Raw genomic sequence first — 225454 nt, forward strand, 5'->3', positions numbered from 1 at the left:
CGCGCGCGCACCAGCTCGACGACCGACAGCTGCGGGATCGCGAAGCGGTCGCCGCCGGCTTCGACGATCAGCGCCGAGACGATCGCGAGCGTCAGCGGGATCTTGATGGTGACCGAGGTGCCCTCGCCGACCACCGACTTGATGTCGATGGTGCCGCCGATCTGGTCGATGTTGGTGCGCACCACGTCCATGCCGACGCCGCGGCCCGAGACCGAGGTGACGGCGGCCGCGGTCGAGAAGCCCGGCTCGAAGATGAACTTGTGGATCTGCGCTTCGGTCATCTTCTCGAGCTCGGCCTCGGTGACGAGGCCGTTCGCCAGGGCCTTGGCCTTGATGCGCTCGGTGTTGAGGCCGCGGCCGTTGTCGGCGATGCAGATGATGATATGGCCGCCTTCATGATAGGCGGAGAGCCGGATCGTGCCCTGCTCGGCCTTGCCGGCCGCGGCGCGCTCGGCCATCGTCTCCAGGCCGTGATCGGCGGAGTTGCGCACCATGTGGGTGAGCGGGTCCTTGATCAGGTCGAGCACCTGGCGGTCGAGCTCGGTGTCGGCGCCGTGCATCTCGAGCTCGATCTGCTTGCCGAGTTCGGTCGCGAGGTCGCGGACGATGCGCGGCAGCTTCTGCCAGGCATTGCCGATCGGCTGCATGCGCGTCTTCATGACGCCCTCCTGCAGCTCGGCGGTGACGTTGGACAGCCGCTGCAGCGGCACCTTGAACTCGGTGTCCTCGTTGCGGCGGGCGATCTCGAGCAGCTGGTTGCGCGTCAGCACCAGCTCGGAGACCATCGTCATCAGATGTTCGAGCGTGTCGACGTTGACGCGGATCGACTGGTTGGCGACCTTGTCGTTCTCGTGCACCTCGCCGTCGGCATTGGCCTTCGGCCGCGCCGCCTTCTTCGGCTCGGCCTTGGCCTCTGCTTCCGCCTTGGCAGGCCCGGCCTTGGCGACCGGCGCCGGGGCAGCGGGTTTGGGCTCAGGCGCCTTCTCATGCGCGGGCGGCATCTCGATCGCGGTCTCGCGGAAGGCGCGCTCCAGCTCGTCGAGCGACACTTCGCCCGGACGCAGCGGACGCTCCAGCGTCTGGTCGATCAGCGAGCCGTGCGTTACCGCGGGGGCTGGCGGCGGTGCGGGCGGCGCGGGCGCGAGCGGTGGCGCGGCCTCGCCGGCGGCCATGGCCGCCATGCCGCGCTCGACCATGGCTTCGAGCTCGCTGATGAGGTCGCGGTCCTCGCCCTCCGGCTCGGCCTCGTTGGCCTCGAGCTGTCCCAGGATGTCCTTGATGCGGTCGATGGTGGTGAGGATCAGCGTCACGGCCTCGCCGGTGACCGGCATGCCGTCGCGGAATTTGCCCATCAGGGTTTCGGCGGCATGCGCCAGCGCCTCGAGCCGCGGCAGGCCGAGGAAACCGCAGGTCCCCTTGATCGTGTGCACCAGCCGGAAGATGTTATCGAGGATCTTGGCGTTGTTCGGCTCCTGCTCGAACCGCACCAATTGATTGTCGACGGTATCCAGGCTCTCGCTGGTCTCCGTCAGGAACTCACGCAACAGGTCATCCATGAAACTGGCCTTCGCACGCAACGGAACGCGACATGACGCGCCCTTCAAACCGTGGCCAGTTTCGGTGCAAAGCGTTTAATATTAGTTGAGTAAGCGCAAATGAACGGACTCAACAAAGAGATAAGATGCATCCGGACGAATTCGGACACATCGGCAAGGCTTGATTAACCGTGGTGAACGGATTCTTGCGCCTGTCCCACGACAAGAGGTCGCAGCACCGGCGCGGCAGGACGTCCGCCCGATCAGGCCGCCTGCACGACCATCGCATTGCCGTCGGCGGTGAGCGTCACCTTGAGGCCGCAGGCATCGGCGAGCAGACGGGTGTAGTAGGGCTGCACCGCGTGGGCATCGATGGTCGATTGCAGGTCGCCACCGAGCAGATTGACGATGTTCTGCGGCAGCCGGGCATTGAGCCCGGTGGCGGCGACGCGGAAGCTCATGGTCTCGCCATCGCCGATCGGGTCGACGGTCAGCATGCCGCCGCGCGGGATCGTCTGCTGCGCCACCACCATCATGTTGAGCAGCAGCTTGACCCGGTTCTTGGGCAACAGCAGCCGCGGCAGATTCCAGGTGATCGAGGTCTTGGCGTCCTCGATGTGGCCGCGCGCCATGGTCTGGGCGTCGCCGAGATCGATCTGCGCGCCCGCCGAGCCCGCCGCACCAAAGGCGAGGCGGCAGAATTGCAGCCGGGCCGACGCCGTCTTGGCGCTCTTGCGGATCAGCTCCAGCGCGAAGTCGCGATCCTCCGGCTTCGGATTGTCGTCGAGCACCTCGAGCCCGTTGACGATGGCGCCGACCGGACTAATCAGGTCGTGGCAGACCTTCGAGCAGAGCAGAGCGGCAAGTTCGAGCGTATCGGGAGCGGGAATCGGATTGGCGATCTCGGGAGAGGACGTGCCGGACATTCGATGTTCCTGAAATCCGCGAACCTGGGCGAATCATGCTTGCGTTAACGCTTGATACACTGCGAAAGCAGGGACCGCCACCGGACTGAGGGCGGGACACGGGAAAGTACGTAGCGGTCTTCCCGGCAGCCGCGGCTCAACGACCATGCGAACGGCCGTACCCGGATGCGCCGGACGCCAGAACAGGGATACGATGATGCAAGCTGCGTACGGAACGGCCGGAAGGAGCACCGCGCAATGACGACGGCACCGACTGCAGGAACCGTCGAGGTCGAGGCCGCCGCGGCGCTGATGGCGCCCCTGACGGAGCTCGTCGTCGAGGCGGCCCACGCGATCCTCGCCGTCAACCGCCGCGCCATGGCCGTCACCGACAAGTCCGACGGCTCGCCGGTCACCGAGGCCGATCTTGCCGCCGACCGGGTCATTGCCGAGGGGCTGGCCCGGCTGGCGCCGGCGATTCCCGCGCTGTCGGAGGAGCGGGTCGGAGCCAGCGCAGGACCGTTCAAGGGCAGCTTCTTCCTGATCGATCCGCTCGACGGCACCAAGGAGTTCGTCGCCGGGCGCGGCGAGTTCACGGTCAATCTGGCGCTGGTCACCGGCGGCAGCCCGCTGCTCGGCATCGTCTGCGCGCCGGCCATCGGCCAGATCTGGCGCGGGCTGGTCGGCCGTGGCGCCGAGCGGCTGTCGTTCACCGAGGCGGGTCTGGCGGCCGCCGAGCCGATCCGCACCCGGCCGATGCCGCCGCAAGGCGCGGCATGGGTCGCAGCGGTCAGCCGGTCGCATGGCGATGCCCGCACCGAAGCCTTCATTGCCGCGCGTCCTGGCGCCGTGCGCCTGCCGCTCGGCTCGGCCGTGAAGTTCGGCCGGCTCGCCGAAGGTCTGGCCGACATCTATCCGCGGCTCGGCCCGACCTCGGAATGGGACGTGGCGGCAGGCCATGCCGTGGTCGTAGCCGCCGGCGGCACCGTCACCAGCGAGACCGGCGCGCCGTTGCGCTATGGCGAGCGCCCCGACGGCTTCATCGTGCCGTCCTTCATCGCCTGGGGCGACCCGGCTGCGGTGAAGGTGTGAGACAGCCCTGCCGCGCTATTGCGGCAGGTCGTCCTCGAGCGCCGGCCAACGGGCCTCCGCACGCGGCAGATAGCGGCCCGGGTCGGCCGCGAAAGCGTCGCGGCTCTCCTCACGGTTGAACAGGAACAGCCGTTCCTCGACCACGACGAAGAAGCGCGGGTTGCCGGCCACCGTCACGCCGCGAGCCACGTCGGTCGGGTCATAGCCGCCGAATTGCGGGCCGTAGACCTCCGGATGGGCCAGGAACGAGGCGCGATTGCCCTCGTTGCGAAACCGCCAGACCACCCCGCCCTGGGACGCCTCGAAATCCGGCAGCCCCGGCATGGCCTTGCCATCCACGAAATAGGAAACAGGATCGAAGCCGTCGATCGCCAGCCCGCTGAAGCGGTCGGAGATGATGCGCTGCGTCGTGGCCGCCGGCGCGCCGACCGGCGGCAGCGCGGCGAGCGTGATGGCGGCAATTACAAGGCGAAACAGCGACTTTGACCCGGTCTGGGGCGGTTGTTGCCGTTGTGCGGTCATAGTTGGTGCCGATAACATGGGAGTCGCAGGGGCATCGCCCCTCGCCCGACAATCGCCCGATGTGGTTGGCGTCAGGTTAAGGCGAAGCTCGGGCAGCCGATAGCAGGGGATTTCCATCGATGAGTTTCGCATCCCGCCTTGCCGCCACGACGCTCGCGGCCGTGCTGGCCATGACCGCGTCGGTCGCCGCGCAGCAGGCGCCCCCGCCTGCCGCGCCGCCCTACCAGGCCGCGCCGCCGTATCAGCAGCCCGCACCGCCGCCGCGCCCTGCGCCCAGCCCGGACAGCTTCAATCCGGACGAGCTCGTCAATGCCGGCCACCGCTTCTTCGGCAACGTCTCGCGTGGCCTCGCCTCGGTGATCGAGCGCGCCGTCAGCCAATGGGGCCTGCCGAATGGCTACATCCTGGGTGAGGAAGGTGCCGGGGCCTTCGTCGCCGGTCTCCGTTACGGCGAAGGCACGCTCTACACCAAGAACGCCGGCGACCTCCGCGTCTATTGGCAGGGCCCCTCGCTCGGCTTCGACTGGGGCGGCGACGGCGCCCGCACCATGACCTTGGTCTACAATCTGCCGGCCACCAGCGCGATCTATCAGCGCTTCGTCGGCATCGACGGCTCGGCCTACATTGTCGGCGGCTTCGGCATGACGGCGCTGACCGCGAACAACATCGTCCTGGTGCCGATCAGGTCCGGCATCGGCCTGCGGCTCGGCGCCAATGTCGGCTACCTCAAGTTCACGCCGAGCGCGACCTGGAACCCGTTCTGACGGCGCTGGCTGATACCGCCAGGACACGTTCTCCCGTGACGGATCAAGGTTAACACGGCATTGGGCTGGCAATGAATCAGCCCGCCGTGCATTGTGATTCCGTTAATCATTTCGGACCGGGAGTTGTGCGTCATGGTCGAGCCGATCATGTATTTTGCGATCGGTTTTCTGATCGCCATGCTCTGTGCCCTCATGGTCGTGCCGCTGGTGCACAATCGTGCGGTGCGGCTGACGACGCGACGGCTCGAGGCGGCGACGCCGCTGTCGATGGCCGAGATCCAGGCCGACAAGGACCAGCTGCGCGCGGAGTTCGCGATGTCGGCGCGGCGGTTGGAGATGAGCGTCGACGCGCTCAAGAACAAGGCCACCGGCCAGCTCGCCGATCTGGGCAAGAAGACCGACGCCATCAACCGCATGAAGATCGAGCTGGGCGAGAAGAACGCCGCGATCTTCGCCCTCGAAGCGCGCGAGAAGGCGCTCAAGGACCAGCTCCGCGCCACGGAAGAAGAGTTCGCCGCCAAGACCGAGGCGCTGCGCGCCGCCGAGCAGGCGCTGAAGGAGAAGCAGGCCGAGCAGGTGCGCCTGACAGCCGAGCTCAACGACAAGGCGCTGCTCGCCGACAGCCGCCAGGTCGAACTGGTCTCGGTCAGGACCCAGGTCGAGGAGCTGCGCAGCCGCGTCTCCGACGCCGAGAAGGAATTCTCCGCGACCCAGGCCCGCCTGGCGCTGGAGCGCGACGAATCCGACACCGCGACCAAGGCGCTCAACGACGCCCGCGCGCGGGTCGAGAATCTCAGCCAGCGCGTCACCGAGCTCGACCGCCAGCTGATCGTGCAGGTCAAGGAAGCCGAGATGCTGGCGAGCCGCGTCGCCGACCTCGAGGGCCGGCTGTCGACCCAGGGCAAGCTGCTCGCCGAGCGCGACTTCGAGAACAACCAGTTGCGCGAGGCCAACGTGGCCGCCGACCGCGCCTTGAAGGAGCTGCGCGAGGAGCTGGCCGGCATGGGCAGCGGCAAGTCGGCCGCGTTCGAGCGGCTCAAATCCGAGAAGGCCGCCCTCGAACAGCAGCTCCAGGCCGCCCGCGACGAGCGCACCAAGCTGCAGCGCGAGATGAACGCCATCCAGCAGCAGGCCGAGAGCACCTGGGCCCAGGAGCGGATGGAGAACGCGCTGCTGCGCGAGCGCATCAACGACATCGCCGCCGAGGTCGCCAAGCTCGCGATGCAGATCGAGGGCCCGAACTCGACCATCGAGGCCATGCTGGCCGCCGAACCGGCCCCCGCCAAGCCCGCCAACGCCAATGGCGTCGCCGCGGCGCCGGCTGCTGCGGCCGGCGGCGTGCCCCAGGGCGGCACCCTGGCCGACCGCATCCGCGCGCTGCAGTCGCACGCCTCGCGGGCAAGGCAGATCGGGGCCTGAGAACGGGCCAGCGGGGCGCGGAGTGCGCGGCGGATCTGCCCCTCAGTTCAGCATGGAAGCCGGCACGCCATGGGGCCGGTTTCGGCCCCGATCGAGGACAGCCCGGCGCGCACCAGCAGTTTTCCTCGCCATCTCCGCCGCAAATCCTTGACACCCCCTGCCCGCGCTTCGTAAATCGCGGGCTCCGACGGACTGCTTCGGGCGCCTCGCTGGCTCACAGCCACGACCGCCACCGGCAACCGGGCGCATAGCTCAGCGGGAGAGCGTTCCCTTCACACGGGAGAGGTCCAAGGTTCGATCCCTTGTGCGCCCACCATTTGCCGCCGCCCCCCCCTTTCCTTTCATGCGATCGCTTGGGCTGGTCTGGCCTGTCGTTGTGCCTCGGGCGACGCGATGGTCACGCAGGATTGAGCGGGATCAACGACTGCGTCGGCGCCTGTCCTATGTTAGCTGTCTCGCTCTGCGACCGGAAAGGTAACTCCATCTCGATGCGGCTCGTCCGTACCATCCTGGCGTTCGCGATTGCCCTGTCCGTGGCGATGCTGCCGATCGGCGCATCGGCGGCTGCGATGGCGTCGTCGGACGAGATGCAGACGAGCCTGCAGATGGACGACGGGGCCGGCATGTCGATGGACGAATGCTGTCCCGACGACATGAAGGGCACCGGCTCGCCTTCGCACACCTACAAGTGCGGCATGGGTTTCTGCTGCGCGGGCGGGACGGTTGCGCTCGGCGATGTCAGGGCCGTTGCCTTCGCGCCCCTCGCCGTGAGCGCGACCACGATCGCCATTCCCGCCGATCAGGTCGCTGCTCTTCACAGCGGCAGCCCTCCGTTCCGACCTCCTCGAATCTGATCTCGCACGAGCCGACGCGCGCCGTGCATGCGCGCCGATGACTGACGTGCGCGCCGCGGGCGCCACGGCCGAGATCCATTCATGAGGACAGGACCATGCTTTCCGGAATCAGCACCGCGGCGCTTGCCGCCACCCTTTCGCTCGCCGCATCGGCCGCCGTCGCCGGCGCCGCCGACTACAGCTTCGAGCCCGTCACGGCGGAGATGAAGAAGGGCGACGACGTCACGGTCGCCGTTCGTCTCACCCACAAGCAGACCGGCAGGGCCGTAACCGACGCGGTCATCTTCAAGACCCGCGTCGACATGGCGCCGGACGGGATGGCCGACATGGTGTCGGAGGTGGCGCCGCTGCCCTCCAAGGAGCCCGGCGTCTACGCCTTCAAGACCGACCTGCCGATGGCCGGGCGCTACCAGGTCACACTCTCCGCGAAGGTGCAGGGCGAGCCGGAGACAGTCACCGGCAAGGTCGTCGTCAAGGCGACGAAGTGAGCCTGCGGGGCGCTCCCCGCGAGCGCCCCGATCGTCCCAACGGATAGCGCGCGTCGCGCGCCTCACGGTGATGTCATGAACACATTGCGTCTGCTCGCGGTCGTCACGCTCGGCGTCGGCCTTGGTTTGGGTGGCCTCTGGTCGATCCAGACCTCACCTCCGTCGCTTCGCAGCCATCTCGCCGCCGCGGCGGCGGAGCGAATGCCGCTGTATTATCGCGATCCCAGCGGCGCCCCTGCCTGGTCGGCAGGTCCCAGGAAGGACCAACGCGGGCGGGATTACCTGCCGGTCTACGACGACGATCAAGCCGCGCCGGACCCTGCCAAGCCGAAGCAGCAGGCGGACTCCTCGCGCCGGATTCTCTACTACCGCAATCCGATGGGCCTGCCTGACACGTCGCCTTCTCCGAAGAAGGACCCGATGGGAATGGACTACGTTCCCGTCTACGAGGGCGACGATGCCGAGGATGGCGTGGTGAAACTGTCGCCCGGCAAGATCCAGCGCACGGGCGTGAGATCCACGCCGGTCGAGCGGCGCACGCTCCATGTCGCGGTCAAGGCGCCGGGCACCATCCAGCTCGACGAGCGCCGCGTCTCGGTGATCGCGATGCGCGCCGAAAGCTTCGTGCAGAAGGTCGCCGACGTGACCACCGGCACGCGCGTGAAGGCGGGGCAGTCGTTGATGGAAATCTACAGTTCGGCCATTGCCGCGGCCGCAGCAGAATATCTGTCGACGATCAATTCCAACATCGTCGCCGGCAACGCCGCCTACGGCCGCGGCTCGCGCCAGCGCTTGACCAATCTCGATGTCCCGGAGCCGGTCATCACCGCGATGGAGAAGTCGCGCATCGCCCCGGTCACGGTGCAGTGGTCGGCGCCCCGCGACGGCATCGTGCTCGAGCGCAATGCGATCGAAGGCATGCGTGCCAATCCCGGCGACGTGCTGTTTCGTATCGCCGACATCTCACTGGTCTGGGCGCTGGCCGATGTCGCCGAACGCGACCTCGGAAGCATCGCGGTGGGGCAGCCCGTGACCATCCGCGCGCGCAGCTTCCCTGGCCGGACGTTCACCGGGTCGATTGCGGTGATCTATCCGCAGGTGAACAAGGAGACGCGCACGGCACGGGTGCGGATCGAGCTCGCCAATCCCGACCTCGCGCTGCTCCCGGACATGTATGTCGATGCCGAGATCGACACGGCCGCCGCGGCGCCGGTGCTGGCCGTGCCGGCCGATGCCGTGCTCGACACCGGCAGCCGCCAGGCGGTGCTGATCGACAAGGGCGACGGCCGCTACGAGCCGCGCGCCGTGAAGCTCGGCCGCCGCGGCGCCGGCCATGTCGAGGTGCGCGACGGCCTGTCGGATGGCGAGGCGGTCGTCACCGCCGCCAACTTCCTGATCGATGCCGAAAGCAACCTGAAGGCCGCGCTGAAGAGTTTTGCGGACGCCAGCGAGCCGCAGCCCGCCGACGCCGATCATGCCGCCATGGGAGAGCACAAATGATCGCCCGCATCATTGCGTGGTCAGCGCGCAACCTGCTGCTGGTCCTGTTCGGCACCGGCTTCGCGGCGGCGGCAGGCTTCTACGCGCTCATTCATCTGCCGCTCGACGCGATCCCCGATCTGTCCGACACCCAGGTCATCGTCTACACCGAATATCCCGGTCAAGCGCCGCAGGTGATCGAGGACCAGGTCACCTATCCCTTGACTACGGCGATGCTGACAGTGCCGAAATCGAAGGTCGTGCGCGGCTTCTCGTTCTTCGGCGTGTCGTTCGTCTACGTCATCTTCGAGGACGGCACCGACATCTACTGGGCGCGCTCGCGCGTGATGGAGTTCCTGAACGGCGCCGCCTCGCGGCTTCCGGCGGGAGTCACGCCGACGATCGGGCCGGACGCGACCGGCGTCGGCTGGGTCTATCAATACGCCGTCATGTCGAAGGAGCTGAATCTCGCCGACACCCGCACGATCCAGGACTGGAACCTGAAGTTCGCGCTCGCCAAGGCCGAGGGCGTCGCCGAGGTCGCGAGCATCGGCGGCTTTGTCAAGCAGTACAATGTGGTGCTCGATCCGCAGCGCATGCGCGACCGTGGCATCTCCTTGCAGAAGATCCGCGACGCGATCCGCGCCAGCAACGCCGATGTCGGCGGCCGCACCGTCGAGCTGTCCGAGTTCGAATATGTCATCCGCGGCAAGGGCTATCTGCAGAGCATCAACGATCTCGGCAACATCGTGCTCAAAAGCTCCGGCGGCACGCCCGTGCTGCTGCGCGACGTCGCCAATGTCGAGCTCGGGCCCGACGAGCGGCGGGGCATTGCCGAGCTCAATGGCGAGGGCGAGGTGGCCAGCGGCATCGTGCTGCAGCGCTTCGGCGTCAATGCGCTCGACGTGATCGAGAACGTCAAGAAACGCTTCAGGGACATCGCGAGCAGCCTGCCCAAATCGGTCGAGATCGTTCCGGTCTATGACCGCTCGAACCTGATCTATGCCGCGATCGACACGCTCAAGCACACGCTGCTCGAGGAGAGCATCGTCGTTGCCTTGGTCTGCATCGTGTTTCTGCTGCATGTGCGCAGCGCCCTGGTCGCGATCCTGATGTTGCCGGTCGGCGTGCTAATGGCGTTCGGCGCGATGAAGCTGCTCGGCCTAGGCTCGAACATCATGAGCCTGGGGGGCATCGCGATTGCGATCGGCGCCATGGTGGATGCGGCGATCGTCATGATCGAGAACGCCCACAAGCACCTGGAGCGCGCCAAGCCCGACCAGTCGCGTGTCCAGATCCTGATCGACGCCGCCGCGGAGGTCGGTCCCGCCCTGTTCTTCAGCCTGCTGATCATCACCGTGTCGTTCATGCCGATCTTCACGCTGGAGTCGCAGGAAGGCCGCCTGTTCAGCCCGCTCGCCTTCACCAAGACGTTCTCGATGGCGGCAGCGGCGCTGCTCTCGGTGACGCTGGTGCCGGCGCTGATGGTGATCTTCGTCCGCGGCAGGATCATTCCCGAGCATCGCAACATCATCAACCGCTTCCTGATCTGGATCTACCGTCCGGTCATCAAGGGCGTGCTGCAAGCGAAAACGCTCGTGATCCTCGCAGCCATGGTCGTTCTTGCCGTCTCCATCTGGCCGGCGCGCCAGCTCGGCACCGAGTTCATGCCGAGCCTGAACGAGGGCACGCTGCTCTACATGCCGACCACCCTGCCCGGCATCTCCGTGACCAAGGCGGCAGAGCTGATGCAGATGCAGGACCGGATCATCAAGTCGTTCCCGGAGGTCGCCTCGGTTTATGGCAAGGCCGGACGCGCGGCGACCGCCACCGACCCTGCGCCGACCGAGATGTTCGAGACGGTCGTCAACCTCAAGCCGAGGGAGCAGTGGCGTCCCGGCGTCACCATCGACGGCCTCGTTGCCGAGATGGACAAGGCGCTGCAATTCCCTGGCGTCTCCAACGCCTGGACGATGCCGATCAAGGCGCGCATCGACATGCTCTCGACCGGCATCCGCACGCCGATCGGCGTCAAGGTGATGGGCACGGACCTCGCCGAGATCGATCGTCTGGCCAAGCAGATCGAGCGGGTGATCAAGACCGTTCCCGGAACCTCCTCGGCCTATGCCGAGCGCGGCATCGGCGGCTATTACCTCGAGATCACGCCCGATCGCGAGGCTCTCGCCCGCTACGGCCTCCTGGTCCAGGACGTTCAGGATACGATCGCAGCGGCCCTCGGCGGCCAGACGATCACCACGACCGTCGAGGGCCGCCAGCGCTTCAGCGTGAACATGCGCTATCCGCGCGATCTCCGCGACAATCCGAAGGCCATCGCCAGCGAGGTGCTGGTGCCGATGCCGTCCGGCGGCGCCGTGCCGCTCGGCGAGGTCGCGAAGGTCGAGCCGGCCAGGGGTCCCACGTCGATCCGGACCGAGAACGGACAGCTCGCGACATACATCTATGTCGACATCCGTGACCGCGACATCGGCAGCTACGTCGCGGACGCGCAGCGTGCCGTCGCCGAGAGCATCCGGTTTCCGGCCGGCACCTATGTGCTCTGGAGCGGGCAGTATGAGTATCTGCAGCGCGCGGCGGCCCGGCTCAAGATCGTCATTCCGGTGACGCTCACCATCATCTTCCTGCTGCTGTATCTGAACTTCAGGGCCATGACCGAGACCCTGATCGTGATGCTGTCGCTGCCCTTCGCGCTCGTCGGTGGCATCTGGATGATGTGGTGGCTCGGCTTCAATCTGTCGGTCGCCGTCGCCGTCGGCTTCATCGCGCTTGCCGGCGTCGCCGCAGAGACCGGCGTGGTGATGCTGATCTATCTCGATCACGCGCTGGCTGCGGTGAAGGCGAGGCGCGATGCCGACGGTCGCCCCCTGAACCGGCAGGATCTCCAGGACGCGATCATGGAGGGCGCGGTCGAACGCGTCCGCCCGAAGATGATGACGGTCGTCGCCATCATGGCGGGCCTGTTGCCGATCATGTGGAGCACCGGCACGGGCTCTGAGATCATGCAGCGCATCGCCGTGCCGATGATCGGCGGCATGATTTCGTCGACCCTTCTCACCCTGATCGTGATTCCGGCCATCTTCGGCTTGGTCAAGGGACGCAGCCTGTCGACCAGGACAGGGACGACGGCGGACGCCTCGAGCGGGTCGCAGGGCGTGCAAAGGGCAGCTTGATCCACCGACAGCGAGAGGAGAGACGATGAAACATTTCGCGACAGGAGCTCCGGTGGTCGCGGCGAAGGCGCCCGATCATGGTCAGCGACTAGCCGTACCGGCGCTGAAGACGAACGATCGTCACCCCTGAGCCCGCCGGTCGTTGATGTGGATCAACCTGAATGGCCCACGTCCGGCCATTGTTGATCGCCCCTGAAGGAGGACTTGGTCATGCAAAAATTGCCCCTGGCTTTTCTGTTGGCGTTTTCGGCCTTGGCGCATCCCGCCTTTGCTCAATCCTCCACTGACCATTCGGCCCATCATCCTGATCAGAAGGAAGCGCCAGCAACTGATGCCGGCAAATCGACCAGCGGGGCGAGCTCGTCACAGACCATGATGGGCGGCGGCATGATTAAGATGATGGACAGCATGCCGATGTCCAACATGATGCCGATGATGTCCGGCATGACGCGGCCGTCCGACGATGGCATGGGCGGCATGGAGGTGCTCGATCATGTGGAGGGACGGATCGCGTTCCTGCGGGCGGAGCTCAAGATCACGGACGCCCAGATGCCGGCATGGAACGGTTTCGCCGACGCGTTTCGCGCGCGTGCGAAGACGCTCGGTGATCTCAGGATTGCGATGATGTCGCAGTCCGGCTCGGAGACGGTGCTCGACCAGCTGACCGCACAGGAAAAATCGCTATCGGCTCGCCTCGACGCCACGCGAGCGATCAAGACCACCCTGAGCGACCTCGTCGCAACCTTTTCCGACGAGCAGCGAAAGGCGGCCGACGAACTGCTCGCGCCCAATCTCGGCATGACGCCGATGCGGATGCGGGGCGGGCGAATGAGCTCCATGCGGATGCAGCGGGGCCATTAGCCGCCGAGGGCCGATCGACAAGCGGATACGCCGCGAGCGTCGCATTCGACGTCTGCGGTCGACATGTGAAGTTGACTGATATAGGGTACCCCCCTATATTATCTCGATGTCGCATACCATCAAGCACAAGTCCAAGCTTCTCGCGCGCGTCCGGCGCATCAAGGGCCAGATCGACGCGGTGGAGCGCGCGCTCGAGGCGGAGCTCGGCTGCGCCGACGTGCTCATGCTGGTCGCGTCGGTCCGGGGCGCCATCGGAGGCCTGACCACCGAGCTGCTGGAGGATCACATCCGGCACCATGTCGTCGACCCCGCCCACGAAAGCGATCCCGACAAGGCCAAGGGTGCCGCCGACCTCATCGAGGTCGTGCGGACCTATCTGAAGTGAGACTGGCATGACCGATCTGTCCCAACTGCTCCAGCAAGGCAGCGCGCATGCGTGGCTGTTCGTGCCCAGCGCGATTGCCCTGGGTGCGCTGCATGGCCTGGAGCCCGGTCATTCCAAGACCATGATGGCCGCCTTCATCGTCGCGATCCGTGGCACCGTCCTTCAGGCCGTGCTGCTCGGCCTCTCGGCGACCATCTCCCACACCGCGATCGTATGGGTGGTCGCGCTCGCCGGCCTTCACTTCGGCCAGGAGCTTTCGGGCGAGCGCAGCGAAGCCGTCCTGCAACTGATCTCGGCCGTCATCATCATCGGCATCGCGGCCTGGATGGTCTGGCGCACCTGGCGGGACCAGAGTGGACACCATGACCATGACCATCATCACCATCACGACGCGCCGCGATCGGTCGCGCTTGCCGGCCACGCGCTGTCGGTCGAGATCTTCGAAGATGGCGTGCCGCCGCGTTGGCGGATCCGGAACGAGACCGGCGCACTCCCACCCGCCGACACGCTCCACGTCACGACCGTTCGTGGAGACGGCCAAGAGCAGCAGTTCAGTTTCCGGGCCAGCGGCGACGCCTTGGAGAGCGTCGAGGAGATCCCGGAGCCGCACGCGTTCAAGGCACGCATCACGCTTGCCGGCGAGTCCGTGGAGATTCTGTTCGAGGAGCACACGCACGATCACATGGACCTCGGCGACGAGGACGATGCCCATGCGCGCGCCCACGCCGACGACATTCGACGGCGCTTCGCCGGCCGTACCGTCACGACCGCACAGATCGTCCTGTTCGGACTGAGCGGCGGCCTGATCCCTTGCCCCGCTGCCATCACGGTCCTGCTGTTGTGCATTCAACTGAAGCAGTTCAGCCTCGGCTTCGTCCTGGTGCTCTGCTTCGGCATCGGCCTGGCCATCACCATGGTGTCCGCCGGCGTGCTCGCCGCACTCAGCCTTCGGCATGTCGAACGCCACTGGTCCGGCTTCAGCCGCTTCGCGCACCGGGCGCCCTATCTCTCGGCTGCTCTGATCGTGCTGGTGGGGACCTATACGGGTTGGCTGGGCCTGCACGAACTGATGATCTGAGGCGGAGGCGCGCCGGGGGGCAAAGCCCGAGCAGCAGCACGTTCGCAGCGGGTCCAATTGCGCAAGGACATGCCCTGAGCGCACCCCTCTCCGTCAGCGCATCGCGAAGAGCTCCTGGTGGAATCGCTCTCTGATAGGAAAGTCTTGCGCACCGAAATCTCGCCTGAGAGCCTCGCCGAAGGCGGTCGGACCGCAGAACCAGATGCTTGCGTTTTGCCAGTCCGGCACCGCCCGGCGAACACGGTCGCCCGTCAGTCGTCCGTCGCGGGCGTCGATGAGAACGTGCAGGCGGACATTGGCTGAACGCGCGTCCGCAGCGAGCTTTCCCAAGGCCTCCTCGTCGACATCCGCCGTGGTGTGAAACAAGTCCACCCTCGCGACAGGGAAATCGGGGCTCCCCTTCCGCATCGCCAGCTCTTTCATGCGGGCGACAAAAGGCGTGATACCGATGCCACCGCCGATCCAGATCTGGTGTGTGCAATCGTCGTCGAAGGTGAAGCAGCCATAGGGGCCTTCGACCTTCACCTCCTGCCCGACATGGAGCTTCTCCCGCAACTGGCTCGTATGGTCCCCGAGCTCCTTGGTGATGAAGGTGATCCTGGGGTCCTCAGCGTTCCAGCCGGACGCAATTGTGTAGGGATGGGCGCCCTCGGAGACGTCCGACGTGGCAAAGGCGAACTGGCCCGGCTTGTGCCCGGGCCAGCCATGGGACACCTCGATTTCGGTCTCCATGGCTCTGACGCCGGGATAGTATTTGAGCGACGTGATCCTGCCTTTGACCTGCCGCCCGGCGCCGACGCGTTGCAGCAGCGTAATCGCGGCCGCCCACGTCCCGCAGGCAAGCATCGCCGCCATGGTCAAGCCGAGCGGCGACATCCAGTAGCTGAACTTTGTCAGCGTGACCGCATGAAAGACCAACACCAGGTACGCCAGGGCGAGAAGCCGATGTGTCTTGTAGAACAGCCGATACGGGAAGGACTGAACGAGCGCCAAGGCAATCAGCACCACCGTGCCGTAAAAGGCCCACTCGCCGAGCCCCTCGGCCGATCCATGCAGGCTCGCAAACAGAGACTCGACGGGATTCGCGATGGGCGGCCTTGCCCCACGCTCCGGCCGCGCCAGCAGACCCCAGCCGACCGCCCATTTCGGACCGTTGGCCCAGAGCCAGTGGACGATGGCGGTCACAAGGGCCGCGATGCCGAACCATTTGTGCAGGCGGTACATCTTGTCGAGGCCGCCCAGCCATGCCTCCGGCCAGCGCGGTCGCAATGCGAGGATCATCGCCATGCTCATGCAACCGATTGCCAGGACTCCACTCAGCTGCACCATCCTTTCACGGAGTGGAAAGAAGGCGCCCGGTCCAAATGGATCTGGTTCCGCAACCAGCCACAGCAGCGAGAGAACCGCCAGGGTCCCCCAAAATGCTCGCTTGAGATTTTGCATGCGGGCTTCTCTCACGACGACATCGACGCAATCCTGGACTGATTAAGCGGCGCAGCCTTGAGCTGGCTCAAGGCTGATCGTCATGAGCTGCAAGCCAACTTCAACAGGGCTCGCAGGGTGTTCTCGTTCAGTTAGTTTGGCTGATGACCGTTGATAGCTGATCCGGAAGGCCTCGAGGCAGCGCCCGAGCTTGGCGAGAATGCCGATGCCTGATCGTGGGCTCGAGCAACCTCGGCCGGGATCTCGGCTGCGACGTCGCGCTGCAGGCAGAACTGATCGACGATCCATAGCAGCGCCATGGCCGCTTCGGGCTGGCGAGACTGCGCCGTCCGCAAGGGCGCGAGCGTCGGCACCGCCATGTCACGGCGCTCCGCCTGAGCGTCAGCGAGAGCGCGGTGCGCGAACCTCGCGATCTCCTTGGAAGAGAGAACCGGGCGCTAAACCTTTTGGCATGACATTCATTCCCATGACGCCACGAGGCCACCGCATCGCGATGCGAGCCCGAAGCCCGCAGCCGCAGGTGGAGGCTGCTGCGTAGATGCACTCGGCCAAATTGGCCTCGCTCACCCGCGCATGGGCTCCCTGCGCCCGGCACAATCGTCACAGAATGCCCTCGGCGCTGCCCGTGCCGCCGGTCAAGTCGGCTTTTGCGGGGCGGAACTCTCACGTTTTCCTGATTCCTGCGTCAGAACGCCGCGGATCGAATTCGCCTATGGTCCGGCGCGTTTCCAACCCACGGAGGTTTTCCGCATGCGTAAACTGATCATCGCCACCGCCGCCCTCGCGTTCGTCTCGTCGGCCGCTCTTGCCCAGTCCACGGAGAAGCCGATGACGACCACCGGCCAGTCGGCGAAGAGCGGCGACGCCATGGGCGGGGGCGACACCATGAAGATGAGCAAGACGAAGAAGAAGTCGGCCAAGAAGACGTCCGGCGACGGCATGTCGAAGTAGATCCAGCGCGGGCGTGCCTCAAGGGGCACGCCCGGCGCTGCCAGTGGCTCGGACCGGTCGGTCCCGGTCCCGTCTGGAGAGCGCAATCGCGTCTGATCTCTTCTTCCCGCGCCTCATGGACGCGCCGCTGGCGGCGCCTCTCACGATGCGGGTCTCAGCGCCCGTGATCTGACGTGTCTATGCGGCCGCCAGCCCCATCTGCTGCAATCGCCCCGCGAACCAGGCCGACAGGACCTGGTCGATTCGGGCCCCGACATAGACCTCCGGCGTGATCACGTGGCGGCGGTCGAGAATCACCAGCACGCCGATCCAATAGGCAAACCACAGATGCGGGTCGGTCAGCGCCATCAGCTTGTGGCGGTCGTGCGCCAATGGCTGGTGGTTGCCGGCCTTGCGGACCTCGATCGCCAGCAGATTGTCGGGCACGGCGCGCTTGTGCACGACGATGTCGGGGTAGATCGATTTTCCCAGCTCGTCGTCGGTCGAGACGATGGTGCCGCGCGGGAGCAGCATGGCGCGGTCGCCGAGCCGGTTGTAGTCGCAATCGACGTCCCAGCCGAGGAAGTTGCGCTCCAGATGCACCGAGAGCCGGTGCGTCAAAGCGCGCTCACCGAGATCGCGGTCGAGGATGAAGCGCTCGCGCGCATAGAACTCCTGCAACGCGGAGATCAGCCGGTTCAATTCGCTGTGCATGCCGCCCAAACAAAACAAACGATGGAGACGTCACCATCAACACGCGATCGTGCTGAGTCGCCAACCACATAAATGCTGACATGACGCTGCCATCAACCGGCGGCCGATTTGCGGCCGCCGGGTTGCGGGCGGAGGAACCTACATCTGCACTTCGATCAGGCGCGGACCGTATTCGGCGTTCGCCTCGGCCAGCGCGGCATTGAACTCGTCGGCCGAGGTGACGGCGCGGCCGGGAACGCCCATGCCCTTGGCCATGGCGACGAAGTCGAGCGTCGGGCGGTCGATCTTGAGCATGTCCTGGGCGCGCTGGCCCGGCTCGCCGGCGCCGACGCCGTCGAACTCGCCGCGCAGGATCTGATAGATCCTGTTGGCGAACACCACCGTGACGACGTTGAGGTTCTCGCGCGCCTGGGTCCACAGCGACTGGATCGTGTACATGGCGCTGCCGTCGCCGACGAGGCACATCACCTTGCGATCCGGGCAGGCCACCGCGGCGCCGGTCGCCACGGGGGTCGAGAAGCCGATCGAGCCGCCCATGTTCTGCAGCCAGTCATGCGGCTTGGCGGCCGCCGTCGGCGGGAAGAAGCCGCGGCCGGTGGTGATGGATTCGTCGACCACGATCGCGTTCTCCGGAATCGCATAGGCGATCGCCTGCGCGATGGTGGCGTGGTTGAGCGCCCCAGTGGGCTTGATCAGCTCGGCGAGCGGCTGCGGCTTGACGTCCGCGGCCTTGGCGCCGAGATGGCCGGCGAGCGCCTCGAGCGCGGCGGCCGAGTTCTCGCCCCAGGCCGTCATGCGGTGGACCTCGGTGCCCTCGGCCTTCAGCATGCTCGGCTTGTTCGGATAGGCGAAGAAGGCGACGGGGTCGTTGGCCTCGACCAGCACGATGTGCTTGTAGTTCTTCAGGATCGGCAGCGCCTGCTCGATCACGTAGGGAATGCGGTCGATCGAGAACCGCCCGGCGCCGCGGGCCATGCGCGGGTGATAGGTCTGGCCCATCACGCGGCAGCCGGTCTTGCCGGCGATCTGCTGAGCGAAGGTCAGCGCCTGCTCGGTCAGCGCGCCCGCGGTCATCAGCACCAGGGTCTCGGGACCGTGGGCATGCAGGATCTTGGCGGCCTTCTCGACCGCATCGGCCGAGTAGCTCGGGCGCTGAGCCTCCCCCGGAACCTGGGCGACGCCGTCGGCCTCGTTCCAGGCGGTGTCGGCGGGCAGGATCAGGGTCGCGATCTGCGGCGGCGCGCTCTTGGCGGCGGCGATCGCCGCGGCGCCGTCGGCGGCCACGGCCTTGGCGCTCGGCGAGGTCCGCACCCAGTCCGACATCGGCCGCGCCAGGCCCTCGATGTCCGAGGTCAGCGGCGCGTTGAAGCCGATGTGGTAGGTGGCGTGCTGGCCGACGATGTTGACGATGCCGGAGCGCGCCTTCTTGGCGTTGTGCAGATTGGCGAGGCCGTTGGCGAGCCCGGGGCCGAGATGGAGAAGCGTCGAGGCCGGCGTGCCCTTCATGCGGAAATAGCCGTCGGCGGCGCCGGTGACCACGCCCTCGAACAGGCCGAGCACGCAGCGCATGCCCTCGACACGGTCGAGCGCGGCGACGAAGTGCATCTCGGACGTGCCCGGATTGGTAAAGCAGACGTCAACGCCCCCCGCGACCAGGGTCCGCACCAGGCTTTCCGCACCGTTCATCCTATTCTCCTGCTGATTCCGCGCGCCATTTGCAATGCTGGGCAGATCAATCATTGTTCGCCCGCGGCGTCAAAGGGGCTGGCCGCATTGCTGCCATCGCCACGGTGCTCATGCGCGGGCTTGGCTAACAGGATGTTGGTCCAGGACGCGGGCGATTTTCCGTGGGATTTGGGTCACGGACCGTCGCCACATACCGGCCTCACGCCGCCGTGGGTTGCGAAGTGCAACCGTTTATGGCCTGTCTGCGAACGGAATTGATATTTGCCAGGGGATGGAAATGAAGCGCTGTTTGGCTTTGGGAATTGCTGCGGTGGCGTCGGTGGCAAGCGCCGGAATGGCGCGGGCGGAAATGTTCGACACCAGGGACATCTTCGGCGGCGGGCCGAACTTCTACCAGGGCGCCGTCAGCCCGATCCCGCGCGAGACCGTGATGTTCCAGAGCCAATATGCGCCGGGCACCATCATCGTGAACACCAGCGAGCGCCGGCTCTATCTGGTCCTGCCCGGCGGCCAGGCGCTGCGCTACGGCATCGGCGTCGGCCGCGACGGGTTCCGCTGGAGCGGCGTGCACCGCATCACCGCCAAGAAGGAATGGCCAGCCTGGACCCCGCCGTCGCAGATGCTGCGGCGCCGGCCCGACCTGCCGCGCCACATGGCCGGCGGCATCGAGAACCCGCTCGGCGCGCGCGCGATGTATCTCGGCTCCACGCTGTACCGAATCCACGGCTCGAACGAGCCCGAGACGATCGGCCAGGCGGTATCGTCGGGCTGCTTCCGCATGACCAATGACGACGTCGCCGACCTCTATGACCGCGTTTCGGTCGGCACCACCGTGATCGTCAAGAACTGAGCGCCGCACGCGGCCGCGACGATGAAGCAACGTCCCAGCGCGCATCCTCGCCAGGAGCGGCCCCGCTCCTGGCGCCCCGTGCGGAGCGCGGTGGTGGCCGCGCTGGCTGCGCTCGTGACCATGCCGCTGCCGGCGTCCGCCGCCGAGATCCCGGCGATCGCCGCCCGCCAGCGCGTCGAGAAGAAGAGCTTCACCGACGCCGAGATCACCGACGGCTTCTTCAAGACCGCGTTCGGCGCCGAGTATCACCTGGCGGGCCGGGTCGACCGCATCCGCAAGTACAGCGCGCCGGTGCGGGTGTTCGCCGACGGCCGCCGCGCCGACCGCAAGGCGCAGCTCGCCAAGGTCGTCAGCGACATCGCCGCCCGCATCCGCAACCTCGACATCGCGATGACCGAGACCGACGGCGACGCCAATGTCCGCGTCAAGCTGGTGCGCGACCGCGACCTCTACCACACCATCAGCCAGGCCTATGGCAGCGAGCGCGCGCGCGAGATCAAGACCTCGCTGGATCCGCAATGCCTGTCCGGCTTCCGCAAGAACGAGGCGTTCGAGATCGAGCGTTCCGACGTCATCCTCACCGTCGACAACGGCGATTTCGTCTTCCTCGATTGCGCCTATGAGGAGCTGCTGCAGTCGCTCGGGCCTATCAACGACACCGCGAGCGTGCCCTGGACGATGTTCAACGACAACGTCTCGATGGGCTATTTCGACGTCTACGACCAGTACATCCTCAACATGCTGTACGACCCGCGCGTCAAGGCCGGCATGACGCTCGCCGAGGTCAAGGCCGTGCTGCCGGACGTGCTGACGGATGTGCGGGCCTGGGTGAGGAAGACCAACAATCTGGCGGAGTGAGAGGGGTTGAGTTCGCGGGGGGTCTTGGTCCTTAGTTGAGGTTCCTATCGCGCGTCAAACTCTGGTGTCGTCCCGGCGAACGCCGGGACCCATACGCCGCGGCCCTGCGATGAAGCACGCTGGGCGAGACCTTCTTCCAACAATCAAACTCGGTGGTTATGGATCCCGGCGTTCGCCGGGACGACACCGGTTTTGCCGAAACGGACCCGGCAACTCAGTAGCGGCGGCGGCAACTCCGCTACTTGCAAATCCCCTTCAACGCCCGCCATTCTTCCGCGCTCAGCAGCGGCGGGCCGCTCGGCGGCCGGTCTTCGGCGCGCATGCGGGCGAGACGGTCCTCGCTGAGCGGATGGCTGGCCCACAGCGACGGGCGCTTGCCGTCCTCCTTGCCGGTGATGCGGAACAGCAATTCGCCCATCGGGCGCGTCGGCCGTCCGAGCTTGTGCATCACCTCGATCGCGAAGCCGTCCGCGGCCGCCTCCGCCTCGCGCGAATAGGACGCGTTGATCATGGCCCGCGAGGCGAAGACCGCCGCGCCCGCACCGGTGACGTCGCCGAACAGCAGGCCGATCAGGAACGAGCTGCCGCCATTGTGGATCAGCTGCCGCAGGTTGTCGCGATGCTTGAGGTGGCCGAGCTCATGCGCCAGCACGCCGGCGACCTCGTCGGGGTCGTTGGCCTTGTCGAGCAGCCCCCTGAACAGGAAGAACCGCCCGCCCGGCAGCGCGAAGGCGTTGGGGATCGGCGTGTCCAGCACCTGCGACGCGATGCCGTCGTCAAGGCCGGCGGGGCGGCGCAGCGCCGTCACCAGCTTGGCGAAGGCGGCCTGCCCGGCCGCCTCGGTGCAGAGCTTGTCGCCGAACACGGTCTGGATCTGCACCACGGCGGCCTCGCCGAGATGCCGCTCCATGGTCGGCGGCACCAGCGGCGTCAGGCGGTCGGAGGCGAACGGAATCACCACCAGCACGACGGCGACGATGGAGGCCGCGGCCGCCAGCGACCAGCCGACGATGCGCGCGATGGCGCCGCGGGTCATCCTGTTCTGGTCGATGTGGCCGCAACGCGCGATCAGTTCGGCCGACAGCGCCGCGTCGCGGATCTCCAGCCGCGCCAGCGGCGACGCCGACAGGCAGCTTACGCGCAGCGTGCCGCTCGGCCCATCGACGCGGCGGATGTCCTCATAGGGCCAGGAGACGAAATTGTCGGCGCTGCGCATCACCAGCTGGTTGGCGAAGCCGATCGTGACCGTCTGCCGCCGGTTGGATAGTCCGTCGAAATAGACCGCGGGGCCGCCGAGCGGAGCAGCCGGCTCGACCGGCGTGGCGTTGGCTGGCGCAGCAGCGCCCGCCGGCCCGGGATCAGAATCCGGCGACGTCGAGTCCATCGGCAAACCCTTCGCCGAGCGCGCTGGCCAAATCGCCCTTGGCAGCGACATTGGCCATGGCCTCGATGCCATGCACGTGAACCGACTGCAGCACCTTCGCCCACATGTCGCGCACCAGATAGAGCCGCATCACGACGTTGAGCGCCAGGATCCAGGCGATGTAGCCCAATCCGACCAGCACCAGCATCGGCACATTGTCGGACAGCGCCTGCACCTGAGGCAGGCCGTCGCTTCCCGGCCCCAGCAGCTTGATCATCAGCGCGGCGACGCCGCTGAAATAGGCGCCGGAGGCGATCGACAGCAGGAACCACCAGCCGATCACCTTCCAGTAGAGACCGTAGAAGGCATTGTTCGGCAGGTCCGATTCCAGCCGCACGCCGCCGAAGCGAATGCCCGACAGCCACCATCGCCACTCGATCGCTTTGAACTGCGCATAGACGAATGGAAACAGCGGAAACAGCAGCAGTGCAAACGGCGCGACCAGCCACAGATACCAGGCGCGCTTGAAGAACTCCCAGCCGCGTCCCTCGAAATCGCCGCTGAGATCACCGTAATGCGAATGCCGCATCTTGTAGCGCTCGAGCGCGGCGGCGCGCCACGGCCAGGCCAGCCCCAGCGTGACCACCGCCAACAAGGTCCACAGCATGGCGCGGCCGGCATAGGCCCAGCCCGAACCCGTCATCCAGAACCGGATGCCGCGCCAGACCGTGCGCGTCAGCCGGTAGCGGCGCGCGCGGAAGATGGCGAACTGGCCGAAGGCGTAGAAGGCGATCACCAGCGGCACGCTGGCGAAGCCCTGGTAGCGCTCGGCCTCGACGCCGATGAGGAAATAGGCGAGATAGATCGGGACGAGGATCGCCATCGCGAACAGGAAGCCGATCAGGAGCTCCTTGCCGCGCCCGGTATATTCGGCGGCATCACCATCGACAGCCGTGTTGACCCAGAGATGCCGGCGGATGTCGGTCGCGAGCCAGAAGCGGTAGAAGCCCAGTGTGATCAGTTCGATAGCCGCCCCGCGGCTGACCAGCCGGAAGAACTCGCCACGCGCCCCCGAGAAGGTGGCGGTGAGAGGCGGAAGCGGCGGCGGCTGCTCCGGAACGTAACTCATCTGGTTCACGGCTCAGGCCTCCGACACACGCAAAAAGATCTACAATATGCCTCGATGGTTCGTCGCCGGGACGACTCCGAGGTTCGACGCATTTTCTACTTAAGTCGGCCGGAAAAAAACACCGGCCTGGGTGGGGATGATTAAAATATCTGCAACTGGCCGGTTGGCGAACGCATGTCCCGCATACGCCAACCGTTCGGTCGGCGCCTCAGGACGTCTTCTCGAACAATTCCCGCCCGATCAGCATGCGGCGGATCTCGCTGGTGCCGGCGCCGATCTCGTACAGCTTGGCATCGCGCAGCAGCCGCCCGGTCGCATAGTCGTTGATGTAGCCGTTGCCGCCGAGCAGCTGGATCGCGTCCAGCGCACATTGCGTCGCCTTCTCGGCGGCGAACAGAATGGCGCCCGCCGCGTCCTCGCGCGTGGTCTCGCCGCGATCGCAGGCCTTGGCCACTGCATAGACATAGGCGCGCGCGGCGTTCATCGTCGTATACATGTCGGCCACCTTGCCCTGGACGAGCTGGAAAGTGCCGATCGGCTGGCCGAACTGCTTGCGCTCGTGCACATAGGGCAGCACCGCGTCCATGCAGGCCTGCATGATGCCGAGCGGACCCGCCGCGAGCACTGCGCGCTCGTAGTCGAGGCCCGACATCAGCACGTTGACGCCGCGGCCGACCTGCCCCAGCACGTTCTCCTCCGGCACCTCGCAATCCTCGAACACCAGCTCGCAGGTGTCGGAGCCGCGCATGCCGAGCTTGTCGAGCTTCTGCGCGGTCGAGAAGCCCTTCATGCCCTTCTCGATGATGAACGCGGTGATGCCGCGCGGGCCGCCTTGCGGATCGGTCTTGGCATAGACCACGAGCGTCTCCGCGACCGGACCGTTGGTGATCCACATCTTGTTGCCGTTGAGGACGAAGCGATCGCCTTTCTTTTCGGCGCGCGTCTTCATCGACACCACGTCGGAGCCGGCCTGCGGCTCGGACATCGCCAGCGAGCCGACATGCTCGCCCGAGATCAGCTTGGGCAGATATTTGCGCTTCTGCGCCTCGTTGCCGTTCCGGCGGATCTGGTTGACGCAGAGGTTGGAGTGGGCGCCGTAGGACAGGCCGACCGAGGCCGAGGCGCGCGAGATCTCCTCCATGGCGATGCAGTGCTCGAGATAGCCGAGGCCCGCGCCGCCATACTCCTCCTCGACCGTGATGCCGTGCAGGCCAAGCTCGCCGATCCGCGGCCAGAGGTCGCGTGGAAACTGGTTGGAGCGGTCGATCTCGGCGGCGCGCGGCGCGATCTGCTCCTGCGAAAAGCTCGCCACCGTCTCGCGGATCGCGTCCGCGGTCTCGCCGAGATCGAAATTGAACATGCGCTGCGCGTTGGCGATCATGGGGCGGCCTCCTGCTAGTCTTCTGCTTTGCAACAATAGCTCAAAGCCATATTCCGTGGCGTGGCGCTTGTCACGCCCGACGTCCGGCCGAACACCAGCCTTGCAACGCAAGACTTGACGGGTCAGCCCCCGTCAAACTCGGCGCTTGCCCCGCGCTCCCGGGCAGGATGTAATCGCGCCAAGCATCGCCGGACAGCGCGAATCCGGCCATCAGGGAGACGTCCATGCACGGGACCAGCACGACGGCCGAGGCACATCGTCACGCCGCGAAGGGCGAGCGCGTCATCGACGCTGCCGCCGGCCGCGCCGCATCGCTGCCGCTCGCCGAATTCGACCCCGGTCATCCGGAGTTATTCCGCACCGACACGCACTGGCCCTATTTCGACCGGCTGCGCCGTGAGGATCCGGTGCACTACTGCAAGGAATCGATGTTCGGCCCCTACTGGTCGATCACCCGCTACGACGACATCATGGAGATCGAGACCAATCACGCGGTGTTCTCCTCGGCGTCCGCGCTCGGCGGCATCACCATTCGCGACGTCGATCCGGATCTCCGCCGCGAGAGCTTCATCGCGATGGACCCGCCGCGCCACGCCGCGCAGCGCAAGACCGTGGCACCGATGTTCACGCCGACACATCTCGACGAGCTCGCGATCAACATCCGCAAGCGCTCCGCCGAATGTTTGGACAATTTGCCTGTCGGCGAGGTGTTCGACTGGGTCGATCGCGTCTCGATCGAGCTGACCACGCAGATGCTGGCGGTGCTGTTCGACTTCCCCTGGGAAGACCGCCGCAAGCTGACGCGCTGGTCGGACATCGCCACCACGATTCCCGGCCCCGACGGGCTGGTAGCGACCGAGGACGAGCGGCAGGCGGAGCTGATGGACTGCGCGCGCTATTTCGGTCGGCTCTGGCAGGAGCGCGCCAGCCAGCCGCCGAAGAGCGACCTGCTGTCGATGATGGCCCACAGCGAGGCGACGCGGAACATGGACCCGAAGAACTTCCTCGGCAACCTCGTGCTGCTGATCGTCGGCGGCAACGACACCACGCGCAACACCATGTCCGGCAGCATCTATGCGCTCAGTCAGAACCCTGATCAGTACCGCAAGCTCAAGGACAACCCTGCGCTGATCGACAGCTTCGTGCCCGAGGTCATCCGCTGGCAGACCCCGCTCGCCCACATGCGCCGCACCGCGCTGGAGGACATCGAGTTCCGTGGCAAGCAGATCAGGAAGGGCGACAAGGTCGTGATGTGGTACGTCTCGGGCAACCGCGACGAGGCGTCGATCGACCGCCCCTACGACTTCATCATCGACCGCGCCCGTCCGCGACAGCATCTGTCGTTCGGCTTCGGCATCCACCGCTGCGTCGGCCTGCGACTGGCCGAGCTGCAACTCAAGATCATCTGGGAGGAGATCCTGAAACGCTTCGATCATATCGACGTGATGGACGAGCCCAAGCGCGTCTATTCCAGCTTCGTGAAGGGATATGAGACATTGCCGGTCACGATTGCGGCTTAAGTTGTGTTTGAAGGCGAATCCAATTGGCGCCGGCTCGAACGGTCCAGTAGCTGTGCGATACAGTGCCCTCTCCCCTTGTGGGAGAGGGCATTTCCGGCCCATCCGCGCACTCGGTTGGGTGAGGGGTATCTCTCAGCAAACCACCCTCGTGGAGGCATACCCCTCACCCAACCGAGTTCGCAGGACTTTCCTACATGTCCTCTCCCACAAGGGGAGAGGACACATTCATGAGCACCGCGCCTGCCGATCCACAACGGGCGCAATGATTATTTGAACAAAAGGACCACCTCATGACCGTCCAGGCCGCGCTACGTTCCGACAAGGCCGATCTGCTGCGCGACGCGCGCCTCGAGGCCTATGCGACGCCGATCGAGGACTTCCATCCCGGCGCGCCCAGGCTGTTCCAGAGCGACACGATCTGGCCGTGGTTCGAGCGGCTGCGCAAGGAGGCGCCGGTGCACTACTGCACCAAGGCGCCGATCGAGCCCTATTGGTCGGTGACGCGCTATCACGACATCATGCATGTCGACACCAACCACGCGCTCTTCTCCTCGGACGTCAGCAATGGCGGGATCATGATCCGCGACGTGCCGCCCGGCTACGAATGGCCGAGCTTCATCGCGATGGACGAGCCTCGCCATAGCGAGCAGCGCAAGACGGTGCAGCCGATGTTCACGCCGGAGCATCTCGACGAGATGGCGGTGCTGATCCGGCAGCGCTCGGCGAAGGTGCTGGATTCGTTGCCGCGCAACGAGACCTTCAACTGGGTCGAGAAGGTCTCGATCGAGCTGACGACGCAGATGCTGGCGACCCTGTTCGACTTCCCGTTCGAGAAGCGCCGCAAGCTGACGCGCTGGTCGGATGTCTCGACCGCGCTGCCCAAGAGCGGCATCGTCTCGTCGGAGGAGGAGCGCCGCCGCGAGCTCGCCGAATGCGCCGAGACCTTCGGCCGGATGTGGAAGCAACGCCAGGCCGAGCCCGGCCGCGACCTGATCTCGATGATGGCGCATAGCGAGGCGACGCGCCACATGACGCCGGACAATCTGATGGGCAATCTCATTCTGCTCATCGTCGGCGGCAACGACACCACCCGCAATACGATGACCGCCTCGGTGCTGGCGCTGAACGAGAACCCGGCCGAGTATCAGAAGCTGCGTGACAATCCGGCGCTGATCGAGACCATGGTGCCCGAGGTGATCCGCTGGCAGACGCCGCTCGCCCATATGCGGCGCACGGCGCTGGTCGATACCGAGCTCGGCGGGAAGACAATCAGGAAGGGTGATCGCGTCGTGATGTGGTACGTCTCGGGTAACCGTGATGATGAGGTGATCGAGAACCCCGACGCCTTCATCATCGACCGCAAGCGGCCGCGCATCCACCTCTCCTTCGGCTTCGGCATCCACCGCTGCGTCGGCATGCGGCTGGCCGAGCTGCAACTGCGCATCGTCTGGCAGGAGATCCTCAAGCGCTTCGACCGAATCGAGGTCGTGGGCGAGCCGAAGCGGGTCTATTCCAGCTTCGTGCGAGGTTACGAGTCGCTTCCTGTGAGGATTCCGGGGTGAGGGCCACGCCTGAGGCCCCCCACCTGTTCGATCGCCCGTCGTCGCAACCCGGCGGCGCGATTCGAGTTAGAAGCCGCGACTGAAATTGCCGTCAGCCCGCCCAATCTCGAGCGCTTGGGCCTTCGATACCCGATCGCGACACATGATGTATTTCAGAACCTGCGCGTCGGTCCCGGCACGATGGGCACGCCACATGTCGAGGGAGAAACCGTTCTTTGCCATGCAGGCTGAGAATGAGGACTGTCGTTGCGCTCTCTGGCGTTTGCAACGCTGGAAGCGAAGAGCGCGGTCGATACCAGGAAAAAACCAAGCAGTTTCATCAAATCATTCCCTTGAGATGTCATGTGAGATCAAACACGGGAACAATAGCCAGCACGATCGCAAGCATAAGCGTGGGGTTGCCCATAAAATCACGGGGAGACATGATGACCTCATGTGATGAGGCGCAACGCGTGCTTTGACCAGATCATTCCTCGCACCCTTTGCGGGTGCTCATTTACCGAAAGTCGTCATGGCAGTATCCGACCCGCCGACAACAGGCCCCGACTGGCCGCTTGCCATCTACGAGTCGCTGAAGGCCGCCGACGTCCGGCAACTCTGCTACGTCCCGGACGCCGGCCATTCCCGTCTGATCGGCCTTGCGCATGACGATCCCGCGATCGCCACCACGGTCCTGACCACCGAAGAGGAAGGCGTCGCGCTGTCCGCCGGCGCCTGGCTCGGCGGCCAGCGCGCGGTGCTGCTGATGCAATCGAGCGGCGTCGGCAATTGCGTCAACATGCTCTCGCTGCTTCCGAGCTGCCGCTTCCCGTTCCTCACTTTCGTGACGATGCGCGGCGAATGGGCCGAGTTCAATCCGTGGCAGGTGCCGATGGGAAAGGCCACGCAGGCCGCCTTCGAGATCATGGGCGTCACCGTGTTCCGGCTCGAGCATCCCGAGGACGCCGGCGAGATGGCGGCGGCCGCCGCCAAGCTTGCCTATGACAGCGAACAGCCGATCGCGGTGCTGATCTCCCAGCGCATGATCGGCGCCAAGAAGTGGACGGAGGCCAAGTGATGCGTGCCGCACTCGACCGCCGCGCCGCCGTGAAGGCGCTTTTGCAGGACCGCGGCGACCTCCTGGTCGTCAGCGGCCTCGGCTCATCGTCCTACGATGTGTTTGCCGCCGGCGACCATGATGCGAATTTTTACCTGTGGGGCGCGATGGGCGGCGCAGCCATGATCGGCCTCGGATTGGCGCTGGCGCAGCCGTCACGACCCGTCGCGGTCATCACCGGTGACGGCGAGCAGTTGATGGGGCTCGGCAGCCTCGCGACATCGGCTGCGAAGAGGCCGCGCAATCTTGCGATCGTCGTGCTCGACAACGCGCATTTCGGCGAGACCGGGATGCAGATGAGCCATTCCGGGCTCGGCGCAAATCTCGAACTGATCGCGACCGGAGCCGGCTTTCCCTCGGTCAGCACCATCGAGGACAGCGCGGCGCTCGACGCCTTTCGGCCGAAGCTGCAAGATCTGTCCGGGCCGCATTTCGCCCGCGTCGCGATCTCGACCGATCACGTCGACCGCGCGCTGCCCGCACGCGACGGTGTCTTCCTCAAGAACCGTTTCCGCGGTCATCTCGGATTTCCCGTCAGCTAGAACGCAGCCGCAGGCCGCCTGCTCTGTCGCTCCGGCAAGGCTGCTCGGCTGCAACGCTGGCATTCCAAGCTTGCCAAGCGTGACCCGCTTGGTCATAGGCTATCAGGAACAAGTCCGGGGAGAGAGCCCAGGCCGCGTCACGGCGGCCCGCGGAGCAACACATGACAGACCAGCATCAGCACGACGATTACGCCGACATCCGCGACGCAGTGGCCAAGCTGTGCGCGCAGTTCCCCGGCGAATACTGGCGCAAGCTCGATCGCGAGATGGCCTATCCTTCCGCCTTCGTCGATGCGCTGACGCAGGCCGGCTATCTCTCCGTGCTGATCCCCGAGGAGTATGGCGGCGCCGGATTGAAGCTGTCGGCGGCGGCGGCGATCCTCGAGGAGATCCAGCGCGCCGGCTGCAATGGCGGCGGCTGTCATGCCCAGATGTACACGATGGGCACGGTGCTGCGGCACGGCTCGGCCGAGCAGAAGTCCAAATGGCTGCCCAAGGTCGCCAGCGGCGAATTGCGGCTGCAGGCGTTCGGCGTCACCGAGCCGACCTCGGGCACCGACACGACCTCGCTGAAGACGGTCGCGAAGCGCGACGGCGACAGCTACATCGTCAACGGCCAGAAGATCTGGACCAGCCGCGCCGAATATTCCGACCTGATGATCCTGCTCGCGCGCACCACGCCAAAGGACCAGGTGCAGAAGCGCACCGAGGGTCTCTCCGTCTTCATCGTCGACATGCGCGAGGCCAAGAAGGCCGGGCTCACCATCCGCCCGATCCGGACGATGATGAACCACGCCACCACGGAAGTCTTCTTCACCGACATGCGCGTGCCGGCGGAGAACCTGATCGGCGAGGAAGGCAAGGGTTTTCGCTACATCCTCTCCGGCATGAATGCCGAGCGCATCCTGATCGCGGCCGAATGCGTCGGCGACGCCAAATGGTTCATCGCCAAAGCCACCGCCTACGCCAAGGAGCGCGTCGTGTTCGGCCGCCCGATCGGCCAGAATCAAGGCATCCAGTTCCCGATCGCCAAGGCCTATGCCTCGATGCGCGCGGCTGAGCTGATGGTGAAGGAAGCCACGCGCAAATACGAGGCCGGGCAGGATTGCGGCGCCGAGGCCAACATGGCCAAGATGCTCGCGGCCGACGCCTCGTTCGAGGCGGCCAATGCCTGCATCCAGACCCATGGCGGCTTCGGCTTCGCCGAGGAATACGACGTCGAGCGCAAGTTCCGCGAGACGCGGCTGTATCAGGTGGCGCCGATCTCGACCAACCTCATCCTCTCCTACGTCGCCGAGCACGTGCTCGGCATGCCCCGGTCGTATTGAGGTCTGCGATGCTGCCGCTTGAGGGAATCACCGTCATCGCCGTCGAGCAGGCGGTGGCCGCGCCGTTCTGCTCGTCGCGACTGGCCGATGCCGGCGCTCATGTCATCAAGATCGAGCGGCCCGAGGGCGATTTCGCCCGTGGCTATGACGCCGCCGCCAAGGGGCAGAGCAGCTACTTCGTCTGGCTCAACCGCGGCAAGAATTCGCGCGTCGTCGATCTCGCCAAGCCGGAAGGCCGCGCCGAGCTCGAGAAGCTGATCGCCGGCGCCGACGTGCTGCTGCAGAACCTCAAGCCCGGCTCGATGGACAGAATGGGCTTCGCCCGCGAGCGGCTGCGCAAGGACTATCCGAAGCTGATCTGCTGCACCATCACCGGTTACGGCGACACCGGTCCCTACGCCGACCGCAAGGCCTATGACCTGCTGATCCAGGCCGAGAGCGGGCTCGCCTCGATCACCGGCGGGCCGGATGGTCCGTCGCGCGTCGGCATGTCGATCGTCGACGTCGCCACCGGCGCGACGGCGCATGCCGCGATCCTGGAGGCGCTGATCAAGCGCGGCCGCACCGGCGACGGCGCCGATATCAGGATCTCGATGTTCGACGTGATGGCCGACTGGCTCACGGTGCCGCTGCTCAACGCGGAAGCCGGCAATGCGCCGAAGCGCATCGGCCTCGCCCATCCCTCGATCGCGCCCTATGGCGTGTTCACCTCGAAGGACGGCAAGGACATCCTGATCTCGATCCAGAGCGAGCGCGAGTGGAAGACGCTGTGTGCCAAGGTGCTGGACCAGCCGGCCCTGCCCGACGATCCGCGCTTCGCCAACATGGTCGCGCGCGTGCGCAATCGCAGCGTCACCGACGGCATCGTCGCCGAGCGCTTCGCGGCGCTGTCGCGCGATGAGCTGCTGGGCAAGCTCGCGAGCGCCGACATCGCCTTTGCCGAGGTCAACAGCATGTCGGATCTCGCGGTCCACCCGCATCTGCGGCGGATCGAGGTCGACACGCCAAACGGCGTCGTCAGCTATCCCGCACCGGCGGCGATCGTGGTCGGCGACGACAGGCGTTACGGCGCCGTGCCCGCGATCGGCGAGGCCGCCTCGCCCCATCAGCGAAAGGGATGATCATGACGGACACGCTCGATCTCGATCACCTCCGGCAATGGATCGGCCGCAGCGCCGAGGCGACCGACCTCGTCACCCCGCAGCTCACCAAGGGCCTGCGCGCGACGCTTTTTCTGGACATCGGCGAACCGACGACCGGCGACATCGCGCCCTACACAGTGCACTGGTGTTTGGGCCAACCGGTGTTTCCGCACGATCAGCTCGGCCCCGACGGCCATCCGACGCGCGGCGGCTTCCTGCCGCCGGTGCCGCTGCCACGGCGGATGTGGGCCGGCGGCGAGGTGCAGTTCATCGATCCCCTGCGCGTCGGCGATGTCGCGACGCGTGTTTCGACGATCACCGACGTCACCCTGAAGAGCGGCTCGACCGGCCAGCTCTGCTTCGTGTCGGTGGAGCATGTCGTATCGACGCCGCGCGGTGTCGCGATCCGTGAGCGCCAGGACATTGTCTATCGCGACATGGGCGGCGCGCAGGCTGCGCCGGCAAAAGCGCCGCCGCCTCCGCCGGTCGCGCAGCACAGCGAGACGCGCGTGTCCGATGCGGTGCTGCTGTTTCGCTATTCCGCGCTGACCTTCAACGGCCACCGCATCCACTACGACCGCGACTACGTCACCAGGGTCGAAGGCTATCCGGGCCTGATCTTCCACGGCCCGCTGCAGGCGGCGCTGCTGGTCGAGTTCGCCGCCAAGCTGAAGGGCAAGCCGCCGGCCAGGTTCACCTACCGCGGCGTGCAGCCGTTGTTCGAAGGCAGCGAGTTCTCGGTCAACGCCAACGACAAAGATGGCGGCCTCGAGCTGTGGACGGCCAACGCCGAGCGGCAGCCGACCATGAAGGGCACCGCGACGTGGTGAGATAGGCTATCGTCATTGCGAGCGAAGCGAAGCAATCCAGGGCCGCACCCGGGACTCTGGATTGCTTCATCGCTTCGCTCCTCGCAATGACGGCAATTCGAGGAAACGCCTTTGGCAAGAACAACCAAAACAACAACCAAGCCCGTCACCGTCAAGCAGGCCACCTTCGCGCTGCTGCGCGCCTTCGGCATCAAGAAGGTATTCGGCAATCCCGGCTCGACCGAGCTGCCGTTCCTCAGCGACTGGCCCGACGACATCGACTACGTGCTCGGCCTGCAGGAGGCGAGCGTGGTCGGGATGGCCGACGGCTATGCGCAGGCGACGCGCAATGCCGGCTTCGTCAACCTGCATTCGGCCGCCGGCGTCGGCAACGCGCTCGGCAACATCTACACCGCGCATCGCAACCAGACGCCGCTCGTCATCACCGCCGGCCAGCAGGCGCGCTCGATTCTGCCGCTGCAGGCGTTCCTCTATGCCGAGCGTCCGTCGGAATTTCCCAGGCCCTACGTCAAATACAGCGTCGAGCCGGCGCGTCCGGAGGACGTGCCGGGCGCGATCGCGCGCGCCTATTACACCGCGATGCAGCCGCCCTGCGGCCCGACCTTCGTGTCGATCCCGATCGACGACTGGATGCATCCGGCGCAGCCGGTCGCGGCGCGCAAGGTCAGCCGCGAGCTCGGCCCCGATCGCGCCGCGATGGACGAGCTGGTGGGCGCGCTCGCCGCGGCGAAGAACCCGGCGCTCGTGGTCGGCCCCGGCATCGATCGCGCCGGCTGCGTCGATCTGGTGGTCGCGGTCGCCGAGAAGGCCAGGGCCGCAGTCTGGGTCAGCCCGTTCTCGGCACGCTGCGCGTTCCCCGAGCGCCATCCGCAGTTCCAGGGCTTCCTTCACGCCTCGCCCGGTCAATTGTCCGACGCCCTGAAGCCGCACGACCTCGTCGTCGTGATCGGCGCGCCGGTGTTCACCTTCCATGTCGAGGGCCACGCCGCGATTTTCGACGGCGCCACCACGCTGTATCAGATCACCGACGATGCCGAAGGCGCGGCCGTGCCGCCGATCGGCACCAGCATCATCGCGACGATGCGTCCGGCATTGTCGCTGCTGCTGGAGTTGCTGCCGGAGACTAGGCGCGCGGCGCCGAAGGGCCGCGTGCTGCCCGACGCGCCGAAGCCATCCGATCCGATCCCGGTCGACTATCTCCTGCATACGCTGGCGCAGGCGCTTCCGGCGGGCAGCGCCGTGGTCGAGGAGATTCCCTCGCACCGGCCGGTGATGCACAAGTACATGCCGATGCCGGGCGCGGATTCGTTCTACACGATGGCGAGCGGCGGGCTCGGCTACAGCCTGCCGGCGGCGGTCGGCATGGCGCTGGGCCGTAGCACCGGCCGCACGGTGTGCCTGATCGGCGACGGCTCGGCGATGTATTCGCTGCAGGCGCTGTGGACATCAGCGCAGCGCCGGCTGCCGCTGACGGTCGTGGTCATCAACAATTCCGGCTATGGCGCGATGCGCTCGTTCAGCCAGGTCATGCAGGTGCGCAACGTGCCCGGGCTCGAGCTGCCCGGCCTCGACTTCGTCAAGCTCGCCGAGGGCATGGGCTGCGACGCGGTGCGCGTGAGCCATGCCGCCGAGCTCGAAGGTGCGCTGGCGCGAGGCCTCTCCCATGCCGGCACGAGCCTCATCGAGGTGATGGTCGACGCCGCGGTGCCGCTGCTCTACGCCCAGAAGGGCTGAGCCCGCGTTCGTACAGCGGACGTTCTGTCAACTGCGCCGTATGCGACAATACGTCGCATCTTCAATGGCGGCAGCATGGCTCGCCGCGAAATGCTCATCGGCCCGCCGCAACCGTGCAACCGGCGGTGTCGAGCGCAACTGATTGTTTCGAAAGCTTTCTGCTCCCCCGCGCCATCTCGCCGCGGCCGGCTTGCCGCAAACATCGCGAAATCCTGCCGTCAGCTTGCAGGCAGACGCCTTGCTGCTTGCAAGGTCCGACCATTCTGCAAGCCAAAATCATTTTCAAAAGGTTCCATCATCCAATCCAGCGTACCAAGGGAGTTGAGCTGATGGCGGATAAGAAGAATCTTCAAACCGCGGCGTCGAGGACCGATCTCTATCGCCATGTCAGCGTGCTGGCCCTGATGTCCGCTCTGGCGGTGACGGCGCTGCCGCATCAGGCCCATGCGCAGGCGATGACCACCGCCCTTGCCACATCGGCCGCCACCAACGCCGCCGCGAAGGCGGCGCAGGATGCGGCGGCGAAAGCCGCGGCACAGGCGGCCGCCAAGGCTGCCCAGGATGCCGCTGCCAAGGCCGCGGCTGCTGCCGCCGCCAAGGCCGCGCAGCAGGCCGCCGCCAAGGCTGCGCAGCAGGCTGCTGCGAAGGCGGCGGCCGACGCGGCTGCGAAGGCTGCAGCCAACGCCGCTGCGAAGGCCGCGGCCAGCGCCGCCGCCAAGGCTGCCTCCAAGGCTGCCTCCACGGCTGCGACCGCCGCTGCGGCGACCGCGGCGAGCAGTGCCGCCAAGACTGCGGCTGCAACGACGACGGCCGCGGCCATGACGACCAGCACCACCGCCAAGCCGGTTGCTGCCACCACCACTTCGGCTGCGACGACCAGCACGGCCGCCAAGCCTGTCGCCGCCGCCAGCACCGCTGCCAAGCCCGCTGCTGCCGCCACCGCGGCAACGACGACGACCGGCACGGCCAAGACCGCCGCCGCGACCACCACGAGCACGACCACCACAGCCGCCAAGCCGGCCGCGGCGGCCACGACCACCGTCGCGCTCGCCAAGGCCACCGCGGCGCCGGCAGCCGCAGCGACCCCGGCCAAGGCGGCCGCCGCAGCGTCGAGCAGCAGCGATGCCGTCGCCAAGGCCAATGCCGCCGCAGCAGCCGCGGCGCAGACCGCGGCCGCCGCCGAGGCGCAGGTCGCTGCCGACCGCAAGGCGATCGACGTCGCCCGTCAGGCCGAGCAGAACGCGAAGGGCGCCGCGATCGAGGCGCAGGAACAGGCTGAAAAGAACCCGACAGCCGCCAACCAGGCCGCGGCGACCGCGAACGCCGCGAAGCTAAGCGCGGCCTCGGCCGCGCTGCAGGCCGCGTTCCAGAAGCTCGACAAGGACATCGACGTCTCCAACGAGGCCAAGGAAGCCGCCAACGCCGCCAAGGACACCGCGCGCGAGACGGCCGAGGCTGCCGGCAAGGCGGCCCAGCAGGCCGGCCAGGCGGCCGGCAACGCCAACAATGGCGGCAATGCCAACAATGGCGGAGCGGCGGCCGGCAACGGCGGCAACAACAACAATAACAACAACCAGCAGAACCAGGCGGCCCAGGAAGCCGCCGAGCAGGCTGCGCTGCAGGCGGCGTTGAAGACCGGCGAGCAGGCACGCGCGGTCGCCCAGCAGAAGACCCAGGCCGCGCAGGCGGCTGCGACCCAGAACCAGAAGACGGTCGAGGCTGCGCTGAACCAGAAGATCGGCACGATCGATGCGACGGTCGAAGCGGCCGAGCAGAAGGTGAACGCCGACCGGCAGGCCCTGGAGCAGGCGCGCCAGGCTGCGCAACAGGCCAAGCAGGACGCACAGGAGGCCGCCGAGGTCCTCGAGCGCGCCAACAATGCGGCCAACCAGGCCGCGCTGGCGGCCGCGCAGGCCAAGGCGCAGACCACCGCCAACGCCTTCAACCAGGCCAACGCGACGCTGAACGCCGACAACCAGGCCCTGACCCAGGCCCGCGAGACCGGCGAGCAGCAGGAGCAGGCGCTGCGGGCCACAGCTCAGCAGCAGATCCAGGCCGGCTACACCGCCGCCCAGCAGGCCACCCAGGCCGCCTGGGCCGAGGCGCAGCAGATCGGCAACGCCGCGCTGGCCGCGCTCGAACAGTAAGACCGCTCCGCGCCGCCGCTCGGGTTACGCCGGGCGGCGCGGACACCGATAACGATAACAAGACCATCACCAGCCGCATGCCGAACCGACCGGGGATGGCGCACGCGTCGGCGACCTGACCTCATCCCGCCGCGTGAGACTCCCCGGTCACCCCACCCGTCAGGCATGCATTGCCTCGAGGCCCCGTCCCCTGCGGGGCCTTTCTTTTTTTGCGCGAGACGGGCCAGCCCGCCCTCGACGGCCATGCAGACCGGGCGCATCGGCCACTAATCCGGTCGGACAGACGTCGCCGCGTCGGATGCGCGGGTTCGCGTTCGTGCCCTCGCTGTCGCGCGGCTCGCGCGGAACGACGGGCCGAGGTGCACGCGGCGACTGTCGTCCACCCGCCCTGTTGCCAGCTCAATATTGGAATCGCACGCCGACGACGCCGACCACCGCCATGAAGTTGTTCAGCGCGATATTGGAGCGGGTCCATTCGGTGCGGACCTCGCTCTTGAGCTGAACATTGCGGTTCATCTTGTAGGTGCCGCCCGCGGCAAGGAACATGCGCTGGTCGACGCGGCCGATGCCGACGAACTGATCCTGGCCGTAGCCGCCGCGCAGCGTTCCGATCAGCCACGGCTCGAACTGATGATCCATCTGCAGGATCACGTCGCGCGACAGGATGCCCGAGACGTTCATCGCCGGCGTCTCGGAGGCCTGCGAGCGCGCCACCAGCACGAAGGTGGTGGCGTCGGTCGCGGCCCAGGCGAGCGTCGCATCCGCGATCACGCCGTTGATGTTCGGCATCAGCGGCGAGTCCATGCGGCGCGTGAGATAGCCGACCGAGGCTTCGCCGGTCAGCGTTCCCACGTTGACGACGGCGCCGCCGCGCGCGGTGATGCCGCTGGAATCGCGGCGCTGGCCGTTGAAGTCGACCTGCAGATCGTGGTTGCGCCGATCGAAACTCATGTCGACAAACGGCGAGATGTTCGGCGTCAGCGCATAGGTGACGCGGACCTGCGCGCCCGGCTGGGTGTAGTTGCGGTCCTGCGTCCGCAGCGGCACGTTGGCGACGATCAGCGCGTCGTTGAACACGACGCGGTCGGCCGATCCCTTGAATGCGATCTCGGCGGGACCGATCTTCTGCAGCACGCCGGCGCTGCCGCCGAACGTCGTGGCGCGGGGCAGCTTGAGCGCACCCGGCAGCGCCAATGCATCGTTGACGAAACGCGCCTCGCCGGTGATCGCGGTGCCTTCGACGAAGTCGTAGCGTCCTTGCGCCCGCGCCTCGAAGGTCGGATGGCTGAGCGAGCGGACGTTGGTGTCCTCGGTGTAGGCGCCGCGGAAATCGGCGTTGAGCTGATGCCGCTCCCATTGCGAGCGGACCGCGACTTCCGTCGCCGCGATGGCGACCGGTGAGCCCTGCCCGCCGTTTCGCCGGGTCGGATTGGTGTCGTAGCCGGCCTGGATCTCGACGGCGGGCTTCACCAGGAACGACCCGACCATCACACCCGTCGGATCGTAGGGCTTCGCATCGGCGGTCACCGGTTGCGGTTTCACCGTGTTCAGATTGCGATCGGGAAGAACGTCGCGGTTGCGCAGCACGGCCGCGGGCTGGGCTGCTGCCACGGTCTCGTCCGGCTTGGCCGGCTGTGCCTCGGCGGCTGGCTTTGCTGCGATCTGCCGTGCGGCGGGTTGCGGCGCGGCGCGTTGAGCGTCTCCCGCCGGCTCGGCCGTGGCGACGCGCGCGCCACGGGCGGGCTGAAACGCGGCGAATCCGAAGCTGCCGACCGCCGCGTCGCGCTTGCCCGGCGCGGCCAGCGACGGCGCACCGGCCTCGCGCACCGGACGCAGCAATGCGCTGACGCCACGCGGGTCCTGGCGCATCATCAGCGTCCGGCTGTCGTTGGTGATCCGCGGAACGTTGTAGTAGATGCTGCGCGCCGTCACGTGACGGAAGAACAGCCGGTCGGCGCGTCCCGGAACGACGTCCGTCGGCTTGGCCTTGATGGTCTGCTGCGCGGACGCGCCGTCCACCACCATCACGGTCAACAGCAGCACCTCGACGAGCGCGAGCGTGACCCCGCGGTGGGATCGCGTCACCATGAGCCGCTTGGTCCGCACCGCGAACGCGCCGGTCTTGTGTGGTGAATGAGCCTGCAAAGCAATGCCGGGGTATGCCAATATCACGCGACGACGTCAGGTCAGGGCGCCGTCGCAATGAATACGCAGCGCATGCACGCGACGAGCTCCCCTTGCCTGGCAGATAGCCGGAAAACGTCGGCGGAAGTTTTGCCGAGCCGGGATGATTTCAGGCGAGATTGAGAGCTGTTCGCAATGAGTCGCCGCGAAGCCGCGCAGCGGTGTCTTGGCGTTCGCAGACCAAACTAATTAGTTGAAACGAAGACGATCGCTGCGCGGAAGCCGGCGAAATTCGGACCTCGGCATGATCCTCTTTCGACGACAATCAAGGGTCCGAGACGGCTGCGGCGATCGCGGGCGCTGCGTCGTCGGCGACGGCCGACGCCTCTCGGATTCAGGACGCGAGGAAGCCGCCATCGGCCGCCAGGACGTGGCCCACGACATAGGACGACGCGTCCGACAATAGCCACAGCACGGCCTCGGCGATGTCCTCGGGCTGCCCCATCCGCCGCAGCGGCAGGCCGGCGGCGACGGTCGCGATGTCGCCGACACCGGCGCGCAGCATCATGTCGGTGACGACGCGTCCGGGCGCGATCGCGTTGATCCGGACGCCGCGCGGCGCCGCCTCCATCGCGGCCGATCGCGTCAGCGAAATCACGGCGGCCTTCGACGCCGAATAGAGCGCAAGCCCCGCATTCGGATTGCGCACGCCGCTCACGGAGGCGTTGATCACGATGCGGCCGCGGCCCTGCGCATACATGACCGGCAACTGCGCGCGCAGGCACAGGAACACCGAGCGCACATTGGCGTCGAACACGTCCGCATAGACGCCGTCGCCCTGCTGCTCGATCGGCGCCCGGCGCTCCTGGAATCCGGCATTGTTGAACGCCGCATCCAGCCGGCCATAGCGATCCAGCACGGCCTGCACGAGGTTCGCGACGTCGTCCTCGCGCGTGACGTCGGCCTTCACCGCGAGCGCCTCGGCCCCGAGCGCCCGGCATCGTGCCGCCGTATCGGCCAGCTCGGCCTCGCGCCGTCCGGCGACGACGACTGCCTCTGCGCCGCCGGCGGCGAGCTTCAAGGCGGCGGCCCGGCCGATGCCGGAGCCGCCCCCGGTGACGAGGCAGACCTGCCCCTGCATCCGCGACGCCGCGGGCGCGCTTGCCCCGGCCGTGAGCTGCGTATCACTCATCTCCGACCCTCCGCTGTACGGCGTCGTCGATGCCACGTTGCATCGGCAATTTGTTGTATGATACAACTATATGGCAGGAGTCAAGATGCCCGACCCGGATCTCACGCTCGTCGACGACATCCGCGCCGCCGCGCGCCTGATGGTGCGCGAGCTCGGCTTCATGGAAGCGACGCTGGCCGCCACCGACCTTCCGCCGTCGGCGGTTCACACCATCCTGGAGATCGGCCTGCGCGGCCCGCTGACGGCGATGCAGCTCGGCACGATCCTGCATCTGGAGAAATCCAGCATCAGCCGCATGGTCCGCAAGCTGATCGACAGCGGCGAGTTGCAGGAGACGATCGATGCCGGCGACGCCCGCATCAAGCCGCTCTGCCTCACAACCAAGGGACGGAAAACGCTGGCGGCGCTGCACGCCTTCGGCCGCCAGCAGGTTCGCGGCGCCCTGTCGTCGCTGTCGAAGGCCGAGCAGCGCACGGTGCGCGAGGGCCTGTTGCTGTACGCCCGCGCGCTCGAAGCTTGGCGCGCGGCAGAGCAGGACATGCAGCCGTCGGAGCCATGAGCGCGCCCGACGGGCAGATTGCGCATGCGCGTCATGACGAAACTGCCCGTCGTGTTGAAATGCCGCAGCACGTGGCCTTGCACCGTCGGGCAAATCAGGACGATGTTTCCGCGCATCCCGCCTCACACGAAGGGGCGTTGCGCGCGATCGTCACGACACGCGAGGCGGGGAGCGATGGCCGCGAGATGTCGCAGCGTGCTTGCGCGCGGACGAACGGCAACTTGCGGACGTGAAGTCGCAGGGTCCTGATACCCCGACGCTGGTATCACCCGCGCAATGCGCAAGCATCGTCGCGGCATGGTGGCCAACAAGCCCGGCGCACCAGGGAGACTGCGTATAAGCGTTAAAGACCGTCGCGCAGGGAATGCCGGAGTGTTCGGCTTTGCCTGTGGTACCTGCCGCCTGCATTTTTTCTGCAGGCGGGCCATGGGTGAGGCCCTCACCCGGCATTCCCTGCGCCCTTCGTCTGTTCGGAGGGAGCCAAATGACCGTACAACTCGGACGCCCAAGGTCGCGAGAACGCGAGGTCATGTCATGAGCCGTGCGGATATGGACGCAGGACCTGCCACGCCGTCATTGCGAGCGAAGCGAAGCAATCCAGGGCAGCGCTCGCGACTCTGGATTGCTTCGCTTCGCTCGCAATGACGGAAACGACCAATGTCCGATGTGTCGCGAAGGGTCCACTGTCAGATTGTCCGACAACTCAAATCATCCGACGACAATGGCTGCAATCCTACTTGCCGAACTCGTCCCGCATCTTCGCCTGGATCTTCGCCATGCCGCCGAGCCAGCGGTCGTAGTTCTCGGTCTTCTTGCGCATGTAGCCAAGGACCTGCGGATGCGGCAGGATCAGGAAGCTCTCCTCGGCAAGGCCCTTCAGCACGTCTTGCGCGACCTGCTCCGGGCTCAGATCGCCGTCGCCGGATTGCGGGCCCTTCGGGATCGATCGCAGCATGTCCGTGTCGACGCCCTGCGGACAGAGGATCGAGACCTTGATGTTGTCGGCCTTGTGCGAGATCGCGAGATTCTCGGCAAATCCCACCGCGGCATGCTTGGTGGTGGAGTAAGGCGCGCTGCCGACCTGCGACAGCAGGCCGGCCGCCGAGATCGTGTTGAGGAAATAGCCGCCGCCGCGCGCCTTGTAGCGCGGGATCAGATGCCGCGCCGCGTAGACATGCGCCATCACGTGAATGGCCCAGCTCCGCGCCCACGGCTCGTCGGAGGTGCCGCCGACATTGACCGACAACGGGTCGAAGCCGCCGCCGATGCCGGCATTGGAACAGAACAGCGCAATCGGCCCGAACTGCCGCTCGGTTTCCTCGATCACGTGCCGGATGTCGGCTTCCTGGGAGACGTCGCATCTGAAGGCGGCGCCGCCGATGCCATCAGCGACGGCCTTGGCGCCGGCTTCGTCGAGATCGGCCACGATCACCTTGGCCGCCCCAGCAGCCGCGAACGCCTCGCACAGCGCCTTGCCGATGCCGCGGGCTCCGCCGGTGACCACAACAATCTTGCCGGTCACCTGCATGCAAAGCCCTCCTCGTGGAATTTTCTAGGTCAAGACCAGGTCGAGCACCGCGGTATAATGAAAGCCGGCGCCCAGCAACACGAAACCATGCCAGATCGCGTTCTGGAAGCGCAAGCGCCGCCACGAGTGGAAGATGACGCCGAGGCTGTAGAGGATGCCGCCGGTGAGCACGCAGGCCAGGACCGAGGCCGGCATCACCGAGATCACCCGGTCGTACATCATGACGCCGCTCCAGCCGAGCGCGAGATACAGCCCGATCGACAGCGCGTCGAAGCGGCCCGGCCAGCGCAGCTTCAGAACGATGCCGAAGATGGCGACGCCCCAGACCCCGAGCAGCAGCGCGGCCGAGAACACCGTGTCCTTCAGGGCGGCGATGAACGGCGTATAGGTGGCCGCGATGAGCACGTAGATGGCGGAGTGGTCGAAGCGGCGCAGCACCCATTTGGTCGGCGACACCGGCCACAGATTATAGGTTGCCGACAGCGTCAGCATCGAGAGCAGTCCCGCGACATAGATCGACACCACCACGATGTCGACGGCGCTGGCATAGATCGAGGTCAGCACGACGAGCACGGTTGCGGCGACCAGCCCGGCGGCGATGCCGACGACGTGGACGACGCCGTCCGCGATCATCTCGACCTTGTCGTAGTTCCAGCGCATCGCGCCGGTGGCGGCATGGACGGAGGTCGAGGCGAACTGCTTCAGTTGAAATACGGTCATGTCAGAGCCTGGTGCCGGTTTTCCGGGACAATTGTGCCGGAAGGATTATGGTTTCCAGTGGTCAACGTTCCGTTCAAAGTCTGGTTCTATCCGGAAACGGGCCGGAATTGTGAGCTTGAATCCGGTGTTTTGCATCGCCACCTGTCAACAATCGCTCACGCCCTTTTCAACTGGCGAATTCCCCTCCTCCCATGGTGACCTTTTCCGAACTCGTCGAGGAAGCGCGGCTCTCGGCCCGTGCCCTGCTCGATTATGGCGAGAGCTTCCTCAACCCGACCGTCCGCCTTGGCGTCACCGGGCTGTCGCGGGCCGGTAAGACCGTGTTCATCACGGCGCTGATCCACGACCTCGTTCGCGGCGGGCGCATGCCGGTGTTCGAGGCCTTGGCCTCGGGCCGCATCGCCCGCGCCTATCTGACGCCGCAACCCGACGACGGCGTGCCGCGCTTTGCCTATGAGAGCCACGTGCGGGCGCTGGTCACCGAGCGACGCTGGCCGAGCTCGACCGTCGACATCAGCGAGCTCAGGCTGGTGATCGAATTCCAGCGCGCCAACGGCGCCGAGCGGACGCTCACGCTCGACATCGTCGACTATCCCGGCGAATGGCTGCTCGACCTGCCGCTGCTGAACAAGAGCTATGAGCAATGGGCGCGGGAAAGCCTCGCGCTGTCGCGCAGCGAGCCGCGCGCGCATGTCGCCAGGGACTGGCACGCGCATCTGGCGACGCTCGCCCCCGAGGGCCGCGAGGACGAGTCGGCGACGCTCGAGGCCGCGCGGCTGTTCACCGATTACTTGCGCGCCTGCCGCGACGAGCGCTTCGCCATGAGCCTGCTGCCGCCCGGACGCTTCCTGATGCCGGGCAATCTCGCGGGCTCGCCGGCGCTGACCTTTGCGCCGCTCGACGTGCCGGCCGACGGCCAGGCACCGAGCGGCTCGCTGTGGGCGATGATGGCGCGCCGCTACGAGTCCTACAAGGACATCGTTGTCAGGCCATTTTTCCGCGACCATTTCGCCAGGCTCGACCGCCAGATCGTGCTGGTCGACGCGCTGGCCGCGTTCAATGCCGGACCGGAGGCGCTGCACGATCTCGAGGCGGCGCTGACCGGCATTCTCGATTGCTTCCGCGTCGGACGCGGCAATCTGCTGACCGCACTGTTCCGGCCGCATATCGACCGCATCCTGTTCGCGGCGACCAAGGCCGACCATCTGCATCACACCAGCCACGACCGGCTCGAAGCCGTGCTGCGGCGCGCCGTCAACCGCGCGGTGGCCCGGGCCGAGAGCACGGGCGCTGCGATCGATGTGGTGGCGCTGGCCGCCGTCAGGGCGACGCGCGAGGCGCTGGTCGCCCGCGGCCGCGACAAGCTGCCGTCGCTGCTCGGCACGCCGGCCGCCGGCGAAAGCGCCAATGGCGAGATCTTCGACGGCGACACCGAGGTGGCGACGTTTCCGGGCGAGCTGCCGGCCGATCCGGAGGAGCTGTTCAAGGGCGGCGCCTACCGCGGCCTGTCGAGCGCTGCTGCCGACGGCACCGACTTCCGCTTTCTGCGCTTCCGCCCGCCTTTGCTGGCCCCCGATGCTGGCGGCGAGCCCGCTTTGCCCCATATCCGCATGGACCGCGCCCTTCAGTTCCTGATCGGAGACCGGCTGCAATGAGCGAACGCGCCAAGCCTCGTCGTCCCCAGACCTTCCGGCTCGATGATCCCGACGTCGTCGTGGTCGATGCCGAGGACACCGCCCGGCCGGGCCGGGGCACCATCCAGATCACGCCTGAGGCCGACCCGGCGCAATTGCCGGTGCCGGTCGAGACCGTGCTGCCGGCACGGCGCGGCTTTCGCTGGGGCGCCGTTTTCTGGGGCTCGGTCACCGGCCTCGTCCTGCTCGGCCTCGGCCTTGGCGTCACCCGGCTGATCGAGGATCTGTTCGCGCGCAGCGAGGCGCTCGGCTATGTCGGCGCGGGATTCGCGGCCGCAGCCGCGATCGCATTGGCGGTCGTCATTGCCCGAGAGACCTACGGCCTGGTGCGTCTCGCCACCATCGAGAAGCTGCATCAGCGCGCGGCCGCCGTGCTGCTGTCCGACGATCGCGCCGAGAGCCGGGAGGTGGTCGCCGAGCTGCTGCGGATCGCACATGCCAATCCCCGGCTGGCGCGTCCGCGTGCCGCGCTCGCCGGCCACGCCGACGACATCATCGATGGCGGCGACATGATCAAGCTTGCCGAGCGCGAGCTGATGGCGCCGCTCGACATCGAGGCGCGACGCCTGGTGTCGGTCGCGGCGCAACGGGTTTCCGTAGTCACGGCTGTCAGCCCGCGCGCGCTGATCGACGTGCTGTTCGTCTTTGTGGCAAGCTTGCGGATGATCCGGCAGCTCGCGCGGCTCTATGGCGGCCGTCCCGGCGCGCTCGGCATGATCAGCCTGTTGCGCCATGTCGTCGCCCACCTCGCCATCACCGGCGGCATGGCCGCGAGCGACAGCCTGATCCAGCAGGTGCTGGGCCATGGCATCGCGGCAAAGCTGTCGCAGCGGCTCGGCGAGGGCGTGCTCAACGGACTGCTCACGGCGCGGCTCGGCCTCGCGGCCATCGACGTGACGCGCCCGATGCCGTTTGCCGCGCTGCCGCGACCGGCGCTGGCGGATCTCGCCAAGGATCTCCTGCGCAAGCAGGAGGAGCAGGGATGAGGCTCAGGCCGGCGGCGCGGAATCGAACTCACCGGCGAGCCAGCGCCATTGGTACAATGGCGAGTCCGGCGGCGGCGCCAGTTCGGGCGTCCAGCCCGTCAGACTGCCGAACGCGTAGGTGTCCATGACGCGGCCGCGCCAGCTCCGCTCGACGCGTCCGAGCGGCTCGCGGTGCGCGGTCGTGTCCGCCAGCAGCGGGCCGGCATTGTCCGGCTCGCGCACGACGTAGAGGCCGGCATGTCCCGCGATCCGGTTCATGCCGGGATCACGAAAGCCGATGAAGCGGGCACGCTCGTTGATCTGGATCACCGGCACGCGGCCGCGAAAGAACCACCGCATCATCGCGTAGGTGCGATAGTCGGAGGTCGCGATCCAGGTGGCACCGCTGCTTTTGAGCTCCTGCTCGGCGCGCGCCGCCACCTGCTGATAGCCCGCCTCGGCGCCGATCGGATCGGCCCGCCCGAGGAAATTCCAGGGCGCGGCGACGTAGTAGAGGAAGATCAGGACCACCATGGCGATGCCGCTGACGACGGCGATGCGCGCCCAGCGCACGGTGGATCGGACGAACCAGGCGGGCGCGCCGTCCTGCGGCAGCTTGACGATGTTGATCGCGACCGCCGCAAACCCGATCGGCCACATGAACATCGGCCAGGTGTCGCCGATCCGCAAGGTGAACGACTTCCAGAGGAAGTAGAGGAACGGCACCAGCACCGCCGTCGACAGCAGGATCGCGACCGGCTCACGCGTGCGATAGCCGCGCCAGGCCGTGAAACTCAGCGCCGACAGCGTGACCGGCAGCAGCACGAAGCCGACCTGTCCGAACTGCAATCCGATGTAATCGCCGAGCGTCCGCAACGACAACTCATGCGGCGCGGTGGCGCGAACGAACTGGAAGCGGAACGAGGCCCAGTCGTGCTGTACGTTCCAGATCAGCACCGGCGAGAACACGGCCAGCGCGATCAATGCTCCGCACCATGGATAGGGACTGAACAGCCAGCGGCTGCGCCAGGCCGGAACGAGCAGGAATGCCGCCACGGCGGGCAGCAGCATGACGACGGTGAATTTGGACAGCAGCGCCAGCCCGCCGAACAGTCCGGCAGCGAGCCACCAGCGGCCGTCGTCGCTCTCGGCGAGCCGCACCAGCGCCCAGATCATCGCGAGCGCAAACGGGATCGCCGCGACGTCCGGCGCCACCTTGGCCATCAGCAGGCCATAATAGAGCGCGGCCTCTGGCAGCAGCACCACGATGATCACCGCCCGCATGTTGTGAGTGGCGCGGCGAACGATGTCGGCGAGCAGGAGCTGCGTCGCGCCCATCGCGAGGATGCCGGCAAAGCGGACGCCGAGATTGGTATCGCCGAACAGGGAAGTGCCCAGCCGGATGAACCAGGCGATCATGGGCGGATGATCGAGGAAGCAGAGCTGCAGCTCCTTCGACCAGGTCCAGTAATAGGCCTCGTCGGTACGCAGATCGAGCGCAGCGGCGTAGACGAGACGGATGATCGTCATGCTCGTGATCACGGCCGCAGCCATCAGCCACGCAGCGCGCGTGGAGCGAAACTTTGGGCTGTCGATGCCTGGGGGAATGGCCGTCACGCGGTGCTTTTCCCCGACTCCGCCGGGCGAGTCAACGTTCGCGCGCGCAGCTCGCGCCGCCGGATGACCACCGCCATCAGCCCTCTAGGACAACAGGGAATAAATCTCTAGCATTGCGGCTCCAGATCATACGGACCACATGACCATTTCGATTTCCCATCGTTTACAGTCCGCCCGGCGCGGCATCGGTGTGCGGCAGGTACGGCTGATCTGCGGCTTCATCCTCTTCAGCTACCTGCTCAGCCATTTTCTCAACCATGCGCTCGGCAACATCTCGCTGCAGGCCCTCGCCGAGGGCGTGTCCTATCATGTGGCGTTCTGGCAGTTTCCTCCGATCGCCGTGCTGTTCTATGCGGCCGCTCTCACCCATGGCGGGCTCGGCGTGTGGGCGCTTTATCAGCGCCGGCAATTCAGCCGCAGCACGATGGAGCCTCTGCAGCTGCTGCTCGGCCTCAGCATCCCCGCGTTGATCTTCAGCCACATCGCCGGCGTCCGCATCGGGCAGGCCCTGTACGGACAAGAGAAGCTGTACCCGCAGGTTCTGTACTCCTATTGGACCGGCCCGTCCTGGCGGATCTGGCTGATGTCGGCCGCGCTGCTGACGTCATGGGCGCATGGCTGCATCGGGCTGCACTTCTGGCTGCGGCTCAAGCCGTTCTACAAGCGCGCGGCGCCGTGGCTGCTCGCCTGCGCCGTGCTGATCCCGGCGCTGGCGCTGCTCGGCTTCTACCGTGGAGGCCGAGACGTCATCGCGGCAAGCGCAGCGCCGCAGTGGCGGGTCGAGAATCTGTCGCGGCAGATGGGCACGCCCCTGGAGCAGGCAGTACTCGAGACCATCATGAACGGCTTCCTGATCGGCTATGGCGGCCTGATCGGCTTGGCGCTCGCCGCGCGCGGCGTGCGAGCGGTGCATGAGCGACGTGGCGGCATGGTCACGCTATCCTACAACAATGGCCGCTCCATCCGGGTGCCAAAGGGTTTGTCGGTGCTCGAGGCCAGTCTGCGCAACAACGTACCGCATGCCAGCATGTGCGGCGGCCGCGCGCGCTGCTCGACCTGCCGCATCAGGGTGATCGGAGATCCCGGCGCGCTGCCGCCACCCTCGCCTCGCGAGGCCTTCGTGCTCGCGCAGATCGGCGCGGCCGACCCGTCGGTCAGGCTGGCCTGCCAGTTGCGCCCCACCGGCGATCTTTCATTCTTTCAGCTGTTCATGCCGAACCCGACACCCGGCGAGCGCACTAGCTCGCGCGCCGGAATCGGGCAGGAGCGCTACCTCGTCAGCCTGTTCGTCGACATGCGCGGATCGACCGGCCTCGCTGAGAAACGGCTGCCGTTCGACGTCGTGTTCATCGTCAACCGCTTCCTCAGCGCCGTCTCCCAGGCCGTGCTGGCGAATGGCGGGCAGCCCAATCAGTTCGTCGGCGACGGTATGCTCGCGCTGTTCGGACTAGCCACCGATTCACATGTCGCGTGCGGCCAGGCGATCCAGGCGGCGCGCGACATCGCGGCCAACATCGCCGAGCTGAACGCGTTCCTCAGCCATGATCTGCATGACCCGATCCGCTTCGGCATCGGCATTCACGGCGGCGAGGTGATCGTGGGCGAGATCGGCTATCGCGACCACATGGTGTTCACCGCGCTGGGCGACGCCGTCAACGTCGCATCACGACTGCAGGACATGACGAAGACCCTCGGCTGCCAGGTCATCATCTCGGACGAGGTCTACGCGCGGGCGCGACTTGCCGCCGACGTGCTGCCGCAGCGCGAGGTCGAGATTCGCGGCCGCGCTGAGCCGATGCGCGTCAGGACGGCCATGGATGCCGCCGAACTCGCGATGCTCTCGGACGAAGGGACGGCTGCATGACGAGTTGCGTTGAACCTGTTTGCAGCCTGCGCTGTCATACCGAGAACGGTTGCAGCGGGTCCGCGGCGACGGGCGGAACGGTGGCGTTGCGGTCAAAAGCCGCAAAGCCGCCACGATATCGATCATTTCGGGCCAAAACCGCCCGCTGTTTGCGCTATCACGCCTGTCACAACCGCAGTATTCTCGAATTCCGGGCCTGACGGTTTGCGGGGACCGCCGGTTCGAATTGGATTGATCCCGCGGAGGCGACGTATGGCTAAAGGTACGGTCAAGTGGTTCAACCCGACCAAGGGCTATGGCTTCATCCAGCCTGCGGCCGGGGGCAAGGACATTTTCGTTCACATCTCCGCCGTGCAGAAGGCCGGGCTGGCGACCCTCAACGAGGGCCAGACCATCGAGTACGACGAGATTGCCAACCGCGGCAGGAGTTCGGCCGAGAACCTGAAAGTGTAGCGGATCAATTGGCGCGCCATTCCGCCTCGCGGCTTTTCGGCGCGATCGTTCCCCTCACCAAGCCAGTATGATTGTCGACACGTCGAAATAGACAGGAGCGGTGCCCGCTCCTGATCACATCTTTACGCTTGTTTGTAGTTTCAGCTCCCTCCCCGCCATTGCCTCGCCCGCCCGACCCGGGTCAAATGCGCCTCGAACCGCGCCGACAACAGAATTCCAGCGCGCGGAAACAAGCGACGGGAGCGGCGCATCATGGACGACAAGGGCATTTTCCATGGCCTGAAGGTGCTGGACTGCGCGAGCTTCATCGCGGCTCCCGCAGCCGCCACCGTGCTTTCCGATTTCGGCGCTGACGTCATCAAGATCGAGCCGCCCGGCGCCGGCGATCCCTACCGCAACCTGCCGAACCTGCCGGGCTATCCGCGCAGCGAGCATAACTACGCGTGGTATCTTGAAGCCCGCAACAAGCGCAGCCTCGCGCTTGACCTGTCGAAGCCGGAAGCGCAGGCCGTCCTGCATAGATTGGTCGGTGAGGCCGATGTCTTCATCACCAACTTTCCGCCGTCGGTCCGCGCCAAGCTCGGCCTCACCCACGACAAGCTCGCGCCGCTCAATCCACGGCTGATCTACGCGTCGTTCACCGGATATGGCGAGAAGGGCGAGGAAGCCGACAAACCGGGCTTCGACAGCAATGCCTATTGGGCGCGCTCCGGGTTGATGGACCTGGTCCGTGCCGACGAGAGCACGACACCCGCCCGCTCCGTCGCCGGCATGGGCGACCACCCCTGCGCGATGGCGTTTTATGGCGCGATCGTCACGGCGCTTTACCAGCGCGAGAAGACCGGCAAGGGCTGCCATGTCGCCACCAACCTGATGGCCAACGGGGTCTGGGCGGCCTCCGTGCTCGCCCAGGCCAAGCTTTGCGGTGCGACCTTCGTCGAGCGGCGACCGCGCGAGCGCGCGCTGAACGCGGTCGCCAATCACTACAAATGCCAGGACGGCCGCTGGATCATGCTGTCGCTCCTCAATGAGGAGAAGCAGTGGCCGATCCTCGCCCGCTGCCTTGGCCGGGAGGAGCTGATCGACGATCCGCGCTTCATCACCAAGGCCGATCGCCACGCCCGCTCGGTCGAGCTGATCCATGAGTTCGACGCGGTGTTCGCGACCAGGCCGCTGGCCGAATGGCGCCGGATCCTCGACGGCAGCGGGCTCGTGTTCGGCGTGGTCGGCATTCTCGACGACATCCCGAACGACAGGCAGATGATCGAGAACGATGTGCTGGTGCCGTTCGAGAACGACACCATGCTGACCGTCAACAGCCCGATCTTCATCGACGGCCAGCGCAAGGTCGCACCGCGCAAGCCGCCCGGCATAGGGCAGCACAGCGACGAGATCCTGCGCAGCGCCGGCTTCGACGACGAGGCCATCCGCGACCTGCGCGCGCGCGGCGCAGTGGCCTGAGCTAGCGCGTCGCGATGAAGCACATGCCGAACCGCGTCGCCGGCCCGGTCTGACAGGACAGGTTCGCGGCGCAGGTCCAGGTCGAGAAGCTCTTGTCGTTGTCCGCGGCCTCGGCGTGGCGCGCGTAGCAATGCCCGCCCCAGCCGTCATTGTAGACCGTGCCGGCGAGTTCATCGCTGCCGCGCAGCTGCGGGCGGCTGGCGAAGCCGCGCGAGAAATCCGGCGTACGGCCCTCGGCAAAGGCGTTGAGGATGTCGCGCCGGCGGACCTGGTCGCCGAAGAAATGCGGCGAGCCCGGCACCACCACGGTGTTGGACGGCTTCTCCGCCATCCAGTCGACACCGGGGAAGTGGAAGCCGCCGATGCCGCGGGTCTGATGGCAGCCGCCGCAGCTCGAATCGTTGAGGCGACGCTCGAAGCCCGCGACCGACTGGATGTTCTGCAGCACGATGCCCTGCGCGGCCGCCTTCTCCAGCGCGCCGACCACATCGGACTCGGTGAACACCGCGCCCTGCCCGGCCGCGCTCCCCTGCACCAGCCCGTAGGCCGGCAGCAGATCGGAATTGACGAAGCCGACCGGGGTCGGCGCCACCGCAACCTTGGCCAGGAACTGGTCGGGGATCACCGCGGTGCCGCGGTCGAGCTCGCCGAGATGGACGGGGTCGAGCAGCCAGGCCTTGAACTCGCGCGCCAGCGCGGCATCCGAAAGCAGCCGGTCGCGATCGACCTGATCCTCCAGCTCCGCCTCCTCGAACGTCCCGCTCGCGGCCTGATAGTCGAACACCTTCATCATGTAGTCGGTGCGGAAATCGCGGATCGCCGATTTCGGCGCATGCGCGATCTGCAGGTTGGTCTCGATGCGGTGGATGTTCTCCGGCCTGATCAGCGCCAGCGGCCCGTCCGGCGCCATCAGCTTCGCGGCAAGCTCCGGCCCGGTCAGTTGCAGATCGGACGTCGCCAGCCACCGCTTGGCGATCTCGGCGCAGCTCGGGGAGTTGCTCTTGGCTTGCGCGTCGCTGCGCGCCTTGAGCACGATGTTGAGCGTCATCGGCAGCCGCGGCGAGGCGACCTCGCCGTCCTTGGCCTCGGGCGGCGTCGTCCGCGTCAGGCGGTACAGCAGCCGCACCTCGCCGCAATGGTCGGGATCGACGAAGGCGCGATCCATGCGATTGACGACACCGGCCAGCACGAAGCGGGCATCGGACGAATCGAGCACGGTGCGGTCGAACAGCTGGAACGCGTAGGACGTGCCGACGCCGATGCTCTCGTTCGGCAACGTCGTCTTGTGCTTGTCGACGTAGCGGTCGAACTCCGCCTCGAGCGCCTTGCGCACGGGGGCCATCGACGGCAGCGCGAACAATGCCGCGTCGGTCAGCGGCGCATCGCTCGCGCGCGCGAGCATCTTTCCGAGGCCGAACGCGCCGTTGTCGAGCTCACGCAGCGCGAACGGCTCGAGGATGGCGGCGCCGCGCTCGATCGGCGCGCTCTCGTCCGCATGGGCGAACGGGGCGCAGCACAGCATCACAAAGCCGAATACCGACAGTCGCAAGATCCGCCTCCTCGATTCCATGGCGCAACTGACGGCCTGCTAGCCCTCGAAGATAGCCGAAAGGCGGGCGGCTTCGGACAATTGTGCGACGAGGCGCCTCACGTCGCGGTGAGGCGCCTCGTCAGATTCGTCTCCAAAAACAGATGGTCGGTCAGCGCGAGACGACAAGCCCCTTGGTGGTGACGACCACCCAGCGGCCGTCCTGCTTGCGGATCGCGTCGACCTTGCCGAGACCCGGCACGGGATCGCCGGCATAGACCTCGTAGAGGCCGCCGCGGCCCTCGATCAGCGCGCCGCCACGACCGACGTCACGCAGCACCCAGCCCTCGACGACCTTGGGCTTGGCGGCGTCCGCGCGGTTCGGCTCGGGACGAGGAGCGGCCTCCGCCCGCGCCGGCTCGGTCCGGCTCGCCTCTGCCCTTGCTGCTTCGGTCCTGGCTGCCTCGGCGCGGTTCGCCTCCTGGCGGCTCGCCACCCCCGCGGGCGGGGCCGCCGCATTGATCGCACCCACGGCCTGCGGCACGGATGCCGCGCTGTCACGTGACGCCGCCTGCTGCGATGTCGCGGACGCCTGCGCGGCGCGCAGCCGGTCCACGGCCTCGCTCAGACGCTGCAGCTCGCTCGGCTTGGCCGACGATTTCGTCGACAGGTCACCCAGGATCTTCTCGAGCCGGTCGAGACGCTCGGCGGACTTGTTGAGCTCGACGAGGCTGGTCTGATTGGTCTGGTCGAGGCTCGCCTTCAGCGCGGCGACATCATTGTCGATCCGCGCCACCGTCGCGCCAAGCGTGGAATCCGCAGCCTCGCCAGCCGTCGCATCGGCCACGTCACCGCCGCCGGAGCGCGTGACGAATTTGGCGGTGACCAGACCACCGGCAACGCCGCCGACGACCATCGACAGCAGCAGGATCGCGGCCATGGCCGGAAGGTTGAGCCTCCCGTTCGCGGCATGCGGCAGGGTCTGCGCCTGCGGAGGCGGCGACGCCCCAGCGGCGCGAGCTGCCGTCGCGGCGGCCGCCGGCTTGGGCGCCGCATCGACCTTGAACGGCTCGGTCTTGAACTTCGCCCTGGCCCAGGCTGCGGCCTTGTCGACGGCGGCAAGAGCACTCGCCTTGGTCAGCGGTCCGGCGGCCGCCTGGACCGGCGTGACCGGACGCGACGCGGACGCCTCTGGCTTGGCTGCCGATGCCGGCTTGGCAACGGGCTCCAGCTTGGCAACCGTCTCTGGTTTCGCCGCCGGCTCGGGCTTTGCGGCCGGCTCGGGCCGGATGACGGCTTCCGTCTTGGTGGCAGTCACGGGCTTGATCGGCGCATCCGGCTTGATGGGCGCGTCCGGCTTCGGCGAGGTCGCCGCCATCGGACCCACCTTCGGCGCATTGGCCGCGAGCGCCGACAGCTTCGGCGTCTCGACCTTGAGGAGCTCGCCGGCCGCCGCCGCCTTGATCGGCTCCGACTTGACCGGCTCGGTCCTGATCAGATCCAGGATCGTCGAGGGAGATTTCGCAGCACTCGGGACCGCTCCGGCTTCGACCTTGCCCGGCACCGTGCCCCTTGCCGCCTGCGACTTTGTCAGCTCGGGCTTGACCTTGTCGGACTTGCCCTTGTCGGATTTGACCAGGTCGAGCCGCGCAGGCTCGGGCTTGGCGCGCTCCAGCTTCACCGCCTCGATCTTGGCGGGCTCGATCTTCTCCGGCTCGGCCGTGACGACTTCGCTCTTGGCCTGCTCGGGCTTGATCGTTCCGATCTCGGTGCCGGCCGTCATCCCGGTATTGATCGCAGAGCTGTTGATCGCTGGGCTGTTGAGCCCAGGGCTGTTGGGCGCAGACTTGGCGTCGGTCGTGGCGCCGTCCAATGCAACCGGTCCGGCCTTGGTGTCGAGCTGCGGCTCGGGCGCGGTCACCGCTTCCACGATTGCCACCTTGGGGTCGATGCCCGGACGATCAGCCGCCGGCGCTTCGTGATCCGGCGCGATCATGGGCGGGGCCACCGCGGCGATCGTGGGCACGGCCGGATCGACTGCGTCCGGGGAGGCGGATGTCGTCAGGGCCGGGTCGACGCTCGCAGGGGCCGCGCCAGTCGTACCGGCCACGCCAAGGCTGGCCCGTTCGGGCTTTTGGTCGCTCACGTTCAGAGTCTCCGCATGACGTTGAGCACTTGGTAACCTTAGTTAGCGTTCGATTGATTGCCAAAATCTTACTTTTGCAAGGCTTACCTGAGTTTTAGGGATTCATACCGGGCGGATTTGCGCCGACAAAGTGGAGCAGATGTGGCGGGCGGTGCCCGAATATTCAGCTCTGGGCGGCCCGTCCGGAGGCAGCAAGCTCGATCGGCACGCGGCGCAGCGTGGTCGACGGGGAGTCAAACAGAGCCGCTCTCGCGGCGCGATTGCACCCGAGCTTTGACCATCATTCCCTCCGCATCAGTCGGAGGGCGCAGGGAAGGCCGGGTGCCGACTGGCACCCGTGGCCCCCGTGCGGAAAGATTGCACGGGGCAGGAACCACAGGTTCAGCCGGAACGACCCGGCCCTCCCTGCGCGATGGCGTTACGGCTGCTTCGTAGTCTCCCCGGTGCGCCGGGCTTTCTGGTCACCGTCATCCGCACGAGGCGAAGCCTGCATGCGAACTTGACATCGGCATCGGGATGCCAGGACCCTACGACTTGACCGTCCGTACCGCGCTTGCTCGCCGGCCCGCTTGCGCAAAGCCCCAAGTCCGATACGGCCACCGCTCCCCGCTGCTACGCCTCGTGACGATCGGCCGAAACGTCCCTCTTCATTGCAGGCGGGATGGCCGGGATCATCGTCGTGATTTGCCCGACGCTGCAAGCCGGCAAGCGTGCGACAAACTGGCTCGACGGGCAGTTGGCGCATGACGGGATTGCGGAAATTGCCCGTCGGGTCAGTGGTCGATGGACGACTGTAGGCTTGCGAATGTTGTCAGTCTTGCAATGCCATCGACAGACGGAAGGCATGTTTGTCGGCCAACTGAACGCCAGTTCTCGACATCGGACGGCTGGCTGCCTGCTTGGCTGATAGGACGGGCCTGCACCAGAACCTTGAGGGAAGCGTTCGCCGAGCGAGGAACGAGAAACCGAAGAGAGCAATGCGCATCGATTGTCAGCCGGCCATCAAAGGCGTGCGGCCCGATGATCTGGTGGGATATGCCGACGAGCTCGGCAACTTCCATATCGGCGGCGCCGGCCAAATGCCCCGAACCGGGATTCCGCTTCTACGACCGGGACGCGAATATGAATTCTGCTTCTACGCAGACAGCAAATATGAAGGCAGCAGCTACGACGTAGAGGTCACAATGACGAGCACTGATCGATTCACGGGCTCGGAGCATGCAGATTGATCCAGAAGATCTTGATCGCACCACGCGCAACATGAGGCGCTTCTTTTCAGACCGCTGTTTTCTGATGCCGCGGATACCAATTCCTGCCGGGGAGCACTTTCGAAGCCTAAGGATGTTATGGCCCCCAAGAGACCGGAACAACGATGACGGTGCCGCACCGTCGAGATCGCCCCTGGTCAATACACAATCATAGATTGTATATTGTGCCGCCGGCCTTGTTGTTTTCGATGAACGCTCTGGTTGCTTTCGTAGACTAATACTACGCGTTCGGACTATTTTTTCACTTCCATTTTTTCAAGGGGAGCACTCATGCGAAAGCTCATTTCTTCGATCGGATTTTTGTGCGCCGCACTTTTGATCCTTGCCTCGTCAGGCGCGCACGCGCAGGCGACGCGGACCTGGGTGTCCGGGGTCGGCGACGACGTCAACCCGTGCAGCCGGACTGCGCCCTGCAAGACCTTCGCCGGCGCGATCTCGAAGACCGCCGCCGGCGGTGAGATCGACGTGCTCGATCCCGGCGGCTACGGCGCCGTCACGATCACCAAGTCGATCACCATCGACGGCGGGGGGACCATGGCCTCGGTCCTGGCGTCGGCGACCAACGGCATCAATGTGAATGCCGGCGCCAACGATGTCATCATCCTGCGCAATCTGAGCATCAACGGCGCCGGCACGACCCTCGGCCTCAACGGCGTCAATTTCCTGGCCGGCCGAAAGCTCGTCGTCGAGAACTGTACCTTCGAGAACTTCTCGCAAAGCGCAATCTCTGTCGCGCCGACCGGTGCGGCACAGGTGGTGATCGCGGACTCCTCGCTCAAGGCGTCGGCGTTCGGCGTCACGGTCACAACCGCCAATTCGAGCAGCGCAATCAGCGTGCTCGTCTCCAACACCAAGGCCATCGAAAATGGCAATGCCGGAATATCCGCCACGGTCCCGGCCGGCAAGCCGGGGATGGGCGTGTTTCTCGATCGGCTGACCTCCGAGTTCAACAACACCGGCGTTCTGGCAAGCGGCAGCGGCGCCATCGTGACGTTGGGAAATTCCGTCATCCAGGGCAATTCCAACGGCGTCGTTCAGACCGGCGGCGGCTCGGTCTCGTCCTTCAAGAACAACGCGATCAGCAACAACGGCGTCGACGGCACGCCGCTCACGGGGATCAGCCTGAACTAGCGACGCCGCCGCGGGAAGCCCGACATCTGGCGACCCGCGCCTGGCGGACAACGTGCCATCACATCGGCGAGGTCCCGTTGCCGGCGAGACCTCGCTCGATTGCGTCGATGCCGGCGCTCAGACGCCGGCGGCGGCCGCGTGCTGGGCCGCCATCTCGGCATCCGCAGCGGTGACGCGCTGGAACGCCGGACGCTGGGTGATGCGCTCGGCGTAGCGCACGAACACGTCCTTGCGCGGCACCACGCCGAACATCATGGTCCAGTTGAAGGCGACACCCCACAGCACGTCGGCGGCAGTCATGCGCTCGCCGAGCAGATACGGCCCCTTGGCTAGCTGCTGCTCCAGCGCACCCAGCATCGTATCGTAGTCGGCATAGGGCGACTGTGTGACCGGCGCGGGCTCGCGCTTCATGAAATGGTCGATCACGGCGGGCTCGAACGACGCGCCGTAATAGGCGATCCAGCGCAGATAGGGCCCGCGCATGGGATCGTCGAGCGCCGGCGTCAGCCCCGCCTGCGGAAACAGATCGGCGAGATAGATGAAGATCGCGACCTGCTCGGTCACGATCTGGCCGCGATGTCCGATCGTCGGCACCTTGCCGAGCGGATTGACGGCCAGGAACTCCGGCTTGCGCTGCTCGCCCGCCTTCATGTTGAGGACATGCAGATCGTAGGGCGCGCCCAGCTCCTCGAGCAGGACGCGGGTGCCGGCGGCGCGGGTCTGCGGCGAGTAATACAGCGTGATCTTGTCGTCGGCGGTCATGATGGTGTCCTCCCATTGCCGGCTGCGGTGGCGGGCTTGTCGCACACCATACCTGACAAGGTGTGTCAGGTATGTTTAAAGAAGGGCATGCGCGCGAGCCGGCTGCTCTCCATCCTCACCACCCTGCAGGCCAAGGGACAGGTCACGGCGCCCGAGCTCGCAGCCGCCTGCGAGGTCTCGGTGCGCACGATCTACCGCGACATCGACGCGCTCGCCGCGGCGGGGATCCCCGTCTATGCCGAGCGCGGCGCCGAAGGCGGGTTCCGTCTGCTCGACGGCTATCGCGTGCGGCTGAACGGGCTGTCCCCGGCCGAGACCGATGCGCTGTTCATGGCGGGCCTGCCCGGCCCCGCCGCAGCCCTCGGGCTCGACGACGCGATGAGCGCGGCGCAGACCAAGCTGGTGGCAGCGCTGCCGCAGAGCCTGCGCGCCAATGCCGGCCGCATGCAGGCGCGCTTCCACCTCGACGCGCCCGGCTGGTTCGGCGAGGCCGAGGAGCCGCCGCATCTGCGCGCCATCGCCGATGCCCTGCTCGCCGAGCGGCAGATCGACATCCGCTACCAGACCTGGCGCGCCGAGAAGCGCCGCCGCGTCGCGCCGCTCGGCCTCGTGCTGAAGGGCGGCAATTGGTATCTCGCAGGAGGGGTCGAGCGCAGCGTGCGCACCTATCGCGTCGCGCGCATCCTCGACTGCACGGTGACGAACGAGAGTTTCGCGCGGCCCGCCGATTTCGACCTTGCCGCCTATTGGCGCGCCGCGACGGAGCGGCTGGAGGCGGAGCTGCATCCGAAGACGGCCACGGTGCGCCTGTCGCCGCTCGGTGTGAAACTGCTGGAAGTGTGGAGCCAGCCTTACGTGCGCGCCCGCATGCGCCTCGCCGACGAGGCCGATGCGCAGGGCTGGCGTATCGCGACGATCCCGACCGGGACGACGCTGTGGCACGCCGCGGGTGAATTGCTGCGGTTTGGCCCCGAGGCCGAGGTGCTCGATCCGCCGGAGTTGCGCGCGAAGATGGCCGAGCTGGCGCAGGCGATGGCGAAGCGCTACGGCGCCTGAGCTGCGACGGTGTAAGTTGTGGACGTATTTTCCATCCGCGTCGTTGCGAGCGCAGCGAAGAGGGGGCGCGCTCACATCCAGCTAGGATGAGCGCGACCGGCGAAGTGAGTGCGACTGGTACGATCAGCGCTACAGCACCACTGGCGCGTCGGGCAGCTCGTTCGTCTCTCCCGCATGCGGCGGAAAGTACCTGGCGAGCTCGCGCGACACGGCCGCGATGCCCTGCATCACGCCCTGCTCGAAGCGTCCGGCGCGGAACTCAGCCTCCATCGCGCGGCAGATCGTCTCCCAGCCCTCGGCGCCGACGCGGTGATGAATGCCGCGGTCGGCGATGATCTCGACGTCGCGATCAGCCAAGAGCAGGTAGATCAGGACGCCGTTGTTGTGCGCGGTGTCCCAGATGCGCAATTGCGAGAACACGTCGAGCGCGCGCTCGCGCGGTGGCTGGTCGCGCCACAGCGGCCGGCCGTCGAGCGCGCCCTCGACGACGAAGCGGAGCTGGCCGGCATGGGTGCGCTCGCCGTCCTTGATCGCCTGCTCGATGCGGGCCAGCACAGCCGGCGTGAAGATGCGCCTGAGCTGCCAGTGATGCTGCAGGAGATGCCGGCCGATCCGCCTGATGCCCATGGTCGCGCGCCCCGTCCTCACCAGCTGCCCGAGGCGCCGCCGCCGCCAAAACTGCCGCCGCCACCGGAGAAGCTGCCGCTGTCGCTCGAGCTGCCGCTGCTCCAGCCTGATGACGACGAGCCGCTCGACCAGCCGCCGCGGCGGCCGCTGCCCGGCGTCATCGCGCCGAAGGCGTCGGCAACGAAGGCGATGACGAAGCCGGCGATCGCCGACAGCGCCGCCAGCCCAACCGATCCCACCATCAGCCAGGCGAACACGCCCATGGCGCCACCGGTCGCGAGCGAGCCGATCAGCCGGCCGAGCAGCGTCCGCAGAAAGCCGCCGATCACCAGTGCGCCGAACAGCGCCACCGGCGCGAACGAGCTGATGGAATCGAAATCCAAATCGTCGCCATGCGAGGCCTGCGGCTGCGGCACCGGCAGGGTCTCGCCGTTGATGACGCCGATGATACGGTCGATGCCGGCATCGATACCGCCGGCAAAATCGCCGGTACGGAATTTCGGCGTGATGACCTCGTCGATGATGCGGCGTGCGGTGACGTCGGTGAGGCTGCCTTCGAGGCCGTAGCCGACCTCGATGCGCAGCTTGCGGTCGTTCTTGGCGATCACCAGCAGCGCGCCGTCGTCGACCTTCCTGCGCCCGATCTTCCAGACCTCGGCGACACGGAGCGAGAACTGCTCGATGGTCTCCGGCTGCGTCGTCGGCACGATCAGCACCGCGACCTGGCTGCCCTTGCGGGTTTCCAGGTCCTTCAGCTTCTGCGTGAGGCCCGCGATGTCCGAGGAGGACAGCGTGCCGGTCTGGTCGACGACGCGGCCGGTGAGCTGCGGCACCGCGACGTCCGCCAGCACGATCGTCGCGAGGCAGACGAACAGCGTCGCAAGCAGCGCCTTGAGGACCGGCAGCGCGCGCACGATTCCCTGCTCCGGCTATTTCGACGGCGCAGGCGACGGCGCGTTGAAGTCGACCTTCGGCGCCACCGAGATCTCGCGCTCGTTCTCGACGGTGAAGTTGGCCTTCTCCTTGTAGCCGAACACCATCGCGGTCAGATTGTTCGGGAAGGTGCGGATGCCGACGTTATACTCCTGCACCGCCTTGATGTAGCGGTTGCGCGCCACCGTGATGCGGTTCTCGGTGCCTTCGAGCTGGGACATCAGGTCGCGGAACAGCGCGTCCGATTTGAGCTGCGGGTAATTCTCGGTGACGACCAGCAGCCGCGACAGCGCGGAGGTCAGCTCGCTCTGCGCCGCCTGGAACTTCTGCAGCGCCGCGGGATCGTTGACGACGTCGGGCGTGGCCTGGACACTGCCGACCTTGGCGCGGGCGTTGGTGACGCCGAGCAGCACGTCCTTCTCCTGCTGGGCAAAGCCCTTCACGCTGTTGACCAGGTTGGGCACGAGGTCGGCACGGCGCTGATACTGGTTGACCACCTCCGACCAGGCCGCCTTGACCTGCTCGTCATTGGTCTGGATGGCGTTGTAGCCGCAATTGGTCAGGCTCAGCGTCATCAGCGCCGCCAGCACGGTCAGCAATCTCCGCATCGCGCGTCCCCCTCTTCATCCGGTTGTACCGCCTTCACACAGCACAGCTTTGGCGACGGCGCAATGACGGCAGCCGGCCGCCGGACATGGGTCGCGGCGGCCGGTGGGTCGGTTCAGGGAAGTTCCGGGGCTCAGGCAGCGTTGGAGGACATACCCTCCGCCGTCATTGCGAGCGCGAGCAATCCAGAGTCCCGCCCACCACCCTGGATTGCTTCGCTGCTGTTTAGCCCGGAGACATAGCTTACACCTGTTCGGGGACATGGTTGACACTTTTGGGGTCACGCAAATCGATCGCTGCGATCTGATGAGCGGCAAAGAAAACTCCGAATTTTCCGTCTTGTCTGAGTGGACGAATAGCGAGTCGCTCACCGCGAAAGGCTTGAGGGACTTTCCAGAGCCGTCCCTCGAAACTGACATAGGCCTTCGTGCTCGACACGGAACGGACGATCTCCCCCTCGTCGTAGTCCACCGTCGGAAGGCGATCCGGCATGGTGCGTTGGCTGGGCCGATAGCGGCTTGCCGGCACATTGAAGTCGAGAGCCTCATGGGGGCGGTCGAGATTGTAGACGGCTCGCCATTCGTCGAGTGCCCGCTGGACATCGGGAAGGTCCCTGTAACGCTTGAAGGCAAAGACCTCGGCCTTCAGGCTGCGGTGGAAGCGTTCGTTCTTGCCGCGGCTCTGGGGATGATAGGGCCGGCTATGGATCGTTCGAACGCCGAGCTTCAGCAGCCAGACCGTCAACGCGGTCCAGGGGTCTTCGAGAGTAAAGCCCCAGGGGCCACCGTTGTCGACGAACATCGCATCCGGCAGTCCATAGCGGCGGAACGTCGTCTCCAAATGTCCTTTGACCGTAGAGCCGCGCTCATTGTCGCAGGCCGCCAGGCACAAGGAAAAGCGCGAGTGATCGTCCAGCGCGGTGAGCGGATGACAAGACACACCGTTCTCCAGCGCACTGTGTCCCTTGAAGTCCATCTGCCACAGCTGATTGGGCGCATCCTTCTCGAACCGCGTGTAGGGCTGCCCGGGCGTGCCGCCAGGCTCCGTCACCCGATCGTAGCGGCGCAGGATGTTATGCACGGTGGAGATCGCCGGGACAGCTTGCCCATCGCGATCGAGACGATGCGCGAGCTTGCGCGCGCCCCAGGCCGGGTGAGCATCGCGCAACGCGACAATCTGCTGCTCAGTCGCAGCTGCGGTGCGCTCCGGACTTCGATGCGGCCGCCGCGACCGGTCCGCCAGCGTCGTATCGCCGGCGTCAGACCGCTCGATCCATTTGTAGCCGGTCTGGGGGCTGATGCCGAACCGCCGACACAGCTGCCGCCGGTTGGCTCCCTCCTGCTTGGCAAGCATCACAAACTCTCGTCGCTGGTCCATGACAGACACCTCTCGCCACGGCATCGCTCGCCCCTTTGCTTGACGAATCGAGCCAATTTTGAGGTGTCAACCATGTCTCCGAACACCTGTCAGCCATGTCCCCGGGCTGAACACTGCGCTCGCAATGACGGGCGGAGGCAGTTGAGACGCAATCTTGCAACCGACTCGCCGAACTCCCGCTCAACTGCCCTTGCGGTCGCGCAGCTGGGTCACAAACATGTCCTGCCAGCTCGCGGGCTTGACCTTGATCGAGCCGACGCCGTGCATGAACTCGGCGATCTTCAGCACGCCCTCGGGCGTCGCGGAGAACCAGGTGTCCTTGTCCTGCAGCATCTCCAGCACGTCCTCCTTGGTGGTCTTCACCTTGGCGGTGCGGGCGTAGATCTCAGCCGCGGCAGCCTTGTCGTTGGCGATCAGCGTGCAGGCCTCGTCGAGCGCGTCGAGGAACGCCTGCACGACCTTGGGATTGGCGTCGACGAAGCGCTTGGGCGCGAACACCACGTCCATCGTCATCCGTCCGAGCACGTCGGCGGAATTGGCAACGCGGCGGATCTTCGAATCCTTCAGCTCGATGTAGGAGAACGGCGGGGAGGTGAAATGCGCCGTGATCTCGGTCTTGCCCGAGGTGAGCGCCGCCAGCGCCTCCGGATGCGGCAGGCCGACGGTCATCGGATCGAGCTTGGCGTAGTTCTCCTTGCCGAACTCCTGCGCTGCCATCATCTGCAGCATGACCGCCGACAGCGAGGTCTTGATGCCCGGCAGGGCGATCTTGTCGCTCGGCTTGAAATCCTTCAGCGACTTGATCTCGGGATTGTTGGTGTTCATCCACAGCGAGGTGGAGCTGAGGCCGCTGACGCCGACCACCTCCACCGCCGGAATGCCCTTGGCCTTGGCCCACAGCGTGATGAAGCCGGGCGCACCGGTGCCGGCGATGTCGAGCGAGCCGGCCATCATCGCGTCGTTGATGATGTTGCCGCCGTCGAGCATCTGCCAGTTCACCTTGAACGGACCGAGCCCGGCCTTCTCGGCCTGCTTCTCCATCAGCTTCTGATCTTCCATCACGATCAGCGGCAGATAGAGGATGCCGTAGCCCTTGGAGAGCCTGATCTCCTTGACCTCGGCCTGCGCGGCGGTGGCGCCGAGCAGCGCGGCGAGGCCGAGCGCGGCGGCCGTGAATGATTTGCTCCAGGACATGGTCGTCTCCTTCCTTGTTGTTGTGCTTATAACTCGAAATTCAGTGCTGCATGCCCCAGCGCCGCACCGTCTTGCGCTCGATGGTGGCGAACACGACGTTCTCGACGACGAGGCCGATGAAGATCACGGTGAACAGCCCGGCGAACACGTTCGCCGTCTCCAGCTGGTTGCGGTTCTCGAAGATGAACCAGCCGAGCCCGCCCGAGCCGGAGGACACGCCGAACACCAGCTCGGCCGCGATCAGGGTGCGCCAGGCGAAGGCCCAGCCGACCTTCAGGCCGGTGAGGATGGCCGGAAAGGCCGCGGGGATCAGGATGAAGCGCACCAGCTTCAGCCCGCGCAGGCCGTAGTTCAGGCCGACCATGCGCAAGGTGTTCGACACCGAGCGGAAGCCGGAATGGGTGTTGAGCGCGATCGCCCACAGCACCGAATGCACCAGCACGAAGATGATACTGCCCTTGCCGAGGCCGAACCAGATCAGCGCCAGCGGCAGCAATGCGATCGCCGGCAGCGGGTTGAACATCGAGGTCAGCGCCTCCAGCATGTCGGCGCCGATCCGCGAGCCGATCGCGATCGTGGTCAGCACGGCCGCCAGCGCGATGCCGATGCCGTAGCCGATCAGCAGCGTCTCCAGCGACACCAGGGTGCGCGCAGGGATGATACCGTTGCCGATGTTCTCGAAGAAGGCTGAGAGCGTGTCGGTGAAGGTCGGAAACAACAGGGGATTGCCGAGCCACAGGCCATAGGCCTGCCACAGCGCGGCGAGCGCCATCAGGATGATGGCCTTGCGGACCGCACCGATGCGGTAGATGCGTTCCAGCCAGGACAGGCTCGCCTCGACCTTGACGTCACCGAGGGGCGTGTCTGCATTGACGATTTCGGGGCGCAGCGCCAGCGTCTCGCTCATGGATGCTCTCCTCGTCTCAGTGATGGCCGAACAGCATGTCGTTGATGCGCCCTTCGAGCGCGACCTGCTCGGGCGAACCCATCGTACCCGGCGGCACGCTGTTGAGCTCGGCGCGGACGCGGCCGGGATGCGGCGACAGCAGCAGGATGCGCGAGCCGATCTTGATCGCCTCCTCGATCGAATGCGTCACGAACAACACGGTGAAGCGGGTGTCCTGCCAGAGCTGCAAGAGCTCGTCCTGCATCTTGCGCCGGGTCAGCGCGTCCAAGGCGGCGAACGGCTCGTCCATCAAGAGCACGTCGGGCTCCATCGCCATGCCCCTGGCGATCGCGACACGCTGCTTCATGCCGCCGGAGAGCATGTGCGGATAGGAGTCGATGAACTTGGTGAGACCGACCTTGTCGATATAGGACTTCGCCCGCTCGTTGGCCTCGGCCGTGCCGAGCCGGCCGCTGGCGGTCAGCGCGAATACGACGTTCTCGCGCACCGTCTTCCACGGCAGCAGCTGGTCGAACTCCTGGAATACCATCATGCGGTCCGGCCCGGGCTCGCTGACGTCGTGGCCCTTGAGCCGGATGCGGCCCTCGGTCGGCTTCAGGTAGCCGCCGATCGCCTTCAGAAGCGTGGATTTGCCGCAGCCGGAAGGGCCGAGCAGCACGAAGCGGTCGGAGTCGAAGACCTTGAAATCGACGCGGTAGGTCGCCGTGACCAAGGTGTCCGGCGTCTTGTACTGGAGCGTCACGCCCTCGACCGAGAGCAGCGGCTCGAACTGAGATGGCGATTGATGGACGGTCATCGTCCTCCCTCCTCTATATTGCAGTGCGAAATTTCGCTGGTGCACTTCGGCGCCCTTATTCGAAGTGATAGAGGAGGAGACTGACGCGAACCTGACTCCGAAGCGGACAACGAGACCTTGCGCATCCTGCTGGTGGAAGACACGCCCGAGATCGGCGCCGCCGTGACCAGCCGGTTCGAGCGGATCGGCTACGCCGTCGACTGGGAGAAGGACGGCCGGACCGCGAGCGAGCTGATCGAGGTGCAGACCTATGACTTGATCGTGCTCGACGTGATGCTGCCGAACATGGACGGCTTTGCCGTGCTCAAGCACCTGCGCAAGCGCGGCCTGCGCACGCCGGTGCTCGTGCTGACGGCACGCTCGGCAGTCGACGACCGGATCGGGGCGCTCGACCTCGGCGCCGACGACTATCTGGTCAAGCCGTTCGACTACCGCGAGCTGGAGGCGCGCGCCCGCGCGTTGCTGCGCCGGGCAGCCGGCCAGTCCGACAATCTGCTGACCCTCGGGCCGCTGGTGATCGACCGCGCCGGGCGCACCGCCAGCGTCGCCGGCCAGCCGCTGGACCTGACGCGGCGCGAGCTGACCGTGCTGGAAATCCTCGCCGCACGTCCCGGTCGCTACGTCGCCAAGGAGGAGCTGGTCGAGCAGCTCTTCAGCTTCGACCAGGACCCGAGCCCGAACGCGGTCGAGCAGTTCGTCGCACGTCTCAGGCGCAAGCTGGCGGCGACGTCAGTCGAAATCAAGACCGAGCGCGGCCTTGGCTATCAGCTCCACGCTTCGTGACCTCAGGGCGTCGCTGCGCGCGCGGCTGCTGATCGCGATCGGCGCGATCCTGGCCATCGGCGCCGTCGTGCTCAGCCTCGCCGCCTGGCAATATGCCGCGACCGCCGCGCGCGACGCCTATGACAAGCTGCTCGCGGGCGGCGCGGTGCAGATCGCCGAGAACATCTACATGCAGGGCGGCGTGGTGACGCTGGATCCGCCGGCGGCGGCGTTTGCGACATTGTCGGCCTATGACCTCGTGTTCTATCGCGTCACCGATCCGCGCGGCGTCGTCATCGCCGGCTATGACGACCTCGCCGTCACCGCGCCCGCCAGGGCGCTGCGCGAGGGCGTGGTGCTGCGCGACGGCGTCTATCGCGACCAGGCCGTGCGCATCGCCGCGGTGGCGCGCAAGCTCGACGGCGCGCCTGGCGACGGCTGGAGCCTGATCGTGCTGGCGCAGACCCTGCGCGCCCGCGACGCGCTGACCTGGGATCTTGCCTCGAAGGCGATCGGCCTGATCGCCGCGATGAGCCTGCTGGCGCTGGTCGCGACCGCGCTCTGCCTGCGGCTGGTGTTCGCGCCGCTGACGCGGATCGAGGCCGAGATCGTCAAGCGTCGCCCCGATGATCTCAGCCCGATCGCGATCACGCCGCCGCGCGAGGTGCGCGCGCTGGTCGGCGCCATCGACGGCTTCATGCAGCGCCTCGCCGAGCGCATCGCGCTGATGCAGCGCTTCATCGCCGACGCCACGCACCAGCTGCGCACGCCGCTCGCGGCCATCGATGCCGAGGTCGAGCTGCTGAGCGATCAGACCGAGGACCCGAAGGCGCTCGACCGGCTGCGCGGCCGCATCGCCGACCTCGCCCGCCTCACCAGCCAGCTGCTCGATCACGCCATGATCCAGCACCGCGCCCAGGCACCACGGTTCGTTGCGACCGATATCAACGCGCTGGCGAAATCGGTGTTGTCGCAGAGCGTCCCGCTGACGCTGGATCGGGAGGTTTCCGTCAGCTTCGTGGCGTCGGAGGAGAACGCGGTGGTCGCCGCCGACGCCATCAGCCTGCGCGAGGCGCTTGCCAACCTCATCCACAACGCGCTGGCGCATGGCGCGCGGACGCGGCTGATGGTGAGGGTGGAGAAGGCGGCGGGTGTCGCGATCGTCGTCTGGGATGATGGGCCGGGGATCGCCGAGGAGGCGCAGACCGGACTGCTGGCGCCGTTTCAGAAGGGCGACGGCTCGCATGGATCGGGGCTTGGGCTTGCGATCGCCAAGGACGTCGCGGAGGCCCACGGCGGAAACCTGCGGTTTGCGGGCAGCGCGGGCGACTTCAGCGTGATCCTGGAACTACCACCCCAGCCCCATGGCTAAACCTTTAGTTGTTTCATTACACGCCCGTTCTGAAATCAACGGTATGTCGTTCCCAGCATCAGGGGAACCACCATGGTAAGGCTTGCCGTTCTAGGAATTGTTGCAGCGGCCAGTCTCTCATGCACCGCACCGGCAACCGCCGCGGATCAGGACGGCGAATGCGCGAAGTCCCTGCTCAGGACCTCCCCCGAGATCGTCATTGCGGCCTGCTCCCGAATCCTTGCCGAGCCCAACACATCCTCGGCCGAGCGTGGCCGCGCCCTCTCGGTTCGAGGCTCGGGCTACTATCACACGAAGCGGTGGGACTTTGCAGCGAAGGATTACGATGCCGCCATCGCGCTGATGCCGACCGATGAAGAACTGCTGCTGTCCCGCGCGACGACGGCGTCCCGTCTCGGCGATCTCACACTGAGCCACTCACTCATCGAGAAGGTCCTGACGCTCAATCCGTCCAATCCGAATGCGATCTGGCGCGTCGGCGCCTCCTATGCAGACGCCGGCGACGACCGCTCCGCGATCCGCTATTATGACATGGCCTTGGCGATCGCGCCGAGAAACCAGTATGCGCTGCTGCTCAGCAGCGACAGTCATCAGCGTTTGCGCCGCTTCGACGAAGCGCTGAAGACCGCTGACGCGCTGGTTGCGCTCGGTCCCGACGAGATCAATCTGCAGCCCTATTTCGACGGCTATGGTAACCGGCTCGACTTCTACATCGTCGCTCTGAAGAACCGCGCGCGCATTTACTGGACAGTCGGCCAGTTTGACCGTGCAGAGCAGGACTTGAACGCTGCCGTAACCTATCAACGGATTCCCCTGTCGCTCACGGCACGGGGCCACTTGCTCACCTACAGACCCGGACGAGAGCAGGAGGCGTTTGCCGACCTGCAGGAAGCCAAATCGCTCGGGTCCGAGCAATATGAGACCTTCTTCGACCTCGGGCTCATCCACGCCAAGCGTCAGCAATTCCGCGAGGCGATCGCCGAATTCGATCGTGCCGCGGCGATTGATCCGCCATCCGGCGAGGCGTTCCGCATGCGTGCACTGATGCATCGGGAACTCGACGAGACCGATCTCGCGTTCGACGACATGGTGCTGGCCGTGAGCATCGAAGAGTCGGTGCTCAAGCGGACCGTTCTGGCGCTGCGCACCGCCGGCTATTGGCGCTCGAACCAGGCGCCTGACGAACTGACGCCCGACTTCAAGGACGCGATCCGCGCCTGCATGCTCGACAAGCTCTGCAAGTGAGTCCTCCGATGACATCCCGCATTCGCTCCGCCATCCCGCTCATCCTGATCGCCGGGCTGCTGGGCACGCCCTCTCTCGCCGAAGACATGCTTGGAACGGCGGGCCCGATCCGCTCCTTCGGCTTCGGAACATGCAAGCTGCCCTATCCGGCGAGAGCCCGCGGCGAATGTGATCCGCCGGAAGTTTCAGCAACACTGCCGGCGGATGTCCGTTCGCAGCAGCGCGTCGTTCGCGCGCGTCAGCTCACCGAGATCGCCAGGCTGCCGCAGGCGATCGCCGAGCTTGATACCGCCATTACCGAGCAGCCCGGCAACGTGCCGGCGCTGCTGCTCCGCGCCCGCCTAAGGATACCCGCCCAGCTGACCGAGGCCACGCGCGACGTGAAGGCGGCGCTGCAGGCCGCCCCTGAGAATGCCGACGCGCTGGCGACCATGGCCTTCATCCTCATCGGTCAGGACGATCAGGCCGCGCTTCAGTTGGCCACCGACGCCCTCGTCCGCAACCCGCCATCGGTCGATGCGCTCTGGATCCGGGCCATCCTTGCAAACCGAAGCGGCCGGCCGGAGCAGTCGGAGGCGGATCTCGATCGGGCCATCGCAATCGAGCCCGACGATCGGCGAAGCCGCATGACACGCGCCGAGATCAGGCTGCAGACCGGCAAGGCGGCTGGCGCCAAGGAGGATCTCGATGCGATCCTCGCGGCGGGGTCTGATCTCCAGGCGCTGCAGATGCGGGCGACGATACTGGCCGGGCTGGGAGACGACAGCGCAGCGCTTGCCGACCTGAACAAGGTTCTCGGTCCGCCCGGACAGCGGGTGCTTCCCGGCCCGGCCCGACCCGACCTCGTCAACATGTTCGTGCAGCGCGCCTTGATCCTCACCCGCACCGGACGAGAGCCGGATGCCAGGCAGGACCTCGAAACCATCGTCGCGCTGGGCGGCAATCGCGCGATCCTGCAGATGCAGGTCTACCTGCGGGGTCATGGCTTTCCGGACCTCGCTCTGAACGGCAAACGGTCCGACCAGCTCGACGACGCGCTGCGCGCCTGCTTCATCAACAGTGCATGTGGCCGCGGCATCGCCATCCGCGGGTAGCATCTCGTCTGCGGTGGCCTGACCGCCGCATCCTCAATGCCGGCAAGCGGCAGACGGATGCGGCGGTCTGAGAAGTGAAGTTATGCTTACGCCGCAGCCTTCCTTGCCTTCGCGTCCCGGATCGCCGCCCACACCTTCTCAGGCGTCAGCGGCGTCTGCAAATTGGTGATGCCGAGTTCGAACAGCGCGTCCATCACGCCATTGGTGACGCAGGGCGGGCCGCCGATGGCGCCGGATTCGCCGCAGCCCTTGGCGCCCAGCGGGTTGGTCTTGCAGGGCGCGGAATCATCGAGCGTGACGACGATCGGCGGCACGTCGTCGGCGCGCGGAATGCAGTAGTCCTGATAGGTCGCGGTCAGGAGCTGGCCGTCGGCATCGTAGGCGACGTTCTCGTACAGCGCCTGGCCGATGCCCTGGGCGACGCCGCCATGGATCTGGCCGGCCACCAGCATCGGATTGACGGCAACGCCGACGTCGTCGACGGTGGTGTAGCGCACGACACGGCTGATGCCGGTCTCCGGATCGATCTCGACCTCGCAGATATGGGTGCCGTTCGGCCAGCTCGGACCATCGACCTCGCCCTCGCTGTCGACCGACAGCTTGGCGCCCTGCTCCTTCTGCGCGATCTCGAACAGGCTGATGCGGCGGTCGGTGCCGACGACGGTGAGGACGCCGTCGCGATACTCGATGTCCTCGACCGCGGTCTCCAAGAGGTTCGACGCCTTCTCGCGCGCCTTGCTGATGAGATCGTTGGAGGACACCGCCACCGCGGTGCCGCCGACGAACAGCGAGCGCGAGCCGACGCTGCCGAAGCCGGTGGCGAGATCGGTGTCGCCCTGCACCACGTCGATCTTGTCGAGCGGGATGCCGAGCGTGTCGGAGATCATCTGGGTGTAGGTGGTCTGCAATCCCTGCCCCATCGCCATGGTGCCGGAGTGAAGGATGACGCGGCCCTCGGAGGTCGCGTGCAGCGACACCTTCTCGGTGTGGGCGCGGCCGCCGGTCCATTCGATGTAGGAGGTGAGGCCGCGGCCGTAGAGCATGCCGCGCTTCTTCGCTTCGCGCTTGCGCGCATTGAAGCCGTCCCAGTCCGCAAGCTTGGACGCGCGCTCCAGCATGTGGGCGAAGGCGCCGGAATCATAGACCTGGCCGACGGCGTTGGTGTAGGGCAGTTGCGCCGGCTTGATGTAGTTGGCCTTGCGGATCGCGCGCGGATCGATCCCGATCTGGCGCGCGGCCGTGTCGAACAGGCGCTCCACGATGAACACCGCCTCGGGACGCCCGGCGCCGCGATAGGCACCGACCGGTGCGGTATGCGTCATCACGGTCTTCACCTCGAAATGCACCAGCGGCAGGTCATAGACACCGGTCTGCACGAACGGCCCGAGCACCAGCGGAATGATGTTGGCCGCACCCGATGAATAGGCGCCGGTGGCGCCGATCGAGCGCACGCGATAGGCCAGCACCTTGCCCTTGGCGTCCAAAGCGAACTCGGCGGTCGAGGTGAGGTCGCGGCCATGCGTGCCGCCGACGAACTCGTCGGTGCGCTCGGCGCGCCAGCGGATCTTCTTGACGAGCTTGGTCGCGGCATAGGCGACGATGCCGTCCTCAGGATAGAGGTTGGTCTTCTGGCCGAAGCCGCCGCCGATGTCGCCGACCAGCACGCGCACACTTTCCTTCGGCCGCTTCAGCACGGCTTCCGCCAGCACGTCACGGGTCGAGGCCGGCGTCTGCGACTGCACGTACAGCAGCAGCCGGCCGGTCTTCTTCTCGATCTCGGCAATGGTCGAGCGCGGCTCCATCGCCGAGGGCACCAGGCGCTGGCTGGCAATGTCGAGCGACACCTTGTGCGCGGCGCTGGAGAAGGCCTCTTCCACCTTGGCGGCATCGCCATAGCTCATCGCGGCAACGATATTGTCCGGCGCCTCGGCCCAGACGACGGGCGCACCCGGCTCGAGCGCCTTGACCGGATCGGTCACCGCCGGCAGCACCTCGTAGTCGACGACGATCGCTTCCGCCGCTTCCTGCGCGATCGTGCGCGACGCCGCGACCACGGCCGCGACCGCCTCGCCGGTGAAGCGGACGACCTCATGGGCGAGCAGGCGGCGCGGCGGCACCGTCATCGGCTTGCCGTCGGGACGCTTGAAGATCGCCAATGTCGGAATGGTGCCGACATCGTCGGCGACGAGGTCCGCACCGGTGTAGATCGCCTGCACGCCCGCGATCTCGCGGGCGGCGGCGGTGTCGATCGACAGGATCCTGGCATGCGCATGCGGGGAGCGCAGCACGTAGAGCCACAGCGCGCCGTCCTCCGCCTTGTCGTCGATGAACTGCCCCTTCCCGGTCAGCAGCCGCTGGTCCTCCAGACGCTTGACGGGCTGCCCCGCACCAAACCGCATATTGTTGGGAAGAATGTTCATTCGGGAATCCTTGGTCAGTTCAATGTAATTGCATGGGGTTTTAGCGGATCGATGTTCCGCTGGCCAAGCCATGATTGTGCTGGTGCGTCATACCGCACTGTCATGCCCGGGCTTGGCCCGCCTGCGCAGCCGAAACCGCTTCGACCCAGCGAAGGCCCGGGCATCCACAGTCCCGTTTCCGTTTGGGATGGATGGCCGGGTCAAGCCCGACCAGCGTCACGCCAGGCTGCGCAGCACCTCTTCGACGACCTTGCGCTGCTCGGGCGAGAGCGGGGCCTGCGGCGGCACGGGATCGCCGACGTCGTACCCCTGGATCGACAGGCCGGCCTTGATGCAGGCCGCGAGGTTGAAGCGGGCGAAGGCCTCGTTGACGCGCCACAGCTTCTTCTGCAGCAGCATCGCATCGTCCCAGCAGGACGCCCTGCAGAGATTGTAGAGTTCGACGCTCTGGCGCGGAATGATGCAGGCCGGCCCGGCCATCCAGCCCTTGCCGCCGATCAGCATCACCGCCGCCGGAATGTGCGAGGACGCCGCGAACACCTTGATGGCGTCGCCGCAGCGATTGATGATCGACAACAGCCGGCCGGTGTTGGTGGACGCGTCCTTGATGTAGTTGATGCGCGGATGCTCGGCGAGATCAGCGATGACGTCGAGCGACAGGTCGGAGCGCTGGAACTGGGGATTGGTGTAGATGACGACGGGAATGTCGACGGCATCGGCAATCGCCCGGAAATACGCCTTGATACCGGCGTCGTTGACCGGGAAGTAGGCTTCGAGCACGGCCAGGATGCCGGTTGCGCCGCGCTTCTGGTAAGCCTTGGCCTGCGCCACCGCGTCAGCGATCGCAGTCGAGGCCACGCCTGCGATCACGGGAACGCGGCCCTGGGCGGCCTCGATGGTTGTCTCCACGACGGTCATGCGCTGCGCGCGGTCGAGATAGGCGAACTCGCCGGTCGAGCCGAGCGGCGTCAGGCCGTGCACGCCGGCATGGATGAGATCATCGCACAGCCGCCCCAGCACCTCCGTCCGGATCGTGCCATCCGCGCCGATCGGCGAGGCCAGGTAGGGGAAGACACCATGAAATTCAGTCATGCGGCGGGTATAGCGGCCGGGCCGCCGCCTCCGCAAGCACGCGCATGATCGCGGGCAGCCCCCTCGGCACTGAGTGCTTCCAGCGACGCGTCCGTCCGGGCGGAACCTGGCTCGCGCGGGCGGGTGCAACGGTGTCACACTGCTACAGCAATCGCATGTTGTCGCTCACAACTGACCTGCCGATCAGTTCGCGTTAAACCCAGCTTCAAACTTCTTCTTCACCATGGAGGAAGGTCCGGCGGCAGAGGCGATGAGAAAGCAGCGATTCAATCTGCGATTGCGCGCACCATGACGAGGAAGGGCGAACGCGGTGGCGTCAAACACGGCAAAAATGGCTACGAACTTCGCCATTTTCAGTCATTTTTCCGCCGGATTGACCAACCATCATGCCAAGCGGAAACAGTTAGTACGAGTGCTCCAGCGTAAATTCGCCGTAGGAATTTCGATCGGAGACGAGGGAAGCCTGCAGCGAGAACGGCGATGAAGACGCTTTACGATTTACTCGGAGCTCTTCCGGACGATGACGCTGACGATATCCGGGCGGCCTTCCGCAAAGCGGTCAAAGAGAGCCACCCCGACGTCAATCCCGGCGATCCGGACGCCGCGCTGCGGTTTCGACAGATCATCCGCGCCAACGACATTCTCGGCGACAAGGAGCAGCGCACGGCCTATGACCGGCTGCTCGGAGCCGCGCAGGACGAGCATCGGCAGGATTCCAAGCTCGCGGTCGTCGCCAGGGTTCACACGGTCGCGTCCGGCGTGATGGCGCTGGCCGGGGCGTCCGCCTTGGCGCTGACGGGCTACCTGCTGTTCACGCACATGTCCTCGGCGTCCGTCGCGCCGCTCGAGCCGATCGTGGTTGCCACCAACAAGGTGAAGCCGAACGAGGTTCCCGCCAAGCCGATCGATGGCCCCACCGATGCGGCGACGGCCGTCGACGCGGCCGCAGGCAACGAGGCGGCTGCCGGCACAACGGTCGGAAACGCATCGGGCAGCAACAACGCGGCGTCCACCGAGCCACTGCCGCTGCGGGCCAGCAAGGTCGACGTGGTCTATTCGGCCGAGCAGGATCGCGCGCCCTGTGCGGCAGGCGCCACCGCACCATGCGGAGCAGATGCCATGCTCGCCGGGGGTACGGCCTCGAACGAGGCCCAGGCCCATCACGATCGTGGCATGGCCGCGTTCCAGAAGGGCGATTTCGCGGCGGCGCTGGCCGATCTCGACGCGGCGATCCAGCTCGATCCCCGCTACCATGAGGCCTATATCGACCGCGGCATCGTGTTCTATCGCATGCGCAAATTCGACCGCGCCTTTGCCGACGTCGCGGCCGCAAAGCGCATCGAGAAGACGAACCGCGCCGTGCTGGACGCGATGGCGAAGCGTCAGCCGCTGCGGCCGCTGAAGCTCGACCCGCCAAAATCCGACATCAAGGCGGAAACGCCGAAGGCAGAATCGCCGAGAGTGGCAGCGGCGGCGCCGATGCCCTCGCGGATGTCGACGGCGACGCCGGTCTATCCAACCAGCGACCCCAGCCGCGCGCCCTGAGCGATTGACGAAGATTTAAGGTAACTCCGAACCTTCGTCGCGCGAATCGTTCGCGCCCATCAACTGTTAGGAAAGGTGTCCCATGGTGGTCCCATGGGACATGGGCTGCTTTCCAGATTCATCCATCCGAACCCGGCGATCCGGCGCGAGCTCGTCGATCTGCTGTACACGTCTCTGCCGCAGGTCATGTCGATCAACGCGGCCGCCATCACCGGCTCGGTCACGCTTGCGGTCCTGCACGGCGATCCCGGCTACATCGCGATCTCATTCGCGATCATCGTCAACGCCATCGGTCGCGTGGTCAGCCTGCTGCGCTACAAACAATATGCGGGACGCCTGTCCGATCGCGACGTGATCCTGTGGGAGAAGGTGTACGCCGCGGGCGCCGCCGCCTTCGGCCTTGCGCTCGGCGCTCTCACCTTCCGCGCGTTCCAGCTCAACGATGCTCCGGGCGCATGGATCGCCTTCGGCCTGTCGATGTCCTATTGCGTCGGCATGGTGTCGCGCGCGGCGATCCGCCCGTGGGTCGTGCTGACGACAACCGCCGTGCTGCTCGCCCCGACGCTCGTCGCCGGGTTGATGCGCCCGGAGCTGCCCTATCAGCTCGGGGCCGTCCTGCTGGTGCTGTTCTGGTTCTCGATCCGCGAAGCCTCGCGCCATCTCAGCACCGCGTTCATCGAGCGGCTCGAGGCCAAGCACGCGCTGGCCCGCCAGGCCAACCATGATTTCCTGACCGACCTGCCCAACCGGGCGGCCTTCCTGGCTGCGCTTGAACGCACGACCGGGACTGTCGCGATCGTTGCCATCGATCTCGATGGCTTCAAGCCCGTCAACGACCGCCACGGTCACCACGCCGGCGACGACCTGCTGCGTCAGGTCGCAGCCCGGCTGTCGAGCTGTGTCGGCCGGGGCGGTCTCGCCGCGCGCTTCGGCGGCGATGAGTTCATGCTGCTGAAGCCGGTGGCGAGCGGCGCGGACGGACGCGACGAGGCGCTGGCGCTCGCGCGCGAGGCGGTCCGCTCGCTGTCGATGCCGTTCCTGCTGTCCGACATTCCCGTGGTGATCGGCGCCAGCGCCGGCCTGCTGGTGAACGACCGGCCGCTCACGGACGAGTCCATGGACGAGGTTCTGCGCCAGGTCGACAGCGCACTCTACGCCGCCAAGCGCGCCGGGGGCGGCTGCTGCACCTGGGCCGAAGCTGCGGACGGCGCGTTGCGGCAGGCGGGCTGACGCGCGGCCTTCGATCTCAGGCGACGATCACCTCGTGCAGCAGCGCGTCGATCTCCCCGGCGTCGAGCTCACCTTCGCGTCCGATCAGCACGAGCTGCGCCGTGAGGCCATCGGCGGGCGACACCGGCGACGGCGCCAAGGTGCCACGCGTCGCCACCGACTGAAACAGGATCGGCTGTCCCGGATGGTCGGTGAACAGCAGGATGCCCTTGATGCGCAGGGTGCGCGGCGCGAGCTTTCCGATCACCTGCTGGAAGCGGGCCAGCGACAGCGGAGCACGGGAGGTCCAGGTGAGGGTTGCGAAAGGTTGCGACATCGTCGGCCCCTGCTTGGGTAGCTCTCGCGGCGCGCGAATGTCGCGGCTGAACAGCAGGTCCGGCGCGACGACGCCATGCGATATCTCGAAGATCGCCGATTGCGGCTTGATGCCGCCGACGACGCCGCGAACCGCATCGAGCGCGGCGCGGTCGAGCAGATCGGCCTTGGTCAGCAGCACGAAATCGGCGGCGCGCAGTTGCGAGCGCCACAGCGCGTCCTGCGCGATCCCGGGATCATCGCGCAGCCGCTGCGGATCGACCAGCGTGACCACGGTCTCGAGCGGCGCGACCCTGAAGATCACGGGATCCATCAGGCTGCGGATGATCTCGGCGGGATCGGAGATGCCCGATGTTTCGATCACGATCGCATCGGGTGGCGGATCGCGCTTGATGACGGAGGACAGCGTGCGCAGCAGGTCGCCCTGCAGCGAGCAGCAGATGCAGCCGTTCTTGAGGCTGATCACGCCTTCGGTGACGGTGCCGAGCAGTTGCGCGTCGATGTCGACCGCGCCGAAGTCGTTGACAACGGCGGCGATGCGTCGCCCGCCCGGATTGGCGAGCAGATGATTGAGCAGGGTCGTCTTGCCGGCGCCGAGCGAGCCGGCAACCAGCAGGACCGGGACGTTCATGACAGGACCGGACGGCGCACGGCCTGTCCCGGCCTGACGTCGCGAACGAGCTCGCCATTGGCGATGACCGCGCGGCCATTGACAAGCAGATGCCTCACGCCCTCGGACGGCCGGTTCATGTTGAGGAAGTCGGCGCGGTCACGAAGGCCCACGAGATCGAGCACCGCGATGTCGGCGTCGCAGCCGGCCTGCAGCCGTCCCTTCTTGCGCATCGCGGGCGTCGACGGTTCCAGAATCCGGGCCGGAATCAGCGTGCACTTGGCGAGGCCCTCCATCAGCGGCACCGCCCTGCGGTCCAGCACCCATTCGCGCAGGAATTTGGTGAACGTCGCCGATGAGCGCGGATGCGACACCGCGTCATCCGGCAGCGGCCAGGCGTCGCCGGTGTAGTCGGTGCCGTTGGACAGGATCCACGGCATTGCATCGGAAGCGATGGCGCCGCCCGGAAACAGCACCGAGACGTCGAGCAGGTCGCGGTGGCGCTGGTTGACGGCGACATCGAGGAAATGGATCAGCACCAATGCGCCAGGATCGTCCTGCTGCCGCGCGAGCAATTCGTCGCGGCTGCCGAGCCGGTGGCGCTCGGCCACCATCTCGATAGCGTCATAGCCGGTGCCCATGCGCTGGCAGAACGCGGGGTCGGCGAAGAAGCCGGCGCCAACCACGGTCGAGCCGGTGCCGTAGGGATAGGCTTCAGTCGTGACCTTCAGGCCCTGCTTCTGCGCGGTCTGCACCAGTTCGGCGCAGCGCTCGACATCCTGCAGGCTCGTGCTGTTGAAATGGCAGATGTGCATGTGGGCGCCGGTCGAGCCGGCCAGCCCGATCAGCCGCGTGTAGGCATCGACCGAGCTGCGCGGATCGACGTTCGACATGTAGGCGATGTGCGTGTAGGTCGGCACATCGTGCCTGGCCGCCAGGCTGCACAGCTCCGACAGCTCCTTCATGCCGGTGCCGGGCGCGTAGGCGTTCGGGAAGGCGATGCCGAGTCCGCCCTGCTCCAGACCCTGCCGGGTGCGCTCGACGATCTCGGCGGTCTCGGCCGCGGTCGCGACCTCCTCGACCCATCGCTTGTCGCGCATCGCCTCGCCCATGCCGGCGATGTTGGACGCGGTCTGCTGGGTCGTCATCGTCGCGATGCGCGCGAACACCCAGCCCGACGCTGCGCCGTAATTCAGAAGGCGGCCGATCGCCGCCTGCTCGTCATACCAGCGCGCCACCGGCATCACGCCGATCTCGAGCTCGAGCGTCGTGGTGACGCCGTCGAACGCCTGCATGCGGTCCGCCGGCAGCGACTGGCCGTGGGCGTGCAGATCGATGAAGCCGGGTACGACGGCGAGGCCGGCCGCATCGACCACCTGATCGGCAGCCCCGCCGACATCGCCCACGGCAGCGATTGCGCCATCCTTGATGGCGACATCGGCCGTGGCGTCGAGCTTCGTTTCCGGGTCGAGCACGCGACCGCCGCGAATGATCAGATCGTAGTGAGGCATGAAATCAGCTGGGCTCGCGAAGTGGAACTGCTGAAAGCCCTAACACAGATGCGCGACGATGAGAACGCGGCGGGAGAGATCGATTCTCTCCGAGCCATGCGTGGCGCACTTATCAGTTCGTCGAACTGCCGCCCCCGCTCTTCCCCTTGCGCAAGCGATCGGTCAGGATTGCGAACAACGACCTCTCGGCATCCGCCGTTCGACAGAGGAGACCCGAATGGATTCGCCCACACGGCGCATCGCCGACTTCACCTGCGAGAAGCAGCCGGCGACCGGCGCGCGCGGGATGGTCGTCACCAACCATCCGCTCGCCTCCAGCGCCGGCGCCGAGATGCTGATGCGCGACGGCAACGCGATCGATGCCGCGGTCGCCGCACTGTTCGCGCTGACGGTGGTCGAGCCGATGATGGTCGGCATTCTGGGCGGCGGCCTGTCGCACATCCGACTTGCGGATGGACGGCACATCGTGCTCGACGGATTGAGCACCGCGCCGCGGCGCGCCACGCCAGGAATGTATGATCCGGTCTCCGACGAGATCGCGCTGGCGCGCGAGACGCGCGGCCGCCGCAATGTCGCAGGCGCGCTCGCGGTCGCCGTGCCCGGTGCGCTGAAGGGATGGTGCGAGGCCCTGTCGCGCTTCGGCCGGCTGCCGCTGGCCGAGGTGATGGCGCCGGCGATCCGGCTCGCCGAGCACGGCTTCATCGCCAGTCCCTATCTCAACGATTGCGTGCGGCTGGTCGCGGACGACCTCGCGCGCGATCCGCATCTCGCCGCGCTGTTCCTGCCGGACGGCACGCCGGTCAGGCCCGGCGCCCGCGTGATCCAGGCCGACTATGCCCGCTCGCTGCGGCTGATCGCGGAGCACGGTCCGGACGCTCTCTACGGCGGTCCGCTCGGGATCGCGCTGGCCAACTACATGGCCCAAAGTGGCGGCCTGATCGATGCGGCCGACCTCGCCGCCTACGCGGTGATCGAGCGCGCGCCGATCCGCGGGCTCTATCGCGGCCATGAGATCATCGGCCCCCCGCCGCCCTCGTCCGGCGGCGTGCACATCGTGCAGATGCTGAACATCCTCGAGGGCTTCGACGTCGGCGGGCTCGGCTTCGGCTCGGCCGACGGCGCCCATCTGCTCGCCGAAGCGCTGAAGATCGCCTTCGCCGATCGGGCGGTCGCCACCGCCGATCCTGCATTCGTCGACGTGCCGGTCGCGCGCCTGACATCCAAGACCTATGCCGCCGAGCGGCGGGCAGAGATCGACATGCGCCGGGCACGGAGCTTCGGTCCTGGGCTTGCGCCGACGGAGTCCGCCAACACCACCCATGTCACGGTCGCCGATGCCGCGGGCAACGTCGTCGCGGCGACCCAGACCATCAACGGCCTGTTCGGCGCCTGCGTACAGATCCCGGGCACCGGCATGACCGCCAACAACTACATGTACAATTTCGATCCGCATCCGGGCCGCGCGCTGTCGATCCAGCCGGGCAAGCGCGTCTTCACCTCGATGGCGCCGATGATGGCGCTGCGCGACGGCCGCCTGCGCTATGCGCTCGGCCTGCCCGGGGGCTTGCGCATCTTTCCTTCGGCCTTCCAGGCGCTGGTCAACCTGATCGACCACGGCATGTCGTTGCAGGAGGCGGTCGAGGCGCCGCGGCTGTGGACGCAGGGCGGCGCGCTCGAGCTGGAGCCGGCTTTCCCCGACCATGTGGCGCGGGAGCTCGCCGGACGCGGCCACGAGATCAAGCGCGAGCCGGTCGTGGCCGGCGGCATGAACGCGATCGCGTTCGGCGACGACGGCACGCTGACGGGTGCCGCGTGCTGGCGCGCCGACGGCACGCCGATCGCGATCTCCGGCGGGCGCGCCCGCGCCGGGCTCCGCTTCGCCATCGCGTGAGCTCTACAGGCGCTCTCGCATCATCCGCGCGATCGCCTCGCCGATCACGACGGTGGTGAAATGCGTGTTGGCGCGGCAGTCCGACGGCATGATCGAGGCGTCGGCGACGCGCAGGCCGGCAATGCCCTTCACGCGGCCGTCCGGATCGACCACGCCATCGTCATCGGTGAAGCCGCTCATGCGGCAGCTCCCGGCGGCATGCTGGATGTCGCCGGTGACCTGCCGCAGCAGCGCATCGAGCTCGGCATCGGGCAGCGCAGCCGCCTGCGGCAGGGTGAACTCCGTATCGCCGAGGCGAATCCAGTCGGCGATGTCGTGCAGCGCCGGCTGCACCGTGATCGGCGCCAGCCGCTTCACCGCATCGCGCATCCGCGCGATGTCGCGCGGATCGGCCAGCATGTTCTCCTCGACGATCGGATCCACGCGCGGATCGGTCGAGGCGAGCTTGAGCGTACCGCGCGAGAAGGCGTTGAACAGGCCGGCGCCGATCGCGCCGGGCACACCGATGCCGCGATGATTGAACGCGATCAGGATCATGTCGCGCTTGCCGCCGCCGGCGAGGCCCGACGAGTAGGTGACGCAGCAATTGGTGTGGCGGGTGTCGCGATCGGTCGGACGCAGCGCGTCGCGCAATTGAATGGTGGTGCGGAACAGCGGATGATCGAAGAAGTGCCGTCCCACGGGAAGATCGCGCAGCACGGCGATGCCGAGCGCCTGCAGATCCGCCGCGGGGCCGATGCCCGAGCGCAGCAGGATCGCCGGACTATGGATGGCGCCGGCGCACAGCACGACCTCGCGCGCCGCGATGTCCTTCACGCCTTCACCCTCGACATGGACGCGCACGCCGGTCGTCCTGCCGTCGCTGATCAGCAGCCGCTCGACCAGCGCCCGCCCGCGGATCTCGAGGTTCGAACGGCCGCGGGCCGGCTCCAGATAGGCCTCGTTGGTGGAGATGCGCCGGCCATTGCGGCTGTTGATCGGATAGCAGGCGACGCCCTCGCCGTCGGGCCCGTTGAGATCGTCGCACCAGGGATAACCGCTCGCCAGCGCGGCATCGCGCAGGCCGCGGTCGATCGGCCCCCATGTGTCAGGCGGTGCGCGGTAGACCGGAAGCGGCCCGCCGCGGCCGTGACCCTCGCGATCACCGAGCGCGAGATCGTCCTCGATCACCGCGAACAGCGGCATGATGTCCTTGGCCGACCATCCCGTGCAGCCATTGGCCGCCCATTCGTCGAACGCATCGGCCACGCCGCGGATCGCGATCTGGCCGTTCATCATCGAGCTGCCGCCCAGCCCCTTGCCGCGCCAGTAGAAGCGCATGTCCTGCCCGGCGACGCGGCGGGACATCAGCTGCGGCCACTGCCACTTCTCCTGGAAGGCGCGATCATGGATGATCGGAATCGGGTTCGGCGTCACGATCTCCCACGGCGCCTCGTCCGCCCGCCAGTCGGCGCCGGCCTCGAGCAGCAGGACCCGCGTCCGGGAGTCTTCCGACAGGCGTGCAGCCACGGCCGCGCCCGCGGAGCCGCCGCCGACCACAATGACGTCATACATGGACTGAATTCCCGCTGTTCTCTGGCATCGCAATCATGACGGCCAGCTTGCGCTGCCGCGAGCGATCCGTGAAGCCCTCGAAAACTCAGGCCACCAGCGTGCCGACGCAGAGCTGCGGCGCATCCTCGGCCACGAGACAGGAGGCCACGGCGATCACCTCGCGCGCCGATTTCCAGGCGCCGCCGCCGCCGGCCGGGCCATTGGTATAGAGCGTCTCGACCTCGTTGCCGATGCGGATCGCCTCCGCCATCGTCTCGGTCCGCCCGGCGACACGAATGCGCACCTCATGGGGCTCGGCACCCTCTGCGCGCTCGTCGCCATGCAGCGCATTCAGCCCGATCAGGTCGCAGCGCAGCTCGCTCACGGCCACGCCGGTGAGCGCGAGACGCTCGCGGACGATATCGAGCGCGAGGCGGCCGCGCGCGACCGCGCCAGGGCCGGCATAGGAGATCTGCCCCTCGCCGACATAGGAATCGAGATAGCCGACCGAGGTCTTCAGCAGTCCCGTCTTCGGCCGGCCGCGGCCGCCGACCACCCTGACCCGGTCCGCACCGAGCTCCTCGACGGTCACCTGCGAGAAATCCGCCACGACGTCGGGCTGGAAATATTGCGCGGGATCGTGGATCTCATAGAGCAACTGCTCCTTCACCGTTGCCGGCGTGACGCAGCCGCCGGAGCCCGCGACCTTGGTCACGATCAGTTCGCCATCCTCGCGCACCTCACCGATCGGAAAGCCGAGCCGGGCGAGATCGGGAACGTCCTTGAGTCCGGGATCGGCGAAATAGCCGCCGGTGATCTGGCCGGCGCATTCGAGCAGATGACCGACGACGGTGCCCTGCCCGAGCCGGTCCCAATCGTCCAAAGCCCAGCCGAACTCATGAATCAGGGGGCCGAGGAACAGCGCCGGATCGGCGGCGCGCCCGGTGATCACGACATCGGCTCCGCCCGCGAGCGCCTCCGCGATCGCGCCCGCGCCGACATAGGCGTTGGCGGAGACGACGCGATTGCCGAGGGCATGGATCGTGTCGCCGGTGTCGAGCACGACATCCGCTGTCTTCAACGGCTCCAGAACATCGTCGCCGGTCACGGCCGCGATCTTCAGCCCCGTCAATCCAAGCTGGCGCGCGATGGCGCGGGTGGCTTCGGCCGCGGCGACCGGATTGGCGGCGCCCATGTTGGTGACGATACGGACCTTGTTGGCGCGGCAGATCGGCAGCACCGCCTGCATGCGCGCCGCCAGCAGCGGATCATAGCCGGCGGCCGGATCCTTCATGCGCGCCTGCTGCGCCAGCGCGATCGTGCGCTCCGCAAGGCATTCGAACACGAGATAGTCCAGGCCGCCCTTCGCCGCGAGCTCCACCGCGGGCTCGATCCGGTCGCCGGAATAGCCCGCGCCGGCGCCGATCCTGATGCTTCGCATCGGCCGCTCCTCCTGACATCATGCGCCGTTCGTCGGCTTCTGCCGGCCACATTAGCGGCCGCGGTGCGACCTTGCCAACGTCCGCATCAGACGATCAGGCATGCTGCTCATCCGCGAGCGCCAGCGTCGGGACCGCGCTGCTCGCCGTGCATGCGACGGCAACGGCCATGTGCTCGTCGGCCCAGCACCATCGCTGGCCGCCGGCGCGCTTGGCGGCATAGAGCGCGCGATCGACCTGGCCGAGCAGCGCTTCCGTATCCGCCCGCCGATCCCCCGCGACCAGAACGCCGGCGCTGGCGCCGATCTGCACGCGCGTTCCAGCCAGCGTGAAGGGACGCGACAGCGCCGTCACCGCGGCTTGCGCGAGCGCGAGCGCAGCGTCACGTCCGGCTGCGGGCAGCAGCAGCATGAACTCGTCACCGCCGAACCGCGCCGCCAGCCCGGCTTCGCCGAGGCAATCCTGCAGGCGTGCGCCGACCTGGCACAACAGCTCGTCGCCGGCCTGATGGCCGAACCGGCCATTGACGAGCTTGAAGCCGTCGAGATCGACCGCAATGATCGCCACGGGACGATCGCACCGGCCGAGCGCGGTGATGAATGCAGCCCGGTTCGGCAGGCCGGTGAGGAAATCGCGCAGCGCCTGCCGCGCCAGCGCCTGCTCGGCCATGATGCGCTCGGTGAAGGCGGCCGTCAGCCGATAGGACGTCCCGCGCAGCGTGATCCAGAACAGCACCACCATGCCGGCGCCCATCCGGTAGACCGCCTCGGGCTGCATCAGGCAGGCGATGACGGTCGGGATCAGCAGCACCGCCGACGAGGTCATGACGATCCACGGGCTGACGCGCGACACGATGCCGACACAGAACGCCATCGACAGGCCGAAGCACATCCAGATCCCGGGCCCGTCGCCGATCTGGAACGCGCGGGCCGACAGCGCACCGATGGCCAGACCGAAGGCGGCGGCGCCGAGGCCGTAGAGGCGTTCCCAGCGAATGATGGCGTCGTGATCGAGCCGATCGAAGCGCGCGGCGAACATCCGCAGCTTGACCACGCGCAGCGCGCCGATCACCAGCAGCGCCACCGTGATCGCGGCGTAGCCCGGATCGTGCGCCACCCAGGCCATCACGCTGCCGATCACGACGGCCGCGACCGCGATCGTCCCGACCAGCGGCATCGAGCTGTACAGCAGGTGCGCGAGGTCGCGACGAATGTCCGGGTCCAATCGATGCATCGCAATTCCGTTTCGGCAATTGCGCGCACTCTCGTACCCACGCCTTAACGAAATCTCGCTGCACCCGCGAAGGGCTGCCATGCGCCGCGGATGCTTAAGAGATGCTCACCGCAACCCTGACAATGCGAATGATGTCAGCGCATGACGCGCCAGAGCGACACAGGGCGTCGGATCAGCTCGCCCAATTGTCGCGGAACTCGCCGAACAGCGTGATGCCGCCGCAGGCATAGATCGTCTGTCCGGTGATGTAGCTCGCCTCGGACGAGGCGAGAAAGGCGAATACGCCGGCGATCTCTTCCGGGCTCGCTACCCGCCCCATCGGAATGTGGGACTCGACCGCCGCGCGCTTGGCCGGGTCTCCGGTCCAGGCGGCGTTGATCGGCGTGTCGACCGCGCCGGGCCCGACCGAATTGACGCGGATGCCGCGGCCGGCGAATTCGAGCGCGAGGGTCCGGGTGAGGCCCGCCATCGCGCTCTTGCTGATCGAATAAGCGAGATAGCCGGGCTTCGGAATGATCTGGTGCACGCTCGACGTATTGATGATGTTGCCGCCGCCGCGCGCGACGAAATGCGCCAGCGCATGACGCGCGCACAGCACCGCGCCGTTGAGATTGACATCGAGGATCTTGCGATAGGCGTCGACGTCGAGCGCCTCGCTCGGCGATTCCCGCTGGAAGCCGGCATTGTTGACCAGGCAGTCGAGCCGGGGCCAGCGCGTCAGCACGGTCTCGAACATCTCGGCGATCTCGGCCTCGACGCCGATGTCGGCCTTCACGGCGAAATGATCGCGCGCGCCGTGACCATGCGCGGCGGAGGCCGCGTGCACCAGCGCCAGGGTCTCATCGCCCGATGGCGACGGACCGCCGAAATTGATCGCGACATGCGCGCCCTCCTCGGCAAAGCGCACCGCGATCGCGCGGCCGATGCCTTGGGCCGCACCGGTCACCAGCGCGTAATGTCCGGCGAGACGCGATGGCTGCTGCATGGGTTCCTCCGGGGATCGGTTGACGCTCGAAACGACAATCGAGGATCACCATACGATCATCTGCTCCGGCCATCTGTTATCCACACGGATGCGCCCCATCAAGACCAGTCTGCATCGGACGAACGGGGAGCATCGGTGCAGTAGAGCTTGGATCGCAATGGTGCCTGCGATTCGGGCTTCGCCCACGTGACCATTGAGGAAAGGTTACCGCGATCTTCAAAACGGCTCTACAATCTAAGATTGCTGAATGTGTGAACCGCTTCACGGTTCGACGCGCCGCCACTGGACTACAATCCTTGCGTTTCCAACCATCCGATATTGAGGAGGACGATTATGATCGAAGCCGGCCTGCACAATTTCCAAGTCCTTCGTGGCCTCACTTCGGCCAATTCGCTGCTGAGCGGCGCGACCAACGGCAGCGTCAGCTTGTCCAGCGAGGACGGCAAGGCAGGTGAGCTCCAAGGCTGGGACTTGGTGCCCGTTGCCGATTTTCCCGGCGTGTACAACATCAGGGTGCAGGGTGGCACTGAGCCCAAATATACGTATCTGAGTTGCACATCCGACGGCGAGACAGTCAACCTGATCGCCGAGGACGATCTCAGCGGGCGGCAGCGCTGGCGGTTCGTTCCCGCAGATTCGCCGATCTGCGAATACTACCAGATCATCGTGGTCGGTGGGACCAGTGGCGGCCGCGTCTATCTGAGTTGCACCTCGGACGGCAAGCAGGTGAACCTCATCAAGGATGATGATGGGTCCGGGCGGCAGCGCTGGCAAGCGCAGAAAATCCAGACTTGAAGTTCAGGCCACCCATCTTCAGTTACGGGCTCCCGCCGCGGCGGCAGCCTCACCTCCGATGACCCCGTCCAAGGCATACGCGCTGGACTTCGCGATACAACGCGATACGGTCAATCCCGCAGGCGGTCGTCGACATCGCCTGCGGCGCTGCTTGTCCGCACTTCGTCGACAACGACTCCTCGGACGTTCGCGACGAAGACCCGTGGCGGGCGCGCGGGCCAACGAGCGGCAAGCGGGTCCTTCATGTATCTCGGCATCGATCTTGGAACATCCGCGGTCAAGACGATCATCGTCGATGACGCGCAGCGCGTCGTTGCGAGCCGCAGCCGCGCCTTGACGATGGACGTGCCGCGACCGGGCTGGGCCGAGCAGGACCCCGCCGCCTGGATCGCCGCGGTGTTCGCCACGCTCGATGCGCTCAAGGCCGATCATCCCGGCGCGTTGACGGCGGTGGACGCCATCGGCCTGTCGGGCCAGATGCATGGCCCGGTGCTGCTCGATGCCGCGATGAATCCGTTGCGGCCCTGCATTCTCTGGAACGACGGGCGGTCGGAGCGGGAATGCCTCGCGCTGGAGCAGCGCTGGCCCGCCTTGCGCATGATCACCGGCAACAAGGCGATGCCTGGTTTTGCCGCGCCGAAGCTGATGTGGATCGCGGCGCACGAGCCCGAGATCTTCGCGGCCACGCGGCTGGTTCTGCTGCCAAAGGCCTATGTCCGGCTGGTGCTGACGGGCGATGTGATCGAGGACATGTCCGATGCGTCCGGCTCGCTCTGGCTCGATGTCGTCGGGCGCGACTGGTCGGACGAGGGCCTCGCCGCCACCGGCCTGACGCGTGCGCAGATGCCGCGCCTCGTCGAAGGCTGCGCGCCGGCGGGCCGGTTGCGCAGCGACCTCGCGGAACGCTGGGGCATGACGAAGCGTCCGGCCTTCGCGGGCGGCGCGGGCGACAACCCGGCCGGTGCCGTCGGCATCGGCGCTGTCAGGCCGGGCGCCACTTTCATCACGCTCGGCACGTCCGGCGCCGTGATCACGCCGGTCGACGCCGTCACGGCCAATCCCGAGCGCGTCGTTCACACCTTCTGTCATGCCGTCCCTGCGATGTGGCTGCAGGCCGGCGCGATGCTGTCGGCGGCCTCATGCCTCGCCTGGGTCGCGCGGCTGCTTGGCGCGAGCGAAACGGAGCTGCTTGCCCCGCTGGGCGCACGGCCCGCCGCGCCGTCGCCGGTCAGCTTCCTGCCCTATCTCGCGGGCGAGCGGACGCCGCATGACGATCCCCATGCCCGCGGCCTGCTCGACGGCCTGAGTCATGCGACAGATCGCAGCGTCATCGTCCAGGCGGTGCTCGAGGGCGTTGCCTTCGCCCTGGCCGACTGCCGCGACGCGCTGAGGGAAACCGGCCTCGTGATTGCCGAAGCGGATGCGATCGGCGGCGGATCGCGCTCCGACCTCTGGCTGGCGATCCTGGCTGATGTCCTCGGCATTCCCGTTCATCGGCTGGCCGAGGGCGAGACCGGCGCCGCCTTCGGCGCGGCCCGGCTGGCACGTCTTGCCGTTACCGGCGAGGACATCGGCGCGGTCTGCACGCCGCCCGCGCGCATGCGGACCTTCGCGCCGGACGTCGCGCTGTCGGCAGCCTATGCCGAGCGGCGGCCGCGCTGGCAACAGCTCTATCGTCGGCCGAGCTAACCCGATCTCCGAAAGGCATTCGTCGCGGCGACGCGTTGCAGCGGCGTCTCTTTCATATTGTATTCGGCAACAGCCTCTAGTTTAATGGCTACCCCGCGCCAGCGATCAACGAGCCGCGGACGACAAGACGACGTGCATTGGGAGGCACGATGAGCGGTCCGATCCTCGAGATGCGAGGGGTGTCGAAGTCATTCTTCACCATCAAGGCCCTGCACAAGGTCGACCTCACCGTCTATGCCGGCGAAGTCCATGCGCTGATGGGCGAAAACGGTGCCGGCAAATCCACGCTGATGAAGATTCTCTCCGGCGCCTATCGCCCCGATCCCGGCGGCGAGATCCGCATCGAGGGCCGGCCGGTGCGCATTGAGGGACCGATGGGCGGCCGCAACGCCGGCATTTCGATCATCTACCAGGAGTTGTCGCTGGCGCCGAACCTGACGGTTGCCGAAAACATCTATCTCGGGCGCGAGCTGTCGCAGAGCGGCCTGCTCGCGCGCAGCACCATGCACGAGGGCGCTGGACCGATCCTGGACCGGCTCGGCGCCGATTTCACAGCCTCCACCCTGGTGGCCGAGTTGTCGATGGGCCAGCGCCAGCTGGTGGAGATTGCCCGCGCGCTGCATGCACGATCCAAGATCCTGATCATGGACGAGCCGACGACCTCCCTGTCCGCCGGCGAAAGCGAGAAGCTGTTCGCGCTGATCCGCCAGCTGCGCGCCGAGGGGCTCGCCATCATCTACATCTCGCATCGCATGGACGAGGTCTATGCGCTCGGCGACCGCGTCACGGTGCTCCGCGACGGCCGGCTGGTCGGCTCGCTCGACAAGCCGGAGATCCGCGCCGACAGCATCGTCCGCATGATGGTCGGCCGCGACGTGTCGTCGTTCTACAAGAAGGATCACGACCCGCACGCCAAGCGTGACCGCGCAGTGCTCAGCGCCGTCGATCTCGGCGACGGCCATCGCGTCAAGAACTGCTCGCTGACCGTTCATGCCGGCGAGGTGGTCGGCCTCGCCGGGCTGATCGGCGCCGGACGCACCGAGCTCGCGCATCTCATCATCGGCGCCGCGCCGAAGACGACCGGACACATCGAGCTCGACGGCGAGAAAGTCAGCATCGACACGCCGCGCGATGCGCTCGATGCCGGGATCGCCTATCTGACCGAGGACCGGAAGGCGCTGGGCCTGTTTCTCGACATGTCCTGCGCCGACAACATCAACCTCGCCGTGATCGGACGCGACGCGAAGCTCGGCGGCATTCTCGATCGCGACAAGGCGAAGACGCGCGCCGACGAAGCATTCGCCGCGCTCGGCATCCGCGCCCCCAATCCCGGCGTCACCGTCGGCGGGCTGTCGGGCGGCAATCAGCAGAAGGTGCTGCTGTCGCGCCTGCTTGCGACCGCGCCGAAGGTCCTGATCCTGGACGAGCCGACGCGCGGCGTCGACGTCGGCGCCAAGTCCGAGATCTATTCGATCATCGACAATCTCGCCAAGTCGGGCACCGCGATCCTGGTGATCTCGTCCGATTTGCCGGAGATCCTCGGCATCTGCGACCGCGTGCTGGTGATGCGCGAAGGGCACCTGGCCGGCGAGCTGCAGCAGAGCACGACATCACCCATCACCCAGGAAGACATCATGGCGCTGGCCACCGGGACGGAGCACGTCGATGCCTGACAACAGTTCGTCGCAAGCCAAGACCGCGCCTTCATCCGGCCTGCCGTCCGCGTCGGACAACAAGCAGCAGCGGCTGCGGCTGATGATCCGCGCCGCCGGCATGCTGCCGGTGCTGCTCATCCTTTGCGTCGGCTTCCACCTGCTGTCGGAGGGACGCTTCTTCACCGGACAGAATCTCGGCATCGTGCTGCAGCAGGCCGCGGTCAACACCGTGCTCGCCGCCGGGATGACCTTTGTCATCCTGACCGGCGGCATCGATCTCTCGGTCGGCTCGATCCTGGCCGCTGCGGCGATGGCCGGGCTGACACTGTCGAAGATGCCAGATCTCGGCGCGCTGTGGCTGCCGGCCGCGGTGCTGACGGGCCTTGCCTTCGGTGTCGTCAATGGCGCGCTGATCGCGCTGTTGCGGCTGCCGCCGTTCATCGTGACCCTCGGATCGCTCACCGCGGTGCGCGGTCTCGCCCGCCTGATGGGTGGCGACACCACCGTGTTCAACCCGTCCATTCCCTATGCCTTCATCGGCAACGCCTCGCTGACGATCATTCCGGGCGTCGTCTCGATCCCCTGGCTGTCGGTGATCGCGTTGCTCGTGATCCTCGGCTCCTGGCTGATCCTGCGCCGGACCGTGCTCGGCGTGCACATCTATGCCGTCGGCGGCAATGAGAGCGCGGCGCGGCTCGCCGGCATCAAGGTCTGGGCGGTGCTGATCTTCGTCTACGGCATGTCCGGCCTGCTCGCCGGCCTCGGCGGCGGCATGCAGGCGGCGCGGCTCTATGCGGCGAACGGCCTGCAGCTCGGCCAGTCCTACGAGCTCGACGCCATCACCGCGGTCATTCTCGGCGGCACGTCGTTCGTCGGCGGCATCGGCTCGATCTGGGGCACCTTGGTCGGCGCGCTCATCATCGCGGTGTTGTCGAACGGGCTCATCCTGGTCGGCGTGTCCGACATCTGGCAATACGTCATCAAGGGCCTCGTGATCATCGGCGCCGTCGCGCTCGACCGCTACCGGCTGCAGGGCTCGGCCCGCACCTGAGACGACATGGCGGGCTCCACCGGGGCCCGCCGCAACGCATTCTTCCACGGCCACTGGTCCGCCGTGCGTAGACGAACAGGAAGGGCCAGGGAGGAAACCAATGTTGAAGTCGGTTTTGTTTGCCGGTGCCGCGCTTGCGCTCGTGATGAGCTCCGCGCCGTCGTCGGCCAAGGAGCTGAAATCGATCGGCGTCTCGCTGGGCTCGCTCGGCAATCCGTTCTTCGTCGCGTTGTCGAAGGGCGCGGAGTTCGAGGCCAAGAAGACCAACCCGAACGTCAAGATCACCGCGGTCGGCTTCGAATACGATCTCGGCAAGCAGGTCACCCAGATCGACAACTTCATCGCCGCGGGCGTCGACATGATCCTGCTCAATCCGGGTGATCCGAAGGCGGTGGGTCCTGCGATCAAGAAGGCGCAGGCCGCCGGCATCATCGTCGTCGCGGTCGACACCGCGGCCGAGGGCGCCGACGCCACCGTGACCACCAACAACGTGCAGGCCGGCGAGATCTCGTGCCAGTACATCGTCGACAAGCTCGGCGGCAAGGGCGACGTCATCATCGAGAACGGGCCGCAGGTGTCGGCCGTGATCGACCGCGTCAACGGCTGCAAGAGCGTGTTCGCCAAGGCTCCTGGCATCAAGGTGCTGTCGAGCGACCAGGACGGCAAGGGTTCGCGCGAGGGCGGCCTCACGGTGACGCAGGGCTATCTGACGCGCTTCCCCAAGATCGACGCGATCTTCGCCATCAACGATCCGCAGGCGATCGGCACCGATCTCGCCGCGCGTCAGCAGGGGCGCACCGGCATCGTCATCACCGCGGTCGACGGCGCGCCCGACATCGAAGCCGCGCTGAAGGATCCGGCCTCGCAGCAGATCCAGGCCTCGGCCTCGCAGGATCCGTTCTTCATGGCGCGCCGCGCCGTGCAGATCGGCGTCGGCCTGCTCGACGGCCAGAAGCCCGCCTCGACCGTCGAGCTGCTGCCCTCCAAGCTGATCACGCGCGACAATGTCGGCGAGTACAAGGGCTGGACCTCGGAGCGGAAGGAATAGCCAGGAATAGCCGACCCGACATAGCTCGAACATCCCACATGAGGTTCGGCGCCGCCCCTTGCCGGGCGGCGTCTTGCTTTGGGAACTGAAATGCGCGGGCGTCACGACAATCAGCATGGCAGTCCACGTCTGTCGCATTTGCGACAATGATCCACTTGATCGGGCGGTGCAGATCGCCCTCCCCGCTGGTCCGGAACTTGCGTGGGCCTGCCTGACGGCATCAATCAGCAGGCGATCCGATGGCTTTCACCGCAGTCTGTCCGACAACCGCCATGGCCGAAGGCGGCATGGGCCTGTACCAGGTCGGCAAGAAGAGCGTGCTGCTGCTCTGGCCCGCCGGCGGCGAGCTGAAGGCCTTTCGCGGCCGTTGCCCGCATGCCGACGTGCCGCTGACGGAGGCGACGTTCGACGGCAAGACGATCACCTGCCCGCACCATCAATGGGGCTTCGACGGCGGCAGCGGCAAGTGCGTCACGCATCTGGTCCGCAACGCGCTGCACGCCTATCCCCTGCAGGTCGAAGGCGGCGAGATCCAGGTCGATGTCGGTCCGATCAAGCCGGCGCGTGCTCCGGCTTGATCGGCACATCGAAGACGAGAGCAACCGCGAGGCACTTCCCTGTCCGTGCTGCGAACGGACGCCATATCGACGAGTTCAGCAGCATGACGGGCGCCGCGGACTGGGTGATCTGGAATGGCTCGGTGGGGATCGTCGACACGGTCCGGCTCGGCGCCATTGTCGAAGGTGCAACGGGCCGGCTCGCGCAGCTCGCGCCGCCCTACGACGCCGTCGGGCCGTTCAGCTTCGACGAGCTGGAGACGCAGGGCCGGGTCGTGTTCGGTGCCTGCCTCGTCATGTCACAACGACGCTGGCGACAGGATCAGGATGCGTTGCGCATCGAGGCGCGGGCCGCGCGTCGCGCCCTGTGGGATCGGCTCGCACGCGACCGGAACGACGACGCCTTTCGCGCGGTCCTCGAGCTGCCCCTGCAGGGCACGCTGACGGCTACGCACATCAAGGATGCGTTCCGCCGGCTGGCCAAGACCGCACATCCCGACGCCGGCGGCAGCAATGACCTTTATCGGCGCATTTCCGAAGCGCGCGATGCGCTGCTGGCACAGTTGGGCTGAAGATCGCTGGCGATGAAGCGGCCGACAGCCACGAAATGGGCTGAGTGAGCCAAGAGCGGGATCCAAGCCGGCGCCCGCGCCGGCCGGACGCTTTCGTGCGACTGGCCGTCAGACGGACGTCGCGTTGCCGCAAGATGGGGCGCACGGGCCCGGTGGTGCGCGCGTGACGACGCGCAACTCCAGGCTATCCCGTGGCCATCAGCCGCTTCATGAACTGGTCGACCTCGCGACGCAGCGTCTCGACCTCGCCATGGACCCGCTCGGAGGCATTGTTGACCCGCGACGCGATCCGGCCGGTGTCGGCGGCAGCACTGCTGATCGCGCCGACGTCGGACGCGACCCGTGACGTGCCGGACGAGGCTTCCTGAACATTGTGCGCGATGTTCTGCGTCGCAGCCGCTTGCTGGTCGACCGCGGCCGAGATGGTGGACGCGATCTCGTCGATCTCGGCGATCGTCCGCGCGATCGCCTCGACCGCCGCGACTGACGTCGAGGTCGAGTGCTGCATCTCGTTGACCTTGGCGCTGATCTCCTCGGTCGCCTTGGCGGTCTGGTCGGCGAGACTCTTGACCTCGGCCGCAACGACGGAAAAGCCGCGCCCGGCATCGCCGGCCCGCGCCGCCTCGATCGACGCATTCAGCGCCAGGAGGTTGGTCTGTTCAGCGATCTCGCTGATCAGCTTGACCACGTCACCGATCCGGACCGCCGCATCGGCAAGCTCGCGGATCTCGCCGCCGGCACGGTTGGCCTCACCGACCGCACGCCCCGCGCTTTCGGTGGAGCGTGAGACCTGCCGGCCGATTTCGGCGATCGAGGACGCGAGCTGATCCGCCGCGCCCGCCGCCGTCTGCACATTGGACGACGCGCGCCCCGAAGCCGCGATCACATCCTCGGTGCGGCGGCTGGTTTCCGTCGCGGCCGTCGCGACGTGGCCGGCGTCGGACTCGAGATCCCCCGCCGCGCCGACGAGGCTGACGACGATCTGATCGAGCTGCGTGCCGAACTGCCGTGCCAGACCCGCAATGTCGACCACCCGGCGGCCGAGGCCGTCGGTGCCCTGGTTGATGATCGCCGCCGAGCGGCGGAATGCGCCAGGCAGGCCCCGCACCATGATCTTGCGGAAATGCTTGCCGCGGCTGGCATAGTCCATCGACGCCGACGCCTCGCGCACGAAGGCGTCGGTGATGTCGAGCATGTCGTTGATCGATTTCTGCAACAGACCTATGTCGCCGTGCTGGCGCCGGCTCAGCAGCCGCGGCTCGAGATTGCCCTTGGCTGCGCTGTGACAGACCTTGGCCGCCTCCGCGATCACGGCAGATGCCACCCGCAGTTGCCACAAGCCAAGGCCGAGCAGCAGCGCAACAGCGATGAGCAGCGCTCCGCCTGCGGCGGGCGGGGTCGCGCCGGCGACGACGAGCCAGGCCAGCCCGCCGAGTGCCAGCAGCGCCGCGGCCGCGATCGCGATCTGGGCCTTAGAGAGAGAGCACGAACTCATCATATTCAACGCCTTGTTGTTTGATCGCCGAGACCATCATGTCAAAGCTTGCGCGCAGGCCGTCCTTGGCATTGGCGTGGCGCGCCTCCTCGTCGCACAACGTCTTGTAGATCGGCTTGAGGCTCTCGATCGGCCCACGCTCGGGTCTGCGGCGGTTGGAATGGTAGCCGATGATATTGCCCTGGTCGTCCAGCGTCGGCGTCACATGGGCGAGCACCCAATAATGGCTGCCGTCCTTGGCCAGGTTGACGACATAGGCGAAGATCTCGCGCTTGGCCTCCAGCGTGTCCCACAGCAGCTTGAAGACGCATCGCGGCATCTCGGGATGGCGGATCAGGCTGTGAGGCGCTCCCAGGAGCTCGTCATAGCTGTACCTGGCCATGCGAACGAAGACGTCGTTGGCGTAGGTGATGCGTCCCTTGCGGTCGGTCTTCGAGACGATCAGGTCTTCTTCGCCGAGCATGTGCTCGATGCCGGTCGGTTTCACAATGTGGGCCATGGCTGGTCCTCCTTGCGGTCATCACGATGCGGGGCGGACAGACGGGATGGCCCGGCCCGTACGGCCGGTCCGGTCGACGCGCGGGCACAACCGGCGCCGCCCGGCGTGCGGCCAGGTGTCGCCAGGACCCCATCGGCCGGCTTTCGCCGGGCCCAGGAGAAGGCTGTCCGCCTCCCGGCCTCAATCTGACGTTAACTGTGAAACATCGCGTTAACTGGGAGCCCCCGCCAGAATACAGGTGGCGCCCGCGGCGGGGACGGGGCGCGCCGGCTCGATGGCCGGCGATCGGTGCGGACCGCTGGCCGGAGGATCGCGTCGGCCGTCGCCTTGTTGGAAGATGTGGCACAAGGACCAGGAGGTGCGTACGTGACGCCCCGCAACCTCATGAGACGCGCACGGGCCGGTCGGGGCGCTCATGCCCGACCGGCCCGGCGCCCCCTGCCTCAGAAGAAGCCGAGCTTCTTCGGGCTATAGCTGACCAGCATGTTCTTGGTCTGCTGGTAGTGGTCGAGCATCACCTTGTGGGTCTCGCGTCCGACGCCGGACTGCTTGTAGCCGCCGAATGCCGCATGCGCCGGGTAGGCGTGATAGCAGTTGGTCCAGACGCGCCCCGCCTGGATGTTGCGGCCGAAGCGGTAGCAGGTGTTGGCGTCGCGGCTCCACACGCCGGCACCCAGGCCGTAGAGCGTGTCGTTGGCGATCGCCAGCGCCTCGTCCTCGGTCTTGAAGGTCGTGACCGAGACCACGGGTCCGAAGATCTCCTCCTGGAACACGCGCATCTTGTTGTGCCCCTTGAACACCGTCGGCTTGACGTAGTAGCCGCCGGCGAGATCGCCGCCGAGCACATTGCGCTCGCCGCCGATCAGGAGCTGCGCGCCCTCCTGCTTGCCGATGTCGATGTAGGACAGGATTTTGGACATCTGCTCGGAGGAGGCCTGCGCGCCGATCATCGTCGCCGGATCGAGCGGGCTGCCCTGCACGATCGCCCCGACGCGCTGCAGCGCGCGCTCCATGAAGCGCTCGTAGATCGACTCGTGAATGAGCGCGCGGCTCGGGCAGGTGCAGACCTCGCCCTGGTTGAGCGCGAACATCACGAAGCCTTCGATCGCCTTGTCGAGAAAGTCGTCATCTTCGGCGCAGACGTCCTTGAAGAAGATGTTCGGCGACTTGCCGCCGAGCTCCAGCGTCACCGGGATCAGGTTCTGCGAGGCGTATTGCATGATCAGGCGCCCCGTCGAGGTCTCGCCGGTGAAGGCGATCTTGGCGATGCGGTTCGACGACGCCAGCGGCTTGCCGGCTTCGAGGCCGAAGCCGTTGACGACGTTGAGCACACCCGGCGGCAGCAGGTCGCCGACGATTTCCATCAGCACCAGGATCGAGGCCGGCGTCTGCTCGGCCGGCTTGAGCACGACGCAATTGCCGGCGGCGAGCGCCGGCGCGAGCTTCCACGCCGCCATCAGGATCGGGAAATTCCACGGAATGATCTGGCCGACGACACCGAGCGGCTCGTGGAAGTGATAGGCGATGGTGTCGTGGTCGATCTCGGCGATCGAGCCTTCCTGGGCGCGGATCACGCCGGCGAAATAACGGAAGTGATCGATGGCGAGCGGGATGTCGGCGGCGGTGGTCTCGCGGATCGGCTTGCCGTTGTCCCAGGTCTCGGCGAGCGCGAGCTTGTCGAGATTGGCCTCCATGCGGTCGGCGATCCTGTTGAGGACCATCGCGCGTTCGGTCACGCTGGTACGGGCCCAGCCGTCCTTGGCGGCATGCGCGGCGTCGAGCGCGGCCTCGATGTCGGACGCATCGGAGCGCGCGATCTGGCACACCGGCTGGCCGGTGATCGGCGAAATGTTGTCGAAATATTTGCCGGCGTTGGGGGCCTTCCAGGCGCCGCCGATGAAGTTGTCGTAACGCGCAGCGAAAGGCGGCTTGAGCGCCGCATTGACGTCAACCTTGGTCATCTCTCTCTCCCATTCACGCCGATGCACACGGCGTTGCAGGGAGGCTCGATCAAACCGGCACGACAGACCAGAGGCTGAAACGAGCGCGTCCGAACAAGTGTCGCAGTTCTGCGACATGTTGGCTGCGATTCGACAGTCGCGGCGCGTTCATCGCTCGAGCCCGAGCCGCTTCATCTTCCGGTGCAGGGTGGCGCGCGACATGTCGAGCTCCTTCGCCGCCTTCGAGACGTTGCCGCCGGCGCGCGCCAGCGCGCGCTTCAGCACCGCGCGCTCGGCGGCGTCGATGTCGTCGCCACCGGTGGTCGTGTCCTTGATCAGGTCGCCGGCCGGCACCGGGCGCGCCAGCGCGGACGGAGACAGGTTGAGCGCCCGCCGCGCCGCCCGTGTGGCACCGATGACGAGGTCGTTGCGATCGACCGCCAGCAGCGAGTTGATCTCGCGCTCGCTGTCCGGCGTCAGCACGATGCGGGCGTGTGGAAAGGCCTGGCGGAAATTCTCCGCCTCGATCAGCCGCGCGGCATCCGCGACGGTGGTCGCGATCAGCCGACTGAAGCCTTCGGTCAGATCGGCACGGCAGGAGGAGACGTCGAGCGCGGCCTTGAGCTGGCCATGCTCGTCGAAGATCGGCGCCGTGGTACAGAACAGGCGCGCGTTGCGCGACAGGTAGTGCTGGTCGCGGTCGATGGTCAGCGGCCGCTTCTCGACCAGGCAGGTGCCGATCGCGTTGGTGCCCTCGTGCCGCTCGCTCCACACCGCGCCGGTCCACAGGCCCCAGGATTCGAAGGTGGCGTCGTCGCCGCGCGCGCCGCGGCGCTCGAGCACGGTGCCCTCGGCATCGGCCAGCAGCACCGAGCAGCCGACGCCCCCGACCGCCAGGAACAGCCGGTCGAGGCTCGCTTGCGCGATCGCGAGCAGCCGCCCGAGCCGGGCGCGCGCATCAGCGATCTCGGCGGCCGTCAGCCGGGCCGGCAGCTTCGGGGTGGCAGGATCGAGCGCATGCAGATGGCCGGAGCGGCGCCATGATGCCGCCAGCGCCGAGACCGCCGGCGCGCCTCTGTCGGCTCTGTGATCGGCCTTGCCGTCAGCGTCAGCCTTCGCATCCCCCTTGGCCAAAGCCTCCAGGATGCGATCCGAATGGGCATTCCCGGGCGAACGCCCCATGTCCCTCCTCCCGGCTTTCCTGCCGCGATTGGCGCAGCTTATAATCAGATTAGCGCAACTACAGCACCGCCGTTTGACCGGCGTCAAGGAACGGGGAGCTGGAGCGCCCCCTCGGAGGTCGGAAAGTTCCTGACCTCGGCGCGCGCCAGCTGAGCGCCGGTCGACAAAAGCGAAAGGCCGCCTGGACGATCCAGGCGGCCTCAATCGTGTTGAATGGATGCGTCCGCCGCTGATCTCAGCGGCCGCCGCGCGACAGCATCTCGAAGCGGTAGTTGACGCCGATCATCGCCGTGTGGAGCTGGGTCTTCTGGCTGACGACGTTCGGCCCGCCGGTGATCGCGGCGGCGCCCGGCAGCGCGCCGGTCACGGTGCCGAAATCGGCGTAATCATATTCGGCGAAGGCCGACCAGTTGCGGGCGAACATCCACTCGACGCCGGCACCGACCGTCCAGCCGCTGCGGTTGAACGCCACGCTGGCGGACTGTCCGGTGGCGGTGTTGACGACCGAGACGTTGGTCCGCGTCCACGCCGCGCCACCGCGCACATAGGCCAGGATCTCAGGCGTCACAAGATAGCCTGCACGCACGGTGGCGGTGTAGAGGTTGCTGGTCCGTGTGTTCATCGTCAGCGCCGGTCCGAGCGGGCTCGACGCGTTGATGATGCCGAGATCGGCCATCGCCTGGATGCCGACCACGAAGCGGTCCATCTGGTAGTCGCAACCGAGCTGCAGGCCGCCGACGACGTCGCTGCCATTGCTGGAGATGGCGGTCGGAATCTGCACGGCCGCGACGGGCAGCGGCGCCACGTTGCCGCCGCCGGCCACCGGCGGCGGATTCTGCGCCGGCGGATTGCCATTGTTGCCCTGTGGCGGCGGGTTCGGCTGACCGCCGCCATTGTTCGGCGGCGGATTCTTCGGCGGCCAGGGCTTGTCCGGATGATGCGGCCATCCGCCATGATGGTAATTGCCGCCCTGCTGCTGCCAATGATCCTTGTCGGGCTGCTTGTCGCCATAGCCGCCCTTGCCGTCGTCATTGTCGTGCGGCTTGCCGCCCCAGCCGTAGCCGCCATGCTTGTCGTCGTTCCGGTCGTCCGGCTTCATCCAGGCGTAGCTGTCACGCTCGCTCTTCATCGGCTGCTTCGACCAGCCGAAACCAAGCGGCTTGTCGGTGCCGTCGTCCTTCTTCCCACCCCAGCCGGAAGCCGGCTTGTCGTGATCGTCCTGCCGATCACGGTGCAGCCAAGCCGATCGGTCGGAGTAACCGCTCGAATGCAGCTGCGACCAGCCGCTCGACTTGCCATGGTCGTCGTCGTGAGGCTTGTCGAACCAGCCGCTGCCATATTTGACGTCGTTGTAATTGTCGTCCTTGTTCTTGGATGGAGCCGACGGCCAGGAAGACTTGTTGTCGCCGCCTTTCGATCCAACCTGTGGCCAATGATGACCACCGTCGTGATCGGGCTTGTAGGACGGCTTGTCGTTCGGCCAGCCGTGATCCTTGTCGCCATGATACTGCTTGCCGGGCTGCCACCAGCCCTTGTCGTTGCGCTCGCAGATCGGAGGCTTGCCCGGCGGCTTATGCGGCGGCGGCTTCCATCCGCCGTTGTTCCCGCCGGGGTTGTTCGGCGGCGGCGGGTTCGGCGCGGGGTTTGCAACCACAGGCGGCTTGACCACCGGCGGGTTGTTTGCGTTGCCGACGGGCTGCTGCACGGGCTGAACCGGCGCGGCGGCGGCATTGGCGACCTGGCTCCACGTCTGCTGCTGACGCGACCAGGCCATCCCGGCGTTCGCGCCGGCATGGCAGCCACTCCACCTGTAGGCGAAGACGTCGGGCGGCGGGAGCGGGGGAGGCAAGGCGAGATCAGTCGCCCAGACCGATGTCGTACTTCCTGCGAAAGTAGATAGGCAAAGGCATACGCCAAATACGCGACGCATCGAACTCACAACTCCTGAACACGTGCCGCAACAAACGGCGGCCGCATCAGGAGGGTGAGATTGTGTCGCGAACTGAATTGAAAAATGTCATTCGGAAGGAATGCAGATCGCGACGCCGACGCGATCGAAATTCGGCTTTGACTGTTGCACGCAAGATGCAGGATTCTGGCAAAATGAAGCAGCGCGCGACACGATTGCGACAAACGGCGCGAGACGCGATGCCGCAGCGGCTCATGAGTTCGTAGTAGACGAACGTCCGCACCGAACTCACAGCAAGCGCAGAGCGCGCTCGGCGGCATGCGTCCTGATCGCGCGCACCTCGCGATCGTCGGCCTTCACATCAACCACACGCTCCGATTGCACTACAGCGAAGTGGGCGGCACTTGGTCTGTGCGGTCGCCTTCGCCGTCGACGCGCCGACGCTCGGCTGTCGATGCGCGTCGACAAGTCCTGCCCTTGGTTTCGCCGCTATTGCGCAGCCCGCGCGACTTCATCGATCGGAAGAGAAAGCGGCAAAGGCCGCCGCAATCGCACCGAATGGGGCGGACCCTCGTCGACGTCGCGGCAATTGATCGGAGCAGCGCGCCGCGAAACATCCATGATTGCGGCCTGATGTAGCGCGGCGGCGCGCGGCAGATTTCGTGTCATGCCATAGGCATCACGGATTGCGCCGCGAGAACGAGATGGCATAGGCGCCGTTGCGGATGTCGATCATCGGATCGTCGGAGGCCTCGATGCCGTCGGTGAGCTGGCCCGGCAGGAACAGCAGCTTCTTCTGCGCGGCGTCACTGTCTTCGACCGCCTTGTCGATCGTCAGCTCGCCGAGCTCGACCAGCTTGCGATCGTCGGGCCAGGCCTTTGCCGGGTCCTTGGTGTCGTCGCCGGCCGCGGCGAGCTGCGCCTTGAAGCGGAACGTCACCGGCCCCTGCTTCAGCCGCGCCGGCAGCTCGGCCATCAGGAAGTCCGGCGCGCGTTTCGCCGCGTCCTCCTTGTCGATATGCACGACCTTCTCCGGCAGCATCTGCCAGCGCACCGCCTGCTTCTCGCCGGCCTTGTTGACGAGGACGAAGGCGTTGACGCCGAAATAGGCCTCGTCGGCAAGACTGTCCGGCGTCGCGATGGTGCCGAGCGCCGCCGGCACCGAGGGATGGCTGGCGATGAACTGCTCGAGCCTGGTCGGCTTGGCCGCACTCGGTCCGGAGTCCGCGATCGCCAGGAACAAATCGCGTAACTCCGCCCCCGTCGAGACAGGGAAGAATTTCAGCGAGTTGATCACGAGGTCCATGTCGCTGCCGTCGGCGAGATGAAACTTCACGGCCATGCCGTGCGGATTGGCGTCGCCGGAGCCGTCCGGCAGGTTCGGCACGCCAGTGGAGTCCGAGAACCGCACCGTGACCGGAACCTCGCCGCCGCTGAACAGCGACGCCTTGCTCAAGGTCGCCGCCTCGGCCGACGGCTTGAACTTGCCCTCGACGACGACGCCCTTGGCGTGATTGGCGCGAAAGCCGGCGTGCACGCCGAACACCTTGTTCATCGCATTGACGAGCTGCTCCTCGACCGGCGGCTCCTGCGCGAGGGCAGCGGCCGGCAACGCGAGGGCAATCCCGGCCAGCGCGGCAACGAGTGTGCGTGTCGTCATGAGCGGCGTCCTCCTTGTATGAGGGATGCAGCATAGCAGCATGAATTGACGCGCGAGCGACTTTCGAGCGCGGCCGATGGGCGCCCCTCACCGCATGATCCACCTTGCCGTCTGACAGGAGCCATTACGCCCCGTCACCCGCTCCTTGCGGCGAGATGGCGAATGTCTCTATTGTAGTCGCGCGTGTCCGGTCTGCCTCCCTCCGCGGTGCGGATCGGGGGATCGTGCCCCCTCCGACCCTGACGCCGGACGGCGCGCCCACGACGGAGTTTCGACTGTGTCCGCACCGGAAAGCTTCCCCATCGACAGGATCCACGTCCCCGACAAGAAGCGCAAGGCGCTGAGGCAGGACGCGGTCGACGCGCTGGCCGAAAGCATTTTGGAGGCCGGCCAGCGCGAGCCGATCCTCGTCCGCCGCGACAAGGACCATTTTGTCCTGGTCGAAGGTCTGCACCGCCTCGAAGCCTGCAAGGCCCTCGGCGAAAGCGCCATCATGGGTCTGCTGATCTCCGCCGAGGAAGCCCGCCAGCGCGAGCTGCCACCGCCGCCGGTCGATCCGGAGCGCGAGAAGATGGAGCGGCTGCGCAAGCTGCGGCTGGAGAAGGAGGAAGCGGAGAAGCTCGCAACGGCCCCGAGAGGCGTCTCGGGCGCCCATGCCGCGACGCGCCCGCGCGGGCCGACCGAGACGACGAACCGGAGCAACAGGACTGCCACCGCGAAGCCATCGCGCCCCGGACAAGGATCGTCGCCCCGGACCTTGTCGGATTGGATCAAGCAACAAGAGCGCAGCGGCGGGCGATACTGACGGTTTCAACGCGCGAGTGCCCCCCGGCCGCGGTCTGATTGAGCGGCAGTCCGTCTGGCGGATCAGCGCAGCGTGATCCGCCGCCTCGCGTCGCAGTTCAGCCCAGTCACGTCCATCCCCGCACATGCGCGCAGCAGCGCTGGACCCCGGCCCGCGCAGGGGCAGTTTGACGCGCCTCTCGCGGCGATCCGTGGGGAACGCGCCCTGCGGCCACACGTTGCCGACACTCGCGGGAGCGAAATCCGCAAAGCCGGCGCGGCGTTGGCGTGCAGCCAAGCCGACCCGCGTCCTTCAACCGGCACAACCCAGCCTCGACAATGAATTGGAGCCCCTGATGCGAGCAACCATCGTTGCACTCTCCGCCATCCTTCTCGTCAGCTCCGTCGGAGCCTCGGCGGCGCCGATGGCCGTCGCGGCAGATGAGGGCGAAGCGGCTGCTTCTCCGATGCGCCTTGCGCAGCGGGATCACGGCAACGGAGACGGTCGCTGGCAGCACGAGCAAAGACGTCACGGCTATCGCGGCCACGACGGACGGCGTCACGGTCCTCCTGCCGGCTGGCACCGCTATCGCTTCCGCCCGCACGACCAGCACCGCCGGGGCTGCATGCAGATCGGACCGGCCTGGTTCTGCCCGTAGGCGCCGCGTGTCCGTCCCGCACGTTGCTCCGCGGAGGACAGTGCTGGACGGGCTAGGCAACTCCGATCACGCCCGTCCGACTCAGCGCGATGCGACGGGCGCGGCAAGCACTGCGAGCATGCCAATGGCAGCGACGTTGGCCGCCACGTCCCTCCGTCGCAGCCGCCTTCGGCTGAAAGAGCCTATTCTCGGAGCTGTCGCCGCGTTCGCGGCGCAAATGGCGCGGCCGACTGGACGGCGGCGAGGTCGCGATCGCCGGCAGGCGCATCTTCATCCCTCCGCCCGCCCCGCCGTTAGCACGTCTTTAGGCGATGTCCGCCTTCATCAGGTCGCGCAGCGCTTTCGGTATCGGCTGCGCCCTGCCGCCGCTGATGAACGCGACTCTCACGTCGGCCTTGACGAGCACCTCCTCGCCGCGCCTGACCTCCTGCGCCAGCGTGATCGACGCCCCCTTCACCGCCACGGGCCAGGTGACGACGTCGAGCACGTCGTCCATACGGGCTGGCCGCAGGAAGTCGAGCGTCATCGAGCGCACCACGAAGGCGAAACCCGGGGCTTCGCTTGCCGCCTCCGCGAACAGCGCGTGCTGCTCGGCGCCCATCAGCCTCAGGTGATTGGTACGGCCGCGCTCCATGAAACGAAGGTAGTTGGCGTGGTAGACGATGCCTGAGAAATCCGTGTCCTCGTAGTAGACGCGGACCTGCATGTGGTGGCGGCCGTCGCGGATCTCGCCGTCGAGATGGTGATGGGTCAAGGGACGCCCTCGATAGCCGGAAATGGCGATCGTTTCGCCCAGTTCAACGGCCAGCGCAAGAGCAGGCTAGGACGTCACCTCGACGGGTTCCCTGCCGACGGTGACCAGCACGATTTCCGGCGGCATGCCGATCCGGACTGGCATGATGCTGCAGCCGAGGCCGCCGGAGACGATCACGTCGCATTGGGTGCGGATGTGGCCGTAGGCCAGATTGACGCCATTGCGCGCGGGAACGGCCGGCGACCAGCCGAGCAGGCGGATCTGGCCACCATGCGTATGCCCCGACAGTTGCAGCGCCACGCGCGGCGGCACCCGAAGCGCGACGTCGGGCTCGTGCGCCAGCAGAATGACCGGGGCGCTGTCCGTCACCTTGCGCAGCGTCCCTGCGAGATCATCGATGCCGATCCGCGGCATCGGCCGGAAGCGGCGCGCCGGCATGTAGGCCAACTGATCGCCGAGGCCGGCAAGCCAGAAGGCATGGCCGTTCTTCGTGAGACGCACGACGTCGTTCTCGTAGACGGGAATGCCGGCGGCCTCGAGCGCCTTCTGGGCATACGGCGCGCCGCGGCCGTCGCGCTGCACGGTTCGATCATCCCAATAATCATGATTGCCCAGGATGGCGTGCACGCCCAGCGGCGCCTTCAGGCCGCCGAGCACCGGCGCCCAGGCGGCGGCGTCGATGCGTCCGATGTGATGACGATGACCGGCGACGTAGTCGCCGAGCAGGACGATCATATCCGGCTGCAGCGCGTTGGCACGCTGCACAATCCCGTCGATATGCACCAGCGACATCCAAGGATCGCAGGCATGGATATCGGCGATGGCCGCGATCTTCAGTCTCAGCCCAGCGGGCCAGTTGTGCGGATGGACGTGATAGTCGGTGACGCCGAGACGGAGCGGCTCGACGCCGACGCCATAGGTCGCAGTCGAAAAACCGGTCGCGGCAAGACCGCCTGAGAATGACAGAAAGCGACGGCGTGACAGCATCGATAAACTCCTCGCAGCTGCTCCCTTCTCCCTGATCATTGCAACCGATTTCGGGTGCGTCTGTGCAGATTGTCAGCAGTTTCGTTAATCATCGTCCTCATTGCCGAACAGGCCGAACTGGCTGGGATCGCGGTTCGGCTCGGCCAGGCCGAGATGCTTGAACGCGTGCGTGGTCAGCAGCCGGCCGCGCGGCGTGCGCTGCAGATAGCCGCATTGGATCAGATAGGGCTCGATGATGTCCTCGATCGCGTCGCGCGGCTCCGACAGCGCCGCCGCCATGGTCTCGACGCCGACCGGGCCGCCGCCGTAGTTCAGCGCGATGGTCGAGAGATAGCGCCGGTCCATCGCGTCCAGCCCGGCGGCATCGACCTCCAGCGCGCTCAGCGCGTGATCGGCGATGGCGCGATCGATCGCGTCCGCGTTTGCCGCCGAGGCGAAGTCACGCACACGGCGCAGCAGCCGGCCGGCGATGCGCGGGGTGCCGCGGGCGCGCCGCGCGATCTCGTTGGCGCCGTCCGCGGTCATGCCGACCCCGAGCACGCGGGCACCGCGCGTGACGATGCCTTCGAGCTCCTCGACGGTGTAGAAGTTCAGGCGGATCGGGATGCCGAAGCGGTCACGCAACGGATTGGTCAGCAGGCCCGCGCGGGTGGTGGCGCCGACCAGGGTGAACTTCGACAGATCGATCTTCACCGACCGCGCGGCCGGTCCCTCGCCGATGATGAGGTCGAGCTGGAAGTCCTCCATCGCGGGATAGAGCACCTCCTCGACCGCCGGGCTGAGACGATGGATCTCGTCGATGAACAGCACGTCGCGCTCTTCGAGATTGGTCAGCAGCGCCGCGAGATCGCCGGCCTTGGCGATGACCGGACCCGAGGTAGCGCGGAAGCCGACACCTAGCTCGCGCGCCACGATCTGCGCCAAGGTCGTCTTGCCGAGGCCGGGCGGGCCGACGAACAGCACATGGTCGAGCGCCTCGCCGCGCTTGCGCGCCGCCTCGATGAAGATCGACAGATTGGCGCGCGCCTGCTGCTGGCCGACGAACTCCGACAGCTGCTGCGGACGCAGCGCGGTGTCGCCGACATCATCGGAGCGCCGCTCCGGACTGACCATGCGCGCAGGCGGCTTCATTCGTTGCCGCGCCTGTACTTGTTCGGCAGCAGCTCGCCGATGGTCACCGCCGCAGGCCCCTTGCCGTTCGACGGCACGATGACGCGCGCCTTGGCATCATAGTCGTGGATCAGCTCGCGGCAGGTGCCGCAGGGCGAGACCACGGCGACCTCGCCGGGCTCGCCGGGCTTGGGATGGCGCACCGCGACGATGGTCTCGATGCCGTGGTCGCCGTGCTCCGTGATGGCGCGGCCGATCGCGATGGCCTCGGCGCAGACGGCGTTGCGGCCGAGATAGGCATCGATGTTGACGCCCGTGATGATGCGGCCGTCGCGCGTGCGCATGGCTGCGCCGACCTCCTGCCAATCGTTGCGATAGCGGCTCTTCACCGCTGATGCGGCCGCCTCGATCAGCTCCTTGTCCTTCTTGCTCACCATGGTGAAGATCGTTGTCCTTCTGCTCGCCCGGTGCGGCGACCTACTTCGCCAGCTCCTTGAGGCCGAGGCGGATGAGTTGGGCGGTCTCGGCCTTGTCGCCGGCCGTACGCGAGGCGGCGGCGATGGCGGCGGCCGCCTGCGGCTGGCCGTAGCCGAGATTGATGAGCGCCGAAATCGCGTCCGCAATCGGCTGCGGCGCGCGGGACTCCTCGATCGCGCCGGACAGCCGGACCACGCCGGGATCGACATCGGCGAACGCCGGCGCCTTGTCCTTCAGCTCGGTCACGATGCGCTCGGCGACCTTCGGACCGACGCCCGGCGTGCGCGCCACCGCGGCCTTGTCGCGCAGCGCAATGGCGTTGGCGAGATCGGCCGGCGGCAGAGTGCCGAGGACGGCGAGCGCGACCTTGGCGCCGACGCCCTGCACAGTCTGCAAAAGGCGAAACCATTCCCGTTCGACATCCGAGCGAAAACCGAACAGCTTGATCTGGTCCTCGCGCACATAGGTCTCGATCGACAATGTGGCGGCTTCACCGGGCGACGGCAAGGCCTGCAAGGTGCGCGCCGAGCAGTGCACCTGGTAGCCGACGCCGCCGACATCGAGGATGACGAAGTCCTCGGCATAGGAGTCGATCAGCCCCTTCAGCTTGCCGATCATAGCCCGGCCACCTTCATGCGCAGCGCCTGGCCCTGGCGGTGATGGGCATGGGTGATCGCAATCGCGAGCGCGTCCGCCGCGTCGGCCGACGGCGGCTCGGCCTTCGGCAGCAGGATCTTCAGCATCACCGCGATCTGGCCCTTGTCGGCGTGCCCGGCGCCGACCACGGTCTTCTTGACCTGGTTGGGGGCGTATTCGGCGACCGAAATTCCGAACATCGCTGGCGCCAGCATCGCGATGCCGCGAGCCTGGCCGAGCTTCAGGGTGGCGACGCCGTCCTTGTTGACGAAGGTCTGCTCGACCGCGGCCTCCAGCGGCTGGAAGTCATTCAGGACCTTGGCGAGACCCTCGTGGATGGCGAGAAGTCTGTTCGCCAGCGGCAGGTCGTCGGGCGGCTCGACCGAGCCGCAGCCGACATAGATCAGGCGGTTGCCCTCGCTCTCGATCACGCCCCAGCCGGTGCGGCGGAGGCCAGGATCGATCCCGATGATGCGGACGGCTGCGCGAATCGGCTGGGCTTTCATGGGTTCAGAGATAGCCTTGCGCCGCACCGATGGAAACATAAACGGAACGCACGAACGACGTGGTCAAGCGTCCGTCAACCGCCCATCTTCGCCATCAGCGCGTCCGAAATCTCGAAATTGGCGTAGACGTTCTGGACGTCGTCGTGCTCGTTCAGGAGGTCCATCAGCTTCAACAGCTTCTCGCCGGTCTCGTCGTCGACCGCCACCGTGTTCTGCGGCTTCCAGGTCAACGCCGCCTTGCGCGGCTCGCCGAACTTGGCCTCGAGGTTCTTGGCGACTTCGTGGAAACTGTCCGGCGAGGCATAGACCTCGTGGCCGCCCTCGCCCGAGATCACGTCATCCGCGCCGGCCTCGATCGCGGCGTCCAGCACCGCGTCGTCAGAGGCGACGCTGCGGTCGAACTCGATGATCCCGACGCGGTCGAACATGAACGAGACCGACCCCGTTTCGCCGAGATTGCCGCCGGACTTGGTGAAATAGGAGCGAATGTCGGAGGCGGCGCGGTTGCGGTTGTCGGTCAGCGCCTCGACGATGACGGCGACGCCGCCCGGGCCATAGCCCTCGTAGCGGATCTCGGCATAATTGTCGCCCTCGCCGCCGAGCGCCTTCTTGATGGCCCGCTCGATATTGTCCTTGGGCATGTTCTCGGCCCGGGCGGCGACCACGGCGGCGCGCAGCCGCGGGTTCATCGCCGGGTCGGGCGTGCCGAGCTTGGCGGCGACGGTGATTTCGCGCGCCAGCTTGCCGAACAGCTTGGACTTCATCGCATCCTGCCGGCCCTTGCGATGCATGATGTTCTTGAATTGGGAATGGCCGGCCATGCGAGGTCTCTTGCAATCGTAGGGGATCAATGGGGGAAGCGCGGCCTTATAGGCCGGGAATCGGCAAAATCAAAGATTTGAGGTGGATTCTGCGGTGGCTGCCCCCTTCGGGAAGCCGGCCGGGTGCCCTGCAGCATAAGCCAATGTTAACCATGGCTTCACAGTCAAGTGCAACGATCCCGCCCCTCTGCACCGTTTCACCCGCACCGGGGCCCACCCCATGGCGTTTGGTTTCTTTGCAAGACGACCCTCTGCGCCCGATCCGGCAGCCGAACCGAACCCGGTGGCCGCGCCGGAGCCGCCGACGTCGTCGGATGCCGATTCGGCCAAGGCCATCCTCGACCTGCTGGAGCTGGAACTCGGCGGCATGATTCGCCAGCTCGAGCGCGCCGCCGATGCGGTCGCCAGCGGCGCCGAGGCGACGGCGGGAACGCTGACGGACATTCGCCAGCGCGCCGATGCGCTGAGCGGGCGCAGCAGCGCCGCGCAAGGAACGGCGGCGACGTTCGCCCACGCCGCGGAGAAGGTGACCCAGTCCGCCCACGGTATCCGTGCCCAGGTCCAGGACGCCGGCCAGCTCGCCGACCAGGCCAGCGCCGCCGCCACGGAAGCCCAGGCCAACGTCGACCGCCTGCGCGAATCCTCGGCGGCGATCGGCAACGTCGTCAACCTGATCTCCCAGATCGCGCGCCAGACCACCCTGCTCGCGCTCAACTCGACCATCGAGGCCGCCCGCGCCGGCGAGGCCGGCCGCGGCTTCGCGGTGGTCGCGACCGAGGTCAAGGCCCTCGCCGTGCAGACCCAGAACGCGACCGAGGAGATCACGCGCAAGATCGAGGCACTGCAGAAGGACGCCGCCGGCTCGGCCGACGCCGTCCACCGCATCGCCCAGGCGATCGAGGCGATCCGCCCCGTCTTCACCAACGTCAACGGCGCCGTCGCCGAACAGAACCAGACCACCGGCGAGATGTCGAACAATGCGGCCCAGGCCTCGCAGTTCATATCCTCGGTGGTCGACAGCGCCGCCGACATCGGCAGCGCCACCCAGCAGGCCGAGAGCTATGGCGAGCGCGTCACGAACGCCGGGCGCGCCGTGACCATGTACGCCCAGAAGCTGAAGGCGCGCTGCGCCGTGCTGCTGCGGCAGGGCGATCGGCCCGTGCGCAGCGGCAGCGAGCGTCTGCCCTGTCACCTCAAGCTCGAGATCAAGTCGGGCGCACGTACGATCGATGCGCCGGTCTATGAGATTTCCAACGACGGCCTTCTGATCACCGGCCCAGATGCCAGCCGCCTGCCCGTGAACGAGCGTCTCGACGCCGTGCTGGAGGACGTCGGTCCGTGCCGCCTGCGCGTCACCGAGCAGGTCAAGGCCGGCGCCCAGGCGCGGTTCGATGCGCCAAGTGCCGAACTGCGCGAGAAGATCGAGGACAAGCTCTGGGCGCTGCACGAGGAGAACAACGAGTTCGTCACCCGCGCCATGGAAGCCGGCACCGAGCTGAACCGGATGTTCGAGAGCGCCGTCGCGCGCGGCGAGGTCACGATCGAGGACATGTTCGACACCAACTATGTCGAGATCCCCGGCACCAATCCGCAGCAACATCGCAGCCGGATCCTCGACTGGGCCGAGCGCGCGCTGCCTGCGTTCCAGGAGGCCTTCCTGGCCAAGGACCAGCGCTTGGCGTTCTGCGTCGCGATCGACCGCAACGGCTATCTGCCGGTGCACAACAAGATCTATTCGCATCCGCAGCGGCCGGGCGATGTCGCCTTCAATACCGCCAACAGCCGCAACCGCCGCATCTTCAACGATCCGGCCGGGCTCGCGGCCGGGCGCAACCAGCGGCCCTATCTGATCCAGAGCTACGCGCGCGACATGGGCAACGGCAACACCATCATGATGCGCGAAATCGACGTACCGATCCGCGTCCGCGGCCGGCACTGGGGCGGCTTCCGCACCGCCTACAAATTGTGAGCCAAGCGACGATTTTCTGATCCTATCAAGCCCGGGAGTCTGGACATGTCGGTCGCGCAACGCGCCATTCTGGAAAGTCACGACGCGCGCACCGGCGCCGAGCGGCTGATCGACGAGATCGCCGACCGCATCGGCGGCCTTGGCGTCGAGCTCGCCGACGTCGCCGGCAACGTCCAGGAGGTCGCCAACCGCGTCAGCTACCAGTCGCAGCGGTTCGGGCATCTGCAGGCCACGGCCAAGACCATGGTCGCGGCCAATCACGACATCGCCACCGCCTCGCAGGCGGTGCAATCGGCCACGACCGCCGCGGTCGGCGACATCACCCAGTCGCGCAACGTGGTCGACACCGCGGTGCGGCACATCGCCGAACTGGTCGAGTCCGTCGAGCGCATCGAGCAGCGGCTCGGCTCGGTCGGCGATGCGCTGTCGCAGGTCGCCAAGGTCTCGGTGGCGATCGAGGCGATCGCCAAGCAGACCAACCTGCTGGCGCTGAACGCCACCATCGAGGCCGCGCGCGCCGGCAGCGCCGGCCGCGGCTTCGCTGTCGTCGCGAGCGAGGTGAAGTCGCTCGCCGAGGCGACGCGCCAAGCCACCCAGGAGATCGGCGATACCCTGCGTGGGCTCGACTCGCAGGTGAAGAGCCTGCTCGGCGAGAGCGGCCAGGCCTCGTCGCGCGCCAAGACAGCGGGTGAAGGCGCCCAGCAGATCGGCGGCATCATCGTCCGCGTCCAGGACGGCTTCACCAGCGTCGGCCAGGAGATCGACGGCGTGGCGAAGGCCGCGACCTCCAACCTCGCGCATTGCGACGCCGTGATCAGCGAGCTCAACGAGCTCGCCAAGGGCGTCGACCAGTCCTCGGTCGAGCTCAAGCAGGCCGACAGCCGCATCGCCAAGCTGCTCGATCATTCCGAGGCGCTGATCGGGCTGATCGCCGAAAGCGGCGTACAGACCACGGACGCGCCGCTGATCAAGACCGTCGTCGACACCGCCCGGCAGATCTCGGCGACCTTCGAGGCGGCGATCGATCGCGGCGAGATCACGCTCGCCGACCTGATGGACGAGACCTATCGCGAGATCCCCGGCACCAATCCCAAGCAGTACATGACGCGCTACGTCGAGTTCACCGACCGCGTGCTGCCCGCGATCCAGGACCCGATCCAGGGCAGCGACCCGCGCATCGTGTTCTGCGTCGCCTGGGCGCGCGGCGGCTATCTGCCGACGCACAATCCGAACTACCGCAGGCCGCAGGGGCCCGATCCGGTCTGGAACAACGCCAACTGCCGCAACCGCCGGCTGTTCGACGACCGCGCGGTGAAGAAGGTCGCCGCCGCCAGCAACAAGCCGTTTCTGCTCCAGACCTACCGCCGCGACATGGGCGGCGGGCAGTTCGTGCTGATGAAGGACCTGTCCGCGCCGATCGTCATCAAGGGGCGGCATTGGGGCGCGTTCCGGATGGGCTTTCGCCTCAAGGCCTGACGCAGCCTCTCATCCTCCCCAGAACGCCGGCCTCGTCTGCGACAGCCGGCCGCCGATCCGCACCGGCGCGACCTTGATCGCAAGCCCGGTGCCGTTGTCGGTCTCGACCGCCACCCCGCTCAACGTCGCCTCGCCCGTCGCCGGCTCGAACCGCGCCGACGGGATGCCCGACTGGAAGCGCCGCAACGGCTCGTCCTTCTGCATGCCGATGATGGAATCGTAATCGCCGGTCATGCCGGCATCGGTCATGTAGGCAGTGCCGCCGGGCAGGATCTGGTGATCGGCCGTTGGCACATGCGTATGGGTGCCAACGACGAGGCTGGCGCGGCCGTCGCAGAAATAGCCCATGCCCTGCTTCTCGCTGGAGGCCTCGCAATGCACGTCGACCACAACAGCATCCGCCGCCTCGCGCAGCGGGCAGGCGCCGAGCTCGCGGCCGACAGCCGCGAACGGATCATCGAACGGCGTCATGAACACGCGACCGAGCACGTTGACCACCAGCGCGCGGGCGCCGTTCTTGGCATCGATCAGCGCGGCGCCACGGCCGGGCGTGCCCGCCGGATAGTTCGCGGGGCGCACCAGGCGCGGCGCGCGCTCGATGAACACCAGCGCCTCGCGCTGATCCCAGGAGTGGTTGCCGAGCGTGACCGCGTCGGCGCCGGCATCGACCAGCTCCTGATAGATCGCCTCGGTGATGCCGAACCCGCCGGCCGCGTTCTCGCCATTGATGATGACGAGATCGAGCGCCCAATCGCGGATCAAGCCCGGAAGGTGGTCCGAGACGGCGCTGCGGCCGGCCCGGCCGACGACGTCGCCGACGAAGAGAATTCGCAATTCAATTGCTCCGGAAATCCAAGGTCTCGCGCTCGGTTAGCACATAATCCAGCGCCGCGTCGTGGGCCAAGGCCGGGATGGCCTCGGTTTCCTGCACGGCAAAGCCGAGCCCGACGCCGATGAGATGATGTGTCTTCCGCAAGTGCGAGAAGGTGTAGTCGTAGTAGCCGCCGCCATAGCCGATGCGGTGGCCGGTGCGGTCGAAGGCGGCGAGCGGGACCAGCATCACGTCCGGCACCAGCTCGGCCGCGACCGGCGACGGCTCGGGGATGCCGAGCGAGCCCAATGTCAGCCGATCGCCCGGCGACCACGCCCGGAAGGAGAGCGAATGGCCGCGCGCCAGGATGACCGGCAGCGCCAGCCGCGCGCCCTTCGTCGCCAGCACGCGCATCAGCGGCACCGGATCGAGCTCGTTGCGAATCGGCGCATAGCCCGAGACCACCTGGCCCGGCTCCAGCGCGAAGGGCAGCCCTCGCACCGCGATGGCCTCCGCCGCGGCGCTGCGCGCCTCGTCGCTCAGCGCATCGCGCGCGGCCAGGGCTGCAGCCCGCAGCTGCTGCTTGGTGTGCTGGACGGCCTTCATCGGCATGCGGCGGGACCTCCGTCAAGAGCGCGCGGACGCGGGCACTCCAACGTTCTCAGAAACGCAGCAGGTCGGCAATCGAAGGGGCAGAGGAGAGATACAAAGAGGAGAGAGACAAGCGCGAAGCCGCAATCGCCGTTGAAACGCTCGATCCCGGAGTTCCCTACGAAAGTAGGTGGGCACCATATGTCCAGGTCCACGGACCTGGCCAGGGACAGTTCCCTAAAGGATCGATAAGGCCCCGGGGATATGTTGGTTCCGGACGCGCGTCGCAGCCTCGCCGGCGCAATGTAACCATGGCGGGGTGATTTTGCCAGCGGTGCCGACGGATTGGGACGGGACGCCGTCGCCCATCCTCGGTGTCGTCGCTCGGCTTGCCGCCTTCGCTGAAGCTCAAGCGCGCCCCGCGTGCCCGTGGCCGCGTCGAAGCCGCAGGCGAAGAAGGGGCCGGGCGCCCTAGTACGCCGTGACGGCAGTGGCTCAGCCGAGAGGCCGCGGCGTACTGGATCGCCCGCCTGCGCGCGCGACGACAGCGGTGGGGTGGCGGCAGCCGGGCTGATCCCTGCTGAGCCGATTGCCGCGGGGCCTTTCATTCCAGTGCAGATCACGGTGGATTCGGCGTCGGCCATGGCTTCGACTCCTCGCGGCGCGTAGCGTCCGAGCTGTTGAACTTCGATCGCCCTCCGTGAACAGAGGGCACAGGGAAGGCCGGGCGTCGGCTGACGCCCGTGGCCCGCCTGCTCAAAAAATGCAGGCGGCAGGTACCACAGGTGCAGCCGGAAACACCCGGCCTTCCCTGCGCGACGGTTGGAACGGCTGCTTCGCGATCTCCCTGGTGCGCCGGGCTTGTTGGCCACCATGCTCCGCGCGACGCCTCAAGCGTCGTCGCAAAGGGAACACCAGCATCGGGGTGTCAGGACCACGCGACTTGACCGTACGTGCATCGCCATTCGTCCGCGCGATGTGACTCACGCTGCGGCAATCCACGCCCATCGCATCCCACTGCCAACGTCTCGTGACGGTCGCGACACGCCCCTCATGCGGCAGCAGGACGAGCGGAAGCATCCGCCTGATTTGCCCGACGAGACAAGTGACGCAGCCTGCGACATCGTAACGCGACGGGCAGTTTGCGCAGGGCGCGTATGCGCGGATTGCCCGTCGTGCGGCAGAGGAAAGCAGTTGGCGGAGAGGCATCCATCCGGCGAGGGTGCGAGACGCAACCAAATAGCGGCGGGCTTGGCGACGGCGGAGGTCATCGCGCCTCTTCAATCCCAATCGTCATCCACATCAATGCCAGCCATCCCTCTCATCTCCGGCATTGCCGTCATCATCACCGCCCTCCTCGCCGCATCACGGCGCTCCCGCGGCAGCGCATAGTCTTGCCACGATTCAGGCCCATCGACTGGGAGCTGAGGTTGTGGCAGATCATGCCCACATCCCAATGCCCTGTATCGTACATCGGAGTCCTGGCATGCGCTTCAATCTCACAACTGTCATGGCCGCCTGCGCGCTGCTGATCGCGCCGGCTGGAGCGGGCCTCGCCGCCGACGTCAAGATCCATCGCGTCGCGATCCAAGTCGATCAGAACGATCCGGCGATCATGAATCTGGCGCTCAACAACGCCACCAACATCATGGAGACGTTCAAGGAGAAGGGCGAGGAGGTCGAGATCGAGCTCGTCACCTACGGACCCGGGCTGAACATGCTGCGCGAAGATACCTCGCCGGTGAAGGACCGGCTCAAGCAGATCGCCGAGCTCAGCTTTCCCGCCAAGATCAAGTTCTCCGCCTGCAACATCACCAAGCGCGGCATGGAGAAGCGCGAAGGACATCCGATTGAGATCGTCTCCCAGGCGAGCCTGGTGCCCTCGGGCGCGGTGCGCCTGATGGAGCTGCAGGAGGGCGGCTGGAGCTACCTGAAACCTTAGGTAGTTCTTGCCCCAATACTGCCAGGTTTAAGGCTCATTGAGATACGATCTTGGATTGATCTGTGTCATCAGTCTGCTCGGGGGAATGGCGAGCAGACGCGATCGGGGACTAGTCACATGCACAGAGTACTCGCCCGGCCGGCGCTGCTGGCGCTGGCAACGCTTTCGGCTGCCTTGCTCACCCCCGTCGGCGCGGTGCGCGCGCAAGAGCAGTCCGCCGCTCCGCTCTCGATCAAGCCTGCGCGCGCGTCGGAACGGCGGACCGTCGAGCCTCGGGTCTCAGAGTCCCGCGAGCCGCGGAGCGCCTCGGACGAAGCCGCCATCAAGACGCGCATGAACCAATGGACCGTCGGCCTGGCCGCGGGCCTGCCCGACGGCGGCTTCGTGCGCTTCGCCAGCGAGATGGCGCGGACGATGGACGATGGCGACAACATGCGCCTGATCCCGATGGTGACGCGCGGCACCACCTCGAACATCGCCGACCTGCTCTATCTGCGCGGCGTCGACGTCGCGATCACCTATGCCGACGCCTTCGACTTCTACGCCAGGCAGGCCGGTCTTTCCAACATCAACGACCGCATCCGCTACGTGCTGCGCTTCTTCATCTCCGACGTGCACATCTATGCGCGCGACGAGTTCAAGACGCTGCAGGACCTGAAGGGCCAGAAGGTCGCGGTGGGCACGGCGGGCGTCGCCGCCGCCCACACCGGCCCGCTGATCTTCCGGCGCCTCGGCATCGACATCGAGCCGGTCGCGGTCGGTGGCCCTGTCGCGCTGGAGAAGCTGCACAAGGGCGAGATCGCCGCGATGGTCTATGTCGCCTCCAAGCCCGGCGAGCTGTTCAGCGGCAAGAAGGCGGATCCCGGATTCCACTTCGTGCCGGTGCCGTACACGCAGCAATTCTCGGATTTCTACTATCCGACCAGCATCAAGGCCGACACCTATCCAGGGCTGGTCGCACCTGACACCGCCGTGGAAACCATCGCCGTGCCGTCGGTGCTGGCCGTCTACAACTGGAAGCCGGGCAGCGACCGCGCCGACCGCGTCAACCGCTTCGTCGACACGCTGTTCACCAACCTCGCGCGGCTGCAGCAGCCGCCGTTCCATCCGGGCTGGAAGGATCTCAATCTCGAGGCCCAGGTGCCGGGCTGGCAGCGCTATCCGTATGTCGACGCCGTGCTGGAACGGATGAAGAAGGAGGCCAATGTCGGCCTGGCGCCCGCCGCGACCGGCGGTCTCTCGCAACAGGACCGCTTCGAGGCGTTTCTCGAATCGCAGGCCAAGGCGCCGACCTCGAAGGCGGAGAAGGAGGAGCTGTATCGCTCGTTCCTGGACTGGAGCCGCAAGCGGCAGAGATGAGGGGGACCGCCAATAGCGGCTCGGGCAGTCGGCTAACTCTCCCCGTTCTTACGGGGAGAGGGTTGGGGTGAGCGGCCGCCACACGGGAAGTGTGAGTTGGGGCAGACGCGCAGGGAGCGTCCTTGGTGAGACCTGTACCCCCTGACCCGGATTGCATCTGACGATGCAATCCGACCTCTCCCCGCAAGCGGGGCGAGGTACACCGAGCCAGCCGCGTGAGCGATCGCGCAAACTTGCTTGCAATCAACTCAATAACAACTTCATCCCCGGATCGCCCTTCTCCATCGCCCGCTGATAGGCCGGGCGGGCGGCGATGCGTGACAGATAGGCGCGGATGTCGGGGAAGGGGCTGAGATCGTAAGGCAGGAAGTAGCGCATCGTCGTCAGCGAGAACACGGTCATGATGTCGGCGGTGGTGAGCGCCGGCCCCGCCAGGTAGTCCGCCTCGCCGCAGCGCGCCTCGACGGCGGCGAAAGCGCGATCGACCCGCCCCCGCATCGCGCCGAGCAACGGATTGTCGTCCGGCAGATCGAGCCGGTTGAGGATCATCAGCCGGCCCATCGCCGCCTGCAGCGTGCCGTTGGCGAAGTGGAACCAGTAAAGGAATGGCGCGAAGTTCGGATCATCGGGGCCCGGCCGCAGCCGGCCCTGGCCGTATTTGGAGATGATGTAGTCGACAACGGCGCCGGATTCGGCGAGCACCAGATCGCCGTCGGTAATGACCGGCGCGGCGCCGATCGGGTGCAGCGCCTTGTACTCCGCGGGCGCCAGGACCGTCCTGGCATCGCGCGTGTAGCATTTCAGCTCGTATGGGATCGCCAGCTCCTCGCAGAGCCAGACGATGCGTTCGGATTGGGACTTCCCCAGATGATGGACTGTCAGCATGCGCTATCTTACCTCACCATCGCGCCGTAGACGATGTCCTGCACCTGCTCGCGATAATATTTGCGCAGGTCGCCGGGCGCCGCGGTGCCGACCACGACGACGAGGCGCTCCTTCGGATCGCAGAAGAACTGGGTGCCATAGGCGCCGTTCCAGCTGAACTCGCCGGGATTGCCGGGCACCGCCGACAGGCCCTCGCTGACGCGCACCGCGACGCCGAGCCCGAAGCTGAAGCCGGCGCGATGCGGCTCGACATTGGCGACGGTGTTCTTGATCTCGGGCCCGAGATGGTTGGAGGTCATGTGGTGCACCGTCTTCGGACTCAGGATGCGCGCGCCATCGAGCTCGCCGCCATTGAGCAGCATCTGGCCGAAGCGGACGTAGTCGCCGATGGTGGCGAAGGAGCAGGCGCCGCCGCAGTCCGACTTCGTCGACGTATCCAGCAGCTTGATCGCCTGCGGCTTGCCGGTCAGCGGATTGTTCGGAAACGGATGCGCCAGCCGCGGGCGTTGTGCGTCGGTCGGCGCGAAGGTCGCGTCAACCATGCCGAGCGGCTTCCAGACATTGGCTGAAAGATATTCGCCGAGCCGCTGCTCGCTGACCTTCTCGATCACCGCGCCGAGCACGTCGATGGAGAAGCCGTATTCGAACTGCGTGCCGGGCTGGTGCGCCAGCGGCAGCTTGGTGATGCGCTCGATGAAGGCCTGGGTGTCGCCCTCGGTCGCGGGCGCGGTGCCGTCGGGATAGAGCCGCGCCACCGGGCTCGAGCTGTCCGGCCGGCCGCCATACATCAGGCCCGAAGTGTGGCGGTAGAGATCGTGGATCAGGATCGGGCGGGCCTGCGGCACCAGCAGCAGCGCGCCGTTCTCCTGGGTAACGCCGACCTTCATGTCGGCGAAGGCGGGATAGTAGTCGGCGAGCCTGGCCTGCAACGGCAGCCGGCCCTGCTCCATCAGCGTCAGCCCCGCCACCGCGGTCATCGGCTTGGTCATCGAGGCCAGGGCGAAGATCGCGTCGAGCGGCATCGGCGCGCCCTTCACCGGATCGAGCTGGCCGTAGGCCTTGTAGTGCACGAGCTTGCCGTCACGCGCGATCGCCACCACCGCGCCGGGGACGCGCTTGGCCGCGATCTCGCGAGCGAAAAAGTCATCCATGCGGGCAAGACCCGCCTGCGAGAAGCCGACCTCGTCGGGCCTGGCCTCCGGCAGGGGCGCGGCCGCGAGCTGCGTGGCGATCATGGTGAAGGCTGTGGCAACGGCCGTGAGGATCAGCTTGTTCAAGTGCAACTCCCTGACGTGCGGATGATCCCGCTTTTTCTCCGCGGGATTCGACAAGTCCGCCCGTGCAAGCAGTAGGGCAGCACGCAGCGAACGACAAGCGCTCGCAACACGACCGCATCGCGACGATGTGATCGTGTTCGCTGCCGCACAACGGGTGGATGGACAGACAAATCCAAAGGGGACGGGCGAGATCGCGGATGCGCGAGGTCACGCATGCTGAGGACGATCGGAGTCATCCTTCATACGCTCTGGGCCATTTGTACGCTTGCGACGGGAGCCGTCGTCGGTGCAACCGTCGGCTTTCATTCGGGGGGCTGGATCGGTGCCGTCGTCCTCGGCGTCGTCGGTCTGGTCATCGGCGCAGTGGCTGCTGCATTGCCGTTGGAGACCCTCGCGCTGATCTTGGAAGGTCTTTGATTTCTGGTCGGAACCGTTGCCCTTGCGAGAGGTTGCCTGCTCTCGTTCGAACGGACCCAGCGCCATGACCGGACCCGAGCTCGCCAATCATTATCGCGCCTACATCGGGTGCCTGAATGCGCAGGCGTGGCCGGTGCTCGGCGATTTCGTGCACGAGCATGTCGTCCACAACGGCAGGCAGATCGGGCTCGACGGCTATCGCGACATGCTGATCGGCAACTTCGCCGACATTCCCGATCTTCGCTTCAACATCGGCCTGCTGCTGTCCGAGCCGCCGCGCGTCGCGAGCCGGCTGGACTTCGACTGCACGCCGACAGGCGAATTTCTCGGGCTGCCCGTGAACGGCCGGCGCGTCGCTTTTGCGGAGAACGTGTTCTACGAGTTTCGCGACCGGAGGATCGCTGAAGTTTGGTCGGTCATCGACAAGACCGCGATCGAGTCGCAGCTGTGGCATCATCATTCCAGGCGTTGAAGCACCCGGAATGATGATGACAGATGCGGGCCAGCACACCGGTCGAAGCCGAAAGCAATGCAGGCCCGACGCGCGACAGATTGTTGATTGCTACTTCGGTCGTGGCGGAGCTACAAGATCAATCGTCCAAGTTCGCGTGTTAGCAAGTTCACCCGAGACTTCGGCCCCGACGACAAATATTTGGAACTTTCCTCCAGCATTCACATTCGATGTGGCGGTAGAACTATCGTTGCACGTGATCGTCTGTCCTGCGACGAACGCTGGCGCCTGCTCTTGGAAGCAAGACAGTACACCTACATCGACGATGTTTCTTTTCCGACAGTTGACACTGTTGTCGACATGGATATTGCGGACGCCTTCCATACCCCGCTTACGTCCGGCCTTCTTCTCATACCCGCCGCCGAACTTCCCAAAAAAGTCGATTCCACCGGAAACTTTTCGAGAAACAACGTCTTCACCACTCACATTGATCGCGGCAACCATGCGAACAGCCGGCGGCACAGGACTTGAGCGGGCTAATAGCTTAGCCACCTGACCGAGCTCGCACTTGATGGAGTTGTCTATCACGCCGATGTCATAGCGATACACCGCTTGCGATTGTGCACATGCTGCGGAGGCGCCGAAGACGACCGCGACCAAAACGCTCAAAAGGCATTTCACTGGAGTCCTCCCAAAATAAAAAAACACCCAACCAACAAAATGTACAACGGAACAAATAACAACTTCAAGCTGCTCCAACCTTGTCGCCAGACCAGGGACGGATGAGGAGAATCCTGATAGCAATACGGAAGTCGAAGCTGCGGAGAAGAGCTGCGGCCAAGACTAAAGCCAAAGGCCATCTGCGTTGACAACGCCGCCCTCAGCGGCCGTTCGCGCTCATGCCGGCCCGGAGATACCCCTAGCCGATCGCCACCCCGCCGCCGATGGTGCGGTTGAGCACCTGCGTGGTGCGCTCGATGCGCTCGGCGGCGGCGTTCAGCGCCTTGGCCACCGCGACTTGCGTGGCGCGGGCGCGGTCGCTCGCCTGGTTGCGGACGTTGCGCAGGCCTTCGAGCTCCTGCTCCAGCATCTGCACGCGCTGGTTGGCGTCGATCAGCTCATCGCACACGGTGAGCGCCGCCATCACGGTGAGCCGGGCGTCGCCGATCTCGCCGAACTTGCCGCGCAGATTGGTGATGCGCGATTCCAGACTCTCCGCGAGCTTGAGAAGCCTGAGCTCCTGGCCCTCCTCGCAGGCCATGCGGTATTGGCGGCCGTTGATGGTGACGTTGATGTGGCTCATTCCTCGTCCTCATCGTCTTCAGCGGCGTCCTGCCCGTCGCCGCCAGCGAGCACCGCGCGGATGGTGCCGATCGCGGTGTCCAGACGTTCGGCGATCTCGCGATTGGTGCGCTCGAGCCGGCGCGTCTTCATCAGGGAGCCGTCGAGCTCGTCGGCGAGACGCGAGCGGTCGGCGCCGAGCGCCTGGATCCGCGTCGCCAGCTCGTCCTCGTCACGATCCGCCTCACGCCGCCGCTCGACGGCGCTCTCCAGCGCGTCGAGAGCCGTCATGAGTCGCCGCGTCGCCGCCTCGAGATCGGCGGCGCCGGGTTCCACCTGGCCGGCAAGATTGGCAGGGTGATCGTTCATGGCACGGATGCGAGGCCCTCGGAGCAAGCGGGACGCGACAAAAGCGCTGTCCGGCAAGCGGTTACGGGCAAAATCTTACGTGCTGGGCGAGCCGAGCGCAACGCTCGGCCGAAACTATGCACTACTAAGCAACTTTTGGGACGTCCGGGACGTTGCATTGCCTTTGATTCCCGGAACCGAGGTGCTAATCAGCCCGCAAAATCCCGGCCCGCCAGCAATACCGGCGGCATCCCCTCATCAGCATTTCACGTTTGGACGGATTCCAGCATGACGCAGGTCGATCATTCCCGCATGGCCAACGCCATCCGCGCGCTCGCAATGGATGCCGTCGAAAAGGCGAAATCGGGCCATCCCGGCCTGCCGATGGGCGCCGCCGACGTCGCCACCGTGCTGTTCACCCGCGTGCTGAAATTCGATGCCGCAGCGCCCGCCTGGCCGGACCGAGACCGCTTCGTGCTCTCGGCCGGCCACGGCTCGATGCTGCTCTACGCCCTGCTGTATCTGACCGGCAACGAGGAGATGACGCTCGACCAGATCAAGCGCTTCCGCCAGGTCGATTCGCTCACCCCCGGCCATCCCGAGAATTTCCGCACCAAGGGCATCGAGACCACCACCGGCCCGCTCGGCCAGGGCATCTCCACCGCGGTCGGCATGGCGCTGGCCGAGAAGATGCTGCAGGCGGAATACGGCAAGAAGATCGTCGACCATCACACCTATGTGCTGGCCTCCGACGGCGACCTGATGGAGGGCATCTCCCAGGAAGCGATCGCGATGGCCGGGCACTGGAAGCTCAACAAGCTGATCGTGCTGTGGGACGACAACGGCATCTCGATCGACGGCCCGCTGTCGATCGCCGATTCGGTCGACCAGGTGAAGCGCTTCAAGGCATGCGGCTGGGCCGCCGAGCTGATCGACGGCCATGACCCGGAGGCGATTGCCGCTGCGATCGCGCGGGCGCAGAAGTCGTCGAAGCCGTCGCTGATCGCCTGCAAGACCACGATCGGCTATGGCGCGCCGACCAAGGCCGGCACCTCCAAGGTGCATGGCGAGGCGCTGGGAGCAGAAGAGCTGAAGGGCGCCAAGGAGAAGCTCGGCATCTCCTTGGAGCCGTTCTCGGTGCCCGACGACGTGCTCGCCGCCTGGCGCGAAGCCGGCCGCCGCGGCGCGGCTGCGCGCACGGAGTGGGAGACGCGCCTCGGCGAGATGGGGCCGCGCAAGCGCGCCGAGTTCGAGCGCCGGCTGCGCCACGAGCGCCCGGCGGCGCTGGCGAAGGCGCTGAAGGACCACAAGAAGGCGCTGCTGGAGACCCCGCTCAACGTCGCCACCCGCAAGTCCTCCGAGGCCGCGATCGAGGTGATCGCCGCGGCGATGCCGTTCGAGTTCGTGGCGGGCTCCGCCGACCTCACCGGCTCCAACAACAACAAGGCGAAGTCCGCGACCTCGTTCTCGGCCAAGACGCCGAAGGGCCGCTTCATCCATTACGGCATCCGCGAGCACGGCATGGCGGCATGCATGAACGGCATCTTCCTGCATGGCGGCTTCGCGCCGAACGGCGCCACCTTCCTGGTGTTCTCGGACTACGCGCGCGGCGCAATGCGCCTGTCGGCGCTGATGGGCGCCGGCGTCGTCTACGTGCTGACTCACGACTCCATCGGCCTCGGCGAGGACGGCCCGACGCATCAGCCGGTCGAGCATCTCGCCGCGCTGCGCGCGATGCCCAACATGCGCGTCTTCCGCCCGGCCGACGCGGTCGAGACCGCCGAGTGCTGGGAGCTGGCGCTGAACCGCACCAACGGCCCGACCGTGCTGGCGCTGACGCGGCAGAACCTGCCGCAACTGCGCACGTCCGCGCCGGCTGACAATCCCTGCGGCCGCGGCGGCTATGAGCTGGTCGCGGCGCAAGGCGAAGCCAAGGTGTCGCTGTTCGCCACCGGCTCGGAGGTCGAGATCGCGGTCGCCGCGCAGAAGCAGCTCGCCGAGCGTGGCATCCCAGCCCGCGTCGTCTCGGTGCCGTCGCTCGAGCTGCTGCTGGAGCAGCCGGCCGAGACCCGGGCCGCGATCATCGGCAAGGCGCCGGTCAAGATCGCCATCGAGGCCGCGGTGCGCTGGGGCTGGGACGCGGTCATCGGCCAGGATGGCATCTTCATCGGCATGCATTCGTTCGGCGAGAGCGGCCCGGCCAAGGAGCTCTACAAGCATTTCGGCATCACCGCCGAGGCGGCTGTCGAGGCCGCCGTACAGCGGCTGGCGTAAGGCCTTCGGTCCCCCGCGCGGCCGTCCATCACGTCTGAGCGACCGGACAGCCGCGCTGGCGGATCCCTGATTCGCGACGGTTGAGCGAGCGCAAAAAAAGGACTACGAAAGGGCCATATCGTCCGCTCCCGCCCGGCAGAACCGGGCGTCAACAGGTCCAAACCCTCGTAGAGCCCTTGCCAGGGGCCGGCTACGAGGGACGAGAAACGTCATTGAACGATAAACGTCATTGAAGGAGACGAAAATGGCAGTCCGGGTCGGGATCAACGGGTTTGGCCGCATCGGCCGCAACGTTCTGCGCGCCATCGCGGAATCGGGCCGCAAGGACATCGTGGTGGTCGGCATCAACGATCTCGGCCCGGTCGAGACCAACGCCCACCTGCTGCGCTTCGACAGCGTGCATGGCCGCTTCCCGCACACCGTGACCGTCGACGGCGACACGATCGATATCGGCCAGGGCAAGATCAAGGTCACCGCCGAGCGTGATCCGTCGAAGCTGCCGTGGAAGGATCTCGGCGTGGACATCGCGCTGGAATGCACCGGCATCTTCACCTCCAAGGACAAGGCCTCCGCGCACCTGACCGCCGGCGCCAAGCGCGTGCTGGTCTCGGCCCCGGCCGACGGCGCCGACGCCACCATCGTCTACGGCGTCAACCACACCACGCTGACCAAGGATCATCTGGTCGTCTCCAACGGCTCCTGCACCACCAACTGCCTGGCGCCGGTCGCCAAGGTGCTGAACGATACGGTCGGCATCGAGACCGGCTTCATGACCACGATCCACGCCTACACCGGCGACCAGCCGACGCTCGACACCATGCACAAGGATCTCTATCGCGGCCGCGCGGCGGCGATGTCGATGATCCCGACCTCGACCGGTGCGGCCAAGGCGATCGGCCTGGTGCTGCCGGAGCTGAAGGGCAAGCTCGACGGCGTCGCGATCCGCGTGCCGACGCCGAATGTCTCGGTGGTCGATCTCAAGATCGTCGCCAAGCGCAACACCGAGCCGAAGGAGATCAACGAGGCGATCAAGCGCGCCGCCGAGCAGGAGCTCAAGGGCGTGCTCGGTTACACCAATTCGCCCAACGTCTCGATCGACTTCAACCACGACCCGCACTCGTCGACGTTCCACATGGACCAGACCAAGGTCATGAACGGCAACCTCGTGCGCGTGATGTCCTGGTACGACAACGAGTGGGGCTTCTCCAATCGCATGGCCGACACCGCCGTCGCGATGGGCAAGCTGCTGTAACTCTCTTCAGTCATTCCGGGACGATGCGCCGCATCGACCCCGGAATCTCGAGATTCCGGCTGCGGTCCTCGGACCGCTCCGGAATGACGGCTGAGGAAGCGCCATGACCCTTCCTAATTGGCTCGGAATCCCCGGGGCGCTGCTGCTGATTGGCTTGATTGCCTATGGCTTCCGCCAAGGCATGCGGGTGACGACGAAGCAGGAAGGCCATCCGCCGGAAAACACCGACGGATATAATCACCACTGATTAGTCCCTCGTTTTACGGTGGCTCCAATGAAACAATTCCGCACCCTCGACGACGTCGATCCCAAGAGCAAGCGCGTGCTGCTGCGCGTCGATCTCAACGTCCCCATGGAGAATGGCCACGTCACCGACGCCACGCGCCTGGAGCGCGTCGCGCCGACCATCAATGAGCTCGCCACCAAGGGCGGCAAGGTCATCCTGCTCGCGCATTTCGGCCGGCCGAAGGGCCGCGACGCCAAGGACTCGCTGAAGCCGGTCGCCGCCGCGCTCTCGCAAGTGATCAAGCGCCCGGTCGCCTTTGCCGACGACTGCATCGGCGAGCCGGCGGCGACCGCCATCGCCGCGATGAAGGACGGCGACGTGCTGTGCCTGGAGAACACGCGCTTCCACAAAGAGGAAGAGAAGAACGATCCGGCCTTCGTGGCCGAGCTCGCCAAGCTCGGCGACATCTGGGTCAACGACGCCTTCTCCGCCGCGCACCGCGCCCATGCCTCGACCGAGGGCCTCGGCCACAAGCTGCCGGCCTATGCCGGCCGCACCATGCAGGCCGAGCTCGACGCGCTCGACAAGGCGCTGGGCCGCCCGGCCAAGCCGGTGATCGCGATCGTCGGCGGCGCCAAGGTCTCGACCAAGATCGACCTCTTGGAAAACCTCGTCACCAAGGTCGATGCGCTGGTGATCGGCGGCGGCATGGCCAACACCTTCCTGCATGCCCAGGGCGTGCAGATCGGCAAGTCCTTGGCCGAGAAGGATCTGGCGGCGACTGCTCTCAGGATCATGGACAAGGCGGAAGCCTCGAACTGCGCCATCATCCTGCCGGTGGACGCCACTGTGTCCTATCACTTCGCGGCCAATTCGCCGTCCTTCGCCTACGGCCTCGACGCGATCCCGCCGGACAGCATGATCCTCGACGTCGGCCCGCAATCGACCGCGCGCATCCACGCCGCGATCGATGATGCCGCGACCTTGGTGTGGAACGGCCCGCTCGGTGCCTTCGAGCTGAACCCGTTCGACCGCGGCACCATGGTCGCCGCCAAGCACGCAGCCGAGCGCACCAAGGCCAAGAAGCTGATCTCGGTGGCCGGCGGCGGCGATACCGTCGCGGCGCTCAACCAGGCCGGCGTGGCCGGCGATTTCAGCTACGTCTCGACCGCGGGCGGCGCGTTCCTGGAGTGGATGGAGGGCAAGCCGCTGCCGGGCGTCGAGGTGCTGAAGGCCTGATATTCGGAGCTTGTCGGTCATGGATGTTTCTGTTATGTTCCATTCATGACCGACACCCCGGCAGACGCCGTGCACTCGATCCTGATCAAAATCCAGGAGAGCATTTCAGCACTCCGGATGGAGGTCGGACAGTTCAGGCAGGACAACCGGGCCGAACACGAGCGGATGGAAACTCTGATCCGCAAGCAGCGCCGCGACTCCGCAGGCATGCTCGTCATGATGCGAGCGGCCGCCGGTGACTTCGATGAGCGCGTCAGCGCGGTCGAGGAGCGCATCGCGGCTCTCGAAGCCAGGAAGACCTGAGCCAGCTCCGCTGAGCTGTCCGTTGCAATGGCTTCGGCGGCTAACCTCGATGGCAGCTGACAGCTGCCGTCCCGTCACCTGCGTCGCCCGCAACCCTTGGAATCTCCCGACCACCGCGTTATGCACGGTGCAGCAGTTTCGACGCGTGCGCATCCTGCCGCACGGTCCAATTCTTAATCAGGGAGTTCCAGCCATGGCTCGTATCACGTTGCGTCAATTGCTCGACCACGCGGCGGAAAATGACTACGGCGTCCCGGCCTTCAACATCAACAACATGGAGCAGGCGCTGGCGATCATGGAGGCGGCCAATGCGGTCGACGCGCCCGTCATCATCCAGGCCTCGCGCGGCGCCCGCTCCTACGCCAACGACGTCATGCTCAAGCACATGATGGACGCGGTCACCGAGATCTATCCCCACATTCCGGTGTGCGTGCATCTCGATCATGGCAACGGTCCCGACACCTGCATGACTGCGATCCAGTCCGGCTTCACCTCGGTGATGATGGACGGCTCGCTGAAGGCCGACGGCAAGACTCCGGCTGACTGGGACTACAATGTCGGCGTCACCAAGACGGTCGCCACCATGGCGCATCTCGGCGGCATCTCGGTCGAGGGCGAGCTCGGCGTGCTCGGCTCGCTCGAGACCGGCATGGGCGACAAGGAGGACGGCCACGGCGCCGAGGGCAAGCTGTCGCACGATCAGCTGCTGACCAATCCGGACGAGGCCGTGAAGTTCGTGCGTGAGACCCAGGTCGACGCGCTCGCGATCGCGATGGGAACGTCTCACGGCGCCTACAAGTTCACGCGCAAGCCCGATGGCGATATCCTCGCCATGAACGTGATCGAGGAGATCCACCGCAAGCTGCCGAACACGCATCTCGTGATGCACGGCTCGTCCTCGGTGCCGCAGGACCTGCAGGAGATCATCAACGCCTATGGCGGCAAGATGAAGCCGACCTGGGGCGTGCCGGTCAGCGAGATCCAGCGCGGCATCAAGAACGGCGTGCGCAAGATCAACATCGACACCGACAACCGCATGGCGATGACCGGCCAGATCCGGAAAGTTCTGTCGGAGCACCCGGAGGAGTTCGATCCGCGCAAGTACCTGAAGCCGGCGATGGAGGCGATGGCCAAGCTCTGCAAGCAGCGCCTGCAGGAGTTCAACACCGCCGGCCAGGCCTCCAAGATCAAGCGCGTGCTGACCACGGCCGAGATGGCCAAGCGCTACGCCAAGGGCGAGCTGGCTCCGAAGGTGGCGTGAGCGTTCGTCGTGTAGTTTGACCTTCGCCCCGAACTCGGTGTGCTCCCCTCCCCCTTGCGGGGAGGGGTCGGGGGTGGGGGTCTCCGAGTCACGCTGTGAGTGGGCGACTCGATAGGGCGTGTCGGCGGGCCCGGCTCTCACGAGCGTCCGCAGCAGGGAGCCTTGCTCGGTGCGAGAGCGTGTCCGGCTGCCATACTGCGCATCTCTATTAGTTGAATCTTGGAAGATCAGGCGCCCCGAATTGAATTCAGCGCCCGCGGACCCTCACCCCCGCCCCGCAAGGGGGAGGGGAGCCGACCGACACCGAGGTGAGAGATCCATTCATCAGCAACCTCCCCTTCACCTCTTCGAGAGTCCGCCTCACCGGCGGCCAATGTTTGCTCGGCATCCGCCCGAGAACCGTCTATTTTGATGGGCAGGGCAGGTGCGTCTGGAGCCAAGCATGAATCTCTCCGCACTGAACACCACGGCCCTTGCCATGGTTGCACCGGGCAAGGGCATCCTCGCCGCCGATGAATCCACCGGGACGATCAAGAAGCGCTTCGATGCCATCAAGGTCGAATCGACCGAACAGAACCGCCGCGACTATCGCGAGATGCTGTTTCGCAGCGAGGGCATGTCGTTCATCTCCGGCGTCATCCTCTATGACGAAACCATCCGGCAGCATGCCGCCGACGGCACCCCGCTGGTGAAGCTGATCGAAGCGGCCGGCGCCATTCCCGGCATCAAGGTCGATGAGGGAACACAGCCGCTGTCCGGCTGCCCCGGCGAGCGGGTCACGGTCGGCCTCGACAGGCTTGCGGATCGGCTGGCGACGTACTACGCGCTGGGTGCGCGCTTCGCCAAATGGCGGGCCGTGATCGATATCGACAAGGACAACATCCCTTCGATGACAGCGATCCATGTCAACGCGCATGCGCTCGGCCGCTATGCCGCCCTGTGCCAGGCAGCGAACATCGTGCCGATTGTCGAACCGGAGGTGCTGATGGACGGCGATCATGACATCGGTCGCTGCTTCGACGTCACGCGCCGCGTGCTGAACGAGGTGTTTGGTGAATTGCGCATCCAGCGCGTCGCGTTGGAAGGCATGATCCTGAAGCCCAACATGGCGGTCGCGGGCAAGCAGTCGCCGGACCAGGCCGGGGTGCAGGAGGTCGCCGAAAGGACCGTCCAACTGTTGAAGGAATGCGTGCCTGCGGCGGTGCCCGGCATCGCCTTCCTGTCCGGCGGACAATCCGACGAGAGCGCGACCGCGCATCTCGACGCGATGAACCGGCTCGGACCGCTGCCCTGGAAGCTGACCTTCTCCTACGGCCGCGCGCTGCAGGCGGCTCCGCAGCAGGCATGGGCAGGCAGGGCGGCGAACATCCCCGCCGGCCAGCGCGCCTTCACCCACCGCGCCCGCATGAACGCGCTTGCCAGCCGCGGCCAGTGGACCGCAGCGCTCGAGAAAGAGGCCGCCTAGTGTCCGGCAAGACGACATCCGCGCGGCCCGCGCCGCGCCTCTATCTGGCAACGCCGGTCGTGACCGATGCGGCGGCGCTGGCCGCCGGCCTGCCCGAGATCCTCGCCAGCGCCGACATCGCTGCGGTGCTGGTGCGGCTGAAGGACAGCGATCCGCGCAGCATGATCACGATGGTCAAGACGCTGGCGCCGGCGATCCAGGGCGCCGGCGCAGCGCTGCTGATCGACGGCCATCCCGACATCGTCGCCCGCGCCGGCGCCGATGGCGCGCACCTGACCGGCATCGCCGCGCTGGAGGAGGCGCTGCCCGGCCTGAAGCCGGACCGCATCGCCGGCTGCGGCGGCCTGTCCACACGCCATGATTCGATGCGCGCCGGCGAGCTCGGCGCCGACTATGTGCTGTTCGGCGAGCGCGATGCGCAGGGACGGCGGCCCTCGCCGGATGCCGTCAACGAGCGCCTCGCCTGGTGGGCGGAGCTGTTCGAGCCGCCCTGCGTCGGCTATGCGATCTCGCTCAAGGAGGCCGCGGACTTCGTCGCGGCGGGAGCCGATTTCGTGCTGGTCGACGACCTCGTCTGGAACGACGCCCGCGGCCCGGCCGCGGCGCTTGCTGAGATCAGCACCGCGATCCGCAGCGCCCATACGGCCGCGCCAGCCGACGCGCCAGGACAGAGCTGAACGGCGGCCGATGACGATCCTGCGCCTGACATGTGTCGTTGCTGCGCTCGCCATGGCGATGCCGGGCGCACGCGCGCAGATCTCGTTGACGCCGCCGGCCCTGCAGCCGGCCCCGGCGGAAAAGCCCAAGCCGGTCGAACGGCCGGCGGAGAAGGCGGCCGAGAAGGCCAAGCCGCCGGCAACGTCCGCGGCAAAGAAGCCGGCCCCCGCCCCGTCGGCCAAGCCGGCCGCTCCAGCGCCGGCCGCGACGCCACCGCCCGCCACCAATGATCCCAATGTCGACCTGGTCTACGGCGCCTATCAGCGCGGCCAGTACAAGACCGCGTTCGATCTCGCCACGCCGCGGGCGCAGGCCGGCGATCCCAAGGCCATGGCGATGCTCGGCCAGCTCTACGAAAACGCCCAGGGCATCCGCCGCGATTACGAAAAGGCGGCGATCTGGTACAAGCGGGCCGCCGAGGCCGGCGACCGCGAGGCGATGTTCGCGCTGGCGATGATGCGGCTGGCCGGGCGCGGCGGCCCTGTCGACAAGCTCGAGGCGGTCAAGCTGCTGGCCTCCGCCGCCAAGCTCGGCGAGCCCAAGGCGGCCTACAATCTCGCGCTGCTCTATCTCGACGGCCAGACCTTGCCGCAGGACCTCAGGCGCTCGGCCGAGCTGCTGCGCCTGGCTGCGGATGCCGGCAATGCCGAGGCGCAATACGCGCTGGCGACCTTCTACAAGGAAGGAACCGGCGTGCCGAAAGACCTCGAAAAGGCCGCGCAATTGCTGAAGGCGGCCGCGATCGCCGACAATATCGACGCCGAGGTCGAATACGCCATCGCGCTGTTCAACGGCACCGGCGTGCCGAAGGACCAGCCCGCGGCCATCGCGCTGCTGCGCCGGGCCGCGCGGCAGAACAGCCCGGTCGCCCAGAACCGGCTGGCGTGGGTGCTGCTGTATGGAATCGCCACCCCGATGGACAAGGTCGAGGCCTACAAATGGCACCTGGTGGCCAAGACCGCCGGCAAGGGCGATCCCAAGCTCGACGAGAAATTCGCCGACATGCCCCCCGAAGACCGCGCCAAGGGCGAACAGGCCGCCAAGCACTGGCTGGGCACCATCAAGTGATCGGCCGCTGATCCGGCCTTGACGCGGCCGCCCCGGCAGGGCACCCACAGCCAGCCATTTCACCCGCCTTCGTCCGCTTCCGGGGAAGGCGCGCACCGCGAGGTGCGGTCAGCCCAGCGCATCGAGCTCATGATCCATTCCGCCCTCATCAACGTCATGGTCAAGGCCGCGCGCCGCGCCGGCCGCAACCTCAAGCGCGATCTCGGCGAGATCGAGCACCTGCAGGTGTCGCTGAAGGGGCCGGCCAATTTCGTCTCCCGCGCCGACAAGAAGGCCGAGGAGATGCTGTACGAGGATCTCTCCAAGGCCCGGCCCGGCTACGGCTTCCTCGGCGAGGAGGGCGGCAAGCGCGAAGGCAGCGACAAGTCGCACACCTGGATCGTCGACCCGCTCGACGGCACCACCAACTTCCTGCACGGCATCCCGCAATTCGCGATCTCGATCGCGCTGCAGCGCGAGGACACCGTGATCGCCGGCGTGATCTACAATCCCGCCAATGACGAGCTCTACATCGCCGAGCGCGGCAAGGGCGCGTTCCTCAACGACCAGCGGCTGCGCGTCGCCGCGCGCAAACAGCTGCATGAATGCGTCATCGCCTGCGGCCTGCCGCATATCGGCCGCGGCGATCACCAGCTGTTCCTGCGCGAGATGACCTCGCTGCAGGTCAAGGTCGCAGGGCTCCGCCGCTTCGGCGCCGCCTCGCTCGACCTCGCCTTCGTCGCCGCCGGCCGTTTCGACGCCTATTGGGAGCGCGACCTGCAGCCCTGGGACATCGCCGCCGGTATGATCCTGGTGCGCGAGGCCGGCGGCACCGTGTCCGGCATCGACGGCAAGGAGGACGCGCTGGCGACCGGGCACGTGGTGTGCGGCAACGAGGTCATCCACCGCGAGCTGGTGAAGGTGCTGAAAGCGGCGGCGTAGCTTGATTCTGCGCGGCCACCGGCCGCCTTCTTACGGTTTGCCAAACCGCTCGCCTCACATGCGGTGTCGTCCCGGCCTTGAGCCGGGACCCATAGCCACCGGCCGTTTTGATCGAGCAAGATGGGTCGACCAGAATGCCTCACACGTCTCCCTGGGGTTATGGGTCCCGGATCAGCGCGCGCCTGCCGCGCGCTCGTCCGGGACGGCACCGAGGGCGAGGCTGGCCGCGCCTGTTACCGCCGCCCGCTGGTAAACGCCTGCGGCGTCGCGCCGGGCAGGACCGGGGAGTTGATGTCGCTGTCGACGCGATCGGACGACTGCCCGGCATAGCTGAAGCCGAGCGACAGGCTGACATTGGAGGTCGGCTTGAACTCGACGCCGCCATTGATCGCGTAGGCCGGCGTCGAGGTCGATCGCCCGTCGAACGTCGCGAACGGGCCACCGAGGCCGGGATTGTATTTCAGCGTCTCGAAGCCGCCATAGAAGCTGACGCCGCTCTTGAAGGTGTAGCCGTATTGCGCGCCCTCGGTCGTGTACGACCCGAGCCCGCCGTAACGGTTGACGAGGTTCGAGCTCAGGCCGACGCCCGACAGCGCCGCCCAATTGTTCGTCACGCTGTAGCTCCGCGCGAAGAAGCCGCTGTCCCTGCCGCTGCCCGTGAAGCTTGGGTAGTCGCCGTAAGACTCGAGACTGCCGGAGTCGCTGAAGCCGACCGGCCAGCCCGGCAGCCAATATTTGACGGGACCGGATTGGGCGTGGGCGGCTGAGGCGCCGAGAGCAGCGAACACCAACGCGAGAACAGATTTGCGAGAGACCATCGACATGCCGTACCCGTCACGTGTCGTCGCAGCATACACGGACGGACCAAGAAACTCCAGTCGCGGGGATTGCAGCATCATGTCCCAGCGCCGGCGGTGCTCTCCCCTCCCCCTTGCGGGGAGGGGTCGGGGGTGGGGGTCCGCGAACTCCGAACGCCGATAAGGGAACATATCTTCGGGCGCCCACGAATGAGCAAGCGGCTTGCGTTTCTCGCTCAAGCAAATGAGCCGCGTCGTGGATGGGAGTAGATTTCATCACATTGAGCGGGACTGGTGGACCCCCACCCCCAACCCCTCCCCGCAAGGGGGAGGGGAGCGCACCGACGGCTTGGCGAGATTGCGGCTCGCTTGATCGAGCGAGGTAATTCGATCGCCTACGGCTTCGCCGGCGCCGGCGGCCCGTACACCTCGCGCCCCGCCGCGGGCTCCGTCTTCTCCCGATCGCCCGCGAGCACGCGCTGCACCGAGACGAAGAACACCGGCACCATCAGCAGCGCCAGGATCACCACCGCGATCATGCCGCCCATCACGTTGGTGCCGAGCGCCTGCTGGCTGGCGCCGCCGGCGCCCGTCGCCATCGACATCGGCAGCACGCCGCAGACGAAGGCGAGGCCGGTCATGATGATCGGGCGGAAACGCAAGGAGCAGGCCTCGATCGTCGCCGCGACCAGCGGCTTGCCGTGGGCGCGCAGATCCTTGGCGAACTCGATGATCAGGATCGCGTCCTTTGCGGCGAGGCCGATGATGGTGATCAGCGCCACCGTGAAGTACACGTCGTTCGACAGGCCGCGCAGATTGGCGGCGACGACGGCGCCGAGGATGCCGAGCGGCACCGTCAGCAGCACCGCGAGCGGAATCGTCCAGCTCTCGTACAGCGCGGCCAGACACAGGAACACGACCAGCGCCGACAGGCCGAGCAGCAGCGGCGCCTGCGAGCCCGACAGCTTCTCCTGCAGCGACTGTCCGGTCCATTCATAGCCGAAGCCGCGCGGCAACTTGCCAGCGAGCCGCTCCATCTCCTTGAGCGCATCGCCCGAGGTGTAGCCCGGCTTGGCCTCGCCGGAGATGCGGATCGCCGGATAGTAGTTGAAGCCGGCGATCTGGGTCGGTCCCTTGGCCCATTGGATGGTCGCGAACGACGAGAACGGCACCAATTGTCCCTTGGCGTTCTTGACGCTGTAGTTGAGGATGTCGTCCGCGTTCATGCGGCTGATGCGGTCGGCCTGCACCACGACGCGCTGCATGCGGCCGCGGTTCGGGAAGTCGTTGACGTAGGTAGAGCCGAGATTGGTCGAGATCGTGTTGTTGATGTCCTCGAAGGTGACGCCGAAGGCGCCGGCCTTCTCGCGGTCGATCATCAGATTGACCTGGGGACCCTGCGGCAGGCCTTCGATGAAGACCTTCTGCAGCACCTGGCTGGCATTGGCCTCGGCGATCAGCTGGTCGGCGGCCGCGGTCAGCGCGGCATAGCCCTTCTGGCCGCGGTCCTGCAGGCGGAAGCTGAAGCCGGAGGAGTTGCCGAGATTGTCGATCGGCGGCGGCTGCAGCGCGGTGATCTTGGCGTCGCGCAAGCCGGCGAGATCGCGGTTGATGTCGGCGACCAGCGCCGCGGCGCTGTCATGCTTGCCGCGCTCCGACCAGTCCTTCAGCGAGATGAAGGCCTGGGCGGTGTTGACGCCCTGGCCGGCATAGCTGAAGCCGGTCAGGAAGGTGACGTCCTCGATGCCCGCGCGCTTGGCGAGATACTTCTCGACCGCCTCCACCGCGGCCTGCGTCCGCGCGTAGGACGAGTCCGCCGGCGTCTGCACGTCCGTCGTGATGAAGCCCTGGTCGTCGACCGGCAGGAAGCCGCCGGGCAACTGGATGAAGGCGAAGGTCAGCCCGACCAGGAAGATCGCATAGATCAGCATCAGCCGGCCGGTGCGCTTCAGCGCGCCGCCGACCACGCCGGTGTAGCGGTTGCGGCTGTTGTCCATGAAGCGGTTGAACCAGCCGAACAGGCCCTTCTTCGCGTGACCGTGACCGGCCGTGACCGGCTTGAGCAGGGTCGCGCACAGCGCCGGCGTCAGCGACAGCGCCAGCAGCGCCGAGAAGCCGATCGCCGCCACCATGGTAACCGAGAACTGCCGGTAGATGATGCCGACCGAGCCGGGGAAGAACGCCATCGGCACGAACACCGCCATCAGCACCAGCGTGATGCCGATGATCGCGCCGGTGATCTGGCCCATCGCCTTGCGCGTCGCCTCCTTCGGCGACAGCCCCTCCTCGGTCATGATGCGCTCGACGTTCTCGACCACGACGATGGCGTCGTCGACGAGGATGCCGACCGCGAGCACCATGCCGAACATCGTCAGCATGTTGATGGAGTAGCCGACCAGCATCAAGGTGGCGCAGGTGCCGAGCAGCGCCACGGGCACCACGATGGTCGGAATGATGGTGTAGCGGATGTTCTGCAGGAACAGGAACATCACCACGAACACCAGCACGACGGCTTCGACCAGGGTCATCAGCACCCGCTTGATCGAGGCCTTCACCACCGGCGTGATGTCGTAGGGAATCTCATAGGTGATGTTGGAGGGGAAGAAGCGCGACAGCTCCTTCATCTTGGCCTCGACCGCACCAGCGGTCGCCAGCGCATTGCCGGTCGGCGACAGCAGCACCGAGAGACCGGCGGTCGGCTTGCCGTTGAGGCGGGTGTTGAACTGATAGCTGAGGCCGCCGATCTCGACGCGCGCGACGTCGCGCAGCCGCACCGTCGAGCCGTCGGGGTTGGCGCGCAGGATGATCGCGCTGAACTCGTCGGGTGAATCGAGCTGGCCCTTGACCAGCACCAGCGCCGAGGTGCGCTGCGAGGTCGTCGCGGGCTCGGCGCCGATGCTGCCGGAGGCGACCTGCGCGTTCTGGGCGCCGATCGCCTTGGTGACGTCGTCGGCGGTCAGACCGTAGCCGATCAGCTTGGCCGGATCGAGCCAGACGCGCAGCGAGCGCTCGGTCGAATACAGCGTGGCACGGCCGACGCCGGGGATGCGCCGGATTTCGCCGAGCACGTTGCGGATCATGAAGTCGCCGAGGCCGACCTCGTCGAGGCTGCCGTCGGTCGACTGCAGGGTGATGATTTGCAGCACCGCGGCGGAGGCTTCCTCGACCAGGATGCCCTGCTGGATGACGGCGCGCGGCAGCCGCGCCTCGACACGCTTGAGGCGGTTCTGCACCTCGACCGAGGCATCGTTGGTCGACGTGCCCGGCACGAAGTTGGCGGTGATCTCGACCTGGCCGAGCGAGTCGCTGGTGGATTCGAAATTGAGGATGCCGGAGGCGCCGTTGAGCTCCTCCTCGATCAGCCGCGTCACGCTGTTGTAGAGGTTCTCGGGCGACGCGCCGGGATAGCTGGTCGAGATCGAGATCGAGGGCGGCGCGATGATCGGATATTGCGCCACCGCCAGCAGCGGGATCGCGATCGCGCCGATCAGGCAGATGAACAGCGCGACCACCCAGGCGAAGATCGGCCTGTCGATGAAGAAGCTCGGCATGGCGACTTACCGCGACGTCGACTTCGATTCGAGCTGCGTCGCGGCGCTGACCTCGGTCCAGACCTGCGGCGCGACCCTGTCGCCGGCGGCAAACTTCTGGAAGCCGTCGACCACGACCTTGTCGCCGGCGCGCAGGCCGTCGGTGATCAGCACCAGGCCATCTTGGATCGGACCGGTGCGGATCGGCCTCGCGATCGCGCGGTTGTCGTCGCGGATGACGTAGACCTCGGAGCCGCCGGCCGCATTGCGCTGCACCGCCTGCTGCGGCACGCCGACGGAGTCGCTGTCAATGCCCTGCTCGATGCGGACGCGGACATACATGCCCGGCAGCAGCTCGCGCTTCGGATTGGCGAACTCGCCGCGCAGGGTGACCTGACCAGTGGCGGCATCGACCTTGGCGTCGGAGAACAGCAGCTTGCCCGGGATCGAGTACGGCGTGCCGTCGTCGAGCACGAGACGGACCTTGATCGCGTCGGGCGAGATCTGGTCGAGATCGCCGGACTCGAACGCGCGGCGCAGGCGGTTCAGCTCGCTCACAGACTGGGTGAAGTCGGCATAGATCGGGTCGAGCTGCTGGATCGTGACCAGCGAGGTCTCGTTCTGGACCGCGATGGCGCCTTCGCTCACCTGGGCCGCACCGACGATACCGTCGATCGGCGCGCGCACGGTCGCGTAGTCGAGATTGAGCTGGGCGCGCGCGAGATCGGCCTTGCGGGCCTCGATATCGGCCGCAGCCTCACGTTCCGACGAGATCGCCTTCTCGTTCTCGACGGCTGGCGCCGCGCGCTCCTTGAACAGCTGCGCGATGCGGTTCGCCTGCTGCACGGCGCGCTCATGCACCGCTTCGGCCTTGGCCAGCGCCGCACGGCTCGACAGGATCTCGACCTCGAAGGGTCGCGGATCGATCCGATAGAGCGGATCACCCGCCTTGACCTCGCTGCCCTGACGGAACAGCCGCTCGACGACGATGCCCGAGACGCGCGGGCGCACGTCGGAGACGCGGGTCGGCGCGATGCGGCCGGGCAGCTCGCGCACGATCGCGCGCGCCTTCTGCTCGACGGTCACGATGCCGACCTCGGGGATGACGATCTGCTCATTGGCGGAGGCCTGAGCCTGGATGGGGTCGTTGCAGCCGGCCAGCAGCGGCGCGGCGGCCGCGAGCATCAATGCACTGCTGACCAGCGACGCGCGAAAACGAGACATGAGTGGAGGAGCCCCCTCGATGATGATGAAAACCAGTCGACCGGATGACCCAGTCATGGCGCCATTCTGGCGCTCGCCTTGCGTGCAACATAGAAAACAGCTGCTGCGACGCAACGCGGAACCTGGGCGGCTTGATGTCACACGAACTACGTAGCTGATAGATTTAGCTTTTTCGCGACTCACCTGATTGTGAGCGCTTTGTGGCAACAAGTTCCGGGCAGGTTCCGCAGAGCGAAACGCGAATCCCATGACGGCGCTGCGGCATCCCGCCGCAGCGAACAAATTAGTTGGCCGGCCGCAGACGGTAATGGCTGACGCCCCATTCGCGGCCTTCGTCATGGCCGAACAGACCCGCGGTGGCGAGGAAGAACCAGCGCCAGCGGCGCATCCACAGCGTCGCGTCGTCGCCATAGACGGGCTGCAGCACCTGCAGGATGCGGTCGCGGTCGGCGTCGAAATTGGCGAGCCAGTCCCGCGCCGTGCGCTGATAATGCGTGCCGCTCCAACGCCATTCTTTCTCGACCGCGAACAGATCGTCGTACTGCCGGATCAGCCCGTGGCTCGGCATGATGCCGCCGGTGAAGAAGTGCTGCGCGATCCAATCCTCGCGATCGTTGCGGTCGAACAGGTAGGATGCGGTGCGATGGGTGAAGATGTGCATGAACAGCCGGCCATCCGGCAGGAGCCATGCCCGGACCCGCGACAGCAGCTCGCGCCAGTTCATCATGTGCTCGAACATCTCCACCGAGACGATGCGATCGAACCGCGCGTCGGGAGCGAACCCGTTCATGTCGGCGGTGACGACCCGCAAATTGAGCAGGCCGCGCGCGGCCGCCATCTCCTCGATGGCGCGGCGCTGCGAATGTGAGTTGGAGACCGCCGTGATCTTCGCACGCGGGAACTGCCGGGCCATGAACAGCGACAGCGAGCCCCAGCCGCAGCCGAGCTCCAGAATGCTCTGGCCGTCCTGCAGATCGGCATTGGCGACGGTCTGGCGCAGCGCCTCCTCCTCCGCCTCCTGCAGGGTCGAGACCGGCTCCTTGTAGAAGCAGCAGGAATATTTGCGGTTCGGCCCTAGCACGCGGGCGAAGAACGCCGCCGGCACCTCGTAGTGCTGGCTGTTCGCCGCGTCGGTATGCTCGGCGATCGGCCGCGTCGTCAGCAGGCGGGCGAACTCTGCGTCGCCCATCGCATCGGCCCCGCCGAGCCGCGCCGCCGTGCGCGTGCACAATTCGGAGATCGCCGAGCGTATGACGGCATCGGGCAGCGGCACACGCTCGGCGGCGCCGATGATGGTCGAGATGAAGCTCATGCTGTGGCTCCGTTACTTCGCAAAGTGATTTGGCGGCAGGGGAAAGAACGCGCTGGTGCGCGCCTGGTAGGCCCGGTAGCGATCGCCGCGCGAGCGCAGCATCTGCTGCTCCAGCGGCGGGATGCCGGTGACGTGGACCAGGATCCAATACATGAACAGCGGCGCGAGCAGGCTGGCGAAGCCCCACGGGTGGTCGAACGACAGCGCGATGACCGGGTAGGACAGCCAGCACACCCATTCGAAGAAATAGTTGGGATGGCGCGACCAGCGCCACAGGCCGACGTCGCACACCTTGCCCTTGTTGGCGGGATCGGCACGGAACGCCTTGAGCTGAGCGTCGGCGACGCCCTCGCCGGCGATCCCTGCGAACAGCACGAGGATGCCGAGATAGTCCTGCAGCCGCAGCTCGGCGGCCGGCGCATGGGCGGCGACGAACATCGCGAACACCAGCGGGATCGAGCCCCAGGCCTGCTGCTGCAGGAACAGGAACATCTTTCGCGGTGCGGCCGCGCCCCATTGCCGGGCAAACTCCGCGTAGCGCGGGTCGTCAGAGATGCCGCGGCTGCGCGCCGCAACATGGCCGCCGAGCCGCAGCGACCAGACCGCTACCAGCACCGCGACCAGCCATTGCCGCGCGTTGGGGGCGGCGCCGCCGGCGGGCCAGATCGCGCCGGCGGCGCCGACCAGCCCGACGGAAAACGTCCAGATGGTGTCGACCCAGCCGGAGTTGCCGCTGCGCTGCTGCACGACCCAGGCGAGCCCCATCAGCACCGACATCGCCACGGCCATCGCCAGCAGCGCTTGCAGATATTCAACGACGGTCATGACAAAGCCAGGGCGTTCCCGCTAGATATGAGCCACGGGACTAACTACGCCGCGGGTGCCCGCCGGTTTCAGCCATAGTTCCGCGCAGGGGACGGGATTGCGCCGATCGCGGCTTTTTTCCCGCTGCTGCTGTGCCATAGTGGATTTCAGGGACCGGTCCCCGCAACGGATGTCATCGACAATGCCTCAAGGCTCCCCCTCCCGCTCCGCGATGGACGTCGAACGGACCAAGCTGTCCACGCCCCGGATCTTCCTGGTGCGGATGCTGGTCTTCCTGGTGCTGTGCGCCCTGGTCGGCGTCGTGCTCTACAAGCAGATCGTCATGGCGTTCTTCGCCAATCCCGGCCTCAACGCCCTGATCGGGGCCGTGCTGCTGATCGGCGTCATCCTGTCGTTCCGACAGGTGGTCCGGCTCTATCCGGAAGTGTCCTGGGTCAACAATTTCCGCATCGCCGATCCCGGCCTGGCGGTGCCTCGCCACCCGGTCCTGCTGGCGCCGATGGCGGCCATCCTCGGCCGCGAGCGCTCGGGGCGGATGTCGATCTCACAGCAGACCATGCGCCATCTGCTCGACTCGATCGCGACCCGGCTGGACGAGGCCCGCGACATCTCGCGCTACATGACCGGCCTTCTGGTGTTCCTGGGCCTGCTCGGCACGTTCTGGGGCCTGATCGAGACGGTCGGCTCGGTCGGCAAGGTGATCGAAGGGCTGAAGGTCGGCGGCGACGCCGGTGCGCTGTTCGACACGCTGAAGGGCGGCCTTGCCGCGCCGCTGGGCGGCATGGGCATCTCGTTCTCGTCCTCGCTATTCGGCCTCGCCGGCTCGCTGATCCTCGGCTTCCTCGACCTGCAATCGAGCCAGGCGCAGAACCGCTTCTATACCGACCTGGAGGACTGGCTCGCCAGCACCGTGCGGGAATATGGCGGCAGCGGCGACACCGGTGCCGACCTCTCGGTTGCCATCGAGCGGCTGCGCACCGCCATGGAAGAAGGCTCCAACCGCGGCGCCACCGCGGCGATGGCCAACCTCGCCGAGGCGATCCAGGGCCTGGTCGGGCACATGCGCACCGAGCAGCAGATGATCCGCGAATGGGCCGACGGCCAGGGCGAGCAGAACCGCGAGATCAAGCGGCTGCTGGAGCGGCTGGCGCGGCAGACGGAGAAGAGTTGAGCTGCTCCGTCGGCCGGCCCAGGCCGAACTACTAGACGAGCTAGGAGACGCTGAATGGCGCTTGCCCGTACCCGCCGCGGAGATTCCGGCCTCAACTACTGGCCGGGCTTCGTTGACGCGCTGTCGACGCTGGTGCTGTCGATCGTGTTCCTGCTGACCGTGTTCCTGGTGGTGCAGTTCTTCCTGTCGCAGGAGGTCACCGGCAAGGACAAGGCGCTGGAGCAGCTCAACGCCAAGATCGCGCAGCTCAACGAGATGCTGTCCCTGGAGAAGCTCGGCAAGCTCTCGCTGGACGACCAGGTTGCGCAGCTGCGCGCCGGGCTCGCGAACGCCGAGGCCGAGCGCGACCGCGTCAAGGGCCTCTATGACGGGCTCGCCAATGCCGGCAGCAATGCCGCCGGCCGCGCCAACGAGCTCAACCGGGCGCTCGACTCCGAGAAGCAGGTCACGGCGCGGGCGCTGGCCCAGATCGAGGTGCTCAACCAGCAGATCAGCGCACTGCGCCGCCAGCTCGCCGCGCTCGAGGATGCGCTCGATGCCTCGGAGAAGCGCGACAAGGAATCGCAGAGCCGCATCGCCGATCTCGGCTCGCGCCTCAACGTCGCGCTGGCACAGCGGGTGCAGGAGCTGACCCGGTACCGCTCGGAGTTCTTCGGCCGGCTGCGCGCCATCCTCGGCAACCGTCCCGACATCCGCGTCGTCGGCGACCGCTTCGTGTTCCAGTCGGAGGTGTTCTTCGACACCGGACAGGCCACCCTGCTGCCCGAGGGCCAGCAGGAGCTGAACTCGGTGGCGACCGCGCTGGTCGACCTCGACAAGCAGATCCCCGCAGAGATCTCCTGGGTGCTGCGGGTCGACGGCCACACCGACGTTCGTCCGATCAACAGCCCGGTGTTCAAGTCGAACTGGGAATTGTCCTCGGCGCGCGCCATCTCGGTGGTGCAATATCTGATCTCGCTCGGCGTACCGGCCCAGCGCCTGGTCGCGGCGGGCTTCGCCGAATTCCAGCCGCTCGATCCTGCGAACACCGAGGAAGCGTTCCGCCGCAACCGGCGTATCGAGCTGAAGCTGACGGAGCGGTGACGTCGAACTCCACCCTGCGCCCCTATCGCGCCGAGGACGAGGACGCGGCGATCGCGCTGTGGCGGGAGACGTGGCAGCTCGCCTATCCCGCCATCGATTTTGCCGCGCGCGCTGCGTGGTGGCGCGAGCGCTGGCGCAATGAGCTGGTGCCGAACGCAGAGGTGATCGTCGCCGAGACGGAGGGGACGCTCGCCGGCTTCGTGACGATCGACGCAACAGGCTATCTCGATCAGCTCGTGGTCTCGCCCCAACATTGGGGCTCGCCGCTCGCCACGCAGCTGGTCGATGCCGCCAAGCAGAAATCTCCTGGAGGCATCACGCTGCTGGTCAACAAGGATAACGTTCGCGCGATCAGCTTCTACAGGCGCAACGGCTTCGTCGATGCCGGCGAGGACGTCAACCCGACCTCGGGCCGTCCCGTGCTGCGGATGGCGTGGACGCCTTAGTCGCCGCGACGGGCCGCATCACGGTCACATCAACGATGTCGTCCCGAACGACCGGGCGCAGCAAGGGCAGATCCGGCACCCATACTCCGCAGCAGACGTTTTGAAGGACGCGGCCACGGGCATTTGCCCGTCAAATATCGGGCTGGGGTTATGGGCCCCTGCTTTCGCAGGGGCGACACCGAGTGTGGGGTGGCCAGCAACTACACGCCGCGGAACAGCACGCCGATGGTCAGCACCACGAAGGCAATCGCCAGCGCATCGAAGGCGTGCGCTGCCGACAGCAGCGGCACCGACGCGTGCATGTAGTGCGCGAGCATCGCGACGAGCGCGAGCACCAGCGCGATCGCGAAGATGACGAACGAGGGTGGGGTGAGGGCAAAACTGCCACGACGATAAGGCATGCGCGTTGCTCCTGTGCGGTTGGGCGCGCAGCAGGACGGCGCGCCATCTGTTCCGGCAGGGAACGTATAAAGCGGGAGAAAGGTTGCAGGGTCGGGAACAAGAATTCCGAGAGTGTTGCCGCTCATCCACGGTGTTGCCGAAACTACACGCCCTCGAATTGCAACCGCGCCAGCCGCGCATAGAGGCCGTTGGCCGCAACCAGCGACGTGTGCGTGCCCTGCTCGACGATGCGGCCGCGGTCCATGACCAGGATGCGGTCGCAGGACAGCACCGTCGCAAGACGATGCGCGATCACCAGCGTGGTCCGGTCCTTCATCAGCCCCTCGAGCGCGGTCTGCACCAGCGTCTCGCTCTCGGCGTCGAGTGCAGAGGTCGCCTCGTCGAGCAGCAGCAGCGGCGCATCGCGCAGGATGGCGCGCGCGATCGCGATGCGCTGGCGCTGGCCGCCCGAGAGCGTGACGCCGCGCTCGCCGAGCGAGGTGTCGAAGCCATCCGGCAAGCGGCGGATGAATTCGCTGGCATGAGCGAGATCGGCGGCGCGCTCGACCTCGGCGTCGGTCGCCTCGGGCCGGCCGAAGCGGATGTTCTCGCGCGCGCTTGTCGCGAACACCACGGATTCCTGCGGCACCAGCGCGATGCGCTCGCGCATCCTGCGCGGATCGGCCGCGCGCACCGGCACGCCGTCGCACGAGATCGAGCCGGAGGCGGGATCGTAGAAGCGCAGCAGAAGATGGAACAGCGTGCTCTTGCCGGCGCCGGAGGGGCCGACGATCGCGACCTTCTCGCCGGCGCTGATCGCAAACGAGACGTCATCGAGGACGCGGACGTCGGGGCGGCTCGGATAGGCGAAGCTGACGTGGTCGAAGCCGAGGTCGCCGCGCGCCGGCTCCGGCATCGGGCGCGGCTGCGCGGGCGCCGTGATCTCCGGCTGCACATGCAACAGCTCGAACAGCCGCTCGGCCGCGCCGGAGGCTGCCGACACTTCGCCCCAGACCTCCGAGAGCTGGCCGAGACCGGCGGCGGCAAAGGCCGCGTAGAGCACGAACTGACCGAGCCGGCCGGCGCTGATCGCGCCGGTCAACACGTCGTGCGAGCCGACCCAGAGGATCGCGACCACGCTGGAGAAGACGATGAAAATGATGATCGCGGTGAGCACGCCGCGCGCCTGGGTCGAGACCCGCGCCGCCTCGTAGGCCTGCTCGACCTCGCCGCCGAAACGCGCCGCAGCGAGCTTCTCGCTGGTATAGGCCTGCACGGTCCTGATCGAACCGATCAGCTCGGACGCATAGGCCGAGGCGTCGGCGAGCGTGTCCTGGGCGTTGCGCGACAGCCGCCGGACCCAGCGCCCGAACGCCACCAGCGGCAGCACGATCAGCGGGATCGCCAGCAGCACGAAGCCGGACAGCTTCGGGCTCGTGATCACCATCATCGCGGTGGCGCCGATGAACAGCAGCAGATTGCGCAGCGCGATCGACACGGAGGCGCCCGCCGCCGATTTGATCTGGGTGGTGTCGGCGGTGAGCCGCGACACCAGCTCGCCGGAGCGGGCGGAATCGAAGAAGGACGGTGACAGCGACATCAGATGCGCGAACACGTCGCGCCGGAGATCGGCGACGATGCGCTCGCCGATCGTCATGACGAGGTAGTAGCGGGCGGCGCTTGCCAACGCGAGCACCGCCACGACGGCGATCATGACGCTGAAATAGCTGTTGATCAGCTCGATGCCCTTCGGCGTGAAGCCGAAATCGATCATCCGGCGGACCGCGATCGGCACCAGCAAGGTGGTCAGGGCCGCCACCGTCAGCGCGATCAGCGCCAGGAAGGCGCGGCCGCGATAGCGCAGGACATAGGGAGACAGCGCCAGCAGCGGGCGCAGCTTCGAGCGCCGCACAGGGCTTGCCGGCTCCGCCAATGCCTCGACGGCCGCAACGGCATCTCCGACCGGATCCTGCCCTGGGGCAGCGCCCTGCCGTTCGTCAAGCCGTTCCACTGCGCTCATGGGCCACCTGAGAATTCTTCCAAATACCGATCTGCCGTCCTGATAGGCCTGCCGGGCCGGGCTTGGCAAATCCGGAAACGTACCAAGGTGTTCAACCGCGACCTTGGCTTGTTTTGGGCAGAACCTTGGGCTATAGAGCCGGCCAATTGTCCCCCTTCAGTGACGACAGGATCAGGCGCGGCCGCGCCGCATCATGTCCTCGCATCGTGCCGCAGGATCAGCCATGAAAGCCGACATTCACCCGAATTATCATACGATTACGGTCGTGATGACCGATGGCACCGAGTACCAGACCCGCTCGACCTGGGGCAAAGAGGGCGACAAGCTCAACCTCGACATCGACCCCAAGTCGCACCCGGCCTGGACCGGCGGCACCCAGCAGATCATGGATCGCGGCGGCCGCGTCTCGCGCTTCCAGAAGAAGTTCCAGGGCTTCCTCAAGAAGGATTGATCCCTTCTTGCCCTCGGCACCGGCCATCCCGGCCTGCGCCTGAAGGACAGCTCACAGCAAAAACGCCCCCGGAAACGGGGGCGTTTTTGTTTCTGGGCTGGTCGCAACGAGACCTCCGGCTGGGGGAGCGGCCCGGCAGGGCCGCCCGATGCCGCGGCCTACTGCTCGAACGCAGCCTTCAGCCGATTGAGATGCGGGACCAGCGGATTGCCGATCGCGCTCTGGTCCGGCGGCGGGGAGTGAATGGTCGAGTCGAGCCGGCGGACCCGCACCTGAAGGCTCATCGAGCGCGAGATCAGGCTCTGCAGCTGCTGCGGCAGCTTCTCCAGCAGATCATCCGGCCCGGGATCTGCGGCGGTCAGCTTGACCTTGGTCTTCTCGCGGTTGGCCTGGCTCAGGGTCATCTCGCCCTCCTTCACCGCACGGTGCAGGAGCAGCCAGGACGCCAGCTGCATCAGGCGGGTGGTGAGGCGCATGCTCTCGGTGGCGTAGGTCAGGCTGACGGCGCGGTCGAGCGCCTTGGCCTCGTTGCGGCCGTCGCCATCGAGATAGGCGGCGGTCTCCTCGACCAGATCCATGCCTTCCCGGAACAGCGCGCCGAATGCAGCAGAATTGGTGAGCCGCTCGTTGAACTGAACCAGAGCGCCATCGCTCAGCAAACGGTCCGACATGGTTAACGCCTCTTAAACGCGACTGTTTACGCAACCCGGCAACGACGCCGGTATGATGAACAAATCATTGCGCGGCCGGTTTCGAGAGTCCAGCAGCAACGCCTTTTATGGTTTCCACGGCGTGGGCCATGCCGTGCCCTCGTACCATTTGCGACTGCGACACGGCCGTTTCAGGCCGAGTCGCACGATCAGCTCAACTAGCAACCATGATCACGGCAATAGTTTGCAGTCGTCGAAGGAGGATCGTCACGCCTGCCGCGGCGCACGGGATTTTCGCGCGCGACCTGCTGGCGACCGAAGACCGGCACGGGCGTAATGAGCCGGCACGACGTTCGTCCCACGATCGCCGCCTGCGCATGGGGGAGCGCGCCACGGGCGACCGCCCGGTTCGCCCCGCTCGGTGCGGGCGCAAAAAAAGAGCCGCCGTTTCCGGCGGCTTTGAAGTTGATAACAGGGAGGCGTCAAACAGAGTGGACAGGAGCCACTCGGTGTCCAAACGAGGACGGTTCCGGTTGTAAACGCGAAAGCTTAATCAACCGTAAATGGCGAAAATTTTTCAATCTTCGTTAGCCATGTCGGCCACTGGCCGACCGTGTTTCCACGGCCGCGAGGCTCACGACTTGAAGATGCTGGCGGCGGCATCACGCGAGGCGCGCTTTTTCGCCACCGCCTGCTCGATGCGCTCGATCTCGGCGCGGAGCAGCGCCACCCGGCTGGTCAGTTCCTCGACCGACAGCATCGACAGATCCTGCCCGATCTCGTGCGAAACGGCCTTGCGCGGCCGGTCGTCGTCCTCGTTGGCCATCTCACCCTCCTCCCGGTTGCCAGCCATGCCCCGGCTGGCTTAAGCACGCGGCAGCATCGCTTTCAGCCCTCGCCGAAGGATTTCTCATGGAACAGCTGCCCGCGCAAATGACCGTGGTCGCCATCAGCCAGCCGGGCGGACCCGAGGTGCTCAAGCCGGAAACCCGGCCCGTCCCCAAGCCGGGCCCCGGCGAGATCCTGATCAAGGTGAAGGCCGCCGGCGTTAACCGTCCCGACGTCGCCCAGCGCTCCGGCAGCTACCCGCCGCCGCCGGGCGCCAGCGACCTGCCCGGGCTGGAAGTGGCCGGGGAGGTCGTGGCGCTCGGCGAGGGCGCGGTCCGGCACAAGCTCGGCGACACCGTGATGTCCCTGGTCGCCGGCGGCGGCTATGCGCAATATTGCATCGCACAAGATGCGCAGGCGATGACGGTCCCCTCCTCACTCTCCATTCTGGAGGCCGGCGCCCTGCCCGAGACCCTGATGACGGTCTGGCACAACGTATTCGAGCGCGGCGGTCTGAAGGCGGGTGAGACCCTGCTGATCCATGGCGGCTCTTCGGGCATCGGCACCATGGCGATCCAGCTCGCCACGGCATTCGGCGCCAAGGTGCTGGTCACCGTCGGCTCGCAGGACAAGGCCGACGCCTGCGTCAAGCTCGGCGCCATCAGAGCCATCAACTACAAGACGGAGGACTTCGTCGCCGTGGTCAAGGAGGCGACTGGCGGCAAGGGTGCCGACGTCATCCTGGACATGGTCGGCGGCGACTACATCGAGCGCAACTACGACGCCGCGGCGATCGATGGCCGTATCGTCCAGATCGCCTTCCTCGCCAGCCCCAAGGCGTCAGTCAATTTCGTCAAGCTGATGGTGAAGCGCCTGACCCATACCGGATCCACGCTGCGCCCGCGCAGCAACGCCGACAAGGCTGCGATGGTGGCGGCGATCGAGGCCAAGGTGATGCCGTTCCTGCGCGAGGGCCGCATCAAGCCGCTGATGGACTCGACCTTTCCCCTCGTGGACGCCGCGAAAGCGCATGCACGCATGGAGACCAGCCAACATATTGGCAAAATTGTGTTGGAAATCTAGGCGCAGTCTAAACAGAGCGTGTTTGGAAACTCTTTGATTCTCCTCGCTTTCGTGCCAATGATCGCGCACATCTGAACCGTGCCTGGAACGGCTCCAATTAGCCCGGCGACGACCTCTTTCGATTTGGCTTGTTTCGCTTTGGATTGGTGTCGAACGCGGAGATTTGACATTGCGTCTGATCAGGTGCCTCGCGTCGTTGGCGGCGCTGGGCCTCGTGATGTGTGGTGCCGCTGCCCCCGCTCAGGCCGTTGACGCCGTCAGCGTTCGCAGCGACGCGCCTGCGATCGACCTCACGGGCATCCTCGATCATCAGCGCAGCGAGAACGACCGCATCCAGGTCTCGACCGCGCCCGGCACCGACGGCATCGTCCGCCGCATCGAGGTGCGGGCCCGCGAGGGCGGCCAGAACTGGATCGTGTTCGCGCTGGCCAACAACACCGACGACCAGCTCGACCGCCTGATCGTGGCACCGCACTACCGCGTGGTCGGCTCCGGCGTGTTGTGGCCAGATCTCGGCCTGTCGCGCATCGCCACCATCACGCCCTCGGTCGGCGACCTGCCGGAGCGGCAGGAGAGCCCGACCGCCGACGTCTTCCGCGTCACCCTCGATCCCGGCTCGGTCGTCACCTTCGTGGCCGAGCTGCGCACCGACAAGCTGCCGCAGCTCTATCTGTGGGAGCCCGAGGCCTACAAGGACAAGGTCAACTCGTTCACGCTGTACCAGGGCATCGTGATCGGCATCTCCGGACTTCTCGCCCTCGTTCTCACGATCCTGTTCGTGGTCAAGGGCAGCATCATGTTTCCGGCGGCCGCGGCGCTGGCCTGGGCGGTGCTGGTCTATATCGGCGTCGATTTCGGCTTCTGGGGCAAGGTCCTGGACATGTCGAACAATGCCGAGCGCGTCTGGCGCGCGGCCGGCGAGGCGATCCTCGCCGCGACCCTGCTGGTGTTCCTGTTCGCTTATCTCAACCTGTCGCGATGGCACGTTCGCTACTCGCACATCACGCTGGGCTGGCTGTTCTTCTTAGGCTCGCTGGTCGCGGTGGCGCTGTTCGACCCGGCGGTGGCCTCGGGCATCGCGCGCATGTCGCTGCTGCTGATCGCCGTGCTCGGCTTTGCGCTGATCGTCTATCTCTCCAGCCACGGCTTCGACCGCGCGGTGCTGCTGATCCCGACCTGGTTCCTGCTCACGGTGTGGGTCGCCGCCGCCGGCATGACGGTCGCGGGCCAGGTCACCAACGACATCGTCGGTCCGGCCCTGCTCGGCGGCCTGGTGCTGATCGTGATGCTGATCGGCTTCACGGTGATGCAGCACGCCTTCGCCGGCGGCGGCGCCACCACCGGCATCGTCTCCGACGTCGAACGCCGCGCGCTGGCGCTGGCCGGCTCCGGCGATTTGATCTGGGACTGGGACGTCTCCGCCGACAAGGTGTTCACCAGCCCGGAGACCGAGAGCCTGCTCGGCCTCAAGCGCGGCACGCTGGAAGGCCCGGCCGCCAAATGGCTCGAGGTGCTGCATCCGCTCGATCAGGACCGCTTCCGCGCCGCGCTCGACAGTGTCCTCGACCAGCGCCGCGGCCGTCTGGTGCAGGACTTCCGGCTGCGCACGCCCGACGGCCATTTCATGTGGTTCGCGCTGAAGGCGCGCCCCGTGGTCGGCTCGGACGGCGAGGTCTCGCGCGTCGTCGGCACGCTGACCGACGTCACGGAGTTCAAGAATGCCGAGGAGCGCCTGCTCCACGACAGCGTGCACGACAACCTGACCGGCCTGCCCAACCGCAAGCTGTTCATCGATCGTCTTGCCGCCGTCGCCAATTTCGCCAAGTCGATGCCGGCCATGCGGCCGACCCTGATGGTGATCGATCTCGACCGCTTCAAGCAGGTCAACGACTCCGTCGGCATCGCGGTCGGCGATTCCATCCTGCTGACCCTGGCGCGGCGGCTGTCGCGCATCCTCAAGCCCCAGGACACGCTGGCGCGGCTGGCCGGCGATCAGTTCGGCCTGATCCTCTTGTCGGAGCAGGACCCCGCCCGCATCACCGCGTTCGCCGAGACCATCCGCAAGACCATCCGCGCGCCGATCGCCTTCAACGAGCGCGAGATCTTCCTGACCGCCTCGATCGGGCTCGCACTGTCCGATCCGCAGACGCAGCTGTCGGAGGACATCATCAAGGATGCCGAGCTTGCGATGTATCACTCCAAGCGCATCGGCGGCGACCGCATCGACGTCTACAAGCCGGCGATGCGCGCGCGCAAGAACGACCGCCTGACGCTGGAGAGCGAGCTGCGCCGCTCGATCGAGCGCCAGGAGATCACGATCCTGTACCAGCCGATCGTGCGGCTGGAGGATCGCTCGGTCGCCGGCTTCGAGGCGCTCGCGCGCTGGGATCACCCCAAGCTCGGCCGGATGTCGCCGATCGAGTTCATCACCATCGCCGAGGAGATCGGCCTGATCGTCGATCTCGGCACCTTCGTGCTCGACCAGACCGCGCGGCAGCTCTCGGTGTGGCAGCGCGCAACGCGGCTGCGCGAGCCGATCTTCGCCAGCGTCAACGTCTCCTCGCGCCAGCTGCTCCGCCACGACCTGATCCACGACATCCGCTCGGTGCTGGCGCGCTCGTCGGTGGCACGCGGCTCGCTCAAGATCGAGCTGACGGAATCGCTCGTGATGGAAAACCCCGAGCACGCCGCGCAGATGCTGGCGCGCATCCGCGAGCTCGGCGTCGGCCTGTCGATCGACGATTTCGGCACCGGCCATTCGTCGCTGGCCTATCTGCAGCGCTTCCCGTTCGATACCTTGAAGATCGATCAGTCGTTCGTGCGCACCACGGCGCGCGGCACCCGTCCCGTGATCCTCAAATCGATCATCGCGCTGGCGCACGACCTCGGCATGGACGTGGTGGCCGAAGGCGCGGAGACCGACTCCGATGCCGTCGAGCTCTACCAGCTCGGCTGCGAATACGCCCAGGGCTACGCCTTCGGCGAGCCGATGGATGCCGATGCCGCGATGCGGCTGCTGACCGAAGAGCGGCTGGAAGCGGCGAGCTGAGGGCCGCAATGCATCCATGATGGCAACAGCCTCAGGATGCATCTTTCCTTTTGCCTCGTTTGAGGTAGAGTTACCACGGTACCGCGTAAAGGGTGCCGTGTGAGTGATGACCAATGCGTGCTTGCGGGGCAGAAGGCTCGCGACATGGCCCGTTCGCGACGAGCCTAGTCCGTCTCGAACTGCGACAGCGCGGTGAGCGCGCGGCGATAATTGTCGGCACCGAGCCGGCGTGCCACCCGCTTCTCGTGCGCGGCGACGAGTGCATTGGCCTTCTTCAGGATCAGGCGGCCACGCGGCGTCAGGCCGAGCGCATGGGCCCTGCGGTCGTGCGCGGAGCGTTCGCGCACGATCAGGCCGGCCTGCTGCAGGTCGTCGAGCAGCGCGACCATGCGCGCGCGCTCGATGCCCAGCGCGCCGGCGATCGCGATCTGCGCGGCGCCGGGATTGGCGGCGATCGTCTCCAGGATCGAATAGAGGATGACGTCGAGGTCGATCGTTGCGAGCGCGGCGTTGACGTCGCGGAAGATCCAGTGCTGCAGGCGGCGGACGAAATAGCCGAGATGGTTCTCGAGCTCACCGAGACCGATCCCGGACTCCCGGCTGGTTACGTCTCTCTGCGCTCCGGCGCTCGCGCTCTTGGGCATGCTGGCTCGCTGACATGAAGCATCCCTGCCTAGACCGATGCCGTCGCCAGGGCAAGCCGCCCCAATTGGTCACATCCACAATAATTGCAAAGTACAACCATTCTGTTAGTCTCGCGCTCAACGACTACACCATGGGAGGGAAACGCATGCCGTCAAAGACGACGACGGCTGCCTGCATTGCGACCGCAATGCGGCGGCAGATGGCACCCGATCGCGGCGCCTGCCGCGCGGCATCCTCCCTCCCCGCCTCCTCCCGCATTGCGGCTTCCGCGATCACGTCCGGCAGCCCGGAGACACGCCATGGCTGATGCAGAACGCCGCGCCTCCGAGCCTGCGATGTTCGCCGAGCCGTCGATCGAGGCTGTCAGGCGCGACGACGGCACGATCATCCTGCGCTCGCGCATGCCGCTGCAGCCGGCCGCGCGCTGCACCGGCGAATGGCTGGAGCATTGGGGCCGCCATTTCCCGGATCGCACGTTCCTGGCCGAACGCCGTGGCGACAACTGGACCTGGCTCACCTACGGCGAAACATTGATGCAGGTCCGCGCCGCCGCGGCCTGGATGCTCGCCCAGGGCCTGGGTCCCGAGCGTCCGCTCGCGATCCTCTCCGACAACAGCATCGCCCATGCCGTGCTGGCGCTCGCCGCGCAACATGTCGGTGTCCCCGTCTGCGCGATCTCGCCGGCCTATTCGCTGATGTCGACGGATCACGAGAAGCTGCGTGCGATGATCCGTCTGCTCGATCCAGGCGCCATCTTCGTCGCGCAGCGCGAGCCGTTCGCGCGCGCGCTCGCCGCCATCGACGGCCTGCACCGGGCAACGATCATCGCCGGCGATGGCGATGGAACGAGCGCGGTGCCGCTGCAGACCCTGCTCGCGACGAAGCCAGGCGCCGAGGTCGACCGCGCCTTTGCCGCCGTCACGCCGGACACGGTGGCCAAGCTGCTGTTCACCTCGGGCTCGACCGGGCAGCCGAAAGCGGTGATCAACACGCACCGGATGCTGACCATGAGCCAGCAGGCCAAGGCGCAGCTCTGGACGTTCCTGCGCGAGGTCGAGGGCGGCCCCGTCATCGTCGACTGGCTGCCATGGAGTCACACCTTCGGCGCCAACCACAATTTCAACCTGGTGCTGAGCCACGGCGGGTCGATCTACATCGACGGCGGCAAGCCGGCGCCCGGCCTGTTCGAGACGTCGCTCGCCAATCTACGCAGCCTGGTGCCGACGATCTATTTCAACGTCCCGCGCGGCTTCGACATGCTGGTCGCCGCACTCAGGGCCGATGACGATCTGCGCCGCAGATTTTTCTCCGGCGTGAGGTGCATCCTCTATGCGGCCGCGGCCCTGCCGCAAAATCTGTGGGATGCGCTCAATGAGATGAGCCGGGCCACGATCGGCCGTCCTGCACCGCTGGTGTCGGCGTGGGGCGCCACCGAGACATCGCCGCTCGCGACCGACTGCCACTTCTTCGCCGAGCGCGCCGGCAACATCGGCGTGCCCATCCCCGGCACCGAGCTCAAGCTGGTGCCGACCGGCGAGAAGCTCGAAGTCCGCGTGCGCGGGCCGAACGTGATGCCGGGCTATTGGAAGGCGCCCGAGCTCACGGCCGCGGCTTTCGACGAGGAGGGCTTCTACAAGATCGGCGACGCCGTGAAGCTCGCCGATCCCGAACATCCGGAGCGCGGCTTGTTCTTCGACGGCCGCATCACCGAGGATTTCAAGCTGAGCTCCGGGACATGGGTGAACGTCGGCGCGCTACGCGTCGCCGGCATCGCGGCGCTAGCACCATTGGCGCAGGATATCGTGATCGCCGGCCACGGCACCGACGAGGTGCACTTTCTCGTCGTGCCCAACATCGCAGCGTGCCGCAGCGCTGCTGGGCTGGCCGAGACGGTCCCGGCCAGCGACGTTCTGGCGCATCCGTCGGTGCGCACCGCCATCGCGCGAGGATTGGCCAGGCTTCGCACTGAGGCGGTCGGCTCGTCGCGCTATGCGAGCCGTGCGCTGTTGATGGCGGAGCCGCCCTTGCTCGATGCCGGCGAGATCACCGACAAGGGCTATATCAACCAGCGCGCGGTGCTCAGCCGCCGCGCCGATCTGGTCGCACGACTGAAGGATGAAACCGCGACCGAGCTGATCAGGCCCGACATGTCCTGATCCGGAACTACACGACTACTCGACTCACTCACAAAATGTCGCACGTATAATTACGGAAACGCCTCGCGAATACGGCAATTAGCTACCAGTCACACTTAACCGGGCATCAACTGCGAATCCTTAAAATGGCTTGCATCTAGCTCCCTCATTTGTCCGGACCGCCCCATGGCCAAGCCGCGTTTCTCTCTCGCCCTCCGCATCTACGCGATCATCGGCCTGTCATTCTGTGGACTGGTCGGGCTCGCCGCAACGCAGAGCCAGAACCTCGAGACCGCTCTCAAGGATCAGCGGCAGAGCGAGCTGAGCCATCTGGCACAGACGGCAGTCAGCATCGCCCGCGAGGAATATGACGCGATCGCGCGCGACAAGGTGGCGCCCGAGGTCGCGCAGAAGAAGGCGGCCGAGCGAATCGGCAAGCTGCGCTACGGCAGCGGCGACTATTTCTGGATCAACGACATGGGTCCGAAGATGGTCATGCATCCGATCAAGCCGGAGCTGAATGGCCAGAACCTCGCTGACAACAAGGACCCGACCGGCAAGCGGCTGTTCGTCGAAATGGTCGATGTCGTCAAGCGTCAGGGCGCCGGCGTCGTCGACTACATGTGGCCGAAGCCCGGCAAGGATGCGCCGCAGCCGAAGATGTCCTATGTCGCCGGCTTCGAGCCCTGGGGCTGGATCATCGGCACCGGTGTCTATGTCGACGATCTCGAAGCCCAGATGTGGGAGAGCAAGCGCAGCGTGTTCATTGCCGCCATGCTGGTGATGCTGATCATCGGATCGATCACGCTGATCATCGCGCGGCGGATGTCATCGGCGCTGGCCGCGATGAGCGGCGCGCTGACCGAGCTCGGCAACGGAAACTTCGACATCAAGCTGCCGGGTCAGAACCGCAGCGACGAGCTCGGCGACATGGCGCGCTCGATCGAGCAGTTCAGGCAGAAGACCGAGGAGAAGGCGCGGCAGACCGCGATGCTCGAAGACGAGCAGCGCCAGGTCGCCGAGCGCATCAAGACCAGGGCGCTGCAGGAGATGGCCGAAGCCGTCGAGCAGGCCGCCAGCAACGCGGTCGGCGAGGTCGCGCAGGGCACCGGCCACATGGCCGACAATGCCAAGTCGATGACCGACAGTGCGCTGACGCTGGAGCGCAACTCGAGCAGCGTTGCGGCAGCGGCCGAGCAGGCTCTCGCTACCACCCAGACGGTCGCCAAGGCGTCCGCCCAGCTCGCCGCCTCGATCTCGCAGATCTCCAGCCAGGTCAGCTCGTCGCGCGAGCTCACGCGCAAGGCCGTCGCCGCCTCGTCCGATGCCCAGGCCACCATCGCGAAGCTGTCGGAGGCCGCCGACAAGGTCGGCGCCGTGACCAGTCTGATCAGCGAGATCGCCGGCCAGACCAATCTGCTGGCGCTGAACGCCACCATCGAGGCCGCCCGGGCCGGCGATGCCGGCCGTGGCTTTGCGGTCGTCGCCTCCGAGGTCAAATCGCTCGCCGAGCAGACCGCCAAGGCGACCAGCGAGATCGCGCAGCAGATTGCCGAGATTCAGGACTCGACGCGCGCCTCGGTGACCTCGATCGGGGCGATCGGCGAAGTCATCCGCAACGTCGAAGCCGTATCCTCCGGCATTGCCGATGCGATCCAGGCGCAGAACGGTGTGACCATCGAGATTTCGCGCACGGTCGAAGAGACGTCCGCCGCCGCGCGCGAGGTCGCGAGCCAGATCGCCGAGGTCTCGCGCGAGGCCAGCGAGGCCGGTCGGCGCTCGACCGACATCCGCGACGGCTCGACCGTTGTCGCCGACAAGGTACAGCGACTGCGCACAGAGCTGGTGCGGGTGATCCGGACCTCGACAGCCGACGTCGACCGCCGGCTGTCGACGCGGCTCAACATCAATCGCCCGGGCACGCTGCAGGTGAACGGCGAAGCGATCCCCGTCACCGTGCGCAACCTCTCGCTCGGCGGCGCCCTGCTCGAAGCCGTTCCGGTTCGTCTGACGATGAACACGTCGGTGACGCTTGCCATCACCGGCATGGTGTCCGATCTGCCGGGGACCGTGACCCGCGTCGGCGACCGCACCGCGCTGGTGCAGTTCGCACTGAACCCGGAGCAATCGGCGCGGCTGACGGCGCTGGTCTCGGACCGTCAGGCGGCGTAGCGCGCCGACCTCCGCCTCAACGGAAATGGCAGGCGACGAGATGCCCCTCGGCGCTCGCCTTCAATGGCGGCACTTCCTTGCTGCAGACGTCCTTGGCGATCGGGCAGCGGGTGTGAAAGTGACAGCCCGATGGTGGATTGATCGGGCTCGGCACCTCGCCCTTGAGCCGCACGCGCTTGCGCTTGATGCTCGGGTCCGGGATCGGCACTGCCGACAACAGCGCTTCCGTGTAGGGATGTTTCGGCGCCGAATAGAGCTGGCGTGACGGCGCGGTCTCGACGATGCGGCCGAGATACATCACCGCGACGCGGCGGCTGATGTGCTCGACGACCGAGAGGTCGTGCGCGACGAACAGATAGGCGATGCCGAACTTCTGCTGCAGGTCCTCGAGCAGGTTGATGACCTGGGCCTGGATCGACACGTCGAGCGCCGACACCGGCTCGTCGCAGATGATCAGCTTGGGCTCGACCGCGATCGCACGCGCAATGCCGATGCGCTGGCGCTGGCCGCCGGAGAACTCGTGCGGATAGCGCGTCATGTGATCGGCCTGCAGGCCGACGGTCTCCAAGAGATGAACGATGCGCGCCTCGTATTGCTGGCGTGAAGTCGCCAGCCCGTGGATCGTCAGCGCCTCGCCGATGATGGCACCGATGGTCATGCGCGGGTTGAGCGAGGCGTAAGGGTCCTGAAAGATGATCTGAATGTCGCGGCGGAGCGCGCGCAGGCTTTCGCCCGAGAGCGCGATGACGTCCTTGCCTTCGAAAGTCAGCTCGCCCGAGCTCGGCTCGATCAGCCTGAGGACGCAGCGCCCGGTGGTCGACTTGCCGCAGCCGGACTCGCCGACGAGGCCGAAGGTCTCGCTCGGCTCGATGTGGAAATTGACGCCGTCGACGGCCCGCACGCTGCCGATCTGGCGCTTCAAGAGCCCACCCCGGATCGGGAACGCCTTGGTGAGGTTGCGTACGCTGAGCAGCGGCGCGGGTGCGGCGGGCGTGGCAATGGCAGCTTCGGTCATCACAGCAACGTCTCTTGGGCGCGGATGCACGCCACCTTGTGGCCGGGCTCGATCTCGCGCAGCGGCGGCTGCGCGGTCCTGCAATCGGGAATGGCAAAGCGGCAGCGCGAGGCGAAGCGGCAGCCTACGGGCGGATTGACCAGCTTCGGCACGCTGCCGGGGATGCTCTCCAGCCGGCTCTTCCTGACCGCGTCGAGATCGATGCGCGGAATCGAGCGGATCAGGCCCTGCGTATAGGGATGGCGCGGATTGGCAAACAGCCGCTCGACCGGCGCCTCCTCGGCGACCCGGCCGGCATACATCACCACGACGCGCTGCGCGACCTCGGCCACGACGCCCATCGCGTGGGTGATCAGCATGATCGACATGCCGAGCCGCTCCTTCATGTCGAGCAGCAGATCGAGGATCTGTGCCTGGATCGTGACGTCGAGCGCGGTGGTTGGCTCGTCGGCGATCAGGAGCTTCGGGTTGCACGACAGCGCCATCGCGATCATCACCCGCTGGCGCTGGCCGCCGGAAAAGTGATGCGGGTAGTCGTGAATGCGGGCTTTCGGATTGGGAAGCTGCACCAGCGCCAGCATCTCCGCCGCCCGATCCATCGCCGCCTTCTTGGACAGGCCCTGATGCAGCCGGATCACCTCGGCGATCTGGTCGCCGATGGTGTACACCGGGTTGAGCGACGTCATCGGCTCCTGGAACACGATCGCGATCTCGCTGGCGCGGATCTTGTTCATCTCGGACGAGCCCAGCGGCACCAGGTCGCGGCCCTGCCACAGGATCTGGCCGCCGGCGATGCGGCCGGGCGGCATCGCGATCAGCTTCAGCACCGACATCGCGGTGACGGTCTTGCCGGAGCCGGACTCGCCGACCACGCACAGGGTCTCGCCGCTGCCGATCGAGATGTCGACGCCGTCGACGGCCTGGACCTCGCCCTCGTCGGTGTTGAAATAGGTCTTCAGCCCCTTGATCTCGAGCAGCGGAGCCACGCGCGCGTCCATCACATCACCTTCCGCGGATCGAGCGCATCGCGCAGGCCATCGCCGATGAAGTTGATCGCGATGACCGTGAGGAAGATCGCGCCGCCGGCGAACAGCGCCCAATGCGGCGCGATGTCGAGATAGTCCTTGGCGTCGAACAGCAGCCGGCCCCAGGTCGGAATGTCCGGCGGGAAGCCGAGACCGAGGAACGACAACGTCGATTCCGCGATGATCGCCGCCGCGACGTCGATGGTGCCGGCGACGATCACGGGTCCCAGCGCGTTCGGCAGGATGTGGCGGACGACGAGACGGGCGTTGGAGGCGCCGAGCGCGCGCGCCGCCTCGACGAACTCCTTCTCGCGCAGCGACAGGAACTGCGCGCGCACCAACCGCGCCACCGGCATCCAGCGGAAGCCGCCGATCACGAGCACGATCAGGACGAAGGTGCCGCCCTCCGGCCCGACAAGGCCCTTCAGCAGGTCGCGGAACAGATAGATCACGAGCAGCAGCAGCGGCAGCTGCGGCAGCGACAGGAACAGGTCGGTCAGCCACATCAGCGCGGCATCGACCGGCCCCTTGGAGTTGCCGGCAATGGCGCCGATGACCACGCCGACGAACAGGCCGACCGCCATTGCCGCAAAGCCGACGGCGAGCGAGATGCGGCCGCCATAGATCATGCGCGCCAGGAGATCCTGCCCGAGATCATCGGTGCCAAACGGATGGTCCCAGGACGGCGCCGCGAGCCGCGCGGTGAAATCGATCTCGTTGATCGGCACGCGCCAGATCCATGGGCCAAGGACGATCGCGAGCGCCAGCAGCGCCAGCACGACGATGCTGACGGCCGCGAGGCGATGGCGCAGGAAGCGCCTGACCGCATCTCGTCCGGGCGAGAATCGGCGCTTCGTCGAAGCCGGCGCGAGCGGCGTCTCAACGGAAGGAGATGCGTGGGTCAAGCCAGCCATACAGGATATCGGCGATAAGGTTGAATAGGACGACGAGGCAGGCGAACACGAAGGTCACCGCCATGATGACGGGCGTATCGTTGGCGAGGATCGCGCTGATCAGGAGCGAGCCGATGCCGGGAATGCGGAAGATCTGCTCGGTGACGATGGCGCCGCCGAACACCGTCGGCATCTGCAGCGCCACCAGCGTCACCACCGGAATCAGCGCGTTGCGCACCACGTGCTTGACGATGACCTTGCTCTCGTCGAGCCCCTTGGAGCGCGCCGTCGTGACGTAATCGAGCTTGATGACGTCGAGCACGGCCGACCGCACGTAGCGCGTATACGACGCGGCCTGATAGAGGCCGAGCACGGTAACCGGCATCACCGCCTGCTTGAAGTTTTCCCACCACCACATCCACCCCGTGGCCTGTATGTCGGCACGATAGACGAATGGCAGCCAGCCGAGATTGACGCTGAAGATCAGGATCAGCAGCAGCCCGGTAAAAAAGGTCGGCAGCGAGAAGCCGATGAAGGCGAAGGTGTTGGCGATCTGGTCGAAGATCGAATAGGGCCGGCGTGCTGCAAGCACGCCGACCGGAATCGCCACGATCAGCGCGAGGAGCTGCGCGGTTCCGACCACGTAGAGCGTAGCCGGGATGCGCTGCAGGATCAGTGTGTCGACGTTGACGCGGCTGGCGAAGGAGAAGCCCCAGTCGCCATGCAACATCGCAATCAGCCAGTGGAAGTAGCGCACCATGATCGGGTCATCCATGCCGAACTTGACGCGCAGGGCCTCGCGGACCTCCGGGGGAATGTTCGGGTTGCTCGCGAGCTCGCCGAACGGATCGCCCGGTGCCAGCGCCAGCAGCACGAACAGGATGACGCTGATGCCGAGCAGGCTCGGCACCGCGACGATGAGGCGCCTGAGGAGGTAGTTTCCCATCGCTCAGCCTCTAGGATATCTAATCATGCTGGTGGCGCAATCAGGTCTCGCGATACCAGTTGGCGATCTGCCAGAGATCGTTGTCCCAACCGCTCTTGTTAGCGACCATGCCGTTCTTCAACCCGATGCAGTTGCGGCGATTGATCTCGGGCAGGATGTAATTGTCCTGAACGACGAGATCGTTGAGCTTGACGAACAACGCCGCGCGCTTGACCGGGTCGAGCTCGCTCGAGGCCTGCTTGTAGGTCTCGTCATATTCCTTGTTCTGCCAGCGCGAGACATTGCGGCCCTGCCACTTGTTCTCCTTGTTCGAGACCTCCCACGAGGTGAACTGGTTCATGAAGAACTGCGGATCCGCCTGCGGCATGGTGGTCTGGTACATCTCCATGTCGCAGTAGAAATGGGTGTAGGTGTCGGGGTTGGCCGCGTCGGAGGAGAAGAACACCGACGCGACGACCGATTTCAGCTCGACCTCGATGCCCGCCTTCTGAAAAGCCTGCTTGATGATCGCCTGGTTCTTCTGGCGCGGCGCGTTGATCGACGTCTGGAATACCAGCTTGATCGGCTTGCCGTCCTTCTCGCGAATGCCGGACGAGTTCTTCTTCCAGCCCGCCTCCTCCAGGATCTGATTGGCCTTGTCGATGTTGAACTCGAACTTGTTGTTCGGCGAGCGGAAGCGCTCGGGATTGTTGAGGAAGTTGGGCGTCGCGACGCCAGCGCGCCCGTAGATGAACTTCTGCACCGAGGCGCGATCGATCAACAGGTTGATCGCCTTACGGACGGCCGGATCGGAGAACACCGGATGCTTGGTCTTGATGCTCGCGCGCTCGCCGTCGACCTCGGTCCAGGGATCGGTGACGTTGAGCGCGATATATTCGATGTGACCGGTCACCGTGAGCTGCGCCTTGCCCTGGCCGCCGGCCTCCAGCTTGGTCAGGATCTCGTCCTCGACCTGGAGATTGTAGGCGTAGTCGTATTCACCGGTCTGCAGCACCGCGCGTGCCGCCGACACCGCGTCGCCGCCGCCCTTGACCTCGACCGTGTCGAAATAGGGCCGGTTTTCCTGATGATAATCGGGGTTGCGCTTGGCGGAGATGGAATCGCCGGGCTTGAAATCGACGTAGACGTACGGGCCAGTGCCCACCGGCTTCAGATTTGCCGGCGCCTCACGCGACTTGCCGCCGATATAGTCGGCGAACAGATGCTTCGGAATCACCGGACCGTAGGCTGCGACGAAGGCATCCGCCCAGAACGGCGTCGGCTGCTTGAAATTCAGCTTCACCGTGTAGTCGTCGATCTTGTCGATCGACTTGATGCCGCGATAGCTGCCGACGGACACGGCGGCGGTATCGGGATTGACCGAATATTCCCAGTTGAAGATCACGTCGTCTGCGGTGAACGGCTTGCCGTCGTGCCATTTCACGCCCTGCTTCAGCTTCCAGGTGACCGACAGGCCGTCGGCGCCGAGCAAGCCGTTCTCCTTGCTCGGAATCTCGGCCGCGAGAATCGGCACGAGATTGCCGTCGGCGTCCCAGCCGGCGAGCGGCTCGTAGAACAGCCGGCAGGCCTCCTGATCCTTGGTGCCGTTGGCGAAGTGCGGGTTGAGCAAAGTCGGCGCCTGCCAGAACAGCAGCTTGAGCGGGCCGCCGCCGCCGGCCTTGGGCGGCTTGTATGCGATCGGCTCGGCGGCCATCGCAACGCCGGAATGGGCGAGCATCGCGCCGGCCATTGGTGCGGTCAGCCCCACGGCGATCATTCGCTGCACAAATTCGCGCCGTGACAGGCGTCCCGCTTTGACATCAGCGATCTGGCTACGGAGGTCACGCTCGTTCATTCATCGACTCCAAAGTGGTGCTGAATGCCAAAAAACGCGTCCCCGTCATGCATCGATCAGGAACTGCACAAAATTGGATCAGCCTTCGAAGCGACTGTCAAAGCAGAATCCGGGCCAATTCCGCAATAAAGAATGGATCGATTGTCGCACTTCGCAGATGCGGGAAGAATGACTGCCAGAGCATCCCGGAAAATGGAACTACGTCGTCAACGACGGTCGCCCCGCACCGGGATGGTCTGCTGCGGCATCAACGCCGTAAGGAGTGCTCAGCTCTCGCGATACCAGTTGGGCAGCTGCCAGAGGTCGTTGTCCCACCCCGAGGAATGGGTTTGCAGACCCTTGCGGATGCCGCTGACGCGCGGACGATTGAGCTCCGGCAGCACGTGACGACCGGCGCAGACCGTGTCGTTGAGCTTGATGTAGAGCGCCGCACGCTTCACCGGATCGAGCTCGCGCGTGAGCTCGTTGTAGAGATCGTCATACTCCTTGCTCTGCCAGCGCGAGATGTTGCGACCCTGCCATTTGTTGGCCTTGCTCGCCACTTCCCACGACACGTACTGAGTCATGAAGGCCTGCGGCTCGGGCGACGACATCGTGATCATCAGCATTTCCATGTCGCAATAGAAGTGCGTGTAGGTGTCGGGATTGGCGACGTCGCTGGAGAAGAACACCGAACCCACCACCGACTTCAGCTCGAGCTCGATGCCCGCCTTCTGGCAGGCCTGTTTGACGATCGCCTGGTTCTTTTGCCGCGGCCCGTTGGTGGAGGTCTGGAAGACGAGCTTCAGCGGCTTGCCGTCCTTCTCCCGAATCCCGCTCGTCCCCTTCTTCCAGCCGGCGTTCTCCAGGATCTCGTTCGCCTTGTCGATGTTGAACTCGAAGCGCGTGTTGGGCGAGCGATAGCGCGCGGGATTGTTGACGCAGTTCGCCGTGGCGATGCCGCCGCGGCCATAGACGAATTTCTGGATCGATGCGCGATCGATCAGGAGGTTGATGGCCTCGCGCACCGCCGGGTCCGAGAACAGCGGGTGCTTGGTCTTGAGGCTCGAGCGCTCGCCGTCGACCTCGACATTGGGATCGGTGGCATTGAGCAGGATGAATTCGAGATTGCCGGTCGGCACGATCTCGGCGACCCCGGTCCCGCCGGTCTCCAGCTTGACGAGGATCTCGTCCTCGACCTGCAGATTCCAGGCGTAGTCATATTCGCCGGTCTGCAGCACGGCGCGTGCCGCCGATACCGCGTCGCCGCCGCCCTTGATCTCGAGCGTGTCGAAATGCGGCCGGTTCGGAACGTGGTAGTCGGGATTGAGCCTGCCGGTCAGGATGTCGCCCGGCTTGAAGTCGACGAACAGATAGGCACCGGTTCCGACCGGCTTGAGATTGTTCGGCGCCTCGCGCGACTTGGCGCCGATGTAGTCGCTGAACAGATGCTTCGGAATGATCGCACCCCGGCCGCCGACGAACGGCGTGAACCATTGCGGGGTCGGCCGGCTGAACACGAGGCGAACGGTGTGGTCGTCAAACTTCTCGATCGTCTTGAGGTCCCTGTAGTCGCCGATGGTGACTGCGGACGTCTCGGTATTGGTGGCATATTGCCAGTTGAAAATCACATCGTCCGCAGTGAACGGCTGGCCGTCGTGCCACTTCACGCCCTGCTTGAGCTTCCAGATGACCCAGGTGCCGTCGGCCGCGACGGTGCCGTTGGCCACGCTGGGAATCTCGCTCGCCAGCACCGGGACGAGATTGCCGTCGGCGTCCCAGCCGGCCAGCGGCTCGTAGAAGGCGCGCGCGGATTCCTGATCCTTGGAGCCGATGGCAAAATGCGGATTGAGCAGGGTTGGCGCCTGCCAGAACAGGAGCTTCAGCGCGCCGCCGCCACCCGCCTTGGTCGGCTTGTAGGGGAATTCCTGCGCCGCCATTGCCACTCCCGAATGCGCCAGCATCATGCCGGCCAGCGGCGCCGTCAGTCCGGCCGCCAGCATCCGCTGCACGAAGTCACGGCGCGATAGCCGCCCGTCCTTGACCGCGGCGATCTCGTGGCGCAGGTCCTGCTCGTTCATGTCCGTCTCTCCAGATCCTCGGTCACAATGCGGGCTCGATCGCGCTCTGAAAGCTCAACCACACTGCAGCACCGCCCGGAAAGCAGGATGCAGGCCAATTGCGCGGACACTGATGCAGCTCAGCGCTCCGGCTTCAGCTTGCGGAAGCGGACGCCCTTGCCATCGGGCAGCCGGGTCGCGACATAGCCTGCCGCCAGGCAGGCCTCGCGCTGCGGCATCTTCTCCTGCGGACTCCGCAGGCTGTCCCACCACGAGGCGCGCTGCGCGGCGCGCGGCAGGCCGTCGCCGATCAGCTCCTCGATCTCCTCGAGGCTGAGCACCAGTTCGGGGCGGGTCTGCCGCTTGAGATAGTCTCGAAGCGCATCATAGTCCGGCAAGTCTCGACTCCCTCATACCAGCGTGTGTGCGGCCGCCTTGACGACAGGCGCAGCGAACGCAACCGCTCGTTAACCTAACATGCGTTACTTCGGCCTGATCCGTCAGTCTACGGACGGGGTTTCACGGGGACGGGACGAGCCGATGCGCTGGACACGCCGAACGGGCCGGGCGACGCAGCCTTGGCGGCTCTCGGCGCGCACGCTGATCACCTGCTCCATCTCGACCATCATCGGTTTCTCCGCCATCTGCGCCAGCGTCATGATCGACCTGCGCCGGAGCGAGGAGGTCCGCGCCCGGCAGGCGCTGGAGAACATGGCCGCAAGCATCGGCGCCGACATCAGCCGCAACGTCGAGCTCTACGATCTCTCGCTGCGGGCCGTGGCCAGCAACATGTTGCTGCCCGAAATCAACGAGGTCAGCAAGCCGGTCCGCCAATTGATCCTGTTCGACCGTTCGTCCACCGCGAAGAATTTCGGCACCATCCAGGTGTTCGATGCCCGCGGACGGCTGTCGCTCGAATCGTCGACGCTCGACCCGCTGCCGGAGGACCGCAGCGACGCCGATTTCTTCCAGGTGCATCGCGACGGGCCCGACACCGGGCTCTATGTCGGGCGGCCCGCCCAGCATCATGGCCAATATTCCATCGTTCTCAGTCGCCGCATCTCGACGCCGGACGGACGCTTCGCCGGCGTCGTCGCCGGCTCGATCCGCCTCGGCTATTTCCGCGACCTGTTCGCGCGGCTCACGCTCGGAACGGGCGACAACATCACCGTGCTCCGGCGCGACGGCACCGTCATCGTCGGCGCGCCATTCGATCCTGCCGCGATCGGACGCAACCTGGCGCGGGCGCCGGCCGTGACCCGCGCGCTCACCGAGCCGGCCGGCTGGTCGAGCAGCCATGGCGCGCTGGACGATCTGCCGCGGCTCCTGGTCTGGCGCAACGGCACCGAGCCGCTGGTCGTGATCGCCAGCAAGTCGTGGGACAGCGTCTTCGCCTATTGGCGCAACGAAGCTGCGCAGATCGGCGCGATGATGCTGGCGCTGATCGTGTTCGTCCTGGCCGCGACGCAGGTCGCCGCGCGCGAGATCCAGCTCCGGGCGAAGGTCGAATCCAGACTGGAGCAGCTCGCGACCACCGATCCGCTGACGGGTCTGAAGAATCGGCGCAAGTTCGACGAGACCATCGAGCTCGAATGGCGGCGGGCGCAGCGCGCCGGCGCGCCGCTGGGGCTCTTGATGATCGATGCCGATCACTTCAAGAGCTACAACGACACCCACGGGCACCAGGCCGGCGACCAGGTGCTGGTCGGCATTGCCGTGTGCATTTCCGATTCGGTGCGGCGCGCCGGCGATTGCGCCGCGCGCTATGGCGGCGAGGAGTTCGCGGTGCTGCTGCCGGGGACCTCGGAAGCGGATGCGCTGCGCGTCGCGGAGACGATCCGCAGCAAGGTCAAGCTGTGGGCGGGAGAGGCGTGCACCACCTCGATCAGCATCGGTGCCGCCAGTGTCACGCCGTCGCGCGACACGGATTGGACCGGCCTGCTCAATGCCGCCGACCGCGCCCTCTACATGGCCAAGGCCGCGGGCCGCAACCGCTGCGCCAGCGCAGCGGTGCATAACCCGTCACCCGCGGCCTCGCTGGCGGCGTGATGCCACCAACTGTCTCGAAGGCGCGGCATTTCTCGTCGGCTGGGCCTCAGCCCTTGCCGTCGAGATAGCGCTTCATGTCCTCGCGCAGGCCATCGCGCAGGTCGGGTCGCGCCATGGCGAAGGCGATGTTGGCCTTCAGGAAGCCGGACTTCGAGCCGCAATCGTGCCGCTCGCCGTCGAAATCCACGCCGTAGAATTTCTGTGTCTTGGACAACCCGATCATCGCGTCGGTGAGCTGGATCTCGCCGCCGGCGCCGCGCTCCTGCGTCGCCAGGATCTTGAAGATCTCCGGCTGCAGGATGTAGCGGCCGGTGATCGAGAAGTTCGACGGCGCGGTGCCCTTGGCCGGCTTCTCGACCATGCCGTCGACCTCGAAGATCTTGCCGTCACGCTTGCCGACGCCGCAGATGCCGTATTGATGGGTCTGGTCGGCCGGCACCTCCTGCACCGCGAGCACATTGCTCTTCTCGGGCAGCTTGTTCGCGGCGGCGATCATCTGCGCCAGGCACCCCGGCGCGTTCAGCACCAGTTCGTCCGGCAGCACCACCGCGAACGGCTCATCGCCGACGATGTCGCGCGCGCACCACACGGCATGGCCGAGCCCGAGCGGGGCCTGCTGGCGGGTGAAGCTGACGGCGCCAGCCTCCGGCTGGTCGCGCGCCAGGATTTCCATCTCGGTCTTCTTGCCGCGCGCCGCGAGCGTCGCGTCGAGCTCGTACATGCGGTCGAAATGATCCTCGATCGCGGTCTTGTTCCGCCCGGTCACGAACACGAAATGCTCGATGCCCGCCTCCTTGGCTTCATCGAAGACGTATTGGATGAGCGGCTTGTCGACGATCGTCAGCATTTCCTTCGGCATCGCCTTGGTGGCGGGAAGGACGCGGGTGCCGAGACCGGCGACCGGAAAAACGGCTTTGCGGATCTTCATGGGGATGACTAGACCTTGTGGCGATATGAATGCGAAATCGATCGCATTTTAGGTAGCTCGTTTGCAGCCGAGAACAAAGGCGGATGTTGGTCCGGTGTTCCGCTCGACATGGACCGAACGGCTAAATTTCGCTGCGGAAATCGTTAACCTTGTTAATCTCCCGTTAAGCAGGACCGGGCCTCGTGGAGGCCGATCTTCCATGCGATCTGGATCGAGACATGATGCGACGGAACGTGATGCTGACAGCTCTGAAGGCGGGTGCCGGCGCGGCGGTTCTGGTCACGGCGTTGACGGTGGTGTCCGGTTCCGCTGTCGCGCAATCCGGCGGCGGGCCGCTGAACTTTCTCGACGGCCTGTTCACGGGCACCTTGACCAAGGGCAACCCCGCCCCCAACCAGCCCCCTGCCGCCGGCGGGCCGCAGCCGTGGAGCGGCGAGGACGGCGCCTCCGGCCATCCGCTGATGACGGCGGCGGCGATCCGCGAGGCCGCCGGCAATTTCGACAATTGCGTCGCCGGCATGTGGCCAGATGCCGCAAGGCGCAACATCACGCAGGACAATTTCCAGCGCTTTACCGCCGGCCTGTCGCCGGACCTGCGCATCATGGACCTGCTCGACGCGCAGCCCGAATTCACCAAATCGATCTGGGACTATCTCGACATCCTGGTGAACGACAACCGGCTGGCGAAGGGCCGCGAGGTGCTGGCGAATTACAAGCCGCAGTTCGATGCGGCCGAGCGCGCCTACGGCGTCGACCGTTACATCGTCGCTTCGATCTGGGGCATCGAGTCCAACTACTCGACCCAGATCGGTGACCGCAGCGTGCTGCAGTCGACCGCGACGCTCGCCTGCATCGGCCGCCGCCAGGCCTATTTCAAGGATGAGTTCCTCTCCGCCCTGGAAATCCTCAATCGCGGCGATCTGCGCCCCGAGCAGCTGCGCGGCTCCTGGGCAGGCGCCTTCGGCCCGACCCAGTTCATGCCGACCGCGTTCAAGCGCTTCGCCGTCGATGCCGATGGTGACGGCCGCCGCGACGTCGTCGACAATCCGGCCGACCTGATCGCCTCGACCGCCAACAATCTGAAGAAGGACGGCTGGCAGAGCGGCCAGAGCTGGGGCTACGAGGTCGTGGTGCCCCAGGGCTTCAACTACATGCTCGCCGACCGCGCCAAGAGCATGAGCTTCCGCCAGTGGGAACAGCTCGGCCTGCGACGGGCCAATGGTCAGCCGTTCCCGACTAGCGCCGAAAAGGCATATCTGCTGGCGCCGGCCGGCGCCCAGGGCCCCGGCTTCCTGATGCTGCAGAACTTCCGCGTCATCATGAAATACAACCCTGCGGAAGCCTATGCGCTGGCGATCGGACACTTCGCCGACCGCCTGCGCGGCGCGCCGCCGTTCGTTCAGGCCTGGCCGCGCGAGGAGCGAACGCTGTCGCGCGGCGAGCGGCTCGAGCTGCAGCAATTGCTCGCCGAGCGCGGATTTTACCGCGGAACGCCGGACGGCCAGTTCGGTGGCCAGACGCGCGAGGCGCTGCGGAACTTCCAGGCCTCGATCGGGGCGCCGGCGGACGGATTTGCCACCTCGGACGTGCTCGAACGGCTGCGGGCGCGCTGATCGCAGCCCAACCTGCCCTGCCGGTAACCTTCTGGGGTGATTACCGGCGCCGTCAACACCATCCGGTGAATGCCCGTTTGCGGCCTGATTCGCGTCCTATTATATGGATCGTCACGATCACGCCGCGCGACGGGTGCGCATGTCAAAGCTGAAGTCCATCCTCAAGCTGTTGAACGAGCCCGGCCCGCTGGTCGTGCTGGCGGTCGTCATCGCCATGCTCGTCGGCATCGCCGGCCCCGCCTCGGCCCAGTTCTTCAACTTCAACCCGTTCGCTTCGCCCCGCCCGGCCCCGCGCGGCGGTGGAGGTGGCGGAGGCTGGTTCGGCGGCGACTTCTTCGCTCCGTTCCCGCAGCAACAGCCCAAGCGGGTGATCCAGGACTATTCCAAGGCGCCGCCGCCGGAAAAGCGTGACGGCGCGCCGGACCGCTACGTGCTGGTGCTGGGCGACGCCATGGCCGACTGGCTCGCCTATGGCCTGGAAGAGGCCTATGCCGAGCAGCCCGACATGGGCGTGACCCGCAGGATCAGGACCACGTCGGGCCTCATCAAGTACCAGCCCAGGGGTGAGCCGGCCGACTGGGCCGCCGCCGCCAAGGGCATCCTGGCGACCGAGCGCGCCGACGCCATCGTCATCATGCTCGGCCTCAACGACCGCATCTCGCTGCGCGAGCCTGCGGTGGAGAAGACCGAGAAGCCGGACGACAAGAAGGGCGACAAGGCCAAAAAGGATGCCAAGGCCAAGCCCGGCGAGACAAAGCCCGGTGAGGCCAAGCCGGGCGAAGCCAAGCCGGACGGCAAGGCCGACACGGCGGCCAAGCCCGACGACAAGGCTGCCGATACCGATCTGCCGCAGGACGAGGTCGACAACGACACGCCCGCGGTTGCGGCACCGGAGAAGGCCGCCCGCTCGCCGGGCGGCCTCTATGAGTTCCGGGACGAGCGCTGGGTCGAGCTGTATGCGAAGAAGATCGAGGAGATGATCGCGATCGCCAAGAGCAAGGGCGTGCCCGTGCTCTGGGTCGGCCTGCCCGCGGTTCGCGGTCCCAAGGGCACGGCGGACACGCTGTTCCTCGACTCGCTGTATCGCGATGCCGCCGGCAAGGCCGGCATCACCTATGTCGATGTCTGGGACGGCTTCGTCGACGAGTCCGGCCGCTTCCTGCAGAAGGGCCCGGACTTCGAGGGCCAGATCCGCCAGTTGCGCTCCTATGACGGCGTCTATTTCACCAAGCCGGGCGCGCGCAAGCTCGCCCACTATGCCGAGCGAGAGATCAACCGGCTGCTCGCGGCCCGTTCTGCGCCGCTCGAGCTGCCAAACGAGCCGGCGACGCCGGACGCCAATGCCGTGCCCGGCCAGCCGGCGCCGCGGCCGGTCGCCGGCCCGATCCTGCCGCTGGTGGCGTCATCCGTCGGCACCGACCAGTTGCTGGGCGGCCCCGGCTCCCGACCTGCGGCGGTCGACGCGCTGGCGGCCCGAACCCTGGTCAAGGGCGAGGCCCTGAGCCCGCCGGCCGGCCGCGCCGACGATTTCGTCTGGCCCCGCCGCGAGGTCGGCCGCGAACAGGCCAAGGAGCCGCCGAAGGAGCTGACCCGGCCCGAAGCGCCGATGGCAGCGACCACGCCGGCGGAAGCAACGCCGGCCGCGCCGACACCGGCGCCACCGAGACAGAAGCGGCTGACCGCGCCGACGGCCCCCGGCCAGCAGCCGCCAGCCCAGGCACAGCAGCCGAATCAGCCAGGTCAGGGCGTCCGTGAATTCTTCGGCTTCGGCGCGCCTCAGCAGCCGGCACGGCCCCCTGCCGCGCGCAATCCGAACGTGCCGCCGCGGCCGCCAGCATCGGTCGGCCGCTCGGCGGCAGCGCTGGAGTCCCAGGGACGCTGATCGTGGCCGCGCCTGAGCGCCAGGGGTGATCGACGCGATCGTCCGAAACGAAATGCCCACAACAAGATCGGCCCGCATTCGCGGCGAATGCGGGCCGATTGTCATCTGATCGTCAGGGGGACTTACGGATTCAGTAGCGCCAGCGCTGCGGCGGCTGCGGCCGACTCGGCGAGCGCATCAGCATCGCCAGCAGGAAGCCGATGCCGCCGGCGACCAGGAGCGCGCCCATCGGATTGTCCTGAACCCGCTTGGTCAGGGCCTGCGTGCCGTCACGCAGCGTCTCGGAGCCGTTACCGAATTTATCCTTGGCGAAATCCATCGCCGCATCGCCGGCCTCGCGCGCCGCGTCCTTGGCCTGGCCATACATGTTCTGCACGACGCCCGCGGCCTCGCGTGCACGGCCCGAGGCCTGCGTGCTCTTGTCGCCCAACATCTCGCCGACGCCGCCCTCGATCTTGCCTGCGACATCCTTGGCCGTACCGGTCAGCCGATCCTGATCCATTGCCGCTCTCCTTCTCTGCACTGTGCGGGATTGCTGGCCTGCTAACCGGCCAGCGCGGCGCAGGTTCCGAACGACTACAAAATCAGGCCGCCGTCGACGACGAGGGTCTGGCCGATGATGTAGGACGACAGTGGCGAGGCCAGGAACAGCGCCGCACCGGCCATGTCCTGCGGCGTCCCCAGCCGCCGCAGCGGGATGCGCTGCAGCGCGCCCTCGAGGCGCTTCGGATTGGCGGTCGTCACTTTGGTCATCTTGGTGTCGACGAGCCCGGGCGCGATCCCGTTGACGCGGATGCCGTCTTCCGCCCACGCCTCAGCCAGGGTTCGCGTCAATCCCATCGCGCCGGTCTTCGAGGCGTTGTAGGCCGGATTGCCCATGGTCGAATGATAGGCCGCAGTCGACGAGACGATGATGAGCGCGCCCCTGGCATCGCGCAGCAGGCCGTGAAATTTCGTCGCACAGGCCATCAGGCTGATGAGGTTGACCTCGACCACCTTGCGGAAGCCCTCCATGGCGAATTCGCCGCGGCGGTACAACACCGCGCCCTGCGCCAGCACCAGCACATCGAGCCGATCGAGTCGCGGCGCGAAGCTTTCGATCGCGCCGGGATCGCTCACATCGAGCTGATGGTAGTTCACCCCTGCGAGATCGGAGCCCTCTCCTTCGGCATAATCGGCAGCGCTCGCCCGCGTGCCGCTGATGTCGACGCGCGCGCCCTGCGCGCGAAACGCCTGCGCGATGCCGTTGCCGATGCCGCTCGATCCGCCGATCACCAGCACCGAACGTCCCGTGAAATCGAGTGCGTTCATCTCCCCACTCCTTCCATTGTTGTTTGTCGGATGGTGTGGGGATCGGCGCAGGCCCTGTCAACGGCATCGCGGCTGTGGCGACACCGGCATCGGCACCTTTCGCATCAATGCTGCTGCGCAGCTAATTCATCGGCGTCAGCCGCAGCAGGCGGCCGGGCGAATCGTCCTCGATCACCCAGACAGCGCCATCCGGCGCCACGGCGACATCTCGGATACGCTCGCCCATGTCCCAGCGCTCGGCCTCGTCAGGCTGACCATCGGGCCGGAAGGCAACGCGGACCAGCGCCTGCGCCCGCAAGCCTCCAATCAATGCCGATCCCTTCCATTGCGGAAACATCGGACCATCATAGAAGACGAGGCCGGCCGGCGCGATCACGGGATCCCAATACAGCGGCGGCGGCGCGAGGTCGGGCCGCGTCGCATGCCGCGGGATCGGCGTGCCGTCGTAGTTGTCGCCGTTGGACACCAGCGGCCAGCCGTAGTTCTTGCCCGGCTCGATCAGGTTCAGCTCGTCGCCACCGCGCGGTCCCATCTCGTGCAGCCAGAGCTTGCCATCTGATGCGAAGGCGAGCCCGTACGGATTGCGGTGGCCGCTGGTCCACGTCTGGGCCGGCACGCCCTTGTCCTCGGCCATGGGATTGTCCGACGGAGTCGCGCCGTCGAGATTGAGCCTGAGCACTTTTCCGCGCGCCTGCCGTGGATCCTGCGCGCTGTTCGGCTGCATGCGGTCGCCGACGGTCAGGAACAGATGCGTTCCCGACGGATCGAACGCGATGATGCCGCCGGGCTGGCCGCCGCCACCGGCCGGCGTCTGGCGCCAGATGACGACGGGGTCGGTCAGCGCGGCGCTGTCGTTCGCGAGCGACAGCACGGCGCGGGTCAGCACGAGCCGGCTGCCCTCGCTGCTCGGCTCGGCGTAGGTGAGATAGATCTGCGACGTCACAGCGAAGCTCGGCGACACCGCAATGTCCAGGAGACCGTTCTGTCCGCGCGCCGCGACCGCAGGCACGTTGCCGATCTGGATCTTCTTCCCACCTTGCGTGACGAGAAAGATCCGGCCGGGCTTCTCCGTGACCAGCATCCGCCCGTCGGGCAGGAAGGCGATGGCCCAGGGCGTATCGAACTCGGCAACGCTCCGCGCCTCGAACGGCCGCACCGCGCTTGCCTTGCGATCGCCGGCGTTGATGCTCTCGGCTCGCGCGGCCGTGGTCGCAACGAGTCCCATCACCAATGCCAAGCGCATGAAGGTCGTGGAGAGCACCATGATCACTCCGGTTTGTTGATCCGTGTCGTCAGCAACGAGAATTCGGCCATGCCGGATCGGTGCCTACCGAATGCGTCCGATCAGTGATAATCCCGACGGCGCGCATGCGATGCGCATTTTTCCGTGAGCCGCAAATATGCACCAGCACAGGCAACTCAGCCGCTCGGTCAAGGGATTGATCGTCCTGATCACCGGCGCAGCGTCGGGGATGGGGCGCGCGACCGCGCGCGTGTTCGCCGATGAAGGCGCCAGGGTCGCAGTCACCGATGTCGATGAGGACGGGGCCCGCGCCGTGGCGGCGGATATCCTGGCCGGCGGCGGAACGGCGCGTGGCTGGCGGCTCGACCTCGCCGATCGCGACGCCATCAGCGCCGTCATCGGCGACGCTGCGGCGCATTTCGGCGGACTCGACATCGTCGTCAACAATGCCGGCATCTCGGTGCGCGTCGCGATCGACGACGAAGCCTACGACGAGGCCTGGGCCAGAGGGCTTGCCATCATGCTGACGGCGCAGCAGCGCGTCATCCGTGCCGCGCTGCCACATCTGCGCCGCTCGAACAGCCCGCGCATCGTCAACATCGCCTCGACCGAGGCGCTCGGCGCAACTGCGCTGCACAGCGCCTATTCGGCTGCAAAGGCCGGGGTGACCGGATTGACGCGCGCGCTCGCGGTCGAGCTCGGCCGCGATGGCATCACCGTCAACTGCATCTGTCCGGGACCGATCACGACCGCCATGACCGCGCGCATTCCGGACGAGCAGAAGGCGGTCTATGCGCGGCGCCGCACCGCGCTTGGCCGCTATGGTGACCCCGAAGAAGTGGCGCACATGACCTTGAGCCTGAGCCTGCCGGCCGCCTCGTTCCTCACCGGAGCGGTGATCCCGGTGGATGGCGGGCTGATGGCCCGCAATGCGTGATGTCTGCCGCCCCGGCATGACAGCCGTGCACGCGGCGCTCCGCGCCTTGCGTTGACTTCGCACATCGCCGGCGTAGCCTCCATCAGAAGAAGCGGACAGGAGTCCGCCCTCATGAGGACGCGAGGAGGACACCATGGCGATCGCCATCCGACAGCTGCACCCGCATTTCGTCGGCGAAGTGTCCGGTATCGATCTGCGCAAGCCTCTCGCCGGGGACGACGTCGCGCAGCTGCAGGCCGCGATCGATCACTACGCCGTTCTCGTATTTCATGATCAGGACCTCACCGACGCGCAGCAGCTCGGCTTTGCGCTCAGCTTCGGCGAGCGCGAGCAGGCGCGCGGCGGCACCGTCACCAAGAAGGAAGACTACCGCCTAACCACTGGCCTCAACGACGTCTCCAATCTCGGCAAGGATGGCAAGCCGCTGCCACCGGACCATCGCACGCATCTGTTCAATCTCGGCAACTGCCTGTGGCACTCCGACAGCTCGTTCCGGCCGATCCCGGCGAAATACTCGATTCTCTCCGCGCGCATCGTGAACCCGAAGGGCGGCAACACCGAATTCGCCGACATGCGCGCCGCCTATGACGCGCTCGACCAGGAGACCAGGGACGAGATCGGGGATCTCGTCTGCGAACATTCGCTGATGTATTCGCGCGGCGCGCTCGGCTTCCTCGACTACACCGACGAGGAGAAGGAGATGTTCAAGCCGGTCAGGCAGCGGCTGGTCCGCACGCACCCTGCCCATGGCCGCAAGTCGCTCTATCTGTCATCGCATGCCGGCGCCATCATCGGCATGAGCATGCCGGAGGGCCGGCTCTTGCTGCGCGACCTCACCGAGCATGCGACACAGCCCGAGTTCGTCTACGTCCACAAATGGCGGCTGCACGACCTGATCATGTGGGACAACAGGCAGACCATGCACCGCGTGCGCCGCTATGACCAGTCGCAGCCGCGCGACATGCGCCGCGCCACGGTCGCCGGCACCGAACCGACAGTGGCGCAGCAGGCGGCGGAGTAGCGCCCTTTCACACACTGTCGTGAGAGATGCCGTCATTGCGAGGAGCGAAGCGACGAAGCAATCCAGAGTCGCGGGCGGGACTCTGGATTGCTTCGCTTCGCTCGCAATGACGGTTGGAGAAACAGGCGATACCTCGATAACGCGCTTCTTCGATCCCGTCGCGCGCCGGACCATCAGCAGGATGATCGCCTCTACGCGTGCCCCGCGGCGTTGGAGAGCATGCCGGGATCGATGCCGATCTTGCGCAGCGCGAGATCGTATTTGGCGTCGACATTGTCGCCGAAGATCAGCTCCGGATCGGCGTCGCAATGCAGCCAGCCATTGTCCTGGATCTCTTCCTCCAACTGGCCGGCGCGCCAGCCGGCATAGCCGAGCGCGAGGATCGCGTGCTTCGGACCGTCGCCCTTGGCGATCGCCTTGAGGATGTCGATGGTCGTCGTCAGGCAGACGCCGTCGTTGATCTTCAAGGTCGCGTTGGCGATGAAGTAGTCGCTCGAATGCAGCACGAAGCCGCGGCCGGTATCGACAGGGCCGCCGCTCAGCACCTTCATCGTCTCGGCGCTGTCGGGCAGGCTGATCTGATCGCTCTTCTCGATGATATTCAGTTGCATCAGGAGCTGAGGGAAGTCGATGCTGCCCGCCGGCCGGTTCACCATGATACCCATGGCGCCCTCGGCCGAGTGCGCGCAGAGATAGATCACCGAGCGCTCGAACCGGGAATCGCCCATCACGGGCATTGCAACCAGCAGCTGGCCGTCGAGGTAACCACCGTGAGAGGTGTGATCCCCGATCCCCGTCACTTTGCGGCGAATGTCGCCCAGCCTTTTTGCCTCAGGATTCATCCGCAAGGACTCTCATGATCATCGATATCCTGATATTGGGATGCGCATCTGTCAATCAAGGTTCAGGTCCTCGCGAGGAAATCTGCTCACAAGCATTTCAATGGTTTGCGCCCGAACCACACTCTAAAGACGTCTCATGTCCGCCTTGGTTCCTCACCACTCTGCCACACTGCTGGTCGCGACCGTCGTATCATCCTGCCTTGCGTTCGGCGCGCAGGCGCAGGACTCCTCGCCCTGGCAGCGCGACAGCCACTCCGCGGTGCGCCTGCTTGCGGGCTCGCGCAGCGGTCCGGTCATGCTGGGCGGCATCGCCCTTGCGCTGCAGCCGGGATGGAAGACCTATTGGCGGACGCCCGGCGATTCCGGCGTGCCGCCGCGCTTCGACTTTTCCAAGTCGGAGAACGTCGAAGCGGTGACGGTTCTGTGGCCCGCGCCGACAAAGTTCGATGACGGCGCCGGTGGACACTCGCTCGGCTATCATGATCAGGTCGTGCTGCCGCTGCGCATCGTCGCCAAGAACCCCGACAAGCCGATGACCTTGCGCGCCGACATCAGCTACGCGGTTTGCGAGAAGATCTGCATTCCCGTCGAGGCAAAGGCCGAGCTCGCCTTCACCAGCGTCGCCAGCACCGAAGATACGACGCTCTCGGCGGCCCTCGACACGGTGCCGAAGCCGGCCACTGTCGGCGATGCCAATCCCTTGACGATCCGCGACGTCAAGCGCGACGGCCAGAAGGACGTCGTCGTCGACGTCGCCGTCGCCGATCCGCGCAGCGTCCAGCTCTATGTCGAGGGTCCGACGCCCGACTGGGCGCTGCCGATCCCGACCGTGCGCGACAGCGGCATGCCGGGCATCAAGCGCTTCGCCTTCGAGCTCGACGGCGTTCCGCCGGGGGTGAAACCGGACGGCGCGGCGCTGAAATTCACGCTGGTCGGCCCCGACAAGTCTTACGAGTTCAATTTCACTCTGCCGTGACGGCTGGTGCGCCGCGCGACCGACGCGGCGCCGGTCCAACTCAATCTTAACGTTGCGTTGATAGGGAGGACCATCGCCGCCATCCGCGCGGCCGTGGAGCCGGACCCCCGCCGTGGCCGTGATGGATGCCCGCAATGACCCCGCACCGACCGGCCTCGCGGCCCGCCTGAAGGCGCGCTTGGCCGCGCTCGGCGGCAGCGGCGAGGCTTCGCTGACGCGCCGCCTCGCCGGCACCATCTTCCTGATCCGCGTGCTCAGCGCCGGCCTGGCCTATCTCAGCCAGATCCTGCTCGCGCGCTGGATGGGCGGCTCGGACTACGGCACCTACGTCTATGTCTGGACCTGGGTGCTGCTGCTCGGCAGCATGCTCGATGTCGGCATCGCCTCCTCGGCGCAGAAGATCATTCCGGACTACCGCACCTCGGGCCAGCAGGCGCTGCTGCGCGGCTTCCTCTCCGGCGGACGCTGGCTGACCTTGGCGACCTCCACGGCTGCCGCGCTGCTGGTCGCCGGCCTGGTCGCGCTGCTGTCGCCCTGGATCGACGCCGGCGAGCGCATGCCGCTCTATATCGGCTGTCTCACCCTGCCCGCCTTCGTCGTCGCCAACACCCAGGACGGCATCGCCCGCTCGCACGACTGGATGACGCTCGGGCTGATGCCGCAATTCATCATCCGCCAGACGCTGATCATCGGCTTCACCGCCGGCGCCGTCGTGCTCGGTCTCGATCTCGGCGCCACCGCGGCGATGGCCGCGAGCGCGGCCGCGGTGTGGCTCGCGATGCTCGGCCAGATGCTGGTGCTGAACGACAGGCTCCGCCTCCACATCGAACCGGGACCGAAGCAATATGATCTGCGCGGCTGGCTCGCGATCTCGCTGCCGATCCTCCTGGTCGAGAGCTTCTATCTGCTGCTGTCCTACACCGACGTGCTGGTGCTGCAGCAGTTCCGCTCTTCCGAGGAGGTCGGCATCTATTTCGCGGTGGTGAAGACGCTCGCGCTGGTGTCGTTCATCCACTACGCGATGTCGGCGACGACGGCGCATCGCTTCGCCGAATATCACGCGCTCGGCGACAAGGTGCGGCTGTCGGCCTATGTCGCGCATGCGATCAAGTGGACGTTCTGGCCGTCGCTCGCGGCGACGCTGGTGCTGCTCGCGCTCGGCAAGCCGCTGCTGTTTCTGTTCGGCGCGCAGTTCACCGCCGGCTACGACATCATGTTCATCGCCGCGATCGGGCTGGTCGTGCGCGCCGCGATCGGGCCGGTCGAGCGGCTCTTGAACATGCTGGGCCAGCAGCGCGCCTGCGCCATGGCCTATGCGGCGGCCTTCGTCATGAACCTCGTGCTCTGCATTCTGCTGGTGCCGCAGTTCGGCGGCCACGGCGCCGCGGCGGCGACCTCGCTGTCGCTGGCCTTCGAGACCGTGCTGCTGTTCCGGATCGTCAAGCAGCGGTTGGGGCTGCATGTCCTCGCCTTCGGCAAGGCATCTTGAGGAAACCATGTTGACGCATCTGTTGCGTCATCTTGTCCTCGTCTTGTCGGAACTGCGAGCGCAGCGCGTCGCGCGCGACGATCACGCAAGTGTTGGGTGCAACGCCTTGATATTGGCGCGATCCTCCAGGCACATGATTTGATCGCGCGCTGGGGGAGAATGAGATGTCGAGACTGGGGGTCGCACTCTCGCTGGCCGGAACCGTGATGCTGGCCGGCTGCATGGAAGCGACGCTGTCGCCGACGTCGGACGCGGCGTTGACGCCGCGCGACCGCCAGTTGCTGTCGCGCGCGCCTTATGCCGAGGCGCAGATCCCGCAACAGTTCCAGCGGCACATCGTCGACTACACAAGGCAGGAGCAGCCGGGCACGATCGTCGTCGATACCGATGCGCGCTTCCTGTACTACGTTCTGCCGGACCGCAAGGCGATCCGCTACGGCGTCGCCGTCGGCGAGGAGGCGATGGCGTTCTCCGGCGTCGCCACGGTCGGCAAGCTCGCCGAATGGCCGGACTGGGTTCCGACCGCCGACATCCAGGCGCGCCTCGGGCCGTATCCCAAGCGCGTCGCCGGCGGCCCGGCGAATCCGCTCGGCGCCCGCGCGATCTATCTGTACGAGGGCAACAAGGACACCCTGTACCGCATCCACGGCACCAACCAGCCCGAATATATCGGCCAGGCGATCTCGTCGGGCTGCATCCGCATGACCAACACCGACGTCGCCGACCTCTACACCCACGTCCAGCTCGGCTCGACCGTGGTCGTGCTGCCTCCGGGCCAGAGCGTCGCCTCCACCACACCGAACGTGTTCGCGCGCCGTAGCTGATCGGCTGGCGTCCCGCTAGCCGTAGCGCAGCTTCAAGCCGAGGATCGCCGCCACCAGGCCGAGCGTGATGGCGTTGGCGACGACCAGCGGCAGATCGCTGATCAGCGCGCCGTACAGCAGCCACATCGAGTTGCCGGTGGTCTGCAGCACGAACATGCCCATCGAGATGTCATGGGTCGAGCGCGAGCGCCAGGCCTTGATGACCTGCGGTAGGAACGAGCATGTGGTGCAGGTGGCGGCGCCGAGGCCGATGATGGTGGTCAGCAAGGTGAGGTCCGTGGGCGTGCGTCCAAGAGAAGCACGCTTGTAGAACGGACCGCGCCGAAGCGAAACCCGCCTCGGCGCGAAACTGGCGCTTTGTCCGGCGCTTGCGCAGCGATCAAGCCGCGGTCCAGCCGCCGTCGATCGAGAGATTGGTGCCGGTGATCTGAGCCGCATCGTCACCGCACAGGAACAGCGCCAGCGCCGCGACCTGCTCGGATGTCACGAACTCCTTGGTCGGCTGCGCCGCCAGCAGCACGTCGTTGATGACCTGCTCCTTGGTGAGATTGCGCGCCTTCATCGTGTCCGGAATCTGCTTCTCGACCAGCGGCGTCCACACATAGCCCGGCGAGATGCAGTTGCAGGTGATCTTGAAGGTCGCGAGCTCGAGCGCCACGGTCTTGGTGAGGCCGGCGATGCCGTGCTTGGCCGAGACATAGGCCGACTTGAACGGCGAGGCGACCAGCGAATGCGCGGACGCCGTGTTGATGATGCGGCCCCAGCCGCGCTTCTTCATGCCGGGCACCGCGGCGCGGATGCCGTAGAACGCCGAGGAGAGGTTGATCGCGATGATCTGCTCCCACTTCTCCGGCGGGAAGTCCTCGACCGGCGAGACGAACTGGATGCCGGCATTGTTGACGAGGATGTCGACCGCGCCGAACGTGGTCTCGCCGAGCGCGATCATGCCGGCGATCTCGGCCGGCTTGCTCATGTCCGCCGGCGAGTGCACCGCCTTGACCTTGTAGTCGCTCTCGATGGCCGCCCGCTCCTTCTCGATATCGGCAGGCGCGCCGAAGCCGTTGAGCACGATGTTGGCGCCGGCGGAGGCGAAGGCGCGTGCATAGGCCAGCCCGATGCCGCTGGTCGAGCCGGTCACGACCGCGGTCTTGCCCTTCAGATTCGTCGTCATTGCTTCACTCCTTCTTGGCGGCAGCGGGACTGCCGTCCTGCGTGAGATCGTAGGTGACCATGGTCTCGCCGGACTGCGGCCGCTGCAGCCAGTCCTTGTGGCGCATCGACTGGTGGACGTCGCGCACGCCCGCCTCCCAATGCTCGACCATCGCGACATGGGAGAAGTCGTAGTCCTTCGATGAGCTCTCGTAGCTCTTGCTGCGATAGATCAGGTGCACCACCGTCACCGTGTTCTCCTGCGCCGCCTTGCACAGGATCTCGAGCGACGGATCGTTGCGCAGCTCGTCCGGCAGCCGGGCGTAGAGCTCGCGCAGCGCCTTGCGCGTGTTGTGGATCATGCGGTTCTTGTCGGTGTTCATCCGCGTCCGGCTGGAATAGCGAATGTCCTTCTCGCGCTCCGCGGCCTCCAGCAGCGTTCGCGGCAGATCGCCGCGCGCGGAGAACAGATCGACCTGGAAGATCAGGAGATCGCGATCGGTCTCCATGTCGAGCACGTAGTCGAGCGGCGTGTTGGAGGCGATGCCGCCATCCCAATAGTGCTCGCCATCGATCTCGACCGGCGGGAAGCCGGGCGGCAGCGCGCCCGACGCCATGATGTGCTCGGGCCCGATCCGCTTGCCCTGCTTCCTAAATTCGACATTGTCGAAATAGGTGAAATTGCCGGTGGTGACGCCGACGGCGCCGACGGAGAGCCGCGTCTTCAGATCGTTGATGCGGTCGAAATCCACCAGCCGCTCCAGGGTCCGCTTCAGCGGCGCGGTGTCGTAATAGCTGACCGACTGCGGCGTGCCCGACGGCCACAGCGGCGCCGGCGGAAAGCGCGGCGTGAAGAAGCCGGGCACGCCGAACGCTGCGATCAGCCCGGCGCTAACTTCGTTGAAGGCCGAGCGGTGATGATCACCATTGAGCAGCGGCTTCCACGGCACCGGCGACGACACCATCTCCCAGAATTCCTTGAGACGGCCGATGCGTTTCTCGCGGTCGTTGCCGGCGATGATCGCGGCATTGATGGCGCCGATCGAGATACCGGCAACCCATTCCGGTTCGAAATCAAAATGGCACAGCGCCTGATAGGCGCCGGCCTGATAGGAGCCGAGCGCGCCACCGCCCTGCAGGACGAGCACGCGTTGCGATTCGGCTGGAGTTGCAGGCAGCGGGGGAAATGGATGTTGCGTCATTACTGCGGTCATTAGCAAAGCAAGGCGCCACCGTGGCGTCACTTCGCGGTGACGTCAATCCACCCCCAGGGATAGCACCCTGCACCGGGACGCGTGTCGGCGTCGAGCGCGCCTCCGCTGCACAGGCCCGGAGCGGGCCTGCCCGTTATGACGGCTTCTTGCCGTCCGGCGCGGCGAGGATCATGGTCCAGAACACCTTGTACTTGGTGTTCGGAGCATAGCTCGCGGCGATGCCTATTTTTGTGACACCGCTCTTGAGCATGTTGGCGCGGTGGGGCGGCGAGTCGCGCCAGCCGGAAAACGCTTCCGCCAGCGTGTGATAGCCGGCCGACACGTTCTCGACCGCGACGGTGGCGTCGTAGCCCGCGCTATTCAGCCGCTTGGCCAGCGGGGCGCGCACGTCATGATCGAGCTTGTTCTTGTCGGCCATCGCCTGCGACTGCGACTCCGCCAGCCGCATCAGCTCGGGATCGACCTCGACCGTGCCGAGCCCGTTGTTCTGGCGGTATTGCGAGATCATCGTCGCGGCAGCGACAGCATCGAGCTTGGCGCCTGCGACCGCCATGTCGGCATACATCGTCGGCGCCTGCACGACCGGCGTCTCGGCCGCGCAGCCGGCGAGCAGGAATGCAAAGGAGAAAGCGAGTGCCCGATGCTTCAATGAACCAGTCCCTATGCCGATACGAGAGGCGGGTTGTTGCACATCAACCGTGGCTGAAAGGTGAATCGGCGGTAAGTTCCGTCGGCACAATTGCGGCCATTCCGGCCGGTTACGGTTCGTTGACCATAAGAGCGGCGCGGTCAAGCCTGCCGGGTGGGACAAAGCCTCTTTAGCCCTGCCAATCGTGTGACGAGCAAGGCGCCCCAAAGCCGGTGTCGTCCCGGCCTCCGCGCCGGGACCCATAACCCCAGGGAGTGGTTCGAGGCAGGCGGGACGACCAGCCGTTTCTAGCCGCGACATCACCCGGTATGGGTCCCGGCGTTCGCCGGGACGACAGCGGAGGCTACGGCGCGCAGCTGCGCCAATTAGGACGTTGCCGGGCTTCCTGTTTGGCCGACTGTCTTGGACCAACTACCTATAGTCGGGGCTGAGCTCAGCGTGTCGTCACCCGCCCGCAAAAATCCGATAGTGCCGTGGCTTCAATCCGACCCGTTCGCCGATGCGGAGGTCGCGGTCGCGTGGCGCGTCGATCTCGATGGTGGATCCCTCCGTCAGCGCGATCTCGGCGCGCTGCACCGGGCCGAAGCTGCGGACGTGGGTCACGGCACCATGCAGCGTGCCGCTGTCAGCCGGACCGATCAGCATGTCGTGACGACGCACGAACAGAGTGGACGCGCCCGCGGCATCGCCAGGCGCAGCAATGTCCAGCGGCCGTCCGTTCAGATGCACGGCGCCGCCGGTGATCTCCACCGGCAGCATGATCGACTCGCCGATGAAGCCGTGGACGAAGGCGGTCGCCGGCGCGTCATAGACGTCGCTCGGCGAGCCGACCTGCTCGATGCGGCCCTTGTCCATCACCACCACGCGGTGCGCGACCTCGAGCGCCTCCTCCTGGTCGTGGGTGACGAAGATCGAGGTGACGTTGATGGAGTGATGCAGGGTGCGCAGCCATTGCCGCAGCTCCTTGCGTACCTTGGCATCGAGCGCGCCGAACGGCTCGTCGAGCAGGAGGATGCGCGGCTCGATCGCGAGCGCGCGCGCCAATGCGATGCGCTGGCGCTGGCCGCCGGAGAGCTGGCTCGGATAGCGGTCGGCGAGCCAGTCGAGCTGGACGAGATCGAGCAGCTCCTTCACGCGCGCGCGGATCTCGGCCTCGCTCTTGCGGATGCGGCGCGGCTGCACGCGCAGGCCGAAGGCGACGTTCTCGAACACGTTCATGTGCCGGAACAGCGCGTAGTGCTGAAACACGAAGCCGACGTGGCGCTCGCGCGCGCCGCGATCGAGCGCGCTCTCTCCGTCGAACAGGATCTCGCCGGAGTCGGGCCATTCCAGCCCCGCGATGATGCGCAGCAGGGTCGTCTTGCCCGATCCGGACGGTCCGAGCAGCGCCAGCAATTCGCCGTCAGCGACCTTGAGATCGACGCCGTCGAGCGCCTTGAAGGTGCCGAACGTCTTGACGACACCCCTGACTTCAATGGTCACGCGGACCTCCCTCATCGAGTTGCCGTTCGAGGACGGTTTTGACGACCAGCGTGATCAGCGCGAGCATCGCCAGCAGCGAGGCGATCGCGAACGAGGCGACCATCTGGTATTCGTTGTAGAGGATCTCGACCAGCAGCGGCATCGTGTTGGTCTCGCCGCGGATGTGGCCGGACACGACCGAAACGGCGCCGAACTCGCCCATCGCACGTGCGTTGCAGAGAAGCACGCCGTACAGCACGCCCCATTTGATGTTCGGTAAGGTGACGCGGAAGAAGGTCTGCAGGCCGGACGCGCCGAGCGAGACCGCCGCCTCCTCTTCCTGCGTGCCCTGCTCCTGCATCAGCGGAATCAGCGCGCGAGCGACGAACGGGAACGTCACGAACACGGTCGCGAGCGCGATGCCGGGAAAGGCGAACAGGATCTGCAGGCCATGGCGCTGCATCCATGGACCGAAGAAACCCTGCGCGCCGAACAACAGCACGAACACGAGGCCCGAGATCACCGGGCTCACCGAGAACGGCAGATCGATCAGGGTGATCAGGAACGTCTTGCCCGGGAAGTCGAACTTGGCGATCGCCCAGGCGGCGCACAGGCCGAACACGAGATTGGTCCCGACCGAGACCAGCGCCACCAGCAGAGTGAGGCGGATCGCGTCCCACGCCTCGGCATCGGCGAGCGCGCTGAAATAGGCCGCGATGCCCTTGCCGAACGCTTCCACGAACACGACGATCAGCGGCAGCACCACGAACACCGACAGGAACGCCAATGCCAGCGTCGTGATGACGATGCGGACCAGGCGCGGCTCGGTACGCGGATCGGGTCGGCCGGCCTGCGCGACGCGCCGGCTGGTCGCGGACGATGCCACGGACGGCGCCTGCAGGGTCATCTCCACGCTCATGTCGGGTCCTAGTTCAAGGGCGCCCGGCTCTGCGCCCAGCGCTGCAACCGGTTCACGGCAAAGATGATCAGGAACGCCACGACGAGCATCACCACCGCGATCGCGGTGGCATCGGCGTAGCGGAATTCGGACAGCCGGATCACGATCAGCAGCGGCGCGATCTCGGAGACGTTCGGCAGATTGCCGGCGATGAAGATCACCGATCCGTACTCGCCGACCGCGCGCGCAAAGGCGAGTGCGAAGCCAGTGAGCAGCGCCGGCGTCAAGCTCGGCAGGATCACGCGGGCCACGATCTGCCAGCGCCCGGCGCCGAGGCTCGCCGCCGCCTCCTCGATCTCCGGATCGAGATCGATCAGCACCGGCTGCACGGTGCGGACGACAAAGGGGATGCCGATGAAGATCATCGCAACGAAGATGCCGAGCGGCGTGAACGCCACCTTGATGCCCATTGCGGCGAGCGGCGCGCCGAGCCAGCCCTTCTGGGTGAACAGCGCCGTCAGCGCCACGCCCGCCACAGCGGTCGGCAGCGCAAAGGGAACGTCGACGATCGCGTCGAACAGGCGGCGCCCCGGAAAGCGGTAGCGCACCAGCGCCCACACGACGATGGTGCCCATCACCAGGTTCACGCAGGCCGCGGCGAAGGCGAGCCCGAACGAGATCTTGAGCGCGCTCAAGGTGCGCCGGCTGGTGACGATGCCCCAGAACTGGTCGAGGCTGAGATCAGTCGAGCGGACGAACAGTCCCGCCAGAGGAATCAGAACGATCAGCGACAGCCAGGTCAGCGTCAGTCCCATGGTGAGACCAAAGCCCGGCAAGGTGCTGCGGCGTGGTGCAAGTACGTTCAAAAAAAGGCCTGGTCCGTTGATGATCAGTGTCGATGGCTCGAGTCGATGGCGGTGTCCGCCCGCGGCCCCCCGTCTCGTCTTGTCGATCGAGACCGGGGACAGCGTCTCACGCGCAATGTCGCAGATCGCCGCAACACCAGCTTACTGCCTTCGTTTTTTCTGCCTTGCCGTCGAGGCCGTAGCAGACCGGCGGTCACCAACTCGTTCCCTATGATTCGATCAATTCTTGTAGATTTGATCGAAGATCCCGCCTTCCGCAAAGTGTTCCTTCTGAGCCTTGGTCCAGCCGCCGAACACCTCGTCGATGGTGAACAGCTCGACCTTGGCAAAGTCAGCCTCATGCTTCTTCGCGACCTCAGGATCGCGCGGACGGTAGGAGTTGCGTGCGGCAATTTCCTGACCTTCCTTTGTATACCAGTATTTCAGGTAGGATTCAGCCACACTTCGCGTGCCCTTCTTGTCGGCCACCGAGTCGACCACCGCAACTGGCGGTTCGGCCAGGATGGAGAGCTGCGGCGCGACGATCTCGAACTTGTCCTTGCCGAACTCACGCAGGGCCAGATGCGCCTCGTTCTCCCAGGCAAGCAGAACGTCGCCGACCCCGCGCTCCACGAAGGTCACGGTGGCGCCGCGGGCGCCGGTATCGAGCACAGGGACGTGCTGATAGAGGTCGCCGACGAACTGCTTGGCCTTGTCGGCCGAGCCGAACTTCTTCAGCGCATAGCCCCAGGCGGCCAGGTAGTTCCAGCGCGCGCCGCCGGATGTCTTCGGATTGGGCGTGATGACGTCGACGCCCTTCTTGAGCAGATCGTCCCAGTCCTTGATGCCCTTGGGATTGCCTTTGCGCACCAGGAAAACGATGGTCGAGGTGTAGGGCGATGCATTCTGCGGCAGCCGCTTCTGCCACTCCTTGTCGAGCAGCCCCCTGCCGGCGATCGCGTCGATGTCATAGGCAAGCGCCAGAGTCACGACATCGGCCTGCAGCCCGTCGATGACGCTGCGGGCCTGCGCGCCGGAGCCGCCATGCGACTGCTTGACCTCGACGCTCTTGCCGGTCTCCTTCTGGTAGGCGGCCGAAAATGCCTTGTTGAACTCGACATAGAGCTCACGGGTCGGGTCGTAGGAGACGTTGAGCAGGGTGATGTCGGCCGCATAGGCCGAGCCTGCCCATGCCAGTCCCGCGACCACAGCCAGAACACGCCGCATCATTCGAGCACTCCATTTCCAGGCCCCGCGATGTTGCAGGCGCGCACGCCAGATCGCCGGATGTGCACGTCAGAGTCAACGAAAGCGGATTTTCTTGTTTCCGGCAGGACATGGGCATTTTGCTATGAAGCGCCGCGCAACGGGATTGGCATTCTTTGCCGCGACACATTGCCGTCATCGGCGCGCTGGTGACCACGATAGGGCGCGATCTCGAAAAGATTGCAACAGGGCGAGGCTTGACATTGTTCACTTTATGTTCGCAAAATAGCCGGCAACCTCAGCAGGAGAACAGAGCGGTGGCAACGAGGGACGTGATCGACGGGAGCGCACTCGCACGCTGGCTGAAGCTGGCCATCATGACAATCGTGTTGCCCGCTTTCCCCGCTCTGCTGGTGATGTCCACGGTCGCCCGGGCCGACGATCGGACCGGCTTCCGGGTCGGCGAGATCGACGGCGGCCCGGTTGCCCGGATCGACGTTCGGCTAAAGACGAAGAAATATCCGGGAATGCTGCGCTGCCTCGATCAATCCATAGCGCTCTATATCGTCGACCGCGATGGTGCTGTCCCTCCGCCTCTCCGCAATCTCAAGGACAGGCCCGCGGAATTGCAGGATGCCAAGCAGCGCACGCTGAAAGCGTCTGCGACCTATCTGCCCGGCAAGACGGAGAAGGACGGCGTCATGCTGTTCAAGGTTGAGGGGCTTAAGGCCTCGTCTTTCGCAGGCACCGGATTGATGCTCTGGGATCTCGCGCCGCCTGACTCTGCAGATCTCAGCGCGACCGCCGACAAGATCATATGGGCGGACACTGTGACCAACTTCACCTTTGTGATCCGGGCCGACAACGGCGAACAAGTGTTACCGACGGTCCTGAAATCCTGTGGTGTCTCTTAGCTCGACGACGTCACCACCGTGTGGATGCCGCATTCCGTCTTGCCGCGGCCCCGCCAGCGTCCGGCGCGGTCGTCCTCGCCGGTGTCGGAGCGGCTGGTGCAGGGCATGCAGCCGATCGAACGGAAGCCGGCGGCCATGAGCGGATGCTGCGGCAGGTTCGCGGAGCGATAGATGTCCGCGATGTCTTCGCGGGTGACATTGGCGAACGGGTTGAACTTCGCCCGGGCGCCGTCCTGCTCGACGACTTGAATCGCGGCACGCAGACCGCCCTGGAAACGCTTGCGGCCATTGATCCAGCCGGTGAACGGCGCCAGCGCGCGCGCCAGCGGCTCGACTTTGCGGATCCGGCAGCAGGCGTCGGGGTCGGAGAACCACAGCTCGTTGTCGGCGTCCTCGCGCTTCAGTGCTGCGGCATCCGGCTTGATCGAGCGCACGTCGCGCAGGCCGAGGAGCTCGATCAGCTGGTCGCGATAGGCGAGCGTCTCTGCGAACATGTGCCCGGTGTCGAGGAAGATCACCGGAATCGCCGGATCGACATCGGCCGTGACCTTCAGCAGCGCCGCCGACTCCGTGCCGAACGACGACACCACGGCGAGCCGCTCGCGCCCGATCGCCCCGAGAGCGGCAGCAATGATCTCCTGCGGCGCAGCGGTGCGCAACGCGGCGTCGAGCGCCGCGACTGGGATCTCCGCAACGGAAGGCGATGCAGCCAGCGTGCTCACAGCCCGGCACTCTCCGAATGGCGCAGTTGCAGGCGCTGATGCAGCGCGGAGATCCGGCCGTCGCCGGCCGGCTGGTAGAACACCGAATAGCGCTTCACGGTCTCGGTGAAGGCCTCGGCGTCGGCCTGCTTCTTGACCTCGAAGGCGTCGAAGCCGGCGCGCAGCATGAACACGAACTGGTCGCGCAGCACTTGGCCCGTCGCGCGCAGCTCGCCGCGATAGCCATAGCGCTCGCGCAGCAGGCGCGCCTGGGTATAGGCGCGGCCGTCGCGGAAGCTCGGAAACACCAGCGCGACCAGCGCAAGGCGATCGAGGTATGGCACGAGATCGTCGACATCGCGATTGTTCGGCCAGATCACGCCGAGCTTGCCGAGGGCGCGGCTGACCAGCGCGTCGGGGCCGGCGAGGAAGCGCGTCTCCGGGACGAGGATCGCACCCTCTGCCGGCAGCTCGGCATCGTCGGTGATGCGGACGAACGCGTCCGCGATGATGTGTCCGCCCTTAACGAGTGGCATAAACCCGCTCCCTGAATGGTTCGACCCCGAGCCGCTTCACCGTGTCGACGAACAGCTCCTCAGGGTGCGCGCGCAGCGCAAGATAGGCTTCGACGATGTCCTCGACGACATCGGCCACTTCGGCATAGGGCACCGCGGGTCCGATCAGGGTGCCGAGCGCGGCGCCCTCGTCGGCACGGCCGCCGATCGTGATCTGATAGAATTCCTCGTTGTTCTTCTCGACGCCGAGGATGCCGATATGGCCGACATGGTGGTGGCCGCAGGCATTGATGCAGCCGGAGATGTTGATGTGCAGCCGGCCGATCAGGTTCGCCGTGTCGTGGTTGGCGAAGCGCCGCGTGATCTCCTGCGCGATCGGAATCGAGCGGGCGTTCGCCAGCGAGCAGTAGTCGAGCCCAGGGCAAGCGATGATGTCGGAGACGAGATTGACGTTGGGGATGGCGAGCCCGATCGCCTCGAGCGCCTTCCACACCGCCGGCAGATCACGCTTGCGGACATGCGGCAGCGCCAGGTTCTGCTCATGGCCGACGCGGATCTCGCCGAACGAGTATTTGTCGGCGATGTCGGCCAGCGCATCCATCTGGTCGGCGGTCGCATCGCCCGGCGGCTTGCCGATCGGCTTCAGCGACACGGTGACGATCGCATAACCCTGCACCTTGTGCGAGACCACCGAGTTCTTGCGCCAGGCCTCGAACTTCTGATCATGCGCGGCCTGCCTGAGCTCGTCCGGCATTGCTGGCTGCGTCTCATAGGCCGGATAGAAGAAGCGCGAGCGGATGTCCTCGACGATGCCGTCGTCGAGCTTGAGCACGCCGTCACGGATCTGCTGCCACTCCTCCTCGACCTCGGCCGCGAACTTCTCGATGCCGAGCTCATGGACCAGGATCTTGATGCGCGCCTTGTAGATGTTGTCGCGGCGGCCGTACTGGTTGTAGACGCGCAGGATCGCCTCGACATAGCTCAGGATGTCATGGCCGTGCACGAACGGCTTGACCGTCTTGGCGATGAAGGGCGAGCGTCCCAGGCCGCCGCCGACCAGCACCTCGAAGCCGGTCTCGCCCTGCTCATTCTTCTTGAGACGAAGACCGATGTCGTGGATCTTGATCGCGGCGCGGTCGTGCTCGGACGCCGTGATCGCGATCTTGAACTTGCGCGGCAGGAATGAGAATTCCGGATGAAGCGTCGTGAACTGGCGCAGCAGCTCGGCCCAGATCCTGGGATCCTCGATCTCGCCCGGCGCGACGCCGGCCCATTGGTCGGAGGTCACGTTGCGCATGTTGTTGCCGGAGGTCTGCATCGACTGGATGCCCACTTCCGCCAGATCGGCCATCGCATCCGGCAGCTCGGCGAGCTTGATCCAGTTGAACTGGATGTTCTGCCGCGTCGTGAAGTGGCCATAGCCGCGATCGTAGCGCCGCGCGACATGCGCCAGCCTGCGCAGCTGGTTCGACGCCAGCGTGCCATAGGGGATGGCGACACGGTACATGTAGGCGTGCAGCTGCAGATAGACGCCGTTCTGCAGCCGCAGCATCTTGAACTCGTCCTCGGACAATTCGCCCGAGAGGCGCCGCTTCACCTGGTCGCGGAATTCGGCGACGCGCTCGTTGACCAAAGTGCGGTCGATTTCGTCATAAGCATACATGACAGGGCCTTCAGGCTTGAGCCGGGAGCGCGATGGAGGCGCCCGTCAGCCGGATGTGTTCGCGCATGTTGCCGGGCTTGACCGAACCGTCGGCGCCCACCTCGACCGGGGCGATGTAGGGACCGATCGCACCGAGATCGTCGGCCACCGCTTCGGTCAGCAGGGCGCGCGCCTCGTCGGCGGTGCGCACGATCGCCGCATCGGAGAGCTCATCCGACCAGCTCTTGGCGCCGGTGCGGTAGATCACCGCGCCGTCCCAGGTCCGGTTCGCGGTGATGATCGAGGGACCGGCGATCTTGATCTTCTGTTGCAGCGGGGAGGTCATTCAGACGGGTTCCAGGAGTTGTGCGATCACGCCACTGAGAGTCTGCTGACGCCACGGCGCGGAGTGCGCCACGACGTCGCCGATGATGAGGATGGCCGGGCCGCCATCGATTTGGCCGACGAGATCCGGCAACTGATCGAGCATGCCGACCGCGGCCTGCGCATCGGGGCGCGTCACCTTGGCGAACACGCCGACCGGCGTCTGCGGCGAGCGGCCGGCGGCGAGGAGCCCCGCGCGCACCGCCGGCGCCGCGGTCATGCCCATATAGACGACGACGGTCATCTTGGTGTCGGTCAGCGCAGACCAGTCGACCGCCTCGGCATCGCGCTCCTTGTGCGCGGTGAGGAAGGTGATGCGCAGCGCTTTGCTGCGGAAGGTCAAGGGCACCTCGAACTGCGCGGCGGCGCCGAGGCCGGCGGTGATGCCGGGCACGATGGTGTAGGACACGCCCGCCTTGCGCAGCGCGTCGACCTCCTCGCCGCCACGGCCGAACACGAAGCAATCGCCGCCCTTCAGCCGGACCGCGCGCTTGCCCTCGCGCGCCGCCTCGATCAAGAGCTTGTTGACGGCATCCTGGCCGATGCCGGGCTTGCCGACCCTGCGGCCGACCGGCACGCGCGAAGCATCGCGGCGAATGCGGTCGAGAATCTCGGGTGTGACGAGCTCGTCGTAGTACACGACGTCGGCGTCCTGCAGCGCCCGCAGCGCCTTGATGGTCAGAAGATCGGGATCGCCCGGACCGGCGCCGACCAGGGTCACATGCCCGTTGCTGCGGCCGGCATGATCGGCGCCCGCAAAAGCACTGGGATCGGCAATGCCGTGCAGCGCCGCCTCGGCCTCCTGCTTGCGCCCCGCCAGCACCAGCGCGCCGATCGGGCCGTCGACGATGCGCTCCCAGAAGCGGCGGCGCAGCGGCATCTCCGCAATCAGCGGATTGATGGTCTTGCGGAAGTCGCCGATGAAGCCCGCGAGCTCGCCGATCCGCGCCGGCAGCAGCGCCTCGATGCGCTCGCGCACGCGGCGTGCCACGACGGGCGACGAGCCGCCGGTGCCGATCGCCACGACGACATCGCCGCGATCGACGATCGCCGGAAAGATGAAGCTGGAATGCGCGAGGTCGTCCATCACGTTGACGGGCAGACCGACGCTGCGTGCCCGCGCGGACATCGCCACGCCGATGTCGCCGGCGCCTGCGCACAGCACGGCGATGACGCCAGTGAGATCGGCGCTCAGCGGGTCGCCTTCGGCGCGCTCGATCTGGCCGTGCTCATCGCGCAGACCCGCGAGATCGAAGTCGCCGTCGGTGGCGAACCAACGAATCCGCGCGCCCGCGGACAGCAACACGCGAAGCTTGGCGCGCACGAGTTCGCCCGCGCCGATCAGCAGCACGGGGCCGGTCTTCAGGTCGAGAAACACCGGCAGATATTGCATTGCGTTCTTCAGCTTCGGCACTTCGGGGTTGACTGGAATTATTTTCTATATAAGTGTCTCGCCTACGACGTAAAGAGAAAATTATTCCTTGGCTTCGCCATAGAATTTTCTCCCAGGCAGGCGATGGCTGATAGCATGCACATTCTCACCAACGACGTTTCCAGAGATCGGTTGCCCTCCTCCGAGATCGAGCAAGCATCTTCCATGCCGCGCGTCCTCAACGCCGCGCCGACGATGGACCATCTCGATGAGCTGGAGGCGCAGAGCATCTACATCCTTCGCGAGGCCTTTGCACGGCTGAAGAAGCTGGCGCTGCTGTGGTCGCTGGGAAAAGATTCCAACGTGATGATCTGGCTGGCGCGCAAGGCGTTCTTCGGCCGCGTGCCGTTTCCGGCCATGCATGTCGATACGGCCAAGAAGTTTCCGGAGATGTACGCCTTCCGCGACACCTACGCGAAGGAATGGGGCCTGGACCTGAAGATCGAGCCGTGCCCGCCGATCGATGCCGTCGATCCGACCTTGCCGCCCGCGGCGCGCTCGGCTGCGCGCAAGACCGAAGGCCTGAAGATGGCGCTCGCCAAGCACGGCTTCGATGGCCTGATCGCCGGCATCCGCCGTGACGAAGAGGCGACGCGCGCCAAGGAGCGCGTGTTCTCGCCGCGCGGCGCCGAAGGCCATTGGGACGTGCGCGACCAGCCGCCGGAATTCTGGGATCACTTCAACGCCTCGCCGCCGCAGGGCGCTCACTTGCGCATCCATCCGATCCTGCATTGGACCGAGGCCGACATCTGGGCCTACACGGCGCGGGAGAACATCCCGATCATCCCGCTGTACCTCTCGAAGAACGGCAAGCGCTATCGCTCGCTCGGCGACCAGGACATCACCTTCCCCGTCGCGTCCACCGCCTCGAACATCCCCGAGATTCTCGCCGAGCTCGAAAGCACCAAGGTGCCCGAGCGTGCGGGACGCGCGCTCGACCACGAGACCGAGGACGCCTTCGAGCGGCTGCGCGTCGCCGGCTATCTGTGAGCGGAGCCTGAGGCAATGAACATGAGAGTCCCGGCCGCCGCTCCCGCCACACCGAACGGCACCACCCGTCCCCAGGTCCGCATCGTGATCGTCGGCCATGTCGATCACGGCAAGTCGACCCTGGTCGGACGCCTGCTGCACGAGACCGGCAGCCTGCCCGAGGGCAAGCTCGAAATGCTGCAGGCCGTCTCGGCCCGCCGCGGCATGCCGTTCGAATGGTCGTTCCTGCTCGACGCGCTGCAGACCGAGCGCGACCAGGGCATCACCATCGACACCACGCAGATCCGCTTCCGCACCAATGCGCGCGAGGTCGTGCTGATCGACGCGCCCGGCCACGCCGAATTCCTGCGCAACATGATCACCGGCGCCTCGCAGGCCGACGGCGCGGTCCTGATCATCGACGCGCTCGAGGGCGTGCGCGACCAGACCCGCCGCCACGGCTATCTCCTGCATCTGCTCGGCGTGAAGCAGGTGGCGGTCGTCGTCAACAAGATGGACCGTGTCGATTTCGGCGAGGACCGCTTCGATGCGATCAAAGCCGAGATCTCGGCGCATCTCGAAGGCCTCGGCGTCAAGCCGGTCGCCGTGATCCCGATTTCCGCGCGCGACGGTGATGGCGTCGCCGCGCTAACGTCGCGGATCGGCTGGTACGACGGCCCGACCGTGGTCGAGGCGCTCGATGGGCTGGAGCCGGCCAAGCCGCTGTCGAGCCTGCCGCTGCGCCTGCCGGTGCAGGCGATCTACAAGTTCGACGATCGCCGCATCGTCGCCGGCCGCGTCGAGGCCGGGGAATTGCGCGCCGGCGACGAGATCGTGATCATGCCGGCCGGCAAGATCGCCAAGATCAAGACCGTCGAGGGCTGGCCGCAGACCCCCGTGACCACGCCGCAAGGCGCAGGCCGCTCGGTCGGCATCACCCTCGACCGCGAGCTGTTCATCGAGCGCGGCGACGTCATCGCCCATGTCGGCCGCGAGCCGCAGGCGGCGCGCCGGCTGCACGCCCGCATCTTCTGGCTGCACGACCAGCCGCTCGCCAAGGGCGACAACATCCTGGTCCGGCTCGGCACCCGCGAGGCGCGCGGCAGCGTGGTCGCGATCGAGAAAGCCGTCGATCCGGGCTCGCTGTCCAACGAGCAGAACGCGTCGATCGCGCGCAACCATGTCGGCGAGATCGAGATCGCGCTGACCCAGCCGGTCGCCGTCGATCCCTACACCGAGAATGCGCGCACCGGCCGCCTCGTCATCGAGGTGCAGGGCCGCATCGCCGGCGGCGGACTGGTGCTGTCGATCGCAGCCGGCAAGCGCGCCGCGCCGGTCGACATCATGCCGGTGGAATCGGCCCTGCAGCCGCAGGAGCGCGCCGACCGCTATCGCCACAAGGGCGCGGTGGTCTGGATGACCGGCCTGCCCGGCGCCGGCAAGTCGACCTTGGCGCGTGCGCTGGAGCGGCGGCTGTTCAGCCGCGGCGGCGCGCCCGTGCTGCTCGACGGCGACACCGTGCGCGCCGGCCTCAACAAGGATCTCGGCTTCACGCCGGAGGACCGCGCCGAGAACATCCGCCGCCTCGCCGAGGTCGCGACCCATCTCGCCCGCAACGGCCACATCGCGATCGTCGCCGCGGTGTCGCCGGCGCGCGAGGACCGCGCGGCTGCGCGCCGCGTGGCCGGCGACCTGTTCCGTGAGGTCTACGTCGCCACCGCCGCCGAGATCTGCGAGAGCCGCGACCCCAAGGGCCACTACGCCAAGGCCCGCGCCGGAAACCTGCAGAACTTCACCGGCATCGGCACCGACTACGAGCCGCCGCTCGATGCCGAGTTGGTAATCGACACCGCGACGCGCGGGATTGCGGACGCCACCGACGAACTCGAGGCGCTGCTGTCGCGGACATCAGTGCTGTTCGACGACATCGCCGATCTCGGCGCGAATATCTGAGGCGCCGTACAAGCTCCCAAAGCTTGTAGCAGGCGGCCTGCCCCAAACCGTCCTTCATACCCAATGTGCAGCTCTGGCTTCGGAGCTGACCCCTCATGGTGAGGAGCCCGCCCAAAGGCGGGCGTCTCGAACCACGAGGCCCCACTGTGGCCTCGCCCTTCGAGACGCTCGCCTTCGGCGAGCTCCTCAGGGTGAGGGGGACCGGCATTCCGAGAAGAGCGAATTGCGGACGCGGGCGGAAGTCTCAACCCTCTCCATGAACACGCGATCAGCGTATCCATGGCCCCGCGTGCAGCGTCAGTCCGGCGCTTGCCACTCATGGTGAGGAGCGCCGCCTTCGGCGCGTTCAGGCGATGCTTTCGCATCGCCTTGAGAACCATGAGGCCCAGTCATCGCAGATCTTCGGCGAGGTATCGCCGCGACGACGATTGTTAGTTCCGGCCCGCCGCCTACAGCGCTCCGACATAGGCGGTGAGATCGTCGAGCTCGGCCTCGGTCGGCAGCCGCGTCTCCATCTTCTTGGCATAGAACTCCCACATCAGCTTGACGGCTTCGCGCAGCGAAGCCGTGCGGCCGTCGTGGAAATACGGCGCGGTCGACGCGGCCGCATGCAGGGTCGGCACCTTGAACTTGCCGCCGGTGCCGATGTCGTCCTTGCTCTTCTTGTCGAAGCTCGGCAGCTGGTGACAGGTGCCGCAGCCGCCGTCGCCGATATAGAGCTCATAGCCGCGCCTGACGGCCGCGCTGGCATCCTCCCGCGGCGTGCCGTCCTCCTTGACCTGCCAGTTGGCCGGATAGTTCAGCGTGCGCACATAGGCGACCAGCGCCGCCAGGGTCTCCGGCGACGGCTCCGGCCCCTTCATGCGGTTGACGATGATGCCGCGGATGCTGTCCTCCAGCGTCGGCGCCTGGCCGGCCCAGCCGAACACCGCACGCTCGCCGACGCCCCACAGCGTCGGCGTATTGCGGCCGTTGGGATCGCCGTCGGCGACCACGTCGAGGCCGACATAGGTCTTGTTGTTGGTGTGCCCGGTCGAGAAGTGACAGGTGGCGCAGGATGCCTTGCCGCCGCCGGAGAGGCTTGCGTCGTTGAACAGCTCCAGCCCCTTGGCGGCGAGCTCCACTTCGGAGAGCTGCGCGGGTGCCGCCACGGCCGCACCGACCGTAGTGGGCGAGGCCACCGGCTCCTCGGTCACGACAGGTGCTGAGGCCTTCGGCCTCCTCTTCGCCGCGGCCTGGCGGAGTCTCGGCCTGTACTCGGGCACGGCCGGGTGCGCGGATTTCGGCTTCAGCGCCGACGCGAGCATTTGCAGCAAGGTCGGCTTTTCCGGAGCCGCCGCAAGGTATGGCGCCGTCGACATGTCGGCGGCGAGGGCGGGCACGGCGAGCAGACCGAGGCACAGGACGATCGACCGCAGCCCAGTGAACGACATGATGCGTCTCCCACACCCCGCTAGATGCAATTAGTTATCGATAGCCTTTACGTCCGAAGTGGGACTGTGCGGGGGCAATGAATCGGCGCAGGCGGGATCGAGCGACAACATCGCGCCCGCCTGCGAGCGCCTCGCCGAGATGCCGTCCGCAGCGCGGCCACGAGTCGGCCTCGTGACATGACGCGCGACATCGGCGCACAGCGATCGCCGCAGCCAAGCGTGGTCACATCCTGCCCGAAGAACTACGGAGGAGTGCGCTGGTTCGCTCTTGGACGCCAGCCTGGCCATCGGGCCGCCGGACGATCTGCAAGCAGAAATTAGCACTTCATCCGCACAGTTCACGGCACGCGCAGCAACGCTGTCGAGGCGCATGATGGAGCATCTGGCGGCCTATTGGTCGAGGGCGGAGCTGGAGACGAACGGAATTCTGCTGCTGCACCTGATGGGTGCTGCGGCCGTCGGCCTGTTGCTGGGCTACGAGCGCACCTATCACGGACGCGCGGCCGGCATGCGGACCTATGCGCTGGTCTGCGTCGCATCGACCTTGCTGACGGCGATCAACGGTTTTCCCGGCAGCTGGTATGGCGGCATCGCGGTGTCGCCGACCGTGTCCGATCCGACACGCGTGATCCAGGGCCTGATGACCGGCATCGGCTTCCTCGGCGCTGGCGTCATCATCAAGGACGGCTTCACCATCCGCGGCGTGTCGACCGCCGCCTCGATCTGGATGACGTCGGCGATCGGCATCATCATCGGCATCGGCCTCTACGGCACCGCGCTGTGGGCTACGGCCTTGTCTCTGGCCGCGATGACCCTGCTCGGCGCGGTCGAGCAATGGCTGCCGCACCAGACCACGCTGTCGCTGTCGGTCGTCTATCGCCACGGCCTGCAGCCGAGCGAGGCCGAATTGCGCGAATGCATGCGGGCCTATGGCTTCGACGTGCTGGACTGGTGCTACGAATACAGCGAGACGAAGCGCCAATTCCATTTCGAGCTGGTGCTGCAGGCCGCCGGCCGGTTCGAAACCGCGCAGATGGCGCGCGACCTCTCGGGCGCCGAAGACGTCGTCGAGTTCCGCCTGGCGCCGTCAAGGGCGTGAGGGTCGCGCGTAGCCGGGATGAGCTCGGCGACATCCGGGACCGGTCCCGCCGTATCGCGGCACGCTCAAGCAACACGCCTGCGTCACATTCGGCAATGCGATCCCTCGAGGCCGCTTCATGGTCCCATCGGGCCGCCACCTTTTCGGCTTCACTGTTCAGTGCTATATTTCAATTATGACAACCGCCGAAGAGATCGAAAAGGCCGTCCAACAGCTCAATCCAGACGAACTCGCGCGCTTTCGCGCATGGTTCGAACGGTTCGATGCTGCGTCATTCGATGCTGCGATCGAGCGTGATGCTCGTACCGGAAAACTCGAAGCATTGGCGAACGAAGCTCTTGCGGCGCATCGAGCTGGCCGCTCCCGGCCATTGTGACCCATTTCGCGTCCCCAAAATTCTGGGCGGCCTATGAGCTGCTACCTGAAACCATCAAAGGGCTCGCCGATCAGAATTTCGAGCTTCTGAAACGCGATCCACGTCATCCTTCGCTCCAGTTCAAGAAGGTCGGACGGTTCTGGTCCGCTCGGGTCGGACTACGCTACCGAGCCCTCGCGACCGAGATCGATGACGGCTACTTATGGTTCTGGATCGGCTCGCATGCCGACTACGACAAGCTCGTTGGATAGCCTAGGCGCGGACAAAGGAAAGCGCCATGCGGATTGATGGTTTGCTATTCATTCAGCGACGCGCCTGCGATCTTTTGCGACCATCGGGTGGGCAAAGCGGCGCGGGCAGGCGGCGCGTGCCCACCATCTCAAACCGGTGAAGCATGGTGAGCACGGCGCTCCGCGCCTTTGCCCGGCCCACGAGCGACCTGCACTTGCCTGCAGAGAAGGTGTCGGATAGTTGGATGATGTCACAGACTTCAGACCAACTCCTTCAGAAGATCCTGGACTTCGTCAGGGCCGAGACCGGGACCCGCAAGCAAATCTCTGACGAGTCCGACATCGCCGGCGACCTCGGCGTCGACGGCGATGATGCGCGCGAATTCATGCTTGCATTCCAGCGGGCGTTCGACGTCGACCTGTCCGGCTTCGAATTCGACCGCCACTTTGGACCGGAGGGCCTGTCGCTGACCCGGCTTGTCCTGACCGTTCTTCGCCTGCGCCGCCCCCAGTTGCCGCTGACGATCGCCACACTCGTCGATGCCGCGAGACAGAAGCGCTGGCCCAATGAAGCGACATCGATCGCCGTCTCGCCGGAAGGCCGCACGGCACCGCCGGAGATGTGAGCCTGACCGCCGCGTTCCAAATCCAAGTCTGCCCCTATTGCGGAACGAGGCTATCGACCCTGGTCAAACCGTCGACCCTCAGGGCGTTCCGCGCATTAGCGCAGGATCATGGGGCGGACGATTTTTGATAGGATTGAATCACGTCGTGCCCAGGCATTGCGCTACATCATCATGGAAGACTGAGGAGTCTTGCGACATCGCTGGACTGACAAAGCGACACCAAAGGCGGCGCGTGACCACAGTGCCAGAGCAAGCAAGCCCTGACGTCCAACAGGGGAGGCCAAATGAGCCAATCATCGCACGTGGCTGCTGATGCCGTGTCATCGCAGGCGAAGACCTTGATGACATTGCTCGCGAGCATCAACCGCGACATGACGAAGCTGGCACACGATCTTCGCCAGCGTCTATCAGTCACTGAGGTCAGGCACGGCTGCGATCTCCGCGAGTACAAGGATGCGTTTCGTTATGAGGATCAACCCTTTTGCGCGTTCGAAGTCTATGTTGAAGCCGATCTTGTGGACGGCACTGCACGCTGGTGGCTCCTCGATGTCAACTGCACCCCAACGGGATGGGAACTCAGTCGCTCCATCACCGCCGCGGGACAAGACACCGAAATGCTGAAGATGCTTTCCTCACCTCACTTCACCGAATTTGCTGCGCGAGCGCCCGTTGCGCTGTTCGAGCTGCTAGAACTCGCGCGGTCGGGTATCCCCGGCTCTGAGCAGGCATAGCACGGACGGCCCGGATCGACGCAGCGACCCGTCTGACGGTCACGAATGGCTTTTTTCATCCGCAAAACCCAACCGTTTCACGAATGCTGGCATTTGGGAGCACGGAGGGGAGTCGCTACCAAGTCAATTCCGGACGCCGCCATCGACCTGAGGAGCGGCCAAGCCCGCTTCCGGACCACGCCTACAGAGCACCCGCGCTCACGAGCGCGGTGCGGAGGTCGATCCGAGCAGCTTCCTTGCCTGTTCCGCGGCGCGATCCAATCTGATCCGGTCCTTGCCCTGGCCGATCTCATGGCGAAATTCCTTTAAGCTCTGAATTCTGACTTCTGTCAGAATCATCGGATCACGCCCGCGCGCCACATCGAAGCTCACGACAGAATGATCATCGACAAGGATGGTATAGACGTCTTCAGCCTGCTCGGGGATATGCCTCAGCACATGATGGATTGATCCTCCCGGACAGAGGCGATCAATCAGTGTCAGGAGCTCCGCACGACGTGCATCTTCCGGCAGCAGCGCATTGAGTTCGTATCGATCTTTCAGGCGAGCCATCGACATGGGCTCCGTTGTGCGAACACTCTGCCGGCGCGGACGTCATATTCGAAGGTTCTCACAAAGCCAACAGGCAAGACCAGATGGAAGCTCGGTCGGCACTAGCTCGCCAGCTTGCCATGCCCCGAAGTCCGCAAAATCTGCCTGCGCCGAAAAGCCGAATTCTCGAACCGCATCAACCTGATTTGCCCTGTCCAGTCCCCGGCTCAAAAATATTCTTCTTTCTCTTTTCCCGAATTTGTGCTTATCTCTCCACATCCCGTCCCACACGAGGGACAGTTCGCGACCGTCACGGACGTCGGGTGCGGGATGCGGTGGGCGTCTTGGGCTGCGGCGTGAGCGATCATGCTGGCGGACAGTTCCGAGACGCACGGCCAAGCCGTGGGGTCCTGGCATCCCGACGCTGATGCCACGTCTGCGACAGCGCCAACGCGCTGCGCGGGCAACGGTGACCAGAAAGCCCGGCGCACCGGGGAGACCACGGAGCAACCGTAAATCCATCGCGCAGGGAAGGCCGGATGTCCGGCTCGTACCTGTGGTGACTGCCGCCTGCATTTTTTTCTGCAGGCGGGCCATGGGTGCAGCCTGCACCCGGCCTTCCCTGCGCCTCTCGTTAGCAGAGGCGTTCAACTGGCAAAGCTCGGACGCCAACAGGCGCCGCGAGAACGTTGGCGACTGTTCGCAAGCGCACGATCCAAATGAGCAGCGAGATGCAACCTCAGGCGTCGTTGCGAGCGAAGCGAAGCAATCCAGACCATCTCCGCAGCGACAGTCTGGATTGCGTCGTCGCTTCGCTCCTCGCAACGACGGCGGAGGCTGGGGCAAATGCCGCGGGCTTCCGCAACGCCGGATCGACAGGATCAGCCCCTCGCCCCCGATCTCGGAACCGACGCGCTCCCCCGACCAACTGCGATACCCCTCCCCCCTTTCGTGGCCCCCGCTTTGGCGCTAAATGCACTGCACACGCCGCCTTCGAGGCGGCCATTCAGCATGCCCAATTCGCGCGCAACGTCGCCCTTTTTCGAGAGAAACGTCTCATCATGACCCGTATCGACGCCCATGGACTGAAGATCGCCCCCGTTCTGTTCGACTTCATCGCCAAGGAGGCCGCGCCGAAGACCGGGATCGATCCGGACGCGTTCTGGGCCGGCCTTGCCGCGATCCTGCGCGATCTCGGCCCGAAGAACCGCCAACTGCTCAAGTACCGCGACGCCCTGCAGGACAAGATCGACGCCTGGCACCTCGCCAACAAGGGCAAGGCCTTCGACCTCGGCGCCTACACGGCGTTCTTGAAGGAGATCGGCTACCTCCTGCCGGAGCCGGCGACCCACAAGGTCGAGACCGCCAATATCGACGAGGAGATCGGCAAGATCTGCGGACCGCAGCTGGTGGTGCCGCTCACCAACGCCCGCTATGCGCTGAACGCGGCGAATGCGCGCTGGGGCTCGCTGTACGACGCCTTCTACGGCACCGACGCCATCCCGCATGACCCGAGCGAAGCCGGCAAGGGCTACAACAAAGCCCGCGGCGACAAGGTGATTGCCAAGGCCAAGGCGTTCCTCGACGCCGCCGTGCCGCTCGCCACCGGCAGCCACACCGACGTCACGTCCTATAGCGTCATCGCGGGCCAGCTCTCGGCCAAACTGAAGAGCGGCAACGCTACCGCACTGAAGGACGCCGCGCAGTTCGCCGGCTATCACGGCACGCCCGAGGCGCCATCCGTGATCCTGCTCGCCAACAACGGCCTGCACGTCGAGGTCGTGATCGACCGCAGCCATGTCATCGGCAAGGACGATCCGGCCGGCGTCTCCGACATGATCCTGGAAGCCGCGGTCTCGACCATCCTCGACATGGAGGATTCGGTCGCCGCCGTCGACGCCGAGGACAAGGTGCTGGTCTACCGCAACACGCTCGGCCTGATGAACGGCACCCTGTCGGCCGATTTCGAGAAGGGCGGCAAGACGCTCACCCGCGCGCTGAACAGCGACCGCAGCTACACCACGCCGTCCGGCGGCAGCCTCACGCTGCACGGCCGCAGCCTGCTGCTGATCCGCAATTGCGGGCACCACATGTTCACCGACGCCGTGCTCGACTCCGAGGGCAAGGAGGTGCCGGAGGGCATTCTCGACGCCGCCGTCACCGGCCTGCTCGCGATCCACGACCTCACGGGCAACTCCCAGGTCAAGAACAGCCGCACCGGCTCGATCTACATCGTCAAGCCGAAGATGCACGGCCCGGACGAGGTCGCGTTGACGGTCGAGCTGTTCGCGCGCGTCGAGAAGATGCTCGGCCTGCCGGAGAACAGCATGAAGGTCGGCATCATGGACGAGGAGCGCCGCACCACGGTCAACCTCAAGGCCTGCATCCAGCAGGCGTCGAAGCGCATCGTCTTCATCAACACCGGCTTCCTCGACCGCACCGGCGACGAGATCCACACCTCGATGGAAGCGGGTCCGATGATCCGCAAGAACGAGATGAAGGCGCAGCCCTGGATCAAGGCCTATGAGGACTGGAACGTCGACATGGGCCTGATCGACGGTCTCCCCGGCCACGCCCAGATCGGCAAGGGCATGTGGGCCGCGCCGGACAAGATGGCGGACATGATGGCGCAGAAGATCGGCCACCCGCAGGCCGGCGCCACCACCGCCTGGGTGCCGTCGCCGACCGCAGCGACCCTGCACGCCCTGCATTATCACCAGGTCAACGTGCACGCCCGCCAGGCCGAGCTCGCCAAGGGCGGCCCGCGCGCCAAGCTCGGCGACATCCTCACCATCCCCGTGTCGAACTCGAACTGGGCGCCGGACGACGTCCGCCAGGAGATCGACAACAACTGCCAGGGCATTCTCGGCTACGTCGTGCGCTGGATCGACCAGGGCGTCGGCTGCTCCAAGGTGCCGGACATCCACGATGTCGGCCTGATGGAGGACCGCGCGACGTTGCGCATCTCCAGCCAGCATCTCGCCAACTGGCTGCACCACGGCGTGGTCAGCAAGGAGCAGGTGATGGACTCGCTGAAGCGCATGGCCGTCGTCGTCGACAAGCAGAATGCCGGCGATGCGCTCTATCAGCCGATGGCACCGTCGTTCGACGGCGTGGCGTTCAAGGCGGCCTGCGACCTCGTGTTCGAAGGCCGCACCCAGCCGAACGGCTACACCGAATACATCCTTACGGCGCGGCGGCGCGAGGCGAAGGCAAACGCCTGATGCGAAAAGCCCCGGCCATCCGCCGGGGCTTTTTTTGATCAGTCGGAGGTAACATGATACCGGATTATATCACCGCGATGAAGCGGAGCAGCGAGATCACACCGAGCACGATGACGATGACCCGGCAGATCTGCTTGGCGCGGCCGTCGATCGGCAGCAGGTTGATCAAATAGAGAATGAGGATGACGACGAGAAAGGTGACGAGTGCACTGATCAGCATGACGAGCCCCTTGGCGAGAAAGATGCGCTGGCGTTGGTCAGCTAACCCGCTTGCGGGCTGGTAGTTCCGCACCCGGAACCGTGAGCCCTCTGGGCCGCCTCCGTAGTTCCACGGAGCCACCCCTCATCCAGATTTTTACCGGTTTGCGGTCAGATACGGTGAATCGGAGATCAACATGCTGAACCGCCTGACCATTTCCACGACGTTGAAGGCTATCATCCTTGTGACGGCATGCCTGTTTGTCGGCCTGTTCGCCTCGCGGGCCTATTTTTCGTGGCAGCAGCTCAAGCTCACTGCGCGCATCACCTCCATCGTCGATGCCTCCGAAAGCATGTTCAAGGCGATGGACAAGCTGCGGGCCGACCGCTCCACCTCGAACCGCATGGTGACCGTGGACGAGAAGGTCGAACCGGAGACTGAGCGATACGTCCGCGGCCTGCGTGACGTTGCCATGCCGTCCATGGGACGCGCGCTCGGCATCCTTCCGGGCATCGCGTTTGCCGACAAGGCGGCGCTGCTCTCGCAATTCCAGCAATTGCTGGCGACGCTGAGCGATCAGCAGAAGGAATTCTGGCTGGAGGTCGCCAAGCCGAAGGCGTCGCGCCGATTGGCGCTCGGCAAGGAATACATGCAGACCGAGGACAGGCTGCTGGAGACGCTGGAAAAGATCCAGGCCATTCTCGCAGCCGAGGTCAACCACGCGGACCCGACCATCGATCAGCTGCTGCAGATCAAGCAGATCGCATGGCTGCTGCGCAACACCGCCGGCGACGCCTCCTTCCTGGTGTCGAACGGGCTCGCCGCAGGCAAGATCACGCCCGAGGCGCGGCTGAACTATACCAAGGCGGTCGGCGGCGCCGAGGCCGCATGGAAGGCGCTCGAACTGGCGACCACCGGCGCAAAATGGCCGGCCGCGATGACGGCGGCGCTGGAGGCCACGCGCAAGGCCTATTTCGACGCGGAATACACCGCGCTGCGGGATCGCCTCGTCAACGCGGTCGCGAGCGGCGAGACGCCGGAGATGGTGGCCAACAAATGGAGCCCGTTCACGGTCGGGCGCCTCAATGCCGCGGTTGCGGTCGCCGAGACCGCGCTTGAAACCGCAAGGACCTATATCGAGGAGCAGCATGCGGCCGCCATGCGGACCCTCGGCATCGAACTCTGCCTCCTCATCGCGGCGACCGGGATCGGCGGCGCCGCGCTGATGCTGGTGAGCCGCCGGGTGATCCAGCCGCTCAACAGAATGCGCGATGCCATGCTGGCGGTTGCGGGCGGCGACCTCAGCGTCGAGACGGGCTACATGCAGCGCCAGGACGAGATCGGGGCGCTGGCGGGCGCGCTCGAAACGTTCAAGCAGCAGGCCAAGGACAAGCTCGCGATCGAGGCCCAGGAGCGCCAACGCAACGAAACGACGGTTGCGCGCCAGCGGGCGATCGAAAGCTATGTGAGCGAATTCGAGGGGCTGGTGCGCGATTCGCTCGAGCAGCTTGGCCGCGCCTCCACCGACATGCAGGCGACGTCCGCCGGCCTGACCAACGTATCGCGGCAGACCAACGCCCGCGCCGAGGAGGCCTCGAAGGCCTCCAGCGATGCCTCGATGAGCGTGCAGACGGTCGCCTCCGCCGCGGAGGAGCTGAATGCCTCGATCGCCGACATCAGCAAGCAGGCGTCGCATGCGGCCGGGATCGCCAGCCGCGCGGTGGAGCAGGCCCGCATGACCGACGGCACCGTGCAGGGGCTGGCGCAGTCGGCGAACCGGATCGGCGAGGTGGTCGGGCTGATCAACAGCATCGCCTCGCAGACCAATCTGCTGGCGCTGAACGCCACCATCGAGGCGGCGCGCGCCGGTGAGGCCGGCAAGGGTTTTGCCGTCGTCGCCTCCGAGGTGAAGACGCTGGCGAGCCAGACCGCAAAGGCGACCGACGATATCTCGGAGCAGATCGCCGACATCCAGCGTGTCGCCAATGACGCGATCGACGCGATCAAGCGCATCGGCGGCATCATCGGCGAGGTCAACGAGGTGGCGACCGCGATCGCCGCGGCGGTGCAGGAGCAAGGGGCGGCGACGCAGGAAATCTCGCGCAGCACCCAGTTCGCGGCCGACGGCACCAAGCACGTCTCCGACAACATCACCGGCGTGAAGTCGGACGCCGATGCCGCTGCGGCGGCCGCCGACAACGTGCGCAACGCCTCAGAGACGCTTGAGAGCCAGAGCAGGAACCTCGGTCATCAGGTCACGGACTTCCTCGGCAAGATCCGCGCGGCCTGACGACCTTGCAGGATCAGTCGGACGCCATCACCGGCGCGCGCTCGTATTTCGCGCGCAACGCCGCGGGCGCCGGCGAGAAGTTCAGCTCGGCGCGCTTGCCGCTGCCGATCCGGTTGGCGACCTTGAGGCCGTCGTCGCTGGCGACGACGTCCCCCTTGCGCAGGGTCGGATCGTTGTCGATCGACACCTTGGCAAGGCCGAATTGGTCCTTGCCGTTGCAGGTGCAGCCGTCGACGATCTCGGTGCGATACTTGAAGGCGTTGGGCAGCGCCGAATATGGCTTGCCGCCATCCGTCTCGGCGGCGTCGATCGAGCTGCCATAGACGATCTCGGTCTTGGCCGCCGGGCAGAAGCTGTTGCAGGCGGCTTCCTTGCTCTGGTCGCCGGTCGCGCCGAGCGGGAAGTAGCGGCCATCACAGGTGCGGACACACCAGGCGACGCTGCTGCTGCCGCCGCGATAGCTGACATCGCCGCGCGGGGCCGGCCGTGGCGCCGGAGGCGCCTCGTCGGCGAACGGCATCCGGATGTAGGGCGCCTGGCGCTGCGGCGCGTTGAAGCCGCCGAACAGCGCGGAGAAGAAATCCTGCGCCCCCGCCGAGGTCGGCACCGCCAACGCACCCGCGGTTGCCATGGTTGCCACTGCGATGGCGGCGAGTGCACGTCGACCCTTCATCGTCCCACTCCCAGATCAGTTGATGGCCGAGACCGGCAGCGACATCGCCTGACGCCCCGACGGCAGCGAGGTCACGCGCGGCGCCCGGTCGGAATTCGCGCGCGCCTGCAGCGATGCGGCCTTCGGCAGCACGACGACCTTCGTCCCCACCTGCACGCGGCTGAACAGGTCGCTCACGTCCTCATTGGTCAGGCGGATGCAGCCCGAGGACACGAACTTGCCGATCGTGGTCGGATCGTTGGTGCCGTGGATGCGATACTCGCTGGAGCCGAGATACATGGCCCGCGCGCCGAGCGGATTGCCCGGGCCGCCAGCCATGAAACGCGGCAGATAGGGCTGGCGCGCGATCATCTGCGCCGGCGGATGCCAGTCCGGCCATTCCGCCTTGCGGGTCACCGTCTGCACACCCGACCAGGTGAAGCCCTCGCGCCCGACGCCAACGCCATAGCGCAGCGCGCGACCGCCGCCGAGCACGTAGTACAGGTAGGTATTGGCGGTATCGATGATGATCGTCCCCGGCGCTTCCCGCGTATCCAGATTGACGATCGTGCGACGCAGCCGGTCCGGAAGCTGGCTGTCCTCGTCCTGCTCCACGGCGGGTGCAGTCGCCTGGTCGGGCGGGAACGCCTGCTGCTGCTCGACCGGCGCATAGCCGAGGCTCTGCGCGTGAGACGCGGCGGGACCCGCGACGAGAAGAACCGCGACGCCGACGATAAGCGAAGCGGTCCGCCGCGAAAGGTTGCGATGGCCGGAAACGAGCTGTGTCATGGAGTGCCCCTGTCAGACGAGCATCGCGGTGCGATGCGTGATTGCCTTCCAAACGCCGAACGGCTCGCCGCAGTTCCGGCTCCGCTGTGGTCGCCCTGCGTCAGTCAAGCGTAGAGGCTGTCACGTTCTCGCGACGGAACCCGGCGCCGTCTCGCCAGTTAGGCGAAAGAAGAACGTCATCACGCGAACTGTGCGCGAACGACCCGATCGGGGGGACCTATGGTGCGTGTACTTCCCACCGAGCGGCTGCTCGCGAGCGGGAGCGAAGGCGCGGCGCTGAACGAAAGCCGCCACGAGCTTCCACCGGTGATCAGGCGGGCCGAAGTCGTCGCCATCGCGCTCGTGGTTCTCACCGCGATCTGCGTCACCGGCGTTCTCTACGTCGCCCGCGGGTTCTTTCTGCCGATCGTGATGGCGTTCGTGGTCGGCACCATGCTGTCGCCGGCCGCCAACTTTCTCGAACGCCACCACGTGCCGCGCGGCGTCGGCGCCGTGCTGATCGTGATCGCCGTTGCCGCGGGACTGGCCTTCATCATCGGCCTGATCTCGGCGCCGGTCCTCGACTGGACCAATCGCCTTCCCGAGCTCGCCACGACGCTCAAGGCCAAGCTGCACGTCTTCGATCGGCCGCTGGCGCTGTGGCACGAAATGCAGGCGGCGATCGGCGGTGGAAGCGGGCAGGCCTCGACCAGCCTGGAGCTGCCCAAGTTCGATTGGGTTCAGCCGACGATCGAATTCCTGTCGCCGACCTTCACGGAATTCCTGCTGTTCTTCGCCACGCTGGTGCTGTTCATCGCGAGCTGGCGGGACCTGCGGCGCACCTTGATCATGACCTTCGGTGATCATGAGGCCCGGCTTCGGACGCTGCGCATCCTGAACGAGCTCGAACTGCACCTCGGCAACTATCTGCTGACGGTCACGCTCATCAACACCGGGGTCGGCATCGCCGCAGGCCTCGCCTGCGCCATCGCCGGCATGCCAAACCCCGCCGGGCTCGGCGCGCTCGCAGCGACGCTGAACTTCATCCCCATCATCGGCCCGATCGCAATGTTTGCGGTGCTCGTCCTGGTCGGCGCGGTCGCATTCCCGACCCTGAGCGCCGGCATGGTCGCGCCCGCCATCTTCGCCGTGATCACCTTCATGGAAGGCCATTTCGTCACGCCGACCATCATCGGCAGGCGGCTCGCGCTCAACGCACTCGCGGTGTTCATTGCGCTGGCATTCTGGACTTGGCTGTGGGGCCCGATGGGAGCCTTCCTCGCCTCGCCGCTGCTGATCGTCGCCCTCATCGTCAAAGAGCATCTGCTGCCGGACGATACGCCGCAACTGCCGGCGGACTAATTCGGTTTCCAGCGTCGGAACTTCGGCTGAGACCCCGCGTTTGTCGAGCAGACGCAATCACCTTGCTCCGGGAGCTTGCCATGCCACCGACTGACGGTGAGACCGCCCTGAAAGATCTCGTCGACAAAGCGAACTACGAACGCCTGCAGAAGGATGTCCACGCCGTGAAAAACGATATCGCAGCTCTCACCGAACAGATCACCGACGCGCTGAATGCTTTCGCCGGGCAGGCGAGCAAGCAGGCCCGCAGCGGCTATCGACAGGCGCGCGAGAACGCGGACCAGACGTTCGACGACATGTCCGAGCGCGGCACGGCCATGTTTGGTGCGGCCCAGGAGGCCGCGAACTCGCTGGAGGAGCGCCTCGAGGACGTGATCTCGCAGCGTCCGCTCGCCACCGTGGGTCTCGCGCTCGGACTTGGATTTCTCATCGGCGCCGCCTGGAGACGCTGAGGATTTGGCCCTGAAATCCAGAGGCTTGTCTCGTTTCGGCGCCGCGTCTTCGGCGCCGATTTGAGTTTGTTGCGCAGATGAATGAGATCGGAAGGGGAATGACATGCTGCAGCGCCTGATTGCGGACTTCCAGGAATCGACCGGGCATGCCGTTAGGCTCACGTCGCTCGCAATCGCTGCAGCGGTCGGACTGTTCGTAACCACGAGCTTTCTGTGCGCCGCCGCTTTCGTCGCCGTCCTGGATCGATACGGTCTCGTGGCCGCGTGCCTCACCGGTGCCGCCATCTTCTTCGTGGTGACGTTGATCGCGGCGATCAGCTACATGGCGCGCAAGCGCGCAATCGAGAGCCGTGCCGCGCGAAGCGCGGAAACGGCGCGGTCGGCAGTCCAATCGGCTTTTGCAGACCCGATGCTGCTGGCCAGCGGCTTGCAGATCGTCCGCATGATCGGCATCAAGCGGCTGATTCCCATTCTGGCCGTCGGCGGTCTGGCGCTCGGATTCATGGTCAGCCGCGCAGCGGCGGAGGAGCAAACGCCCGCAGAGTGAGGATCCAAGGCGTTGATCGAGTGCTTAGGCGGCGGATCGGGTGCAAGCTGCTATCAACTAAGTCACACACCGTCCCGGTTGCAGGCGCTTGGCGATCTCCGTCAGCACCGACACCGACGGCTCGCACGCCACCGGATGCTTGACGGCCTGCCGCTCGTTGCCGGTGGTGATGAGCTGCGATCCCTGCGGCGACGGCAACGAGCCCGCGCTCACAGCGGCGGGGTTGACGGGAAGCCGCACCAGGAAGGACGTCTCCGCGAAGGCTGCCAGCTTGATCGACACAGTTTGTGACGGCGCCACAGTACCGCTTTGTTGCGCGCGGTCAGACTTGGCGGCCCGGTTCACGTCGTTCGCGGTCGCGACGATCGTCTCGCGGGCGGAGTTCTGGAGCGGCAGGTTGGCGCCAAGATCATGGCCGGAGGCCAGTTGCATTGCACCCACGAGCATTGCGGAAGCCGCAAGCGAACCCAAAACGATAACCTTCCTGGTCTGCGACATGTCTCTGCTCCCCTCGCCGCAAGGCGATCGGCATACCAACGTAAGTCGCAGGAACTGGGTTCTCGGTCGGGCGAATCACTTAACCGTGTGTAAACTGCGGCGACATTCTTCAAATTCGTGGCGTCAAAAAATTCGATCTCACGCGGAACGACTTTTCGGGTCGCGCGTCATCTCGGCAGCCGGTTATCCCCCTGCCCCATTGACCGGCGACGCGGGGCACCGCCGTGGTGATGCCGGCGGTGCCCCGCATTCTTTTCTGATCCATCTGCTCGATCGGATCCCAGCCCGACATTCCCGGCGCTTTATCCGCTTTTCCCCTGAGGTATATGTGGCAGTGGCGCGGCCACGTTCATCGTCCGCGCATGGGGGCGGAGATGCTGAGCTCGTTGGATGGCGTGCGGAAGGGGCTTGGGCTGGCGCTGGCTCTCCTGTGCCTGTTTCCCGCGATGGGAGCGGCTGAGAGCGCCAAGGAGACCTGGATCAAGAATCTTGTCGCACAATTGAAGATTCAGCGCCGTTATCCACTGCGGGCTTCGGATGAGGGCGGGACGGCCAAGGTCCTGTTCCACATCGACCGCGAGGGTCATCTCATCTCGGCGGTGCTGGCGGAAACGACCGGCGATCCCGCGCTTGACCAGGAGGCGCTCGCCATGGTCCGGCGCGCCCAGCCATTTGCCCCACCTCCGCCGGAGCTGGCGGATGGGGATCTGACGTTTCTCGTGCCGATCGTTTTCGCGCCCCGGCGGACGTCGCAAATCTTGCAGACGGACATCGATCCGAGTGACGCGGTCCTGAAGGCACGACTCGGCGGGGTGTGCCGCGGCTGCTGATCTCGCAATTCGATGCTGCAAAAGAAGCCGGCGCGCTCCACGAGGAACGCGCCGGAACAGGATCGTGCACGCGTGGCCTGATCAGGCTGCCGGCTTCGGCATCCGGTTGCGCGAATTGCGCTGGAAGAACAGCGCCTGACTCGCCACCGCCGACACCATGGCCGGCTGGAACGGCTTGGAGATGAGGAACGCCGGCTCGGGCCGCTCACCGGTGAGGAAGCGCTCCGGATAGGCGGTGATGAAGACCACCGGTACCTCGAAGGTGCGCAGAAGCTCGTTGACAGCGTCCAGGCCGGACGAACCATCGGCGAGCTGAATATCAGCCAGGATCAGACCGGGCTTCTTGTTCTTTGCGAGAGCCACCGCATCGGCATGAGTGCGGGCCACGCCGATGACGTTGTGGCCGAGATTCTTGACGAGGCTCTCGAGGTCCATCGCGATGAAAGTCTCGTCCTCGATGATCAGCACATCGGTAGCGATTTCGGCGGCGAGCTCCCGTCCGGCAGCATCCGCCAGCCGGCGGGTTTCAGCGACGTCGATGTCGAGGATGAAGGCCACTTCCTCCTCGGGAAAACCCTCGAGCGAGAGCAGCAGGAAGGCTTGGCGTGGTAAGGGGGTGATATTCGAGAGCCGCCGTTCCGGCGGCATCGGCAGGGTCGCCACTTCTGCGTCGTCGTTGAGCGCTACCGAATTCCAGATCTGCGTGAACAGGCGGAACAGGGCCGCCCGCGGTCCATAGCGCTCGTCCAGCAGCGCCGGATCCTGAATCAGGGCCTCGAGCATCGCTCCGACATAGGCGTCTCCGGAACCCTGGCTGCCGGTGAGGGCCCTCGCATACCGGCGCAACAGCGGCAAATGTTCAGCAACAAGCTGTGATCGGCTCATCCCCACTCCATTCGGTCATCTGGGCTTCCGCCCGGGTTCCATAATGCGCTGATTACGCCTGAACCGACGAAAAGTTCCCCAAACGCGTGGAACTTTTATCGCCCCGTCGCATTAGTTCCCGACAGACCCTCTCGGTGGCGAGAATAATTCTTGAAGCTTCAGGGACTTAACTCTCGGGGAAACGTGGAAAAGGTCATGAAAGATGTAAAGTCTCAAGCCAGCAAGAATGCGGCACCGCGCAAGCCCGGCGGACTGAACGCGGAAATTCAATCCAGAATCGGTCATCAACTCCGCGCGATGTACGACGACGTCGTCCGTCAGGGAGTGCCGGACCGCTTCGCGGATCTGGTGCGGAAGCTTGATGCGCCGGCAGCACAGTCCCACGTGGAGAACGGCGGGGGATCCAACGACCAAACCGACGGGAGGGAGTGAATGCCTCTCACTGATTCCTTGCGGGACGATATCCTCGCGGCCGTCCCCAGCCTTCGCGCATTTGCGATTTCCTTGAGTGGTAACAGCGATCGTGCCGACGACCTCGTGCAGGAAACCCTGCTCCGGGCGCTGGCCAACATCGACTCGTTTCAACCGGGATCGAATCTGCCTGCCTGGCTGTTCACGATCCTGCGCAACCTGTTCCGATCCGACTACCGCAAACGCCGGCGCGAAGTGGAAGATGCCGAAGGCAACTACGCCAAGACGCTCAAGACACATCCCTCGCAGGGCGCGCATCTCGAGTTCGAGGAGTTCCGCGCGGCGCTCGAGAAGCTGCCTCAGGACCAGCGCGAGGCACTGATCCTGGTCGGTGCATCGGGCTTTTCCTACGAGGATGCGGCAGCGATCTGCGGCTGCGCGGTGGGTACCATCAAGAGCCGCGTGAACCGCGCGCGCTCGAAGCTGGCAGCGCTGCTCTACGTCGAAGGCGCCGAGGATTTCGGCCCGGACGAGACCGTGCGGGCGGTGATCGGCGGCAGCGGCGGCTGATCAGCCAAGCCGTCGCAAACGAACCAGCAAAGAGGCGGCTCCTCAGCGAGCCGCCTCTTCTTGTTGTTGATCTCTTGTGCCCGGGATCGTGACGCCCCGGCATCCTGTTCGCCGACCGGCGCTGCGGCTATCGCGCCGGATGCAGTGGTGCGGAGAACTGCTCGGTGCGATCGCGCTCGGTCATGTCGATGACCGTCTCCATCGGCGCGCTCAGCTCATAGATATAGCTCGCCTCGGTGAAGAAGCGCTTTGACGTGCCGCCGAGCGCCTCCGGCGCAACGCGATCGAGCAGGATCAGTCCGAAATCGCTGTCCGGCCGCCGCGTTGCTTCACTGGTGTTCAATTCCTCCCAACGGAAGTGGAAGACGGCATTCGGCTCCTCGCCGGTCACCTCCCATTTGGCGGTGATGTGCGGGTGCTTTCCCACCAGCGAGAGGCCTTCGTCCGAGTGCGAGGCGAGTTCGAAGAACAGCAGCGACAGGCTCTGCGCGGCACGCGCGCTCACGGTGATGTCGGGTCCGTTGACCGCAATCCTGTCGGCATGCGGGATGGCGCGAGCTTCGAACAGTCCGCGCAATTGCACGCCCTGCCATTGACTCTCGCTGAGCAGCGTGACGACGTTCGACATCGCATGGATCCGCCCGATCAGCAGCTCGCGCGCGACATCGATGTCGCTGCCATGACGCAGCGTGCGCGTCACGATGGACTGGATCACCGCCAGGATGTTCTTGACCCGGTGGTTCAGCTCGTCGATGACCGCCGTCAGTCGGCGCTCGAAGCCGATCCGCACCTGGATTTCGCGACTCAGGCGCAGATTATTGTAGGCGACGTAGCCGAACAGGCCGCAGATGATACCGGTCAGCGCCATCCCGATGACGCCGACGATCGCCGCGGTCTGTTGCGCACGCCGGACCGCATTGCTCTTGGCGTAATAGACCAGCGACCAGTCGTGATTGCCGAAGGCGACGGTGCGGGTCGACGACGGAGCAGGATCGTCCGGCCCCCGGGTCCGGCTCGTCACCGCGCCCTGATCATTGGCAACCAGCTCGTCCGAGGCGTTGCGCGGATCCTTCAACGCCACCGAGAACAACGACAGATCGTCATTGGTGAGCAGCAGCGGCCCGATCTCGTAGGAAAACGTCACGAAGCCCGCCGGCGCAGTGGCACCTTGCGGGACGACCGGGGCTGCCAGCACGATCCCGATCGGACCGTCGCTCCGCACCAGCGGGGTGGGGTCGGAAGCGACCGGCTTGCCCTCGGCCATGGCGCGCGCAAGCATCGGTCCGACGATCGGCTGCCGGTCGAGTGCGATGCCGGGAAGCCTGGAGGTCTCGGCATTGCGTGGCTCGAGATCCATCAGAACGTCCAACGGACGATCGACGTTCGGCCCCAGCGGCGTGTCGTCGAAATTGCGAATGGTTGGATTCGGGAAGCCAGCCTGGCGCAGCTCGGTTTGCGCGATGGAGAGCTCATCCGGCCGCAGCCGCGCGATCCACGATGCCACCACGAAGTCGGTCTTGAACGCGTAGATCGACGATCGCAGCGGCTCCAGCATATTGGCCTTGATCACCGAGGGAGCGCGGAACAGCCCGGAGGCCACCCGGGCCAGCAGCTCACGTTCGGTCAGCCGGTCCTGGACGAGGCTGGCATGGACGTCGATGGCACGGGCGAGCGCAATGCGATCGAGCGCCAGCTCCTGGTCGTGGACGCGATAGGCGGCCAAGCCGGACAGCGCCGTCCCGACCAGCGCGATCAAACCGATGATGACACCCAGCCGGAGCACTCGTTTACTCTGAAGTAAAGGGTTGGCGAAGGAGGAGACGAGTCATCCAATAACCGGGCCTGCAACTCAAGGACGCACCTCGGGGCGATCGGAAGTGATCGGAGCGATCAGTGGATAGCGATCCCAGGATACCGGTGCATCGGCGCCGAGACGCCTTGGGCAAGGCGCACCCCGGGTCGAGGAAACACCCGAGGGCTCAAGTTGTTCCGGCCGGATGAGGCTTTTTTGCGTCTGTCATTGCAGCAGACGCATCGAGCAACGAAGAACGTTGCGACGCAGATCAGTCCCGGCGCTCAGGCCGACGGCTTCAGACCGCCCTTGGCTTCGATGAAGCCGATAATCCGGTCAAGCCCTTGGCTCTTCTTCAGATTGGTCATGACGAAGGGCCGTGCGCCGCGCATGCGCTTGGCATCCGTCTCCATCTTCTCCAGAGAAGCGCCCACATGGGGTGCCAAGTCAATCTTGTTGATCACCAGAAGGTCGGAGCGGGTGATACCCGGTCCGCCCTTCGACGGGATCTTGTCGCCCGCCGCGACGTCGATGACGTAGATCGTGATATCGGCGAGTTCCGGCGAGAACGTTGCCGCGAGGTTGTCGCCGCCCGACTCGATCAACACCAGGTCGAGTCCGGGAAACTTGGCCCGCATGTCGGCCACTGCGGCGAGGTTCATGGAAGCGTCCTCGCGGATCGCAGTGTGCGGGCAGCCGCCGGTCTCCACGCCGGCGATACGATCCGGGGTGAGCGATCCCGAGCGAACGAGAAACTCCGCGTCCCATTTGGTGTAGATGTCGTTGGTGATCGCGGCGATGTCGTAGCGCTCCCGCATCGATTTGCACAGGAGATCCATCAGCGCAGTCTTGCCGGACCCGACCGGGCCACCGACGCCAACGCGGAGCGGACCGTGAGACGATGCCATGTCATTTACCCTTCTGTCGTGCGCGCGACCGCGCGGGGCCGTGATCGGAGCAGCCCTTGCCCCGCTTCATCACGACCGAAACAGCCTTGTATATTGCGTCTCGTGATGAAGGCTTGCGAGATCGGCGCGAAATGTTGCGCCGCCGATGTCGTCGAGCGAGGCGAGCAGAGCGCGGTCCGCCGTCGCGGCAACGACAGGTTCCAACGCGGCAAGCACGCGCTGGCTGTCGGTCTGCCCCAACGGTACGAGACGACTGCCGGCGGAAATCCAGTTCGACGTGAGGGCGTGCAGGAAGCCGTGCAGCAGGGGTCCCAGAGGAACGCCGTGAACCGCGCCGACCAGCCCCACGGCGACCGGATAGACGATGCTCTCACATCGCGCCACCGCCTCGTCGAGGCCTGCGCAGTTCCAGGCGGACCGCGCGATCTCGATGAAGGCACGGCCCTGCGCCGTGGTTTCGAGCTGACGCTCGCGCGACGGTACGAAAGCGGCGGCAAGCTCGGCCACCTCGCGGAGGCTTGCCATATCGTCGAGCTCAACCGCGCGATACGCGTGCGCGAGGAAAGCCGCGTCGCAGAAGCCGGAGCCATTGGTCAGCATCGTCGCGAGCCAGCCGCGCAGCGCCGCCGCATCGCCGATGTCGCCCGCCTCGACCGCCCATTCGATGCCGCTCGAATAGGAGAATCCGCCAATCGGAAACGCCGGCGACAGCCATGTCAGCAGCCGATACAGCGCAGCCGGATCCGCGGCGCTGATCGCAGCCGGCCGAGCCCCCTCCTCACTTGTGCTCATGAGCATGGGAATGACCGTGATCGTGATGGTCATGGCCGCAGTGCTCGTCATGCACGTGATGATCATGTGCATGGCCGTGGTCGTGATGCGCGTGATCGTGCCCGGCATGATCGTGATGATGATCGTGGCCGTGGTGATCATGATCATCATGGCCATGCGCATGGCTGGGCTCGGCGTAAGCACCGCCCTCCGGATCGAACGGCGCCTCGATCTCGATCACGCGCGCGCCGAGGCCCTTGACCATGGCCTCGATCACGTGGTCGCGGCGAATGCGCAGGCTCTTGGGCATGAGCTGCGTCGGCAGGTGCCGGTTGCCGAGATGCCAGGCGAGCCGCACCAGATGATGCGGATCGGAAGCCCGGATCTCGAGCAGCGGCTCGGCCGCCGCCACGACCTCGATCAGCCGGCCGTCCTCCAGCACCAGGGCATCGCCACCGCGCAAGGCGGTGGCGTGCTCGAGGTCCAACAGAAACTCCAGCCCACGCGTTCCGGTCATCACCAGCCGCCGCCGGTGCCGGTCATCGAAATCGAGCAGGACGGAATCGGCGGCGGCCTCTTTCCAACGATGCTGCCCGAGCACGCGTGTCGCGCGGATCATGCTGAAACTCTCATTCTCTTATTCCGCTCACTCTTATTCCGCTCAGCGGACATCGACCTTCTCAGGCGTAATGATCTCGATCTTCGGCGGCGCCGCCATGCATTTCACCGCGACGCGCCCGAAGGTCTTCATGTGCTCGGTCGCGCGGTGCGGCACCAAGGCCTCGGCGTTCTCCCACTGCTCGACGAAGACCATCTTGCTCGGGTCGGTGACGCTCTCATGCAAATCATAGGCGATATTGCCGGGTTCTTTGCGGGTCCCTGCAATGCAGGCAGTCGCGGCGGCGATGAATTCCGCACGGGTTTCGGGCTTGATGGTCAAGGTGGCAACGACATAGATCACGCAGCAGTCCTCCCGGTACGTTTCTGGTTCTGGGTACCGGGCGGAGCTTAGAACATGAAGTAGCGCTGCGCCATGGGCAGCACCTCGGCCGGCTCGCAGGTCAGGAGCTCGCCATCGGCGCGGACCTCATAGGTCTCCGGATCGACCTCGATGTTCGGCGTCGCGTCGTTGTGGATCATGCTCTTCTTCGAGATCCTGCCGCGGGTGTTCTGCACGGCGTAGAGCTTCTTGGACAGGCCGAGCTTGCGCGCGAGCCCGCCGGTGACGGCAGCCTTCGAGGTGAAGATCACCGAGGAGGCCGTCAGCGACTTGCCGAACGCGCCGAACATCGGCTGGTAATGCACCGGCTGCGGCGTCGGGATCGAGGCGTTGGGATCGCCCATCGGAGCTGCGACGATGGTGCCGCCCTTGATGACGCAGTCGGGCTTGACGCCGAAGAAGGCGGGCGACCACAGCACGAGATCGGCGAGCTTGCCCTTCTCGACCGAGCCGATCAGCTTCGACACGCCATGCGCAATCGCCGGGTTGATCGTGTATTTGGCGATGTAGCGCTTGACGCGAAAATTGTCGTTGTCCTGGCCCTTGTCCTGCGGCAGCGCGCCGCGCTGCTTCTTCATCTTGTCGGCGGTCTGCCATGTGCGGATGATGACCTCGCCGAGCCGGCCCATCGCCTGCGAATCCGATGACATCATCGAGAGCGCGCCGAGATCGTGCAGGATGTCCTCGGCCGCGATCGTCTCCTTGCGGATGCGGCTTTCGGCAAAGGCGAGATCCTCGGCGATCGACGGATCGAGATGGTGACACACCATCAGCATGTCCAGATGCTCATCGATCGTGTTGCGCGTGAACGGCCGCGTCGGATTGGTCGACGACGGCAGCACGTTCTTCAGGCCCGCAACCTTGATGATATCAGGCGCGTGGCCACCGCCGGCGCCTTCGGTGTGGAAGGCGTGGATCGTGCGGCCCTTGAAGGCCTTGATCGTGTCCTCGACGAAGCCGGATTCGTTGAGCGTGTCCGAGTGCAGCATCACCTGGACGTCGTAGTCGTCAGCCACTGACAAGCAATTGTCGATCGCCGCCGGCGTCGTGCCCCAGTCCTCATGTAGCTTCAGCGCGCAGGCGCCGGCCTTGATCATCTCGACCAGCGCCGCGGGCCGCGAGGCGTTGCCCTTGCCGGAAATACCGAGGTTCACCGGAAAGGCGTCGAACGACTGCATCATCCGCCCGATGTGCCATGGGCCGGGCGTGCAGGTCGTCGCGAAGGTGCCGTGCGACGGACCGGTGCCGCCGCCGAGCAGCGAGGTGACGCCACTCATCAGCGCATGCTCGATCTGCTGCGGGCAGATGAAGTGGATGTGGCTGTCGAAGCCGCCGGCGGTGAGGATCTTGCCTTCGCCCGCGATCACGTCGGTGCCCGGGCCGATCACGATGGTCACGCCAGGCTGGATGTCGGGATTGCCGGCCTTGCCGATCGCTGAGATCATGCCGTCCTTGATCGCGACGTCGGCCTTCACGACCCCCCAATGATCGACGATCAGCGCATTGGTGATGACGGTGTCGGCGGCGCCCTGCTTGTTGGTCGCCTGCGACTGGCCCATGCCGTCGCGGATGACCTTGCCGCCGCCGAACTTCACCTCCTCGCCATAGACGGTGAAGTCCTTCTCGACCTCGATGATCAGGTCCGTGTCGGCGAGCCGGACCTTGTCGCCGGTCGTGGGACCGAACATGTCGGCGTAGACGGAACGCTTGATCTTGACGGACATCGTTGGCCCCCAATTAGCTCTGCTTGTCTTGTTCTCGCAACGCCGACGGTCCGCTCACAGCGTCCCCCGCGCGTTCGCAACGGTCTCGTCGAACAGCGCGTCCAGCGCCACATTCACACCGCGGCAGCCTGCGACGACCTGCTCGGCCCAGCCAAGATACTCCATCAGCTCGAGCTGCTGCTCGAGATCCGGCTCGAACACAATGCGGGCGCGGATGTTGCTGATCTTGTCGGCGATCTTGATCTGCTTGGCGCCATCAGACTTGCCGGGAGCCGCGATGACCTGGACCGCGCGCCGCTCGCTCTTCGGCAGGGTCATGTCGTCGGTGACCTCCTCGACCAGCCCGGCGACGCGCGAGCCGAAACGCTGCATCAGCTCGTCGTGGCTGGTGTCGGTGTCCTCGATGCTGTCGTGGAGCCAGCCGGCCGCGACGAGCTCGGCGTCCTCGCCGTTGCAGGCGACCGCGAGGATGTTGGCGACCTCAGCGAGATGATTGATGTACGGCTCCTCGTCGCGGCCCTTGCGCTGCTGGCCGGCATGACGGCGCGCCGCCAGCTCGGCCGCTTCGGAGACGAGGCGCAATCCGGTCAGCATCGTCTACAGCTTGCCCATCACGTCGCCGCGGAAGCCGTAGACCGTGCGCTTGCCGCCGAGCGCGACCAGCTGCACCTCGCGGGTCTGGCCGGGCTCGAAGCGCACCGCCGTGCCGGCGGCGATATCGAGCCGCATGCCCCTGGCTTTCTTGCGGTCGAACTTCAGCGCCGGATTGGTCTCGAAGAAATGGTAATGCGAGCCGACCTGGATCGGCCGGTCGCCGGTGTTGGCGACCGACAGCGTCACGGTCTTGCGGCCGGCATTGAGCTCGATCTCGCCGTCCTGGATGAAAAGTTCGCCGGGGATCATGTGTCTTTCTCCGTCATTCCGGGGCGGTCCGCAGGACCGAACCCGGAATCTCAAAATCGATTGCAGACAATCTCTGGATTCCGGATTCAGCCCTGCGGGCTGCCCCGGAATGACGTGCAAGAACTTAGCGGATCGGCTCGTGCACCGTGACCAGCTTGGTGCCGTCCGGAAACGTCGCCTCGACCTGGATGTCGTGGATCATCTCGGGGATGCCCGGCATCACCTGATCGCGGGTCAGGACCTGGGCGCCGGCCTGCATCAGCTCGGCCACGGTGCGGCCGTCACGCGCGCCTTCCAGAATGAAGTCGGAGATGATCGCGACCGCTTCGGGATGGTTCAGCTTGACGCCGCGCTCGAGCCTGCGGCGGGCCACGATGGCGGCCATCGAGATCAGGAGCTTGTCCTTTTCGCGGGGAGACAGGTTCATGCGGACTCTCTGGTGATCGTCTTCTAATGATCGTCAGTTGGTAAACGTCTAGTTGAGCCACAGCCGCGGCAGCGGTCCGGCCGATGCGCAGCCGAGCACCGCCATCATGTCGGCGCGCAGGCTCGCGGCATCTTGGGCACAGAAGCGCGCCATTGCAAATCCATTCCAGGCGGACAGTCCGGCCTCGCCCCGAAACGCCGGCAGGCTCTCCCTGATGCGCTCCACCAGCGCGGCGTCGCCGGGCACGATCAGCGCAGTCCCGATGGCCGCGGCGCCCTTGGCGATCGCGGGCTGCGCCAGCTTGTCGCCGATGTCGCCGTCGAGGCGGACCGTCTCGGCGAACACCAGCTTGCCGCCGCGCTTGAGCCGCCAGCGATCGACGAACTCGCCCTCGCGCATGCGCTCGCCCATGGCCGTGCGGCCGAACACGACGATCTCGCACAACAGGAGAGAGGCGGTGTCGGCGAGGTCGATGTCGATGCGGCGATGAATGCGGGCGCGGTCGAACAGGATGGTCTCCTGCGGCAGCCACGAGATGTGCGCGCCGGCATGAGCCGTCAGCGCGATATCGAGCTCGGCTGGCTTGCCCGGCGCGCGATAGACCTTCTCGGCCGCGGCGCTCGACAGCGTGACGCGGCTGCCTTCGCCGGCCGCGACCTCGATCGCGAAATGGTCGCCGCCGGCGATTCCGCCCGCGGTGTTGACGAACATCGCCGAGAGACCGTCGTCCTCGGGCGAGGGAAAGCGGACGCGCAGCGAGCCGGATTCATGCAGGTGATGGCGCCGCGTCACGCCGTCCTGCAGCCGCACGTCGAAGCGCACCGCGCCGCGGGCGCGGTTGGCCTCGAAGATGTCGGCAGCGGCGTTGGCGGGATCGGCCCGCATCGATCCCCTCCCCTGGGACCAGACGCGGGCGAGACCGCGTCGAGAAGCTACGTGATGATCACAGCGCCATCTGGCGGCTGATCTCGGCCTGGTCGAGATTGGCGCGGGTGCAGGTGAACTTCACCGCGCCGCGATCCATGACGGCGAAGTTGTCGCCGAGTTCGCAGGCAAAGTCGAGATATTGCTCGACCAGGACGATGGCGATGTTGCCGAGATTGCGGAGGTACGAAATCGCCCGGCCGATGTCCTTGATGATCGACGGCTGGATGCCCTCGGTCGGCTCGTCCAGCAGCAAGAGCTTCGGCCGCATCACCATGGCGCGGCCGATCGCAAGCTGCTGCTGCTGGCCGCCGGAAAGATCGCCGCCGCGGCGGCCGAGCATCGATTCCAGCACCGGAAACAGCGAGAATACGTCGTCCGGGATGCTGCGATCGGCCCGCTTCAGCGGCCCGAAGCCGGTCTTGAGATTCTCCTCGACCGTGAGCAGCGGGAAGATCTCGCGGCCCTGCGGCACGAAGCCGATGCCCTTGCGCGCCCGCTCATACGGCTTCAGGCGGGTGATGTCGGCGCCATCGAAGGTGATGCTGCCCGACGCCAGCGGATATTGCCCGACCAGCGCCCTCAGCAGCGAGGTCTTGCCCACGCCGTTGCGGCCGAGCACGCAGGTGACCTTGCCCGGCTCCGCCGCGATCGAGACGCCGCGCAGCGCCTGGGCGGCGCCGTAATAGAGGTTGATGTCCTTGACGTCCAACATCGCCTAGCGTCCCAGATACACTTCGATCACCCGATCGTTCGACGACACCTGATCGATGGTGCCCTCGGCCAGCACCGTGCCTTCGTGCAGGCAAGTGACCTTGACGCCGAGCTCGCGAACGAAAGTCATGTCATGCTCGACGACCATGACGGTATGATCCTTGTTGATCTCTTTGAGCAGCTCAGCCGTCTGATGCGTCTCGACGTCGGTCATGCCGGCGACCGGCTCGTCGACCAGCAGCAGCTTCGGGTCCTGTGCCAGGAGCATGCCGATCTCCAGCCACTGCTTCTGGCCGTGCGAGAGGCTGCCGGCGAGCTTGCGTCGGGCATCCTTGAGCCGCACCGTCTCGAGCACCCGGTCGATCTGCTCGGCCTCGCCCCTCGAGCCGCGCCAGAACAGCGTCCCCTTGACGCTGTGGTCGACATTGAGCGCAAGCAGCAAATTGTCCTCCACCGACTGGCTCTCGAACACCGTCGGCTTCTGGAACTTGCGGCCGATGCCGAGCTCGGCGATCCGCGTTTCGTCGAGCCGGGTCAGGTCGGTCTTGCCGTCGAACAGCACCGTGCCCTCGTCGGGCTTGGTCTTGCCGGTGATGATGTCCATCATCGTGGTCTTGCCGGCACCGTTCGGGCCGATGATGGCGCGCATCTCGCCGGGCTCGAGCGTCAGCGAAAGATTGTTGATGGCGTGGAAGCCGTCGAACGAGACGTGCACGCCGTCGAGATAGAGTAGCGACGACGTCGCGCGGGTGTCCATCACGTTCATGCGCTCACTCCGCCATCTTGGGTTCGGTGACGCCGTCCTCGCGGGCGGCGCTCTCGGCGTTCAGCCTCCTGCTGCCGAGCTGATCCCACCAGGAATTGAAGGTGCCGATAATGCCTTTGGGCAACAGCAGAGTGACGAGCACGAACAATGCGCCGAGCATGAACAGCCAGTAGGGCGCCAGCACGCCCGAAGTGAAGAAGGTCTTGGCGTAGTTCACGACGACGGCGCCAAGCGCAGCCCCGACCAGCGTGCCGCGGCCGCCGACCGCGACCCAGATCACGGCCTCGATCGAATTGCCGGGCGCGAACTCGGAGGGGTTGATGATGCCGACCTGCGGGACGTAGAGCGCGCCGGCGACGCCGGCCATGCAGGCCGACAGCGTGAACACGAACAGCTTGTAGGACTCGACGCGGTAGCCGAGGAAGCGCGTCCGCGACTCGGCGTCGCGGATCGCGATCAGCACCTTGCCGAGCTTCGACGACACGATCGCCCGGCAGATCAGGAACGCCAGAATGAGCGCAAGGCAGCTCAGCGCGAACAGCGCGGCGCGGGTGCCTTCCGCCTGGACGTTGAAGCCGAGAATGTCCTTGAAGTCGGTCAGGCCGTTGTTGCCGCCGAAGCCGAAATCATTGCGGAAGAAGGCGAGCAGCAGCGCGTAGGTCATCGCCTGGGTGATGATCGACAGATACACGCCGGTGACGCGCGAGCGGAAGGCGAGCCAGCCGAAGCAGAAGGCGAGCAGGCCGGGCACCACGAGCACCATCAAAGCTGCAAACCAGAACATGTCGAAGCCGTGCCAGTACCAGGGCAGCTTGGAATAGTTCAGGAACACCATGAAGTCCGGCAGGATCGGGTTGCCATAGACGCCCCGGGTGCCGATCTGGCGCATCAGATACATGCCCATCGCGTAGCCGCCGAGCGCGAAGAACGCGCCATGGCCAAGCGAGAGAATGCCGCAATAGCCCCAGATCAGGTCGATCGAGAGCGCCAGGATCGCGTAGCAGACATATTTGCCCCACAGCGCGACCAGATAGGTCGGCACCTGCAAGGCCGAGCCGGCCGGCAGCAGCAGGTTGGACAGCGGGATCAGCACGCCGCAGGCGGCGACCACGAGCACGAAGATGGTTGCGGCACGATCGAGCGACCGGGTGAGGACGTGCGGCATCATGCTTCCACCGCCCGGCCCTTGAGCGCGAACAAGCCGCGCGGGCGCTTCTGAATGAACAGGATGATCAGCACCAGGATCGCGATCTTGCCGAGCACGGCGCCGGCGACCGGCTCCAGGAACTTGTTGGCGATGCCCAGCGTGAAGGCGCCGACCAGCGTGCCCCAGAGATTGCCGACGCCGCCGAACACCACGACCATGAAGGAATCGATGATGTAGCTCTGGCCGAGGTTCGGGCTGACGTTGTCGATCTGCGATAGCGCCACGCCGGCGATGCCGGCAATGCCTGAGCCGAGCCCGAAGGTGAGCGCATCGACCCGCGAGGTCGCGATGCCCATCGAGGCCGCCATGCGCCGGTTCTGTGTCACCGCGCGCATCTCCAGACCAAGCGCAGTGTAGCGCAGCATCGCCAGCAGGATGGCGAACACGGCCATCGTGAAGCAGAGGATCCAGAGCCGGTTGTAGGTGATGGTGATCTGGCCGAGCTCGAACGCACCGCTCATCCAGGAGGGATTGCCGACCTCGCGGTTGGTCGGACCGAACGCCGTGCGCACCGCCTGCTGCAGGATCAGCGACAGGCCCCAAGTCGCGAGCAAGGTTTCCAACGGACGCCCGTAGAGGAAGCGAATGATGGTGCGCTCGATCAGCACGCCGATCGCGCCGGCGACCAGGAAGGCGAGCGGGACGGCAATCAGCAGCGAATAGTCGAACAGCGCCGGGTACCGCGTGCGGATGACCTCCTGCACGACAAAGGTGGTGTAGGCGCCGAGCATCACCATCTCGCCATGGGCCATGTTGATGACGCCCATCACCCCGAAGGTGATGGCGAGGCCGATGGCGGCGAGCAGCAGCACCGAGCCGAGCGACAGGCCGTACCAGGCGTTCTGCACGCCGGACCAGATTGCGAGCGAGCTCTGGATCGATGAGATCGCGCTGGCAGCAGCCTTGGTGACGGTGGCCGGCTGGTCGCCGCCGCTGATCTCGGTCAGCAGCGCAAGCGCCTCCTGGTCGCCGCGCGACCTGATGGTGGCGACCGCCTCAAGCTTGTCCACCTCGCTCGCGTCGGACTTGAACAGGAGGATGGCAGCCCGCGCCTCGGTCAACGCCTGCTTGACCGCGCGATTGGTTTCCTTGGCGAGCGCCGATTCCACCGTCGGCAGCGTCGCCTCCTCATGCGACTTGAACACCGATTTGGCGGCGGTCAGGCGTGTGTTGGTATCCGGCGACAACAGCGTCAGGCCACCCAGCGCAGCATCCACGCTGCGCCGGAGCCGGTTGTTGAGGCTGACCGCCGCGGCATTGTCCGGAAGCTTGTCGACGGCAGCGCCGGTCGCGGCATCGATGATCTTGCCGTCGGTCTGCTTGACATAGACCTTCTTGGTTTCGGCATCGAACATCAGCCGCTCGTCCTGGAGCGCGCTGATGATCGGAAAAGCCAGCGGGTTGCCCGACACCGCGATCTCGCCGACGGCCTCGTCCGTGTCCGAGAAATCATCGTTCGCGAGCTTCGCGACCGACTCTTCGAAACTGGCTGCGAAGGCGGGAACGGAAACGGCGATCAGGGCGAGCAAAACAAGCAGACGGCGAATGATCGCCAGAAAAACAGCAGGCACTGGACAACCCCGGCAGGAGTTCAGGAGGTCAAGAGAAGGCGGCAACATCGCCGCCTTCTCCTGTCGTCATGGTCGCGTCAGGTCGGGATCAGGAGCCCGAGCCCAGGCACTTGTTGGTCTTGACGTTGAAGTTGCCGCACTTCTTGCCGACCCAATCGCCGATCAGGTCCTTCGAGCCCTCGAGCTCCTTCGACCAGGCGTCGCCCGGGACGAGATCCTTGGTCTTGTAGACGACGCTGAACTGGCCATCGCCCTTGATCTCGCCGATGAACACCGGCTTGGTGATGTGGTGGTTCGGCAGCATCTTCGACACGCCGCCGGTCAGGTTCGGCGCCTCGATGCCCGGGAGCGCGTCGATGACCTTGTCCGGATCGGTCGACTTCGCCTTCTCGACCGCCTTCACCCACATGTTGAAGCCGATATAGTGGGCCTCCATCGGGTCGTTGGTCACGCGCTTCGGGTTCTTGGTGTAGGCCTGCCACTCCTTGATGAACTTCTCGTTCG

General features: G+C 66.3%; 208 protein-coding genes, 1 tRNA gene and 1 other RNA gene (1 of these 210 cut by a window edge). 97 read left to right on the plus strand and 113 right to left on the minus strand.

The features are described 5' to 3' along the window. Both ACQR1D_RS21375 and chpT read right to left on the minus strand, forming a co-directional pair. Positions 1-1556: chemotaxis protein CheA (locus tag ACQR1D_RS21375; RefSeq protein WP_434896494.1), on the minus strand; the 1556-nt coding region annotated here is incomplete at its 3' end. Positions 1557-1798: 242 nt separating this feature from the next. Further along, the gene (gene chpT, locus ACQR1D_RS21380) at positions 1799-2461 is read right to left on the minus strand and encodes a histidine phosphotransferase ChpT (protein WP_315752676.1); all 663 of its coding nucleotides are present in this window, start codon (positions 2459-2461) and stop codon (positions 1799-1801) included. Between the two features lie 237 nt (positions 2462-2698). Between chpT and cysQ the strand changes: the two genes are divergently transcribed. Further along, on the plus strand, positions 2699-3532 hold the full coding sequence (gene cysQ / locus ACQR1D_RS21385) for a 3'(2'),5'-bisphosphate nucleotidase CysQ (RefSeq protein WP_315803215.1): 834 nt from the start codon (positions 2699-2701) through the stop codon (positions 3530-3532). 15 nt (positions 3533-3547) lie between these two features. Here cysQ and ACQR1D_RS21390 read toward each other — a convergent pair whose 3' ends face one another. Continuing rightward, positions 3548-4054, minus strand: coding sequence for a YHS domain-containing (seleno)protein (locus tag ACQR1D_RS21390; protein ID WP_315803214.1), 507 nt, complete (start codon positions 4052-4054; stop codon positions 3548-3550). A gap of 119 nt (positions 4055-4173) precedes the next feature. Here ACQR1D_RS21390 and ACQR1D_RS21395 point away from each other — a divergent pair, with 119 nt between their 5' ends. The 7 genes from ACQR1D_RS21395 (at position 4174) to ACQR1D_RS21425 (ending at position 12246) form a co-directional block, all read left to right on the plus strand. Continuing rightward, positions 4174-4818: a DUF1134 domain-containing protein gene (locus tag ACQR1D_RS21395; RefSeq protein ID WP_316177471.1), complete on the plus strand. Its 645-nt coding sequence runs from the start codon at positions 4174-4176 to the stop codon at positions 4816-4818. Between the two features lie 132 nt (positions 4819-4950). After that, positions 4951-6237: a hypothetical protein gene (locus tag ACQR1D_RS21400; protein WP_434838663.1), complete on the plus strand. Its 1287-nt coding sequence runs from the start codon at positions 4951-4953 to the stop codon at positions 6235-6237. 241 nt (positions 6238-6478) lie between these two features. Next, positions 6479-6553: transfer RNA gene (locus ACQR1D_RS21405), tRNA-Val, on the plus strand. Between the two features lie 172 nt (positions 6554-6725). Continuing rightward, the gene (locus tag ACQR1D_RS21410) at positions 6726-7091 is read left to right on the plus strand and encodes a hypothetical protein (RefSeq protein ID WP_434838675.1); all 366 of its coding nucleotides are present in this window, start codon (positions 6726-6728) and stop codon (positions 7089-7091) included. Between the two features lie 95 nt (positions 7092-7186). Beyond that, positions 7187-7579 (plus strand): FixH family protein, encoded by a 393-nt coding sequence (locus ACQR1D_RS21415; protein ID WP_434838662.1) that lies wholly within the window; start codon positions 7187-7189, stop codon positions 7577-7579. 75 nt (positions 7580-7654) lie between these two features. Next, positions 7655-9079: an efflux RND transporter periplasmic adaptor subunit gene (locus tag ACQR1D_RS21420; RefSeq protein WP_434838661.1), complete on the plus strand. Its 1425-nt coding sequence runs from the start codon at positions 7655-7657 to the stop codon at positions 9077-9079. Further along, on the plus strand, positions 9076-12246 hold the full coding sequence (locus ACQR1D_RS21425) for an efflux RND transporter permease subunit (protein WP_434838660.1): 3171 nt from the start codon (positions 9076-9078) through the stop codon (positions 12244-12246). The genes ACQR1D_RS21420 and ACQR1D_RS21425 overlap by 4 nt, the downstream gene beginning before the upstream one ends. Before the next feature lie 308 nt (positions 12247-12554). Here the strand turns inward: ACQR1D_RS21425 and ACQR1D_RS21430 are convergent, their stop codons facing one another. Then, on the minus strand, positions 12555-12692 hold the full coding sequence (locus ACQR1D_RS21430) for a hypothetical protein (RefSeq protein WP_434838659.1): 138 nt from the start codon (positions 12690-12692) through the stop codon (positions 12555-12557). Here ACQR1D_RS21430 and ACQR1D_RS21435 point away from each other — a divergent pair. The 3 genes from ACQR1D_RS21435 to ACQR1D_RS21445 all read left to right on the plus strand — a co-directional run bounded on the left by ACQR1D_RS21435 (position 12691) and on the right by ACQR1D_RS21445 (position 14570). Further along, a complete protein-coding gene (locus tag ACQR1D_RS21435) occupies positions 12691-13107 on the plus strand; it encodes a Spy/CpxP family protein refolding chaperone (protein ID WP_434838658.1) in 417 nt (138 codons plus the stop codon). The genes ACQR1D_RS21430 and ACQR1D_RS21435 overlap by 2 nt on opposite strands. Before the next feature lie 106 nt (positions 13108-13213). Further along, positions 13214-13492 carry a metal/formaldehyde-sensitive transcriptional repressor gene (locus tag ACQR1D_RS21440; RefSeq protein ID WP_315714001.1) on the plus strand — a complete coding sequence of 93 codons (279 nt, stop codon included), beginning with the start codon at positions 13214-13216 and terminating at the stop codon, positions 13490-13492. Between the two features lie 7 nt (positions 13493-13499). Beyond that, positions 13500-14570 (plus strand): nickel/cobalt efflux transporter, encoded by a 1071-nt coding sequence (locus ACQR1D_RS21445; protein WP_434838657.1) that lies wholly within the window; start codon positions 13500-13502, stop codon positions 14568-14570. Positions 14571-14663: 93 nt separating this feature from the next. Here ACQR1D_RS21445 and ACQR1D_RS21450 read toward each other — a convergent pair whose 3' ends face one another. Both ACQR1D_RS21450 and ACQR1D_RS21455 read right to left on the minus strand, forming a co-directional pair. After that, the gene (locus tag ACQR1D_RS21450; protein ID WP_315803203.1) at positions 14664-16013 is read right to left on the minus strand and encodes a ferredoxin reductase family protein; all 1350 of its coding nucleotides are present in this window, start codon (positions 16011-16013) and stop codon (positions 14664-14666) included. 131 nt (positions 16014-16144) lie between these two features. Then, complete coding sequence (locus ACQR1D_RS21455) at positions 16145-16372, minus strand: hypothetical protein (protein ID WP_315803202.1); 228 nt, start codon at positions 16370-16372, stop codon at positions 16145-16147. Between the two features lie 391 nt (positions 16373-16763). Between ACQR1D_RS21455 and ACQR1D_RS21460 the strand changes: the two genes are divergently transcribed. Then, positions 16764-16964, plus strand: a complete 201-nt coding sequence (locus ACQR1D_RS21460) for a hypothetical protein (RefSeq protein ID WP_315803201.1) — start codon at positions 16764-16766, stop codon at positions 16962-16964. Between the two features lie 177 nt (positions 16965-17141). Here ACQR1D_RS21460 and ACQR1D_RS21465 read toward each other — a convergent pair whose 3' ends face one another. Continuing rightward, complete coding sequence (locus ACQR1D_RS21465) at positions 17142-17657, minus strand: hypothetical protein (RefSeq protein ID WP_315803200.1); 516 nt, start codon at positions 17655-17657, stop codon at positions 17142-17144. Positions 17658-17795: 138 nt separating this feature from the next. Further along, entirely contained in the window at positions 17796-19343 is a 1548-nt protein-coding gene (locus ACQR1D_RS21470) for an acetolactate synthase large subunit (RefSeq protein ID WP_434838656.1), read from the minus strand. Positions 19344-19620: 277 nt separating this feature from the next. Here ACQR1D_RS21470 and ACQR1D_RS21475 point away from each other — a divergent pair, with 277 nt between their 5' ends. Together ACQR1D_RS21475 and ACQR1D_RS21480 are read left to right on the plus strand one after the other, a co-directional pair. Further along, positions 19621-20193, plus strand: a complete 573-nt coding sequence (locus ACQR1D_RS21475; RefSeq protein ID WP_315803198.1) for a L,D-transpeptidase — start codon at positions 19621-19623, stop codon at positions 20191-20193. Positions 20194-20313: 120 nt separating this feature from the next. Further along, positions 20314-21051, plus strand: a complete 738-nt coding sequence (locus ACQR1D_RS21480; protein WP_316177662.1) for a DUF2927 domain-containing protein — start codon at positions 20314-20316, stop codon at positions 21049-21051. 238 nt (positions 21052-21289) lie between these two features. Here the strand turns inward: ACQR1D_RS21480 and ACQR1D_RS21485 are convergent, their stop codons facing one another. The 3 genes from ACQR1D_RS21485 to ACQR1D_RS21495 all read right to left on the minus strand — a co-directional run bounded on the left by ACQR1D_RS21485 (position 21290) and on the right by ACQR1D_RS21495 (position 24924). Then, complete coding sequence (locus tag ACQR1D_RS21485) at positions 21290-22435, minus strand: M48 family metallopeptidase (RefSeq protein ID WP_434838655.1); 1146 nt, start codon at positions 22433-22435, stop codon at positions 21290-21292. Then, the gene (locus tag ACQR1D_RS21490; RefSeq protein WP_316177660.1) at positions 22410-23543 is read right to left on the minus strand and encodes a DUF898 family protein; all 1134 of its coding nucleotides are present in this window, start codon (positions 23541-23543) and stop codon (positions 22410-22412) included. The genes ACQR1D_RS21485 and ACQR1D_RS21490 overlap by 26 nt, the downstream gene beginning before the upstream one ends. A 208-nt stretch (positions 23544-23751) precedes the next feature. Next, positions 23752-24924, minus strand: coding sequence for an isovaleryl-CoA dehydrogenase (locus ACQR1D_RS21495; RefSeq protein WP_315803196.1), 1173 nt, complete (start codon positions 24922-24924; stop codon positions 23752-23754). 224 nt (positions 24925-25148) lie between these two features. Here ACQR1D_RS21495 and ACQR1D_RS21500 point away from each other — a divergent pair, with 224 nt between their 5' ends. From ACQR1D_RS21500 to ACQR1D_RS21540, 9 genes are all read left to right on the plus strand, one after another. Continuing rightward, positions 25149-26444, plus strand: coding sequence for a cytochrome P450 (locus tag ACQR1D_RS21500; protein WP_434838654.1), 1296 nt, complete (start codon positions 25149-25151; stop codon positions 26442-26444). A gap of 290 nt (positions 26445-26734) precedes the next feature. Further along, on the plus strand, positions 26735-28006 hold the full coding sequence (locus tag ACQR1D_RS21505; RefSeq protein ID WP_434838653.1) for a cytochrome P450: 1272 nt from the start codon (positions 26735-26737) through the stop codon (positions 28004-28006). 511 nt (positions 28007-28517) lie between these two features. Next, entirely contained in the window at positions 28518-29063 is a 546-nt protein-coding gene (locus tag ACQR1D_RS21510; RefSeq protein ID WP_434838652.1) for a phosphonopyruvate decarboxylase, read from the plus strand. Continuing rightward, the gene (locus tag ACQR1D_RS21515) at positions 29063-29644 is read left to right on the plus strand and encodes a thiamine pyrophosphate-dependent enzyme (protein WP_316238090.1); all 582 of its coding nucleotides are present in this window, start codon (positions 29063-29065) and stop codon (positions 29642-29644) included. Before ACQR1D_RS21510 ends, ACQR1D_RS21515 begins: the two co-directional genes overlap by 1 nt. Positions 29645-29805: 161 nt before the next feature. Beyond that, the gene (locus tag ACQR1D_RS21520; protein ID WP_316238091.1) at positions 29806-30972 is read left to right on the plus strand and encodes an acyl-CoA dehydrogenase family protein; all 1167 of its coding nucleotides are present in this window, start codon (positions 29806-29808) and stop codon (positions 30970-30972) included. 8 nt (positions 30973-30980) lie between these two features. Next, positions 30981-32093: a CaiB/BaiF CoA transferase family protein gene (locus ACQR1D_RS21525; protein WP_434838651.1), complete on the plus strand. Its 1113-nt coding sequence runs from the start codon at positions 30981-30983 to the stop codon at positions 32091-32093. Between the two features lie 2 nt (positions 32094-32095). Next, on the plus strand, positions 32096-32944 hold the full coding sequence (locus tag ACQR1D_RS21530) for an FAS1-like dehydratase domain-containing protein (RefSeq protein WP_316177430.1): 849 nt from the start codon (positions 32096-32098) through the stop codon (positions 32942-32944). 111 nt (positions 32945-33055) lie between these two features. Beyond that, on the plus strand, positions 33056-34678 hold the full coding sequence (gene mdlC, locus ACQR1D_RS21535; RefSeq protein ID WP_316177428.1) for a benzoylformate decarboxylase: 1623 nt from the start codon (positions 33056-33058) through the stop codon (positions 34676-34678). A 329-nt stretch (positions 34679-35007) separates the two neighbouring features. After that, positions 35008-36825: a hypothetical protein gene (locus ACQR1D_RS21540; protein ID WP_434894083.1), complete on the plus strand. Its 1818-nt coding sequence runs from the start codon at positions 35008-35010 to the stop codon at positions 36823-36825. Positions 36826-37224: 399 nt separating this feature from the next. Here the strand turns inward: ACQR1D_RS21540 and ACQR1D_RS21545 are convergent, their stop codons facing one another. Both ACQR1D_RS21545 and ACQR1D_RS21550 read right to left on the minus strand, forming a co-directional pair. Continuing rightward, positions 37225-38913, minus strand: a complete 1689-nt coding sequence (locus ACQR1D_RS21545) for an outer membrane beta-barrel protein (protein WP_316177425.1) — start codon at positions 38911-38913, stop codon at positions 37225-37227. Between the two features lie 430 nt (positions 38914-39343). Further along, positions 39344-40141 (minus strand): SDR family NAD(P)-dependent oxidoreductase, encoded by a 798-nt coding sequence (locus ACQR1D_RS21550; RefSeq protein ID WP_315803184.1) that lies wholly within the window; start codon positions 40139-40141, stop codon positions 39344-39346. An 85-nt stretch (positions 40142-40226) separates the two neighbouring features. On the opposite strand from ACQR1D_RS21550, the gene ACQR1D_RS21555 reads away from it, so the two are divergent. After that, positions 40227-40700 carry a MarR family winged helix-turn-helix transcriptional regulator gene (locus ACQR1D_RS21555; protein WP_315803183.1) on the plus strand — a complete coding sequence of 158 codons (474 nt, stop codon included), beginning with the start codon at positions 40227-40229 and terminating at the stop codon, positions 40698-40700. 733 nt (positions 40701-41433) lie between these two features. Here ACQR1D_RS21555 and ACQR1D_RS21560 read toward each other — a convergent pair. Together ACQR1D_RS21560 and trhA are read right to left on the minus strand one after the other, a co-directional pair. Beyond that, positions 41434-42228: an SDR family oxidoreductase gene (locus ACQR1D_RS21560; protein WP_316177422.1), complete on the minus strand. Its 795-nt coding sequence runs from the start codon at positions 42226-42228 to the stop codon at positions 41434-41436. A gap of 24 nt (positions 42229-42252) precedes the next feature. Further along, the gene (gene trhA / locus ACQR1D_RS21565; RefSeq protein ID WP_315759485.1) at positions 42253-42948 is read right to left on the minus strand and encodes a PAQR family membrane homeostasis protein TrhA; all 696 of its coding nucleotides are present in this window, start codon (positions 42946-42948) and stop codon (positions 42253-42255) included. Positions 42949-43139: 191 nt separating this feature from the next. Here trhA and ACQR1D_RS21570 point away from each other — a divergent pair, with 191 nt between their 5' ends. Both ACQR1D_RS21570 and ACQR1D_RS21575 read left to right on the plus strand, forming a co-directional pair. After that, positions 43140-44603 carry a YcjX family protein gene (locus ACQR1D_RS21570; RefSeq protein ID WP_315803180.1) on the plus strand — a complete coding sequence of 488 codons (1464 nt, stop codon included), beginning with the start codon at positions 43140-43142 and terminating at the stop codon, positions 44601-44603. Beyond that, positions 44600-45628 (plus strand): YcjF family protein, encoded by a 1029-nt coding sequence (locus tag ACQR1D_RS21575; RefSeq protein ID WP_434838649.1) that lies wholly within the window; start codon positions 44600-44602, stop codon positions 45626-45628. The genes ACQR1D_RS21570 and ACQR1D_RS21575 overlap by 4 nt, the downstream gene beginning before the upstream one ends. A 3-nt stretch (positions 45629-45631) precedes the next feature. Here the strand turns inward: ACQR1D_RS21575 and ACQR1D_RS21580 are convergent, their stop codons facing one another. Continuing rightward, positions 45632-47137 (minus strand): glycosyltransferase family 39 protein, encoded by a 1506-nt coding sequence (locus ACQR1D_RS21580; RefSeq protein WP_434838648.1) that lies wholly within the window; start codon positions 47135-47137, stop codon positions 45632-45634. A 226-nt stretch (positions 47138-47363) separates the two neighbouring features. Here ACQR1D_RS21580 and ACQR1D_RS21585 point away from each other — a divergent pair, with 226 nt between their 5' ends. The 3 genes from ACQR1D_RS21585 (at position 47364) to ACQR1D_RS21595 (ending at position 51002) form a co-directional block, all read left to right on the plus strand. After that, entirely contained in the window at positions 47364-49088 is a 1725-nt protein-coding gene (locus tag ACQR1D_RS21585) for an adenylate/guanylate cyclase domain-containing protein (protein ID WP_315803177.1), read from the plus strand. Positions 49089-49340: 252 nt separating this feature from the next. Continuing rightward, positions 49341-49541: a cold-shock protein gene (locus tag ACQR1D_RS21590; RefSeq protein ID WP_315713975.1), complete on the plus strand. Its 201-nt coding sequence runs from the start codon at positions 49341-49343 to the stop codon at positions 49539-49541. Between the two features lie 252 nt (positions 49542-49793). Beyond that, on the plus strand, positions 49794-51002 hold the full coding sequence (locus tag ACQR1D_RS21595; protein ID WP_434894082.1) for a CaiB/BaiF CoA transferase family protein: 1209 nt from the start codon (positions 49794-49796) through the stop codon (positions 51000-51002). 1 nt (position 51003) lies between these two features. Here ACQR1D_RS21595 and ACQR1D_RS21600 read toward each other — a convergent pair whose 3' ends face one another. Together ACQR1D_RS21600 and ACQR1D_RS21605 are read right to left on the minus strand one after the other, a co-directional pair. Further along, positions 51004-52572 (minus strand): hypothetical protein, encoded by a 1569-nt coding sequence (locus ACQR1D_RS21600; protein WP_434894081.1) that lies wholly within the window; start codon positions 52570-52572, stop codon positions 51004-51006. Positions 52573-52702: 130 nt separating this feature from the next. Continuing rightward, the gene (locus ACQR1D_RS21605; protein ID WP_434894080.1) at positions 52703-54676 is read right to left on the minus strand and encodes a hypothetical protein; all 1974 of its coding nucleotides are present in this window, start codon (positions 54674-54676) and stop codon (positions 52703-52705) included. Between the two features lie 661 nt (positions 54677-55337). Here ACQR1D_RS21605 and ACQR1D_RS21610 point away from each other — a divergent pair. The 3 genes from ACQR1D_RS21610 to ACQR1D_RS21620 all read left to right on the plus strand — a co-directional run bounded on the left by ACQR1D_RS21610 (position 55338) and on the right by ACQR1D_RS21620 (position 57075). Continuing rightward, positions 55338-55583 carry a hypothetical protein gene (locus ACQR1D_RS21610; protein ID WP_434846166.1) on the plus strand — a complete coding sequence of 82 codons (246 nt, stop codon included), beginning with the start codon at positions 55338-55340 and terminating at the stop codon, positions 55581-55583. A gap of 70 nt (positions 55584-55653) precedes the next feature. After that, positions 55654-55905, plus strand: coding sequence for a hypothetical protein (locus ACQR1D_RS21615; protein ID WP_434894079.1), 252 nt, complete (start codon positions 55654-55656; stop codon positions 55903-55905). Between the two features lie 309 nt (positions 55906-56214). Beyond that, positions 56215-57075: a hypothetical protein gene (locus ACQR1D_RS21620; RefSeq protein ID WP_434838641.1), complete on the plus strand. Its 861-nt coding sequence runs from the start codon at positions 56215-56217 to the stop codon at positions 57073-57075. 117 nt (positions 57076-57192) lie between these two features. On the opposite strand, the gene ACQR1D_RS21625 is transcribed toward ACQR1D_RS21620, so the two are convergent. Continuing rightward, on the minus strand, positions 57193-57837 hold the full coding sequence (locus ACQR1D_RS21625) for a glutathione S-transferase family protein (protein WP_434894078.1): 645 nt from the start codon (positions 57835-57837) through the stop codon (positions 57193-57195). An 87-nt stretch (positions 57838-57924) separates the two neighbouring features. Between ACQR1D_RS21625 and ACQR1D_RS21630 the strand changes: the two genes are divergently transcribed. Further along, entirely contained in the window at positions 57925-58893 is a 969-nt protein-coding gene (locus ACQR1D_RS21630; RefSeq protein ID WP_434894077.1) for a helix-turn-helix transcriptional regulator, read from the plus strand. 129 nt (positions 58894-59022) lie between these two features. On the opposite strand, the gene ACQR1D_RS21635 is transcribed toward ACQR1D_RS21630, so the two are convergent. The 7 genes from ACQR1D_RS21635 to ACQR1D_RS21665 all read right to left on the minus strand — a co-directional run bounded on the left by ACQR1D_RS21635 (position 59023) and on the right by ACQR1D_RS21665 (position 65333). Next, positions 59023-59520 (minus strand): TPM domain-containing protein, encoded by a 498-nt coding sequence (locus ACQR1D_RS21635; protein ID WP_316177402.1) that lies wholly within the window; start codon positions 59518-59520, stop codon positions 59023-59025. A 17-nt stretch (positions 59521-59537) separates the two neighbouring features. Continuing rightward, on the minus strand, positions 59538-60434 hold the full coding sequence (locus ACQR1D_RS21640; RefSeq protein WP_434894076.1) for a TPM domain-containing protein: 897 nt from the start codon (positions 60432-60434) through the stop codon (positions 59538-59540). Positions 60435-60449: 15 nt separating this feature from the next. After that, positions 60450-61061 (minus strand): LemA family protein, encoded by a 612-nt coding sequence (locus ACQR1D_RS21645; RefSeq protein ID WP_315804832.1) that lies wholly within the window; start codon positions 61059-61061, stop codon positions 60450-60452. 241 nt (positions 61062-61302) lie between these two features. Next, entirely contained in the window at positions 61303-62460 is a 1158-nt protein-coding gene (locus ACQR1D_RS21650; protein ID WP_316216558.1) for an IS481 family transposase, read from the minus strand. 156 nt (positions 62461-62616) lie between these two features. Next, positions 62617-63630, minus strand: coding sequence for an ABC transporter substrate-binding protein (locus ACQR1D_RS21655; protein ID WP_316216543.1), 1014 nt, complete (start codon positions 63628-63630; stop codon positions 62617-62619). Positions 63631-63670: 40 nt separating this feature from the next. Then, entirely contained in the window at positions 63671-64537 is an 867-nt protein-coding gene (locus ACQR1D_RS21660; protein ID WP_315804830.1) for an ABC transporter permease, read from the minus strand. Between the two features lie 16 nt (positions 64538-64553). Further along, complete coding sequence (locus ACQR1D_RS21665; RefSeq protein ID WP_315796993.1) at positions 64554-65333, minus strand: ABC transporter ATP-binding protein; 780 nt, start codon at positions 65331-65333, stop codon at positions 64554-64556. A 117-nt stretch (positions 65334-65450) separates the two neighbouring features. On the opposite strand from ACQR1D_RS21665, the gene ACQR1D_RS21670 reads away from it, so the two are divergent. The 4 genes from ACQR1D_RS21670 to ACQR1D_RS21685 all read left to right on the plus strand — a co-directional run bounded on the left by ACQR1D_RS21670 (position 65451) and on the right by ACQR1D_RS21685 (position 69806). After that, on the plus strand, positions 65451-66116 hold the full coding sequence (locus tag ACQR1D_RS21670) for a response regulator (protein ID WP_434838636.1): 666 nt from the start codon (positions 65451-65453) through the stop codon (positions 66114-66116). After that, entirely contained in the window at positions 66091-67467 is a 1377-nt protein-coding gene (locus ACQR1D_RS21675; protein WP_434838635.1) for a sensor histidine kinase, read from the plus strand. The genes ACQR1D_RS21670 and ACQR1D_RS21675 overlap by 26 nt, the downstream gene beginning before the upstream one ends. A gap of 72 nt (positions 67468-67539) precedes the next feature. Next, positions 67540-68712, plus strand: coding sequence for a tetratricopeptide repeat protein (locus ACQR1D_RS21680; RefSeq protein WP_434838634.1), 1173 nt, complete (start codon positions 67540-67542; stop codon positions 68710-68712). 8 nt (positions 68713-68720) lie between these two features. Further along, a complete protein-coding gene (locus tag ACQR1D_RS21685) occupies positions 68721-69806 on the plus strand; it encodes a tetratricopeptide repeat protein (RefSeq protein ID WP_316177388.1) in 1086 nt (361 codons plus the stop codon). Positions 69807-69892: 86 nt separating this feature from the next. Here the strand turns inward: ACQR1D_RS21685 and ACQR1D_RS21690 are convergent, their stop codons facing one another. From ACQR1D_RS21690 to ACQR1D_RS21700, 3 genes are all read right to left on the minus strand, one after another. Next, entirely contained in the window at positions 69893-72226 is a 2334-nt protein-coding gene (locus ACQR1D_RS21690) for a xanthine dehydrogenase family protein molybdopterin-binding subunit (protein WP_434838633.1), read from the minus strand. Positions 72227-72442: 216 nt separating this feature from the next. Next, the gene (locus ACQR1D_RS21695) at positions 72443-73318 is read right to left on the minus strand and encodes a dihydrodipicolinate synthase family protein (protein ID WP_434838632.1); all 876 of its coding nucleotides are present in this window, start codon (positions 73316-73318) and stop codon (positions 72443-72445) included. Positions 73319-73501: 183 nt separating this feature from the next. Beyond that, complete coding sequence (locus ACQR1D_RS21700; RefSeq protein WP_315804823.1) at positions 73502-73669, minus strand: hypothetical protein; 168 nt, start codon at positions 73667-73669, stop codon at positions 73502-73504. Between the two features lie 129 nt (positions 73670-73798). Here ACQR1D_RS21700 and ACQR1D_RS21705 point away from each other — a divergent pair, with 129 nt between their 5' ends. Beyond that, positions 73799-74863, plus strand: coding sequence for a DnaJ domain-containing protein (locus ACQR1D_RS21705; RefSeq protein WP_434838631.1), 1065 nt, complete (start codon positions 73799-73801; stop codon positions 74861-74863). 93 nt (positions 74864-74956) lie between these two features. After that, positions 74957-76093 carry a GGDEF domain-containing protein gene (locus ACQR1D_RS21710; RefSeq protein WP_316238115.1) on the plus strand — a complete coding sequence of 379 codons (1137 nt, stop codon included), beginning with the start codon at positions 74957-74959 and terminating at the stop codon, positions 76091-76093. Between the two features lie 16 nt (positions 76094-76109). Here the strand turns inward: ACQR1D_RS21710 and ACQR1D_RS21715 are convergent, their stop codons facing one another. Next, positions 76110-77039 carry a CobW family GTP-binding protein gene (locus ACQR1D_RS21715; protein ID WP_434838630.1) on the minus strand — a complete coding sequence of 310 codons (930 nt, stop codon included), beginning with the start codon at positions 77037-77039 and terminating at the stop codon, positions 76110-76112. After that, complete coding sequence (locus ACQR1D_RS21720) at positions 77036-78529, minus strand: amidohydrolase family protein (RefSeq protein ID WP_434838629.1); 1494 nt, start codon at positions 78527-78529, stop codon at positions 77036-77038. The genes ACQR1D_RS21715 and ACQR1D_RS21720 overlap by 4 nt, the downstream gene beginning before the upstream one ends. Positions 78530-78746: 217 nt before the next feature. Here ACQR1D_RS21720 and ggt point away from each other — a divergent pair, with 217 nt between their 5' ends. Next, entirely contained in the window at positions 78747-80420 is a 1674-nt protein-coding gene (ggt, locus tag ACQR1D_RS21725; protein ID WP_434838628.1) for a gamma-glutamyltransferase, read from the plus strand. A 3-nt stretch (positions 80421-80423) separates the two neighbouring features. On the opposite strand, the gene ACQR1D_RS21730 is transcribed toward ggt, so the two are convergent. From ACQR1D_RS21730 to ACQR1D_RS21745, 4 genes are all read right to left on the minus strand, one after another. Continuing rightward, positions 80424-81974, minus strand: coding sequence for a GMC family oxidoreductase (locus ACQR1D_RS21730; protein WP_434838627.1), 1551 nt, complete (start codon positions 81972-81974; stop codon positions 80424-80426). A gap of 85 nt (positions 81975-82059) precedes the next feature. After that, complete coding sequence (locus ACQR1D_RS21735) at positions 82060-83394, minus strand: acyclic terpene utilization AtuA family protein (RefSeq protein ID WP_434838626.1); 1335 nt, start codon at positions 83392-83394, stop codon at positions 82060-82062. A 94-nt stretch (positions 83395-83488) separates the two neighbouring features. Continuing rightward, positions 83489-84625, minus strand: a complete 1137-nt coding sequence (locus tag ACQR1D_RS21740; RefSeq protein WP_434838625.1) for a diguanylate cyclase domain-containing protein — start codon at positions 84623-84625, stop codon at positions 83489-83491. 172 nt (positions 84626-84797) lie between these two features. Next, positions 84798-85610, minus strand: coding sequence for a glucose 1-dehydrogenase (locus ACQR1D_RS21745; RefSeq protein WP_434838624.1), 813 nt, complete (start codon positions 85608-85610; stop codon positions 84798-84800). Positions 85611-85943: 333 nt separating this feature from the next. Here ACQR1D_RS21745 and ACQR1D_RS21750 point away from each other — a divergent pair, with 333 nt between their 5' ends. The 7 genes from ACQR1D_RS21750 (at position 85944) to ACQR1D_RS21780 (ending at position 92977) form a co-directional block, all read left to right on the plus strand. Then, positions 85944-86405, plus strand: coding sequence for a hypothetical protein (locus ACQR1D_RS21750; RefSeq protein ID WP_316216530.1), 462 nt, complete (start codon positions 85944-85946; stop codon positions 86403-86405). A gap of 243 nt (positions 86406-86648) precedes the next feature. Then, positions 86649-88094, plus strand: coding sequence for a xylulokinase (gene xylB / locus ACQR1D_RS21755; protein WP_316216529.1), 1446 nt, complete (start codon positions 86649-86651; stop codon positions 88092-88094). 149 nt (positions 88095-88243) lie between these two features. Further along, the gene (locus tag ACQR1D_RS21760) at positions 88244-89767 is read left to right on the plus strand and encodes a sugar ABC transporter ATP-binding protein (RefSeq protein WP_434838623.1); all 1524 of its coding nucleotides are present in this window, start codon (positions 88244-88246) and stop codon (positions 89765-89767) included. Then, positions 89760-90800, plus strand: coding sequence for an ABC transporter permease subunit (locus tag ACQR1D_RS21765; protein WP_315804813.1), 1041 nt, complete (start codon positions 89760-89762; stop codon positions 90798-90800). Before ACQR1D_RS21760 ends, ACQR1D_RS21765 begins: the two co-directional genes overlap by 8 nt. A 100-nt stretch (positions 90801-90900) precedes the next feature. Continuing rightward, on the plus strand, positions 90901-91848 hold the full coding sequence (locus ACQR1D_RS21770; RefSeq protein ID WP_434838622.1) for an ABC transporter substrate-binding protein: 948 nt from the start codon (positions 90901-90903) through the stop codon (positions 91846-91848). Between the two features lie 239 nt (positions 91849-92087). After that, positions 92088-92426: a Rieske 2Fe-2S domain-containing protein gene (locus tag ACQR1D_RS21775; RefSeq protein ID WP_434838621.1), complete on the plus strand. Its 339-nt coding sequence runs from the start codon at positions 92088-92090 to the stop codon at positions 92424-92426. 83 nt (positions 92427-92509) lie between these two features. Then, positions 92510-92977: a J domain-containing protein gene (locus tag ACQR1D_RS21780; protein ID WP_434838620.1), complete on the plus strand. Its 468-nt coding sequence runs from the start codon at positions 92510-92512 to the stop codon at positions 92975-92977. A gap of 184 nt (positions 92978-93161) precedes the next feature. Here ACQR1D_RS21780 and ACQR1D_RS21785 read toward each other — a convergent pair whose 3' ends face one another. The 6 genes from ACQR1D_RS21785 to ACQR1D_RS21810 all read right to left on the minus strand — a co-directional run bounded on the left by ACQR1D_RS21785 (position 93162) and on the right by ACQR1D_RS21810 (position 101662). After that, positions 93162-94472, minus strand: coding sequence for a methyl-accepting chemotaxis protein (locus ACQR1D_RS21785; RefSeq protein ID WP_434838674.1), 1311 nt, complete (start codon positions 94470-94472; stop codon positions 93162-93164). Next, the gene (locus ACQR1D_RS21790; protein WP_434838619.1) at positions 94450-94971 is read right to left on the minus strand and encodes a PAS domain-containing protein; all 522 of its coding nucleotides are present in this window, start codon (positions 94969-94971) and stop codon (positions 94450-94452) included. The genes ACQR1D_RS21785 and ACQR1D_RS21790 overlap by 23 nt, the downstream gene beginning before the upstream one ends. Before the next feature lie 443 nt (positions 94972-95414). Beyond that, the gene (gene adh, locus ACQR1D_RS21795; protein ID WP_315804808.1) at positions 95415-96932 is read right to left on the minus strand and encodes an aldehyde dehydrogenase; all 1518 of its coding nucleotides are present in this window, start codon (positions 96930-96932) and stop codon (positions 95415-95417) included. A 147-nt stretch (positions 96933-97079) separates the two neighbouring features. Beyond that, a complete protein-coding gene (locus tag ACQR1D_RS21800; protein ID WP_316238123.1) occupies positions 97080-98093 on the minus strand; it encodes a helix-turn-helix domain-containing protein in 1014 nt (337 codons plus the stop codon). A gap of 235 nt (positions 98094-98328) precedes the next feature. Next, positions 98329-99867: an outer membrane protein gene (locus ACQR1D_RS21805; RefSeq protein WP_434838618.1), complete on the minus strand. Its 1539-nt coding sequence runs from the start codon at positions 99865-99867 to the stop codon at positions 98329-98331. Between the two features lie 814 nt (positions 99868-100681). Continuing rightward, positions 100682-101662 carry a catalase family peroxidase gene (locus ACQR1D_RS21810; RefSeq protein ID WP_434838617.1) on the minus strand — a complete coding sequence of 327 codons (981 nt, stop codon included), beginning with the start codon at positions 101660-101662 and terminating at the stop codon, positions 100682-100684. A 277-nt stretch (positions 101663-101939) separates the two neighbouring features. Here ACQR1D_RS21810 and ACQR1D_RS21815 point away from each other — a divergent pair, with 277 nt between their 5' ends. After that, positions 101940-102467, plus strand: coding sequence for a ParB N-terminal domain-containing protein (locus tag ACQR1D_RS21815; protein WP_315804803.1), 528 nt, complete (start codon positions 101940-101942; stop codon positions 102465-102467). Between the two features lie 334 nt (positions 102468-102801). Continuing rightward, a complete protein-coding gene (locus tag ACQR1D_RS21820; RefSeq protein ID WP_434886746.1) occupies positions 102802-103104 on the plus strand; it encodes a hypothetical protein in 303 nt (100 codons plus the stop codon). A 304-nt stretch (positions 103105-103408) separates the two neighbouring features. Here ACQR1D_RS21820 and ybgC read toward each other — a convergent pair whose 3' ends face one another. From ybgC to ACQR1D_RS21855, 7 genes are all read right to left on the minus strand, one after another. Further along, positions 103409-103858, minus strand: coding sequence for a tol-pal system-associated acyl-CoA thioesterase (gene ybgC, locus ACQR1D_RS21825; RefSeq protein ID WP_316216520.1), 450 nt, complete (start codon positions 103856-103858; stop codon positions 103409-103411). Positions 103859-103924: 66 nt separating this feature from the next. Next, positions 103925-104845 (minus strand): metallophosphoesterase, encoded by a 921-nt coding sequence (locus ACQR1D_RS21830; RefSeq protein WP_434838616.1) that lies wholly within the window; start codon positions 104843-104845, stop codon positions 103925-103927. Between the two features lie 84 nt (positions 104846-104929). Continuing rightward, positions 104930-105976: a Holliday junction branch migration DNA helicase RuvB gene (gene ruvB, locus ACQR1D_RS21835; RefSeq protein ID WP_315804799.1), complete on the minus strand. Its 1047-nt coding sequence runs from the start codon at positions 105974-105976 to the stop codon at positions 104930-104932. Further along, positions 105973-106392 (minus strand): cytidine deaminase, encoded by a 420-nt coding sequence (locus tag ACQR1D_RS21840; RefSeq protein ID WP_015664393.1) that lies wholly within the window; start codon positions 106390-106392, stop codon positions 105973-105975. The genes ruvB and ACQR1D_RS21840 overlap by 4 nt, the downstream gene beginning before the upstream one ends. Positions 106393-106432: 40 nt before the next feature. Next, positions 106433-107050, minus strand: coding sequence for a Holliday junction branch migration protein RuvA (gene ruvA / locus ACQR1D_RS21845; protein WP_315804797.1), 618 nt, complete (start codon positions 107048-107050; stop codon positions 106433-106435). Beyond that, a complete protein-coding gene (ruvC, locus tag ACQR1D_RS21850) occupies positions 107047-107574 on the minus strand; it encodes a crossover junction endodeoxyribonuclease RuvC (protein ID WP_012046730.1) in 528 nt (175 codons plus the stop codon). The genes ruvA and ruvC overlap by 4 nt, the downstream gene beginning before the upstream one ends. Positions 107575-107648: 74 nt before the next feature. After that, a complete protein-coding gene (locus ACQR1D_RS21855) occupies positions 107649-108395 on the minus strand; it encodes a YebC/PmpR family DNA-binding transcriptional regulator (RefSeq protein ID WP_315804796.1) in 747 nt (248 codons plus the stop codon). 220 nt (positions 108396-108615) lie between these two features. Between ACQR1D_RS21855 and ACQR1D_RS21860 the strand changes: the two genes are divergently transcribed. Both ACQR1D_RS21860 and ACQR1D_RS21865 read left to right on the plus strand, forming a co-directional pair. Then, positions 108616-110364 carry a methyl-accepting chemotaxis protein gene (locus ACQR1D_RS21860; protein ID WP_434838615.1) on the plus strand — a complete coding sequence of 583 codons (1749 nt, stop codon included), beginning with the start codon at positions 108616-108618 and terminating at the stop codon, positions 110362-110364. Between the two features lie 45 nt (positions 110365-110409). After that, positions 110410-111840 (plus strand): methyl-accepting chemotaxis protein, encoded by a 1431-nt coding sequence (locus ACQR1D_RS21865; RefSeq protein WP_316177348.1) that lies wholly within the window; start codon positions 110410-110412, stop codon positions 111838-111840. Positions 111841-111849: 9 nt separating this feature from the next. On the opposite strand, the gene ACQR1D_RS21870 is transcribed toward ACQR1D_RS21865, so the two are convergent. From ACQR1D_RS21870 to ssrS, 3 genes are all read right to left on the minus strand, one after another. Further along, positions 111850-112674, minus strand: coding sequence for a TIGR00282 family metallophosphoesterase (locus tag ACQR1D_RS21870; RefSeq protein WP_434838614.1), 825 nt, complete (start codon positions 112672-112674; stop codon positions 111850-111852). 1 nt (position 112675) lies between these two features. Further along, on the minus strand, positions 112676-113257 hold the full coding sequence (locus tag ACQR1D_RS21875; RefSeq protein WP_434838673.1) for a 5-formyltetrahydrofolate cyclo-ligase: 582 nt from the start codon (positions 113255-113257) through the stop codon (positions 112676-112678). 119 nt (positions 113258-113376) lie between these two features. Continuing rightward, positions 113377-113538: non-coding RNA, 6S RNA (ssrS, locus tag ACQR1D_RS21880), on the minus strand. Positions 113539-114728: 1190 nt separating this feature from the next. On the opposite strand from ssrS, the gene ACQR1D_RS21885 reads away from it, so the two are divergent. Further along, on the plus strand, positions 114729-115184 hold the full coding sequence (locus tag ACQR1D_RS21885) for a DsrE family protein (protein WP_434838613.1): 456 nt from the start codon (positions 114729-114731) through the stop codon (positions 115182-115184). A gap of 117 nt (positions 115185-115301) precedes the next feature. Beyond that, a complete protein-coding gene (locus ACQR1D_RS21890) occupies positions 115302-116543 on the plus strand; it encodes a TAXI family TRAP transporter solute-binding subunit (RefSeq protein WP_315804791.1) in 1242 nt (413 codons plus the stop codon). Positions 116544-116786: 243 nt separating this feature from the next. On the opposite strand, the gene ACQR1D_RS21895 is transcribed toward ACQR1D_RS21890, so the two are convergent. After that, positions 116787-117428, minus strand: a complete 642-nt coding sequence (locus ACQR1D_RS21895) for a glutathione S-transferase family protein (protein WP_434838612.1) — start codon at positions 117426-117428, stop codon at positions 116787-116789. Between the two features lie 8 nt (positions 117429-117436). Then, positions 117437-118663: a serine hydrolase domain-containing protein gene (locus tag ACQR1D_RS21900; protein ID WP_434838672.1), complete on the minus strand. Its 1227-nt coding sequence runs from the start codon at positions 118661-118663 to the stop codon at positions 117437-117439. A gap of 255 nt (positions 118664-118918) precedes the next feature. Between ACQR1D_RS21900 and ACQR1D_RS21905 the strand changes: the two genes are divergently transcribed. Further along, on the plus strand, positions 118919-119122 hold the full coding sequence (locus tag ACQR1D_RS21905) for a hypothetical protein (protein ID WP_434838611.1): 204 nt from the start codon (positions 118919-118921) through the stop codon (positions 119120-119122). Positions 119123-119186: 64 nt separating this feature from the next. Further along, a complete protein-coding gene (locus tag ACQR1D_RS21910; protein WP_434838610.1) occupies positions 119187-119594 on the plus strand; it encodes an ester cyclase in 408 nt (135 codons plus the stop codon). A gap of 90 nt (positions 119595-119684) precedes the next feature. Here the strand turns inward: ACQR1D_RS21910 and ACQR1D_RS21915 are convergent, their stop codons facing one another. From ACQR1D_RS21915 to ACQR1D_RS21925, 3 genes are all read right to left on the minus strand, one after another. Continuing rightward, the gene (locus tag ACQR1D_RS21915) at positions 119685-120332 is read right to left on the minus strand and encodes a hypothetical protein (RefSeq protein ID WP_434838609.1); all 648 of its coding nucleotides are present in this window, start codon (positions 120330-120332) and stop codon (positions 119685-119687) included. A 160-nt stretch (positions 120333-120492) separates the two neighbouring features. After that, positions 120493-120876 (minus strand): cell division protein ZapA, encoded by a 384-nt coding sequence (locus tag ACQR1D_RS21920; RefSeq protein ID WP_315804786.1) that lies wholly within the window; start codon positions 120874-120876, stop codon positions 120493-120495. Then, positions 120873-121223 carry a DUF4164 domain-containing protein gene (locus tag ACQR1D_RS21925; RefSeq protein WP_316177332.1) on the minus strand — a complete coding sequence of 117 codons (351 nt, stop codon included), beginning with the start codon at positions 121221-121223 and terminating at the stop codon, positions 120873-120875. Before ACQR1D_RS21925 ends, ACQR1D_RS21920 begins: the two co-directional genes overlap by 4 nt. 267 nt (positions 121224-121490) lie before the next feature. Here ACQR1D_RS21925 and tkt point away from each other — a divergent pair, with 267 nt between their 5' ends. The 10 genes from tkt (at position 121491) to ACQR1D_RS21975 (ending at position 131928) form a co-directional block, all read left to right on the plus strand. Next, positions 121491-123476: a transketolase gene (gene tkt / locus ACQR1D_RS21930; RefSeq protein WP_434838608.1), complete on the plus strand. Its 1986-nt coding sequence runs from the start codon at positions 121491-121493 to the stop codon at positions 123474-123476. A 244-nt stretch (positions 123477-123720) separates the two neighbouring features. Continuing rightward, on the plus strand, positions 123721-124728 hold the full coding sequence (gene gap / locus ACQR1D_RS21935; RefSeq protein WP_316238135.1) for a type I glyceraldehyde-3-phosphate dehydrogenase: 1008 nt from the start codon (positions 123721-123723) through the stop codon (positions 124726-124728). A 103-nt stretch (positions 124729-124831) separates the two neighbouring features. Then, complete coding sequence (locus ACQR1D_RS21940; protein WP_316216507.1) at positions 124832-124975, plus strand: hypothetical protein; 144 nt, start codon at positions 124832-124834, stop codon at positions 124973-124975. A gap of 27 nt (positions 124976-125002) precedes the next feature. Further along, positions 125003-126193 (plus strand): phosphoglycerate kinase, encoded by a 1191-nt coding sequence (locus ACQR1D_RS21945; protein WP_434838607.1) that lies wholly within the window; start codon positions 125003-125005, stop codon positions 126191-126193. Between the two features lie 45 nt (positions 126194-126238). Next, positions 126239-126496, plus strand: a complete 258-nt coding sequence (locus tag ACQR1D_RS21950) for a hypothetical protein (RefSeq protein ID WP_434838606.1) — start codon at positions 126239-126241, stop codon at positions 126494-126496. A 193-nt stretch (positions 126497-126689) separates the two neighbouring features. Beyond that, entirely contained in the window at positions 126690-127757 is a 1068-nt protein-coding gene (gene fba / locus ACQR1D_RS21955; protein WP_316165769.1) for a class II fructose-bisphosphate aldolase, read from the plus strand. 442 nt (positions 127758-128199) lie between these two features. Further along, positions 128200-129222, plus strand: a complete 1023-nt coding sequence (locus ACQR1D_RS21960; RefSeq protein WP_434838605.1) for a class I fructose-bisphosphate aldolase — start codon at positions 128200-128202, stop codon at positions 129220-129222. Then, positions 129222-129899, plus strand: coding sequence for a thiamine phosphate synthase (locus tag ACQR1D_RS21965; protein ID WP_316216506.1), 678 nt, complete (start codon positions 129222-129224; stop codon positions 129897-129899). The genes ACQR1D_RS21960 and ACQR1D_RS21965 overlap by 1 nt, the downstream gene beginning before the upstream one ends. 10 nt (positions 129900-129909) lie before the next feature. Then, positions 129910-131007 (plus strand): tetratricopeptide repeat protein, encoded by a 1098-nt coding sequence (locus ACQR1D_RS21970; RefSeq protein WP_316216505.1) that lies wholly within the window; start codon positions 129910-129912, stop codon positions 131005-131007. A 129-nt stretch (positions 131008-131136) separates the two neighbouring features. Further along, positions 131137-131928 (plus strand): inositol monophosphatase family protein, encoded by a 792-nt coding sequence (locus ACQR1D_RS21975; protein WP_315804776.1) that lies wholly within the window; start codon positions 131137-131139, stop codon positions 131926-131928. A gap of 233 nt (positions 131929-132161) precedes the next feature. Here ACQR1D_RS21975 and ACQR1D_RS21980 read toward each other — a convergent pair whose 3' ends face one another. The 5 genes from ACQR1D_RS21980 to ACQR1D_RS22000 all read right to left on the minus strand — a co-directional run bounded on the left by ACQR1D_RS21980 (position 132162) and on the right by ACQR1D_RS22000 (position 139616). Continuing rightward, positions 132162-132752, minus strand: a complete 591-nt coding sequence (locus ACQR1D_RS21980; protein WP_434838604.1) for an outer membrane protein — start codon at positions 132750-132752, stop codon at positions 132162-132164. A gap of 368 nt (positions 132753-133120) precedes the next feature. Beyond that, the gene (locus tag ACQR1D_RS21985; protein ID WP_315804774.1) at positions 133121-136276 is read right to left on the minus strand and encodes a multidrug efflux RND transporter permease subunit; all 3156 of its coding nucleotides are present in this window, start codon (positions 136274-136276) and stop codon (positions 133121-133123) included. 6 nt (positions 136277-136282) lie between these two features. After that, entirely contained in the window at positions 136283-137479 is a 1197-nt protein-coding gene (locus ACQR1D_RS21990) for an efflux RND transporter periplasmic adaptor subunit (RefSeq protein WP_315804844.1), read from the minus strand. 283 nt (positions 137480-137762) lie between these two features. Continuing rightward, a complete protein-coding gene (locus tag ACQR1D_RS21995) occupies positions 137763-138791 on the minus strand; it encodes an SAM-dependent methyltransferase (protein WP_434838603.1) in 1029 nt (342 codons plus the stop codon). Between the two features lie 12 nt (positions 138792-138803). Then, positions 138804-139616, minus strand: coding sequence for a DUF1295 domain-containing protein (locus ACQR1D_RS22000; protein WP_316238141.1), 813 nt, complete (start codon positions 139614-139616; stop codon positions 138804-138806). A gap of 181 nt (positions 139617-139797) precedes the next feature. Here ACQR1D_RS22000 and ACQR1D_RS22005 point away from each other — a divergent pair, with 181 nt between their 5' ends. Genes ACQR1D_RS22005 through ACQR1D_RS22015 form a run of 3 tightly spaced genes read left to right on the plus strand, consistent with a single transcriptional unit; the run spans position 139798 to position 142316 of the window. After that, entirely contained in the window at positions 139798-140787 is a 990-nt protein-coding gene (locus ACQR1D_RS22005; protein ID WP_316177317.1) for a flagellar motor protein MotA, read from the plus strand. Positions 140788-140841: 54 nt separating this feature from the next. After that, on the plus strand, positions 140842-141870 hold the full coding sequence (locus ACQR1D_RS22010) for a peptidoglycan -binding protein (protein ID WP_315804770.1): 1029 nt from the start codon (positions 140842-140844) through the stop codon (positions 141868-141870). Continuing rightward, positions 141867-142316: a GNAT family N-acetyltransferase gene (locus ACQR1D_RS22015; RefSeq protein ID WP_434838602.1), complete on the plus strand. Its 450-nt coding sequence runs from the start codon at positions 141867-141869 to the stop codon at positions 142314-142316. The genes ACQR1D_RS22010 and ACQR1D_RS22015 overlap by 4 nt, the downstream gene beginning before the upstream one ends. A 200-nt stretch (positions 142317-142516) precedes the next feature. On the opposite strand, the gene ACQR1D_RS22020 is transcribed toward ACQR1D_RS22015, so the two are convergent. Beyond that, positions 142517-142717 carry a hypothetical protein gene (locus tag ACQR1D_RS22020; protein ID WP_006614616.1) on the minus strand — a complete coding sequence of 67 codons (201 nt, stop codon included), beginning with the start codon at positions 142715-142717 and terminating at the stop codon, positions 142517-142519. 143 nt (positions 142718-142860) lie between these two features. Next, entirely contained in the window at positions 142861-144717 is a 1857-nt protein-coding gene (locus tag ACQR1D_RS22025) for an ABC transporter ATP-binding protein/permease (RefSeq protein ID WP_316177315.1), read from the minus strand. A 223-nt stretch (positions 144718-144940) separates the two neighbouring features. On the opposite strand from ACQR1D_RS22025, the gene rpmE reads away from it, so the two are divergent. Continuing rightward, positions 144941-145168, plus strand: coding sequence for a 50S ribosomal protein L31 (rpmE, locus tag ACQR1D_RS22030; RefSeq protein WP_012046762.1), 228 nt, complete (start codon positions 144941-144943; stop codon positions 145166-145168). Between the two features lie 158 nt (positions 145169-145326). On the opposite strand, the gene ACQR1D_RS22035 is transcribed toward rpmE, so the two are convergent. Both ACQR1D_RS22035 and ACQR1D_RS22040 read right to left on the minus strand, forming a co-directional pair. Continuing rightward, positions 145327-145839: a DUF1465 family protein gene (locus ACQR1D_RS22035; RefSeq protein ID WP_315804767.1), complete on the minus strand. Its 513-nt coding sequence runs from the start codon at positions 145837-145839 to the stop codon at positions 145327-145329. 613 nt (positions 145840-146452) lie between these two features. Then, positions 146453-146644 carry a DUF1192 domain-containing protein gene (locus ACQR1D_RS22040; RefSeq protein ID WP_315713892.1) on the minus strand — a complete coding sequence of 64 codons (192 nt, stop codon included), beginning with the start codon at positions 146642-146644 and terminating at the stop codon, positions 146453-146455. 86 nt (positions 146645-146730) lie between these two features. Between ACQR1D_RS22040 and ACQR1D_RS22045 the strand changes: the two genes are divergently transcribed. Together ACQR1D_RS22045 and ACQR1D_RS22050 are read left to right on the plus strand one after the other, a co-directional pair. Beyond that, positions 146731-147729 (plus strand): NAD(P)H-quinone oxidoreductase, encoded by a 999-nt coding sequence (locus tag ACQR1D_RS22045; protein ID WP_434838601.1) that lies wholly within the window; start codon positions 146731-146733, stop codon positions 147727-147729. A 169-nt stretch (positions 147730-147898) separates the two neighbouring features. Further along, complete coding sequence (locus tag ACQR1D_RS22050) at positions 147899-150778, plus strand: EAL domain-containing protein (protein ID WP_315804765.1); 2880 nt, start codon at positions 147899-147901, stop codon at positions 150776-150778. A gap of 164 nt (positions 150779-150942) precedes the next feature. Here the strand turns inward: ACQR1D_RS22050 and ACQR1D_RS22055 are convergent, their stop codons facing one another. Then, positions 150943-151422: a MarR family winged helix-turn-helix transcriptional regulator gene (locus tag ACQR1D_RS22055; protein WP_434838600.1), complete on the minus strand. Its 480-nt coding sequence runs from the start codon at positions 151420-151422 to the stop codon at positions 150943-150945. 300 nt (positions 151423-151722) lie between these two features. Here ACQR1D_RS22055 and ACQR1D_RS22060 point away from each other — a divergent pair, with 300 nt between their 5' ends. Further along, a complete protein-coding gene (locus ACQR1D_RS22060; RefSeq protein ID WP_434838599.1) occupies positions 151723-153579 on the plus strand; it encodes a feruloyl-CoA synthase in 1857 nt (618 codons plus the stop codon). Between the two features lie 165 nt (positions 153580-153744). Continuing rightward, on the plus strand, positions 153745-155730 hold the full coding sequence (locus tag ACQR1D_RS22065) for a cache domain-containing protein (protein WP_315804762.1): 1986 nt from the start codon (positions 153745-153747) through the stop codon (positions 155728-155730). A 16-nt stretch (positions 155731-155746) separates the two neighbouring features. On the opposite strand, the gene ACQR1D_RS22070 is transcribed toward ACQR1D_RS22065, so the two are convergent. From ACQR1D_RS22070 to ACQR1D_RS22100, 7 genes are all read right to left on the minus strand, one after another. Next, the gene (locus tag ACQR1D_RS22070; RefSeq protein WP_434838598.1) at positions 155747-156745 is read right to left on the minus strand and encodes an ABC transporter ATP-binding protein; all 999 of its coding nucleotides are present in this window, start codon (positions 156743-156745) and stop codon (positions 155747-155749) included. Further along, positions 156745-157743 carry an ABC transporter ATP-binding protein gene (locus tag ACQR1D_RS22075; protein ID WP_434894075.1) on the minus strand — a complete coding sequence of 333 codons (999 nt, stop codon included), beginning with the start codon at positions 157741-157743 and terminating at the stop codon, positions 156745-156747. The genes ACQR1D_RS22070 and ACQR1D_RS22075 overlap by 1 nt, the downstream gene beginning before the upstream one ends. Then, entirely contained in the window at positions 157743-158684 is a 942-nt protein-coding gene (locus ACQR1D_RS22080) for an ABC transporter permease (protein WP_434838596.1), read from the minus strand. Before ACQR1D_RS22080 ends, ACQR1D_RS22075 begins: the two co-directional genes overlap by 1 nt. Further along, positions 158650-159609 (minus strand): ABC transporter permease, encoded by a 960-nt coding sequence (locus ACQR1D_RS22085; RefSeq protein WP_315804758.1) that lies wholly within the window; start codon positions 159607-159609, stop codon positions 158650-158652. Before ACQR1D_RS22085 ends, ACQR1D_RS22080 begins: the two co-directional genes overlap by 35 nt. 40 nt (positions 159610-159649) lie before the next feature. Further along, on the minus strand, positions 159650-161443 hold the full coding sequence (locus tag ACQR1D_RS22090; RefSeq protein ID WP_434838595.1) for a peptide ABC transporter substrate-binding protein: 1794 nt from the start codon (positions 161441-161443) through the stop codon (positions 159650-159652). Between the two features lie 266 nt (positions 161444-161709). Next, positions 161710-163503, minus strand: coding sequence for a peptide ABC transporter substrate-binding protein (locus ACQR1D_RS22095; RefSeq protein ID WP_434838594.1), 1794 nt, complete (start codon positions 163501-163503; stop codon positions 161710-161712). Between the two features lie 119 nt (positions 163504-163622). Beyond that, a complete protein-coding gene (locus ACQR1D_RS22100; protein WP_316177305.1) occupies positions 163623-163880 on the minus strand; it encodes a DUF7662 domain-containing protein in 258 nt (85 codons plus the stop codon). 142 nt (positions 163881-164022) lie between these two features. Here ACQR1D_RS22100 and ACQR1D_RS22105 point away from each other — a divergent pair, with 142 nt between their 5' ends. Beyond that, the gene (locus ACQR1D_RS22105; protein ID WP_434838593.1) at positions 164023-165531 is read left to right on the plus strand and encodes a sensor domain-containing diguanylate cyclase; all 1509 of its coding nucleotides are present in this window, start codon (positions 164023-164025) and stop codon (positions 165529-165531) included. 46 nt (positions 165532-165577) lie between these two features. Here the strand turns inward: ACQR1D_RS22105 and galU are convergent, their stop codons facing one another. Continuing rightward, positions 165578-166459 carry a UTP--glucose-1-phosphate uridylyltransferase GalU gene (gene galU / locus ACQR1D_RS22110; RefSeq protein ID WP_315804753.1) on the minus strand — a complete coding sequence of 294 codons (882 nt, stop codon included), beginning with the start codon at positions 166457-166459 and terminating at the stop codon, positions 165578-165580. 218 nt (positions 166460-166677) lie between these two features. On the opposite strand from galU, the gene ACQR1D_RS22115 reads away from it, so the two are divergent. Both ACQR1D_RS22115 and ACQR1D_RS22120 read left to right on the plus strand, forming a co-directional pair. Beyond that, positions 166678-168072 (plus strand): lytic murein transglycosylase, encoded by a 1395-nt coding sequence (locus ACQR1D_RS22115; protein WP_434838592.1) that lies wholly within the window; start codon positions 166678-166680, stop codon positions 168070-168072. Between the two features lie 139 nt (positions 168073-168211). Next, the gene (locus ACQR1D_RS22120) at positions 168212-169954 is read left to right on the plus strand and encodes a DUF459 domain-containing protein (protein ID WP_316177302.1); all 1743 of its coding nucleotides are present in this window, start codon (positions 168212-168214) and stop codon (positions 169952-169954) included. A 130-nt stretch (positions 169955-170084) separates the two neighbouring features. On the opposite strand, the gene ACQR1D_RS22125 is transcribed toward ACQR1D_RS22120, so the two are convergent. The 3 genes from ACQR1D_RS22125 to ACQR1D_RS22135 all read right to left on the minus strand — a co-directional run bounded on the left by ACQR1D_RS22125 (position 170085) and on the right by ACQR1D_RS22135 (position 172529). Beyond that, positions 170085-170456, minus strand: a complete 372-nt coding sequence (locus ACQR1D_RS22125; RefSeq protein WP_315804750.1) for a CsbD family protein — start codon at positions 170454-170456, stop codon at positions 170085-170087. 74 nt (positions 170457-170530) lie between these two features. Then, the gene (locus tag ACQR1D_RS22130) at positions 170531-171265 is read right to left on the minus strand and encodes an SDR family NAD(P)-dependent oxidoreductase (RefSeq protein ID WP_315804749.1); all 735 of its coding nucleotides are present in this window, start codon (positions 171263-171265) and stop codon (positions 170531-170533) included. Positions 171266-171386: 121 nt separating this feature from the next. Next, entirely contained in the window at positions 171387-172529 is a 1143-nt protein-coding gene (locus ACQR1D_RS22135; protein WP_434838591.1) for a PQQ-dependent sugar dehydrogenase, read from the minus strand. A gap of 136 nt (positions 172530-172665) precedes the next feature. Between ACQR1D_RS22135 and ACQR1D_RS22140 the strand changes: the two genes are divergently transcribed. After that, positions 172666-173445, plus strand: coding sequence for an SDR family NAD(P)-dependent oxidoreductase (locus ACQR1D_RS22140; protein WP_434838590.1), 780 nt, complete (start codon positions 172666-172668; stop codon positions 173443-173445). A 133-nt stretch (positions 173446-173578) separates the two neighbouring features. Next, positions 173579-174466 carry a TauD/TfdA dioxygenase family protein gene (locus ACQR1D_RS22145; protein WP_434838589.1) on the plus strand — a complete coding sequence of 296 codons (888 nt, stop codon included), beginning with the start codon at positions 173579-173581 and terminating at the stop codon, positions 174464-174466. A gap of 191 nt (positions 174467-174657) precedes the next feature. Here ACQR1D_RS22145 and ACQR1D_RS22150 read toward each other — a convergent pair whose 3' ends face one another. Beyond that, positions 174658-175308, minus strand: coding sequence for a YqgE/AlgH family protein (locus ACQR1D_RS22150; RefSeq protein WP_315713870.1), 651 nt, complete (start codon positions 175306-175308; stop codon positions 174658-174660). A gap of 136 nt (positions 175309-175444) precedes the next feature. On the opposite strand from ACQR1D_RS22150, the gene ACQR1D_RS22155 reads away from it, so the two are divergent. The 3 genes from ACQR1D_RS22155 (at position 175445) to ACQR1D_RS22165 (ending at position 178597) form a co-directional block, all read left to right on the plus strand. Continuing rightward, positions 175445-176284: a protein-disulfide reductase DsbD domain-containing protein gene (locus tag ACQR1D_RS22155; protein WP_434838588.1), complete on the plus strand. Its 840-nt coding sequence runs from the start codon at positions 175445-175447 to the stop codon at positions 176282-176284. A gap of 112 nt (positions 176285-176396) precedes the next feature. After that, the gene (locus ACQR1D_RS22160) at positions 176397-177773 is read left to right on the plus strand and encodes a lipopolysaccharide biosynthesis protein (protein WP_434838587.1); all 1377 of its coding nucleotides are present in this window, start codon (positions 176397-176399) and stop codon (positions 177771-177773) included. A gap of 164 nt (positions 177774-177937) precedes the next feature. Beyond that, positions 177938-178597: a L,D-transpeptidase gene (locus tag ACQR1D_RS22165; RefSeq protein WP_315804743.1), complete on the plus strand. Its 660-nt coding sequence runs from the start codon at positions 177938-177940 to the stop codon at positions 178595-178597. Between the two features lie 15 nt (positions 178598-178612). Here the strand turns inward: ACQR1D_RS22165 and ACQR1D_RS22170 are convergent, their stop codons facing one another. The 8 genes from ACQR1D_RS22170 to ACQR1D_RS22205 all read right to left on the minus strand — a co-directional run bounded on the left by ACQR1D_RS22170 (position 178613) and on the right by ACQR1D_RS22205 (position 186043). After that, positions 178613-178864: a SemiSWEET transporter gene (locus ACQR1D_RS22170; RefSeq protein WP_006614646.1), complete on the minus strand. Its 252-nt coding sequence runs from the start codon at positions 178862-178864 to the stop codon at positions 178613-178615. 112 nt (positions 178865-178976) lie between these two features. Then, positions 178977-179768 carry a 3-hydroxybutyrate dehydrogenase gene (locus ACQR1D_RS22175; protein WP_315804742.1) on the minus strand — a complete coding sequence of 264 codons (792 nt, stop codon included), beginning with the start codon at positions 179766-179768 and terminating at the stop codon, positions 178977-178979. A 4-nt stretch (positions 179769-179772) separates the two neighbouring features. Next, positions 179773-180948 carry a DUF3734 domain-containing protein gene (locus tag ACQR1D_RS22180; RefSeq protein ID WP_434838586.1) on the minus strand — a complete coding sequence of 392 codons (1176 nt, stop codon included), beginning with the start codon at positions 180946-180948 and terminating at the stop codon, positions 179773-179775. Between the two features lie 145 nt (positions 180949-181093). After that, positions 181094-181609, minus strand: coding sequence for a CAP domain-containing protein (locus ACQR1D_RS22185; protein ID WP_434838585.1), 516 nt, complete (start codon positions 181607-181609; stop codon positions 181094-181096). Positions 181610-182053: 444 nt separating this feature from the next. Continuing rightward, a complete protein-coding gene (locus ACQR1D_RS22190; RefSeq protein ID WP_315804739.1) occupies positions 182054-183091 on the minus strand; it encodes a sulfate/molybdate ABC transporter ATP-binding protein in 1038 nt (345 codons plus the stop codon). Next, complete coding sequence (gene cysW, locus ACQR1D_RS22195; protein ID WP_315804738.1) at positions 183081-183989, minus strand: sulfate ABC transporter permease subunit CysW; 909 nt, start codon at positions 183987-183989, stop codon at positions 183081-183083. The genes ACQR1D_RS22190 and cysW overlap by 11 nt, the downstream gene beginning before the upstream one ends. 8 nt (positions 183990-183997) lie before the next feature. Next, entirely contained in the window at positions 183998-184834 is an 837-nt protein-coding gene (cysT, locus tag ACQR1D_RS22200; RefSeq protein WP_315804737.1) for a sulfate ABC transporter permease subunit CysT, read from the minus strand. 219 nt (positions 184835-185053) lie between these two features. Then, on the minus strand, positions 185054-186043 hold the full coding sequence (locus ACQR1D_RS22205; protein ID WP_434838584.1) for a sulfate ABC transporter substrate-binding protein: 990 nt from the start codon (positions 186041-186043) through the stop codon (positions 185054-185056). Positions 186044-186195: 152 nt separating this feature from the next. On the opposite strand from ACQR1D_RS22205, the gene ACQR1D_RS22210 reads away from it, so the two are divergent. Further along, a complete protein-coding gene (locus ACQR1D_RS22210) occupies positions 186196-186933 on the plus strand; it encodes a hypothetical protein (RefSeq protein WP_434838583.1) in 738 nt (245 codons plus the stop codon). Here ACQR1D_RS22210 and ACQR1D_RS22215 read toward each other — a convergent pair. The 5 genes from ACQR1D_RS22215 to cysG are packed head-to-tail and all read right to left on the minus strand — an operon-like array spanning position 186930 to position 191568. After that, positions 186930-187655 (minus strand): phosphoadenylyl-sulfate reductase, encoded by a 726-nt coding sequence (locus tag ACQR1D_RS22215; protein ID WP_316238161.1) that lies wholly within the window; start codon positions 187653-187655, stop codon positions 186930-186932. The two genes, ACQR1D_RS22210 and ACQR1D_RS22215, sit on opposite strands and share 4 nt — an antisense overlap. Then, positions 187652-188170, minus strand: a complete 519-nt coding sequence (locus ACQR1D_RS22220) for a DUF934 domain-containing protein (protein ID WP_315804733.1) — start codon at positions 188168-188170, stop codon at positions 187652-187654. Before ACQR1D_RS22220 ends, ACQR1D_RS22215 begins: the two co-directional genes overlap by 4 nt. Beyond that, entirely contained in the window at positions 188157-189812 is a 1656-nt protein-coding gene (locus ACQR1D_RS22225) for a nitrite/sulfite reductase (RefSeq protein WP_315804732.1), read from the minus strand. The genes ACQR1D_RS22220 and ACQR1D_RS22225 overlap by 14 nt, the downstream gene beginning before the upstream one ends. A 10-nt stretch (positions 189813-189822) precedes the next feature. Further along, the gene (locus ACQR1D_RS22230; protein ID WP_434838582.1) at positions 189823-190137 is read right to left on the minus strand and encodes a DUF2849 domain-containing protein; all 315 of its coding nucleotides are present in this window, start codon (positions 190135-190137) and stop codon (positions 189823-189825) included. Beyond that, positions 190138-191568: a siroheme synthase CysG gene (gene cysG / locus ACQR1D_RS22235; RefSeq protein WP_316177272.1), complete on the minus strand. Its 1431-nt coding sequence runs from the start codon at positions 191566-191568 to the stop codon at positions 190138-190140. Between the two features lie 234 nt (positions 191569-191802). On the opposite strand from cysG, the gene cysD reads away from it, so the two are divergent. Beyond that, positions 191803-192597, plus strand: coding sequence for a sulfate adenylyltransferase subunit CysD (gene cysD / locus ACQR1D_RS22240; protein WP_315804843.1), 795 nt, complete (start codon positions 191803-191805; stop codon positions 192595-192597). Between the two features lie 15 nt (positions 192598-192612). Next, complete coding sequence (gene cysC / locus ACQR1D_RS22245) at positions 192613-194529, plus strand: adenylyl-sulfate kinase (RefSeq protein WP_316177271.1); 1917 nt, start codon at positions 192613-192615, stop codon at positions 194527-194529. A gap of 449 nt (positions 194530-194978) precedes the next feature. Here the strand turns inward: cysC and ACQR1D_RS22250 are convergent, their stop codons facing one another. Beyond that, positions 194979-195962, minus strand: coding sequence for a cytochrome c peroxidase (locus ACQR1D_RS22250; protein ID WP_434838581.1), 984 nt, complete (start codon positions 195960-195962; stop codon positions 194979-194981). Between the two features lie 370 nt (positions 195963-196332). Between ACQR1D_RS22250 and ACQR1D_RS22255 the strand changes: the two genes are divergently transcribed. From ACQR1D_RS22255 to ACQR1D_RS22275, 5 genes are all read left to right on the plus strand, one after another. Further along, a complete protein-coding gene (locus ACQR1D_RS22255; protein WP_434838580.1) occupies positions 196333-197061 on the plus strand; it encodes an MgtC/SapB family protein in 729 nt (242 codons plus the stop codon). Positions 197062-197179: 118 nt separating this feature from the next. Further along, positions 197180-197437, plus strand: coding sequence for a hypothetical protein (locus ACQR1D_RS22260; RefSeq protein ID WP_434838579.1), 258 nt, complete (start codon positions 197180-197182; stop codon positions 197435-197437). Further along, positions 197434-197688: a ParE family toxin-like protein gene (locus ACQR1D_RS22265; RefSeq protein ID WP_316216475.1), complete on the plus strand. Its 255-nt coding sequence runs from the start codon at positions 197434-197436 to the stop codon at positions 197686-197688. The genes ACQR1D_RS22260 and ACQR1D_RS22265 overlap by 4 nt, the downstream gene beginning before the upstream one ends. A gap of 146 nt (positions 197689-197834) precedes the next feature. Further along, a complete protein-coding gene (locus ACQR1D_RS22270) occupies positions 197835-198293 on the plus strand; it encodes a DUF1493 family protein (RefSeq protein ID WP_434838578.1) in 459 nt (152 codons plus the stop codon). Positions 198294-198577: 284 nt separating this feature from the next. Beyond that, positions 198578-199024: a hypothetical protein gene (locus ACQR1D_RS22275; protein ID WP_434838577.1), complete on the plus strand. Its 447-nt coding sequence runs from the start codon at positions 198578-198580 to the stop codon at positions 199022-199024. Positions 199025-199222: 198 nt separating this feature from the next. Here the strand turns inward: ACQR1D_RS22275 and ACQR1D_RS22280 are convergent, their stop codons facing one another. Continuing rightward, a complete protein-coding gene (locus ACQR1D_RS22280; RefSeq protein ID WP_316169500.1) occupies positions 199223-199576 on the minus strand; it encodes a hypothetical protein in 354 nt (117 codons plus the stop codon). 1040 nt (positions 199577-200616) lie between these two features. Between ACQR1D_RS22280 and ACQR1D_RS22285 the strand changes: the two genes are divergently transcribed. Next, complete coding sequence (locus ACQR1D_RS22285) at positions 200617-202779, plus strand: malate synthase G (protein ID WP_434838576.1); 2163 nt, start codon at positions 200617-200619, stop codon at positions 202777-202779. A gap of 64 nt (positions 202780-202843) precedes the next feature. Here ACQR1D_RS22285 and ACQR1D_RS22290 read toward each other — a convergent pair whose 3' ends face one another. Beyond that, positions 202844-202999, minus strand: coding sequence for a Thivi_2564 family membrane protein (locus tag ACQR1D_RS22290; protein ID WP_315804721.1), 156 nt, complete (start codon positions 202997-202999; stop codon positions 202844-202846). A gap of 175 nt (positions 203000-203174) precedes the next feature. On the opposite strand from ACQR1D_RS22290, the gene ACQR1D_RS22295 reads away from it, so the two are divergent. Next, the gene (locus ACQR1D_RS22295; protein WP_316216470.1) at positions 203175-205268 is read left to right on the plus strand and encodes a methyl-accepting chemotaxis protein; all 2094 of its coding nucleotides are present in this window, start codon (positions 203175-203177) and stop codon (positions 205266-205268) included. A gap of 13 nt (positions 205269-205281) precedes the next feature. On the opposite strand, the gene ACQR1D_RS22300 is transcribed toward ACQR1D_RS22295, so the two are convergent. Further along, positions 205282-205941, minus strand: a complete 660-nt coding sequence (locus tag ACQR1D_RS22300) for a DUF2865 domain-containing protein (RefSeq protein WP_434838575.1) — start codon at positions 205939-205941, stop codon at positions 205282-205284. Between the two features lie 15 nt (positions 205942-205956). Next, a complete protein-coding gene (locus ACQR1D_RS22305; RefSeq protein ID WP_315804718.1) occupies positions 205957-206709 on the minus strand; it encodes a L,D-transpeptidase in 753 nt (250 codons plus the stop codon). 222 nt (positions 206710-206931) lie between these two features. Between ACQR1D_RS22305 and ACQR1D_RS22310 the strand changes: the two genes are divergently transcribed. From ACQR1D_RS22310 to ACQR1D_RS22320, 3 genes are all read left to right on the plus strand, one after another. Continuing rightward, on the plus strand, positions 206932-208050 hold the full coding sequence (locus ACQR1D_RS22310) for an AI-2E family transporter (protein ID WP_434838574.1): 1119 nt from the start codon (positions 206932-206934) through the stop codon (positions 208048-208050). Positions 208051-208130: 80 nt separating this feature from the next. After that, positions 208131-208502, plus strand: coding sequence for a DUF883 family protein (locus ACQR1D_RS22315; RefSeq protein WP_316177254.1), 372 nt, complete (start codon positions 208131-208133; stop codon positions 208500-208502). Between the two features lie 103 nt (positions 208503-208605). Next, complete coding sequence (locus ACQR1D_RS22320) at positions 208606-209049, plus strand: hypothetical protein (RefSeq protein ID WP_434838573.1); 444 nt, start codon at positions 208606-208608, stop codon at positions 209047-209049. A 57-nt stretch (positions 209050-209106) separates the two neighbouring features. Here ACQR1D_RS22320 and ACQR1D_RS22325 read toward each other — a convergent pair whose 3' ends face one another. Then, complete coding sequence (locus tag ACQR1D_RS22325; RefSeq protein ID WP_316216467.1) at positions 209107-209547, minus strand: hypothetical protein; 441 nt, start codon at positions 209545-209547, stop codon at positions 209107-209109. A gap of 374 nt (positions 209548-209921) precedes the next feature. Here ACQR1D_RS22325 and ACQR1D_RS22330 point away from each other — a divergent pair, with 374 nt between their 5' ends. Next, positions 209922-210377, plus strand: coding sequence for an energy transducer TonB family protein (locus ACQR1D_RS22330; protein ID WP_315804713.1), 456 nt, complete (start codon positions 209922-209924; stop codon positions 210375-210377). An 81-nt stretch (positions 210378-210458) separates the two neighbouring features. On the opposite strand, the gene ACQR1D_RS22335 is transcribed toward ACQR1D_RS22330, so the two are convergent. Beyond that, on the minus strand, positions 210459-211262 hold the full coding sequence (locus ACQR1D_RS22335; protein ID WP_315713838.1) for a response regulator: 804 nt from the start codon (positions 211260-211262) through the stop codon (positions 210459-210461). A 195-nt stretch (positions 211263-211457) separates the two neighbouring features. On the opposite strand from ACQR1D_RS22335, the gene ACQR1D_RS22340 reads away from it, so the two are divergent. Next, on the plus strand, positions 211458-211694 hold the full coding sequence (locus ACQR1D_RS22340) for a NepR family anti-sigma factor (protein ID WP_315713837.1): 237 nt from the start codon (positions 211458-211460) through the stop codon (positions 211692-211694). Then, positions 211695-212243: a sigma-70 family RNA polymerase sigma factor gene (locus ACQR1D_RS22345; RefSeq protein ID WP_006612137.1), complete on the plus strand. Its 549-nt coding sequence runs from the start codon at positions 211695-211697 to the stop codon at positions 212241-212243. A gap of 127 nt (positions 212244-212370) precedes the next feature. Here ACQR1D_RS22345 and ACQR1D_RS22350 read toward each other — a convergent pair whose 3' ends face one another. The 15 genes from ACQR1D_RS22350 to urtA form a co-directional block, all read right to left on the minus strand. Further along, positions 212371-214026 (minus strand): CHASE domain-containing protein, encoded by a 1656-nt coding sequence (locus ACQR1D_RS22350; protein WP_434838572.1) that lies wholly within the window; start codon positions 214024-214026, stop codon positions 212371-212373. Between the two features lie 293 nt (positions 214027-214319). Continuing rightward, on the minus strand, positions 214320-214943 hold the full coding sequence (gene ureG, locus ACQR1D_RS22355) for an urease accessory protein UreG (RefSeq protein WP_315804711.1): 624 nt from the start codon (positions 214941-214943) through the stop codon (positions 214320-214322). 69 nt (positions 214944-215012) lie between these two features. Then, entirely contained in the window at positions 215013-215735 is a 723-nt protein-coding gene (locus tag ACQR1D_RS22360; protein ID WP_316177657.1) for an urease accessory protein UreF, read from the minus strand. Further along, positions 215722-216333 (minus strand): urease accessory protein UreE, encoded by a 612-nt coding sequence (locus tag ACQR1D_RS22365; protein WP_315804710.1) that lies wholly within the window; start codon positions 216331-216333, stop codon positions 215722-215724. The genes ACQR1D_RS22360 and ACQR1D_RS22365 overlap by 14 nt, the downstream gene beginning before the upstream one ends. Positions 216334-216375: 42 nt before the next feature. After that, a complete protein-coding gene (locus ACQR1D_RS22370; RefSeq protein ID WP_316216464.1) occupies positions 216376-216675 on the minus strand; it encodes a putative quinol monooxygenase in 300 nt (99 codons plus the stop codon). Positions 216676-216722: 47 nt separating this feature from the next. Beyond that, a complete protein-coding gene (gene ureC, locus ACQR1D_RS22375; protein WP_316216463.1) occupies positions 216723-218438 on the minus strand; it encodes an urease subunit alpha in 1716 nt (571 codons plus the stop codon). A gap of 54 nt (positions 218439-218492) precedes the next feature. Beyond that, a complete protein-coding gene (locus ACQR1D_RS22380) occupies positions 218493-219032 on the minus strand; it encodes an HD domain-containing protein (protein ID WP_315804708.1) in 540 nt (179 codons plus the stop codon). A gap of 3 nt (positions 219033-219035) precedes the next feature. Then, on the minus strand, positions 219036-219341 hold the full coding sequence (locus tag ACQR1D_RS22385; RefSeq protein ID WP_434838571.1) for an urease subunit beta: 306 nt from the start codon (positions 219339-219341) through the stop codon (positions 219036-219038). A gap of 124 nt (positions 219342-219465) precedes the next feature. Continuing rightward, on the minus strand, positions 219466-219768 hold the full coding sequence (locus ACQR1D_RS22390) for an urease subunit gamma (RefSeq protein WP_015669637.1): 303 nt from the start codon (positions 219766-219768) through the stop codon (positions 219466-219468). A gap of 48 nt (positions 219769-219816) precedes the next feature. Then, complete coding sequence (locus tag ACQR1D_RS22395) at positions 219817-220653, minus strand: urease accessory protein UreD (RefSeq protein ID WP_434838570.1); 837 nt, start codon at positions 220651-220653, stop codon at positions 219817-219819. A 58-nt stretch (positions 220654-220711) separates the two neighbouring features. Further along, positions 220712-221407, minus strand: a complete 696-nt coding sequence (gene urtE, locus ACQR1D_RS22400; RefSeq protein ID WP_315804705.1) for an urea ABC transporter ATP-binding subunit UrtE — start codon at positions 221405-221407, stop codon at positions 220712-220714. Between the two features lie 3 nt (positions 221408-221410). After that, a complete protein-coding gene (urtD, locus tag ACQR1D_RS22405; protein ID WP_315804704.1) occupies positions 221411-222172 on the minus strand; it encodes an urea ABC transporter ATP-binding protein UrtD in 762 nt (253 codons plus the stop codon). Positions 222173-222176: 4 nt separating this feature from the next. Further along, positions 222177-223340, minus strand: a complete 1164-nt coding sequence (urtC, locus tag ACQR1D_RS22410; protein ID WP_434838569.1) for an urea ABC transporter permease subunit UrtC — start codon at positions 223338-223340, stop codon at positions 222177-222179. After that, positions 223337-224935 carry an urea ABC transporter permease subunit UrtB gene (urtB, locus tag ACQR1D_RS22415; RefSeq protein WP_410053161.1) on the minus strand — a complete coding sequence of 533 codons (1599 nt, stop codon included), beginning with the start codon at positions 224933-224935 and terminating at the stop codon, positions 223337-223339. Before urtB ends, urtC begins: the two co-directional genes overlap by 4 nt. Positions 224936-225038: 103 nt before the next feature. After that, positions 225039-225454 carry the 3' portion of an urea ABC transporter substrate-binding protein gene (gene urtA / locus ACQR1D_RS22420; protein ID WP_315804702.1) on the minus strand. The gene runs 907 nt beyond the window's last position, so the window shows 416 of its 1323 coding nt (coding positions 908-1323); its start codon lies beyond the right edge, outside the window; it ends in the stop codon at positions 225039-225041.

This window comes from Bradyrhizobium sp. HKCCYLRH2047 (assembly GCF_051168175.1).
Lineage (GTDB): Bacteria > Pseudomonadota > Alphaproteobacteria > Rhizobiales > Xanthobacteraceae > Bradyrhizobium.

What these genes read in the sequence shown, in the direction of transcription:
- chpT (WP_315752676.1), bottom strand. Translation starts at nt 2,461, where the DNA reads ATGTCCGGCACGTCCTCTCCCGAGATCGCCAATCCGATTCCCGCTCCC.
- cysQ (WP_315803215.1), top strand. Translation starts at nt 2,699, where the DNA reads ATGACGACGGCACCGACTGCAGGAACCGTCGAGGTCGAGGCCGCCGCG.
- ACQR1D_RS21390 (WP_315803214.1), bottom strand. Translation starts at nt 4,054, where the DNA reads ATGACCGCACAACGGCAACAACCGCCCCAGACCGGGTCAAAGTCGCTG.
- ACQR1D_RS21395 (WP_316177471.1), top strand. Translation starts at nt 4,174, where the DNA reads ATGAGTTTCGCATCCCGCCTTGCCGCCACGACGCTCGCGGCCGTGCTG.
- ACQR1D_RS21400 (WP_434838663.1), top strand. Translation starts at nt 4,951, where the DNA reads ATGGTCGAGCCGATCATGTATTTTGCGATCGGTTTTCTGATCGCCATG.
- ACQR1D_RS21410 (WP_434838675.1), top strand. Translation starts at nt 6,726, where the DNA reads ATGCGGCTCGTCCGTACCATCCTGGCGTTCGCGATTGCCCTGTCCGTG.
- ACQR1D_RS21415 (WP_434838662.1), top strand. Translation starts at nt 7,187, where the DNA reads ATGCTTTCCGGAATCAGCACCGCGGCGCTTGCCGCCACCCTTTCGCTC.
- ACQR1D_RS21420 (WP_434838661.1), top strand. Translation starts at nt 7,655, where the DNA reads ATGAACACATTGCGTCTGCTCGCGGTCGTCACGCTCGGCGTCGGCCTT.
- ACQR1D_RS21425 (WP_434838660.1), top strand. Translation starts at nt 9,076, where the DNA reads ATGATCGCCCGCATCATTGCGTGGTCAGCGCGCAACCTGCTGCTGGTC.
- ACQR1D_RS21435 (WP_434838658.1), top strand. Translation starts at nt 12,691, where the DNA reads ATGACGCGGCCGTCCGACGATGGCATGGGCGGCATGGAGGTGCTCGAT.
- ACQR1D_RS21430 (WP_434838659.1), bottom strand. Translation starts at nt 12,692, where the DNA reads ATGCCGGACATCATCGGCATCATGTTGGACATCGGCATGCTGTCCATC.
- ACQR1D_RS21440 (WP_315714001.1), top strand. Translation starts at nt 13,214, where the DNA reads ATGTCGCATACCATCAAGCACAAGTCCAAGCTTCTCGCGCGCGTCCGG.
- ACQR1D_RS21445 (WP_434838657.1), top strand. Translation starts at nt 13,500, where the DNA reads ATGACCGATCTGTCCCAACTGCTCCAGCAAGGCAGCGCGCATGCGTGG.
- ACQR1D_RS21450 (WP_315803203.1), bottom strand. Translation starts at nt 16,013, where the DNA reads ATGCAAAATCTCAAGCGAGCATTTTGGGGGACCCTGGCGGTTCTCTCG.
- ACQR1D_RS21455 (WP_315803202.1), bottom strand. Translation starts at nt 16,372, where the DNA reads ATGGCGGTGCCGACGCTCGCGCCCTTGCGGACGGCGCAGTCTCGCCAG.
- ACQR1D_RS21460 (WP_315803201.1), top strand. Translation starts at nt 16,764, where the DNA reads ATGCGTAAACTGATCATCGCCACCGCCGCCCTCGCGTTCGTCTCGTCG.
- ACQR1D_RS21465 (WP_315803200.1), bottom strand. Translation starts at nt 17,657, where the DNA reads ATGCACAGCGAATTGAACCGGCTGATCTCCGCGTTGCAGGAGTTCTAT.
- ACQR1D_RS21470 (WP_434838656.1), bottom strand. Translation starts at nt 19,343, where the DNA reads ATGAACGGTGCGGAAAGCCTGGTGCGGACCCTGGTCGCGGGGGGCGTT.
- ACQR1D_RS21475 (WP_315803198.1), top strand. Translation starts at nt 19,621, where the DNA reads ATGAAGCGCTGTTTGGCTTTGGGAATTGCTGCGGTGGCGTCGGTGGCA.
- ACQR1D_RS21480 (WP_316177662.1), top strand. Translation starts at nt 20,314, where the DNA reads ATGCCGCTGCCGGCGTCCGCCGCCGAGATCCCGGCGATCGCCGCCCGC.
- ACQR1D_RS21485 (WP_434838655.1), bottom strand. Translation starts at nt 22,435, where the DNA reads ATGGACTCGACGTCGCCGGATTCTGATCCCGGGCCGGCGGGCGCTGCT.
- ACQR1D_RS21490 (WP_316177660.1), bottom strand. Translation starts at nt 23,543, where the DNA reads ATGAGTTACGTTCCGGAGCAGCCGCCGCCGCTTCCGCCTCTCACCGCC.
- ACQR1D_RS21495 (WP_315803196.1), bottom strand. Translation starts at nt 24,924, where the DNA reads ATGATCGCCAACGCGCAGCGCATGTTCAATTTCGATCTCGGCGAGACC.
- ACQR1D_RS21500 (WP_434838654.1), top strand. Translation starts at nt 25,149, where the DNA reads ATGCACGGGACCAGCACGACGGCCGAGGCACATCGTCACGCCGCGAAG.
- ACQR1D_RS21505 (WP_434838653.1), top strand. Translation starts at nt 26,735, where the DNA reads ATGACCGTCCAGGCCGCGCTACGTTCCGACAAGGCCGATCTGCTGCGC.
- ACQR1D_RS21510 (WP_434838652.1), top strand. Translation starts at nt 28,518, where the DNA reads ATGGCAGTATCCGACCCGCCGACAACAGGCCCCGACTGGCCGCTTGCC.
- ACQR1D_RS21515 (WP_316238090.1), top strand. Translation starts at nt 29,063, where the DNA reads ATGCGTGCCGCACTCGACCGCCGCGCCGCCGTGAAGGCGCTTTTGCAG.
- ACQR1D_RS21520 (WP_316238091.1), top strand. Translation starts at nt 29,806, where the DNA reads ATGACAGACCAGCATCAGCACGACGATTACGCCGACATCCGCGACGCA.
- ACQR1D_RS21525 (WP_434838651.1), top strand. Translation starts at nt 30,981, where the DNA reads ATGCTGCCGCTTGAGGGAATCACCGTCATCGCCGTCGAGCAGGCGGTG.
- ACQR1D_RS21530 (WP_316177430.1), top strand. Translation starts at nt 32,096, where the DNA reads ATGACGGACACGCTCGATCTCGATCACCTCCGGCAATGGATCGGCCGC.
- ACQR1D_RS21540 (WP_434894083.1), top strand. Translation starts at nt 35,008, where the DNA reads ATGGCGGATAAGAAGAATCTTCAAACCGCGGCGTCGAGGACCGATCTC.
- ACQR1D_RS21545 (WP_316177425.1), bottom strand. Translation starts at nt 38,913, where the DNA reads ATGGTGACGCGATCCCACCGCGGGGTCACGCTCGCGCTCGTCGAGGTG.
- ACQR1D_RS21550 (WP_315803184.1), bottom strand. Translation starts at nt 40,141, where the DNA reads ATGAGTGATACGCAGCTCACGGCCGGGGCAAGCGCGCCCGCGGCGTCG.
- ACQR1D_RS21555 (WP_315803183.1), top strand. Translation starts at nt 40,227, where the DNA reads ATGCCCGACCCGGATCTCACGCTCGTCGACGACATCCGCGCCGCCGCG.
- ACQR1D_RS21560 (WP_316177422.1), bottom strand. Translation starts at nt 42,228, where the DNA reads ATGCAGGTGACCGGCAAGATTGTTGTGGTCACCGGCGGAGCCCGCGGC.
- trhA (WP_315759485.1), bottom strand. Translation starts at nt 42,948, where the DNA reads ATGACCGTATTTCAACTGAAGCAGTTCGCCTCGACCTCCGTCCATGCC.
- ACQR1D_RS21570 (WP_315803180.1), top strand. Translation starts at nt 43,140, where the DNA reads ATGGTGACCTTTTCCGAACTCGTCGAGGAAGCGCGGCTCTCGGCCCGT.
- ACQR1D_RS21575 (WP_434838649.1), top strand. Translation starts at nt 44,600, where the DNA reads ATGAGCGAACGCGCCAAGCCTCGTCGTCCCCAGACCTTCCGGCTCGAT.
- ACQR1D_RS21580 (WP_434838648.1), bottom strand. Translation starts at nt 47,137, where the DNA reads ATGACGATCATCCGTCTCGTCTACGCCGCTGCGCTCGATCTGCGTACC.
- ACQR1D_RS21585 (WP_315803177.1), top strand. Translation starts at nt 47,364, where the DNA reads ATGACCATTTCGATTTCCCATCGTTTACAGTCCGCCCGGCGCGGCATC.
- ACQR1D_RS21590 (WP_315713975.1), top strand. Translation starts at nt 49,341, where the DNA reads ATGGCTAAAGGTACGGTCAAGTGGTTCAACCCGACCAAGGGCTATGGC.
- ACQR1D_RS21595 (WP_434894082.1), top strand. Translation starts at nt 49,794, where the DNA reads ATGGACGACAAGGGCATTTTCCATGGCCTGAAGGTGCTGGACTGCGCG.
- ACQR1D_RS21600 (WP_434894081.1), bottom strand. Translation starts at nt 52,572, where the DNA reads ATGGAATCGAGGAGGCGGATCTTGCGACTGTCGGTATTCGGCTTTGTG.
- ACQR1D_RS21610 (WP_434846166.1), top strand. Translation starts at nt 55,338, where the DNA reads ATGGCCGGGATCATCGTCGTGATTTGCCCGACGCTGCAAGCCGGCAAG.
- ACQR1D_RS21615 (WP_434894079.1), top strand. Translation starts at nt 55,654, where the DNA reads ATGCGCATCGATTGTCAGCCGGCCATCAAAGGCGTGCGGCCCGATGAT.
- ACQR1D_RS21620 (WP_434838641.1), top strand. Translation starts at nt 56,215, where the DNA reads ATGCGAAAGCTCATTTCTTCGATCGGATTTTTGTGCGCCGCACTTTTG.
- ACQR1D_RS21625 (WP_434894078.1), bottom strand. Translation starts at nt 57,837, where the DNA reads ATGACCGCCGACGACAAGATCACGCTGTATTACTCGCCGCAGACCCGC.
- ACQR1D_RS21630 (WP_434894077.1), top strand. Translation starts at nt 57,925, where the DNA reads ATGCGCGCGAGCCGGCTGCTCTCCATCCTCACCACCCTGCAGGCCAAG.
- ACQR1D_RS21635 (WP_316177402.1), bottom strand. Translation starts at nt 59,520, where the DNA reads ATGGGCATCAGGCGGATCGGCCGGCATCTCCTGCAGCATCACTGGCAG.
- ACQR1D_RS21645 (WP_315804832.1), bottom strand. Translation starts at nt 61,061, where the DNA reads ATGCGGAGATTGCTGACCGTGCTGGCGGCGCTGATGACGCTGAGCCTG.
- ACQR1D_RS21650 (WP_316216558.1), bottom strand. Translation starts at nt 62,460, where the DNA reads ATGCCGTGGCGAGAGGTGTCTGTCATGGACCAGCGACGAGAGTTTGTG.
- ACQR1D_RS21655 (WP_316216543.1), bottom strand. Translation starts at nt 63,630, where the DNA reads ATGTCCTGGAGCAAATCATTCACGGCCGCCGCGCTCGGCCTCGCCGCG.
- ACQR1D_RS21660 (WP_315804830.1), bottom strand. Translation starts at nt 64,537, where the DNA reads ATGAGCGAGACGCTGGCGCTGCGCCCCGAAATCGTCAATGCAGACACG.
- ACQR1D_RS21665 (WP_315796993.1), bottom strand. Translation starts at nt 65,333, where the DNA reads ATGACCGTCCATCAATCGCCATCTCAGTTCGAGCCGCTGCTCTCGGTC.
- ACQR1D_RS21680 (WP_434838634.1), top strand. Translation starts at nt 67,540, where the DNA reads ATGGTAAGGCTTGCCGTTCTAGGAATTGTTGCAGCGGCCAGTCTCTCA.
- ACQR1D_RS21685 (WP_316177388.1), top strand. Translation starts at nt 68,721, where the DNA reads ATGACATCCCGCATTCGCTCCGCCATCCCGCTCATCCTGATCGCCGGG.
- ACQR1D_RS21690 (WP_434838633.1), bottom strand. Translation starts at nt 72,226, where the DNA reads ATGAACATTCTTCCCAACAATATGCGGTTTGGTGCGGGGCAGCCCGTC.
- ACQR1D_RS21695 (WP_434838632.1), bottom strand. Translation starts at nt 73,318, where the DNA reads ATGACTGAATTTCATGGTGTCTTCCCCTACCTGGCCTCGCCGATCGGC.
- ACQR1D_RS21700 (WP_315804823.1), bottom strand. Translation starts at nt 73,669, where the DNA reads ATGGCGAAGTTCGTAGCCATTTTTGCCGTGTTTGACGCCACCGCGTTC.
- ACQR1D_RS21705 (WP_434838631.1), top strand. Translation starts at nt 73,799, where the DNA reads ATGAAGACGCTTTACGATTTACTCGGAGCTCTTCCGGACGATGACGCT.
- ACQR1D_RS21710 (WP_316238115.1), top strand. Translation starts at nt 74,957, where the DNA reads ATGGGACATGGGCTGCTTTCCAGATTCATCCATCCGAACCCGGCGATC.
- ACQR1D_RS21715 (WP_434838630.1), bottom strand. Translation starts at nt 77,039, where the DNA reads ATGAACGTCCCGGTCCTGCTGGTTGCCGGCTCGCTCGGCGCCGGCAAG.
- ACQR1D_RS21720 (WP_434838629.1), bottom strand. Translation starts at nt 78,529, where the DNA reads ATGCCTCACTACGATCTGATCATTCGCGGCGGTCGCGTGCTCGACCCG.
- ggt (WP_434838628.1), top strand. Translation starts at nt 78,747, where the DNA reads ATGGATTCGCCCACACGGCGCATCGCCGACTTCACCTGCGAGAAGCAG.
- ACQR1D_RS21730 (WP_434838627.1), bottom strand. Translation starts at nt 81,974, where the DNA reads ATGTATGACGTCATTGTGGTCGGCGGCGGCTCCGCGGGCGCGGCCGTG.
- ACQR1D_RS21735 (WP_434838626.1), bottom strand. Translation starts at nt 83,394, where the DNA reads ATGCGAAGCATCAGGATCGGCGCCGGCGCGGGCTATTCCGGCGACCGG.
- ACQR1D_RS21740 (WP_434838625.1), bottom strand. Translation starts at nt 84,625, where the DNA reads ATGCATCGATTGGACCCGGACATTCGTCGCGACCTCGCGCACCTGCTG.
- ACQR1D_RS21745 (WP_434838624.1), bottom strand. Translation starts at nt 85,610, where the DNA reads ATGCAGCAGCCATCGCGTCTCGCCGGACATTACGCGCTGGTGACCGGT.
- ACQR1D_RS21750 (WP_316216530.1), top strand. Translation starts at nt 85,944, where the DNA reads ATGATCGAAGCCGGCCTGCACAATTTCCAAGTCCTTCGTGGCCTCACT.
- xylB (WP_316216529.1), top strand. Translation starts at nt 86,649, where the DNA reads ATGTATCTCGGCATCGATCTTGGAACATCCGCGGTCAAGACGATCATC.
- ACQR1D_RS21760 (WP_434838623.1), top strand. Translation starts at nt 88,244, where the DNA reads ATGAGCGGTCCGATCCTCGAGATGCGAGGGGTGTCGAAGTCATTCTTC.
- ACQR1D_RS21765 (WP_315804813.1), top strand. Translation starts at nt 89,760, where the DNA reads ATGCCTGACAACAGTTCGTCGCAAGCCAAGACCGCGCCTTCATCCGGC.
- ACQR1D_RS21770 (WP_434838622.1), top strand. Translation starts at nt 90,901, where the DNA reads ATGTTGAAGTCGGTTTTGTTTGCCGGTGCCGCGCTTGCGCTCGTGATG.
- ACQR1D_RS21775 (WP_434838621.1), top strand. Translation starts at nt 92,088, where the DNA reads ATGGCTTTCACCGCAGTCTGTCCGACAACCGCCATGGCCGAAGGCGGC.
- ACQR1D_RS21780 (WP_434838620.1), top strand. Translation starts at nt 92,510, where the DNA reads ATGACGGGCGCCGCGGACTGGGTGATCTGGAATGGCTCGGTGGGGATC.
- ACQR1D_RS21785 (WP_434838674.1), bottom strand. Translation starts at nt 94,472, where the DNA reads ATGAGTTCGTGCTCTCTCTCTAAGGCCCAGATCGCGATCGCGGCCGCG.
- ACQR1D_RS21790 (WP_434838619.1), bottom strand. Translation starts at nt 94,971, where the DNA reads ATGGCCCACATTGTGAAACCGACCGGCATCGAGCACATGCTCGGCGAA.
- adh (WP_315804808.1), bottom strand. Translation starts at nt 96,932, where the DNA reads ATGACCAAGGTTGACGTCAATGCGGCGCTCAAGCCGCCTTTCGCTGCG.
- ACQR1D_RS21800 (WP_316238123.1), bottom strand. Translation starts at nt 98,093, where the DNA reads ATGGGGCGTTCGCCCGGGAATGCCCATTCGGATCGCATCCTGGAGGCT.
- ACQR1D_RS21805 (WP_434838618.1), bottom strand. Translation starts at nt 99,867, where the DNA reads ATGGCCTGGTCGCGTCAGCAGCAGACGTGGAGCCAGGTCGCCAATGCC.
- ACQR1D_RS21810 (WP_434838617.1), bottom strand. Translation starts at nt 101,662, where the DNA reads ATGACGACACGCACACTCGTTGCCGCGCTGGCCGGGATTGCCCTCGCG.
- ACQR1D_RS21820 (WP_434886746.1), top strand. Translation starts at nt 102,802, where the DNA reads ATGCGAGCAACCATCGTTGCACTCTCCGCCATCCTTCTCGTCAGCTCC.
- ACQR1D_RS21830 (WP_434838616.1), bottom strand. Translation starts at nt 104,845, where the DNA reads ATGCTGTCACGCCGTCGCTTTCTGTCATTCTCAGGCGGTCTTGCCGCG.
- ruvB (WP_315804799.1), bottom strand. Translation starts at nt 105,976, where the DNA reads ATGAAGCCGCCTGCGCGCATGGTCAGTCCGGAGCGGCGCTCCGATGAT.
- ACQR1D_RS21840 (WP_015664393.1), bottom strand. Translation starts at nt 106,392, where the DNA reads ATGGTGAGCAAGAAGGACAAGGAGCTGATCGAGGCGGCCGCATCAGCG.
- ruvA (WP_315804797.1), bottom strand. Translation starts at nt 107,050, where the DNA reads ATGATCGGCAAGCTGAAGGGGCTGATCGACTCCTATGCCGAGGACTTC.
- ruvC (WP_012046730.1), bottom strand. Translation starts at nt 107,574, where the DNA reads ATGAAAGCCCAGCCGATTCGCGCAGCCGTCCGCATCATCGGGATCGAT.
- ACQR1D_RS21855 (WP_315804796.1), bottom strand. Translation starts at nt 108,395, where the DNA reads ATGGCCGGCCATTCCCAATTCAAGAACATCATGCATCGCAAGGGCCGG.
- ACQR1D_RS21860 (WP_434838615.1), top strand. Translation starts at nt 108,616, where the DNA reads ATGGCGTTTGGTTTCTTTGCAAGACGACCCTCTGCGCCCGATCCGGCA.
- ACQR1D_RS21865 (WP_316177348.1), top strand. Translation starts at nt 110,410, where the DNA reads ATGTCGGTCGCGCAACGCGCCATTCTGGAAAGTCACGACGCGCGCACC.
- ACQR1D_RS21875 (WP_434838673.1), bottom strand. Translation starts at nt 113,257, where the DNA reads ATGAAGGCCGTCCAGCACACCAAGCAGCAGCTGCGGGCTGCAGCCCTG.
- ACQR1D_RS21885 (WP_434838613.1), top strand. Translation starts at nt 114,729, where the DNA reads ATGCGCTTCAATCTCACAACTGTCATGGCCGCCTGCGCGCTGCTGATC.
- ACQR1D_RS21890 (WP_315804791.1), top strand. Translation starts at nt 115,302, where the DNA reads ATGCACAGAGTACTCGCCCGGCCGGCGCTGCTGGCGCTGGCAACGCTT.
- ACQR1D_RS21895 (WP_434838612.1), bottom strand. Translation starts at nt 117,428, where the DNA reads ATGCTGACAGTCCATCATCTGGGGAAGTCCCAATCCGAACGCATCGTC.
- ACQR1D_RS21900 (WP_434838672.1), bottom strand. Translation starts at nt 118,663, where the DNA reads ATGATCGCCACGCAGCTCGCGGCCGCGCCCCTGCCGGAGGCCAGGCCC.
- ACQR1D_RS21905 (WP_434838611.1), top strand. Translation starts at nt 118,919, where the DNA reads ATGCTGAGGACGATCGGAGTCATCCTTCATACGCTCTGGGCCATTTGT.
- ACQR1D_RS21910 (WP_434838610.1), top strand. Translation starts at nt 119,187, where the DNA reads ATGACCGGACCCGAGCTCGCCAATCATTATCGCGCCTACATCGGGTGC.
- ACQR1D_RS21920 (WP_315804786.1), bottom strand. Translation starts at nt 120,876, where the DNA reads ATGAGCCACATCAACGTCACCATCAACGGCCGCCAATACCGCATGGCC.
- ACQR1D_RS21925 (WP_316177332.1), bottom strand. Translation starts at nt 121,223, where the DNA reads ATGAACGATCACCCTGCCAATCTTGCCGGCCAGGTGGAACCCGGCGCC.
- tkt (WP_434838608.1), top strand. Translation starts at nt 121,491, where the DNA reads ATGACGCAGGTCGATCATTCCCGCATGGCCAACGCCATCCGCGCGCTC.
- gap (WP_316238135.1), top strand. Translation starts at nt 123,721, where the DNA reads ATGGCAGTCCGGGTCGGGATCAACGGGTTTGGCCGCATCGGCCGCAAC.
- ACQR1D_RS21940 (WP_316216507.1), top strand. Translation starts at nt 124,832, where the DNA reads ATGACCCTTCCTAATTGGCTCGGAATCCCCGGGGCGCTGCTGCTGATT.
- ACQR1D_RS21945 (WP_434838607.1), top strand. Translation starts at nt 125,003, where the DNA reads ATGAAACAATTCCGCACCCTCGACGACGTCGATCCCAAGAGCAAGCGC.
- ACQR1D_RS21950 (WP_434838606.1), top strand. Translation starts at nt 126,239, where the DNA reads ATGACCGACACCCCGGCAGACGCCGTGCACTCGATCCTGATCAAAATC.
- fba (WP_316165769.1), top strand. Translation starts at nt 126,690, where the DNA reads ATGGCTCGTATCACGTTGCGTCAATTGCTCGACCACGCGGCGGAAAAT.
- ACQR1D_RS21960 (WP_434838605.1), top strand. Translation starts at nt 128,200, where the DNA reads ATGAATCTCTCCGCACTGAACACCACGGCCCTTGCCATGGTTGCACCG.
- ACQR1D_RS21970 (WP_316216505.1), top strand. Translation starts at nt 129,910, where the DNA reads ATGACGATCCTGCGCCTGACATGTGTCGTTGCTGCGCTCGCCATGGCG.
- ACQR1D_RS21975 (WP_315804776.1), top strand. Translation starts at nt 131,137, where the DNA reads ATGATCCATTCCGCCCTCATCAACGTCATGGTCAAGGCCGCGCGCCGC.
- ACQR1D_RS21980 (WP_434838604.1), bottom strand. Translation starts at nt 132,752, where the DNA reads ATGTCGATGGTCTCTCGCAAATCTGTTCTCGCGTTGGTGTTCGCTGCT.
- ACQR1D_RS21985 (WP_315804774.1), bottom strand. Translation starts at nt 136,276, where the DNA reads ATGCCGAGCTTCTTCATCGACAGGCCGATCTTCGCCTGGGTGGTCGCG.
- ACQR1D_RS21990 (WP_315804844.1), bottom strand. Translation starts at nt 137,479, where the DNA reads ATGTCTCGTTTTCGCGCGTCGCTGGTCAGCAGTGCATTGATGCTCGCG.
- ACQR1D_RS21995 (WP_434838603.1), bottom strand. Translation starts at nt 138,791, where the DNA reads ATGAGCTTCATCTCGACCATCATCGGCGCCGCCGAGCGTGTGCCGCTG.
- ACQR1D_RS22000 (WP_316238141.1), bottom strand. Translation starts at nt 139,616, where the DNA reads ATGACCGTCGTTGAATATCTGCAAGCGCTGCTGGCGATGGCCGTGGCG.
- ACQR1D_RS22005 (WP_316177317.1), top strand. Translation starts at nt 139,798, where the DNA reads ATGCCTCAAGGCTCCCCCTCCCGCTCCGCGATGGACGTCGAACGGACC.
- ACQR1D_RS22010 (WP_315804770.1), top strand. Translation starts at nt 140,842, where the DNA reads ATGGCGCTTGCCCGTACCCGCCGCGGAGATTCCGGCCTCAACTACTGG.
- ACQR1D_RS22020 (WP_006614616.1), bottom strand. Translation starts at nt 142,717, where the DNA reads ATGCCTTATCGTCGTGGCAGTTTTGCCCTCACCCCACCCTCGTTCGTC.
- ACQR1D_RS22025 (WP_316177315.1), bottom strand. Translation starts at nt 144,717, where the DNA reads ATGAGCGCAGTGGAACGGCTTGACGAACGGCAGGGCGCTGCCCCAGGG.
- rpmE (WP_012046762.1), top strand. Translation starts at nt 144,941, where the DNA reads ATGAAAGCCGACATTCACCCGAATTATCATACGATTACGGTCGTGATG.
- ACQR1D_RS22035 (WP_315804767.1), bottom strand. Translation starts at nt 145,839, where the DNA reads ATGTCGGACCGTTTGCTGAGCGATGGCGCTCTGGTTCAGTTCAACGAG.
- ACQR1D_RS22040 (WP_315713892.1), bottom strand. Translation starts at nt 146,644, where the DNA reads ATGGCCAACGAGGACGACGACCGGCCGCGCAAGGCCGTTTCGCACGAG.
- ACQR1D_RS22045 (WP_434838601.1), top strand. Translation starts at nt 146,731, where the DNA reads ATGGAACAGCTGCCCGCGCAAATGACCGTGGTCGCCATCAGCCAGCCG.
- ACQR1D_RS22055 (WP_434838600.1), bottom strand. Translation starts at nt 151,422, where the DNA reads ATGCCCAAGAGCGCGAGCGCCGGAGCGCAGAGAGACGTAACCAGCCGG.
- ACQR1D_RS22060 (WP_434838599.1), top strand. Translation starts at nt 151,723, where the DNA reads ATGGCTGATGCAGAACGCCGCGCCTCCGAGCCTGCGATGTTCGCCGAG.
- ACQR1D_RS22065 (WP_315804762.1), top strand. Translation starts at nt 153,745, where the DNA reads ATGGCCAAGCCGCGTTTCTCTCTCGCCCTCCGCATCTACGCGATCATC.
- ACQR1D_RS22070 (WP_434838598.1), bottom strand. Translation starts at nt 156,745, where the DNA reads ATGACCGAAGCTGCCATTGCCACGCCCGCCGCACCCGCGCCGCTGCTC.
- ACQR1D_RS22075 (WP_434894075.1), bottom strand. Translation starts at nt 157,743, where the DNA reads ATGGACGCGCGCGTGGCTCCGCTGCTCGAGATCAAGGGGCTGAAGACC.
- ACQR1D_RS22080 (WP_434838596.1), bottom strand. Translation starts at nt 158,684, where the DNA reads ATGGCTGGCTTGACCCACGCATCTCCTTCCGTTGAGACGCCGCTCGCG.
- ACQR1D_RS22085 (WP_315804758.1), bottom strand. Translation starts at nt 159,609, where the DNA reads ATGGGAAACTACCTCCTCAGGCGCCTCATCGTCGCGGTGCCGAGCCTG.
- ACQR1D_RS22090 (WP_434838595.1), bottom strand. Translation starts at nt 161,443, where the DNA reads ATGAACGAGCGTGACCTCCGTAGCCAGATCGCTGATGTCAAAGCGGGA.
- ACQR1D_RS22095 (WP_434838594.1), bottom strand. Translation starts at nt 163,503, where the DNA reads ATGAACGAGCAGGACCTGCGCCACGAGATCGCCGCGGTCAAGGACGGG.
- ACQR1D_RS22105 (WP_434838593.1), top strand. Translation starts at nt 164,023, where the DNA reads ATGCGCTGGACACGCCGAACGGGCCGGGCGACGCAGCCTTGGCGGCTC.
- galU (WP_315804753.1), bottom strand. Translation starts at nt 166,459, where the DNA reads ATGAAGATCCGCAAAGCCGTTTTTCCGGTCGCCGGTCTCGGCACCCGC.
- ACQR1D_RS22115 (WP_434838592.1), top strand. Translation starts at nt 166,678, where the DNA reads ATGATGCGACGGAACGTGATGCTGACAGCTCTGAAGGCGGGTGCCGGC.
- ACQR1D_RS22120 (WP_316177302.1), top strand. Translation starts at nt 168,212, where the DNA reads ATGTCAAAGCTGAAGTCCATCCTCAAGCTGTTGAACGAGCCCGGCCCG.
- ACQR1D_RS22125 (WP_315804750.1), bottom strand. Translation starts at nt 170,456, where the DNA reads ATGGATCAGGATCGGCTGACCGGTACGGCCAAGGATGTCGCAGGCAAG.
- ACQR1D_RS22130 (WP_315804749.1), bottom strand. Translation starts at nt 171,265, where the DNA reads ATGAACGCACTCGATTTCACGGGACGTTCGGTGCTGGTGATCGGCGGA.
- ACQR1D_RS22135 (WP_434838591.1), bottom strand. Translation starts at nt 172,529, where the DNA reads ATGGTGCTCTCCACGACCTTCATGCGCTTGGCATTGGTGATGGGACTC.
- ACQR1D_RS22140 (WP_434838590.1), top strand. Translation starts at nt 172,666, where the DNA reads ATGCACCAGCACAGGCAACTCAGCCGCTCGGTCAAGGGATTGATCGTC.
- ACQR1D_RS22145 (WP_434838589.1), top strand. Translation starts at nt 173,579, where the DNA reads ATGGCGATCGCCATCCGACAGCTGCACCCGCATTTCGTCGGCGAAGTG.
- ACQR1D_RS22150 (WP_315713870.1), bottom strand. Translation starts at nt 175,308, where the DNA reads ATGAATCCTGAGGCAAAAAGGCTGGGCGACATTCGCCGCAAAGTGACG.
- ACQR1D_RS22155 (WP_434838588.1), top strand. Translation starts at nt 175,445, where the DNA reads ATGTCCGCCTTGGTTCCTCACCACTCTGCCACACTGCTGGTCGCGACC.
- ACQR1D_RS22165 (WP_315804743.1), top strand. Translation starts at nt 177,938, where the DNA reads ATGTCGAGACTGGGGGTCGCACTCTCGCTGGCCGGAACCGTGATGCTG.
- ACQR1D_RS22175 (WP_315804742.1), bottom strand. Translation starts at nt 179,768, where the DNA reads ATGACGACGAATCTGAAGGGCAAGACCGCGGTCGTGACCGGCTCGACC.
- ACQR1D_RS22180 (WP_434838586.1), bottom strand. Translation starts at nt 180,948, where the DNA reads ATGACGCAACATCCATTTCCCCCGCTGCCTGCAACTCCAGCCGAATCG.
- cysW (WP_315804738.1), bottom strand. Translation starts at nt 183,989, where the DNA reads ATGAGCGTGGAGATGACCCTGCAGGCGCCGTCCGTGGCATCGTCCGCG.
- ACQR1D_RS22205 (WP_434838584.1), bottom strand. Translation starts at nt 186,043, where the DNA reads ATGATGCGGCGTGTTCTGGCTGTGGTCGCGGGACTGGCATGGGCAGGC.
- ACQR1D_RS22220 (WP_315804733.1), bottom strand. Translation starts at nt 188,170, where the DNA reads ATGCCACTCGTTAAGGGCGGACACATCATCGCGGACGCGTTCGTCCGC.
- ACQR1D_RS22225 (WP_315804732.1), bottom strand. Translation starts at nt 189,812, where the DNA reads ATGTATGCTTATGACGAAATCGACCGCACTTTGGTCAACGAGCGCGTC.
- ACQR1D_RS22230 (WP_434838582.1), bottom strand. Translation starts at nt 190,137, where the DNA reads ATGACCTCCCCGCTGCAACAGAAGATCAAGATCGCCGGTCCCTCGATC.
- cysG (WP_316177272.1), bottom strand. Translation starts at nt 191,568, where the DNA reads ATGCAATATCTGCCGGTGTTTCTCGACCTGAAGACCGGCCCCGTGCTG.
- cysD (WP_315804843.1), top strand. Translation starts at nt 191,803, where the DNA reads ATGGACCATCTCGATGAGCTGGAGGCGCAGAGCATCTACATCCTTCGC.
- cysC (WP_316177271.1), top strand. Translation starts at nt 192,613, where the DNA reads ATGAACATGAGAGTCCCGGCCGCCGCTCCCGCCACACCGAACGGCACC.
- ACQR1D_RS22250 (WP_434838581.1), bottom strand. Translation starts at nt 195,962, where the DNA reads ATGTCGTTCACTGGGCTGCGGTCGATCGTCCTGTGCCTCGGTCTGCTC.
- ACQR1D_RS22255 (WP_434838580.1), top strand. Translation starts at nt 196,333, where the DNA reads ATGATGGAGCATCTGGCGGCCTATTGGTCGAGGGCGGAGCTGGAGACG.
- ACQR1D_RS22260 (WP_434838579.1), top strand. Translation starts at nt 197,180, where the DNA reads ATGGTCCCATCGGGCCGCCACCTTTTCGGCTTCACTGTTCAGTGCTAT.
- ACQR1D_RS22275 (WP_434838577.1), top strand. Translation starts at nt 198,578, where the DNA reads ATGAGCCAATCATCGCACGTGGCTGCTGATGCCGTGTCATCGCAGGCG.
- ACQR1D_RS22280 (WP_316169500.1), bottom strand. Translation starts at nt 199,576, where the DNA reads ATGGCTCGCCTGAAAGATCGATACGAACTCAATGCGCTGCTGCCGGAA.
- ACQR1D_RS22285 (WP_434838576.1), top strand. Translation starts at nt 200,617, where the DNA reads ATGACCCGTATCGACGCCCATGGACTGAAGATCGCCCCCGTTCTGTTC.
- ACQR1D_RS22290 (WP_315804721.1), bottom strand. Translation starts at nt 202,999, where the DNA reads ATGCTGATCAGTGCACTCGTCACCTTTCTCGTCGTCATCCTCATTCTC.
- ACQR1D_RS22295 (WP_316216470.1), top strand. Translation starts at nt 203,175, where the DNA reads ATGCTGAACCGCCTGACCATTTCCACGACGTTGAAGGCTATCATCCTT.
- ACQR1D_RS22300 (WP_434838575.1), bottom strand. Translation starts at nt 205,941, where the DNA reads ATGAAGGGTCGACGTGCACTCGCCGCCATCGCAGTGGCAACCATGGCA.
- ACQR1D_RS22305 (WP_315804718.1), bottom strand. Translation starts at nt 206,709, where the DNA reads ATGACACAGCTCGTTTCCGGCCATCGCAACCTTTCGCGGCGGACCGCT.
- ACQR1D_RS22315 (WP_316177254.1), top strand. Translation starts at nt 208,131, where the DNA reads ATGCCACCGACTGACGGTGAGACCGCCCTGAAAGATCTCGTCGACAAA.
- ACQR1D_RS22320 (WP_434838573.1), top strand. Translation starts at nt 208,606, where the DNA reads ATGCTGCAGCGCCTGATTGCGGACTTCCAGGAATCGACCGGGCATGCC.
- ACQR1D_RS22325 (WP_316216467.1), bottom strand. Translation starts at nt 209,547, where the DNA reads ATGTCGCAGACCAGGAAGGTTATCGTTTTGGGTTCGCTTGCGGCTTCC.
- ACQR1D_RS22330 (WP_315804713.1), top strand. Translation starts at nt 209,922, where the DNA reads ATGCTGAGCTCGTTGGATGGCGTGCGGAAGGGGCTTGGGCTGGCGCTG.
- ACQR1D_RS22335 (WP_315713838.1), bottom strand. Translation starts at nt 211,262, where the DNA reads ATGAGCCGATCACAGCTTGTTGCTGAACATTTGCCGCTGTTGCGCCGG.
- ACQR1D_RS22340 (WP_315713837.1), top strand. Translation starts at nt 211,458, where the DNA reads ATGAAAGATGTAAAGTCTCAAGCCAGCAAGAATGCGGCACCGCGCAAG.
- ACQR1D_RS22345 (WP_006612137.1), top strand. Translation starts at nt 211,695, where the DNA reads ATGCCTCTCACTGATTCCTTGCGGGACGATATCCTCGCGGCCGTCCCC.
- ureG (WP_315804711.1), bottom strand. Translation starts at nt 214,943, where the DNA reads ATGGCATCGTCTCACGGTCCGCTCCGCGTTGGCGTCGGTGGCCCGGTC.
- ACQR1D_RS22360 (WP_316177657.1), bottom strand. Translation starts at nt 215,735, where the DNA reads ATGAGCACAAGTGAGGAGGGGGCTCGGCCGGCTGCGATCAGCGCCGCG.
- ACQR1D_RS22365 (WP_315804710.1), bottom strand. Translation starts at nt 216,333, where the DNA reads ATGATCCGCGCGACACGCGTGCTCGGGCAGCATCGTTGGAAAGAGGCC.
- ureC (WP_316216463.1), bottom strand. Translation starts at nt 218,438, where the DNA reads ATGTCCGTCAAGATCAAGCGTTCCGTCTACGCCGACATGTTCGGTCCC.
- ACQR1D_RS22380 (WP_315804708.1), bottom strand. Translation starts at nt 219,032, where the DNA reads ATGCTGACCGGATTGCGCCTCGTCTCCGAAGCGGCCGAGCTGGCGGCG.
- ACQR1D_RS22385 (WP_434838571.1), bottom strand. Translation starts at nt 219,341, where the DNA reads ATGATCCCCGGCGAACTTTTCATCCAGGACGGCGAGATCGAGCTCAAT.
- ACQR1D_RS22390 (WP_015669637.1), bottom strand. Translation starts at nt 219,768, where the DNA reads ATGAACCTGTCTCCCCGCGAAAAGGACAAGCTCCTGATCTCGATGGCC.
- ACQR1D_RS22395 (WP_434838570.1), bottom strand. Translation starts at nt 220,653, where the DNA reads ATGCGGGCCGATCCCGCCAACGCCGCTGCCGACATCTTCGAGGCCAAC.
- urtE (WP_315804705.1), bottom strand. Translation starts at nt 221,407, where the DNA reads ATGTTGGACGTCAAGGACATCAACCTCTATTACGGCGCCGCCCAGGCG.
- urtD (WP_315804704.1), bottom strand. Translation starts at nt 222,172, where the DNA reads ATGAACGTGATGGACACCCGCGCGACGTCGTCGCTACTCTATCTCGAC.
- urtC (WP_434838569.1), bottom strand. Translation starts at nt 223,340, where the DNA reads ATGATGCCGCACGTCCTCACCCGGTCGCTCGATCGTGCCGCAACCATC.